Source organism: Aliidiomarina soli (assembly GCF_003986975.1).
Classification (GTDB): Bacteria; Pseudomonadota; Gammaproteobacteria; order Enterobacterales; family Alteromonadaceae; genus Aliidiomarina; species Aliidiomarina soli.
The window spans coordinates 57672-288357 of sequence record NZ_PIPO01000004.1 but is presented as its reverse complement, the minus strand read 5'-3'; the positions used below and the strand labels follow the sequence as shown (position 1 = coordinate 288357).

Genomic DNA, 230686 nt, shown 5'->3' with positions numbered 1-230686 from the left:
TCATAGGAAAGGTGGCTCTGATCACGATAATACGCATCTTCCTGCAGCACAGAAATCCGCTCGCCGCCTAGCTCTGCGACCAACTCCTGATACACTGTAGAGGCAAATAAACTCTTCCCGGATGCAGACGCCCCGGCGATGGCGATAATGGTTGTTTTGCCCACGAAAAACCTTCTCTAACGACTTCATAAACGCATCAAGCGCGCATTATCGCCAATTTGCGCCAAGATATAAACACATAAAGGGTAAAAAGGCGCACTTAGTGACAGATCAGGGACTATGTATTAGGCTTTGTAAGCATCCTAAATGGTTGAAATTTTGACGAAATAAAAAAGGTAAAACCATGTCCTCTCAGGATTTCGCAAACGAATTGCTGGCAAAAGCAGATATTCAGATCAATGGGTCCCGCCCCTGGGACCTCCAGTTGCATCGCAACGATGTCATACCCCGCGCGTTAGCCCATGGCAACCTAGGCCTCGGTGAGGCCTATATGGACGGCCACTGGGACTGCGAGCACCTCGACCAGTTTTTCTCCCGCCTTTTACAGGCCCGTATTGCAGAGCAGGTTCATCCGTCGCGTCTTGTTATGCATTCTCTGAAAAATCGTCTGTTTAATTTGCAGGGCAAAAAACGCGCCTGGGAGGTCGGTCAAAAACACTACGATCTCGGCAACGACCTATACCAGACGATGCTCGATAAACGGATGGTATACACCTGCGGTTTCTGGACTCAGGCCAAGGATCTGGACACCGCGCAGGAGCACAAACTGGAACTCACCTGCCGCAAACTTAAATTAAAACCTGGCATGCGGGTGCTCGACGTGGGCTGCGGCTGGGGAAGCTTTATGCAGTATGCGGCCGAACATTACGGCGTTGAATGTGTTGGCGTCACCATTTCCAAAGCTCAAATTGAGCTGGGTAAAGAACGCTGTAAAGGATTGCCAGTTGAATTTTTATTAAACGACTACCGTGATTTGCCTGCGATCTTCGCCGACAAGCCTTTCGATGCAGTGGTGAGCCTGGGTATGTTTGAGCATGTTGGCCCGAAGAACCATCGAACCTACATGCAGGTTGTTAATCAGGTGCTGAAAGAACACGGTCTGTTTTTATTGCATACCATTGGCCGCAATGCCGGTGGCACCCCTCCAGATCCGTGGATAGATAAGTACATTTTCCCGAACGGCGAACTACCTGCTATTCGTCATGTTGGCGAGGCAGCGGAAAAGCTCTTCGTGGTCGAAGACCTGCATAACTTTGGCGCTAGTTACGATAAAACGTTAATGGCCTGGCATGATAATTTCGAGCAGGGCTGGCCTGAGCTGCAAAAAAACGCCAAATACGATACGCGTTTTTATCGTATGTGGCGTTACTATTTACTCTCCTGTGCCGGGGCTTTTCGGGCGAGGAATATTCAGTTGTGGCAATGGGTATTGTCTAAACAGGGTGTGGAAGGTCACTACGAGCGACCCGCGCTGTAAAAACCAGGTCGCTCTATTGAATATAGCCGCCTTCATGTCCCCACGCGGCCGGCGGTGGCTCAACGGTCTGGCTTAAATCAAAGTCGACGCGCCAGGTCCACTCGTCATCGGAATAGGTGCCATAGGTATAGCGTACCCCTGGCTCTACTTCGACCCGCCAGCCCAGCTGTTCGTCATTCGGTCCTGTACGCTCGGTGAAGACAAAACGCTGGCTGGTTGAGCTGCCATCGGTTTCGGTGTATCCACCGTACATGGTATTGCCTGCATCTTCGCTGCCATCCTGCAGCCTGTGGTCGTGGCGCAGTTCAAGTCGTTCAGGGTGTTTGCGATAAATCCAGGTCCGCGAACGGTCCCAGTCACCTTGCCCCTGTTCAGCTCCAATATGAAAAGCTGCATAAATACTGTTTTCATCACACTCGCGAAAATGAACCAGCAACGCTTCATTTCCCTGCAGCAGGTCGCTGTCGGCACGTTCAACGGTTCGTTCTCCCCGGTATGCGTTGCCACAAAGCTCGCCAAGGTGGAAGAAGAACTGCTCCTGCTCAGGGAGCTCTGCAGAACGCTGTGCATCAGAGCATGCACTGGTTAGTAACACACCCGCTACCACCGCAACGGTTAATTTTTGTCGAGCACGCATATGTTTTCCTTCAATTTTACGACTCTATGAACTCTAGCCGTTGCCTCTGACGAATGCAAAAAAGCGATTTAACTCATCGCTTTAAAGCATGTGCAAAGTCAAATTAAGCGGCTAAGCTAGTAGCTATACTTAAAGTCCCAATGGATGAACAGCAGACGTAAGGGGAACATTTTATGCCTATACAACAGTTAAACGTGATTGGCCTCGGTAAAGCCGATACAGAAAAACTAGCAGGAAAGCTCAACCAGTTATTGTCCAACTACCAGATTTTCTATATGAACGTGCGAGGCTTCCACTGGAACATTCGTGGCGAGCGCTTTTTCGAGCTGCACGTCAAGTTTGAAGAAACTTATAACGATCTGCTGATGAAAATTGACGAAATCGCAGAGCGTATTCTGACCCTGGGCCAGCAACCCCAGCACACGTACACCAACTACCTCGACAACAGCAGCATTAAAGAAGTTGCCGATGTCCATGATGGTCGCGCCTGTGTTGAGAGCATCCTGCAAAGTTACCAGGTGGTGATTAAGTTGCAGCGGGAGATACTCTCCGCCGCCAACGATATCGATGATGAAGGCACTGCCTCACTAATGGGCGACTACATTACCGAGCAGGAAAAAACGGCGTGGATGCTGACTTCCTACCTCAAATAGACCAGCCACGTTGAGCACCAGCGCCGCATTAGCGGCGCTTTTTATTTGCCTGCAGATCCGGGTATAATGCCCTCGCCCGGGCTTGAAGGCGATACCACCTCAGGCTCAGCAACACTTTCTATGACTAACCAGGCACCGGATTTACGGTTCGGGCCGCTGAAAAAAGGCAATTCGATGCAATATACCTGCGCTGCACTCTACAAATTTGTGGAGCTCGATAACTATGAAGCCATGCGCCAGCCACTGTTAGATGTGATGCTGGAGAACGAGGTGAAGGGTACCTTGTTGCTGGCTCGGGAAGGCATTAACGGCACTATTTGTGGCACCCGCCAGCAACTTGATAATGTGCTGCGCCATTTACAGGCCGATGCACGTTTAGCCGATATCGACCACAAAGAATCACCAAGCGACGGCCAGGCGTTTTACCGTACCAAGGTGAAGCTGAAAAAAGAAATCGTGACCATGGGGATCGACTGGATTGATCCTAAGAAAACCGTTGGCAACTACGTTGAAGCGAAAGACTGGAACGCGCTTATCAATGACCCCGACGTGCTGCTGATTGATACCCGCAATGATTACGAGTTTGCCGTGGGCACCTTCGAAGGCGCGGTTAACCCTAAAACGGAAACCTTCCGCGAGTTTCCACAGTATGTAAAAGAGCACCTCGATACCGGCCAACATAAGAAAGTCGCGATGTTTTGCACCGGCGGCATTCGCTGTGAGAAGTCGACGGCGTACTTAAAGGAGCTCGGTTTTGATGAGGTTTTTCATCTCAAAGGCGGTATTCTGAAGTACCTCGAAGAAGTTCCAGCCGCCAATAGCAAGTGGCAGGGTGAATGCTTTGTTTTCGATCAACGGGTTACCGTCAAGCACGGTCTTGAGCAGGGCAGCTATGACCAGTGTTACGCCTGCCGGATGCCAATTACCGAGCAGGAAAAGCAAAGCGAGCATTATGAGAAAGGCGTCAGTTGCCCGCATTGTTATGATAAAACCACTGCTGAACAGCGGCAGCGTTTTCTTGAGCGGGAAAAACAAATCCAGCTCGCCAAAGCGCGTGGTGAACAGCACATCCGCGATGGCAAACTGGCTTAATTAATCAGGCCTATGAAATAAAGTCATGCATGCGGTCGATGGCTTCCACCACCCGACCGCAATAGCGTCGTAAAAACTCATGGTCTAATGTGGCGCCAGCCTCCAGCGCATCGAGCGCCGCCTCGCCATCAAAATCGACGTAGGCAATACGCACTGAAAATTCGCTGGCCGGGCGCCCGAAACAACTGCCGGGTAAACAGGCAACCCCCTTTTCATCCAACAATCGCTGACAGAACTCATCGCTGGTCTGGATCCCTTTGCTCAGAATTCGCTCCCGCACCGCCTCAAAGCTGGGGAATAAATAGAAGCCCCCCTGCGGCTTGATGGCCTGAGCGCCAGCACTGGTTAAACGGTCATAGGCATAGTTCGCAAGCGCTTCAAGCACGGCCCGTGATTGGTGCAAATAGCTTTCCATTGCCGGGTTTTGTTGAAACGCTTCAATCGCCGCATATTGAATAGGTGCACTGGTTGAGGTAAACGTTTCGCTAGCGACCACCGCCATGGCATCAGCCAGCCATTTTAGCTGAGGAGGAAAAACAAACGCCCCTAAACGCCAGCCACCGGCACCACTCCACTTACTGATCCCATCACTGATAATGGTGCCTTCCGGGTAGTAGCGGGCAATCGAAATATGTTCACCGCTGAAATTAACGCCACCGTATATCTCGTCCGACAGCACCAGCACCCTGTAGCGACGGGCGACCTCGGCGATCGCCTTAAGCTGGTCTTCGCTATAGGCAAGTCCGGTCGGGTTACTCGGATAATTCAAAATAAGTAGCCGTGGCAGGTCAGGGTCCTGTTGGCACAGCTCCTCCAGTACTTCAGGGGTGACTCCAAGGCCACTGTCCAGAGATGTACGCAACCAGTGTAAATTGCGCCCCAGAATGCGCGCCTGTGGCGCATAGGACACCCAGCTCGGGCTGGGAATCACCAGATCACCGTAATAGGTCAGCTGCATGATGAACATCAGCTCTTTGGTGCCGGGACCAATAAGAATATTCTGCGCATCGTAATCAAGCCCCTGGGTACGCTTTAAATAGGCACTGATGCTCTGGCGGAGGGCAGGAAGACCTTTTACAGCGAGGTAATCTTTTTGCTGCGCATTGTCACGCAGTGCCTGCTGCACATGCTTTGGCACCGGAAACGGCGACTGACCCAGCCCCAGCTTAAGTACTTCGCGTCCTTGTGCCTGCAATTCAGCACTGCGCTCATTGATAGCCACGGTCGCTGAAGGCTTCATGCCACGAATGTTTAAATTAATTTGTACGGCTGGCGACAACGCCTGTACCTGCGGTTCGGTCATCAATGGATACCTCTCAAAGAAACGGACAGCCTGCTGCTAGCATGCGGTGGCTTGCCTTAATCGTCAACCACGTTTGGCAGGCGCAGTGCGCGCCAGCCCGCAATCAGTCCAACCACGCTCAGAAACAGCAACACACTGTGCGTGCCAAGCCAGCTATCTAGCGCCCCAAGCAGGATGCCAAGCAACAGTAGTACCCCGATGACGGTATTTGACACTGCGGTCAGCTGCGCACGGTTTTCCTGCGTGGCCATATCCACCAGGTATGTTTTGCGCCCCACTCGGGCGCCATGATGGGCTACCGCAGAGAGGAAAATCAGCCCGCCACCAACCGGCAGCCAGGCCATATAGTCCTGCCACAGGCTATCCACAATCAGCGCCAGTGCCATCACGCCCACCGCCATAAACGCTGCTGCTGCCATCACATGATGACTGGCGCTGTCGGACCACTTGCCCCAGAATCGCCCTGCCAGCAGACCGGCCAGGCCATTCGCCAACAATAAACCGCCGAGGCCGGTTACTATGCCATTGCCTGAGGACTGGGTTTGAATCAGCACCACAATGTAAGGGATCGAGAATGCCGACGACACCAACAACGCACGGGTCGCGACAAAGTGACCGAATTGTTTGTCCTGCCATAAAATACTCAAGGACTTAACCGCTTCGGTTATGGCGTTGCCGCCACCGCTGGTGGCTCCCGGTGTTTCAGGCACAAAGGCATAAATAATAGCAGCGAGGATCCACAGCACTGCGGCGCCGCCTAACAAAGCCACAAAAAGTAAATTCGATCCCTCAACCTCAGGGCTTAAAATGATTGCCACAGCGGTTAGCAATGTCATCAGCCCGGCCGCGCTTGCAGCCAGCCCTGTCAAGCGCCCACGGCGCGTCTTCGACACGGTTTTACCGGTCACATCCTTAATTGCCACCGAACACACCCCGCGGGAGAGGCTGAACACGATTAACCAGCCAATCACCCACCAACCGAAGCTAGCCCCCGCAAAGGTAAACAACCCAACCAGCATCATCATGAGCGCAAACGCCTGGCCTACACTGCCCGCGACCCAGAACCATTTTCGGATCGGTTTCTCACGCATACTTTGAGCCACAAAAAGTTGCGGCAACAGGGACAAGGACTCCCGCAATGGCACCAGCATCGCAATGAAAAATGCAGGGGCGCCGGTGGCGGTTAATAGCCAAGGCAGGACCAGACGCGCACTAACCAATGAGTCACCCAGCTTGGTCAGGGTCAACGCCCATAAATGAAAAACAAACGCCTGTGGCTGATGGTTACAGGCCTCATCAGGGATGTCCTTACAGACGCGGGCGTCCTCGTCCTCTGCCAGGTAGCCGTATAACTTATCGCTCAGTTCCTTCGGTTTTGTCATGCCTGATGCCTGTATTTTCATGAATAAGCTATCTAATTTAGCGCTTTATCAGGCCAGCGCAACGCAAGATTAGAGCCAGTGAATTTAGTTGTTCACTATTTAAACAACTGGTATATACTAAATTTATCTAATATAGACAGGCGTCAACCTTTCACTAAGGGCGTACTATGAAAATCAACAACCCCGCTGCTGGCAATACAATACTGCAGCAGACCATACAATCGCAGAATCAGCGTATGGAACAACTTGCATCCGGCAACCGGGTAAACCGGGCCAGTGACGATGCGGCGGCACTGCAAATCATTGAGCGTATGAATTCAGAAGCAACCGCATTCCAGCGCTCAGTCAGGAACGCCTTTGACGGCATCTCGGTACTGCAGGTGGCAGAAGGTGGTATGCAGCAGGTGCAAAATGACTTGCAACGCATGCGTGAATTAAGCGTCCAGGCGGGCAATGGCATTTTAAGCGACAACGACCGCAGTGCAATTGGCGACGAAATGGCACAATTACGCGATGGTATTTACCGCACACTGGATACCACCAACATCGGCGGCACTACTTTGCTCAATCAGGATCAGTCACTTAACTTTCTGGTCGGTACCGGTCGCAGTGGTAACGATGAACGAATGACGGTGGACGCCGTTGATTTACGCGGTGCCGGCCTTAATGCACTGGAAACGCTGGATGTAAGTACTGCATCCGGGGCCGCCGATGCTATCTCTGAGATCGACGATATGTTGAGCGTGGTGGGCGGCATTCGTGCCGACTATGGAGCCAAGCAAAGTGCCTTTGTCAGCGCAGTCAATAACCTGACCGAGGCCAATGTCAATATCCAGGCCGCTCGCTCACGGATCCGGGATCTGGATTATGCTGAAACCACCGCCAACCAGACCCGGGACAACATTCTCGGTCAATCGGCGATCGCGCTACGCGGGCAGGCTACGCTCAGCCAGAGTCAGGTGCTTAATTTGCTCGACTAGCCAACTGCTTAGGTGGTGCGCTGCACCCGCTGTGCCTCAAACCAGAGCCTGTTCACCAGGTCGATTAACTGACGCCAGTCCGATAAGTCGGCTGGCGTTATTGTTTCCCCGCTATGCTTCAGGCTGTGCGCCGAATAGTGCTCACAGAGAACCGCCACCTCCCCCTCTGTTAGCTCATTAATCGCAATTGACGATGCAAGATCAAAGCACGGATGGCCATAGCCCGCGTATTCCCAGTCAACCACCCGCGGTGGTTGGCTCATTAGAATATGAGCAAACGCCAGGTCATTATGGCAAAGCACTTTAGGGTGCTGATCCCAGGCAGTTAACAAAGGCGCAAACCCGGCCAGCTCAGCAGCCAGGTCGTTGGCGACTTTTGCTTCATACTGGGCAATTGCCTGCAGGTAATTATCCACCCGTGAACTCAATGACCAGTGCGGCAACGGGGGGGCCTGTTGATGAATACGCCACAGGGTGTCAGCCAGAACCCTCAACTGTGTGGTGCTGTCAGACTGAGTCAACGTGGGTGCGTCAACCCAGGCAAACAACACCAGCTCATAACTGGCACTCCAGGCTACAATATCCACCGTCAGGTGGTGCTGGTAGAGCGCGCGTTGTAAGCGAATTTCCTCTACCCGATCGACCCCATTATGGCGAGCCGCACCCTGCTGTTTAAGGAAGTAGAGTTGTCCTTGATGGTCTACCTGCCAACAGCGATTTACCAGGCCGCCGGGCACGGGCTGCAACTGCCAGCCGCTGCCCAGATGTTGCTGTAAAAATGCATCAATAGCTGTACTGCTCACTCAAACTTCCTGCATCTGTGCGCTGTTGCGCTTGATAGCTCTGACGCCATCGCCAGTAGCCGATAAAGGCCATCAGGGTATAAACCGCAAACAACACGGCGGTCGGGTAGAACCCCTTACTCCAGAAAAGTGCCACATAGGCAAAGTCGATCACGATCCAATAGAGCCAGTTTTCGAGCACCCGCCGGGCAACCAGCACGGTTGCGAATAAACTGAAAACCGTGGTTGGGGTGTCGAGCCACACCATGTCTGCGTCCGTGTAGCGACTCAGCAGCCAGGCCAGCATCGTACTGAGCAGTGTTAACCCAATCAAGCAGAGCAGATGCGTGCGCCAACCCATGGTGGTTATCGCAATACCTGGCCCGCTACCACTATGCTGCCGACGGTGTGAAACCCAGCTGTAGAATCCGTAACCCGCCATCACCACGTAGAAAAGTTGCAACGCACTTTCCATATATAACGAACCCTGGATGAAAAGCCCGGTATAAATAGAGGCACTGATAGCGGCAGCTGGCCAGCACCACAGACTCTGCCGAATCGCCAGCACCACGTATGCCGCTGCCAGCAACACGGCCAGTAGCTCCCATTGCGACGTTAGCGCCAGTAGCTCAGTCAGCCACGCACTCATGGACGCAGGTCGCGGTTAATGAACTTACACACCAGGACCTGGCTCGGCACCTGTTGATAGACACGCTCGAGTTCATCGGTCAGTACCTCCATAACCCGGCGAAAGTCGCCAAACACCTGAGTACTCATGGTGTTGGTGTTCACCACCAGATCATCGTAGCGCGCCAGGCGCTCAACAAAGTCTTTAATCACCGGGAGGTATGCATCAGCCAGTGGGTACAGAGAAATTTCAGCACTTAATGGTAAGCTCATCACAGCCTCCTTTAAAATTGATAGCGAGCGGTAAAGCCGACACGACGCGGCTCACCATATTGAACATAATTTTTTGCGCTATAACCATCGCGAGGGTCATTGCCAAAATAGAATCCCCGGGTCGCATAGTCTTCGTCAGTCAGGTTACGACCCCACAGACTTAACACCCAGTCCCCTACAAAATAGTTTAACCGCGCATGCAGCAGTTGATAACTGGACGAACGCTGATCATGGGTATTTGAAAAATAGAAACCATCCCGCGCATCCATTTCCACCCGCAACTGCAGTGGCGCAGCTAACTGATACTCAATGCCTGCATGAAGCTGATAGTTAGGCGCATGAGCCTGTTCACGGCCACTGATAAGCTCGCCCCCTTCCGGCTGAAAGTTACGCAACTCAGTTTGCATGACGCCAAGCGCACTGAATACACGCAGGCGGTCTGTTGGCAGGTAATCCAGTTCAATTTCAAGGCCGTAGTTGCGTCCTGACGATGCGTTGTCCAGGTAGCTGACGAACTGCTGATCACGCAATACATAAGCGTTGACCTGCATGTCATCGCGCCAGCTGTGAAACAGGGTGACGTTGGCATTTAGGCTGTGTTCCGGTACATGCAACCGATAGCCAAGTTCGCTATTTATCAGAAGCTCAGGGGCAAAGGTTGCCACTGACTCCAAAAACTCACTGGCTTCTCCCAGGCCCTCGTCGTCAGCACGCCCCAGCGCTTCACCATTGACGCCGCCCTGTTTAAAGCCCCGGGCCAACGATGCGTAGACCTGCTGATTGTCATCAAGAGTATACTGCAGTGAGGCACGACCACCCCAGGTGGTATCACTTGGGTTGGCAACGATAGCGCGGCTATCGCGGTATTGATTATCGTAACCCTGCACCCGCAACCCGTAGGTCGCCCGGAGTAGCGGTGTCCATTGCTGGATGAGTTCCCCATACGCTGCCCAGTTCTCTGTTTCATAGTCACTGCTGAACAGCGCGTCCTGGTATGTTTCGTCTGCATAATCGTATGAGGTATAGGTCCGGCTAAGCTGCATGTCGCTTTGTCGCACATACACACCCGCCACCCAGTCAGTGGCTATGCCAGCGAGCTGAACCGGAGTCGACGACAGTAAACGCAACTCGGCGGTGGTATCGTCTCGCTCGCGATCATACGCATCAAAGGCGCTGTACTCCCAACCCGGTTCAATTCCCTGGTAGGCCCAGTCTTCATCAAAGCTGTATATCTGCTCGGCGGTCAGGACACTTAGCGAGAACTGAAGCTCGGCAGTATCTAGCCCGGTATAGTTAAGTTGCGAACGAACGGCATGGCTATCCAGCGTATCCTGACCAGGCATATCGGACAACGTGGTGCGGTCAAGATCGAGTGAAAATGCGTCATAGCGGTTATCGATATCAAACCGGTGATAGCTCAGCAGCATGTTGAGATCCGGCGCCATCTGCCATTCACCATTCAGCCGAAACGTCAGTTCGTCCTGGCCATTGGTATCACTGCGTCCAAGATACGTGTTTTCAACAAAGCCATCGCTCTCATACCGATACAATGATCCACGCAGGCGAAAACTATTATTAAGAGCACCGCCAAATGCCACTCCGGCACCGTAGCTATTGTAATTCGCGTGGTTTAGTTCAAGCTGCCCATCGGCATAATCGGTCAGTTCATGGCTACTCAGATAGACCATTCCCGCCATCGCGTCTGCACCAAAACGGGTACTTTGTGGTCCCCGGAACACTTCAACCTGGCCGATATCAAACAGGGTTGCGGCCTGGCCCAGCCCACTGTAATTAATACCATCAATCACAAGGCCAACCGATGGATTAATCGGGTCAACAAACTGACTGCGTTCGCCGATACCGCGGATTTGGATATAATTCGCTCGGGAGCCGCCTGAAGCAAGGTTCAGGTTAGGGGTCATTGCCAGCGCTTCTTCGAGATGTTCAGCCTGGCGACTGCGGATATCATCAGCACTTAACACACTGACACTGGCCGGCACGTCCTGCAGCCCTTTGGCGCGAAATTCGCCGACCACAGTAATACGCTCAATGGCTACTTCATTCTCCGTGGTCTGCGCAGAAACAGGCAGCGTCAGGGTAAAAGCACCAAGTAGGAGGGAGGACTTAAGAACAGGAACAGAGTATTTCATATAAGGATCTCATCTTTTACTTAACAGAAAGAAGAGACCCGGTTACAGGCTTTGTAAGTAGAACTTTGAATTGTATTACCAATCCCTACGCCAGTATTAACCGGATCAGGTACTAAGGGTTCGCAATGCATCTCAGCCCGTACGGGCACCCCTTGGTAGTTTTCGGCGGCAGTATAGCGCCAAATTAAATGAAGCTCAACGCGTCTCCGTACAGTTGCTCGCGTGGCAATCCATGCTGTTCAAATTCATCGCGTACCACGCGCACCATCTCAAAACGGCCCGCTATGTACACGTCAAAATCTGCCAGTTGTTTGCCGAACGCTTCCAGCACCGCATGATGAACGAGACCACGGTCACCAGCCCATTCGGCTGGCGGATTTTCCAGTACCGGGCGATAGCTGAAGTTCTCGTGCAGGCGTTCGAGTTGCAGCAGCTGCTCATGCATATAGAGATCATCCAGCTGGCGCGCGCCCCAGAACATCATAACCGGGCGAGGGTCAGTGCTCGCCAGATGCTGCTGCAGGATAGACCAGGTATAAGAAAAACCAGTCCCCCCAGCGAGCAAAATCATCGGCCGCGCACTGTCAGCACGATACTGAGCCACCCCTAACGGCGCCTCGACACTGATTTCACCATCAGCCTGCAAGCGTTCAATCACTTCACTGGCATAGGTATTACCTGGTTCAGCGCCAATATGCAGCTCAAGTCGAGCCTGCTCAGCTGGCATAGATGCAATTGAAAACGGTCGCTTGTCGTTCTCGCCCATGACCACCTGCAAATACTGCCCGGCATGAAACACCACTGGAGCAGATGGAGACAATTCGACGCGGTACACATTCGGTGTAAGCGCTTTCATACTACTTAACTGGCAACGCAAAACTGACATAAAAACCTTATTTAAAAATACCTAACTCATCCCAGATATCATCGACGCGCTGTTTAACCGCTTCGTCCATAACAATGGGCTCCCCCCATTCGCGATCCGTCTCGCCCGGCCATTTATTGGTGGCGTCCATCCCCATCTTCGATCCTAAGCCGGATACCGGCGAGGCAAAGTCGAGGTAATCAATTGGGGTATTTTCAACCATCACAGTGTCCCGCGCTGGGTCCATCCGCGTGGTAATGGCCCAGATCACATCCTGCCAGTCGCGGGCATTGATGTCGTCATCGCAGACAATCACGAACTTGGTATACATAAACTGGCGTAAAAAAGACCACACGCCCATCATTACCCGTTTCGCATGACCTGGATACTGTTTCTTCATGGTAACCACGGCCATACGGTACGAACAACCTTCCGGCGGCAAGTAGAAGTCGACAATTTCCGGAAATTGCTTTTGCAAAATAGGAATGAACACTTCGTTCAGCGCCACCCCAAGTACCGCAGGCTCATCCGGCGGCCGCCCGGTATAGGTGGTATGGTAAATCGGGTCTTTACGATGGGTGATATGGGTCACAGTAAAGACGGGAAACTCGTCCACTTCATTGTAGTAACCCGTATGGTCACCATACGGGCCTTCGGGCGCGGTTTCACCGGGTTCGAGGTAGCCCTCGAGGATAATTTCAGCGTGCGCAGGAACCTGAAGATCATTGCTAACCGATTTGACCACTTCGGTTTTGCCGTCTCGTAACAGACCCGCAAAGGCGTATTCCGACAAGGTATCAGGAACCGGCGTCACGGCACCAAGAATGGTCGCCGGATCAGCACCCAGCGCGACCGACACCGGAAAACGCTGACCAGGGTTCTGCTTACAAAACTCCTGATAATCCAGGGCGCCACCACGGTGGCTAAGCCAGCGCATAATCAGCTTGTTTCTGGATAGCACCTGCTGTCGATAAATACCCAGGTTCTGGCGTTTTTTATGTGGCCCCCTGGTGACGGTAAGGCCCCAGGTGATCAAGGGTGCAACATCGCCAGGCCAGCAATGCTGTACCGGAATTTTAGCTAAATCGACGTCGTCGCCACTGATCACCACATCCTGACAGGGTGCGTTCTTACGTACTTTGGGTGCCATACTCAGCACCTTTTTCAGCAAGGGTAATTTGCTCAACGCATCTTTGAAGCCCGCTGGAGGCTCAGGCTCTTTTAAGTAAGCAAGCAGTTTACCAACGTCTCGCAGCGCACTTAAACTTTCCTGGCCCATTCCTTTCGCGACCCGGTCCGGAGTCCCAAAAAGATTCGCCAGTACCGGCATGTCGTGCCCTTTAACATTCTCAAACAACAACGCCGGACCGCCCGCTTTTAGCGTGCGGTCGGCAATCTCTGTCATTTCAAGATAGGGGTCAATAGGCTGGGAAATACGCTTAAGTTCGCCCTGACTTTCCAGCTGAGCCAGAAAGTCACGCAAGTCCTGATACTTCATCTGGCTTTGCTCACTTATCTAAGATACGGCAGAACTAGCTTTTCTGCCGCTTCATCGATTCAAAGAACTCATCATTGGTCTTAGTCATCACTAAGCGGTCAATAAGGAACTCCATGGCTTCCATTTCACCCATTGGGTGGAGGATTTTACGTAAGACCCACATTTTCTGCAGCTCTTCCTGTGAAGCCAGTAATTCCTCTCGACGTGTACCTGAGCGGTTAAAGTCGATCGCCGGGAATACACGCTTCTCCGCAATCTTGCGGTTGAGGTGTAATTCCATGTTACCGGTCCCTTTAAACTCTTCGTAGATGACTTCATCCATTTTAGAGCCGGTATCGATCAATGCGGTCGCGATAATAGTCAGGCTCCCACCTTCCTCGACATTACGTGCGGCACCGAAGAAGCGCTTAGGCTTGTGTAACGCGTTGGCGTCAACACCACCGGTTAACACCTTGCCAGAGCTTGGGATCACGGTGTTGTAAGCACGTGCCAGACGAGTGATAGAGTCGAGTAGAATGACCACGTCTTTCTTGTGTTCCACTAAACGCTTGGCTTTTTCAATCACCATCTCAGCAACCTGCACGTGACGGCTGGCTGGCTCATCAAAGGTCGAAGCTATTACTTCCCCTTTCACCAGACGGCTCATCTCGGTCACTTCTTCCGGGCGCTCGTCGATCAGCAACACCATCAGATTACAATCAGGGTGGTTGGCCGCAATGGACTGCGCAATATTCTGCAACAGCAAGGTTTTACCGGCTTTCGGTGGTGCTACCACTAAGCCACGCTGACCTTTACCAATCGGCGACGCCAGATCCAGAATACGCGCCGTGATGTCTTCTGTTGAGCCATTACCGCGCTCCATGCGCAAACGTTCATTGGCATGTAAAGGAGTAAGGTTTTCAAAAAGAATTTTATTACGGGAGTTTTCAGGCTTGTCGAAGTTAACTTCGCGGATTTTCAGCAGGGCAAAATAGCGTTCACCATCTTTCGGCGGGCGTATCTTACCGGCGACTGTATCCCCAGTACGCAGGTTAAAACGGCGAATCTGGCTCGGCGATACATAAATATCATCGGGGCCTGCCAGGTACGACGAATCACCGGAGCGCAGAAAGCCAAAGCCGTCCTGCAGAATTTCCAGCACGCCGTCACCGAAGATGTCTTCGCCGCTTTTCGCGTGAGCCTTTAAAATTGAAAAAATAATGTCTTGTTTACGCAGGCGAGCCGTGTTGTCGAGGCCCATTTCGCTGGCAAGGTCAACCAGTTCACTGATTGGCTTGCTTTTTAATTCAGTCAGATTCATAAGCGGTAGGTCTTGAGAAATTATCTACAAAAATTTGGGGTTGTTTACGTCCACACATCGCATTTCAGTTACGAAACTCGTTGCTACTATGCACGCGCGGGTGATTTAGGGGTTATATCTGTGTTCGTATTTGTATTCGTACGTGTTCGTTATTCGTAGCTTAAGCGCCGTTGAGGATAGTAATTCCGGCCAGTTTGGAAACGCTACAGGGTCAAAATAACACCAATTTCAGGATTCGTCCAGTTTTGCCGTTGTACGAGATCACTGAATAAAGAAGTAAACGCGGACACCCCACCAGGATGCAATGTGGGCGCTATCCGCGTTAACTTACACGGTGCTTACACGTGCTCGCTGAGGAATTCACTCAGTTGGGCTTTAGACATCGCACCCACTTTAGTTCCAACTACTTCACCACCTTTAAACAGCAGCAATGTTGGAATGCCGCGGATACCATACTTCGGTGGAGTTTCGTTGTTGTGATCTACATTCAGTTTGCCGATGGTAACTTTACCAGCAAACTCTTCTGCGATGTCGTCGAGAATCGGTGCGATCATTTTACAAGGTCCACACCACTCAGCCCAAAAATCAACAAGGACTGGTTGATCAGCTTTAATTACGTCTGCGTCAAAGCTTTCGTCGCTCAGCTGAACAATGTTGTCACTCATGGTACATCTCCGGTCATTTTCTCGCAGCGAGGTCGCTGCGACTTGAAGTTAGACTACATATTTAATCATTTCTGTTTTTTATTGCAAGCGCAAACCTGATATGCTGAGCGCCATGAGCGAAAAACACTTAACTGAAACCAAGTTTGCCGATCTTGGATTGCACCCGAGCGTGCTCGATGCCCTGAATAAAGTCGGCTTTACCTACTGTACACCAATCCAGGCATTAAGCCTGCCGTTGGCATTGCAGGGGCAAGATGTGGCTGGCCAGGCGCAAACCGGTACCGGTAAGACAATGGCGTTCCTGGTCGCAATTTTTAACCAATTGATGACGAATCCGCGTAAAGATACGGAGTCGAAACAGCCTCGCGCGCTAGTGATGGCACCGACCCGTGAGCTAGCCGTGCAGATCCATAACGACGCTATCGAGTTAGCCAAACAATGTGGGCTCAAGCTGGCGGTTGTGTATGGTGGTGAAAACTACGAAGCACAGCGGGCCGAACTGGCTGAAGGCGTTGACGTACTGGTCGGAACCTGTGGTCGTCTGATCGACTATTGCAAGCAAGGCGTCTACCGCCTCGATGCAATTGATGTCGTAGTCCTGGACGAGGCAGACCGAATGTTTGACCTCGGCTTTATCGACGATATTCGCTACATGTTCAGACAGATGGGACAGCCGTCTGGTCGACTTAACATGCTATTTTCAGCCACCCTTTCGATGCGCGTGAAAGAGCTTGCTTATGAGCACATGAACGAGCCTACCAGCGTCGAAATTGAGCCAGAACAGATGACTGGCGCCCGTATTGAAGAAGAACTTTTTTACCCATCTAAACCTGACAAAATGAAACTCCTGCTGACCCTGATTGAAGAGGATTGGCCGGACAAAGCAATCGTTTTTTCCAATACAAAACATGGCTGTGACAAGGTTTACCAGTGGTTAAAATCCGCGCAACATCGCGTTGGATTGTTAACCGGCGACGTTCCACAGCGGAAACGTTTGAAGATTCTGGATGATTTTGCCACCGGCAAAGTGGATATTCTGGTTGCTACCGATGTGGCAGCGCGTGGTTTACACATTCCAGCCGTCAGCCATGTCTATAACTACGACCTGCCAGATGACTGTGAAGACTACGTCCACCGCATTGGTCGTACCGGCCGTGCTGGTGCCAGTGGTAAAGCGGTGAGTCTGGCCTGTGAAGAGTACGTTTATAACCTTCCAGCCATTGAAGACTACATCAAACATGGTATCCCGGTGACTAAATATGACAGCGGAGCCTTGTTGGAAGATATACCCAGACCACACTTCCCGCAGAAGCGTCGCATGCAGAGTGGGAAAAACTATAATCGACGTCACTCCGGGCCTAAGCGCCAGGGGCGTAAACCCGGTTAAATAGCGGCCCTCATCTGCCTATGCGTTCAAAAGCCTACTACGCGGCCATCGACCTTGGGTCAAACAGCTTTCACATGCTGGTGGTTCGCGTTGTGGCTGGCGGCGTGCAGGTGGTCAGTAAGATCAAGCGCAAAGTCCGTCTCGCTGGTGGTCTACGCGACGACGGATCGCTTGATGACGCAGCCAAACAACGCGCTCTTCAGTGCCTGCGGATCTTTTCTGACCGCGTGCAGGACATCGACCCTTCCCATATTCGCTGTGTCGGCACAGCTACCTTACGTAAAATAGCCAGCGACACCGCATTCATTGCTGACGCCCAACAAACACTTGGTCACCCGATCGAGATCATCAGTGGCGATGAAGAAGCAGCAACTATTTACCAGGGCATTGCCCGCACCACCGCTTTTCCTGAACGTATGCTAGTGATTGATATTGGCGGCGCCTCTACCGAGCTAATTCTCGGTCAGGGTTTCGACGCTCAGGTATTGAATTCGCTCGATATGGGATGCGTTACCTGGTATCAGCAGCATTTCACCGACGGTAAAATCACGCACGCGACTACTCAGGCTGCGATCACCAGTGCCGGTGAAATTGTCGAGGTCGTGGCTGAGCAATACAGCAAACGCGAAGGCGCCATGGTGCTGGGGGCGTCCGGGACCTTTAAAGCGCTCGAAGAAATTGCCATTGCTCGTGGTGACACCCTCGAATTTACCCCCAACTGGTTAACCAACTTACTAGCTGAAGCGATTGCCTGTGGCGAGCATGACCGTCTGCATCTGAAAGGTCTTAAAGCAAACCGCAAGAATGTCTTTGTCAGCGGCTTATGTATATTAATTGCGCTCTGTGAAAAGCTTTCTATTGCCAGGCTGCAAGCGACCTCAGGTGCGCTGCGCGAAGGCATTATCTACGCCTTGCTGGATAGCAGCAACGATGCAGGACAGACGATCGAAACCGATGTCCAGTTGCGTACCCTAAGCACGGTTGCGGGCACCTATCACCTCGATATCGGGCAAGCTGAACGCGTGCTTGAGATGGCGGAAAATCTGTATCAACAGTGTGCCGATCACTGGGTCATGCCGCGCAATAGTTACGAATTGATGCGCGCTGTGGCGTATCTGCATGAGCTTGGATTGAGTCTGGCGTATAAAAAAGCCAGCGCCCATGCAGCCTATATGGTTAAGCATCTGGATCTGCCGGGGTTTAATGCCCCCTTGCGCAAACAAATCATTGCATTGCTTGAAGGCTGCGCCGGTATTATCGATGATGACACTAGCCCGTCGCTTCACGAGCTGCCTGCTTTACGCCATCTCGAACGCATCCTGCGCCTGGCAATACTACTTTGCCAGCGCCGCCATGCCACTACGCTCGACCATTATCAGCTTAGCGTTGAGAACACGCACCTGCATCTGCAGGCGCCAGCTGGTTTCTTTGCACGCAACCCTTTTCTAAGTAGCCTGCTTGATGAAGAGGCGGCTCAGCTTACTGAGCCTGAGTCGCTAACTTTTTCGCCACGCGTTTAGCGAAATAGGTCAAAATACCATCCGCGCCAGCACGTTTGAATGCCAGCAGCCCTTCAAAGATGGTTTCTTCTCCAAGCCAGCCATTGTCGATGGCCGCCATATGCATCGCATACTCACCACTAACCTGATAGGCAAAGGTTGGGACCGCAAACTCATCTTTTACTCGCCGCACGATATCCAGATAGGGCATGCCCGGTTTAACCATCACCATATCAGCGCCTTCTTCGATATCCATTGCCACTTCATGCAATGCCTCGTCACTGTTGGCCGGATCCATCTGATAGGTCTTTTTATTGCCACCCTTAAGGTTGCCGGCCGAGCCGACTGCATCGCGAAACGGCCCATAATAGGCCGAGGCGTACTTCGCCGAATATGCCATGATCTGGACGTTATGAAAGCCTTCCTCTTCAAGCGCTTCGCGTATCGCACCGATGCGACCGTCCATCATGTCTGAAGGGGCAATAACATCAGCACCTGCTCGCGCATGCGACAGTGCCTGTCGCACCAGCACCGCAGTGGTCACATCATTCTGCACATACCCAGAGTCATCCAGAATACCGTCCTGGCCATGACTGGTGAACGGGTCCAGAGCGACGTCAGTCATCACCCCAAGCTGTGGACAGGCGGCTTTAAGTGCGCGCACCGCTCGCTGTGCCAGTCCTTCATCGTCATACGCCGCTTCAGCACCCAGCGATTTGTCGGTGACTGGTGTCACCGGGAAAATAGCGACCATGGGGACGCCCAGCGCCACCAGCTCTTTACCTTCTTCAATCAGCAGGTCAATCGATATACGTTCAACACCAGGCATCGAAGCAACGGTTTGCCGTTGCCCTTCTCCCGGTAACACAAACATTGGGTAAATCAGATCGTTAACGGTTAACTGGTTTTCACTGACTAAGCGACGACTGAAATCATGCGCGCGAGAACGCCGTAAACGGCGATGGGGAAAGCCACTATAAACGGCCATACTGGTTCCTCTTCATTAGGGTGTCTACCAGGCGCCAAAAAGGCGCATGGCATTTTGATAGGTTGTGCGTTGTAACTGCTCACTTTCGATGGCACTACGTTCGGCTACATAGGTTGCAATATGCACCAGGTATTGAGGCTTATTGCGTCTCGACTTTGGTCGCGGCCGCACATTGCGGGGAAGCAGATACGGAGCATCGGTTTCCAACAGCAGGCGACTGCTATCGATGGCTGGCACCGCTTCGGCCAGATGTTGGCCCCGCCGCTCATCACAGACCCAGCCAGTGATACCAATGTAACAACCTAAATCCTGATAAGCCGCTAATGCCTCGACGTCGCCAGTGAAACAGTGGGTAAATGCCGCGCTTAAATCTGCCATCGCGGGCTGCAAGATGGCCAGTTGATCACCAAGCGCGTCACGCTCATGCAAATAGAGGGGTAACCCGGTTTCAATCGCCAATTCAACCTGTGCCGCAAAAACCCGCCGTTGCATATCAGGCGGCGAATAGTTTCGATTGTAATCCAGTCCGCATTCACCGATCGCGCGTACACTAGGGTGCTGGCTTAAGGTCTTCAGGTCGGCAATGAAGCTATCGTTCACCTGTGCAGCCTGGTGCGGATGCACACCAGCAGTAACGATACAACGCGGGTCTTGTTCCGCGAAGGTGATGGCGCGGCGTGTCTCAGCCACATCGGAGGCAATTAACACGATACGGCCTACGCCCTGTTCTTCAGCGGCATCCAATTCGTCACGGAAGCGCGCAAGCTCATTGTCGGGTGGCAGGTTAACCCCGCAATCAATCCAGCAAGAGAAGTCGGTAGATTGCAATGCAGTCATTAGTCGACACGGCGGACGCGAATTGAACGGTTGCTGCCATCATGACTCAGCATAAAAGAATTCATTGCACCGCGTTCAATATAATAGTCTGCGTCGTTCTCATAAAAGAAATTGCGTACGCTTTCGATCTGATGCCATTCGGCACCTTCATCAGTGCGGAAGCGCCAAAGGCCTCTTGGATTCTGCCAGCTATCGACGATATTGATATAACGTCTGCTATCATCCTCTGCCGGACGAGCGAGATGTTCGCGGCCAAAATCATCACCACGCTGTTGCGCATTGTCGCGCCGACTTTGCTGTTGCGCGGCCGCTTCAAGACGCGCTTCTTCCGCGCGCGCTGCAGCCCGCGACGACTCGTCTGCCTGCTGGGTGCGGGCGAGCCTGTCGTAGCAATCCAGACGCTCAACTGAACTGTCGATGCGACGGCAGTTCTGCAACTGCATTAACAGGCTATTTTCTTCGGCATTAGCTGCTGCGTCATTATTCTGTGCCTGAACGCCTGGAATCGCCAGCAACAGACTGACGGATACTAAGGGTAAAATCCATGCTTTCATTGTTCACCTCGTTTTGCAGACGGTGTGTAGAAGCGGGCAAAGATCAGTCCCAACTCGAACAACAACCACATTGGTACAGCCAGCAATGTTTGCGAAATCACGTCCGGCGGTGTCAGCAGCATGCCAACAATAAAGACCCCCACAATCACATAGGCGCGTTTGGCGCGAAGGTTTGCAGGTGTTGTCACACCACTCCAGCATAATAGTAGAATCGCGACCGGAATTTCAAAGGCAATACCGAACGCAAAAAGCACCTTGAGGACAAAATCCAGGTAGCTTGAGATATCGGTCGCGACCTCTACGCCTTCCGGTGCCATCATTGTAAAAAAGGCAAATGCCAGCGGCAGCACGACGAAAAACGCAAAGGCTATTCCGCCATAAAACAACAACGTGCTGCTAATCAGCAGCGGCGCGACCAGCCGCTTTTCCTGTTGATACAGCCCCGGTGCGATAAAGCGCCAGACCTGATGTAATAAAAACGGCACGGCCAGCACTACCGCCACGACCATGGTTAGCTTGAACGGCGCAAAGAACGGGGCTCCGACATCTATCGCAATCATGCTACCGCCTTCCGGCATATTGGCCATTAGCGGCTCAGCGAGGAAGTAGTAAATATCACGGGCAAAATAAATTAAGCCAAGAAAGATCACCAGGACTGCGGCAATACCGCGCAGGAGAGCGTTGCGCAACTCACCCAGATGACCCAGCAAGGTTCCGTCACTGTCACTCATCGCGGCTCGTTGTCCTTATCGCCCGGCTTCTCATTCGCGGGCTCCTGGTCGGTTGACTCAGAGGGTTTTGCATAGGGCCGATTGACGCTGGCCGCGGCCCGCTGCAATTCATCCAGAGACTTTTTTAAGTCGTCAGGAAGGTTATCCAGATCATCGCTCTCTTCAATTTTTCTCAGGTTATCATGCAACTCTTTGACTCTAAGCTCATGATTAATCTCAGCTTCCATCCGGCTGCCAAACTGACGAACTTTATGCAGCCCTTGCTGGACTGAGCGAACGGCACGCGGCAAGCGTTCCGGACCTAAAATAATCAGGCCTATCAATACGACAACCAGAAGCTCCCAGAACCCGATATCAAACATATCTACTCACGGCGCTGTTTGTTGTTTTCACTGTCCTTAGCATCATCTACCCCGTCGCCCGGAGTGCGAAATTCAGCATCCTGTTTATGTTCAACAGAGTCACCTTCTTTCTCATCTTTTTCTTTGTCGCTATTCAGCTCTTTTTTAAAGCCGCGCATGGCCGAGCCGAGGTCTCCGCCAAGGCCGCGCAATTTCTTGCTGCCAAATAACAAAACAATAATCACAAGGACAATTAATAATTGCCAGATCCCAATGCCACCCATGCCTTACCTCGTTTCTTTCATAAAGTGTTTAGGTCGGTCGCGCCAGGCTTTTATCCAGCCGTATGCCGAGACCACACCCGTTAAAGCTGCCCACCAGGGCTCGTCCAACATTAACCCTAACCCCAGTGTCGCAATGGCCAGGGTGCTGGCCATAAAGGCCCAGATACGACTTTCCGCCGCCTCTTGCTGCTGGCGCAAGATTTCTTCCATATAGGACTGTGACAACTTAATCGACGATTGCGCCTGAAGCAGCGTATCATGCAACAAGGTTGGCATTTCCGGCAGCTTTTCCGCCCAGTAAGGCGCATTTGCTTTGACCGAGCGCAAGACTGCGCGCCAGCCGATCTGATCATGCATCCAATGTTCCAGATAAGGCTTCGCCGTTTTCCATAAATCCAAGTCCGGATACAGATTTCGCCCCAGCCCTTCTACATACAATAAGGTTTTCTGCAGCAGCACGAGTTGCGGCTGCACTTCCATCTCAAAGCGACGGGCAGTATTAAACAAATTCAGCAACACCCCGCCAAACGAAATTTCTTTCAGCGGCTTCTCGAAAATCGGCTCACATACGGTGCGGATCGCGGATTCAAAGTCTTCTATATTAATGTAGGACGGAACCCATCCGGAATCGACGTGAAGCTCGGCGACTTTGCGGTAATCGCGATTGAAAAAGGCGATAAAGTTTTCAGCCAGGTAGCGTTTATCTTCACGATTAAGGGTACCAACAATACCGAAATCAATTGCCAGGTAACGCGGGTCATTCGGGTTACTGGGATCGACAAAGATATTGCCGGGGTGCATATCGGCGTGAAAGAAACTATCGCGGAAGACCTGGGTAAAGAAAACTTCGACCCCGCGCTCAGCCAGTAATTTTAAGTCGACACCCAGCTCGCGCAGGGTTTCGACGTCGCCAATCGGTACCCCAGCTATGCGCTCCATGACCATGACATTATGGCGCGTATAATCACTGTAGACTTCAGGAATATAAAGTACCTCTGAGTCCGCAAAATTTCGCTTAAGCTGGATAGCGTTAGCCGCTTCGCGCAGCAGATCCAGCTCATCCAGCAAGGTTTTGCGATACTCGCGGATCACTTCCTTCGGCTTCAACCGACGACCATCGGGCAGGTAACGAGCGGCCAGCGCCGCGACCGATTCCATCAACTCAAGATCGGCGCGAATGGTGTGTTCAATATCGGGGCGGATGACCTTGATCACTACGTCCTTCAACTGACCATTTTTAAGCCGTAACGTGGCCTCGTGAACCTGAGCGATAGAAGCCGATGCGAGAGGTTTTTGCACAAAATCGACAAACACCTGATCGACACTTTGCACCTCTAAGGCGCGTTCAATAATTGCCTGAGCGTCGGCCCCTGGAAACGGCGGCACTTTGTCTTGCAGCATCGCCAGTTGGGTAATGATCTCAGGGGGTAGCAAGTCGCGACGGGTACTCAGCATCTGGCCGACTTTTACGAACACAGGGCCGAGCTCCTCGAGCGCCAGCCGCAAGCGTTCGCCCAGCGCCTTTTCTTTGTGTCTATTGCGTAACCAGAAACAGGTACGCCGCGCCAGCCGCATATACCAAGGCTGCCAGCGTCGTGGAATCATATCGTCTACACCGTACTGGAGCAGGGTTCGGATTATTCTGTAAAAACGCATGCTTCGCACTATGAACCACCAGCTTCGAGGTTACGGATCCGTTGTTCAAGGGCAGTCACCTCATCACAAAAGATGGCGTATTCAACCTGCCCCAGAGTAATCTTCTTTTCTTCACTCAGGGTTTCACCAAGCCACTGTTGCCACTGGCTCAGATCAGGCTTCAGGCTTGTTAGTTTGGCCATTCCCTGTGCCAGCCAAAACCCAGGTACATCGCCTAGCCGCTCGGCAAAGGCCTCTTCCCAGTCAATATTAAGCCCCAGAATAACCTGGCTCGCATGCTGGGCAAAAATAGGGTCGCCTTGCAGGCTCAATGTTCCATTCTGCAGCGCTGCCGTTACTTTACTGGCATCGGTCAGTGTTCGCAGAACCGGAAAACTGGTTTGAACCTCGCCGTCAATCGCATCGTAATCACTCCCCATAAACAGCACACGATCTTCGCAAAACGTCAGTGTCAGCGGCCAGGGTAGTTCAGCAAGTTGCAAACGAAACGCTTTGCCGCGCACCGGCTTGAGCCTGCTGGCACTATCAGGATCTGCCGCCAGCGCGGTATTTAGCACCCGCTCAGCGATACTATTTAGCAACGCTTGGGCTGGCATTAAAACTTGAATCCCCGATGCAAAGCGACAATACCACCGGTCATATTCTGATACGTGACCTGCTCAAAACCGGCGTCTTCCATCATCTGCTTTAAGGTGTCCTGGTTCGGGTGCATGCGAATCGACTCGGCAAGATACTGGTAACTTTCCTTATCGTTGGCAATCAGGCCACCCATCTGTGGCAACACATTAAATGAGTAGAAGTCGTACAAACTATTCAAAACATCATGCTCGGGTTTGGAGAATTCCAGCACTAGTAAGCGTCCGCCGGGCTTTAACACTCGAAGCATGGAACGCAGCGCTTTGTCTTTATCGGTGACGTTGCGCAGGCCGAAGGCAATGGTAATGGCATCAAAATGATCGTCCGGGAACGGCAGTTCTTCAGCATTGGCCTGGACGTATTCGACGTTGCCAACAATTCCCATATCTCGCAATTTGTCACGGCCAACTTTGAGCATGGAATCATTGATATCAGCCAGCACAACCTGGCCCTGCGGGCCAACAATACGCGAAAATTTAGCCGTCAGGTCGCCGGTACCACCGGCCAGGTCAAGAATACGCTGACCTTTGCGTACGCCACTGGCGTCAAGGGTCTGGCGCTTCCACAAACGATGAATACCAAAGCTCATCACATCATTCATGACATCGTATTTGGCGGCTACGGAGTCGAAAACACCGGCGACCAGGCTCTTTTTCTGCGCCTTATCAACGGTCTTATAGCCAAAATGAGTTGTTTCCTGAGAATTGTCTTTCATTGCCTGTAGCTCACTGTTCGCATGCAAGGCCCATAGTGTACCAGTTAGTGCCAAAAAGACTACACTTGAGCGTAACGTTCACCCTTAGGTAGCCAGCGTTTCATCAGTTTTTCACTCAGTTCAGGGTAGTGTGCGACCATGCCCTGTGCCAGTTGCTGAATTTTCGGGATCAGTGCCTGGTCACGAACCAAATCAGCCACTTTCATCTGGGTTAAACCCGTCTGCCGTGCACCGAGTAACTCTCCCGGCCCGCGCAACTCCAGATCACGTTCCGCAATCACAAAACCGTCATTGCTTTCACGCAACACCGCGAGGCGCTGGTTGGCCTGCTGGCTGAGCGGCGTTTTATACAGCAACACACAATGGGAAGCGGCCTGACCACGACCGACCCGGCCACGCAGCTGATGCAACTGAGCGAGTCCCAACCGTTCGGGATTCTCAATAATCATTAAACTCGCATTAGGCACGTCAACACCGACCTCGATCACAGTGGTTGCCACCAACAGATCCAGTTCACCGGCTTTAAAGTGTTGCATGACGGTTTCTTTGTCAGCTGCTTTCATCCGCCCGTGAACCAGGCCGATGCGTAACTCAGGCAGGGCTTCCGCAAGCTGCGCTGCGGTGTCTTCTGCGGCCTGGCATTGCAGGGCTTCCGACTCTTCAATCAAGGTGCAGACCCAGTATGCCTGCCGCCCTTCTTCACGACATGCTGTATACACCCGCTCAATAATTTGATCGCGTCGAGTGTCGGGAATCGCAACCGTGGTAATCGGAGTTCGCCCCGGTGGTAATTCATCAATGACCGAGGTCGCCAAATCCGCATACGCGGTCATTGCCAGGGTTCGTGGAATCGGGGTCGCTGTCATCACTAACTGATGCGGATGAGTCCCCTGGCTTTCGCCTTTTTCGCGTAATGCCAGCCGTTGATGCACACCAAAACGATGCTGCTCATCAATAATTACCAATGCCAGATTGTGAAAGTCTACCGTCGCCTGAAACAGCGCATGCGTGCCGACGATAAACTGGATCTTACCGCTGGCTAACGCATCCAGGGTGGCTTGCCGCGCTTTGCCTTTGCTTTTGCCCGCTAACCAACCTACCTCGATCCCCAGCGCTTCAAACCAGAGGCGGAAATTCAAAGCGTGTTGCTCAGCCAGGATCTCGGTGGGCGCCATCAAAGCGACCTGATAGCCGGCTTCAATCACTGGCAACGCAGCCAACGCCGCAACCAGTGTTTTACCCGAGCCGACATCCCCCTGAACCAACCGCATCATGGGAAACCCGAGCGCCATATCTGCACTGATTTCAGCGGCAACGCGCTGTTGTGCAGCCGTTGGACTAAATGGAAGCCGTTGCAGAAAGGCATCTCGTAACTGTGTCGTCGGTTCAATCGGAACCGAGCGCACCTTCTGAGCCTGCGCCCGTGCAATCAACATGCTGACGTGGTGGGCTAATAACTCTTCCATCGCCAGACGCCGCTGGGCAGGGTGTACGCCTTCGAGCAATGCTTGTTGGTCGGCGTCCGTCGGCGGGTTGTGCAACACCCGAATGGCATCATGCAGCGGCATTTCATCCGCGGCTAAGGACCTGGGCAGCAGCTCCGGTACCGAACTGTCATTGAGATAGCTAAGCGCCTGTTCACAAATGGAGCGAATGGTTTGCTGATACACCCCTTCTGTAGTCGGATAAATCGGGGTCAGCGTTTCTGCTAACTCAACCGGGCCATCCGCAATCGCTTTGTATTCCGGATGAATAATCTCGGGTCCTGTTGGCCCGGGCCGAACCTCACCATAAATGTGCAACTGCATGCCCGTCTGCAAGGCCTTTTGTTGCGCCGCGCTGAACTGAAAAAAACGTAAGGTCAGATTACCACTGCCGTCAGACACTCGGCACAACAGGGCTCGCCGCCGCCCGTAGTGAACCCGGGTATCGACCACATTGGCCAGCAAGGTGGCAAATTCTCCCGTCCGTACACCTGCGACCGGGGTAATTCGGGTGCGGTCCTGGTAACGATTCGGCAAATGAAACAGCGCATCCAACACCGAATGCAAATTCAGCTTTTCCAGCTTCACCGCCATTTTCGGCCCCACCCCCTTAAGGGTGGTCAAGGGTATCTGGCCCAGGGTTGAAGTTTCAGTCGCCACGCTCGCTCCGGTTTGTTAACAAATTCGTATCACTTTGAGATAACTCAGTATATCCTGATTAAAAAGAGGACTGCCAGTTGCGGCTGCAAAAGCAACGCGCTATGGTGAGCAAGTCTTATTGAAGGGTGATTTATGCGCGGTTTGTTTTACCGTCACCGCCGGTGGCAAAAACTGAACGTTTTCATGTTCTGTATCTCAATTTTGTTCGCAATGTTCTACCATGGCGTTGTTAACACCATCGCGGTCAATATCGGTAATGCCGATCTGGCGCGGGTGGAAGCATTAATTGCCGACTCAAGAATTTTTGCCTTGTTCAGTGAACCCGTTTACTGGCAGGCGCAATTCAGTGGTTTCATTGCTGTCTTTCAAAATGTTTCGTTGTGGCTGGATATTCTTTGGCTTCCGGTTTCCATCGCCCTCATTTTATTGGTCGAAGGATTGGGAACATTAATGAACCGCCCTCGCTGGCAGCTAAGCGTGTTGTTGCTCATTGCTGGTGGCCTTTTAGCCTGGGCACTGCCACTGGTCTATGACGTAAGCCGAACTCCACAGAACCTGACTGACCCGGCCTTGGTCGGTCTTTATTTTTCCCTTGCCGGAGCATGGGTATGTGGCGCCCGCTTGCGCGGCCACCACAGTCATTAGTCATTCAGAAGTTGAATTTGCGACTAACGTCATAAAGGTCAGTGCGGCGGTCTTTAAGATTGGTCACTGACCCTTCATGATGCAGGTAGCGCAGCTCGTCCAGATTTAAGTCTGAGAACATCAGCATCTCAGTATTGGGCGTAGTTTCTGACATCACGGCATCATGTGGAAAGGCAAAGTCTGACGGCGAAAATACGCTGGACTGAGCGTACTGCACGTCGAGGCTCTCGACTTGCGGCAGGTTGCCGACCGAGCCGCAAATAACCACATAACATTCATTTTCGACCGCCCGGGCCTGAGCGCAATGGCGCACCCGCAAATACGCATTGCGGGTGTCGGTCCAGAAAGGTACAAACAGAATTTCCAGCCCTTCGTCCGCCATCAAACGTCCCAGTTCGGGAAATTCCACATCGTAACAAATGAGTATGCCGACACGGCCTGCATCAGTCTGAAAAACCTGCACCTTATCACCGCCCTCAATCACCCAGTCGCTCTTCTCATGCGGGGTTATATGCAATTTACGCTGCTCATCCACCGAACCATCACGGCGACACAGGTACGACACGTTATACAGCGAATCACCTTCCTGCAGTGGCATTGAGCCGGTAATAATGTTGATGTTGTAACTTACCGCCATCTGCGACATTTCGCGTTTGAAAAGGTCGGTGTAGCCAGCCAGAAAGCGGATCGCTTCCATCTGCTGACTCTGGTCGGTAAGGCCCATCAAAGGCGCATTGAAGAACTCAGGGAAGAGGGCAAAGTCACTCTTATAGCTGGACAATGCATCAACGAAGTACTCAACCTGCTGCAGCATTTGCTCAACCGACTCTACCGAGCGCATCTGCCATTGCACTGCGCCTACCCGGACATTACGCGAACGTGCCGTGATAAAGGTCTCAGACGGCTCGTAAAGAAAGTTATTCCATTCCAGCAGGGTCGCGTAGCCTTTCGACTTTTTGTCTTCAGGCAGATACTTACCTAACAGCCGCTTGACGCTGAAGTCATTGGCCAACTGGAAGGTCAGGATAGGATCGTAGATTTCACGACGATGTACCTTCTCCAGATACTGGCTCGCTGTGAGTTCGTTGGCGTATTTGTGATAGTTAACAATCCGCCCACCGGCCAGAATAGCTTTCAGGTTGTGCTGCATACAGAGTTCTTTGCGTGCATCGTACAAGCGGCGACCCAATCGGTAACCACGATAATCAGGATGGATCAGCACATCCAGTCCATACAGCGCGTCACCATCTTTTTCATTAAGAATGGTTTCTTTTTTACCCAGCAGGTCGTCATAACGGTGCGGATTGCTAAAACGGTCGTAGGTCACCTTGACCGTCAGCGCGACGCCGACAATTTTACCGCCGTCTTCGAGGCAAATCTGACCTTCCGGAAATTCTTTCATCAGTTTACGAATAGTGTGCTCTTCCCAAGCTCCACCGATATCGTCGTAAACTACGTCCATCAGGCCTTTCAGCTGTGGGTAATCTTCATCGCGCAAATTGCGCATCTGCAAATGCAGTTCATCTGGGCTCATGCAACAACCTATTCATTATTTACCATGCCTGTATTGTACTACCAATTGCCAATTTTGGGTTGCTTGTGTAAAGCAAATGATTATACACTTCTGGACGTCTAAACATCTGATAAAGGGTATTTTATGTCTGAAGTCCGCGCCAATCCGGTCGCTCTGTTACCGCTCGCCGTGTTTCTCGCGCTTTTTCTCGGCACCGGTATTTACTACCACCAGCAGGGCGTCGACATGGCGTTCTATCAGCTGGCGGCACCGGTGGCGATTCTTCCAGCCATCATTCTCGCTGTGGCGCTAAGCAAAGAAAGCCTTAACCAGCGGATTGCCACCTTTATTGAAGGGGTCGGCCACAACAACATCATTACCATGTGCCTGATTTACCTTCTCGCAGGGGCCTTTTCGACCGTAGCGGCGGCAACAGGCGGTGTTGATGCCGTAGTAGCACTAGGCCTGAGTATCATTCCACCCGCATTTATTTTGCCCGGTATTTTTGTTATCGCAGCAGTCGTTTCCACCGCTATGGGCACCTCGATGGGTACTCTGGCCGCCTTAACACCGGTGGCCCTTGGTCTCTCTCAGGCGGCTGGCATCAACCCAGCGTTAATGGCTGGGGTGCTGGTCAGTGGCGCGATGTTTGGCGACAACCTTTCCTTTATTTCTGACACTACCATCGCCTCGACCCGAACCCAGGGCTGCGAAATGAAAGATAAGTTTAAGGCCAACCTGCGCATTGCCCTGCCTGCTGCCCTGGTGACTATTATCTGGTTGTCTTTCATCGATGTAGATAAAGCGCCGCTTGAGGTTCCCGAGGCAAAACTATGGCTGGCCATTCCGTACTTCGCGATTATTGCGCTGGCAGTGGCGGGATTAAACGTCTTTGTCGTGCTAACACTGGGGATTGTGATGGCCGCTGTGTTTGGCATGCTGGCAATTGATTATCAGCTGGTTACGCTGAGTCAGGATATTTATGCCGGTTTCGAGAGTATGCAGGAGATCTTCCTGTTATCGCTGTTTATCGGCGGTCTTTCAGCACTTATTCGCCAACAGGGTGGCCTCGCCTTTCTCGCTAAGGCTGTGGTTTCAGTGACCAGTCGTTTGAGCCAAAAGCCATCGAAAGCCGCTGGTTATGGTATCGCGGGCCTTACTGCTTTGACCAATCTCGCGGTGGCGAATAATACCGTCACCATTTTACTGTCCGGGGAAGTAAGTAAAAAGCTCGCTGAAGAGGGCCAACTGGCGCCTAAGCAAAGTGCCAGCTTTCTTGATATCTTCGCCTGCGTGGTTCAGGGCGTTTTGCCCTATGGTGCCCAGGCGCTGCTGCTGGGTGCCAGCTTCGGTATCTCGCCGCTAGCGGTAAGCATGAATACATTTTATTGCTTTATTCTGGCCGTCGTCGCGCTGGCCTATATCACCTTCTTCAAGCCGCTCATGCGCGAACCCGCCACCAGCGCCAGCCCCGTCTGACATTCAACATTCAAGCGCGGGGCTTGAATGTTGAATCGGAAAAATCGATTCAATGATCAAGCCCCGCGCTGGTTTGTTCGCGCTGGTTTGTTGAATTAGTTGGTGGAGGGGATTTCCATAATGCCGTCGATTTCAATCTGGGCGCCTTTCGGCAGCGCGCGCACGCCAATCGCCGCTCGTGCCGGGTATGGCGTATCGAAGAATTCCGCCATGACCTCGTTTACGGTAGCAAACTGGCTTAAGTCAGGCAGGTAAATCTGGACCTTCACCATATCCTGCAACTTGCCGCCAGCGGCTTCACAGACCGCACTCAGATTCTGAAACACCTGCACCGCCTGTTGACGAAAATCGTCACTGACTAATTCCATGCTGCTCGGAACCAATGGGATCTGGCCGGACAAATACACGGTAGTGCCGATCTTTACTGCTTGCGAATAGGTACCAATAGCCGCCGGCGCTTTGTCGGTGGCAACAATCACTTTAGACATGAATTACTTCCTTAAACGAGAGACCCGTTGCACATGGGGCATCTTGCGAATGCTACGCATCACGGCCGCCAGATGCTTACGATCATTAATACTCAGTGCAACATCAATATAGTAAATACCGGAATCAATTTCCTCGGTTTTCAAACCGTGAATATTGCAGCCCGTTTTCGCAATGTTAGACGTTAACCGCGCCAGGGCGCCCTGATGGTTGACCATTTCAACCCGCAATTCAGAGACAAACTGAGCATCCGGTCTGTTATCCCACTGCACCGGGAAGTACTTACCCGGTTCCTCTTCATGCCCGCGCACATTCTTACACTCGCGGCGGTGGATCACGAGGCCGCGGCCCGGACTGACGTGGGCGATAATGTCGTCGCCTGGAATAGGCCGACAACATTTAGCGAAACTAACCAATAGCCCATCAGCACCTTTAATAGCAAGACTGCGACTACTGCTATTGTCGTCTGCCGTATCGTCACGCAAGCCTTCCGAGTCACCCACCAGGCGCCGGGCTACTGCTACACTCATCAAGTTACCAAGCCCAATGTCACGGATAAGTAGCTCTTTACTATCGCGCTTCATCTCTTTGGCAACCCGCTCGTACTCCTGGTCGCTAATATCATCGAAATTAACTGCGCCCAACGCCGCTCGCAACAGACGTTCGCCAAGCAGGCGGGCATCATCCGCTTCCTGGCTTTTCAGCACCTGGCGAATTTTCGCCCGCGCTTTACCGGTTACCACAAAATTCAGCCACGCAATATTAGGCCGCGACCCTGGGGCAGTGCGAATTTCCACTGTCTGCCCCGTTTCCAACGGCTTACTCAGCGAGTAGGCTTTGTGATTAACCCGGGCACCAATGCAGGTATTACCAACGTCAGTGTGTACAGCGTAGGCAAAATCGACCGCTGTCGCTCCTTGCGGTAACTCAACAATGCGCCCATCCGGGGCAAACACATAGATCTCTTCGGGAAACAGCTCAGACTTCACATTTTCAATAAATTCGAAGGAGTTACCCGCACTTTGCTGCAATTCAAGTAGACTTTGCATCCATTTTTGTGCGCGGACCTGGGCTGTGGTACCACTTTCATCGGAGTTTTTATAAAACCAGTGGGCCGCAACGCCGCGGTCCGCCATCAGATCCATTTCTTCGGTGCGCACCTGGATTTCCACCGGCACCCCATGAGGCCCTTTCAACGACGTGTGCAACGACTGATAGCCATTGGACTTGGGAATCGCTATGTAATCTTTAAACCGGGTTTCAATCGGCTTATACAAATTATGCACGGCACCAATCACCCGGTAGCAGGTATCGACTGAGTCAACCACCACCCGGAAGGCATAAATGTCCATCACCTGATCAAAGTTCAGCTCTTTATTGCGCATTTTGCGGTAAATACTGTGCAGATGCTTTTCGCGCCCATAAACCCGGGCGTCAATGCCGATCTCTTCGAGCCGGGTAATAATTTCTTTGCGTACCCGTGCAAGCAACTCTTTGCGGTTACCGCGGGCCTTTTTCACTTCACTTTCTAAAAAGCGTGCCCGCATTGGGTACATGGCTTTAAAACCCAGGGTTTCCAGTTCATTTTTGATGTTATGGATACCCAGGCGATGTGCCAAAGGTGCAAAAATATCGAGGGTTTCACGGGCAATACGTCGCCGCTTGTCAGGCCGTAAGTGGCTGATAGTACGCATGTTGTGAGTGCGGTCGGCAAGCTTGATCAGGATCACCCGGATATCCTGGGTCATCGCCATGATCATCTTGCGGTAATTCTCGGTCTGCAGTTCTTCTTTCGAGGAAAACTTGAGTTTATCGAGCTTCGACACGCCCTCGACCAGTTCGGCCACAGTGGCGCCAAATAACTCAGCCAGATCTTCTTTCGACAGTGGGGTGTCTTCAATCACGTCGTGAAGCAACGCCGCCATCAGCGTTTCATGGTCCAGCCGCATATCCGCGAGGATCCCTGCCACCGCCACCGGGTGGGTGATGTAGGGTTCTCCACTTTGCCGCTTCTGATCACCGTGCGCATCGAAAGATACTTTAAAGGCCTCATAGATACGGTCTACCTGCTCTGGTGGCAAGTATGCTGAAACCTGATTTTTAAGTCCTTCAAATAAATACACGGCCCACGCCTCTTTTTTACAGCTAGTACTACAGTGATGATTACATCAACAGAAGCGAATCTTTGCGCTTTTTCTCAGAATACGAGGAATCCTTGCAAATGCCAATGCTTTCCTACGCTAGCCGGGCACAAACAAAAAACGCCCGCTGAAGCCAGCAGGCGCTTTTAACTACTTACTGCGGAAAGGTTATTCCTGGTTTTGTGGGTTGCGTAATGCGGCAACCGCTGCCATTTCTGCCTCATCGCTTTCGTACCGAGCTACCTGCTCTTCTTTTTCAAGACGAGCTGCATCAATCAGGCCCGCTTCAATTTCACGCAAAGCAATAACGGTGGCTTTTTCATTGTGCGTCTCAACCAGTGGCGCTTTGCCCTGATTAGCTATCTGACGTGCGCGGCGTGCTGCGACCAGCACCAGATCAAACCGGTTGCCAATACGATCTACAGCGTCTTCTACAGTAACCCGTGCCATCTCAACACTCCACAGTTAGGTTATTCTTAAAAAAGGGCGCTTATTGTACTGAAAATAATCGATTCCGCCAAGGCCTATTCTGCAAGCAAATCCTGCAGAATTTCGCGATAGCGAATTTGCTGCTTGGAACGACGTAGGCGCTGGCTCAAAACAATGTGCTCAAGCTGGTCAACAGAGTCATCAAACACTTCGTTGACAATGATATAGCCAAACTCACCATAATGGGCCATTTCATGCTGCGCTTTGGCCATCCGTCGGGCGATGACTTCGTCACTGTCCTGACCGCGGATGCGTAAGCGGCGTTCAAGCTCAGCGTTTGAGGGCGGCAAAATAAATACCGTGTGCACGCCAGGGTATGCTGCCTTTACCTGACGGGCACCCTGCCAGTCGATATCCAGAAACACATCCACGCCACTGGCCAGGGTATCCTCGATAACATGCCGCGAGGTGCCATAATAATGGTCGAATACTTTGGCATGCTCATAGAAATTACCAGCGTCGACCTGCTGCAAGAAGGTTTCTTCATCAACAAAGAAGTAATGTTCGCCGTCTTTCTCGCCAGGCCTTGGTTTACGCGTGGTAGTACTGACCGAGACCTGCATTGACCCCTTCCGGTGACGCCTAAGCAAGGCGTCGATCATGCTCGATTTACCTGCTCCACTGGGAGCGGCAATCACAAATAAGTTACCACTTACTTTACTCATACGGGGGTCCACAACTTTGCTGGCTAAAAAGTTGCAACATAAAGTACATCGAAACCAGCAAAAACTCCACTATTCGGATATGCTGGATGCCATAAAACTGCTATTTTCTCAGTAGTAGTATTTCGTTCACTTAAAAAGGTACCGCCATGTCTATTGCAGCCTGGGTTCTCATCGCCATTGCCGTCATCCTGGTATTTTGGCTCGTTCGGATATACAACCAGTTAGTCTCGTTAAAGAACCGCTTCAAAAATGCATTTGCGCAGATTGAAGTTCAGCTTAAACGACGTCACGACCTGATCCCCAATCTGGTTGAAACGGCCAAAGGCTACCTAAGCCATGAACGGGGCACGCTGGAAGCGGTCACCGAGGCACGTAATCAGGCCACCTCTGCATTACAACAAGCATCCGAAGCACCGGGTGACAAAGCCGCGATGGGCGCCCTGAGTGGCGCTGAAGGCCAGTTAACCAGTGCCTTAGGCCGGTTGAATGTAGTGATGGAAGCCTACCCGGATCTGAAAGCCAGCCAAAACATGCAGCAACTCAGCGAAGAACTGACCAGTACCGAAAACCGGGTCGCGTTCTCACGCCAGGCATACAATGACGCCGTCATGACCTACAACACCTATCGTCAGTCATTTCCACAGGTTGCCATTGCTGGCGTCGTTGGCCATGGCGAAGATGCGAGCCTGCTGGAATTTGAAGACAGCGAGCAAATTCAGCAAGCACCTAAGGTGTCGTTCTAAAACAGGCTAACTCATGAGTGCTATGAATTTTTTTCATCATCAGGATGTCGCCCGACGCAATACCCGACTTTTAGGCATTTTATTTACCCTCGCTGTGGTGTTGCTAGTCAGTCTGGTTGCGGTGCTGGTGTCTTACTTTCTGGGCGGTATTCAATACCAGGAAACAGCCGCCTACACGCAGACTGGCGCAGACTGGTATCTGGCATGGGATGTCATTATTGCCTCCGCGGGCGTCGCTTTATCGGCGATTGGTTTTGCGGTGCTATACAAATGGATGGTATTACGGCCCGGCGGAAAAGTAGTCGCAGAGCAATTGGGCGGACGCCGGTTAAGCCCTGATAGCCGCGACCCGCTTGAGCGCAAAGTGCTCAATGTGGTGGAAGAAATGGCCATCGCGGCCAATATGCCGGTGCCTCCGGTGTACCTGCTCGACCAGGAGCCAGCTATTAATGCCTTCGCTGCCGGTTACAGTCCCCGCGATGCGGTGATTGGGATTACCCGGGGCTGCGCAGAAAAGCTGTCCCGGGCTCAGTTACAGGGCGTGATAGCGCACGAAATTGCGCATATTCTGAATGGCGATATGCGCCTGAATATTCGTATCATTGCGATCCTCAACGGTATTTTGTTTATTTCTCATGCTGGCTATCTGTTGTTGCGCTTTGGTGCCCTTGGCGGTCGCCGCAGCGATGGCAAAAATGCTGCGTTACCTCTACTGGGCCTGGGTTTACTGATACTAGGTGGGATCGGCGTCCTGTTTGGCAATGTGATTAAAGCCGCAGTAAGCCGCCAACGCGAATACCTGGCTGATGCGTCAGCGGCTCAGTTCACCCGCGAACCAGAAGCGCTCGCTGGTGCGCTACAACAGATCGGCGTAGCACAAAAGCGTGGTTCAGGTAGCAAAGTAGAAAGCCCGAATGCGGATGAAGCCAGCCACCTGTTTTTCAGTCAGGCTGTGGGTAAATTTATGTCAGTGATGGCCACTCACCCGCCACTGGGTGACCGCATAAAAAGGCTTATGCCACAGTGGGACGGCAACTACCAGGCGAATGCGGAAGCGCGTCCGGATATACCAGCGAAAGAATCGGATCAGAAAGCAACCTCGCAGGCGTTTGTCGAACGCCTTACCGCGATGGCGGTTGCCTTCGACCTGCCGGAGGATGTGGTTGCCGACGCCCGCGATCCGGAGCACGCCAAAGCACTGGTCTTGACGTTACTGCTCAGTGAGGATGAAGCAACCCGTACTCAGCAGTTAGCGCTGTTAAATGAACGGGTCTCGGACGTGCTTTACGACGACGTGGTGGCCCACATCGACAGCATTAAAGCGCAGCCGATGGAGCAACAACTACCAATGACCGAGCTACTCATGCCGGCATTGAAAATGATGGACAGCCGCAGTGCAGATCGCTTCTTACAAACCATGCAGGCGGTTATTGACGTTGATGCCAAAGTCAGCCTCTACGAGTGGTGCCTCTATCAGGTGGTCTGGCGCTATCTGAAAGGAGAACATGCACGCAACGAACTGAACGTCCGCGGCTACAAACGCCGTCGCCAGCATGATGCCAAATTAACCTTATCGGTGCTGGCCCACTATGGGCATCAAGACGATCAAGCAAGTGCTAAAGCATTTCGCCAGGGGGCTGACCTGTTCGCAGCCGATCTCGACAGTTACCCCGCCGATATGCTTAATTTCAGCGACTTAAGCGATTCGTTAACCCGTATTGACCAATGGCAGGCGCTGGAAAAAGAACGCCTGGTAAATGCCTGGGTTGCCTGTGCCCAGGCGGATGGGACTATTAATCCGGTCGAGCAAAAATTGCTGTTTACCTTGTGCGCCTGCATCGGTGAGCCGCTACCAGAGCTGCCTGCTATTCAGTCACCACAGGCTCCGGCTTAATCAACGCAGTTAAAGCCGCCAACACCTGGTTGGCGGTTCGCTGCGGATCTTCCTGCATAAAACAATGACCGCCCTCAAGCCAATGCAAGGTGACCCGATCCGTCATGCTTTGCCAGCGCTGCAGTGAGCCGCGGACAAAGGGGTATGTTTGCAGCCCAGCCCACACCTCCGTGGGCACTGCCAGTCGTTTGCCGATGTAAGGCCAAAGCCCTCGCGCGTAGGAACTAAAAATTTCAGCTTCCCGGCCAGGCGAGCATTTAAGTTGCCACTGTCCGTCCGCGCCTTCATGCATGGCGTGTTTAACGTAGGCACGCAACGCATCATCCTGCCAACCTTTAAACATACCGCGCTGATGCAGTCCTGCGTAGGCGGTCGCTTCATCCGGCCATACACTGCGCCGTTTACGCGCACGTTTTGCGTACGGGTTGAGCTGGTAAAGGTGCAATCCGCTAAGCACTCTCATCGGCAATAGCATACGCCGTGGAAAAAGGATCGGGTCGAGCAGGATCAAACGGTCAAATAAGTGCGGCTGAAGCTGGCTCATCAATAGTGTCAGAATACCGCCAAAACTGTGACCCATACCAATCACAGGGACGGCCCCATAGGTCGGCTTTACTATTCGCTCTGCCACTTCAACCGCCAGCTCAGCACTTTCATTCCAGCCGATAAAACGGCCACCTTCATCACTATCGCCGTGGCCTTGGGCATCGTGCAGGAAAATATCGAAGTAAGGGTACAGCGCCTGCAGCAACGGCAAATAGGTCAGCCCGGAGTAACTATTACCATGAATGAAGTGCACCACCGGCAGGCCTCGCGGCCGGGTGCGCTGGCCGCGTAAAGTAAATCCGTACTGGCTCTGGAACTGCCAGGGTACCCAGTCAAGCAGTAACTGGTCGGCCAAATCCGCTGGCTGAGAATCGCCTTTTTCCTTACCCTGAGCCTCGTTGCTGCACATATTGCTACCTTTTGTCTGTTGTAAATCGGCGCCAGTAAAGGCCTAATATACGCCAATCATGAGAATAACAGCAAAAGCTGTCGTCCAACGTTGAGGAATTTGATGAGCACCTGGATGGAAACCACGGTTGAGAGTGTCAGGCACTGGCACTCCGGTTTACTAAGTTTGCGGATCAACAGCCCGCACTTTAGTTTTAAAGCGGGTCAGTTCGCCCGTATTGGCTTGCCTGGCAACGATGGTGAGCCGCTGGCGAGAGCCTACTCAATGGTCAGTGCGCCGGGCACAGAAACACTCGAATTCGTTATCGCCGTAGTCCCCGACGGCGACCTCTCGCCGCGGCTCGCTAAGCTTCAGGCCGGAGACCGGATCCTTCTTAACAGCCACCCCAGCGGCTTCTTTACGCTTGACCATGTCCCCGAAGGGGAGACCTTATGGTTACTGGCAACAGGCACAGGGATTGGTCCTTACCTATCGATCCTTAAAGGTGAACAGGTATGGCAGAATTTCCGCCGAATCCGTCTCGTTCATGGAGTCCGCAGCTCGGCTGACCTGTGCTACCGGGACTGGTTGCAGGCGCTGCAGCAAAAAAAACCGCAGCAGTTTTATTACCAGCCAGTGTTGAGCCGCGAGCACCATCAACATCAGCCGACCATGCTGCACGGGCGAATTCCCGCGTTAGTTGATTCAGGTGAACTGGAGCACGCCTGCAAAGCCGTCTTCAATTCACAGGCCCAGATTATGCTATGCGGTAATCCGGCGATGATTCAGGATGCGCGGACCGCGCTTAAAGCCAAGGGCCTGGAAAAGCACCTGCGCCGTAAGCCAGGCAATATTACGATGGAGCAGTACTGGGCTTAACATTGCAGCCAGCATTACAGGCGATCTGGAAATTGACACATGAAGTAACAAAATTTATCAAATTAAATACCATTTGATATAAACAAAACGGCTCATTTTATTGCATTTTAGTTAACTGGCTTTTACATTGAAGATATGAAACAGGTAAAAGCCGGATCATTCCTGCTGCTTGGTATGAGTCTGTTGCTTTCGGTTAGTCAGGCCGGCCAGCAACTGAGTCAGTCGCAGCAAAGTTATAGTCTTCACTGGGCGCTAAATACAGCGCCTCCGTTTCATATTGTCGAGGGTCCTTATCAGGGACAAGGGATCTGTGACAGTCTGATGCTTGCCGTCGAGGATGCCCTACCGGAACGCCGTATGTCGCGCATCGTCATGCCTCAAACCCGAATTGGGGTGCAATTCGAGCGTAATGTAAATCAATGCTTCCCCTGCATGATCCATCGCGCTAACAGCATGGCAGCACCGACCTGGTTTAGTGATCCTACACATACCTATCAACCCCACGGCATTATCACCCGACCAGAGACAGCCGCCCGACTACGCCAACTGTTCGGTGATCCCGTGGTGCTTGAAGAGTTACTGCAAAGTAATGACTATCGGCTTGGCCACCCCGCCGGCCGTCGCTACGGCGAGCTGCAAAACTTACTCGATATGCATGAAGGGCAGAGCAGTTATCGGGTGATCCGTACCGGTGAAAACGCCACTACGGCTGTATTGGAAATGATTCTGGCGGGTCGGGTCGACTACACCATCGATTACCAGGGTTTGTTAGCCTACCATCAGCGAACCAGCGGCGATCCGCTGGAGTTTATTGAAATTGCAGAAACCAGTGGCGAGCATGTCATTGGTGCCATTGGTTGCACCAATAATGCCTGGGGCCGGGCCCTTATTAACGAGATAAATCAGCAACTGACGGATATCCGGCGCGACCCCCGCTTTATGGAGAGCCTGCGCCTGTGGTCTGAAAGCAGTGTCCAGATCCCGTTTCTCTAACCTGTTTTCCTAACGGGCCAGCGCAATCAGGTAGTCTGCAACCGCTCCCATGCCTGTTACCCGACCACCTGCGGCCGCTTCTGCCGATTGGTTATAGTTGGTGTTGGTATTCACGTCGTACGCATACACGTCGCCATACTTGTCTTCGATAAGCTCGATACCGGCAATATCGACACCGCTATTACGCATAAAGGTTTCGAGCTGACCAATAATAGAATGCCCATGATAACGTTCACTAATCACAAATTTGGCGGGTGCTGCAGCGGATTCACCCACCGGGCAAGCGGCGTCATCAATTGCACAGATATCGGCCGGGCAGAGTTCAAAGCCACCGGTGGTATCCACCTGAACAGCATACACAAAACGTTGGCCGACAAACTCGCAACGAGTAATAAAAGGGGCCGCGCTTTGGATAAAGGCCTGCAGTAACCAGATGCCGTCCAGTGGTTCATGGTAATCAGGCCCTTCAACAAACTGTTGCAGCGCACTGAGATCATCAAATTTGATCACCCCAAGGCCTTTCCCACCACGGTTTGGCTTAAGTATCACTGGCCATTGGGCAAAGTCTTCCGCGGCTTTTGTGATCACGGAACGCCCCACCACAGCTCGAGTCTTCGGTGTCCGGATGCCGGCTTTCTGCAACGCCGCATATTGCGAAAGCTTGCAGGTTTCCAGGTACAGTGCACGAGTGCCATTCACGACCTGCACCTGCGAATCACCGGCATGTTCAAGCCAGGTTAACGCCATCCGCGTTAACTCGGGAGCAAAGCGATGTCCGCGGGTGTGCGAGGACGCGCTCATTCGGTTGTAATACACCCCTGGTTGCGGGTTTTTCTCAAACGCAACATAGTCCTCGTTAAGAAACCATTCCTGAACTTCAACCCCACGCTGAGCAAACTCAGCGCGCAACGGTACTAGCCACTCTTCGTTCTCGTGCAATATAAAAATTGGTTTCATTAGGTCCTCGTTGTGACTGGATGACGGGTGATGAGTCTCTGGCGGCACGTATACAACTTATACATTAGCTGGCTGCAGTGCATCCTGCGCAAGCCTACCACTGCGTCGCTGACTAATAAATGCTTCAGCCGCTTTAACCCCTTGTTCATAGCCAGTTTGTAGTTTGCTGATATCACGGGTGAAACGGGCAACGGGAAACTGTTCCGGCGGGTACAGCTGATGAACCTGGCAGTCCGCCGGCGGTTGCTGCATGAACGCCAGAGCCTGATGGTATTTTCGCTCACAACGCAGGGCCGCACCCAGTAGCCGTGGATGCTGTGACAGCAGTGGCTTTAGCATCCCCGGAAAGCGCAGCTGTTCAGTGCGGAACGACTCGGGTACCGAGCGGATAACGGTAATCTCGCGTGCACCCTGCTTGTATGCATAACGGACCGGAATGGAGTCTCCCAGGCCCCCGTCGGACATGGGTTCACCCGCCACCGGGGGGTGATCACGGAACACCACTGGCATGGCGCAGGAGGCGGGGAAGACTTCATCCACATTGGCCGCATCGACTTTGTGGTACAACGGATGCCCCGTACGTACGGATGTAGTCACCACCCACAACGGAATATTGCGCTCGACATAGACATCTACATCCAGACTCAGTTCCTGCCGCGAGCGCTGCCACAGCCAGCTGACATCACACAAATGGCCGCCGCGGGCATAGCGCGTGAAGCTCATAAAGTCGGGGCGACGGGCATGGTCAGTGAGAATTTTATAGCTCCGTCCATGGTCGCCAGTCAGATACGCAATGCCTGTTGTAGAACCAGCCGAAACGCCAATGACGAAGTCAAACGGATAGTAATCCTGCTCGATAAAGGCATCGAGGACGCCGGCGGCAAAGATGCCGCGCATGGCGCCCCCTTCTATAATTAAAGCTCGTTGCGGCTTGCTCGCATGCATAAAGCGTCCCTCCCTGCCTACTAGTATTGTTGATACTGGGAGTTATGCAAAAACGATCAGTGGTAACGTTTTGGTAAAGCTAGCCTTTCTGTAAAAAGCGCTGGATCAGCGCACGCAACTCATGCACCGTATTCTGTAACTGGGCACTAGCATCGGCGGTTCCCTGTGCATTACTCCGTGCTTCTTCCGCACCATCCGCCATATCCGTAACTTGCTGCGAAATATGCTCGGCAACATTGCTTTGCTCTTCGACCGCCGCCGACATCTGCAATGTGGTATCACTAATCGCAGACACCACCGCATCGATTTCGCGCAATGCCTGCTCCGTTTCGGCAACCATCTCAACCCCACGCTTGGCCGAGCTCTCACCATGCTCTGAAACTTCCACAGCATTGTCAGCCCGAGCACGTAAGGTACCGATAATGGTATGAATGCGGTCCGTCGATTCGCGGGTTTTACCTGCAAGCGCTCTTACTTCATCCGCCACCACACTAAAGCCCCGACCATGCTCACCAGCACGCGCGGCTTCAATCGCCGCATTCAGTGCCAATAGGTTGGTTTGATCCGCTATTTGAGTAATTAGATCAGCCGCCTGGCCAATTTCCTGGGTCGATTTTGAGACCTCATTGACCGTACTAACAATACTTTTTACTGCGTCATGCAGTTCGTTAATTGCCTGCATCGCAGCTTTCGCCCGGTCTGTACTTTGTTTAACGTACTCTGCAGCTGATTTGGCTTTTTCCGAATTCGCTTCGACATTGTCAGCGACTTCTTCTATGGACGCCGACATCTGATGAATCGCGGATGCAGCCTGCTGTGTGCTTTGATTCTGATTGTCGGTCAGGCGACTACTGGTGGCCGCCTGTTCTTTGGTGCTACTGACGACTTCAGCCAGCGACTCGGAAGCATCCGCGATTCGGGTCAACCCGGTGCTCGCGCGGGCCGCTTCGCTGCGGGTCATCATTTCAACCTGAGCCTTACTGCCGCCATCTTTTGAATAGGTATTGGCCACCAGCGCTTCAGTGAAGGCTTCGGGGCGTAACTTGAGCAAATCCTGATAGTCCTTTTCACTGCGCCAGGCCTGGGCAAGCAGAATCACCGCCGTTAAGGCCAGTAACGTCAGCGCCATTGAAGCCCCGCCGAACGGCCATGCCAACAAAGCGGCTGCGACACCAGGCAACCACACCGGGCTAAATACCTCTGCGTAGTAACGCGCATACTGACGCCAGCTAAACGGTTTCTTGCCAGCCCGCAAGCGACAATATACTTTCTCCGCCCGTTGCTTTTGCTCCTCGGTCGCGTTGACCCGCACCGATTCATAGCCGACCATCTCTGCTCCCTCAAACACTGGGGTCACGTAGGCACTAACCCAGTAATGGTCGCCGTCTTTGCGCCGGTTTTTTACCAGGCCCATCCACGGCCGGCCTCGCTGCAGGGTCTTCCACATATTTTCATACACACCAGGCGGCATGTCCGGATGACGGACCAGATTATGCGGTGCCCCCATTAACTCGTCCCTGCTAAAGCCACTAACGTGCTGGAAATCTTTATTAAAAAAACGGATCCGGCCTTTCAAATCGGTCGATGAGATAAGACGTGCGGAAGGGTCAAACTTAAATTCGCGGCCAGTGACGGGGAGGTTGTTGCGCATGTCGGGCATATCCTTATTTGCTGCGGTGCTACCTGCTAGTAGGTATTGCTATCTAGGGGTATCGACAAACCAGTCGATAACCTTACGTACCATAGCCCTTTATTTACTATCAAGTGAATTACTATCAAGTGCATTTTTCGAACGCTCATGCAGCTGACTGCGTAAATGCTGTACCACCGCCCGAACCTTAGCCGACAGGTGGCGATTCTGCGGATACAACGCCCAGATACCGTCGTTGTCCTGGCGATAGTCATTAAGCACTGACTGCAGACTGCCCTGGGCTAGCGCCTCACTGACATAATAGTCAGGAAGTTGGGCCAGGCCAAGCCCCTGTTCAGCTGCATTGAGCAGTGCCAGACCACTATTGCAATGCAAGCGACGGCCGGGTTTGACCAGCACGCGTCTGCCTGCCAACTGCAACCGCCAGTTCTCAACTGTACCCGCCAGTAGCTGATGCTGCTTAAGATCCTCCGGATGCTGCGGTTTGCCGACCCGATTAAAGTAGTCCGGTGCACCGACAATATAGTGGGTCCGCTGGCCCAGGCGCTGAGCAATTAAGCTGGAATCTTCGAGGTTGCCGAGTCGGATCGCAAGGTCATAGCGACCATGGATCAGATCTTCTTTGCGATTAGTCAGATGCAGCTCAAGCTCAACTTCCGGGTAATCCAGTAAAAAACGATTCAGTAGCGGTGCAATCCGGGTTTCACCAAAATAAACCGGCGCAGTAATACGCAGTAAACCTTGTGGGCGCGCCTGCAGATTACCCATCGCACGGTTGGCTTCGTCGAGCCCCTGCACCAGGTGCTGACAATGCTGTAAGTACAGATGGCCTTCTTCGGTCAGGCTTACTTTGCGGGTCGAGCGGTAAAACAACTTAACCGCTCGACGCCGCTCCAGCTCGCTTACCGCTCGGCTCACCTGAGCCACAGACAAATCAAGCTGCCTGGCGGCGGCAGTAAAGCTGCCCTGTTCGGCCACCGCAACAAACTCACTGATACCCTGCCATTCGCGCATAGCACCTCATTATTACGCTTTTAGTAAAAGTAAATTGCATTTTAGCAGGATTACTTAACTTAAGGTAAATAACTACAATGGGCTAAACTTAGTACCGTTTCGAGCAATCTGTTTGCTCTGATATTCGCTGTTTTGTAGGGAGTTAACATGGATACCATTAAAACCCGCGCAGCCGTGGCCTGGGGCCCTGGCGAACCATTAAAAATTGAAGAAGTGGATTTACAGCCGCCAAAAAAAGGCGAAGTCCTGGTGCGTATCGTGGCCAGTGGTGTCTGCCACACTGACGCCTACACCCTCTCCGGCGCGGATCCCGAAGGCATCTTCCCATCTATTCTTGGCCACGAAGGTGGCGGTATTGTAGAAGCCATTGGCGAAGGAGTTACCTCAGTCGAGGTTGGCGACCACGTAATCCCGCTGTACACACCGGAATGCGGTGAGTGTAAATTCTGTAAGTCAGGTAAAACCAACTTATGTCAAGCCATTCGTAGCACCCAGGGCAAAGGCCTGATGCCAGATGGCACCACTCGCTTCTCCAAAGACGGTCAGCCTATTTACCACTACATGGGCACCAGCACCTTTGCCGAACATACCGTCGTGCCTGAAATCGCCTTAGCCAAAGTCAGCAAAGACGCTCCACTAGAAGAAATTTGCCTGCTCGGTTGTGGTGTAACCACGGGTATGGGCGCGGTCCATAACACGGCGAAAGTTCAGCCTGGCGATACCGTGGCGGTGTTTGGTCTCGGTGGTATCGGTCTGTCAGTCATTATCGGTGCGGTGCAGGCAAAAGCCTCACGGATTATCGCGATCGATGTAAACAATGACAAAGAAACCATTGCGCGCCAACTTGGTGCCACAGACTTTATTAATCCGAATGACTATGACAAACCTGTGCAGGAGGTCATTGTCGAGCTAACAGACGGTGGTGTCGATTATTCATTTGAATGCATCGGCAACGTCAAAGTCATGCGCTCAGCGCTGGAAAGCTGCCACAAAGGCTGGGGCGAATCCGTCATTATTGGCGTCGCCGGAGCTGGCGAAGAAATTTCCACCCGTCCATTCCAGTTGGTTACCGGCCGCGTATGGCGTGGCAGCGCCTTCGGTGGGGTCAAAGGGCGTAGCGAGCTGCCTGACTATGTACAGCGTTATTTGGCGGGCGAGTTTAAACTGAGTACCTTTATTACCCATACTATGGGACTTGAAGATATCAATGAAGCCTTTGATTTGATGCACCAAGGCAAATCAATTCGCTCCGTTATTCACTTTGATCAGTCTCGTTAAGCGGTTATCGAACAGGGGTTGAATAATGAATCAGGCTATTGAAAAAGTAAGCAGTCAGCTGGCCTTTGGCGGTCAGCAGATCCGCTTCAAACACCAGTCGCAGGTACTCAACTGTGAGATGCAGTTTTCGGTTTACCTGCCGCCGCAGGCGGAGCATCGCGCAGTGCCAGCGGTATACTGGTTATCGGGTTTGACCTGCAATGATGAAAACTTTTCCAGTAAAGCAGGTGCTCAGCGAGTAGCCGCTGAGCTGGGCCTGGCGCTTGTAATTGCGGACACCAGTCCGCGGGGTGAAGATGTCGCCGATGACCCGGACGGGGCCTATGATCTGGGCCTTGGTGCCGGCTTCTATGTCAATGCAACAGAGGCGCCCTGGAAAGCCCACTACCAAATGTATGACTACATCGTCGATGAGTTACCAGCATTGGTTGAAGCCAACTTACCGTTGAACCAGCAGCGCGCGATATCCGGCCACTCGATGGGCGGCCACGGAGCCCTAGTGATTGGTTTACGCGAATCGAAATTCAGTTCGATTTCGGCATTTTCACCGATTTGCCACCCGACCAGCTGTCCGTGGGGACAAAAGGCGTTTGGTAATTACTTAGGTGAGGATAAAGCCAGTTGGCGGCAATACGACGCGGCGCTGCTATTGCAGGAACGCTCGTCTGCACCGCCAATTATGGTCGATCAGGGCACTGCTGATAATTTTCTTGAGCAGCAACTCGATACCGAGGCGCTGATTAAAGCCAACCAGCTTAGCGGCAGTGGCGCCCAGATCCGTTATCAGCAAGGCTACGACCACAGCTATTACTTTATCGCGACCTTCATTGAAGAGCATCTGCGCTTTCACGCCAGCAACCTGAACTGACGTGAAGCGCGGTGCAGCGGAACTGTTGCTGTTAGTCGCGGAAATTCTCGTACTGCAGCGGTAATTCGATATCGCTGTTTTTCAAAAGCGCGATGGCCTCTTGCAGGTCATCGCGCTTTTTGCCGTTGACCCGCACTTTTTCGCCCTGAATGGACGCCTGAACCTTAATCTTGGCGTCTTTCAGTTTCTTAATAATCTGTTTTGCCACCGGCTGTTCAATACCCTGCTTGAAATTCACATGGTAACTAAAGTTTTTACCACTATGCACCGGCTCGTCTTCCATCTCCACACCGGCCATGGAAATACCGCGACGGGTACAGTTGTTGCGCAGTATCTCGAGCAGCTGATTGAGCTGGAAATCTGACTCAGTGGACAGGGTGACGGTCAGTTCTTTTAACTCAATACTGGCTTGCACCCCACGAAAATCAAAACGCGTGGTGAGTTCACGGGCGGCATTGTCGACCGCGTTTTTCAGTTCGACCTGATCAATTTCAGACACAATATCAAAACTTGGCATACTAGGCTGGCTCCTCTTGCTATTTATCGCCTTGCTATTAAGACTATCAGTTTTGTTCACCCCAGGCATCGGAAAGCTCACCGATACCTGCGTCGCGGGCCGCTTTCGGCATCTCTTGGAGCAGAAAATCGATCAGTACCCGAACTGCAGGCAACAGTCCTCGGCGATGCTGGTAAACCAGATGCATGTTACCAACTGGCAGCCGCCATGTCGGCAATACCGGCGCCAGTAAGCCCTTCTCGACGTACTCACGACACAAATAGACCGGCAGCATCACCATACCCTGTTTCTCACTGGCTGCCTCGCGCAACACCCATAGGTCGTCAGTAATCAGGCGTGGCTGATAGGTCAGCGAAATTGACTCGCCCTGGCACGAGGTGAAGTCGTACTGATATCGGCCATGGGTATAATGCATCGACAACGAGGGCCAGTTGACCAGATCGGTAGGGTGCTTAGGTTCGCCGCGCTCACGAATAAAATCAGGATGGGCAAATAAAGCGGGTGGTGAAGGCGCCAAAGGTCGCGCTATCAGCGACGAGTCTTCAATGCTTGAACGCACCCGCAGGGCAACGTCTATTTGTTCGCTGACCAGATTGACCGGTGAATTGGAGACCATCAAATCCAGTTGCACATCCGGGTAACGCTGCATAAAAGCGGGCAGAATTTTAATTAGCAAACTCTGACTTAAGGCATGCGGTGAGCTTATTCGTACCCGTCCGCGTGGCTTCTCCTGGACAAACTGGGTCACCTGTTCAGCCGCTTCCGCAGCCTGAACCAGGGTCTGACAATGGACCAGAAACTCGCGACCGACATCGGTCAGACTCAACCTGCGCGTGGTCCGATTCAGTAAACGGACGCCCTGCGCTTCTTCCAGATCGCTGATACGGCGGCTCAGGGTACTTTTGGGCATGCCTAAAGCGCGGGCTGCCTGACTGAAGCTGCCATGCTCAGCAACATGCGCAAACAACGCTAAATTCGTTAGATCTTGCATCTCCCCCCCCCAATCAGGCCTTAGTTGTACGCATACCAACCAACTTAACCCATATATGGAACAGTAAGTTTTGATTTAGGTATCTAGTTAGTTATTTGGGACGTGTTAAGATTCAATCATCAATATTACTTAATCTCTGTTCTTCAATCTTTGTTTCTAATCTTTGTTTCTAATTAATGAGGTACGCAATGAACATTTTACATATTAATGCAGGTCTGTTCGGTGATAATTCAGTTTCAACCCAGTTAAGCGGTAAAGTTGTGCAGCGCTTGCAGATGGAAAATAGTAACGCCGACATTAAAACCCGTGATCTTGCCAGTGAACCGGTCAGCCACCTGGATGCTGAAATTATCATGGCAGCAAGTACCGATCAGCAGGACCGCAGCCCACGTCAAGCCGAAGAGTTGAACGTAACTGAAGCCCTACTGGATGAGATTTTTGCTGCAGACGTGCTGGTCATTGGCGCACCTATGTACAACTTCACGATTCCAAGTCAGTTGAAAGCCTGGGTCGACCGTATCGCACAGGCAGGCCGTACTTTCCGCTATACCGAGAACGGTCCGGAAGGTTTGTTAACCGGTAAACGTGCTTATATTGCTTCGGCCCGCGGTGGTTTTTACTCTGAAGGCGAAGCCAGTGCCCTCGACCACCAGGAAAGCTACCTGAAAACGGTACTGGGTTTTGTTGGTATCACCGACGTGGTTATTATTCGCGCCGAAGGTGTCAACATCAGTGACAGCCAGCGCCAGGAATCAATTCAGGCAGCCAGCAAAGACATTGACGCATTGTCACTCGCTTAAGCAGCGTATTACGTTAGCCAGAATGAATAGAAAAAGGCCGCAAATGCGGCCTTTTAAATGATTAAACAGCAAACCTAAAGGTTTTCTTCCATATCCTGGATAACCTGCTCGCCGGTCTTACCGTGCAGGCGCTGATAGATCGCCTGCTCAATTTCTTCCTCGGGCATCCCGGCTGAGGTACCTGCCATCAATTCATCGAACATGATCAAACTCAGAGCGTCTGAAAACTCAGTCTGAGATTGTTCATCCAGAGATTGCATGACTTGCTCCACTGAAGCTTCAAATGCACTCTCGTTGCTTAAATCCAAGGTTGGCTCGCTGCTCATATCAGAGCATGCCGAAAGGACGAAAAAGGCGACGGCGAGAAGCCAGAATTTGGCAAAAGCTGTTTGCTTCATAGTACTACCCAGGTTGTGTGTATGCCTGCTGAGTATATCGCAAATACCGTGAAATTGTAGGCGCGAAAAATATTCTATTTAAGTGAACCTTTAACGCTTCTTAAGCGTAAAAAGAATCAATAAATCAAAAAGTATTAACTTACAGTATTAAATCAGGGTGCCTATCATGCGTATAGCAACACGTCTTTACTTCGGCTTCGGCCTTATTCTCGTTCTGATGCTGGGACTGACCGTCTACGGCGTGTATCAGGTTGTCCAAATTGACCGCGTGTTAAGCAACGTTAATCAACAGGATAGTGTTGAACAACGTCAGGCTATTAACTTCCGCGGCAGCGTGCATGACCGGGCCATCTCCATTCGCGATGCAGTGCTGGTTCGTGATCGCGATGCGGCCAGTGAATTCTATGCTGAAATTGAAACGCTAAAAGCGTTCTATCAGGACGCGGCCGAAGAACTGGACCGCCTGTATGCCAACGGCACACCCTCCGCTGAAGAGCGACGTTTGTTGCAACGCATTAACCAGATTGAAGAACGTACACTGACTGCCACCGAGCGAACTCAGCAGTTCATTAACGAAAGTCGTTACGATGAGGCCAGAGCCTACTTGCTAGCCACCGTTTCGCCGGCATATACCGAATGGCTGGCGGCGGTAAATGCACTGATTGATTATCAGGAAGCCAGTATATCCAGCCAGGTCGACGGAGTGGTTGAAGACACCACCGGGTTTGCCGCGGCGATGCTAACGATTACCGTGATTGCATTGATCGCCGGCGCCATTATTGCATACACCACAGTGCAACGCATGGTTAAAACCATCGGCGGTGAACCCGAGGATGCACTGACCCTGATTGGACGTATTTCCCGTGGTGATCTCGGAGTGAGTGTTAAAACCAAACATCCGCGCAGTATTATGGCGGCGGTTGGCACCCTGGCTAAAGATCTGCGCTCGATGATCAGCGAAACCATGCAGGCGTCCTCCGACGTAGCGGCGGCCTCGGTGCAACTGGCCCGTACCGCCCAGCAAAACGAAGCCTTAATTGATAAGCAACAGGACGAGACCACTCAAGGCGCCAGCGCCATTGAACAAATGTCGATGACAGTCCAGGAAGTGGCCAGCCACACCGTGCAGGCCGCCGACGTAGCAGAGTCTGCGCAGGAAGAGTTCCGTGCCGGAGAACACGAAGTGAGCGCCAATCAGCAGGCAATTAACAGCCTTGCCAATGAAGTCGCCGAAGCGGCCGACGTGATTGGTCGCCTGCAGGACGAAACCCGCGAAATCGGTACCGTGCTGGAAGTTATTCAGGCGATTGCTGAGCAAACCAACCTTCTGGCGCTGAATGCGGCTATTGAAGCAGCTCGAGCTGGCGAACATGGCCGTGGTTTTGCCGTGGTGGCTGATGAAGTGCGCAACCTGGCAACCCGGACTCAGGACTCGACCGCGCAAATTAATACCATTATTGAACGGGTTCAGGCCGGTGCTGCACAAGCCGTTGATGTGATGCAACGCGGCAACGAACAGGCCGCGACCAGTGTCGAACAGGCACGTCGCGCCGGTGAATCGCTGGCGACCATCAATCAGTCAGTAACCCGACTCAATGATATGAACGCGCAAATTGCCACCGCAGCAGAAGAGCAGAGTGCTGTCGCGGACGAGATCAACCAGAACTTCCGCCGCATCACTGACACTGCATCTGAGTCCTCGCGCGGCGCCCGTGATGTAAGTGAGGCATCGGCTGGTCTTGAACAACTGGCGCGTTCACTGCAAAGTAGTATTTCTAAGTTTCAGCTCAATGATGCGTGATAACGCGTAAGGCAGACCGAATAATGCAGGTTATCTTCTCTCACGGTAAGGAAAGTGGGCCCTGGGGCAGCAAAATTCAGCAGCTCGCCAGTACCGCCAAGCAGCTCGGCTGCACTGTCGATAGTATCGATTACCAGGACACCATGGATCCTGACCTGAGAGTTGAGCGCCTGTGTCAACGGTTGAGCAACGAGGACCCGCAGCAGACCATCCTGGTCGGTTCCAGTATGGGCGGTTTTGTCGCCCTGCAAAGCGCTGACCGCTTTGCAGTCAGGGCTTGTTTTGTGCTTGCCCCGGCGATCTACATGCCGGGATATGAACACCGGGCACCCCAGCAGAGGTTACCAAATTTAGCGATTGTGCATGGCTGGCAGGATGACATTATCCCGGTCAACCATTCCATTCGCTTCGCCACTGAACAACGCTGTGAGCTTCATCTGGTGGATGATGACCACAGGCTGATGACCAGCCTGGCGCAAATAGATCGCTGGTTTGCTCAGTTTTTAGAGCGGCAATTAGCCTAGCAATGCTAGCACGCTCATTAGCAGTTAACTCGCAGCGCAGCATCAAAACCGCGCGCTCAGCACATTAAATTCATCCAATGCAAACTGGTCAGTCATACCACTGACCATATCCTGCAATAAGCGACAACGCGCATACTGCTCCCACAATACCGGGTCATCATGGGGCCGGGCGGCTAGCTTGGTATACGCCGCCAGATGCTTGTTCGCCAGCCTGCTCAGTAAACGGCTTTCGAGTAGATGAGAATCGCTCTCTCCCTCCAGCAATGCCTGAAACTCTTCTTGCGGCAAGTGCAACAATGGCGCATAGGCGTCTAACAGCCCGGTTAAAATTCGATAGCCCTGCAATTCCAGGGTCTGCACTTCCGCCACGGCAAAAATATGGCGCCGTGCAACCCGTTTCAGGGTCGAAATAACTGCATGGCAAGGCGAACTGTCCTCCAGTAAGGCGCGATTGAAGCTGCCATCATGAATTGCCTCCATGTTATTCACAAACACCTCAGCGGCATGCTCCACCAACGGATGGATCAGTTGCACCCGTAACCAGACAAAAAATTCATGTTCTTTGTTAATCGGCTCGTCGCAATGACGTTTATAAGCGTACTCGGTAACCTGAGTAAAACTGCGCTGGCGGAAAAATTTACCGTCTGGCTCAGTCGGGTAACAGGCGGCAAACTCCTCTTCGAGCAGAATTTTTAAGCGAGCGATACTGAGCAAGCCTTTATCCACACCATCTTCAATATCCGCCAGACAATACGAGATGTCATCGGCAGCTTCCATCAGATACGTCAACGGATAACGATGCCCGGCCTGAAGTTGCAATGCCGCTTGCAAGCTCTCAATGTAAGGCCGCTCTGATTCATAGAAGCCTGGTTTTTTCTGCACGTACGCCAGGGCATCCTCTGGCCCGGGCTTTGCTTCACTGGCGGCGCGGGTGTATTTCATAATGCAGGCCGTCTGGGCGAAGGTCAGGTTGAGTCGTTGCAGGCTGGTGACGATGCGAATGCCTTGCGCATTGCCTTCAAACTGAGCCAGTTCACGTAGCAACGCCTGGCGTGCTGGGTGCTCATGCTGAAAGCCCGGAAATGCCGCGGCATGGTTGGCAAACCATTTGGAAATCGCTGCTTCACCGAAATGACCAAACGGTGGGTTGCCAATGTCGTGCATCAGACAGGCCATTTCCACCATCGACTCAACAGCACGCTCATAACCAAGCAATCCATAGTCTGCCGCGCGCTCACCGAGTTTTTCAAACACCGTACGGGTAATGAAACGACCGGTTTGCTGAACCTCCAGTGAATGGGTTAACCGGCTTCGCACGGCAGCATTGCGCTCGAGCGGAAAAACCTGAGTCTTCTGCTGTAAACGCCGCACCGCTGCCGAGTTAATAATTCGTCCGCGGTCACTTTCCAGCGCCCGCTCGAACCCCCGAATGGCGTGCTCTTCATTCTCAAATTCTTTCGCTTTGCTTTGATACGGCCTGGCCGCCACTAACCGAGACTTGAAATTTACCGTCAACACAGTCACCTTGTAGAATATCAACAATCCCTCTCATAAAAGCACCAAGGAGCGTCAGATGCAACGTTGGACACTGCAGATTAAAGGCACAGTACAGGGTGTTTTTTATCGTAAAAACAGCGCGCAACAAGCGCAGGCGCTGGATCTTAGGGGCTACGTGCGAAATTGCGAGGACGGTTCGGTGGAACTGGTCGCAGAAGGGGATATATCGCAGTTACAGGCATTGCTTGACTGGTGCTGGCAAGGGCCTGCAAACGCCAGGGTAACTGCAATAGACGTCGACAAGCAGGATGCCACGGGCGACCACTACACAGATTTTACCGTACGCGACTAGCTAGTCCGTGTATTCGTTGCTGTGTATCAATAAACGCACCTGCTTTGCACCTATAATAGCGTTTTAAACCAGTTGCAGAGCTTATGAGTACACCCCATATTGCAGCCGAACCCGGTGCTATCGCCACCAGCCTTTTAATGCCTGGCGACCCGTTGCGTGCGAAGTTCATTGCTGAGCATTTTCTCTGTGATGTCACCCCCTTTAACAAAATCCGCAATATCCTCGGCTTTACTGGCACCTACAAAGGCCGGCCGGTCAGCGTAATGGGAAGTGGCATGGGTATGCCGAGTCTCGGTATATACGCACACGAGCTATACACTCAGTACAATGTGGAACGGATTATTCGGGTCGGCAGCTGCGGTGCCTACACCCGCGCGCTCAGTCTGTTTGATGTACTGGTGGCGAACAGTGCCTGGACCGAATCAACCTTTGCCCGCTTCTACTCAGGCCACGACTGTAAAATTGCCTACCCGCACCACGACCTCAATATGCAACTGTTCAGCACGGCCAGGGCCATGGGTGTTGAAGACAGACTGCAACTGGCCCGGGTTCACTCCAGCGATGTCTTTTATCGTCATGATGCTGAAGATTACCGCGACATTTATCGTGACTATGGCTGTGTCGCCGTTGAAATGGAAGCCTTCGCTCTGTTCCATATTGCGCAAACACTGCAAAAACAAGCCGCCTGCCTGCTAACCGTCTCTGACTGTCTTGAAACGGGCGCTGCAGTGACCAGCAAACAGCGCGAGCAGGCGTTTACCTCAATGATTGAGCTTGCCCTTGAGACGCTGGTTGAAAGCTAAGTTCGAGATCGGCAATTAACAGCAAATCATTGAACGGATGGGCGCGTTGCTCGTCGCGCCGGAGGCTGAATAAATGACGCTGCTGGGGCGGTAGAGATTGATACTCGCCGAGGATCTGCAGCAGCCAGACCTCCGCATCCCAGCTGAGATTCTTTTCGCGCAGGTACTGCAGTGCAGACACCCCAGCCTGCTGTTTGCCCTGGTCAACAACGTGCAGTAAGAGCGCCTCCACATCCGCTTTTAACGCCTGCTGGCGTGCTTCAACCTGCGGATTCGCAACCGTCGCCACCCGTTCGGCTTGTTCGCTTGGCACTGATTCTTTATTGCTAGTCGGTCGCGGCATACTCGCCATCAAGCCAGTGGCAACCTCAAGCGCAGCGTGCTGATCGAGGCTAATGGCGGCGGCGGGCAAAATAGGCTGAGCCTGGTTTATCAGCTCAGGAACCTGACTGCGCCAGGCGTAGTCTCCAACCTGAAAGTTACTGTGTTCACGCAGAAAGCTGGCCATATTGGTCAGCAGCACACTGCGGGCCTGCTGTTCACGGTAACGGCCCATAAGCTGAACAAGGCGTCTCTGAACCTCAAGCAAGCTGCTATGGTGGGCGTTTAGCTGCCGTTGCAACTGACTAACCAGAAGCTTACGCAAATGTACGTCACCTTCACCGAGGGCTATCAGCTCGGCAAAATCGACATAGTTAAGTCCGTCCAGCAAGCGACCGATTTGCTGTTGCGCTCTGTGGTTTTCACGAATTTTATCGGCCAGGCTGGCAACAAAGCCAAAGTTGCTGTTCAGTCGATGCCACAAACTGTCCATGGCTTCGCCAAACTGTCCGCCTAAGTCATGCACCAGGCCGGTCAGCAATTGCAGTTGGAATTGAGCTTTGGTGGTATCGCCCCGTTGCTGTGCGTCGCGATAGGTTTTCACCCGCAAGCGAATGGTTTCCAGCTTATCGGCGACATCCGCATTGATATGCCGACGGTTCTCGTCGGTGACCATACTAGCAATCAGATCGGCCAGTTGCGGACGTAGCAAAAACCCCCGGCTTTCATCCGGCTGATAGATCAGATTTGCCTGCACCAGCTTGCGAATAGCACGATCGGACAGCTGGTTATCCGCCAGCTCGCCTTGTAAATACGCCTGCATCAGCAATGAACTGTGTTTACCTATCAACGCCAGGCGCTCAGTACCAAGCGCCAGCATCGAGCTGGTTAACTGCTGCTCACGAAATTCAGGCTGCGTCGCTGAAACCATTACAACAAGGCCTCCTGCTCCGCTTCGTCACTGACTGGCAGGTTCTCTTCGTCGCGAATAAAACGGACCAGATCAACCAGGTAATCGACCTTTCCGGTAACTTCAAAATACTGCCGTTCGGCATGGGGCTGGCGCACATAGCCATGCTCCCGCAAGCGTTTAAAGATTTGCTTTACCTGCGCATCGACAGAGTCAGCCTGTGAATTGAAAAAACGATCATTGGCCAGCAGCTGCAAACGGTGACGCAGGCTTTGATTGTCTTCTGTCTTAAGAACAAACTCCTGCAATTTAATGCTGTCGCCTGCCGTTAGCGCACCGTCGCGACCCAGTGCTTCCTGCACCATGAGCATCCATTCCAGCAATGGCATCAATGACTGCAGGGTCTGACTAAACTGGCTTTTAAGAACATCACGCGCCTGCTCGTCAAAGTTCAGGTAACCCAGAAAATACACTCCGCTGCCCTGGCTTTGTGCCAGTCGCCGGTTCAGTGGACGCAGATACTCATCCAAAGCTTGCCGCACCTCATCATTCTGCAAACGGCGGTAGTTGTCGGGGTCACTAAAAGGGCAAATAAAGGCACCGCTCAGCAAACGCTCCACTAAAGGTCCATACTGCTCAATCATTCGCTTGTCTCCATCACGTGCTGGTCAGCCAGGGTTGCCTCAAGCTTAGCGCTCAGCGGTGACTGGCGCGGCTGAATACGCTTGAGCTGGCCTTTCCCTTTCAGCTCAGGGTGCGGCTCAATCAGATACCGGTGGCGGAAGAGCAGCAAGACATCAGACTCCGGGTTCGGGAACGCACCTACCACGTGAATCGCGTTGCTGTCGCAGGCCTGAAATAGCTTCTCTACGTTGTGGTAAGCAAGTGTACCTATTTCATCTATCGGCCAGTGAATAGTCACCGCGCTATCGCCTCGCAACAAACGAGTAAACGCCAGCAGGAACTTGCACAGAATCAGGTAGGCCATGCCGTGGCTGGACGACTCCAGCAACTGCCGGTCATTGCGAATTATCAGTTCCGACCCGCTTTCATTAAGGTACAGCTCGAGTTTCAGCAACGACTCCAGGCTGTAGTCCTGATCGGCGCGAAGCAGCTCGGCCACATCGGCAAGGCGGTCAAGGTAAGCCTCCGGCGGCAGGCGCTGACCGGATTCACTCCATTGCTGAAACAGCTGACTCAATTCTTTCAGTGGCTGCCAGAAATTAAGCTCATCAATGGTCGAGGAAATGTGAACCTCGGAACGGCTGATCCCTTCCAGCACCAGCTCGTCACCCACCGCGTCCGTCAGTCGTCGGCTGTATTGACTGACCCGACGGTTAATATCGTCAAAAACTTTAAAGAAGCTTTGCAGCCCGCCGCCAATGTTGCGACCTTGCTCCACAATCTGTGACTGCTGGTCCTGCAGAATGTTGAGCAACTCACCAAGCACTCGTGCGTGCTCCTGCACGTTGTCATTGTCGCTCAGGGTAGCGAACTCTCGTTCGATCATGTGCTCAAAATCAGCACTGGCATCACGGCGCAGGGTAGCGCTAAACCGCTCGCACTGCTCTCGCAGTTTTCGGCTACTGTGGGCGTAACTGTTCAGTGCTTCCAGTATCCGCTGCAAGCGTTCACGGGTATCGCCGAAACTACTCTCAGTTGCTGCCGATACCGGCTCAGCAAAGTCGCGGTGCTGCGTCAGCTCATTGAAACGCGCCAGCGCATTGTCCAGCTCTTTGTTCAGGCTTTGTTGCTGATGGAGCTGCTCTTTGCCACGTTTGTCTTCCTGCTCCAGCGCTTTGCGTTGCAGTTTGGTCTGTTGCTTGAGTTCAGTCAGTTCACTGTCGAGCCGGGTCAGGGTGCTCTTTAATTGCTGTTCCTGCTCCATCCAACCCGGGCGCAAACGGTTCCAGGTGCTGCGCATAAAATCATCGTACTCGCTGAGTTCGTGCTGGCGCTCTTTGGTATTGGCTATCCGCTCGCGCAAAGTTTCAGTGTCTGCCTTCAAAGTCTGTAGCTGCTGACTGTCGACCCCAGCCTCGGCCAGTTCGTCGCTAACCCGTGCCTGCAGCTCTTTCACTTGTTGCGCATGAACACTGCGCATGTCATCTACCTGACGAGCGTACTGGCTAATGTCGTCATCCAGCTTACTCAACTGTTCCTGAAAATCCGCTTTGTGTTCAAGTTCAAGCGCCTTCGCGTCATGACGCACTTGTTGCAGTCGTTGCTGGTGACTTTCACGCGTTTTTTGCTCTTCGTCCTGCAACACTTTGAGGCGCTTACGGTTGCTCTGCTGGCGCTCTTTGACCAGAGCATCCTGCTCAGCCTGCAGCCTTTTTTTGCCGTCACGGGCGTACTCAAGATCCTGCTGACAGCGGCGTTGTGCCTGGCGCGCCTGCTGGGCCACCTGCTCTGCATCCTTATATGCCTGGTGAGCTTTACTTAAGGCTGATTCGGCAAGTTCACACTGCTGTTCTGCTGTTGCCGCTGCATCGGCCGCTGTCTGTAGTTCAGTTTCCAGCTGCGCTTCGGCTAACGCAAAATGCGGACTCTCCACTGCGCTGAGGTCGAGTGACAACCCATACAGCGAATCATCACCAGCACTGAAACGCGGTGACAAGTCGGTCCGCTGAAGTAGCTCCTCGGACAGCACCTTACCAAGGTTCTGCTCCCAGTCCGGCTTGTGTTCACGCAGTGCCTGACGCAGGCTGCCATGTTCCGGGTTAGTCTGCGCCTGCAACTGTTTATAACGCGCTTTAGTCTGATGCAGTTGCTGGCGGCATTGCGTCAACTCACGGTCAGCCTGTTCGCGCTGAGTTCGCCGTTGCTGCACGGTATCGTCTTCCCGGGCAAGTACCTCGGTGGCGGTTTCCAGTGCCTGCTGAGCGTCTTCAATACGGGCATCGGCCAGTTGCATACGTTCCCGTTCATCGGCATCCAGCGGGGCAATGCTAAGCTGAGTTTCCAGACTGACCTGTTCACGCTGCAGACGCTGCAGAGTTTCATGCAGATCAAGCTGCATCTGCTCAACCTGCTGCGTGGTCTGCTGCTGCAGCCGGGTCAGGGTTTCATCCTGAGTTGAGCGTATCTGCCCCTGCTCAGCGCGCAGTTCGTCACAGCGCTGCTGGTTTTTCCGCTGTAAACGGTCAAGGACTTCACTCAATTCACTTTTACGCTGATCCAGCTGCTGCGCAATATCCGCATTCTTTTCCAGCATCAGCTGCAAATGGCGGGTTTGCTCTTCCAGTTTTTGCTGCCAGGCGGGGAGTTCTTTGCTGTCCTGGGCGACTTCTTCGATGCCGCTATCGAGGTAACGATCGCGCTTCGACTGAGCCAGCTCCAGGTCGCGCTGGACCTGTTGGTAGCGGCTTTCTGTTTCACTCCGGGCGTCATCAAGCTCTCGCTTTTGTGCCCGGTAGCTAGTATCAAGCTCTTCCTGTTGCTTATGCAGGGTATTCAGCTGCGCTTCGACATCGGCTGTTTGCGTAAGTAACTGGCTACGATCCTGCTCTACTAGAGGTTTGAGTTGCCACAGCTGACTCTTGCTGGCTGCCGTATCTGCCAGACATTGTTCGATCTCAGCGTAATACGCCTGCAGATTATCCATCTGCATGAACTGCCGCATTTCTTTAATCCAGGCCTTAATTTTCGCCGGCTTAAAGGTATTTTCAGGGCGTTGATAGCCATCTTCCTCAAGAATTGTCGCCAGCATGCTCTTGAGGGTGTCCATTTTGCCTTCTTTGGCATGTACCGCACTCACCAGCTTTTCAATATGGCGCAACCGATGGCTGCCGCTTACCAGCCCGTAACGGGCGGCTAACTGGCGCAGTTTAAGCTGATCTTTGCGGTTATTGCGCATTGCACTGAGGTCATTCTGAATAATAGCGCGGTACTCACTGGTGGCCGAGATCTTATGGCTGCTTTCTATTTCCAGCGCGCGCAGACGCTGCGCCCAGGCATGATAGCCGAGCCCTTTCGCCCCATCTGCGGTTTCCTCGAGGTATTGGGTTGGCTCATATGGGGCATCAACAAAACGGTAATCCACGCCATCGTTGCGTTTCGTTAGCACCACCTGGGCTTGGCTGCCATCCGCCCGCTGATAGTCGTAAATCAGGTACGAGTTCTGGAAGGGCAGGTAGAACACGTCGAAACGATCGCGGGTTTTCGGCACCACCCGGTTTGGCTGTTCACCAAAAAAAACCGGTATCAGGCGCTGTAAGGTAGTTTTCCCCGACGCATTGGTACCACAGATGTTGGCATGACCCTGAAGATCAAGCTCAATCACGCCAGGTAAGTGGGTATGGATTAAAATAATTCGTAATAACTGGGACATAAAACAAGGCTTCGCAAATGAAAAAGCGTCCGCTGCACTGCATGGCCGGACGCTTTTTTACCATCAGATAGACTCAGTCTACCTGCATTCCCAGAACAGGAAAAGACTGATTAAAACTGGTAGTTCGCAGACACCCAAAGGCTGCGGGCACGCTGGGTTGTGTTGTAATCCGGCGCGCAGCTGTACTCCAGTTCATTCTCAGCCAGCAGACAGCTGCGGCTGGAAAGATCATTGTCGAGCAGGTTATTAATTCGCGCATTGAAGCGCAGGTTGTCGTTAACCCGGTACTGAGCGCTCAAATGGAACAGCTCATACGCTTTGTAATAAAGTTTCTGTGTCTCCGGCCCCTGAGGCCCACTGACATTGGCCGTTCCACGGAAACGTTCACCGCGCACTTCAGCCTGCAATGCAAGGCTTAGCTTGTCAGTTGCCTGCCAGCGCAGATTGGTATTGAACATGTGCTCCGGGGTATTCACTAACGGTAAACCGGCGTCGGCGCCACTGCGCACTTCACTGTCGGTAAAGGTGTAGTTGGCACGCAATGACACCGCTGGAGTGAAGTGGTAACGCCCCGCCACCTCGATGCCCTGGGTAACTGCCTGATCAACATTCTGGCTTTGCGAAAAGGCGGTGTATCCGAGGTCTGCCCAGCCTTCTCCGATATCCACGCAACGCTGACCGCTGGCCGCCACTTCACAATTGGGCAGGTTATCCTGACGGATGATCTTGTCGTCGAAATCATTGTAGAAAACCGTGACGTTGGCGTTCAGGTTATCGCCATTGTCGTAGTACGCTGCCATCTCATAATTCACGCTGGTCTCTGGTTGCAAGTCCGGCGAGCCCACCATCGGGTGCACACCCTGGCCACCGAAGCCGACAATGCCCGGGAACAGCTGGTTTGGCTGAGGCGTTTTATAGCCGGTGCTTACCCCACCTTTCAGCGTCCAGTCCGCACCATAGCGATGAGTCAGATAGACCCGCGGGCTGATCTGGTCACCGAAAACCTGGTGATCGTCGTAACGCAGGCCATAGGTCAGGGTCAAATCCTGGTTCAGATCCCAGTTGTCTTCACCAAATACAGCCCATTGCCGGTGGCGCTGAACAACTCCGTCAGCAAAATCGTCACCGTACATGCCAAATACACCGTCTTCCATGTCGGCATCAAAATACTGCGCACCGACGACGAAGAAATGGCTGCCGACACTGCTTTCTAATTTACTGTCTATGATCAGATTATCAATTTGCAGCGTTCGCATCGGCCGCGGCAGAAAGCTTGCTTCAAGCTCGGCACGAATATCGTCGGTTAACTCCGGGCGGTCAAGGCCCTGGTCTGTCACCGCCTGGTCCCAGAGCGTTTGTACCTGTGCTCGTTCACCCAGCGTCAACGGCAACGAACGACCATAGTTGGCACTGCGGCTGCGGGTTATCTGGGTGGTACTGGTACCGAAATCCCAACGTCCGGTATGCGACAGCACAAGCTGCTCTCGCTCAACCCGTTGCCAGGGTGTGTAACCAACGCGCGGTTGCACAATACCACCTGTTGCACGCCATAAGCTCTCTGGCTGATCAAGGGTACCAACCTGGCCTAAACGGTTGTCGTAGCGCTGATTAGCCTGATCATAGGCAACCACAACATCGTGATCCTGGTGGGGGGTAAATGTCAGATTTAACCCGGAATTGTATAGTTTAGCCCCAACAATTTTACGGTCGCCAAAGCTACCGCTGTCTTCCCATATACTGCCGTCGGGTAGCGGCAACGCTTCCTGATAGGTCGGTTCACTATCGCCACGGGTAAACAGGCTGCCATACACACTCATCGACAGCCGGTTCGGGATCAGAGGCCCGGTCAGGTAAACTTCGAGATTACTGTCGTCGCCATACTGCGAATCCGTCTGCGTGGTCGCGCCGGCGGTCGCGCTACCGTGCCAGCTGTCCATATTCTTACGCGTAATAATATTGACCACCCCACCAATCGCATCCGCACCATAGAGCGTCGACATCGGCCCGCGGACCACCTCAATGCGTTCAATCGCTTCAATCGGGGGCATGTACATGAACTGGCTGTTACCGAAGTTATTCGGTCCAATGTTGCCAATATCACTTTGCCGACGGCCGTCAATCAGGATCAGGGTGTAATCCGCCGGCAGGCCACGCATCGTGATACTAATATTGCCGTTTTTATCCTGTCCGGCGCCCACATCAACCCCTTCCAGGTCACGTAACGCGTCTGCTAAACCAGCGTAGGGCCGGTTCTGCAGCTCTTCGCGGCTGATAACGCTGACGCTGGCGGGTGCATCTGTCAGCTTCTGTTCAAAACCGGAGGCGGTGACCACCATCACTTCCATCCGCGCCAGTTCTTCTTCGGTCATTGCCGCGGCAGAGGCCTCAGCACCAACTGCACCCGCCAGTAGGGCGCTCATGACACCGGATAAAGCAAACATGGGAAGGACTTTCATTAATGTGCTCCTGCAACTTTTTTATGAGAGAGAATAAAAATATGTTGCGAATGATAATGGTTATCATTAAACTTGCAAGCACTTTTTGATAACAGTTCTCATTTAGGTTTATTTAGTGTGATGACGATTCGCCCGACACATAAACGCTTCTCATTGGGGAGCCTTCGCCAGTGGCATTGGGTCAGCTCGGCGGTCTGCCTGGCGGCATTACTACTCTTTGCGGTCACCGGCTTTACCCTTAACCATGCTGGCTCAATTGAAGCAACGCCTCGTACCACCAGTGTCGAAATACAACTAAATGAAACACAACTGACCGCCCTGCAGGAGAGCCTCAACGCTGAAAAGGTAACGGCAGAGCTGAATGCGATTATCAGACAACTAACCTCGTTGCGCCTGAGCGCAGGGCAACAGGCGGATATCGAATGGTATGAAGATGAGCTTTACCTGAGCTTGCCGCGCCCCGGGGGCGACGCCTGGCTGAGTCTTGAAATGTACAGTGAACAACTGGTTTACGAACAGACCTCGCGTGGCTTGATAGCCTACTTGAACGATCTCCATAAAGGGCGCCATACCGGCGTCGCCTGGTCGTGGTTTATTGACCTGGTGGCCTTGTTCTGTGTCATTTTCGCGCTAACCGGTTTATGGCTGCTGCTACGTCAGCAGCGTACCCGTCGTGCTACCTGGCCGCTCACCACTTTGGGAGTACTTGTCCCCGTTGTTCTTTTACTACTTACCAACCACAGCTGAAAATGCCATATACAAGGAGTCCTTATGCGTTCAGTCACAATCTTTGCCGTAATCTTTGCCGTGTTTAACAGCGTAGTCCTGCTGATGAGCCCTGCCGCGCAAGCGGATACAAACCTGACTGTCGAAGTTGAGATTCCCCGTCTCAGTGTCGCCGAATATCACCGTCCTTATATAGCAATCTGGGTCAGTGACCCTCACCAGCAACGGGTGAGCGACATCGAAGTCTGGTACGACACCGCCATGGCCAATCAGGAAGGTCATAAATGGCTGCCTGATTTACGCCAGTGGTGGCGCCGCTCCGGTCGTCAGCTCGATTTACCGGTCGACGGTGTCAGTGGCGCTACCCGGGCACCAGGCAACCACTCAATCAGCGTCCGCGAGTCCGCTTTGCAGGCATTAGAGCGCGGTGACTACATCCTTCATATTGAAGCGGCCCGCGAAGTCGGTGGTCGCGAACACCTGCGTTTACCCTTTAGCTGGCCTGCTAACGCAGGGCTTCTTCAGGAGCAACAAGGAGAGCATGAGTTAGGTCGTGTGCGCCTGCATGCTCATTAAACGCCTATCTACTTTTACTAACGGAGTGATCACTATGAAAATTAATACCTCAGTATTCAAGCACGGCTTGCTGGCCGCGGCGGTCTGCGCCAGCGTCATCAGTGCCCCGGCGTTCGCCCACCGTGCCTGGCTGCTACCGCAAAGCACCGTCCTGGCAGGCGACGAACCCATGGTCACCATCGACGGTGCCATTTCGAACTCTATTTTCATTGCGGACTATCATGCGCTACGCAGCGATGGCCTTGAAGCGCACAATAATCAGGGTGAGCAGGTTGAACTGCAAAACCTGCACACGGGGCGCTTTCGCACCAGTTTTGATCTGACACTGGCAGAGCCTGGTACCTATCGTATTGCCTCTGCATCGCGGGGCATGACTGCCCGCTGGCAGAACAGCGACGGTTCGCGCGGCATGTTCCCTGGCCGCGGTCAGCCACACAATGATGCAGCACTTAGTGACGCGGTTCCGGACGACGCTGAGAATGTTCAGATCGGCTTAATGTCACGCCGTATCGAAACCTTCGTCACCGCTGGTGCGCCGACCCAGCAGACCATCGCAGCGACGGGTGAAGGCCTGGAAATGGTCTTTCACACCCATCCTAATGACTTGTTCAACGGCGAAACGGCGCAGTTCCAGCTAATGATCGACGGCGAGCCTGCATCTGCTGCAGAAGTGATTTTGATCAAAGATGGTGCGCGTTACCGCAACCAGCAAGGGGAAACGGAATTTACCACAGACAGTGAGGGCCGCTTTGAAGTGCAATGGACCGAGCCTGGTATGTACTGGCTTGAAGCCAGCTATCAGGACGAGAGTGCGCCAGCACCGGCTACCAGCCGTCGCGGTAGCTATGCGGTAACCCTGGAAGTGTTACCGGAGTAAACTATGGAAATCGCCTACGCCAGCGCGCTGACGGTGATTTGGACCCTGGCCAGCCTGTGGTGGCTGCGCCAGCGTCCTGCACTTGCCGGGGCCTCAGAGCAGCACGACATTGTTCTGGTGTATGCCAGCCAAAGCGGTACCGCCCGGCGTCTGGCTGAACGCTATCTGCAACAATTTAACGCCGCCCGTGAGCTCAATACGACTGTTCATTCCCCTGCGGCTCGTTTGTATGCGCTTGACGAGATTAGCCCGCAGACACTTGCCGGATGCAAAGTCGCGCTTTTTGTGGTGAGTACCTTTGGCGACGGCGTCGCACCGGATCATGCAACGGCATTTGTTCGTGATCACTTAGGTCGCCATCCGTTGAACGCATCGGCGACCGGCAACAGCTGGCCTGAACTGAGCCAGCTCCGTTATGCTGTACTGGCATTGGGTGATCGCCACTACGCCAACTTTTGCGCCTTTGGCCACTGCCTGGACCAGGCATTGCAACACGCCGGCGCCACTCGCTTGTGGCCCGTCATCGAAGTCGATCGGCAGGCGTCAAGCGCATTGCAACAGTGGCAGCAGCAGTTGCAACATCAGTTTCAGCTGGTCGAAAACCAGACTACAACAGCGCTGTCCTGTCGGTTACTGCACCGCGAAGAACTAAACCCACAAAGCCCTAACCCCAGCCTTTACCTGGTTCGGATGAGTGCGCTTGGTCCCGCACCGCTACGCTTCGAGCCTGGGGATATTGCTCAGGTGCAACTGCCCAATGGCGAACAACGTAGCTACAGTGTCGCCAACTATGACAGCCAGGGGTCAGGCCAACTTGAACTTATTATTCGTCAGGTCACCCGCACGGATGGGACTCCGGGGGTTGGCTCCCACTGGCTGACGGAGCGCGTGGACGGCGGTAGCGAGATCCTCATCCGCATCCAGTCAGGCCTTGCACTAACCAGGCTTAGCGTCCACACCCCTGTGATCATGATAGGCGCTGGCAGCGGCCTGGCAGGCGTTCGCGCGCTGCTACAATATCGCCAACAGGCCGGTGTGCAGGGCGACTGGCTAATTACTGGTGAGCGCGACGCGCGATTTGACCTGCCGCTATGGCAGCAATGGCAGCATGCCTGTGATGACGGTACTTTAGGTCATTGGGACGCCTGCTTTTCGCGCAGTCCTGAACAGCCTTTCTCCTACGTCCAGGATGCACTTATGGCACACCCGCAACGCCTCCGTGATTTGCTGATGCGCGGCGCCTGCATTTATGTTTGCGGCAGTGCTGCTGGTCTCGGCGAGTCAGTGGATGCTTGTCTGCATAGCCTGTTAGGCCCGGCGGTCGTCACCATCCTGCAGACTCAACAGCGTTATCTGCGCGATATTTATTAATCAGGTCGACGACTGCGCACGAAAAAGGCCACCAAAGCAGAGGTAATAACACCCATCAGTAGCGCGCCAATAGTGGCCTGAATGATATAGCTACTGAGGTCAAAATACTGACCTGCTTCCGCCGGCGTCATCTTCCCGCTTTGCACGGCATGGGTTGCCGCATTGGTAAAAAAGTGAGGGCTAATCAGGCGATGAATAATCCATTGCAGCAGCGGGCTTAACACAGCGACCAGCACGCTGATGCGTAGCCCACAGTGGAAACCCTGTTGCCAGCTCATCTCACCGCTGTATGCCCGGTCTCGCTTCTCGCGCAGTGCCAGAATATAAATGGCCACAGCGACAATAGCGAACAAACTGGTGTACAACGGGTGTTGTGCAACATGAACAGAGTGCAGACCAACCATTCGCTCGGCGAACATCCATAGCAGGAGTGCACTGGCAAAAATGCCGGTCCACTTTAGTTCGATATAGTATTTATGCCACCACATGATTGTGCCTCAAATGTTATTATTCTGTTTGGACTATACCAAAGTTGAGTGAAAAGTAACGGATGAAAACGGGCTAATGACGCCCATTGTTGATTGCCCACCACTGCGCCCTTCGGTAGCATGAGCGCACTAACTGATGAAGCAGGAAATAGCATGACTGATCTGAGTAATCCCGTGTGGCAAGATAGACGCTCAGGCCCGAATAAGCAGCGCAGCGGTGACATGCGCACCGCCTGGCAGCGGGACCGTGCCCGCGTCCTCCACTCTGCCGCCTTTCGTCGCTTGCAGTCCAAGACTCAGATTATGAATGTAGGCGAAAATGACTTTTACCGGACCCGCCTTACCCATTCACTGGAAGCCGCGCAGATTGGTTCGTCATTGATCAACCACGTGCGCCACCAGGGCAATGAGTTCGAGCGGGCTCTGCTGCCGGACGAGAACCTGATGGAAGCCCTTTGCCTGGCTCACGATATTGGCCATCCGCCTTTTGGTCACGGGGGCGAAACCGCGCTGAACTTCAAAATGCTGCGTTCCGGCGGATTTGAAGGCAATGGTCAGACATTTCGGATCGTGGCGCGACTGGAAGCGTACCATGAGCAATATGGTATGGACTTAACCCGACGCACCCTGCTCGGGCTGTTGAAATACCCAGTGGTAATGCCGGAGCTGCCATTGCCTGCGGATGAAAACAATCCGGGAGCACTCGGAAAATGGAAGCCAGCGAAAGCAATTTTTGCAGAGGATGGAGATATTCTCGACTGGGTGCTTGCACCGCTGAATCAGAATGACCGTGCCGTGTTTCAACAAACCCAGACTCTTGAAGCAAGCCCGTGGCAACGATCATTGCACAAGTCGTTTGATGCATCGATGATGGAGCTGGCCGATGACATTGCCTATGGCGTCCATGATCTGGAGGACGCCGTGGTAACCGGCACACTGAACCAGCATCAGTGGCAGACTCATATGGATTCGTTGATCGAAGCGCTGCACCCCGGTTTACGGGCGTTGCTACGCGAACTTGAAACTCAGCTATTTTCAACCAGCCACCATCAGCGCAAGAATGCTATCGGCGCGCTGGTCAATATATTCGTCACCTGTGTGCGGGTCGAAGACGTCCTGCCGCAAGCTGAGGAGCCGCTGTTACGCTACAACGTGACCTTGCCTGCAGCAGAACGCCAGCTATTGGATGCATTAAAGGGCGTGGTCTTCGAATGCGTTATTAATCAGCCTGACATCCAGCAATTACGCTACCGCAGCCAGAATATGCTGTTAAACCTGTTTACCGCGTTTCACACCGAGCCAACCCGGTTGCTACCGCGAAATACCCGCGCCCGTTGGCAGGAGGCATTTAATCAGGCAGGGCAAAGCGCCGCAGACCGGGTGCTCTGCGACTATATCGCCGGGATGACGGACGACTATGCCGAACGGATGCACCGAAACCTTTTTTAAATCAATCGACTGAACTGGTAGACGGATCTTTACAAAAAACTTAAGCTAACCACTTACTCGTCACTTGAGCGGTAGATAATTATGTTAAAAAAGACCTTACTCGCGTTGCCAGCTGTTGCCTTACTGATCGGTTGTAGCAGCTCTCCTGATAGTCAGCTTTCTTACGAAAACTGCATGTTCCCCGATGCTCCCCGCACCAGCGCTCCGGACTGGGTTTGTTATGCACCGGTTGAAGGTATCTGGATCCAGGGCGTTGGTTATTCACCGCGCTTAGGCTCTGGCATGGGCGTCATGACCGATGCCGCCGCCGCAGAAGCGCGGGCGCAAATTGCCGCGAACTTCAGCACCCACGTCAACAGTCGCCTGCAATCGCTGGTCGATGAACAGACCGTTAACGGGCGTAACCTGTCCACGGCAAATATTGAGCGTGTACAGCGAACCGTTACCTCGATGCAGCTGACCTATACCCGTATTTATCATACTGTGCAGACGCCAACTGGCGGGGTGTACGTTCTGGTCGGACTAAATGAAAAAGGCTATGAAGAAAACGTTCAGCGGCTGTTAGCAGAAGCAGAAATGACTGATGACACTGAGCTTTATCAGGAGTTTCTGATGGAAAAAGCGAATCAAGAGCTTGATGCAGCCCAGGCAAGTATGACGCCTTAAAGGACCTGCGGGGACCACACGTGGTCCCCGTCATGTTTTACACCACTCGGGTCACTGCGACCGGGCGGTGGCAAGGCGCGTTAGCGAAATTTCTTAAATGCGGAGCAGGCAGAACGATAGTTCTCATGCGGGAAAATATTAGTCAGTGCCTGGCGCTGTTGCTCGCTAAAGTCACCTTCGAATTTAAGCACCATATAATTGTGTTCCGGCTCGACTTTGACCTTACCATTCGCCCCTTTTAGCAAACGTTCTGCCTCACCCTGAAAGGCCGGGCTAAAGGAGCCTTTAACTACTTTACACTGGTCTCCTTTGATTGCCAGCACGGCAATTGCGTTGGACCCGAACAACAGGAAATATAAGGCTACCAGTACTACAACAACTGCAATCGTCCAACCAACCATACGTACAACTACCTTTCTTCTGAACACATAGAAATGTAAAACCGGGGCGTATTATACACGTTTTAGGGTGCTATTTCCGGGGTCAGTATCTTTAGATATCCTTTACCCGGAATTTTTTTCTGTGGTAACTTAATAACATTACGCGATTGAACCTTTAGTTTTCATTCGAAATTGAGCTTTAACAGGATTCACAATGCAATTAGCTGTATTGGTTATTTTCCTAGCCGCCGCCTTAACGCCGTGGCTATACAACAGGCTGCACGGCCAGTCGGCTAACGTGCTGGCATTAGTTCCAGCCGCCCTGACCATCTGGTTTGCCATGCATATTCCGGCGGTGGCAGGCGGTGAAGTGATCGTCCATAAGATGCAATGGGTTCCTGGTCTTGGCATCAGCTTTGACATGGTGCTCGATGGTCTCTCGTTGCTGTTTGCCTTACTTATCTGCGGTATCGGTACCTTTATCGTGCTCTACGCAGGGGCTTACCTGAAAGGCCATGAAAACCTCAATCGCTTTCTGGTAATACTGCTCGCATTCATGGCCTCGATGCTGGGTCTGGTGCTCGCGGACAACCTGGTTACCCTGTTTGTCTTCTGGGAACTCACCAGTGTTACTTCGTACATGTTAATCGGCTTCAACCACCAAAGCGCTGAAGCGCGCAAGGCCGCTTTACAGGGCTTGATCGTGACCGCGGGCGGTGGCCTGGTGCTGCTTGCCGGCCTGGTTATGCTGGGCAGCGCGGGCGGCAGTTACTCGCTACAGGAGATATTCAACAGCTCCCGGATTCTTACTGAGCATCCGCTGTATGTGGGCATGATGGTGTGTCTATTCATCGGCGCGTTTACCAAATCAGCTCAATTCCCGTTTCATTTCTGGTTACCCAATGCGATGGCAGCGCCGACACCTGTTAGCGCTTACTTACACTCAGCGACCATGGTTAAAGCGGGCATTTATCTATTAGCCCGTTTACAGCCAGAGCTCGGTGGCACTGAACTCTGGATAACGGTACTCACCAGCGTGGGTGCCTTCACCATGTTAACCGGGGCATTTCTGGCCCTGCGCAACACTGACCTTAAAAAACTGCTGGCTTACTCTACGCTGATGGCGCTGGGTACCCTGACGCTCCTGCTCGGTATCGGCACTGAACTGGCGATGATCGGGTTTGCTGCCTACCTGCTAGCGCATTCGCTCTACAAGGGCGCTCTGTTTATGCTTGCCGGCATTATTGACCACGAAGCGGGCAGCCGCGATGTACGCGAGTTAGGCGGCTTACGTAAAAAGCTCCCAGTGACTGCCGTATGCACCCTTATTGCAGCATTGTCGCTGGCCGGTATTCCACCTCTGTTCGGCTTTGTGGCCAAAGAACTGCTGCTGGAATCCTTACTCGATAACATGTTCAGCTATGTGATTCTGGGGATGGTTATCTTGGCCTCTATTTTCATTGTCTGTGTGGCGGCACTGGTTGCTATCCGACCTTTCTTCGGTGCCTTCAAAGCGGCTAAAGACGAAGACAAAGTGCACGAAGCCCCCTCCGGCATGCTGGCCGGACCCGTTGTACTGGTCATTCTGACTGTGCTGGCGGGCTTATTGCCTGGCCTGGCTGGCGACTATTTTACTCTGCCAGCGACCTTTTCGGTTGCGGGGCATGAGATCGAAGGCTATTTGTCACTGTGGCACGGGATCAATATGGCGTTGATGATTTCTATTGTCAGCGTTCTCCTCGGCCTGCTGTTATTTAAAAACTGGGACTCGGTGTACAGCGTGCTACGCAAACTCGACCCGGTAATCCGCAGAGGTCCTGAAGCTGGATACTTTAAATTTATGGATGGCCTGGTGGCTACCGCTGAGTGGCAGACCCGCGTGTTGCAAAACGGGTCGATGCGCAACTACCTGCGCACGATTATCCTCACCTTAGTGTTGCTGACCGGTTATACCTTGCTCAGTCGTTATCAGCTGCACTGGAATTTCGGGGTTGATTTTACCTTTTATGAGCTAGCCGCTGTGGTCTTGCTAGTGGCCGCTGCTGCGGGTGCCTGCCTGACCAGCTCACGGATGGGAGCTGTCGCCTACATGGGCGCGTTCGGTTTCTTCGTAGCCATGATCTTCATTCTGTTCAGTGCACCGGACCTGGGTATCACCCAGATCCTGGTGGAAACCCTGAGCGTTATTTTATTGGTGCTGGTATTGTTCCGCTTACCATCCTTTTCCAACATCTCGTCGCCAATGGACCGCGCCAGCGATGCCTTTGTGGCCTTGCTCACCGGCGCGTTAATGACCTGCCTAATCATGGTCACCATTAACGTTCAGTTGTTCGAACCGATTTCCGGTTACATGATAGAGAATAGTGTGCCGCTTGCTCACGGACGGAATATCGTTAACGTCATTCTGGTCGATTACCGTGCACTGGATACCTTAGGCGAAATTTTCGTCCTCGCACTGGCGGCGATGGGCGTCTACGCGATGATTAAATTCAAGCCATCAACAGCTCCCGGCTCAAACCATCACGCCGGCACTCTGATCCTGCCGTCGAAACGCATACCGGAAAGAGACATTGTTCATTCCTGGCAGGAAATCCATCAACGGATGCTGGAAGAACAAAATATTGTCGATGCGCGGCCAGAAGATGACGAGGACAGCACTGAGCAAAGTTCGATCAACGAACCTCAGGGTAGTGATAGCGAAACCAAGGGAGAGCCGAAGTCATGATGAAACCTGGTACCCTTATTCTGCATGTGGCCGCCCGCTACCTGGTGCCACTGCAGCTGATTTTATCGGTATTCCTGTTACTCCGCGGACACGACGAACCAGGCGGCGGCTTTATTGCCGGGCTGGTCGCTTCTGGCGCATTCGCGCTGTACTTATTTACCTTCGGAGCCACCGTCACCCGGGACCTTTTACGGGTTGATCCACGTAACCTGATCGGCGTCGGTTTGTGCCTTGGCATGGTCTCAATTTTTCCTGCCCTGCTAAATGGCGAGCCATTGCTGACCGCGCAGTGGTGGAATATCCCGTTACCTGGTGACTCCTACATGAAAATGTCGACTCCGCTGATTTTTGACATTGGCGTTTACTTCACTGTCTTTGGTTCAGTCATGCTGATGTTAATCGCACTGACTGAAACAGAAGAGCATTAACCAAGGAGAGAGAATGGAACCCATACTGGCTATTGCCGTTGGCCTGCTCTATGCCGCTGCCATTTATATGATGCTGCGGCGCAGTATCGTTAAACTGGTTATCGGTTTAATGCTGCTTTCGAACGCAGCAAACCTGCTGATCTTTACCTCTGCAGGTGTAACCCGAGGTGCACCACCACTAATTCCCGAGGGTGCTGCGCTGCCCGACGGCGTTGTGGCTGATCCCTTACCCCAGGCGTTAATTCTGACAGCGATTGTAATCGCTTTCGGTGTGCTTGCTTTTGCCGTTGTACTGATTCACCGCGCCTACGCCATTCTGCACACTGACAACCTTGACCAAATGAAGGATACCGATACGTGAGTTTAGAAGTTGCTTTACCCATCGTCATCCCGCTTCTGACCGGTGCTTTATGCGTCCTCTTCTGGCGCAGCAATATCATGCAGCGTATCCTTTCTGTGGTGGGCAGTATTGCGCTGCTGGCAGTTAGTATCTGGCTACTTACGAGTGTCTATGACCAGGGCCATGTGGTGATGCACATGGGGAACTGGATGGCACCATTTGGCATTACTCTGGTCGCCGACATGCTCAGTGCGATCATGGTCCTGCTGACCGGCATGATGGCCCTGGCAATTGCCATTTACTCACTGGCATCAGCCTCAACGACCCACGAAAAATTTGGTTATTACCCTCTGATGCACCTGCTGCTTGCCGGGGTCGCGGGCTCGTTTCTGACCGGGGATATTTTTAATCTATATGTCTGGTTCGAAGTCATGCTGGTCGCCTCCTTTGCCCTGCTGGTGCTGGGTGGTGAGCGTGCGCAAATGGAAGGGGCGGTTAAATACGTTACCCTTAACCTGCTTTCGTCCGCTATTTTCCTGAGCGCAGTTGGCTTGCTGTACGGTGTGGTCGGCACGCTCAATATGGCCGATATTGCGGTTAAGCTCGGCGAGGTGGAAAACACCGGGCTGGTCGATGTTATCGCGGTGATGTTCCTGGTCGCTTTCGGGATCAAAGCAGCAGCCTTCCCGCTCTTCTTCTGGCTCCCTGCGTCGTACCACACCGGTCCGGTCGCTGTGTCAGCGCTGTTTGCCGGCCTGCTGACTAAAGTGGGTGTGTACGCCTTATTCCGCGTGTTCACTCTGATATTTAATAACGCTCCCGAGTTTACCCACGAGCTGTTGCTGTGGATAGCAGCCGGAACCATGTTAACCGGTGTCCTCGGCGCTGCGGCTCAATTTGAATTCCGCCGCATACTGTCGTTCCATATTGTCAGTCAGATTGGCTATATGCTGCTGGGCCTGGCTCTGTATACGCCACTCGCGCTGATTGGCGGTGTTTTCTACATCATGCACCACATTATCGTGAAGACGAACCTGTTCCTGATTAGCGGTATTGCCCATCGTTTGTTAGGCACCTATGACCTGAAGAAATTAGGCGGGCTCTACAAATCAAAACCAATCCTTAGCCTGCTGTTCCTGATCCCCGCTCTGTCACTAGCTGGGATTCCGCCACTGTCAGGCTTCTTTGCCAAGTTCATCGTGATCCGCGCAGGTATTGAAGCCGAGGCCTGGGTAGTCACCGGCATCGCCTTGCTGGTAGGCCTGCTGACGCTGTACTCGATGATAAAAATCTGGGCAGAAGCGTTCTGGAAAAAATTGCCTGACGGTACCGATGGCGCATCACTGGAACGCGGCCGCACCTCGGGGTCGCTGATGCTAATGTATGCACCTGTGGTGGCACTGGCGGCCTGCACCCTGTTGATCGGTTTAAATGGCCAGCCTATCTATGACATGGCAGAGTTCTCAGCACGTCAATTGATGGACCCATCCCAGTACATTAACGCTGTTCTAGGAGGTCGCCCATGATCGCATTTATCTGGAATCTGCTACTGGCATTAATGTGGGTAATCCTGACCGGGAACATCGGTGGTGTTAACCTGCTGTTCGGTTTCTTAATTGGTTATCTGGTGCTGGGCGTGATGCAACGCCAGGTTCCGGTACTCCGGGGCTACACCAAGCGGCTGCCGAAGCTGTTCTTCTTCACCATTTATTTCATCAAAGAACTTATCCAGGCGAATCTGACCGTGGCGTTCGATATTATTACCCCGGTCTGGTACATGAAACCCGGGGTTATTGCCTTCCCGCTGGACGCTAAAACGGAAGTTGAAGTGACCATGGTCGCCAATTTCATCTCGCTGACACCGGGTACACTAAGCCTTGATGTGTCCGATGACCGCCGTGTGCTTTACATTCACGCCATGTTCCTCGATGACGAAGAAGAGCTGCGCAAAAGTATAAAAAATCTAGAACGCCGGGTCCTTAAAATCCTGCGTTAGTTCAGATCCCGGGAGGTTCTGTGGAAACTGTTACCACTATTACATTTGCCATTCTAATGCTGGCACTGGTAATTACATTTATCCGTCTGTTAATAGGGCCGACGTTACCGGACCGGGTGGTCGCACTTGAGCTGATCCCCTCTATTTTGGTCTCGATAATCGGTGTGTATGCTATATTTCATGACAGCTCGAGCTTCATTGATGTTTCAATTGTAGTGGCCTTAGTGTCATTTCTGGCAGCCATTGGCTTTGCCCGTTTTCTGGAGCGTGGAGGTCCGCGCAATGACTGATGTAATCATTTCCATTTTTATGCTTTCCAGCGCCTTGTTTGTGCTACTCGCAGCCATTGGCATCCTGCGCCTGCCAGATCTCTACACGCGCATGCACGCCTCAACAAAAGCTGGTGCACTGGGCATTATGCTGATGATGGTCGCGGTTGCATTGCACTTCTTATCGTTGGTGGTGCTGGCTAAAGCTCTGGCTATTGTGCTCTTTATATTTATGACAGCACCGGTTGCAGCGCATGCCATTGGCCGTGCAGGCTATTTTGTGGGCGTACCAGTCTGGGCCAAAACCGTCAAAGACGAACTGTACGACAATTACGACCCGGATACCCACCGTCTGCGCAGTGGGCTGGAAACTGAGGAAGAGCTTGAGAAAATGCCGATTAAGGCAAAGCCACGTATCCGTTTGAATACCAAAAAGAAATAGAGCAATGACGATGACCTTTAAGACGACCCACAGTTACCTGCAACTGCCCGAGTCGTGCTTTCAGGTCTGTCAGCCCACTCCTGTCGCTGACGCGCAATGGATAGCCTTTAATCAGCCGCTCGCCGCCTCGCTTGCTTTACCCGAAACCTATTGGCTCACCGACGAAGGTCTTGACCTCTTTAGCGGTAATAAGCTACCAGAGTGGGCCCAGCCCGTTTCCCAGGCGTATGCAGGGCACCAGTTTGGTCATTTTGTGCCGCAGCTGGGTGATGGCCGGGCACTGCTGCTCGCTGAGTTCAGTGACGAAGACGGTCAGCGCTTTGACGTTCAGTTAAAAGGGTCGGGCCCTACACCTTATTCACGCGGTGGCGACGGTCGTTCACCCCTTGGTCCCGTACTACGTGAGTACTTACTTAGCGAATACATGGCTCGGATTGGTGTGCCAACAACCCGCGCACTAGCTGCTGTGGCAACCGGCGAATCGGTGCAACGCGAAACCGCCGAGCCTGGTGCCATTTTAACCCGGGTTGCCAGTTCACATCTGCGGGTCGGTAGTTTTCAGTTTCTTCTCGCTAAAGGGGATCTCGACGGACTTGAGCGTTTGGCTGATTATACCGTGCAACGTCATTACCCTCAGCTTCAGCAAATTGACGATGACGGCCAGCGCTACCTGGCCTTGCTCGATGCTATCATTGAAAAACAGGCCCAACTGGTCACGCACTGGATGAGCATCGGCTTTATTCATGGTGTTATGAACACTGATAACACCAGCCTCAGTGGCGAAACCATTGATTATGGGCCCTGCGCCTTTATCGACGAATATCGCGCCGATCAGGTATTTAGTTTTATCGATAAACGAGGGCGCTACGCCTATAACCAACAGCCTGCCATCCTGCACTGGAATATGGCCCGCCTAGCGGAATGTTTGCTGCCGTTAATTGATAACCACAAAGAGACTGCGCTACAACTGGCAACCGATCTGATCAATGCCATTCCCCAACGCATCAGCGCTGCCTGGCTTGAGCGGATGGGAACCAAACTTGGCCTCAATGCAGTGCGGGCGGAAGACAAATCCTTAATTGAGCGTTTGCTACAGAGCTTTGAACAAGGTCAGGTCGATTTCACGCTGGGTTTTTATCAGCTTGCCGATGAGCTGAACAAGCAGACAACGCCAGCTGCCCTTTACGCTGGCTGCACTGACTTCAGTGCCTGGCGAGACGACTGGCAGCAGCGACTTAGCCACAGCGGACAGCCTCTAAGCGAAGCAGAAAGCACAATGCGCACCTGCAACGTCAGACGTATTCCGCGCAATCATCAGATCCAGGCTGTGATTGAAGCCGCTTATACAGACGGTGACCTGCGTCCGTTCAATGCATTGCATGCTGCGCTGCAGGACCCTTTTGCAACAGCCCCTGAATTCGATCAGTTTGACCAGCCACCAGCCGATCCCCAGCGGGTGACAAATACCTTCTGTGGAACCTGAAACAGGCCCGGCTTTAGCGCCCGAGCCAGCGGGTAGCGAACTCATCCAGCGGCATCGGCTTGTTGTACAGATAGCCCTGTCCAAGACCACAGCCATAACTTAATAACAGTGTGGCTTCCTGCTCACGTTCAACGCCCTCAGCAAGTACTTTCATGCCAAGCTCCTGGACCATATGAATGGTCGCCTTAACGATGGTCTGGCTGCGCTCATCCGCATCGATATTGCGAATAAAACTCTGATCGATTTTAACCTTATTGGCCGCAAACTGCTTCAGATAGGCAAGCGAGGAATACCCCGTACCAAAGTCATCAATCGCCAATGCAATGCCACATTGGCGAAGCCGTTCAGCCACGCTCAATGCCTGCGCCGGGTTGTGCATCAAGCCGGATTCGGTAATTTCCAGCTCCAATGCACTGACATCGATCTGATGACGTCGCATGCAAGCCTGCAACCAGTCGACGAAGTCATCCTGCTCAAATAAAGGCATCGACACATTGACCGACAGCGGCCCCGGCAAAGCAAGCGCTTGCTCATGCCATAAAGCAAGCTGCTTGCAGCTTTGTTCAATGACAAAACGATCGAGGATGGCGATCAGCCCACGTTCTTCAGCAACCGGAATGAAATCACCGGGCGAAATGCGGCCGATCAGTTCGTCATGCCAGCGCAACAGTATTTCAGCCCCAGTCAGCCGCCCTGACCTCAGGTCAACCTGCGGCTGGGCGTGCAACTGCAGGCCCTCACCGGTCGTCAGCGCGTCCTGCAAGCGACCAGCAATGACTACTTCGCGCTCTATCCTCTCACTCATGTGACGCTCGTAGAGCACCACCGCTTCTGTTGTCGCCTTTGCCTGATACATCGCAATATCCGCATGGCGCAATAAATCTGTCGAACTGCTGCCATGGCGGGGATACAGCGAAACACCCACGCTGGCGCTGATATCGAAACGGCCCTCTTTCATCCGCACACCGTAACGCAAGGTGCCAAGCAAGCGTCGCACCAGGGCATGAATAAAATCCGTGCCCGACTCCGCTATCAGCAACACGAATTCGTCGCCGCCAAGACGGGCTAGTATATCTTCGTCCCTGACTTCGCTGGCAAAGCGGCGCGCCACTTCTAACAACACCTGGTCGCCAACAACATGGCCCTGGGCATCGTTAATTTCCTTAAAACGATTAAGGTCAATGAAGAGCAACGCAAAGCTTTGCTGGTGACGTTTCGCATGCGAAATACGGCGGTTTAACTGGTCGAGGAAGTAGCGCCTGTTCGGCAAATCAGTAAGCGGATCAAAGTAAGCCAGGCGTTCAATGCTATCCTGCGCCCGACGCATCTCGGTAATATCTTCTTTTACCGCCATATAGCGGTAGATATGGCCATCCTGGTCACGCACCGGGGAAATCGTAACAGTTTCGATGAATTCTGACTCATCACGTCGTCGGTTGATTAACTCGCCGCGCCAGCTCTTGCCTTGCTGCAGAAGGGCGCGCATCTGTTGATACACTTCCGGTGAGGTTTTGCCGGACTGGATCAGTCTGGGTGTCTGACCGATGATCTCGTCCCGCTGGTAACCGGTATTATCGACAAAGGCATCGTTGACGTAGAGAATGCGTGCGCTGAGGTCGGTAACCATCACGCTGTTTGAGCTTTGATTGATAGCCTGCACCAACAGGGCGTTGCTTTGTTCCTCGTTACGCAGTTCGTTAAACGACCGCTGCAGCTTATCCTGCATTTGCTGCAGGGCGCGGAAAATGGCACCTACTTCGCCCTGATCATGACGTGTTGGTAACTGAGTGTGAAAGTCGCCCCGAGCAAGGGCACGAGCAAAGTCACCGATGCGGGACATAAAACTGCGGAAGTAACGTACCGTAGACAAAGTAAAGAAGAGCGCCAGAGCGATAATCAGAATTGTCAGCAGAATAAGGCGCTCATTATGCTCACTACCACGGGCAATCAGCGGCAGCAAACTGAGGCCTATCAGCGCAATCATCAACAGGGTGTATAACCATAACCAGCGCGAAAACGCCATCCGGTAACTGAGCAGGTTTTCAACCCAAGACTTCACAGATATCCCCCTGTTCGTGTTACCCGTATGCTGAGCTAGCCAGTTCGCTGTGCTCCTACAACCTGAATTAATTCCACCCAGTCGTTGTCAATTGCTTTGCTGATATCCGAATACAGCGCGGCTTCTACCTCAGCGTGTTGCTGAGTGGTAATGCCAATGACCCCATTCACCTGGTTGCGACCATGTGACTTGCCATAGTAGAGCAGTAAGTCCGCGATCTGCAAGGCATGTTCCCATTCCAGTTCAGTTCCCTGATGACCGGCCAAAGGCAGCGTAATCAGGCCCGCTGTGGCGGTGACCTCCGTCTCCTGGTCCTGCAGTTGAACTGGCTTACCAGCAACCGCCTGAAGCAGGCGGCGGGAAAACTCGGGTAGCGCTTCAACACTGGTGTTACGCAGGAAGATTAGAAATTCCTCTCCGCCCCAGCGTACCACCAGGTCACTGTCGCGGCATACGCTACGCAGCCGTGATGCTAACTCAGATAATACCAGGTCACCAGCGGCATGACCCTGACGGTCATTAATTTGCTTAAAGAAATCGATATCGATCAGAAAAAGCGCGTCTTTTTCACCTGGCAAACGACTATGCTGCGCCATGAACTCCTGCAATGAACGACGGTTAAATAAGCCGGTTAGCGGGTCCCGCGTCGACTTCACCTGCAATTCACGGTTGGCCTGATTCAGTTTTGCATTAGCCCGTTGCGTTGAACGGTATGCCAGCCACAAGGTCAGCGCCGCCAATACCACCACGATAACGCCTAACACCACAATTCGCTGGTGTAGCCGCTGATTTTCTAACTCCCCCTGTTGCAGCTCACTGCGCTGGCGCAACATTTCAATGCGTCGGTTCTGCTGTTCCGTTTCAAACCGCAGATGCAACTCACTAATAACCCGGTCCCGTTCACTACGAAATATTTCTTCACGCAATTGGCGTTGTTCAATCAGAGTCTGCGCCTGGCGCTGATAGGCTCCTGCCATCTCATAAGCTTCAGCAAGATACGAAAGCCAGTCCGCTACTTCTGCGCGGCGCCCGCTACTGCGGAAATTCTCCAACGCCGCTTCCATCGTTGCCAGACCCTGTTCGGCACGACCTTCGGCGACCTCAATGTAGCCAAGATTAAAACGCATCACCTCGGCATCGCTTTCCCGGTTGAGCGTTTTACTCAGGGCGACCCCCTCGTTCAGCACCGCTTTGGCTTCATCATACCGCTCAAGCATGATCAAGATTGAACCAGCGTTGTTACGGCCGATTAAACGGGCACGACCATCATCCAGTCGCTCTGCCCACTCGGTGGCCTGCGTGTAACTTTCCAGCGCTTGCTGGCTAGGCCCTTCCTGCCCCTGGACAAAGCCCTGTACCAGGTACAGATCAGGCAGGCGCGTATAAATCTCTACGTCTTTAGCATAGGCAATGGCATCCGAAGCAATCTCCAAAGCCGTCTCGTCATTGCGCAATTCTGCATGTAAACGGGCCATATTGAGGTTTATAAAAATACGCCGGCGGCGGTTAAGAGGAGTGTCTTCACGACCAACTTCATCGTGGGATTTCACAAAATACTGCAGGGCTTCATCGTACTGTGAGTTCTGCTTCAGGATCCGTGCAATTAAATGAAAGCCAAAGAAGCGTAAACGCGGATTCGTCACGCGTTCTACCTCAGTCTGCAATTGTGGGATTCGCGTCATTGCAGCACTCATGTCATTCACTTCAAGCAGTAAGTGACTTTCACTGGCCAGCACTTCAAAGCGAGCATCCTCAGAGCCCTGCTCATCAGTGATGGTTTCTAATTCTGTGAGGATAGCGAATGCCTGATCCATATCACCGTCGCGCAGCCCAGCTTGAAAAGCCTGATAGGCTTTGGCTCGCACGTAGCTGTCTAACGGGGTTTGTGCCGGGTCCAAGCTGTCCAGAATGGCATTGAATGCATCCCGATCTGGCGGGTAAAAACCGACCTCTATAATGGCATCTAATTGTGCCTCAAGCTCGGAGTCTGTCCCACTCTCAAACGCCTGTGCCAGACCAAGCGAGCACAGGTAGAGACAGGTTATATAACTCCAGGAGCGCAGAGTAGTCCATGACAGCATATTATTGTATTCGTTATTATCATGTTAATAGCTGCTAGAGTAATCTATAAGGTGGGGCTGAACAATCCTTGTGCAGCGGTTTGTGAAAATATCAGGACAAGAAACCGACGCCCGAAGGCGCCGGTTTCTGATTAAAAAATTAAAGCCAGTAGAATGATCAAAGGTATAGGCACACCCAACAGCCAAAGTAACAAAAATTTCATTTTGGTTTCTCCTCGTCGTTAGTCAATCACTGTTAACACTGCATCGCGCTGACGTCCGCCCATGGTGGCGCAGAATGCGGCAAAAAATGCCCCTGCCAGGAGTGCAATAAACAGCCAGATTGCGGTCCAGGCTGCAGCCTCCCGCGCTTCATCGACTGCCTCTAAAGCTTGTTCATAGGCGCTCTGTGCCTGCTCGATCAAATCCTCAACACGCTGCTCTGCCTGTCGTTGATTCAGTCGGCTCTGCTCACTTATCAGCGCAGCAAGGTAGCTTTGATCGGCACCTTCCATCTCGCCCTCGCGCAATGCGCGCCATAGAATAGTGGTTACTTCCTCAACCCGTGATTCATCAACTGTCGCATCGGGTTCGTTCTCATTACGCAACAAACGCTGGGCGAAATAGCCTTGTTCATCACGCATACTCTCAAGGGACGGTGCCGCTGCTCCAATTGCTTCGGAACCCGCTTTCAGACCGCCAAACATGACCGCTGATGCGGAGCCACCCATAAAAATGACGGCTACTACAGTCGCCACGGACCAGGTCACCAGACCATGCGCCGTATCGCGAAAATAGACCTCATCCTAATGGGTGTCCGGCCACTTCACGCGCAGACGCCCGGCCAGATATCCGCCCAAACCGGCAGCCGCCAGCTGAATAATGATCAACCAGACAATGCTGCCGACACCAATAGTGGCGGCGCTGGCACCTTCACCTGACCAGGGTGAAACACTAATAAGGCCAAAACCAAAGCCAAGTAACATAAGAATAAAGGAAAGCGCCGCAGCTGCCGCTGCACCTGCAAAAATGGCGCCCCAGGATACTGCTGTGGTGGTATTAGATGATATTGTTGGCATAGCATGTTCCTTTGTTAACCGTGGTGATCCGCCGTCGATCGGTGAGAAACTCAACAACATAAGCATAGACAGGATTGCAGACGTTATTCCGCTATCTCTGCCATTTGCGGTAAACTTTACACTTTCATCTAAGAACCAGGGCTTTTCCATGCAAACCTCGCTTCCCGCGCCCAGCCCCATGTATCGCTGGGCGATTCTGCTGTGCGTCAGTCTTGCCATGTTTGGCAATTACTATGTCTATGACTCGCTATGGCCGGTGGTCGATCTTCTGCGCCAGGACCCTGGTTTTAGTTACGGTCAAATCGGCATGCTCTCGTCGGCATACAATATTGCGGCGCTGCTGGTACTGCTCGCCGGGGGCTATTTTATTGATCGCTTCGGCACCAAAAAGGCAATTACCTTGTTTGCCTGCATCTGTTTAGGCGCGGCCGTGCTGACCGTTGTTTCATCACGATTTGAAGTTATTCTGGCGGGCCGGTTTCTGCTCGGCATTGGCGCTGAACCACTTGTTGTCGCGGCAACGACCGTGCTGGCAAAATGGTTTAAAGGGAAAGAACTGAGTTTCGCATTTGGCATAAACCTGTCCATTTCCCGTCTTGGCTCGGCCTCCGCCGACTGGTCAACGTCGTTTGCCAGCCCTCTGTATATCAACTGGCAGGACCCGCTGTGGCTGGCAACTGCCATCGCCGGTTTGTCGGTTACCGCCGCCTTGCTCTACTGGGTTCTCGAGCAGCGGGCCGAAAGTCGTTATCAGGTTGGCGAACCGCAAGCAGCCGACGAACGAATTGAGCTGAAGAACTTATACAAATTCAGCCCTTCGTACTGGTACATCGTTGCTCTTTGCGTGGTGTTCTATGCCACGGTATTTCCGTTTCGAAGTTTTGCCATCGATTACTTCCAGCAAGCGCATGGTATTACCCGCGAAACCGCCGGACTATTAAGCAGCTTGTTGCCGGTAGCGGCCATCATACTGACCCCCTTGTTCGGCCTCTGGGTCGATCGGGTTGGCCACCGGGCACTCTTTATGGCGGTCGGTTCCCTGGTCATGTTGCCGTTGTTTCTCGCGGTGACCTACTTACCCGCCGGCCCTGACATCTTCCTCTGGATCCCGTTGATTGGCAGTGCCGATGTGCCACTGACCCTGTTTGCGGTCATTTTCTTATTAGGGGCGGTGTTTTCACTGATCCCGGCGGTCATGTGGCCGTCGGTGGCCTATATTGTTGACCAACGACGACTGGGGTCGGCGTTCGCCCTGATGACGCTGTGTCAGCAGTTGGGGTGGGCCGTTGTGCCATTGATCGTGGGCGCACTCAACGACCGCTTTTTAGCCGGAGCAGAGAATCCATCAGGGTACGCGCCCGGGATGTGGTTCTACACCGGATTAGCGGCCACCGGTCTCTGGTTCGCTTACAAACTCTGGCACAGCGAACGAGGCCCTAATGGCCTTGAGTCTATGCACGCCAGACAGGGGGGCTCAGCATGAATTACTGGTTAGTAAAGTCAGAACCCGATGAATGCGGTATCGATGACTTCGTCGCATCCGGCGACAAACCCATCCGCTGGGATGGCATCCGCAATTATCAGGCACGCAATTTCCTGCGCGCAATGAGACCTGGTGACCAGGTACTGCTCTACCACTCAAGTTGCAAACAAATCGGGGTGGCTGGCGTACTTGAAGTGGTCACTGCCCCCTATGTCGACCCATTGCAGTTTGAACCTGACTCAGACTATTACGATGCAAAAGCGTCTACCGACAAACCTAAATGGAGCGCAGTGGATCTGCGCCTGGTGGGCAAAGCCAGACAGATCCTACCGCTGGCGACACTGAAGCAACTATCTGCATTGCAAACCTGTGCCTTACTGACCCGGCCACGACTATCGGTAATGTCATTAACGGAGAACGAATGGCAGGCTATTATTAAAGCACTTGGTCATTTACAACTGTTTAGCGAAGCGAAAGGATAATCGATGAGCCACACACCTGTTATTACCTTTACCATGAACCCTGCCGTGGATGTTTTCGGCGAAACCGGGCAAATTTTCGATGATAGCAAAACCCGTTGCCGGCAAACCGCGGTTGAACCCGGTGGCGGCGGAATTAATGTGGCACGTAATATTCGCCGCATGGGGTCGCCGACGCTGACGGTATTCCCTTCCGGTGGCCTCCATGGCGAGCAGCTGCAACGGTTACTAAATGAAGATAAACAACCCTTTATAGCCATCCCAATCGGTGGAGAGACCCGCCAAAACATGGCAATCACCGACCTTAGTCGCAAGGTTATGCACCATTTCGTTTTTCCCGGACCCGATTTAACCGACAAAGAGATGCGCGCCTGTCACAATACATTGCTCAAATACAATCCGCCTTTTCTGGTGCTTAGCGGTAGCCTGCCGGATCACGTACAACAGGATTTCTATGCTCAAGTCACCGAAGCTGCATCCAGTGCTGGCAGTAAAGTACTGCTGGATACGTCCGGCGCTGCGCTAACCAAGAGCTTCTACCACGGTGCCTACCTGGCCAAGCTTAATCGCCGCGAATTCGCCTCGTTGGGCTTCGATGAACACAGCTCAGTCAAGCAACTGCACGCTGACATGCAAAAGCTGGTCGCGCAGGGCGCGGTCGAGGTGTTGATAGTCACGCTGACCCGCGGTGGCGCGCTGCTGGTAGACAACAGCGGCCGTAGCCTGCATTTTAGTGCTCCTAAGGTACCTATCGTCAGCCACGTGGGCGCGGGTGACAGCTTTATGTCGGCATTGACTCACCAGCTGGTGCAAGGCGCCCCCTTAGAGCGGGCCTTTAAGTACGGCGTTGCCGCTGCCTGCGTTACCGTGCAATGCGAAGGGAACCAACTGACTGACCTCGACTGGATGGAACGAACGCTGGCAGAGATACAAGAAGAAGACATCTAGGCAGATGCACCATCGATAGCACCATTTCGGCGCAAAAATGCACTATTTTTGCGCATTTTCCTTTCTGAAAATCACTCTAATTCATTTAAATCAACAAGTTAACAATTGGCTTACAAATTGAAATAGCTTCCCTGACTTTAATTCGTCATAAGGAAGCACTTCATGCGTTTAATCATAGCAATTATAAAACCTGCCAAGCTGGCTGATGTGCGCGACGCACTCAGCGACGTCGGCTGCAATGGCATGACAGTGAGCGAAGTAAAAGGCTTCGGCCGCCAGAAAGGTCTCGACGAGCTCTATCGCGGTACCAAATACAGAGCTGAATTTATCCCCAAGATGCGCCTCGATATCGCGGTCACTGCCGAGCAGTGCGACAACGTGGTTCACGCCATTAAAGATGCGGCCTACACCGGCAATACCGGCGACGGCAAAGTATTCGTACTTAAGCTCGAACATGCAGTCCGCATCCGCACCGACGAAACCAACCACGATGCCATTTAGGAGGCGACCATGACTCTGCAACAACTTAGTTACTCATTAGACACCTTTTACCTGCTTATCAGTGCAGTACTGGTGATGTGGATGGCCGCCGGCTTCTCAATGCTCGAAGCAGGTCTGGTACGAAGCAAGAACACCACGGAAATTCTGGTCAAGAACATCATGCTCTACGCGGTTGCCTGCACCTGCTATTTGCTGCTTGGCTATCAACTGATGTACGGTCAGCCAGAACTCACTGACTATGCGCCAGCAGCCGACTTCTTCTTTCAGGTTGTGTTTGTCGCCACCGCCATGTCAATTGTGTCAGGCGCTGTCGCTGAAAGAATGAAACTGAATAGTTTCCTCCTTTTCTGTGTGGTGCTGACTGCCGTTATTTATCCGGTGCAAGGCAGCTGGAGCTGGGGAGGAGGCTTTCTTGAAAGCGCCGGCTTTAGCGACTTCGCTGGCTCAGGCATCGTCCATATGGCGGGGGCCGCCGCTGCGCTGGCCGGTGTACTGCTGCTCGGTCCGCGACGCGGAAAGTACGGTAAAGACGGTCAGATCTACGCCATTCCTGGCGCAAATATGCCCCTCGCCGCACTTGGCACCCTGATCCTGTGGATGGGCTGGTTTGGCTTCAATGGTGGCTCGCAACTCCAGTTAAGTGGTACCGAGAATGCGCAAATTGTTGCTCAAATATTCGTTAACACCAATGCGGCTGCAGCGTGCGGAGCCATTACTGCATTTCTGGTGATGCGAATTCTGTGGCGTAAAGCTGACCTTACCATGATCTTAAATGGTGCCCTGGCTGGGCTGGTTGCGATCACCGCAGAGCCCGGCGAGCCAACTGCCCAGGTTGCCTGCTTAATAGGCGTCGGGGCCGGCCTACTGGTGGTTTTCTCTATCCTGGCGCTGGATCGGCTGCGTCTGGATGACCCGGTCGGGGCGATTAGCGTCCACGGGGTCGCTGGCCTGTACGGCTTATTGGTGGTTCCACTCAGTTCCGCCGACGCCACCTTAAGCGCTCAGTTACTGGGAGCTGGGGCTATCTTCGGTTGGGTGTTCGGCGCCAGCCTGATAGTTTGGCTGATCCTAAAAGTCACCTTCGGAATTCGGGTCCACGCCGACGAAGAATATCAGGGTAGCGACGTCAGCGACTGTGGTGTAGAAGCCTACCCCGAGTTCACGCCAAGCAAACAAAACTAAAGGGGGAGCCGGGGGTGATTCTGGGGAAGCAGAATCACCTCCGGCCTTTACTATGAACGCTTGCTGTTAACGCTGCGCCGCCAGCGTTTTACCGGTAGGAAACTAGCAATAACGACTCGCTGAATTAATAACCCAAGCACAATCAACAACAGACCAACCACCGTCGCCGGATAAATCACTTCACCGATGATAAGCGCTAATAGCAACAAAGAGATAAACGGCGAGATGAAGATCAGGTTACTGATTAAGGCCACGTTGCTCGCCTCGCGCATGGCTTTGAGCCAAAGGAAAAAGGTAATGCCCATTTCAAACAGACCGACATAGCTGACCGCCAGCCAGCCCCGTATCGGGACCCCGGCCCAACCATGCTGCCAGGTAGCCACCAGCAAAAGAACCGGTACGGCAACACTAAAGCCTAGCAACAGACTCACCACAGGTTCGCCCGGATGGCGCGTGTTCAAGATCCAATACCCAGCCCACAGCAGGGTCGACAGTAGGGCCAGCGTAACCCCCAGCGGGCTGCTGAAGGACAGCTCCAGCAGGTTACCACGGGTGGCGATCACCAGTACCCCGAGGTAACCGAGCAATGCCGCCAGCCAATCCCGTTTGCGAATTTTTTGTTTGAGCACGATAGCGGCAAGAAAACTCAACGCAATTGCCCAGGTATAGTTCAGTGGCTGCGCCTGAGAGGCGGGCAACAGATCATAGGCTTTGAATAACACCAGATAGTACACCGCCGGGTTTATCAGGCCTAATGCAACATAATACAGAGGCTGGCGGAGGAAAGTCGTCGCCAGCCCGCTCAATTTGCCCTGCAGCAAACAGATAATCAGTAGTACTACCCAGGAAACGGTACTGGCCGCCGCCACCATTTGCAGCGGGGTTAAATAGGTCAGAGTGATCTTGAACGCCGTAGCCACGGTAGACCACAGCAAAACCGCCGCAAGTGCATAAAAAAGTGCTCGTTTATCTGCGTTCATCGCGCGGCTCCGTCAGTCCAGCTGAGGCAGTATACGCGAGAATGACAGCGCCAGTGAAGTCTGTCATTATCAGCAAAAAAGCGACCTATAAGAACTTTATGACTCTGATTGTATTTTTGCTTATTGTATTCATTCTGGCAGCAAGTCTCGTCTACATTGTCCACCGCCAACAACAAAAACCGGCGTTACCCCCAGCCTTATACACACTGGTTCTTGGGATGGCGTTAACCGGGGGTTTAATTGTCTTTGTGGTCCAACAAGGCAGCCAGTTACCTGACGCAACCCTGACCAACCTTGCGCAACAAGAGACCGAGCTGGCAGATTACCTGGACGGCCGCCCGCTGGTAGTAAATCTGTGGGCAAGTTGGTGTCCACCCTGTGTCCGCGAAATGCCAATGCTGGAAAATGCACAACAACGTCACCAGGATGTGCGTTTTATCTTTATTAATCAGCGCGAACATCTCGATTTAGTGCAGCAGTTTTTACAGCAGCATGAACTCAATCTGGAAACCGTACTACTCGACAGCAGCGGTGACTTCTCAGCCATGGTTGGCGCGCATGTGATGCCGACCACCCTGTTCTTCTCCGCCGATGGAACACTGCAAAAGCGCTATTTTGGCGAAGTCGATGATGCCGTACTCAGTGATGGCCTGCACCGCATTCGTGACTAACTAAAATGAAAGAGTGAAGCCAAGCTGAACCAGGTTCACGCCCATATTCGGCGACTTAATTCCGGCGTTCGAGTAATGCGCCATCATAAGAAAAAGCCGTGACTCGCTATTGTCACTAAACTGCCAGCTCAGACGCAGCAGATCTTCAAACTGATAGTGGGTCGATAATTCACGCGGCCCAGCTGATACGCTGTCAATTAAAGCGCCGCCGATGCCAGCCTCCAGGTAGAGAGGTCGTTCATCGCCCAGTACCCGCCATTGCAGCACCGGACTCAGGCCTAATGCAGTTAGCCCGGATTCCTCGTCATCTTTTACCCGTATCCGGTTAACTGACCCTTCAATAAATAATTTTGGCGAGCCAAGCCAGGACGGCATCTCCCACCGGTTAATCTCATCGCTGCGTAAGGCAAGCCGACCCGCTCTGAACTGATCTTCCCACGCACCGGTACTAAAATGCAGCTCTTTACTATGCGCTACCGACCCCAGACTTATCATCCAAATCAAACCCAGGCTAATCGCCCATACTCCTTTCACATCATGCTCCTTGAAGGTTGAACAGCAGCTAAAAGCGTAGCCAAAAAAGAAACGGGCGGCCCTTGGCCGCCCGTATTTTACCTTTTTCTTTCAGATAGCTAGCTTATTGATCCGGGGCAGGGTGTTCGACCTTGATGATCTCCACATGCTGCGCGCCACGCTGACCTGGCCACTCAATCGACTGGCCAATAGTAAGGCCGAGCAAAGCGCTACCAACCGGGGCAAATATCGAGATAGCATCGCTATGTGAGGCTAACTGATCGGGATAACACAAGGTTTTAGTAAAGGTCTGGTTCACTTCCTCAATACGGAAAGTGACCCGACAGCCCATGGCGACGCGGTCAGCAGGCAAGTCAGCGTGCTTGACGATTTGCGCCCGCGCCAGCTCAGTTTCCAGAGCATCTACCAGGTCGCGTTTCAACACACTCTTTTCGATCCATTGCTCAATTTTAGCAACGTCGGCAGACGATAAAATAATGTCTGGCTGTGTACTCATTGCGTCTCCCATTGCAACATCCGTTGCGTCTTCAAAAAGCCGGGTTACGACCCGGCAGCACAAGCGTTCAGCGCCTGATAATAGCCTGTTGGGTTAAAAAGACAAGCGACTGCTTAAGGCTGGTCGTCGTCCTTGTTGCGCAGATACTCGCCATCCTCATACACAGCCCGGCTGTCTTCAACACCATTGCGATAGAAGATAGCGACGCCATGCTGCACGTCGTCCTGGTATTCAATAACTGAACTCAACGCGCCGTCGCGTTCAAACTCAAACTGGCGACCCTGGCGCAGCCCCTGATCATTATAATGGCGTATAGCAACCCGGTGGCCATAGCGGTCATAGATTGTCCAACGCCCCACAGGGGTGTCATCCTGGTAGCGACCATGTTCGACATCACCGCCACTCCACTGCGTGGAGATACGCCATTCTCCCTGCCGCTGGCCATCCACAAACTTTCCCTCGGCGACCACCTGACCGTCACGAATTTGTTGGTAAGGCCCATGCAAGGTGCCGTGCTGATAGGTTTGGCGCAGGATGACGTCTCCCTCGCTATTCCGCTCGGTGCGCTCGCCATGCAAATTACCCTCGTCATCGAAATACTCCACCACGTAGCCATGCCCGTCATGGCTGTCCCAGCGGCCAACCTTCTTACCATGCTGGTACTCACCTTCGTTTACCACTTCACCGTCCCGAGTCTCGTAGTAACGCCCATGCAGTTCGCCGTCTTCATAGCTACCATGTTCGGTACCGCCGCCCCAGGGAGTGCGCACAAAGCGCCCGACCTGTTCCCTGTTGAGTAGCTCGCGCCGCTCAATCTCCTCACCGTCCTTATTAAAGCGCTGGTCAAGCTGCCAAAGGCCGTTGTCGGCGACCTGGACTATCTCCGACACGCTGCCATCAGTGTGGTAATTGGTGCGCTGATACCCCGGGCCGTGGTCAGTTTCAATCGGTTCCCGCTCTCGCTGAATTGTGCCGTCGGTACGAAACTCGCGTTCAGCGATTGTAGTGCCGTTCTCATCAATCATGCGGTAGCGGCGTACGTCGCCCGGACTGCGGTATTCAATCTGTTCACCCCGTGGCGAGCTATCGACATAATTGCCTATTGCGCGCACCTCGCCGGACGGAAAATACTCAACCAATTCGCCTTGCAACTTGCCATCTTCATACGTTGCTTCCCGGGTCAGATTGCCATCCCGGTCATAACTGCGCTCCGCACCCACCTGGTCACCGCGATGATACGTGCTTTCTATGCGCAACTGACCATTATCAAAATAGCTTCGGTTGTCGCCATGGCGCTCATTATTCTCGACCATCTGCACGCGCCGGGGCTTACCATTTTCATAGTAAGTGGTGTATTCACCGTGAACCAGGTTGTCGCGGTAGGGAATGCTACGTAATACCTCACCGCTTTCATGGTAAACCGTCACCGTCCCCTGACGTTGTCCCTGCTCATCATATTCACCTTCCTCAAGCACAGCGCCAGAGCGATAAAATGACTGGTAAGGACCAAAAAAGGAAGTCTCACTCAGCTCCAGCGTCCGAGCCTGTGCCTGCAGGCGCAGGCTGTCAGTCTCCGCATAATTGACGCTGATAGCATAACCGCCTTCCACAGCCTCATACTCGGCCAAATAGTACTCCGCATCATCCTTCTCAACGGTCTGCATACTGCGGTCAAGCCAGCGGGTTTGTTCCTGTTCAGGCTCAGCGAGGGCCGGGGATAGTGATCCAAGCAAGCAGGCCATCGCAAACAAGGTTACATAGATAAGTTTTGTCATCGTTTAATCCTCACTCTCGAATGCTGGCAGCTCAGGAAAGCGATGCACTAACGTCTGGGTAATCTGCTCGTCGCTCATGGTTAGCTGCTCAATGCGTGCGACCTCGCCACCAAGGCGCAGGTACTGACCATCCACCAGGTAGTCGCTGAGCGCGCTGTCTCGATAGCTTAACTCGGCTTCCTCTGCAGTTGGCGGCAGTAACGCCAGGGTGCGGCCATTGGACCTGCTTTCATTCGCGGCGATAAACCGATATTGCCGCAACATATCAATCGCGGGGGCCTCAAGGTCGACCTGCGGTAACACCGCGATATCAATCAGCCATGAAGTTTCCGTGGGCTCCCAGTCAAGAGTCTGCCAGGCAGGCTCAGCGTGGCAGGTTATCTCAGTCGTCACCTCCTGCTGATAGAAGTACTCTCGACGCCCATCCTTACTTTGCAGTTGCAACACGGTCACATCCGGTACCCTGTTCGACCCATTTAGCATTCGCTCCAGTGACTCGATCTCCTGCCAGGCCAGTTCGTCACTGGCCAGCTCCAGCTGACATGCTGCAACCTGCTCATTGGTTAACGCTAAGAAGGCCTGGGGCCGATCCATATCCTGCACCTCAAATGAACCTATAGGCGCAGTAGAGAACGGAAAATCATCTGCCTGTTGCTGTCGCAGATAAACATTCTCCGGCGGCTTAATCCGGGGGTTATTGCCAATCACATCAGGATCGTAGAATCGCGCTGTTTTTTGCCCTGCAGGTTGGTCCGCTTCGGTCATCTGAATCAGATTGATACTCTCTGGCAGCCCGTCTTCAAAAAACAATTCGAGGTACATCGGGAAATGACCACGTTCAGCCACGGCCAGCACCCGGCTTTCACCAAGCTCAAGCCATTCAGGCGCACCTTCCAGCGATGCATAGTCAAACATTGAATCAGAAGCACCCTCAGCGGCTGGCATAAAGCTGTGTTTTTCACCCTGCTCGAAACTCAAACGATACACCTGCTCATGCTCTGTCGGCTCGAAGCGGACCACCGCATCACCATGTCGCAATTCGCTGCCATCGGCACTCAGTGGCATATCCACAATCTCGACCTGTTCCGGATACCAACTGAGCGTGGCTTCAATATAAGCAAGCTCACTGAGCCGTTCATGCATTTGATTCCAGCCCAGCGCAAATGCATCCACGGTACTGCGAATATCGCCGGACTCGTAATTCGCATACACAAAGGCATCGGTTGCCTGCCACTCAATATCAAGCGGCTCACCATCTAGAGTGAAGGCAGTTAATTCGCTGAATTCCATTTTCCCCGCCTGATCATTGGTCAGAGAATCATGGGGGTACATCAGGCTCATACGGTCGCGAAAGTCCTCTATAAAACCGCTGTCAGCACTAAATACCTGCTCTGCGCTAATTTCCTCTGCCTCTCGGGCATTGGTGAAGAACTCTTCGCTGCCTCCAGGCATGGCCGAGGCGTGACTGAAAAAACCCAGGTCCATCCCATACGGCCACTCAGCGGGGTAAATGCTCGCTACCGAACGAACTTCAGAATTATTATAATCCGGCACTCGCATGTCAGAGACCAGCGTGGCACGTACCAACCATCCTGACTGGCGCTCAGCGACGAGAATTCCGAACAGTTTAACCTCGTCGTTTTCGCCCTGCAGTTCCATCACCACTTCGCGCTCGTCAAATGACCTCACCGTCAGGGTTAACGGCGGTAGTTGCTCGGTTCCATCCACCCGCTGGGTCGCTCCTTCGCGAATACTGATGCCATGACCCAGGCCCGGACGTGTTGCATCCTGACGAAACACATCCAGCAACAGGTCCGGTTCATTGGCGTTAAACTGGTCGTTTCGATGATTGCTTGCAAACTCAGTGACCTCAAGGGTGTCGGGGTCAGCTTTAAAATAGAAACCAGCCTCCATGACATCGCGTATGTCCTGGTTACCATCCGTCTGTTGAGTGCTGGCAAAATTTCCCTGACGGAAATCGGCGTACATATATTTCGGAGAGACATCAATCCGCAAACCGTCCTCGTGAGTCACCCGGTAATCGACCAGCATTTCCATTTTGATGCTGTCCGAGGAGGCACCATACATAGTTTCGGCCCGTGCCGAGGCATCGGAGATCACCTGAAAACGGCGTTTCTCACCGTCCTCGGGATTAAAAGTAAGGGTTTCTTCACTAGGGCTACAAGCTGCGCTTACAACAGCTATTATTCCCACAAAAAACAGGCGCATGACGACCTCCATGTGCATCAGGTTGGATCAGGGTTTGGGTAAGCTAAGCAGGGTACCTGCCCTGGCGTAAAAGACAAAGGTTTAGAAACAGAGCTGTCCTCACTTTGCATTATATTTACATCCTAAATCAGTTGCTTAGCGCTGGTTTTTTTAAAGCAACGCGATTAACTGGAGAAGGTCACTATGGATACCCGCGGCCGTCACTTCACGCCCCGCTCCCGGGCCCTGAATAATTAACGGGTTGGCGTCATAATGGCGGCTTTTAATCACGAAATTCGCGTTGCCCGGAGCCAGATGGGCATAAGGGCTGTCTTCTGTCACTGGGCGCAACCGTGCTGAAGCCCGAATCACGCCATCAGCATCTTTACTGACGGAGCCAATATAGTGGGACTGAGCAGCTTGGGTTGCCTCGGCCACTGACTGATCAAGCTCACCGACCTGCTGCCAGAATGTTGCAAGACTACAGTCGCGTAACCCGGCGGGCACTAAATTAGCGATCTGGATGTCACTAAGCTGCAACGACACTCCCTCCTGCGGCCAGGCTTCACGGGCAAGGATCAATAACTTGCGGGCAACATCCATGCCGCTCAGATCGACTCGTGGATCAGGCTCTGTCATGCCCAGCTCAGCGGCCTCACGCAGCCAGGCGGAAAAGCTGTGGCCACGACGATACTGCTGAAATATCCACGACAATGATCCAGAGAAATTGCCTTCCAACTGAATAATTTTATCGTGGCAGGTTAACCGCTCGGCAATGGCTTTTTGAATAGGTAAACCCGCCCCAACGGTGGTGTTATACAGCCAGTATCTGCGATGCGCGGAAAGCGTATTGCGCAGTTCGCGGTAAAAATCCGGCGCTGCTGAACCAGCGTATTTATTCGCACTAATCAGATGCGCTCCGGCAGCCACCCAGCAGGGGTAACTTCGACTGACGGTTTTACTTGCGGTCAAATCCAGCACCACCACCTCAGCACCTTTCTCTGTGGCCAGCGCTTTAATTTGCTCAGCAACCCATTGCTCGGTGTTGTGTCCAGGCCCGGGTTTGTCGGGTAGTTGCCTGGCTACAGGCGTTGCTGACGTTGTCAGCTGGGCGCTGCGCGAATTGGTAATGCCGTGAACCCTGGCATCCGCAGGCAGTTGCGGTGCAAAATGTTGTAACCAATACGAGGCAATATTGCCAGTTCCTACCACTATAATATGCAGCATTCTGATCCTTTCATTGGGGAACACATTCCGACACTACGGCCAGTCTATGCTTGCCAGTAAAGGATGTCTAGACGTCTAAACTTTATAGCGGCCCTTTTCGCATCGCCTTCTTTTCGCCGCGCTGCTTTTTCGACGTTAAACGTCGTTCTTTGGAGGCACGGGTTGGCCTGGTAGCAAGCCGCCGTTTCTGGGTATACCCGGCGCGCTTAATCAGTTCCACAAACTGCTCAAGCGCCAGCTCCCGGTTCTGCAACTGAGAACGGGTTTGCTGGCTTTTGATGATAATTTTGCCACTTTGAGTAATGCGGTGATCAGCCAGTTTAAGCAGGCGATTTTTGTAGAACTCTGGCAGCGAGGAGGCGCGGATATCAAAAATAAGCTGCGCCGCCGTAGCGACCTTATTTACATTCTGCCCGCCAGCGCCGGCAGAGCGGATAAACTGCCATTCGATTTCATGGTCCGGGATACTGACCCGTTGCGATATTTCAATCATGTCATTAGTGTACCAGTTTCTGAGATGACTGGCCTAATGCCTCTTGCCAGCCGCCTGATTTTACGTCACCCTATTAAAAGAGCATAAGCTCGAAGTATTCATCTTGTCGGAGTGCCCTTAGGGGCTGAGACCGTAGTACGGGATCCGTTGAACCTGATCAGGTTAGAACCTGCGAAGGGAACAAGTGTAGTCATGAACGACTGCCAGGCAATTCTGCGCCCGGCCGTCTATTCAAGTTCACGCACTGCAACTTTCTACGCACTCCTGACAAGCAAACCTACCCCAAATTCAGGGATTTGCTATGTCAACAACCAACCAAGCTTTGTTCTCACGCCAGTCAATTCGTTCTGCATGTGAGACACCACCACGCACTAATCGCGAGCGGCGCCAACAAGCTCAACGCTTTATCGAGCAACTAAGCGGTGACTTTTATCCGGCGTCAAGCCGAACCTATCTGCAGGGATCACGTCCCGATATCAGGGTGCCAATGCGCCAGATTGAGCTTTCCGATACGCGCAGCGGCGACCCCAAAAACCCCAAAGTAACACCGAATGCAGCAGTCAGTGTCTATGATACCTCAGGTCCCTATGGTGATATCGACGCTCAAATCGACGTCAGCACAGGCCTGCAGAAGATGCGCCAGCCCTGGCTCATTGAGCGCCAGCAAGACGCCTCACCGACCCAACTGCATTATGCGCGACGCGGCATCATCACGCCGGAGATGGAGTTTATCGCTTTGCGTGAAAGCATGGGCGGCGACCATATCAGCGCCGAATTCGTGCGCAACGAAGTGGCCGAAGGACGTGCCATCATTCCGCTTAATAAAAACCACCCGGAAGCTGAACCGATGATCATCGGACGCAACTTTCTGGTCAAGGTGAACGCAAATATCGGCAATTCATCCACCACCTCATCGATCGAAGAAGAAGTCGAGAAGCTGGTATGGTCGGTGCGCTGGGGCGCCGATACCATTATGGACCTGTCGACCGGGCGCGACATTCATCAGACCCGCGAGTGGATCCTACGCAACAGCCCGGTCCCAGTGGGAACCGTGCCTGTTTACCAGGCGCTGGAAAAAGTAAACGGCATTGCTGAGAATCTGAACTGGGAGGTGTTTTATCAAACCCTGCAGGAACAGGCTGAGCAGGGCGTTGATTACTTCACTATTCATGCCGGCGTGCTGCGTGATTTTGTGCCGCTAACGGCCAAGCGAGTAACCGGCATTGTTTCCCGTGGCGGTTCGATTATGGCCAAGTGGTGCATGAGCCACCAGCAGGAAAACTTCCTCTACACTCGCTTTGCAGATATCTGCAAGCTATGTGCGCAGTATGACATTTCACTGTCGCTAGGTGACGGTCTGCGCCCCGGATCCATTGCAGACGCCAACGACGACGCCCAGTTTGCCGAATTACGTACCCTCGGCGAGTTAACCAAGGTCGCCTGGCAGTACGATGTTCAGGTAATGATAGAAGGTCCCGGCCATGTACCAATGGATAAAATCAAAGCCAACATGGATGAGCAACTGAAGCACTGCCATGAGGCCCCCTTCTATACCCTGGGGCCGCTGACCACCGACTTTGCACCCGGCTATGACCATATTACCTCAGGTATCGGAGCCGCCATGATCGGCTGGTTCGGTTGCGCCATGCTCTGCTACGTGACCCCCAAAGAACATCTTGGTCTGCCAGACAAGGAGGATGTCCGTCAGGGACTGATAGCCTACAAAATTGCCGCCCATGCAGCCGATCTGGCGAAAGGCCATCCGGGCGCACAGATCCGCGACGATGCCTTATCGAAAGCTCGTTTTGAGTTCCGTTGGGAAGACCAGTTTAATCTCGCTCTCGACCCGTTCACAGCCCGCGACTACCATGACCAGACTCTGCCTCAGGAGGCCAATAAAAACGCCCACTTTTGCTCCATGTGCGGGCCCAAGTTCTGCTCGATGCGCATCAGTCATGAGGTGCGCGAGCAAGCCGAGGCCAACCAGACAGCGCAAAACAACGCCATTAAGGTGACCGAACTATGAGTCAGCCGCCGATTGCCTGGACCATTGCCGGTTCAGATTCAGGCGGCGGCGCGGGCATTCAGGCCGATATGGCGGCCATGCGCGCGTTCGGCGTGCACCCCTGTTCGGTGGTGAGCGCACTGACTGCGCAAAACTCACAGACAGTGACCTGCATCGAAGCTGTCTCGCCGGCTATGTTCGCCGCGCAGCTTGAGTGTCTGCACGCCGACTTACCGGCCAGAGCCATTAAAACCGGGATGCTGGCAACGGCAGGTCAGGTCAGTTATCTGGCGGATTACTATACCCGTTGCCTGGGTGATGTCCCGTTGCTGGTGGATCCGGTGGCAGTCAGCGCCAGTGGCCAGCCCCTGGCCGGGGAGCAGGTGCTCGACAGGATTCGCAGTCACCTCATCCCTCTTGCCGCACTGGTGACCCCTAATATTGCAGAACTCGCCATCCTTTGCGGGCATGCCGTTGACAGTGACGAGCGCCTGCAGCAAGGCGCTGAGCAGCTATTGCGGCTAGGCGCTAAAGCGGTACTGGTCAAAGGCGGTCATGCTGTTTGGCAGGGCGATCAGGCCTGTGATTATTTTTTCAGTTCGCAGCTTAGCTTTAAACTCATCCAGCCACGTCAGCCGACGGTGCATAGCCACGGCACAGGTTGCAGCATGGCGTCCGCCATAGCCGCCTGCCTCGCACGCGGTGACCTGGTTGAAGATGCAGTGGTGCAGGCTAATGCCTATATCGCTGCCGGACTGTCGCATGCGCAGCCACTGGGACAGGGGCCCGGGCCTGTTGCTCACACTCAGCTTCCCTCGCCGCCCCATTACTTTGCCAAACTAGTCAGCCTGAGCCCGCGTGCCAGTGACGTGCACAGCCCGGCCTTTGAACCCGTCGATACGGACAACCTGGGTCTCTACCCCATCGTCGATAACACCGCCTTGCTCAGCGAACTGCTCAGACTTGGCGTACAAACCATCCAATTGAGGATCAAAGAAGGGTCCCAGCTAAAAATTGAAGCAGCGGTGGCGGAAGCGGTGTTACTGGGGCGACGCTATCAGGCGCGGGTATTTATCAATGATTACTGGCAGTTCGCACTGAAGCATAAAGCGTACGGGGTTCACTTAGGTCAGGAGGATTTGCAGATGGCCGATCTGCAGGCGATTCGGCGTGCCGGTTTGCGGCTTGGTGTCTCTACCCACGGCTACTACGAACTGCTCAATGCGCTGGCTTTACGGCCATCCTACGTCGCTTTGGGCCACGTGTTTGCCACCCCCACCAAAGCCATGAAGAGCAGTCCACAGGGTTTGCAGCGATTAGCGCACTACACCGCCATTGCCGAGGACATGCCAACCGTTGCAGTCGGCGGGATCAACCTCGACAACGCGGCCAAGGTTAAGGCGTGCGGGGTCGGTAGTATCGCGGTCGTCCGCGCTGTCACCGACTGCATCAATCTGGCGAAACAAGTAGAGGCGTTTACCGATGTTATTGGACGCTGACTTTCTGCGCTACAGCCGTCAGTTGATGCTTCCGCTTTGCGGAGAGTCTGGTATACAGCGCTTGCGACAGGCCCGGGTAGCGCTGGTGGGGCTCGGCGGGCTCGGCAGCCTGGTGGCGCCTTATCTCGCTGCTGCGGGGGTTGGCACATTGCGACTGTTTGACCACGACAGTGTCAGTCTGAGCAACCTGCCACGGCAATGGCTCTACCAGGAAACGGATGTGCAGATGCCGAAAGTTGCGGTTATGGCCAGACAGCTAAAAACCATTCACGCAGGACTAAAGGTTGGCGCAACGGCGGTGCGGGTCTCAGCTGACAATGTTCATCATCTGCTCAGCGATATCGACCTTATCATCGACTGCAGTGACAACATGGCGACCCGTCAGCTTCTCAACCAGCATGCGTTCAAAACTGAAACTCCGTTGGTCACTGGTGCCGCTATTGGCATGCAGGCGCAGGGCATGGCCTTTCATTCTGCCCACTGTGGCGCGGAATACAACGCTGGCTGCTACCACTGCCTCTACCCGATCACTGAGCTAGCGGCTGGCAGTTGCCAGACTGACGGCGTGCTTGGCCCTGTAGTCGGTATGGCTGGATGTTATCAAGCCACTTTAGCACTGCGTATTTTACTGCAGGACCCTGCCATGCAATGGAGTCAGCTGTGGCGCTTTGATCTCGCCAGTGGCAATCAGCAAATCATTCAGATTACTCAGGACCCGGCCTGCCCGGTCTGTGCCGGCCACGCCTCTGCATTTAGCTAGGAGTTTTTATGTTTATTTATATTAATCAGCACGCCATAGCCTGTGGCAGCGACGACACCCTTGCAAAGGTGATCAGAGCGTACTGTGACGACCATCAATTGCATTTTGACGAGGTCGCCGTAGCGCACAACGATAGTCTGATGCCTCGGTCGCAATGGGCTCACCAAAGGGTCGTTGCGGAGCAGCGGTTTTCACTTTTTAGTGCAGTGGCAGGAGGCTGAGCATGTTAACCATTGCAGGCCATTCGTTTAACTCAAACTTATTAACCGGCACCGGTAAATTTGCCAGTCCAGCGCTGATGGCAAAAGCCATCGCGGGTAGCGGCAGTGAGCTGGTCACGCTGGCGCTGAAGCGGATTGAGCAAGTGCAGGACAAGGATATGACCTTGCGTCATTTACGCGAACTGGGGGTCAGGCTGCTGCCTAATACCTCGGGTGCCAAAACCGCCAACGAAGCTATCCTGGCTGCGCAACTAGCACGGGATATGCTTGGTACCTCATGGCTGAAACTAGAAATTCATCCTGACCCACGGCATTTGTTACCGGATCCAATGGAAACCCTGCTAGCCGCCGAGCAACTGGTTAAAGACGGCTTCGTGGTGCTGCCTTACTGTCCGGCTGACCCCACGTTGTGTTTACGCCTGCAGGAAGCCGGCTGCGCGGCAGTGATGCCGCTCGGTTCACCTATTGGTTCAAATCAAGGCCTGCAAACCCGCGACTTTCTGCGCATTATCGTCGAACAGAGTCAGGTGCCGGTGATAGTCGATGCTGGCATTGGTGCCCCCAGTCATGCCGCTGAAGCCTTTGAGATTGGTGCGGACGGGGTACTGGTCAATACCGCCATCGCCACCGCCGCCGACCCGGTTGCAATGGCTCATGCGTTTCGGCTGACCTGCGAGGCCGCCGCCTACAGCAAACAAGGGAAGCTTGCTCAACCAGCTGCGGGTGCTCAGGCATCGAGCCCCTTCACCACCTTTCTGGAGCCATCATGAACCCTGTCCAGGCGATCATTGATAATACGCGCAGAGCCGGGCCGTCGATGACCATTGATGAGCTGGCCTGCCTGCTAAGCGATGAGGCAAAAGAGTACCTGCAGCCGATGGCCGAGGCCGCCTCACAGCTGACCCGTCAGCGCTTTGGCCATACCATGCGTTTGTTTATTCCGCTCTACCTGTCAAACCTGTGTGCCAACGACTGCAGTTATTGCGGGTTTTCGATGAGCAATGCGATTAAACGTACTACCTTGTCGATGACTGCGTTGGAGCAGGAGTGCCTGGCTCTCAAGGCGCAGGGGTTTGATTCTGTGTTATTAGTGGCGGGGGAACATGAGCGTAAAGTGGGTATGCCTTACTTTCGCCAGGCGATGGCCGTGGTGCGGCGCTTTTTTTCCCATATAGCGCTGGAAGTGCAGCCGCTGGCCAGCAAAGACTACGCCGAATTGCGCACTCTGGGGCTGGCTGCTGTGTATGTTTATCAGGAAACCTACCAGCCAGATGCCTATGCGGAACATCACCTGCGCGGCAGAAAAACCGATATGCAATGGCGCCTTCAGGCACCTGCCAGAGTGGCCGCCGCCGGGGTTGATAAAATTGGTCTGGGTATATTACTCGGTCTGGCCGACTGGCGTACTGATGCACTGGCCTGTGCCCGCCACCTGCGTCAGCTGCAACAGCACTATTGGCGCAGTCGTTATTCGCTCGCCTTCCCCCGCCTGCGCCCATGTGCCGGGGGGATACAAAGTCAGCATCTGGTCGATGACAGGACGCTGCTTCAGCTGATTTGTGCTTTTCGCCTGTTTGAGCCGAATCTAGAATTGGTGTTGTCTACCCGGGAGTCGGCAGGATTAAGGGATCATCTCATACCGCTTGGAATCACCCATATCAGTGCAGGTTCGAAAACTCAGCCTGGCGGCTATGCCGAGGACAGCATTGCGCTCGAGCAATTTGCCACCAGTGACCCGCGTAGTGCCAGCCAAATGGCAAGCCGCTTATTACAAAGTGGCTTTGAGCCAGTCTGGAAAGACTGGCAAGCGGAGTTTAGTTAGCGTGGTTAACGCGGTTCAATCCAGCCCGCTTTATGCAAACCCTCGCAGTCTGTGGCGTCGCGGCGGGTATCGTTTTCGTCTAACGATGACGCCATGCCACCCGGGGTGCCTGGAACATCAACAAAACGAGGGTCGTCACATTCGCGGTCCATGGTCCACAAGCCACTGTCGTCGCCATAATCGAAGCCACCGCACGCGCTTAATGTCAGCGCGGTGGTAGCTGCCAGTAACGCCCATTTAGTTTTTGTAAGCATGTTATCTCCTTGATATGTGTTGCTCGCATTCGCGATCTACGTCGCTATCCTTTCCATACTAGATTGCCTACAAAACAAAGGTCAACGATTTATTAACTTTTACTAATTCGTTAACACCCGAATTGACCCTGCTCAAGAAACTTGAGTACCGCGTTCAGGCACGCTGGCTGCTGATGGATTGCCTTGTGACCAAAAGGCAGCGTAATCAGTCCATCAATATCATTCGCTCGCGCCGAGGCTATCTCGACCCGGCCATCCGATTGCGCGGACAACCAGAAACGGCCAAGCCCCTGGTTGCGGCTGCCTGCGATAACCCCAAGTTTAAATAACGAATTGGGTTTGGCAGGGTAAGGGCGGTTGCTCAGCAGCGCATTAACCGCCTTAAAAACCTGTCGGTAGCCGGGCACTTTGCAGGCTATTTCAGCCAATCTGCTGCCGTCATGAGGTGTCGCAATAAAGACCGAGTGCTGAAGATGCTGCACTGAGTGTCGTTGCCAGTAAGCACGCACAATCAGCCCACCCATACTGTGGGCGACGAAACTGACTGACGGAGCCTGCCGAATCTGTGCGCCAGCCTGGCGATGTAAAGCGTCCACACACTCATCAAGCGAGCCAAAGGTTGTCGGCAACTTAACCCTGAGTACGGAGTAGCCCTGTTGTTCCAGTCCTTTTGCCAGGAACGCCATATCGCGTGGCCCTTTAAAGAACCCGTGAACCAATACCACTAAGGTGTTTTGCATTGCTTTACTGCCCGATGAGTGTAAAAAACGCGTTATATAGCAAGAGTAAATTTGACAATCCACGCTCAGCGCCCAAGCTTTATAACCATCTACAGTATAGATTTAGTTATGCATATCAAGCCGTAACAGGTCTCAAACAGCCAATTATCTTGGCTACTAACTTTGAACGAGGTTTATGATGAAAAAATTATCACTGACGTTACCCGTATTAGCTGGTGTCGCCATGCTAACTGTGGCCTGTACCGATCGCCAGCAGGATCAAATGGCGGAGCGCGGCGACGACGTTGCAGAGCGCGTTGAGTCCATGTATGGCGACATGATGGACCGTTTACGTGAAGCCCGTGAAGAGGGAGAAATTTGTTTGTCGGAGCTCGAAGAAATGCGCGAAGAGTGGAGCGAGCAAAATGACGAAGTCGATATCGACAGTCTCGACGAGGTAGACCGTGAGCGCATGCGGATGTATGGCAATCAGTTAAGCGATACCATGGACGACCTTGGCGATACGATTGACCGCAGCTGTTAAGCCGCGGTTTAAGCGAGGTCTAAGTAAAAGGAAGGGCGCGTCACAACGCGCCCTTTTTACTTGCTTCAATTCGTTGCAGGACAGCCGTCTTCACTCGCCGGATTCATAAAATACGACACCATGGCGGAGACTTTGTTGTCACGCAGTGTATAGAGGTCACAAAAACAGAATTCGCGCTCGCTGCCGTCTCTTTCAGTCATGTGCATACGACCGCTTAGCAAAGCTTCATCACCACTGATAAAGAAACGCTCGGTGGTTAACTGCATTTTATAATCAGCATTGCTCATTTCACCTATCCAGGTGGCAAACGCCTCTTTGCCGTGGATTCCTTTATCATCAGTAGCCATTCTAAAATGAACATCGTCAGTGACTGAATTAACAATGGTGTCGATATCCTGATCAGCCCAGGCCTGATTAAAACGGGTCAAAAATTCTTTGGTTGTACTCATAACGTACTCCTATCGATTAGGGTTGCTAATCTAATCGCTTCACCCGCCGCGCAGTCGACACTTACCCATTATTTTTACTAATCACTTTTTACTCGTCATTTTTCCCCATTAATAAGCGATGGATTCGCTGGCGCAGAAACTGCTGCTCACTACTCTGTTGGGTATTTTTTAACGCTTCGCGATAACAGTGCAAAGCGTCTTCATCGCGTTTAAGCTGCTCAAGATAATGCCCCCGGGTGGCATGCAGTAAGTGGTAACCATCCAGTTCGCCAGTCAACATCAGTTGTTCGATCTCCGCCAGCGCCGCTTCGACCCCTCTGGTCTTCGCAATTGCCACCGAACGATTCAAACGGATAACAGGGGTATCCTGAATTCGCAACAGCACATTGTACAGGCCTAGTATTTCGTCCCAATCCGTTGCCTCCGCATTCGCGGCCGTAGCGTGAACCCCGGCTATAGCCGCCTGCAGGCTATAGGGCCCAACCCGACCACTGGCAAGAGCGATTTTAACCAGCTCATCGGCTTCATTAATCATGCCCTGATCCCATAAACGGCGGTCCTGATCATGCAGCCGGATGAGGTCCCCGTTGTGGTCAGTCCGGGCACGGCGTCGGGACGCCTGAAACAGCATCAGGCTGAGCAGTCCTTTCACTTCAGGCTCATCCAGCAGGTTCGCCACTAAACGGCCGAGGCGGATTGCCTCAGCCATCAGGTCGGGGCGTAGCAGCCGGTTCCCGGTCGACGCTGAATACCCTTCATTGAAGACCAGGTAAATAACCTGCAACACCGCATCCAGCCGCGCCGCTAGTGCAGCTCCCTGAGGGACTTCATAGGGAATATTGGCGTCTTTTATTTTTCGTTTAGCCCTTACAATACGCTGAGCCAGCGTCGATGGCTGGGTCAGGAATGCGCTGGCAACAGCTTCGGTGGTCAGCCCGCAGATTTCACGCAATGTGAGAGCCACTCTGGCATGCTCGGACAGCGCGGGATGACAGCAGGTAAACATAAGTCGCAAGCTGTCATCTTCAATATAATCAGTCTCTTCCAGATCCAGTTCGGAGGTTACCCTTGCTTCATCGCCGTTTTGACTTAGTAATTGTTGATGCCGCTGTTGCTGCCGAATTCTGTCAATGGCTTTGAAGCGGCCGGTAGAAATAAGCCAGGCACGCGGCTTTTCCGGAATGCCATCGCGTGGCCATTGTTTCAGCGCGGCCGAAAAGGCTTCCTGCAAAGCCTCTTCAGCCGCTTCAAAACTCCCCAAAAGACGAATTAAGGTCGCCAGAACCCGCCCTGACTGTTGCCGGTATAAAGCATCCACATAAGACGGAATATCAGCAACAGGAGGTACCGGCATGGTTAAACATCCAGCTCACGTACCGGCCGCACTTCAATAGAACCCACCCGAGCCGGAGGGATTTTCTCGGCAAATGCTATGGCTTCGTTCAGATCCCGCGCCTCTATCATATAGAAACCAGCCAGTTGTTCTTTGGTTTCCGCGAACGGACCGTCAGTCACCGTCGCCTGCCCGTCACGAACTCTGACCGTAGTCGCAGTCGCCACCGGCTGTAAAGCCTGCCCGGCAATCAACATACCGCGTTCCGCTGCCTTACTGGCATAAGCATGGCACTCACTATCGTGCGGACTTTCCGGTAATGAATGCAGATCATTTTCATTGGCATAGACTAAACATAGATATTTCATGGTTATTCCTCGTTTGAAGTTGAGCGTCGTAGTCCTAGTCGTGCCATTTAGATGGTTTTCGACAGTCGCCGCAACCGCTTCGTGCTGGCCCTATGCCGCAGCAAGAATGGCCTCATTATCTTGAACTTTACCTGTACGTTTTCTATACCATAAAAACCGCCGCGAAAGCAGACCGAAAAACGACTTACAACAACTCCACAGGGAGCACCATGAACGGACTTATTGAATACCTCGCCGTCACCATCGCCGCTTTATTTGTTATTGTGAACCCGCTTACCACCGCTTTTATTTTTGTGTCGCTCTTACCACGAGCCTCCATTACCACCATAAAAACCACGGCGCGACGCTCTACGACCATCGCCACCTGCATTTTTATTACCTTTGCGTTGCTCGGCGGAGTGATCTTTAAGCTATTCGGCATCACCCTTGAGGCGTTTCGGATTGCCGGCGGCCTGATTCTTTTCGGCATCGCGATGGGGATGATTCGTAAAGGCCAGGATGAAGCTGAAGATGTCACCGGTGACGACCCGCACGGGGATGGCAAGATCGCCAATGATATCAGCGTCATTCCGCTCGCTATTCCATTCATAAGTGGCCCCGGCTCGATTGCCACAGTGATGATTCTGACCAGCGAAGCACCCACGGTCTGGCATGTATCCATTGTCTTCCTGGCAATTCTTATCACCACCATTACCTGCTACTTCGGTATGATTTACTCTCATTCGCTGGTTAAATACCTCGGTGAGACAGGGAAAGAAATTGTGACCCGTATTTTTGGTATCATTCTCGCAGTACTGGCCGTTCAGTTCGTCATTAACGGCGTGCTCGACATATACCGAAGCCTGTAATACAAGGAGAGACAATGCCAATAGTCATCAAACCAGCCTGGATACTTTGCGCCGCTCTGGTATTGCCACTATCAGCGAGTGCCAACGCCCCTCAAATGGCGCATTCTAAAGGTGCCCCAGCACCCTATTTTGACGACTATGCGCCGGGTAGTCTGGAGGCGATTGTGGCATTTTTCGCTGAGCATAATCTACTGGTCGAAAAGCGGGCAAACCAGGTCGCTGTCCCCTTCCTGGTTGGTGCTTACGAACGCGAAGATTTGGAGCAGATCTTTAACGACGACATTAAACGCTTTACTACAGCGTTTGGGCTTAAACTCGAAGACATAGCAAACCGTCATAGTGATCAAGCCGACAATGGTATACATCGTCAGGCTGGGATGGCTTATTTTTCTGGCGATTACCAGACACTGGAGCATCTTCGTGCCGATCTTAAAGGTCGCTTCTATGTGTCAGACTGATTCACCCGGGAACCTGCATGGTAATTGATATCTTTAACGGCGACGCCGACGGCATTTTTGCGCTGCTGCAATGGCGTAAGGCGCACCCGCTGCCAGAGCAGGCAGACACGCACATGCTGGTCACCGGGGTAAAGCGCGACCACGCTCTGCTGCAACAGGTTTCCGCTAACGACTTAGCCACGGCTGAACTGAACCTGTTCGATCTGCCCTTTGATAAAAATAGTCAGGCGCTGCAGGCCTGTATCGAGGAGGTGGCTGCAGTCTTCTATTGTGATCACCACCACAGCGAACAGCTTTTTACCCACCCTAAACTACACACCCTGATCGAAACCGGGGCCAGCGTCTGTACCGGATTGCTGGTCGACAGGCTGCTACAGGGGCAACATCGGCTGTGGGCTCTAGCCGCCGCCTATGGTGATAACCTCGATACGGTTGCCACTCAACTCGCCATCGAACAGGGCCTGTCGCCAGCCCAGCAAAATCAGCTGCAACGGTTGGGCTGGCTGGTGAATTACAACAGTTACGGCGCTCAGATGAGTGACTTACACCTGTCCCCGGCTGATCTTTATCAGCAGCTTTGCAACTACGACAGTCCGTTTGCGGTTATCGACGACAATAGCTCCGCCTACCAGCTACTCGATCAGGGCTTTACCGATGACATGGCCCGGGCGGAACAAACCCAGCCCGGCCTCTCTACCAGCCATACAATGCTGGTAGACCTCGGGGGCGAACCCTGGGGACGTCGTATTAGTGGCAGTTTCGCCAACCTGCTCGCCCGGCGTCACCCCGACAAGGCGATTGTCGTTGCGACGCAGAATCCTTACAGCGAACGGCAAGGCGAATCGCTGACTATTAGCTTACGCGCCCCACAGCATCATTTAAGCGGTGCCAACCAGCTCTGCAGCGCATTCAATGGAGGCGGCCGTGCCGGTGCCGGCGGCGTGAATGACCTGCCAGCTGCACAACTGGACAACTTTGTCCGCCAGGTGGGTGACTATTATGGTAACTACCAACTATAAAAAACCAAGCATAAAAAAAACGGCGACCCTCAGGTCGCCGTCGCATTGACTATCTAGTATCAGTTAAAGCCTACTTGCTGTTACCGCAGGTCGAAACGGTCCAACTGCATTACCTTAGTCCAGGCGCTGACAAAGTCGTTCACGAACTTCTCTTCCACACCAGATACCGCATAGGCTTCAGCGGTAGCACGCAATTCTGCGTTGGAGCCGAAAATCAGGTCAACTGGGGTCGCAGTCCACTTCAGCTCACCGCTGCTGCGGTCATACCCGTTGAAGATACCGTCTTCGTCGTCAGATTTTTCCCAACGAGTAGACATATCGACCAGGTTTACAAAGAAGTCGTTGCTAAGCTGGCCAGGACGGTCAGTGAAAACACCGTGCTGCGCACCACCTGTATTCGCATCCAGTGAACGCAAGCCACCAACCAGTACCGTCATTTCAGGAATGGTTAAGGTCAGCAGGTTAGACTTATCAACCAGCATTTCTGCAGGCGATACACGGGCATCTTCGCTGTAGTAGTTACGGAAACCATCGGCATCAGGCTTGAGCATGTTGAACGCGTCGACGTCGGTTTGCTCGGCCAGTGCATCCGCACGACCTGGTTCAAAAGGAACGTCAATGTCATAGCCTGCGTCGCTCGCTGCTTTTTCTACCGCAGTAGCGCCAGCCAGTACAATCAGATCTGCCAGGGAAATGCCACGGTTGCCGCGACGGTTGTTGAACTCAGTCTGAATGCCTTCCAGCGTTTCCAGAACACGAGCTAACTCGTCCGGGTTATTCGCTTCCCAGTTAATTTGTGGTTCAAGACGGATGCGAGCACCGTTTGCACCACCACGCATATCACTACCACGGAACGTCGAAGCCGACGCCCATGCAGTGCGTACCATTTCAGGCACAGTCAGGCCAGAGTCAAGAATTTCAGACTTCAGGCGACGAATATCGCGTGCATTGACCAGATCATGTTCAAGCTCAGGAATAGGATCCTGCCAGATTAACGCTTCTTCAGGAACTTCGCTGCCGAGGTAACGAGCACGAGGGCCCATGTCACGGTGGGTCAGTTTGAACCAGGCACGAGCGAAAGCATCTTCGAACTCAGCCGGGTCCTCTTTGAAACGCATTGAGATTTCACGGTACGCCGGATCTTCACGTAGTGAAATATCGGTAGTAAACATAATTGGTGCGTGACGCACGCCGTCGCGGTGCGCATCAGGAACCAGTGTTGAACCCTGCCCATCAACCGGGATCCACTGGATAGCGCCAGCCGGACTACGGGTCATTTCCCATTCAAAACCGAACAGGTTGTCCAGGTATTGCGTGGTCCAGGCAATCGGGTTGGCCGACCATGCGCCTTCCAGACCTGACGTGATAGTGTCTTCAGCGTTCCCTTTGCCACAAGTGTTAACCCAGCCTAAGCCCTGATCTTCAATATCAGCAGCCGCCGGTTCACGCTCTAAACAATCACTTGGCTTGTGCGCGCCGTGTGCTTTACCGAAGGTGTGACCACCTGCGATCAGAGCAACGGTTTCTTCGTCATTCATTGCCATACGGCCGAAGGTTTCACGAATATCTTCCGCCGCCGCCAAAGGATCAGGGTTACCGTTCGGTCCTTCAGGGTTTACATAGATTAACCCCATCTCGGTCGCCGCCAGAGGACGCTCCAGTTCACGCTCACCTTCATCGCTACCGCTGTAACGTTCTTCGTGACCCAGCCATTGTTTTTCCATTCCCCAATAGGTGATATCTGCCTGCCATTGGTCTTCACGACCACCAGCGAAACCAAATGTAGGGAAGCCCATTGATTCAAGGGCCACGTTACCAGTCAGAACCATCAGGTCGGCCCATGAAAGCGAGTGACCATATTTTTCTTTAATTGGCCAAAGCAGGCGACGAGCGCGGTCCAGGTTAACATTATCCGGCCAGCTGTTAAGCGGTTCAAAACGCTGCTGAGCACCACCGGCGCCACCACGACCATCGTATTCACGATAAGTACCGGCGCTGTGCCATGCCATACGAATAAAGAAAGGACCGTAATGACCGTAGTCAGCTGGCCACCAGTCCTGAGAATCTGTCATTAGTGCTTCGATATCGGCTTTAACCGCCTGCAGATCAAGTTTCTTGAATTCTTCTGCATAGTTAAAGTCAGGCCCAAGCGGGTTCGACTCGACACTGTGTTGGCGTAAAGGAGCCAGGTCCAGTTGCTCTGGCCACCAGAAATTGCCTGATGCCGGCTTACCGGAACTAAATCCTGGCGCAGATGCCAGCATTGCTGACATAGCTACTGCAACCGCAGCAAGCGCCGTTTTTTTTGTTTTAAGCATAGTTTGGTTCCTCTGACATATGAGAGAGATTGTTAAGCCTGCTTACTATAAAGTTATAAATCCATTTAAGAAATGCATAATCGATTGGAAAAACAGATTGAATTCATCGGTTTATTACATTTTGGTTAACTAACACTGCGGCGACTATTAGTTTAAGCTCAAGGGCATCGATGAATGACTTGAAGAATGACCTGAAGAATTATGTATCAAATTAGGAGTGTGTTATGAAAGCGATTCAACTGCAGAAACCGGGTGGCCTGGACAACTTAAAAGTGGTCGAGCTGGATGATCCTGGCCAACCTGGTCGCGGCGAAATCCGGGTACGTATACATGCCAGCTCGCTTAATTTTCATGACCTCGGCGTGGCACTCGGACAGATGCCAGCAGCGGATGGGCGGATCCCAATGTCAGACGGCGCTGGCGTAGTTGAAGCGGTCGGCGACGGAGTCAGTGATTTCCAGCCAGGTGACCACGTGGTTTCCACCTTCTTTCCTGAGTGGCTCGATGGCGAGCCGGAGATAGCTGACTTTTCCACCACGCCTGGCGATGGCATTGATGGCTTCGCCTGTGAATATGTGGTGCGCCCTGCAACTGCGTTTACCCGCGCGCCACAAGGCTATAGCTTTGCTGAAGCCGCCACCTTAACCACTGCAGGGCTGACCGCGTGGCGTGCGTTGGTGGTGAATGGCCAGTTAAAAGCAGGCGACACAGTACTGGTTCTGGGCACCGGTGGGGTTTCCATTTTTGCCTTACAACTCGCCAAAGCGATGGGCGCGACGGTGATTGCGACGTCGTCGTCGGATGAAAAATTGAAACGGGTGCAAAGCCTGGGTGCTGATCATGTGATCAACTACAAAACCACCCCGGACTGGGGCGACAAAGTACGTGAGCTGACCGCTGGTCGAGGCGTTGATCACACGGTTGAAGTTGGCGGTCCGGCAACCCTGACACAATCCATTCAAGCCACCCGAATCGGTGGTCATATTTCACTGATCGGTGTGCTGACCGGGATTTCCGGTGAGGTTCCCACGGTCGCATTAATGGCCCGTCAACAGAAGCTGCATGGTTTGATTGTCGGCAACCGCGCACAGCAACTGGCGATGATACGCGCACTTGAAAGCACCGCCATCAAGCCGGTCATCGACCAGACATTTGCGCTGGAGAATCTGGCCGATGCATTCGCTCTGCAGAAAAAAGGCGGTCACTTTGGCAAGATCGTGCTGGAGTTCTAGCCAGGCACTCTGGTCAGAGCTGTTGATGCTGGCTACAATCAGGCAGTTTTATGGTTCAGTAATTAACGGGAATTTACAATGCAATTCAAAGGAATGCAGTTTAAAGGAATGCAGTTCACAGCCACCTTAAATGCGCTTTCAGACGAGGCCGAACAGACCATTGAGTTACCCCCAGGCTGGTCACAGGGCCGTGCCTTCTTCGGCGGGTTCGGTGCAGCCATTGCCTATCAACACGGATTCAATGGTGTCGAAACAGGGCAAGCTATCCGGGCGATGACAGTCTCGTTTGTCGGCCCGCTGGCGGTGGGTCCTGTGGTATTAAAGCGGCGGATTTTGCGGCAGGGTAAAAATGTAACCCAGGTCAGCGTCGACATTGAGCAGCAAGGTCAGGTCGGACTCAGCGCCCTGTTAACCTTTGGCCGTTCACGCGATTCAGTGGTACGGGTAACCGACACCCCGGCCTCTCCCGTTCCCTCGCGTGAACAGGGGGCGGATATGCCGCGTTCAGATTTGGTGCCTGAGTTCGCCCGGCATTATGAGTACCGTCTCAATGTTGGCGCGATGCCTTTTAGCAACCAGCCAGAGCGTGAATTCGGCGGCTGGATGCGCTATGCCGAAGAAGACCAGCCGATCGATATCGGTTTATTCCTCGGCCTGGTCGATGCCTGGCCACCGGCCGTTTTGCCTCATCTGAAGCATCCGGCGCCGGCCAGTTCTCTGACCTGGACGATTGAGTTCCCCGAGCCTTTGCCCAGCCACCGCACTACTCGCAGCTGGTGGCAGTATGTCGCCTATATCGACTATGCTGCCGACGGTTATGGCCATACCCATGCCAATATCTGGGACGAAGACGGTAATTTGGTGGCAATTAGCCGGCAGACCATTACTGTATTTGGCTAATGTTTTCGGCTAGAGCCTAATTAGTTCGGGTTTTTCATGTAAGCAATAAGCGCCGCCCGCGCCTGCTCACTGGAAAGCCCGGTAAATGGCAGACACATGGTATCCACCATGGCTTGCGGGTCCTGCAGCCAGTTATCCATGCGTGATTCTGTCCAGACAAAATCATGCTCGGAAAGATGCTGCGGAAACTGCCAGCCTTCGACATCACCAAACTGACGGCCGATAATCCCTTCCAGATGAGGCCCCGAAATCGCCCGGCCATTGGCGTTCATTGAATGGCAGGCTACGCAGCGAATAAATTCGCGCTTGCCTTGCGCCACCAGGGCTTGGTCGACAACGCGAGCCTCGCCAGCGTCATCCGTTACGGCGCTCGTCCCTGTGTCCTGGGCACAAGCCGTCACCAGCAGGCTCAAGGCGCCCGTTATCACTACTCGATTCATTGCTGACTTCCATTTAGCCGATGTTTGTACGTCCCGATAAGGTTATCACAGGCTTAGAGGGATCTGTTCGTTACCCGGCTGCGTAAGATACGTACCGAGATTAAATAGTTGCCAAGACTACCAAGAGGTTTGTATGTTTGGATGGTTTAAGAAAAACCCGACCAGTAAATTACGTAAAGAGCTGTCTGCATTGCAGGAAAAGTCCATGCAGGCACAACGCAATGGCGATATTCGCGCTCATTCACAGCTGTCTGCGCAGGCGGACCAACTGTGGCGCGAGATTCAGCGGCTGGAAGAAAGCTGACAGCGCTGGCCGTTTATAACCACAGGACAGGCTATGAAAACTAATAAAAAAGATCAGCGCGTCTACAAGCACGGCGTTTTAACGTTCCTCGCCATCGTTGTTGCTCTGCTGGTGATACTGATCATTAGCACCCTGTTTACCCCTGCCCAGGCTCAGCAAGAGCCCGCCACTCAGGGTAGGGTCATTGCATCCGCTGAGGAATTCGCAGTGCTCCCGTTCCGCGACCGCATTGAGCCGGAAAACACCATCCTGAACCAACGCCTGGAGCAATTGTTGCCACCGTTAATGGAGCAAGCCGGGCTTGATATGTGGCTGGTGATTAACCGCGAATACGCGGAAGATCCGGTCTACTTCAGCTTAGTGCCACAACCAACGTTCGCTGCCCGCCGCACCACCATGCTGGTATTTAACAGGACAGAAAACGGTACCATCGAACGCTTGTCGGTGAATACCTACCCGCTTGGCGGCCCTTATGAATCTGCCTGGTCGGGTGGCGATCTGGACGAGCAATGGGCGGCACTGGCAAGTCTGATTGAGCAGAAAGATCCCGCCCAGATTGGGATTAACGTATCGACCCACTGGCCGGAAGCTGATGGCCTGACCAAGGCCCTTCACCAGCGCTTACTGGATGCATTGCCTGAGTCTTACCATCCACGCCTGACCAGTGCTGAACAGCTTACGGTGCGCTGGCTGGAAACCCGTACTCAGGCAGAACTTGATGTCTATGCACAGGCGGTTGGCTTAGCACGGGGAGTTATCGCCGAAGCCTTTAGCAGCAGGGTCATAACGCCGGGGGCTACCACCACCGACGATGTTGCCTGGTATATCCGTCAGCGCTTTGCCGATCTGAACCTGCCCGCCTGGTTCATGCCTTATGTCACTTTTCAGCGCCAGCACAACCAATGCAGCGACGACATGCCTTTTTGCAGTAACGGTCGCGGTGTGATTCAGCGCGGTGATGTACTGCATACCGACGTTGGCATCTGTTACCTGAAGATGTGCACCGATACGCAGGAGATGGCGTATGTTTTACGTAACCACGAAAACGACGCACCAGCCGGATTAAAAACCGCATTGCGGACTGGTAATCAGTGGCAAGATATTCTGACCAGTGAATTTGTGAGCGGTCGCAGTGGCAACGACATCCTCGCCGCAACCCGCGCTGAAAGTGAACGTCAGGGCATTACCAGCAGCACCTATACCCACCCGATCGGCCTGTTTGGCCATGCACCGGGCCCCACCATTGAGATGTGGGATAATCAGGGCCCTACCGCCGTCAATGGTGACTGGCCGCTGCACCCCAACACCGCGTACGCCATTGAAGGCAATATTCGACAGCCATTACCAGAATGGGATAACCAGACTATTCAGATTATGCTCGAACAAACTGCCTACTTTGACGGCGAGCGGGTAGTCTACGCCGCTGGCCGCCAGACAGAATGGCATTTGGTTCGTTAGCCTTGGCTAAGGCCCGTCGCTGCCACGGCGGGCCAATAGAACATTCCCGCCTGCTTACCCAGTACGGTGGCTGACTGATAGTGCCCACACCGCCTCTGGGCAAGTCCGTAGCAGACATGCAACGGCAGCAAATGCTCTTCGCGCGGATGACAAAAACGGGCCTCCGGGGCGGACTCCCAGTTAATCAGTCGTTCAAGTCGCTGCACTTCACTCAGCTCAGGGCTGACACAGGTATACTTGAGCCAGTCCTCGAACGCCTGATTGCGCCGATTGCTATCATCCGACTGCGGAGCATTAAAAGCGCGCATATTATGGAACGAGAAACCTGAGCCCACCACTAGCACATTCTCCAGATCCAGCTGCTGCAGGGCCTGCCCCAGTTGAATATGGGTGCGCGCGTCGAGGCTGTTAAGCAGTGATAGTTGCACCACAGGAATGTCCGCTTGTGGATACATAATTTTCAGCGGCACAAAAACCCCGTGATCCAGCCCGCGTTGGGTATCCAGGTCGCACGCCATACCAGCTTGTTGTAATGCCGCCTGTAGCTGTTCTGCCAGCGCCGGGGAGCCGGGGGCAGGGTATTTGATCTGGTAGGACTGAGCAGGGAACCCGGAATAGTCATAGAGTAGCTCAGGCTGAGCACTGCCGGTAACCGTCGCCACGGTGGCTTCCCAGTGAGCGCTGATAACCAGAATCGCGGAGGGCTTCACCAGTTCGTTCGCTATGGCTTTAAGTTGCACTACCAATTCGCGATGAGCCGGGTCACCCAGTAACGGCAACGGGCCACCACCATGAGAAATATACAAAACACCGGGCGTCCCCTGGGTATGAGTACGGGTATGCGTTTGCATGTCATGCACCTTGGTTGAGAAAAGGAGCACGGCTACACGCCGTGCTGTATGAGCTTTACTGCAGCTTGCCTGCGATCACGTTATCCAGGGCAAAACGACCACCGCCCTGCAAGGTTAACGCCGCGGTTGCTGCCAGCAAGGTCAGCGCAAATTCATAGCCGCCATTTGCCATAAACAGACCATTGTCGATGTGGACACTGAAAATTGCCACCACCATAGTCACGGCAGATACCAATGCCGCAGGGCGAGTCAATAAGCCCAGAATCAAGGCCAGGCCGCCAAAGAATTCCGCGCCACCGGCAAGTAACGCCATCAGTAAGCCCGGTTGCAGACCAATGCTTGTCATCCATTCTGCGGTACCAGCTAACCCATGACCGCCAAACCAGCCAAACAGCTTCTGAGCGCCATGGGCAGCCAGAATTATTCCAACCGGAACCCGCAGCAATAAGGCAGCTGTTCCGGCGTGCGAGGCGAATAGTTTGTGTAAGCGTTGTGTGTTCATTGTTCTCTCCTAATCAATCGTTTTTAAAGTAAGTATGGGGTAAGTAATATGCCTGACTGGCGATAGTTATACTCTACTCCTGGTGATTAGGTAGATTAAGATGCTTTTTATTGTATTATTAACAACACTACATTGATAATTGAGGTTGATTTGTTTTATGAACCGACTCCAGGCCATGCAGACGTTCGCCAGCGTCGTCAGCGAAGGGTCCTTTACTCAGGCCGCCGATCGCCTCAACATCTCACCGCAGCTGGTAAGTAAATACGTTAGCCAACTGGAAACCCATCTGGGGGTGCGTTTGCTGAACCGCACCACGCGGCGCATCCACCTGACCGAAGCGGGTTTGCAGTATTACCAACGTGCCCAGCAGGTGCTCAACGATATTGAGGACATGGAATGTCAGCTCAGTGACTTGCAGAGCGAGGCTCGGGGCACCTTGCGTATCAGTGCGCCAGTCTCTTTTGCTATCCGCCATCTGGCCCCTGTGGTGGCCGATTTTCAGCAAGCCAACCCTGCGCTCAGCGTGGATTTACAGCTGAATGATCGGAAAGTCGATATTATTGAAGAGGGTTTTGATATTGCCTTGCGCATTGGCCGGCTAAAAAGCTCGTCACTGATTGCCAAACGCATTGCACCCATCCACCTTCTGTACTGCGCGTCGCCAGCGTATCTGGCTGAGCACGGAGAGCCGGATAGTATTGAATCGCTGAATGACCATCGATTCCTGCGTTACACCTACTCCGATGACAGCCAGATTCAGAATCCCGCGGGCAGCCCGGCTGAAGAGCATTATCCATTGGTAAGTAATAACGGGGACGTACTGACTGCCGCCGCCATCGCTGGGGCCGGGATTGTGTTACAACCCAGCTTTATCGCCAGCGAGGCGATAAAGCTGGGTCAGTTGAAGGTGATACTGACTGAGCAGGCGCCCAGCCCTATTGCTTTATACGCGGTCTATGCGCACCGCCAGTTGGTGGCCAGCAAAGTACGTCACTTTATCGACTTCATCGACGGTTACTTTGGTGACCCTCCCTACTGGGATGCGCTCGACGCTAACCCCGACAACGACTAAGCGACGTTCAGCTTAACCTCAATATTGCCGCGGGTGGCGTTTGAGTATGGGCATACCTGATGCGCGGTTTCGACCAGTTTTTCCGCATCGGCTTTATCCACGCCCGGCAATGAAATATTCATTTCAACAGCAATGCCAAAGCCTTGCTCGATAGGGCCAAATTTCACTTCAGCGTCAATTGAGGTGTCATCTGGTACTTTAACCCCAACCTTGCTCGAAACGGCCTTCATTGCGCCCATAAAGCAGGCCGAATAACCCGCCGCGAACAGCTGCTCAGGGTTGGTGCCCTGACCACCGTCACCGCCCATTTCTTTCGGCGTCGACAACGACACTTTTAAACGCCCGTCATCCGACGCTGATTCACCAGTGCGGCCACCTTTGCTGGTGACTTTCGCTGTATATACGGTTTCTTTTAACTTGTTCATAGAGTTCTCCTCGGTTGTTCACTTGAAGTAAGGCGCTAGAGTACGACGTTAAAGTAAGGCACTAACGTAAGGCACAAGCGCCAGTAAAATGCTTTGCATACAAAATATATAGCAGCTATCTTCCAATTTGCAAATACTTTTTATGCAAAGTATTCTCATTGGTATCGTTAAAAGGAGTTCATATGCGCCATCCCCAGTTGCTGCTCGACAACCAGCTTTGCCATCGTATTTACATGGCGAACCACAATCTCAACAAGGTGTATAGCACTCTGCTCGAGCCCTTGCAGCTGACATACCCGCAATATGTGGTGATGATGGCCTTGTGGCAACAGGATCAGATAACCCTCAGCCAATTAAGCGAGCGCACCCGTATTGATGCCGGCACTTTATCGCTGATGGTCAAAAAGCTGACCGATAAGAATCTGATTGACGTGCGCCCCGGCGAAGACGACAAACGCCAGCGTGTGGTGCACCTGACGGAACCAGGCGAAGCTCTGGCTGACCAAGCTAGCAACCTGCCCGAACAAGTACTGTGCGCCTTCCCGACACTGGACCAGGACGAACTTAAGACCCTCGCGCAGCTGCTCGATAAGCTCAACCAGGCATAGTGAATGAACTGGCCAGCAAATTGGTGTTTTCACCAATTGTTAGTACAATTTATTAACGCTGAGCTAGCTGCATGAGTTTAATTCCTTAATTATCAGATAGTTACATTGAGGCTCGATTCTTGCTTGCAGGTTATACTCAGGATAACCAACACGCATATGAGAGACCGAGATGCCAGTCAAACTAGAAGACAGACCGATCGAGCAGGTTCGCGAAGAAACCATCGACAAGCTCATTGTAAATTATAGCCACGGGATCATTTCTGCCGAGGCCTTTGAACGACGCCTGGATGACGCTAGCAACGCCGACGCTCACCAGCCACTGGTGGATTTGGTTACTGACCTGCCACTGGAAGCAGACAACGAATACGAGCGCTATAAAGACAGTCAGTTCACTCCGAACTACCGTGCTGCCGGCGAACGAACCGAAGAACGCATTGTGTCCATACTGAGCAGCAATGAACGCGACGGCCAGTGGACAGTGCCTAAAGAACTGCACTTAATCTGCGGCATAGGCTCACTAACGCTGGATCTCACCGATGCCGTGTTTGAACATCAGCATGTGGTTATTCAGGTATCGAACATTCTCAGCTCGGTGGAAATTTTTGTGCCGGAGCATGTCAATGTCTCAAGCCGGATCACCAGCATCATCAGCTCAAGCGAAAACAGTGCGCCCTCAATGGGTGGCCGTCAGGCACCGACCATCTCTATCGAAGGCTGGTCAGTGCTGGGCTCTATAGAAGTGAAAGTGAAGAAAACCATGAAAGAAAAACTGGTCGCCTTCGCCAACAGCATTAAGTCGGCACTGAACGGTAGCTAATAGGCTAGAGCGCCAGCTCCAGGTGCTCGCTGACACCTGCGTCCTCAACAAAATGGTCGTCGTGACTGACCACGAGCAACGCCCCGGGGTAGCCACGAATAGCCTGAGCCAGTTGCCGCCGCGCCTGAATGTCGAGGTGGTTATCCGGTTCATCGAAAAGCAATAACCCGGGCTCAGCCTGCAACGTCACCATCAGCATCGCCAGCTTCATCGTTTCGCCACCGCTTAGGTAACCCGCGGGTCGGTCAACCGCGTCCGCCATTAAGCCCGCCTGTGCTAAGGCTGTGCGGGCGGCCGTGGTAGTCAGGGTCGTAACCTTGCCCGGCTGCGGCGAGTAGTTCAATAGGTTATCCAGCACCGTCCGCGCAGGATCAACCAGCGAAAAATTCTGATCGAGCAAATGGACGCCGGTATTCAATGCCAGCGAACCAGACAAAGGGTTCAGCCGTTGCGTCAACACATTCAGTAAGGTCGACTTGCCACTGCCATTAAGCCCCAGCAGTCGAACTTTATCACCGGGCGCCAGCGTGAATGTAACTGGCCGCTGCGACCCATAGGGCAACACCAACTGCTCACAACTAAGGAGCCGCCTTTTACGCGGCTCATGTGCACCTGAACGCTCGCCTGGCAGCTGAAACTGAACATCCTGCATCAGCGCAAGACGTTGCCGGGCATCTGTTAAGCGCTCGGCCGCCTGGCTCTGTTGCCGCTCCATTTGCGTTGAGCGTGCCCGCGCGCTTTGTTGTGAATTCTCTTTCGCAAAATCCAGCATTATTTTGGCCTGGCCGCCTTTGCTGCGGTCCGCTTTGCCTTTGGCCTGGCGTTTCTCGGCTTTCTCGCGGGTCCGCTGCAGTTTTTGCTGCACCCGCTTCTTGTCTTTCACCGCATCCTGCAACTGACGCTCAACTGCTGCAGCCTGCAAACCAGCCAGCTCGCTATAGGCACTGTAGTTGCCTTCAAACCGCTGCAAGCCGAGGCTAGTCAGCTCGCTCACGCTTTCCACATGGTCCAGCAAACTACGGTCGTGACTCACCAGCAGTAAACAATGACCCGGCTGAGCCACAAATTTTTTGCATTGCTGCAGTAGCCAGGTACGCCCCTGCGTATCCAGGTGATTACCCGGCTCATCCAGAAGCAGATTAACTGGATTCCCATTCAATGCAGGATTAAAAGCCTGAAATAAGCGCAGCCGGGTACGCTCACCACCACTAAGCTGATTCACTTTTTTGTCAAAGCCACTGGCCGGGTCCCATAACTTGAGTGCCTCCAGCTGTTGCCGCAGATCATCGCTGTAGGTCCAGTGGTCGCCGACCAACTCAAAGTCAGCGTCGTTAACGCGACCCTGCGCAATACGCTGTAGCGCTGCTAACAACGGCGTCGCGTTCAGGTAGTCCGCAATACTCGCGTCTGTCGGCTGATCATTCTGACTGACAAAACCCACGCTGCCAGTACGGTGTACCGCGCCCGTCGTTGGCAACAAGGTTGGTGGTGCCGCATCGCCCGCCAGGACCCGCAACAAGCTTGATTTGCCACAGCCGTTGCGGCCAACCAGAGCATGAAAGCCCGGCGACAAGGTAAAATTGATATCGCTGAAAGCAACGCTGCCGTCGCTCCATTGCAAAGAAATTGATTGCGCACTGATTGTCATGACGCCTCCGGTTACCGTAAAGATGGTGAACGCGGGGCGGGGTAAAGCCTGAGTGAGGCTAACCCACTAACCCTGGTTACATAAAGCATGTGTACAGGCTTAGTTGTTCATGGCGGCAGGCTCCAGAATGAGGAAGAGGTAAAACTATAGTTGAATTCAGGGGGCAAAATAAAGTGACAGGCATAAAAAAACGCACCCGAAGGTGCGCTTTTAGCAACGTAATCTATTGAAGTAGTTTACCGCGAACGGCGACTACTTCGAATAATTACACAGCTACGATGTTTTCTGCCTGAGGACCCTTAGGACCCTGAGTAACAGTAAATTCAACCGCTTGACCTTCAGTCAAAGTTTTGAAGCCGCTGCTAGCGATTGCGCTGAAATGTGCAAACACATCTGCGCCGCCTTGCTGCTCTAGAAAACCAAAACCTTTAGCTTCGTTAAACCATTTAACAGTACCAGTTACAGTATTAGACATAATTAATATCCTGAAATTTATATAATAAGTGAGCTCACTGCGCTTTAAATTAAAATTTAATTTTATATTTAAACTAACGCCTGAGCGGAATTCGGAAAGGAAATAACAAAGATTAAAACAACAGGACGGAGATAATTACGAATAATTGTGCAACGAATTGAAGATCAAAATAATATTTACTTATCCAACGACGCCTAGACTACGCCCATCTGAAGTTAAGTCAACCATTCATTTCAACAGAACTCATGTTTCGCTCATGTTTCGTCACGACCGCGGCGTATACAGCCCTCCATTCGCCGATACAGTATCGTTATAACTAGTGGTAAAAACACGTAAGCACCTGCTAACTATGCGAATTTACTTAACTTAACTGTACTGATTTTATATAATCCAGCCACTCTCGGAGAAGAGTAAGTTTCAAGGACATACTTAATTATATAAAGGGACCACCATGAAAAAACTAGTTCAATTCACTTCGTTAGCCAGTATCTTAGCCGCCTCTGCATTCGCTACAGCCAGTGCCAATGAAAATTTAGAAGGCTTTTCAGTTCAGGCAGGCGTTGGTGTTTTCACTCAGGACTTATCAGCGCCAGGCTTCGCCAACGAGGAGTCCGGTACTGGAATTAACCTGCGCGCATCATATAACTTCACGCCACGCATTGCGGCTGACGTCAGCTACGCTGATTTCGGCGAGTACGAGCATTCTGAAGCCGGGCTCAATGAAACCTTTAACACCAGCGCTTTTAAAGTAGGGGCCACAGGTTTCTACCCTATCAGCGACTCAGTTCAGCTATTCGGTCGTGTAGGCGTTGCATTCTGGGATTCCGAATTTGCGATTACTGAAAGCAGTAGTGGCGAATCTTTGTCTTTCAGCGACACTGGAAACAGTATTTACTGGGGGCTGGGCGGTGAGTACGCGTTCAACGAAAATCTGACCATCGCTATTGAAGTGGTTTACTTAGATATCGAGCCAACGTTCCTTAACACTGAGTTCGAAAACTCCATTTCTGGCACCTTAGCGTCGATTAAATACTCGTTCTAAGCTCGCCACATTGACGTAGCGGGCAGCAGTCCGCTACTTTTCCATCTCCACCGACTCTTCACCCTACCTTCCTGCGTTCAACGCCGCATAATATACATATAGCCAGCCAGACCCAGCACGGGCCCTGGCACTAGTAACCAGACAGCATCAATACCCACGCGCTCAAACAGCGCCATCGCTGCCGCTATGGAGACCATGGTGATGGCAAAGCCGATCGAGTTCTGAATCGCCAGTGCCGTCCCAACCAGTTGCGGCGGGCAGGCTTGTGCCGACATGGACGAGAACTGAGGTGAATCCGCACTGACCGACGCCCCCCAGATCAGCAGCAAAATAGCCAGCACCAAGGTGGGCAAGTCTCGCCAGCCCAATGCAAAAATAAGCGCGCAAATGCCCGAACAGGCCAGCGCTGATAACGCCACCCGGGCGCTCCCAACACGTTTAGACAGCGACCCGCCAAGCAAACAACCAATCGCGCCCATGGCAATGATCGCAAACGACATCAGCGAGATACTCAGCATCGGGTAGCTGTCGACCAGTCGCGAGCGGGCCAGCAACAAAGGCACCAAGGTCCAGAATGCATAGAGTTCCCACATATGGCCAAAATAGCCCACCGCGGCGGCACGAAAGCCACGAATTCTGAACGCGTCCAACACCCCCAGCGGCTTTCCCTGAGTTTTGGTTGGCGCCGAAAATCGCCCATTCGCATAAGGCCCGTCACCCAACAGATGAATGAGCAACGCCGCAAACAATGCCAGCACAGAAGAAGCAGTAATAATCCATTGCCAGGGCAGGTCGGCACCGACTTCACGCAAACCATGGGGGAGCGCCGTACCCAGTACCAGCATCGCCAGCAACTGTGCCAGCGCAGCGCCGGTGCGCTCAGGCGCCCAACTCACCACCAGTTTCATGCCAATCGGATAAATACCCGCCAGCGACAAGCCAACCAGAAACCGCAAAATGAGCGCGCTGCTAAGGCCATCAGCAAACCAGGCAAACAGCACATTGAACAGAGCCCCAGCAATCGCGCTGGCAACAAATATCGTGCTCGCCCGCCATCGATCCGCAATGCCCGACAGCGCCACCACCAAAGTACCAAGCACAAAGCCCGCCTGCACCGCACTGGTCAGCCAACCAATCCCCGTCGGCGTAAGCTGCAGGCTCTGCATTAAATCATTACCCGCGCTGTTCGCGCTAAACCACAGCGAGGTACCAAATAGCTGCGCTAAGGCAATAATTAAAACGGGATCCAGTCGCTTCGACAAAAAGCTACTCGTCATCAGTGCGGGCAAGGACTTCAAACTCACCGTCCGCCGCTTCTACCACCATCAGCTCAATTGGCTGACAGCAGATTTGGCAGTCCACAATTTGCTGTTGCTGCACATCGTTGACCGGATCAATCTCAATTGAATTCGGCGCCATGCAATAAGGGCAACTGAACTCAGCTTCGTGGGTTAGCGACATAGACGACTCCGTGAGATGGGATGGTTAGTTACGATAGCAGTTGTTGCCTGCAACCAGGCACCAAGCATGATATAAAACCCATATACTTGCCAACCATTCCTGCTATTCAGAAACCCATGCAAAACGCGCAACGCTCTGCCCATCCACCTCAACGGTTTCCACGAACATATCGTACGGCCTTACCCATAGTTTGCGCTCACCATATTGTGGGCGATAGAGCACCAACCATTCGTTGGTTTCGGAATGGCGCACGGTGTCGATGACCTCATATAATGGGCCTTTGTAATGCCTGTAGGTGCCTGCTTTGATGGTTTTCATGGGGTTTCTTCGACCTGTTTCGTAACCGAACGAGGGGATTAGGTTAATGCAACAAGTGTTCGCGGCGAGCCTCAATCTGTGTAGCCGACAGTGCCTGACCAATCACCGGCTCAAGGGCCGCCTGCACCTTAGGAATTAAGTCGCGAAATTCGCTTAGTAAGACTGCTTCTGATACGTCGTCATTAAACACCAGCACCACCTGCAAACTTTGTGGAAAACGCTGGTAGTTTACCTCATGGGTGAGCCAGATAAACCCAGTGTGCGTGTCCTTGGCGGCTTCGCACACTTGGGTGAGTTGCTGGATGATCTCGCGATCAGTTTTTTTGTCAGTCTTTCGCATGGGTGTAGTCGCTGGCTGCAGGGCTCAGACTGCTAATGTAGCATATTGGGCAAGCACATTCCCCAGCCCATCAATCAACGACCCTAAACGTCGCCGCAGCTTTTTCTGCTGCAGAAATTGGGTGCCCAAGGACTAATTCCCCGTCCTTTAGCATCAGGTAACTGTCAGGATCACCCACCAAACGGTAAGAGTTCCACTGATTGTCCGCCAACCCATCAATGCGCTCAAATGTGGCATTTGCGGTGAACTCATCACTACCGTCGTGCTTATGTATGGTCAGTTCACCAGCCACCTTCGCAAGGTAGAACCCTGGCATGGTGTTCGGCTGAAACGACAGGGTATGCTCGCTGTCCTGCAGCGAATTAAGGTGCCATTGCTGGTAAGTATCGTCCGCTTCAGTTGCTATAAATGCAGCATCATCACTCTGATACGACATCATGCCGATCCCATTTTTCACTTCAATCTTTCGGGCTTCATAATGGATACCAACGGCGGTTGGGGTGATTTTCTGGATACTGCCGTCATCATTATAATGCAGGTGCTCAATGGACACTGACCGGCGGTAGTTACCACCGGTTGGTAACGCCGCAGTGTGGTAAACTAAGTAAGACTTGTCTTCATACTCCAGTACCGCCTGGTGACTGGTACCACTATCGTCCAGCACGTCCATAATAAGGCCCTGGTATTCCCAAGGCCCGGCTGGCGAGTCACTTACTGCGTAGGCAAGCTCTTCAGGATAATTCATCGCGAACGACAGGTAATACTGCCCCTGGTACTCATGCAGCCAAGGTGCCTCGGTAAAAGTACCCGGCATGTTTTGAATCTCGACCTGATGAATATCGCCATCAAGTTCAACCATGTTGTCTTTCAGGCGGGCGTAATAAAGGTGAGTGTTACCCCAGTACAAATATGCCTGGCCGTCGTTATCAATAAATACGGTCGGGTCGATATTATCCCACGGCTCGTCGCCCATAAATTCCGGCGACTGGGTCATGTCCGGTGAAACCAGTGGTTCGCCAATAGCGTCCTGCCAGCCGTCTACCGGGTTGTCGGCCTTCGCGACCCCTATGGCGAAGCCCTGTTTGGCTGGGTCAGGGTCGTCATTGAGCACGGTCACATACCAATAGAAATCACCGTCACGCTCAATCGCTTGCGCGGCCCAGGCTGTGTCATTCTTTCCCCAGTCGAATGTGGTACGCGGCACTGCCCCCTCTAACGTCCAATCCTTAAGGTTGTCAGACGAATAAATGGACCATTCACGTAGCACGAAGAAGTCGCCGTCTTCGGCGGCTTCGTCATGCCCAACATATAGGTACACCCGCCCGTCATGGACCAATGTGGCGGGGTCAGCAGTGAAACGGTCTTTAATCACAGGGTTGCCCGCGAGCACAACACCTGCCATTGAAAGACTCAGCAGCACACCACCGACCATCCCGCTCCATATATAACGCATAAAAACTCCCTATCCTGCTAAGCTAAGTGCTTAAAAACTGTAACGGAAACCCACTGAGTATGTTTTTGAATAACTGCGAGTGTCGCGGTTAAACAGGTTGGGGTCTTCGAAATAGTCCTGATACTTCTCGCCGAAGATATTGGTTGCATCAAAGGTCAGCGTAAAGGTGTCGCTTACTGCATAACTGGTTGAAAAATCAGTAAATTGCAGTGCTTGCGCCAGTACCCCTGCAGGCATGTTGCCAGTGTAGTTAAAGTCGACCAGGTGCGCGTCGCGGTAGATATGCGACAGGCGCGCTGAGAATGGCCCACGTTCGTACACCAGGACGGCGCTGATTGAGTTTTCTGAGACACCCAGCATAGGCTCTTCTTCACCGTCTTCGTTTTCGGTGTGAGAATCAATATAGGTGTAGCTTGCCTGCACACCGATACCTTGCAGCCAGTCTGGAACGGCGTCTGGGAAGTACTGCACACCCAGCTCGACACCGTTCATCTCTCCGCTACCAGCATTGGTTGGGCGGGTCACGTTATATACAACTTCGTCGAATGTTTCATTGATGGTTGTAGGCTGGATCCAGTTATCGATATCGCGATAGAACAAGGTAGCGTATATCGCTGAGCTTTCACCGAAGTAGTATTCTGCACCTAAATCAAAGTTGAGCGCTTCCACTGGTTTGAGGTCAGCATTCCCACCTTCCCCAGTACCGATCTGAACCTGACCAGCAATCGGTGGACGCAGGGTTAACGCCGGATTCATGTCACCAAAACCCGGGCGGGTGATGGTTTTACTGGCGTTAAAGCGCAGTTGAATATCGCTGTCGATGTTATAGCGCAGCGTCAGGTTCGGCAAGACCTCGGTCGAGTTGGTATCGTAATCGCGCAGCGTTGCCACAGAGCCTGCATCAGGGTCTTCAATCAGTTCATAGCCCTTTAGCGATGACTCTGTACGCACCACGCGAAGACCGACGACACCGTCCAGAACGTTGTAGCCGATGTCTGCCCGGAACTGAGCTTGCCCATATAACGCTAAAGACTCTTCTTCAATATCAAAGAACTCAGTCGGCTCGTAAGCCGGTGCTCCTGAATAATCGGTAAAATACTCACGCATCAGTTCCTGATTATTCAACATGAAATCACTGGACGGTGTTGACCACCGACGAGGGTAGGTCGCCGAACCACTGAAAAAGTCACCTGGGGTTAAACCGACCAGACCGTCCAGTTCACCCGGTATCGGCTGCCCCATAACGTCCGGCAATGCGTTATATATCTGCACATTGTTAGATGTTGCGTTACGTAAATCGTAACGGCTACCAAAGTGCCAGCTTGTTATGAACCCGACCGGCTGGTGGAAATCGAAATCTGCACGCAGGGTCGTGGAGTCACCCTCAGACTCTTCGCGGCCGTCAAAGAAAGGACCAGCGACGACATTGTCTGTCGCCGTCATATCCGCACCCACTAATTCGACGCTCGGCGTCCCCGAGCCATTATTAAATGTGGCAATCAGCTCATCCGCCGGACGCACGATATCTAGTATTAGTAGATCTGATTTGTACTTCGACTGCTGATACGCAGCTTCTGCGCGCATGTCCAGTCGGTCGGTTAGGTTCCATTCCCCGCCCAGCGCGTACTGGTAACTGTCGGTGCTGTTATCAAAGCCCTGCGAGCTGGTCATCACATACGGGTTCGCATTGCGCACCCGAGAAACCACATTGGTGTCGCCGACGTATTCATAGTCATCAAGTTGCGGAGAGTCCGCACCGATGAATAAAAATGATGAGGTGCTTTCCTGGCGATAGCCGGTGTAGAAGACGTCCAAGTAGTAAGACGATGTGTTATTCGGTGCCCATTCGAAAGAGAAGCTCGCCGCAGGACGTTGCCGTTGACCCCAGTCGTCTACCGCACCCAAAGCATCACGGGACAGGCTATAGCTTGGATCGTCTGTCGCCAATACCTCACCCGGCGTGCTTGGTAAACGAACGCCGTTGTCGTCGTAAGGAAATACTGCACCTGTCCAGATTGTCTCGTCCCGGTAGTTGGTTTCAACGTAAGACAAGTTGGCTAGCGCACCGAATTCACCAATTGAGGTGTTCCAGCGGTTACTTACCAGCAGGCTCAAATTGGGGTCGGTTTGGTCTGCCTGATCACTGTACGTTGCCTTACCTGTCAGCGTTACGTGACTGCCTTCAAAGTCGAAAGGCCGACGGGTGCGGACGTCAATTACCCCGCCAATGCCCCCTTCAGCCATCTCTGCAGACACGGTTTTATACACATCCAGACCCGCTACCATGGTGGCAGGGATATCTGCAAGAGCAAAGCTGCGCCCAGCGGCGGTAAACGCGTTGCGCCCGTTGATAGTGGTTACCACCTGACCTAAACCACGAATTAGAATATCGGCTGACTCACCCGCGGTACGGGTCCCAACCTGGACCCCGGCCACATGTTGCAGAGCCTCAACCACGTTGTTATTTGGCAGCTTACCGATGTCTTCAGCAACAATTGAGTCGACTAACTGAATACTTTCGCGCTTGCGCGACAACGCTTCGGACATACTGCTGCGCGTACCACGAACAACAATAACTTCGTCCATTTCTGCCTGGGTCTGCGCTTGTTCTTCTTCCTCAACCTGCTCCTGAGCCAGGACCAAACCGGGTGCTAGGGCCAGCATAATCGACGTCGCTAATAGATTCTTCTTAAACATGAGATTTTCCCTTTTTAACTTGCCACTAATTTTTTGTGTTGTTGATTAGTGGTACCCGTTATCGAAATAAAGCCCGAAGGCAACCTGCTGCTTTAAGTCAGTACTTTATTGCACTTGCCTGAGGTAGAAATGCTGGCACAAGGTGCCGTTAGCAGGGGCCTGATTAATTGGCGTCCCCTCTGCTAAGCCACAGCTCGCTACATCCAGAGTGAGACCTGAGTGACGAGAAATAACCTCCACTGCGCCACTGGTATGAAACTGGATGCGCCATTGGCCAGCGTCACTTGCACAATCACCGGTGGTAACCGCCGCGCCGGCAGCCAGTGAATTGTCTGCAATTGCTAAACATTGTTCGCTGTCCTGATTGACCAGATTGACGAACCCCTGGTCGGCGTTCTGAATATGCCAGTGCTGCTGGCCTTGATTGACCCAGTTGTGCTGGACTAATGCGTCGTCAACTAAGTTCGCAACCTTGCCGCTTTGCCGGCTCAGCATGACCACTGGTTCACTGGTGCTGATTTGCCAGTCGCCCTGCAGTTCAGTGTCAGACTGTTGGTTTTTAAATGTCAGGTAACCATTGTCGTCAGTGCTGATTTGCCACATCTGACAATTCTGATTGACCCATGGTTGATTGCTGTCACCGCATTCACCACTGGTTAGGAACTCTCCGTCAGCATTGGCCAGACGAAATAACCCCTGGCCAACCGGATCGACCACCCATGCATGCTGTCCACTGCACTCGCTGGTTGAGTTCGCCGACGCTAAGCACTGCTCTGTTTCAGCGTCGCGAATCACCAACGACGCACCCTGCGGCGTTACCGTGAACGGCCCGTCTTCACCTGAAGGCGCATCCATTTCGACCCCGTCAGCAATAGGCTCGCCGAAGTTCGGTGTGCCGTCATCGTTCCAGGTGTGAGGCTGTGCGCGAAGTGCGCGGCTTGGTCCGCAACCGTCGCTTTCACTGTTATTACCGTGGTAGATAAGCCAGTCTTCAGTACCGTCCGGTGAGGAGAAAAAGCCGTTATGGCCCGGGCCGTAGACCCCATTGCCACGTTCAAAAACCGGCTCTGGATTCTTCTCCCAATGGTCAGGGTTGAGTGGGTCGTCGCCAACTAACTCAAGCAGGCCGAGTTTATAGTCAGGGGTGTCGCAGTAGCTGGCAGAGTAAACGACAAAGGTTCTACCGTCTTTTTGTAATGTCTGTGCTGCCTCAGTGACTGCCCGGCCTGAACGTTCCCAGTCGTATTCTGGACGAGTCAGAACTTTGGCTTCGCCAACCACGGTCCAGGGGTTCTCCATCTCGGCAATCCAGTTCAATTGCGCTTCGTCGTCGGAATTGGGATTGATCCACTCAGACCACAATAAGTAAAGGGTGCCATTGTGTTCGAGGTAATTGCCATCAATGTTCCAGCTGTCTGGCATTGGCGAGCCTTTCATTGTGTACGGACCCATTGGATCGTCACCGGCGCTTTCCAATACGGTTAAATGCTGGCCACCCAGATCCTCCTGCCTACCTGACGTGAACATCATGTACCAGCGATATCCTTCAGGTCCTTGCAGACGGTGGAATTCATAGGCCCAGAAGTTACAGCAGCGGGCCGGATCGGTTTCAGACCATAAGTAAACGGGTTCGGCATCAGCCAGCCCAGCAAGCGTGGGCGACTTACGCATCACCAACTGTGAGGTCCAGGTGGTGGTGGTCAGGTAATAATTACCATCAAAGTATTCCAACCAGGGATCAGCGCCATTCTCATAAATGGGGTTGGCGAACGTGCTCTGCGTATCGCTTGCAGCATAAACACTGAACATTGGTATCAGACAACCAGCGATTATCAATGTGTTTAACGTCGAAAGTGCGAACCTACCCAAAGCCATACTATCCCCTGCCTCGTTATTATTGTCCTGGTAATTGCTTATTTAGCGGAGTTGACGTGAACGTCAACGTAACTTATTTGTATTACTATAATACGGTTGAGTGTATGGCTAGGTTTTGAGCTATGCAACCATAGTTTAAAAAAAATACGTGTTTACGTTAACGTTAACTGCGCAATGCAAACGAAAATAAAGGGAGTGCTTCGAAGGTCTGGAATTCCTCGCAAAGCACTCCCTTATATGGGATGTAGAGCAGTTCTAGTCGTTGCTGATAAGTCGGCTTTGGTACTCTTCAAGCACCGATTGGTCGATTTCAGGCCACCCATCCGACCAGTTAATTTGGGCTATTTTCAGCTTTTGTAAGCCATCATCCGCGGCCTCATAAGCATGAAAAACGAGATAATCGACACCGTTGAAATTATAAACACTGTTGTGCCCAGCTCCGTACCAGTCCTCATTGCCCTCGAGTATGACTGAACCGCCACCCTCGTTCATGTCGACACCATCTTTATCAAGATAGGGTCCACGCACGTCTTGTGAGCGCCCTACCGCAACATGGTAGGTACTGTCTGCGCCACGGCAGCACTTGCCGTAAGAGACAAATAAGTAATAGTAATCGTCATGGCGGAAAATGAAGGGCGCCTCAATTTCGCCTGGCCCTGCTTCGGTATCGGGAGTAAACGCCGGTCTGTCGACCTTGGCGATGGTGTACCACTCTTCAGGCTGCGCCAGTTCAGTTAAACTGTCGTTAAGCTTAACCAGCTTCATACCACCCCAAAACGAGCCGAAATTCATCCAAGGCACACCGTCTTCATCAATAATGATATTCGGGTCAATCGCGTTCCACATGTCGCGGTTTGGTACTGACTCGATGACGATGCCCTGATCAACCCAATTGTAGTCAGGTGAGCTTTGGTCGAGTGTGGGAGTGACCGTCACGCCAATACCAGATGTATTGCGGCCAAATTCAGACACTGAGTAGTATAAATAGTACTGATCGTTGTGATGGATGACATCCGGTGCCCAAAGGTGCCCGTCAAAACTGGGGGCGACGCTCTTTGCCCAGTCAGGCTGAGTTGCAAACACCCGACCTTCATGCTGCCAATTCTGTAAATCTTCAGAACTATAAAAGGTAATACCAGGGCCCGTGGAGAACAGATAATAGGTGTCTCCCTCTTTTGCCATGACCGGATCGTGAATGCTCACTTGTTGTTGTGCACAAGCCGCAGAACTCAGCGTCACGGCTGCTGATACGACTAATGCAGGGAGCCATTTAGGCGTGTAATTATTGGACATAGATTGAACCCCTTGTATGTATAAACCCCTTGGTTAAAAGGATATCTTTACGTTAACGTAAACTGAATTTTCTGCTGTGAGTCATCTTGACACCCCACTATAAGTAATACAATATGACCTTTCAAAAAATAAATAGCACAGTTTTTTAACGAAGTGCCCGACGGGGGATGTGTGAAGACACAAAAGCTAACGATATTAGAAAAGGTCGGTTTCGGGTCCGGAGACATGGCAGTCAATGTAGTCATCTCCTCGATGATGTTGATCATTACCTTCTTCTATACTGATATTTTTGGTCTGAAACCTCAGGACGTTGGCCTTCTACTCCTTTTAGTCCGCTTCGTCGATGCATTTACGGACCCATTAATGGGTGTCATTACCGATAAAGTAAGCACGCGGTGGGGTCGCTACCGCCCTTACTTTCTATTCTTTGCCGTCCCTTTCGGTATTTCTGTCTTCCTGACTTTTTCAACACCTGACGTAGACTATGGCACCAAGCTGGTTTGGGCATATTCCACCTATATTTTCATGACCGTGATGACCACTGCGGTCACCATTCCCTACATTTCGCTGATTGGAGTGCTTACTAACGACCCGAAAGATCGCTTGTCTGCGAATGGTTACCGGCTATTTTTCGCCAAAATCGCCGCTTTTCTGGTCACCATTATCGTGCCGATGCTAGCCGCGCGCTGGGGTGAAGGGCAGGAGGCCTTGGGGTATCAATTTGCCATGGGCCTGATGGCATTAATGGCTACTTTATTGTTTTTATTTTGTTTTTTTACCACAACAGAGCGCGTACGTCATGAAATCAACCCGAAACCTTTCATTGCGCAGCTAAAGATTTTAACCAAGAACGACCAGTGGCAGGTTCTGGTGGGTGTTTGTGTATTGGGCACGATTGGTTACGTCGTGCGGGGGTCGGTAGCGGCCTACTACGCCAAATACTACCTTGGCGGCGGGTCAACGATGCTGTCGATGTTCCTCGCCACCGGGGTTATCGGCGCGTTGCTGGCAATGATTGCCTCCACCTGGATCACCAAGCGTTACTGCAAGATCAAGTTGTTCCGTTACAGCCAAATAGCGGTTGGCCTACTCAGTGTGCTGCTGTTCCTGCTGGTTGGGCCAAATGATGTCGTGCTGGCATTCGTGCTGTACTTCCTGGTGTCTTTTGTCGTCGACCTGCATGCACCTGTCTTCTGGTCAGCCATTTCTGAATCAGTGGACTATGGCCATCACCGCACGGGCGAACGCGTGTCGGGCCTTGCGTTTGGGGGCATTTCCTTTGCCCAGAAAGCTGGCATGGGGCTGGCTGGTTTTATTGTCGGGACGTTACTCACCTTCTTCGGCTATGTGCCCGACCAACCGCAGTCTGAATTCGCCCTACTGGGCATCGCACTGATGTTGAGTGTGATACCAGGCGTGTTCCATGCATTAATGGGCTTTTTAATGTTCAAGTATAAAATTACCGACTCCTATTTTAAAACGATGAAAGCAGACGGTTTGCCCGGCGAGGAGGTTATTATTCCAACCTTAAAGTCTGAGCAACCAGCTAAACAAACACCGTAATCACAGAGGCCTTATGTCAATTTTAAAACCTTTAATAGAGCAGCGAGCCGACCCGTTTATTTATAAGCATACCGACGGTTACTATTACTTCACCGCCTCGGTGCCTGCGTATGACAGAATTGAACTGAGACGTGCGCGCACTATTGATGAGCTGCCATCGGCTGAGACCGTGGCTGTCTGGCATAAGCCAGATTCCGGGCCCTATTCTGAATTAATCTGGGCGCCTGAGATTCACTTTAATCAGGGAGCCTGGTACGTCTATTTCGCAGCTGCACCGAGTCGCGAGATCAAAGAGGACCTCTTTCAACACCGTATGTATGCGATTCGCTGTCAGGACGACAACCCACTGACTGGCGAATGGGAGTTTATGGGCCAGATTGAAACCGGCATGGATACCTTCTGTCTGGACGCCACAACCTTTACCCATGGCGGTCAGCTGTATTACATGTGGGCACAAAAAGAGAACGGCATTGCCGGCAACTCAAATCTGTACATTGCCACCATGGAAAATCCCTGGACCCTGTCTTCTGCGCCAGTACGCCTGACTGTGCCGGAATACCACTGGGAATGCATCGGTTTCCTGGTCAACGAAGGCCCGGCGGTGCTGCACCGTAACGGCAAAGTGTTTGTCACCTATTCGGCGAGCGCCACCGACGAGAATTATGCCATGGGCTTGCTATGGGCTGACGAAGACGCAGACTTAATGGACCCGGCCAGTTGGCAAAAATCAAAGGACCCGGTGCTGGTCAGCGCCCCGGAAGACAAAGTATTCGGCCCTGGACACAATAGTTTTACCGTCGCGGACGACAATGAAACTGTGCTGCTTGTTTACCACGCACGCACCTATACAGAAATCGAAGGGGACCCGCTATGGGACCCGAACCGCCATACCTTCGTCAAAAAACTGCGGTGGGATAACGATGGCATGCCTGTATTTGGCAAAGCGTCCAGAGACGATTAGCCGGGGTTACTTGAGTTTCAGATCGGGTTCCTGCTGGGCAAAGTCCGGGAACCCTTCGTCGTCCCACTGGATCAGACGAACCCGGCTGTCACGATTAGGATCATGCAGTGAATTGCCCTCAATCTCACGATAACTGCGGGCGTGATACACCATCAGGTCACGGCCCTGCTCGTCAACGGTAAAGCTATTGTGGCCAGGCCCGTAGCGCTCTAAATCCGCGTTGGTGTAGAACACCGGTTGCGCTGACTTATGCCAGTTATCAGCGTCCAGCAAATCAGCATCGGCGTCTGCCCATAATAGCCCCATGGCGTAATTGGCATCGGTGGCGCTGGCTGAGAAGCTTAACATGACCCGACCGTGGCGGATCAGCGCGGCCGCACCCTCATTGACTGCATAACCCTGGGTTTCCCAGTCAAATTCAGGTTCGCTGATTTTGGTTTGCGGCCCCACCCTGGTTGGGCTCAGCAGCTCGGCAATGAACAGCGCTGAGTTATAGTCATGCTCTGGATGCTGCTGCGCCCATACCAGGTAATTGGTTCCTTGATGGCGAAAATGGGTAGTGTCCAGGGTGAAAGTGTCCCATGCGGTTTCTAATTGCCCCAGCTCTTGCCATTCGCCACTTAGTGGGTCTTCACTGGTGTTTTCCAATACGTAAGTGCGTATTGCAAAGGGCGCGTCCGTGCGGCCAGCTGCAAAATAGATATACCAGGCATCGTCGATGCGGTGGATCTCCGGCGCCCAGATGTTCGCGCTCATCTCACCGTCTTCACGTTGTTCCCAGATCGTTACAACCTCAGCATCTGCCAGCCCGACAACGGAGTCGGCGCGGCGTAACTCGATGCGGTTAAATTCAGGCACGGATGCAGTGAAATAGTAGCTGTCATCCACTTTTAATAACCAGGGGTCGGCCCGCTGGGGGATCAGAACCTCGGCAGAGGCGAATAACGGCGAGCAAAGTAAGCACATTAATGTCAGGTATTTAATCATGTGTGGTGACTCCTGGTTCTGGCAAACCGCGGCCATGGGTTTGATAGATGAGAACGGAACCCGCTAAGGGCTCGTTGGCTTTTTGCGCCTCGGTTAAGCCTTCCGTCGCTGAGGTCACAAATAGAATGTTCATGTCCGGGCCGCCGAAAGCAACACAGGTGGGTTGCGACACGGGTAAATCAAGCACGCCCTGCAGTTGCCCATGAGGGTTGAACCGAGCCACGCCGCTACCGCCCCATAAGGCCACCCAGAGATCACCCTGGGCATCAACAGTAGCGCCATCGGGTTCGCCTCGGGGAACCGATGCAAATACGCGAGGGTTTGATGGCGTTCCGTTAGCGGGCTCAAAGTCGTACTGCTGGATGACGCCGGTTGGTGTATCTGCATGGTACATACGCGTGCCTTCCGGGTTCCAACACAACGCGTTAGGAATAGCGAAGCCTTCCAATACAGGGCTACAGCCATTTGCATTCAGTCGATAAAGACTCCCTTGTTTGCCTTCGTCGTGCTCAACCATCGTTGCTGACCAGAAACGCCCCTGACGGTCCGTACGACCGTCATTGAAGCGATGCCCGCTAGTCTCAAGCTCTGGTCGTGCGAGCCATTGCACTTGCTGACTTTCAGGCTCATAGATAGCGAAACCAGAGGCAAAACTCACCACCATTTTAATTGGGTCAGTAGTGATAACTGAAAACGCAGTTAAGCGTTCTGGCGTGGTCCAGGTCTCCAGCCTCCGACTATGCCAATGGTAGCGGTGCAGCTGGCAACCATGAATGTCGGTCCACCACAGAGTTTCGGTTTGTGCGTGCCAGACAATGCCTTCACCAAGGCGGTTGGCAACATCGATGCTACCGATAAATTGACAGTTATCCACGGGTAGAACTCCTGTTAAGAACTTTCTGCAAGGCGATGAAAATAAACAACAGCAGGCCTATAGCAATGCGCGCCCACCAGCTGTTCAAGGTGCCTTCAAAGATAATATAGGTATGAATAATGCCCATCAGCATCACGCCCAGCAAGGTACCTACAATATAACCGCTACCACCGGTCAATAGCGTACCGCCAATGACCACCGCCGCAATGGCGTCCAGCTCCATGCCAATGCCAGTGAGCGCATATCCGGAAAAGGTATAAAAGGTGTACAGAATGCCCGCAAATGCAGCGAGAAAACTGGACATCGCATAAATACCAATCGTGGTTCGCGCCATCGGTACGCCCATTAACGCGGCCGACTGGCGATTGCCACCGACTGCGTAAATATAACCGCCAAAGCGGCTAAAATGGGTCAACAGGAAGATTGCGCCAAACACGACCAACAATAGAATCACTGAACTGGGCAGCCAGGCGTTGCCCGGTAGCGCAAAACCCGCATCAGCCACCGCGTAATACAAGGAATGCTCAATTCCCACTGATTCTTCACTAATAGTTGTCGCCAGACCGCGAGCAAAGAACATGCCGGCGAGTGTCACAATAAAAGGCTGCAGCTTGTAGACGTAGATTAGGGTACCCATGAAAGCCCCAAACAACGTACCTATGACGAGCACCAGCGGAAACACCAGCAACGGATGCCACTGATATTCACTGATCAGCACCGCACAGAGCACACCACTAAGCGCGACCACGGCCCCAACCGACAAATCTATGCCGCCAGACAGAATGACCAGCGTCATACCGAGCGCGACTACTAGTAAAAACGCGTTGTCGGTCAGCAAGTTAGTCACCACCTGCAAACTGGCAAACCCTTCAAACTGGAATCCGCCGACAATAAACATCACGACTAACAACGAGAAAGTAGCCAGCAGGGGAATAAATCGACGTGCAATCATGAGTGTCTCCATCTGCCGGCGAGGCCGCTGATTTGTTTACGGAAGGTGTCGGACTGCAGTAATAGCACCAACACCACGGCGATGGCTTTGATCAGCAAGTTCAGCTTAGACGGCATGCCGCTGACCATAATCGTCGTATTCAGGGTCTGGATAATGAGCACGCCAAGTAACGACAAAGGAATCGAGAACCGACCACCGCTCAGCGCGGCACCGCCCAGGACAACGGCAAGAATAGCGTCCAACTCGAGCCATAACCCCACGTTATTAGCGTCCGAGCCCTGAATGTCGGCGGCACTGATCATACCTGCCAACGCTGCACAAAAGCCGGTCAGCATATACGCCATCAGTTTAACCGTGCGATCATTAATGCCCAGGTAGCGACTGGCACTTGCATTGCAACCCACGGCTTCAACAAATAGCCCCAGCGCAGTGCGTCGCAAGAGCAACTGACTGATTGAGAACACCGCTAGCACCAGCCAGATGGAAACGGGAATACCAAGTAGCGTGCCGCTGCCGAGGAAACTAAAGCCAGCATGCTGAAAGGTGACTATCTGACCATCATTCAGCAATTGCGCAATGCCACGTCCGGTGACCATCAGCAGCAGCGTCGCGATAATCGGTTGAATGCCCATATAGCTGACCAGACCGCCATTAATCAGCCCACACAAGACCCCACTGGCAATTCCAATCGCCAGCACCGTGAACAGGCTGGCGTCAGTAGCTACCAGTAAGTTAGCGCAGACCGCACCAGCAATGGCCATCACCGCACCGACCGACAGGTCTATACCGCCGGTAGCAATAACCACCGTCATACCAATTGCCAGTAATGCCACCGGCGCACTGCGGTGAAGAATATCAATGGGGTTACCGTAAAACCGGCCATGGTCAAAATGAATATTAAGAAACGAGGCGTCCATCAGCACGTTAAATACAAGCAGGAGCACCAATGCAGCGATCGGCCAGGTGTAGCGCGATGTTATTAGCAGTCGCTCTTTAAAAGAATGAGAGATCTCTGTGTTTATCAACTTACACCTCGGCTATCGAATGCATAATGGATTGGGCGGTGAGTTCCGCGCCCTGCAATTCAGCGACTTTGCGATGGTCCCGCATCACCACCACGCGGTTAGCAAACGCAACCAGCTCTTCCAGCTCGGACGACGCCACCAGTAACGACATGCCCTCGTCGCACAAAGACTTAATCAATTTAATGATTTCAGCATGGGCACCAATGTCGATGCCCCGCGTCGGTTCATCCAGAATCAACAGCTGCGGGCGAGTTGCGAGCCAGCGCGCCAGAATCACTTTCTGCTGATTCCCACCGCTGAGCTCCTCAATCGGTTTTTCCGCGTTCGGTGTGGCGATATTGAATGACTCAATGTACTGATTGGCCAGGGTTCGTTGCTGGTCGGGGGCTATGTAGCGCCACCAGCCTGCCTGTACCTGCAGCGCCAGCGCGATGTTCTCGCGAATCGACAGCGGTCCGATAATGCCATCGGTTTTACGATCCTCGGGACACAAGGCGATGCCCTGCTGCATCGCGTCTGCCGATTGGTTCAGGGTAATGACTTGCTCACGCATTTTAATTTCACCGCTTTTCAGCGTGTCGATACCAAACAATGCGCGGCATACCTCAGTGCGGCCGGAGCCCAGCAGACCGGCCATACCCACGGCCTCTCCCTTATTCACGGTGAGTGAAACCTTGTCCACAGAATGCGCTACGCTTGCCTCGGTTACGGTGAGCAGTGCCTCTGCCTGCGCTGCGTCTGTACGCACAGGTTGCGCAGTGACCTGCTGCAGTTCCTGGCCCAGCATCGCCTCAATTAAACGGCTGCGCGGCAGGTCGGTGGTCAGGTATTCGCCGATGAGCTTGCCGGAGCGCAACACTGTGATGCGGTCTGATATCTGGTAGACCTGCTCCAGAAAGTGGGTAATGAACAACATGCCAATGCCTTCGCTTTTCAGCTGGCGCAAAATGTCGAAAAGAATCTCAACTTCACTGCTGTCGAGACTGGCCGTCGGCTCGTCCAGTACCAGAACTTTGGCATTCATCGCCACACCACGCGCAATCGCAATCAACTGCTGTACGGCAACAGAGTATTGCGACAGAGATTCCGTAACATCGATATCGAGCTTGAAGCGTGTGAGTAGCTGACGCGCGTCTTCTGCCATCTGCTGCCAGCGAATACAGCCAAACCGGGTCGGCTCGCGCCCGAGGAATAGGTTATGGGCAACGCTTAAATTAGGTAATAAGTTAACTTCCTGATACACCGGCGCGATACCCAGTTGCTGAGCTTCGGCGGTATTCGACGGGTGTATTTCCTGCTGTTGCAACTGAATACAACCACTGTCTTTGGCCAGAACCCCGGTCATGATCTTGACCAGTGTCGATTTGCCGGCACCATTTTCGCCTAGCAGCGCATGCACCTCACCCGGGAACAACCGAAAATCGACGGTGTCCAGTGCTTTAACCCCAGGGAAAGCTTTACTAATATTGCTGAGTTCAAATAACGCATGTTGTTCTTGTTGTTGGTCTTGCATATGTCTCTCCCAACTATATCCGAACGCCAAAACTGCTTATTGAGTTCGTCGTTGATATTCTTCTTCGGCAGTCGCCTGAGTGAACACATCACCGGTCGTGCGGATCAGCTTCGGTATGTCGGTGTCGCCGCTTAGGTAGCGCTGGATAACATCGTATGTAGGCGCACCCAGATGAGGGTCTAATTCGACGGTGACGTTAGCGACGCCGTTCGCCATCGCCAGGAAGTAATCGGGGATGCCATCGACCGAAATGATGCGAATATCTTGTCCAGGCCGCAGACCCGCTTCGCGAATGGCCTGAATAGCGCCCAACGCCATTTCGTCGTTATGCGCCCACAATGCGCAGATGCTGCGCGGGTCTTCTGCACGGAGGAAGTTTTCCATCACTTCCTTGCCACGGTTGCGGGTGAACTCTGCAGTTTGACTACGCACGATGCTAATGCGGTCATGTGCATCAATCACTCGGTTAAAACCCGTTCCGCGGTCGATCGCCGCCGTCGACCCCACCGTGCCCTGTAACTCAACCACACGGCATTCGCCTTGCACGTTATCCACCAGCCACTCCGCAGCTTTAACGCCTTCTTCAACAAAGTCTGAGGCGATACGGGTCAGGTAAAGATCTTCGTCTGCACGAATGTTGCGGTCCAGAATGATCACCGGAATATTGGAGCGCTGGGCCTGGCGTAAAATCGGCGTCCAGCCGGTTTCCACCACCGGCGCTACGACAATGGCGTCGACCCGCATTGCGATAAAAGTACGCACCGCGCGAATTTGGTTGGCTTGCTGCTGTTGAGAGTCGGCAAACTTGAGGGTAATGCCGCGCCTTGTCGCTTCATCGCGCATGTCGTTACTAAAGTTCGTGCGCCATCCGCTTTCTGAACCCACCTGAGCGAAACCGACCACGGTCTCGGCCATGGCACTGTGGCTGAACAGGAGTAACGACATCATTGTGAATGTCTTTATGTTCATGTTTTTCGCCTTTTATCTTATTGTATGATAATTTTTTTATTGGCAAATGAATGTTGTTGTCTTGGTTGTCGTCCGCGTTAATTAAGTCGTCGAAAATTTATAGAGACTGCGTTGTTGATACGTTTGTCCGGGAGACAGCATCACGGAAGGGAACCGAGGCTGGTTAACTGCGTCCGGATGAATATGAGGTTCCAGACATAGCCCGCCATATTGTTGCAATGGTTGACCTGAAGCGCCGGGTATGGAGGAATCCAGGAAATTCCCGCTGTAGAATTGCACGCCTGGCTCTGTACTAAATAGCTCCATGGTGCGCCCTGATACAGGGTCCCGTAACGTCGCCAATATCTGTAAGGCATCGCTTTTTTGGTTACCGGCCACCCAAAAATGATCATAACCACTTTCGGTGTTCGCGATATCCTGTCCGATCGGCTTGGCTTGCTGGAAATCCATCGCCGAATTGGTCGTTGGTAATAAACGACCGGTAGGAATTAATGCTTTGTCGACCTCTACATAGCGATCGCCATGAAGAGTCAGTTCTTGTTCCAGTACTGACCCTGAACCGGCCAGATTAAAATAGATATGGCTGGTCATATTCACTGGACATGCTTTATCAGTGCTCGCCTGGTACTCAATCAGCAGCTCGTTGTCTTCATTCAGCGAGTAGGTTACCGTGGCTTCAAAATTACCCGGGTAGCCCTGATCACCGTCTTCGCTTTGAATATGAAAGGTCACACTCACGCTATTGCTGGTTTTTCTGCTACTTTCTTTCCTGCTCTTTGTTTCCCTGCTATCTGTTTCCCAGAAACGAAAAGACAAGCCTTGCGGGCCGCCATGCAGCTGGTGAGGGCCCTCATTGCTGGTTAGGTTAACGGCCTGGCCTGCGGAGGAAAACTGACTATTGCCGATACGGTTCGCGCAGCGGCCAACAATGACACCAAAGTAATACGGGTTGCTCAACCATAACGCCGGATCCTGATAATTCAGAGTAATGTCTTTAATGCCGTCTTTACCAGGGACTTTCAGGGAACGCACACTGGCGCCGAAATTCGCCAGCGTCACTTGCATACCCTGACTGTTCTGTAAGGTAAAAAAGCGCAGAGGCTGGCTAAAGCCAGCATGCACTTCTTCACGTTCTGCTATCAACAAAGCCATGGCTTAGTTCTTAACGGCGCTGTTGGTGCGTTCGCCATTGATCCAACGGCTGATGCCCCAGGGGTTGCCGTTCTGCAGCGCGGCAGGCAATAAATCATGCGGATAATTCTGGAAGCAAATTGGACGTACAAAGCGGTCAATCGCTTTGGTACCTACCGACGTAAAGCGGCTGTCCGTTGATGCTGGCGAAGGACCACCGTGCATCATCGCGTCACACACTTCGACGCCGGTCGGGAAGTTATTCACCACCATACGGCCAACTTTCTCTTGTAGCAGGTTCAGCAACTCAGCGTAATTTTGCAGTTCGCTTTCGGTCGCCTGTAAGGTACCGGTCAACTGGCCACCTAAATGACGCACTGCGGCATTCAGCTCTTCTGCATTCTTACATTTGATCACCAGCGAGCTAGGCCCGAAGTTCTCTGCCTGAAGCTCTGGGTTTTTGATGAAATCGGCTGCAGACACGGTAAATAACTCTGCCTGTCCACAAAAGCCTGTTTCACCGTCTTTGACCGGCTGGCCGGAGCCAACTGATGTTACACCTGGCTGAGCAGATAGTGTCTGCCGGCCTGACTGATATGCCTCAGCAATACCCTGGTTCAACATCACGCCTGCGTTAACGTCGCCCAGCGCTTTGGCCGTGGCGTCGATAAAGGTATCAAGGTCATCACCTTCAATACCCAGCACTAAACCTGGATTGACACAGAACTGACCAACACCCAGGGTCAGTGAACCGACAAAACCTTCGGCGATGCTCTGCGCTGAGGCTTTTAAAGCCTCTGGCAACACCACGATCGGGTTGATGCTGCCCATTTCTGCAAACACAGGGATTGGATTCGGGCGTTCGCTGGCCAGTTTATACAATGCCATTCCGCCTGAATGAGAGCCGGTAAAGCCGACCGCTTTGACTTGATCCGCTTTGACCAATGCAGCACCGACCTCTTTGCCCGGCCCAGTCACATATGAAAACGTGCCTTTTGGCAGCTGACACTTGTCAGCGGCTTTCTGGATGGCCTGGGCAACTAACTCTGCCGCACCAGCGTGAGAATTGTGGCCTTTCACAATCACCGGGCAACCTGCAGCTAACGCTGAGGCGGTGTCACCACCAGCGGTGGAAAATGCCATCGGAAAGTTTGACGCACCAAACACCACTACCGGACCAATCGATTGCTTATAGAAGCGGATGTCAGCACGTGGCATTGGCTGGCGGTCTGGCATTGCTAAATCGATACGGGCATCCAGGAACTCGCCACTTTGAATGGTATTGGCAAACATTTTCAGTTGGTTGCAGGTACGGCCACGTTCGCCTTCTACGCGTGCTTGTGGATAGCCGGTCTCTGCTTTCAGGCGCTCAAGCAATTCATCACCCAGTGCCATAATTTCGTCTGCACAAGCGTTCAGAAACTCACCGCGCTGCTTGAGCGTTGTCGCTGCATATGCAGGCGCCGCTTTCGCTGCTGCTTCCACAACTGCGTCGATCTGACTGCTATCGGCATAGCTCATCTGTGGCTCAAGCGACTCACCCGTTGCCGGGTTCACCGTCTGGTAGGTGGCACCCTTGCCTGATGTCCATTCACCTTGAATAAGTTGCTTACCTGTAATAGTCATAATATATCCTGTTACTTGAAGATACTCTGTCGTGTCTCACACGACCCGAAATGTTCTGTCACACCCAGCCAGCGTCGACAATAAAGTCTTGCGCTGTGCACATACCGCTGTCGTCCGACGCTAAAAACAACGCCATAGCGGCAATACTATGCGGCTCCAGTGGTGCGCTCAGACACTGATTTTTAGCGATGTCTTGTTTCGTCTCTTCCGTCACCCACAACGACAATTGACGCTCGGTCATTACCCAGCCCGGAGTTAATGTATTGACGCGGATCTTGTCCGCACCCATGTCGCGGGCTAAGCCACGCGTCAGGCCGAGCACCGCTGATTTGGCACTGGTGTAGCCAGGCATGTTGCCCTGGCTTTCATGCCAGCTCATCGAGCCAAGGTTGATAATCGAACCACCGCCGAGCGCTTTCATTTGCGGGTAGACCGCCTGTGCCGCGAAAAACTGAGGACGCAGATTAATATTTATGCGTTCGTCCCAGTACTCAGGCGTCACATCACGAAAGTCGTGGCGGGTATCGCTTGCCGCGTTATTAATCAGCACGCTGATTGGCCCAAGATCATGACCTACCTGTTCAACCACGGCTTTCAAGTCGTCGATATTGATTAGGTTGCACGGATAAAAATGTGCTTCACCGGCTGATGACTTCGCGTTAACCCGCTCAACAAGCGCTCTTGATTCGTCTTCAAGAATATCGACAAATGCCACCCGGCTGCCCTGATCAACAAAAGCTTCTACAAACGCTGCGCCTATGCCCGAACCACCGCCGGTAATAAATACCGTGCGGTCCTTGAGGCTTGGATACTGATTAGTGAGTGTCTCTTGCAATACCATTTGGCACCTGTTTAATGTGAATGCGGTGGTACATCAGCACCGCGGCAACCAACTAAGAAGTCAAAATCACAGCCTTCGTCAGCCTGCAGTACCCGTTCGCGGTAAATTTCCATATAACCACCGGATTTAGCAATCACCTGAGTCGCTTTCAGCTTATTCAGGCGTGCCTCAAGTACGTCGTCGCTGACCTCTAGTTGCAGTACACCAGCGTCGGCGTCCAGTTGAATGTAATCACCTTCTTCAACTGCCGCTAGCGGGCCTAATTCCATTGCTTCCGGGGCGACGTGCAGGACAACCGTACCAAATGCAGTCCCGCTCATGCGTGCATCAGAAATGCGCACCATATCTTTGACGCCTTTTTTCAATACTTTCGGTGGCAGACCCATATTGCCTACCTCGGCCATGCCGGGGTAGCCTTTTGGCCCGCAATTTTTCAATACCATCACGCTGTTTTCATCAACGTCTAACTCAGGGTCAGCGATACGCGCCTTGTAGTCGTCGAAATTTTCAAAAACCACCGCCCGGCCGCGATGTTGCATTAAGTGCGGGCTTGCCGCGGAGGGCTTAAGCACGGCACCACGTGGTGCCAGGTTACCGCGCAACACACAAATACCGCCATGCGCCAGCAGCGGGTTGTCAAAAGTGCGGATCACGTCATCGTTATGACAGGTGGCGTCTGCCACGTTGTCCCAGATCGGCTTACCATTGACCGTTAACGCGTCTTTGTCCAGCAAGCCCTGCTCACCTAACCGACGCAGCACCACGGGCAGTCCTCCGGAATAATAAAACTCTTCCATCAGGTACTGACCAGACGGCTGCAGGTTAACAATAGTAGGCACCTCTTTGCCGACCAGCCAGTCGTCTAATTCGAGGTTCACGCCAATGCGACCAGCAATGGCTTTGAGATGGATCACCGCATTGGTAGACCCGCCAATAGCTGCATTGGTTTTAATCGCGTTAAGAAATGCGTTGCGGGTAAGGACTTTCGACAGGTTTAGCTCTTCATGCACCATATCGACAATGCGCATGCCTGACATGTGCGCAAACACGTAGCGACGAGAGTCGACAGCTGGAATCGCCGCGTTGCCAGGTAAACTGACACCTAAAGATTCAGCCATACATGCCATCGTCGATGCCGTCCCCATGGTGTTACAGGTACCTGCCGAACGGGACATGCTCGCTTCCGCATCCATAAATTCCTGCAAAGTAATATTGCCGGCTTTGTATTCCTCGTGCATTTTCCAAACCATCGTACCCGAGCCAACATCTTTGCCATGATGCTTACCATTAAGCATCGGACCACCGCTCACCACAAGGGTCGGCAGGTCGCAACTGGCTGCGCCCATCAATAACGCAGGCGTTGTTTTGTCACAACCAACAAGGAGTACAACCCCGTCTATAGGATTGCCGCGAATCGCTTCTTCAGTGTCCATCGACGCTAAGTTTCGCGTTAGCATCGCGGTAGGTCGCAGGTTCGACTCGCCATTTGAAAATACTGGGAACTCAACCGGTATGCCACCTGCTTCGCGAATACCGTTCTTTACACGGTCTGCGATTTCTCGAAAGTGAGCATTGCAAGGGGTCAGTTCTGACCATGTGTTACAAATGCCAATAACCGGCTTGTTCTGAAAGTGATGGTCAGGAATACCCTGATTTTTCATCCAGCTACGATACATAAAACCGTTTTTGTCTGCGGTCCCAAACCACTGGGCGGAGCGCAGTTTAGATTTATTTTTATCATCGTTTTTCAAGGCGACACCTTTAATTAGTCATACAATACTACGTTATGGTCGCTATTCTTCCGTTCATTGTCAATCTTTGGCGTCATTCTATACCCAGGTGTCGTAAGCGTCGGTGCCGAGCAGGCCATTGCTCAACCCCTAAAGGTAATATAGTATTACTATTAGATGTAATCGAATAAATTCATAGTAGGAGCGTATCAAATGCGTCTGATTCAATACGTCACGCAGGCTGGTAAACAGCAGACAGGTGTCGTTAATGGTGACAACACTATTACCCCGTTAAATAATGTGGCCAGCGTTTACGAACTTGCCAGCAAAGCGCTGCATAACAAGGTTGCGTTAGTCGAGTTGATTCACAAACTGCAAAGCGATGAGCAAGTGTCTTACGACCAGATTATTACTGAAAACCGCTTGCTGAGCCCTTACACACATAAGGACCCGGCGCACCTGTATGTCACCGGTACCGGCCTGACCCACCTCGGCAGTGCCGACACGCGCGCAACAATGCATGCACAAGGGGCGGGCAGTGATAACGCTGAACTGACCGATTCAATGAAGATGTTTAAAGCGGGTGTGGAGCGAGGTAAGCCGAAGTCTGGTGAGCCGGGTGCGCAACCGGAATGGTTCTATAAAGGCAATGGCAGTATTATCGTCCAGCCTGGACAAACTATCAATTCGCCGCATTTTGCTCTTGATGCGGGGGAAGAGCCGGAGATCGCAGGTTTATATATTAATGATGAGAATGGTCAGCCATACCGCATTGGCTTTGCACTGGGTAACGAGTTTTCTGACCATATCACCGAGAAAGAGAACTACCTGCTGTTAGCGCACTCGAAGTTGCGCCAGTGTGCCATCGGACCAGAAATCTTTATTGGTGAGCTACCAACACATATCGAAGGCTATTCCCGGATTATCAGGGATGGCAAGGTGTTGTGGGAGAAACCGTTTCTCAGCGGCGAAGACAATATGTCGCACAGTATCGAGAACCTGGAGCACCACCACTTTAAATACCCGTTGTTTCGCAACCCTGGTGATGCCCACGTGCACTTTTTTGGCACAGCCACCTTGAGCTTTGGTGATGGCGTAAGTACTCAAGCAGGGGATACCTTTGAAATTGTTGCGGAGGTGTTCGGAAGACCGCTACGCAATGAACTACAGATAGAGCAACACCGTACTATTCAGTCTGTAACCAATCTTTAGACTACTCAGCCGTGTCTTTTAATGCCGCCAGCGTGTGCTCCAGGGCATGCCTGGCGTTAATCAGCAGGGTCTGCATTTCTTTTTTTGCTAAAGTCGGATCCTGTTCTTTAATCGCTAAAAACACGGCTTTATGCCCAGGTAATGAGTCCACATATTCCTCAGCAATTGCACTACTTAACCGAAACGAGTTTTCCAGCGCGGTTTCAATCGTAACGCCTAATGACGCCATAAATTCATTATTAGTTGCCTCTAACAACGCTAAATGAAAGTCCAGATCACTCTTGTAAACGGCATCAGTGCCAACTTTCGCATTTTCCATCGCCTGATACGCTTCAGCCAGCGCCGCTAGTTGCTCATCCGTGCGATGCAGGGCTGCTAGGCTCGCCGCATTTGGCTCGATAATTTCACGCATTTCGTATAATGACATATAAAATTTTGCATCCGGATTACTGCTAAAACACCAGCGCAAAACCTCAGCATCGAACATGTTCCAGTGTTTACGGGGGCGAATCCGTGTACCCAGCTTCGGTCTGGACTCAATTAACCCTTTTGCTGTTAATAGCTTAAAGGCCTCGCGTAACGTGGTTCGCGACACACCGAGCTCTTCACCGATATCATTTTCATTAGGAATATACTCGCCTGGCACGTACTCACCGCTCACGATTCTCGAACCAAGTTCCTGAGCAACCCAGGAATAAATACTTTGTGGTCGATTTCGGGTTGCGCTTTTCATGAGAAGTTCCTAATGCGTGCAATATTGCGTTAGTGTCATAGTAGCTTTTTTTCGCTGTTAGCGTAACCCGCTCAAAATGAATAAAGTCGCTCTCCGCGGAGACAGGTTTAATGCTGCGAATAACGTTACCCGTATACATAAAAAAGCGCACCACTGACAAACCAATGATGCGCTCACTCGTACTTTAACTAAATTCTGCTTGTTTACTGCAGACGTTTACGAGCCTTTCGTCTCGCTGATGTAGTCCTCAACGAACTGCTCAAGCACATTCAGTGGGACCGGACCACTGCCAAGCACGACATCGTGGAATTCACGAATATCAAAATCGTCGCCAAGCTCGGATTTCGCCATTTCACGCAATTCCAGGATCTTGATCATGCCAATTTTGTACGCAGTCGCCTGGCTTGGCATCACGATATGACGCTCCACCATCTTCACTGCGTCGGCGCGGGCGTTCGGGGTATTGGTGACATAAAATTCAATACCCTCTTCACGTGTCCACTGTTTGTCATGAATACCGGTATCAACCACCAGACGAACCGCACGCCATAACTCCATCGCTAAACGACCAAAGTCAGAGTATGGGTCTTCATACAGGCCGATTTCTTTTGGCAGCAGCTCGGTGTAGAGCCCCCAACCTTCCGTGTAGGCTGTGTAACGACCATACTTTCTGAAACTTGGAATGCCTTCCAGCTCCTGGGCCATCGCAATTTGCATATGGTGGCCTGGAATGCCCTCGTGGTACGCCAAAGCTTCCATCTGATAGGTTGGCATAGATGCCATGTCGTACAGGTTAGCGTAGTAAATACCTGGACGTGAACCGTCCATCGAAGGCTGCTGATAGAACGCTTTGCCCGCAGACTGTTCGCGGAAAGGTTCTACCGCTTTAACAATCAGATCAGCTTCTGGCTTGTTCAGGAACAGTTCGTCAAGGCGCCCACGCATGTTGTCGATGTAAGCTGTTGCTTCATCCATATAACGCGCGCGGCCTTCTTCCGTTGCCGGGTAGATAAAGTCTTCGTTGTTGCGCATGTGGACGAAGAACTCTTCCAGGGTGCCCTCGTAACCTACTTGCTCCATGATCCCGCGCATTTCTTCGTGGATCCGCTCGACTTCGTCCAACCCGATTTGGTGGATCTCATCTGCAGTGAGGTCTGTGGTCGTGGTGCGTTGTAACGCATGGTTATAGAAAGCTTCGCCTTCAGGGAATTTCCAGGCGCCGTCGTCGGTGTTGGCTTGCTCTGCAATTTCCTCCACCTTACTGATCAGGTTTTCATAGGCTGGCTGAACTGATTCGAGCATCGCCTCCCGGGCAGCACTCATCAATTCATCCCGCTGACTGTCATCAAGGTCCAGACTTTCCAGTTTGCCCGTGAAGTCAGCCCACAGTGCGCTCGGTTCGCCATCGTCAAACGGCGCGCCTGAAATAATATTCTCACTGTCATTGATGACGTACGGGTAGACAAACTGCGGTGCAATAATTCCCATCTCTGCCCGAATCGTCAAATTCTCTGCCAACTGCTCAAAAAGTGTCGGTAACCCATTCAGTCGGGCGATGTAATCCTCAGCATCCGACACTTCGCTAATGCCGTGCTGGTTAATCAGCAGCGACGCGACGCTGGAATGCATCCCAAACATCTGATTAACCGGATAGTTGTAATGGCGCCACTCGTAATCAGCAATGTCATTTTCCAGCTGCTGCTTCATTAGCTGCCAGCTTACCCGGGTTTGATCATCCAGCTTCGACTCGTCTATAGCCATGACCCGCTCCAGCTGCGCTTGCTGAAACTCCAGATCTTCTTCTGCGCGCTGCTCGGAAATATCGTCCCATTTATCCTGATCGTCCTTGATGCCAAGGTACGACTGATACATTGGGCTACGCATCACAGTTTGCATGAAAATGTCTTCAAACAGCTGATTGGCCTTTTCAGACTCAGTTTGCTGCGACTCCTGCGTGCCCGACTGGGCGGCCGGCGCTTGTGACTCGGCGGCGCTAGTTCCAGCTTGATCTGACGAGTCAGAGCAGGCGGTTATCGCTAACGCTAGCGAAACTGCCAGCGTGATACGTTTATATTCGAACATGTGTTATCTCCTGTTGGTTTTACATACTTGTTAACTAGTATGGCTCATGATGTCAACGTGAAGGCGATTAGAAGGGCAATGGATCAGATAGTTGGGTCGACACCCGCCCCAACACGAGCAAAGGTTGCTCAAAAATGGGTCAGCGCGCTGTGACCCGATACCTTGTGCTCCGCCCGCCACCAGGAAGTTTCTCTATAACACCTTGTTCAACCAAATCAGTTAAGTGTCGGGTGGCAGTGGCTTTACTTACTTTGGCGACGCGCTGGTATTGGGTTGCGTTGACGCCATGTTCAAAATCGCCATCTAACAACCGGTTGAGCACTTTACGTTGTGACTCTGATAATGGCTTGTCGGCATTGCGCGCCCAGAATTTGGTTTTAACCAGGGTGCGCTCGATTTTCGCCAACGCACCTTCGACCGAAAGCGTTAGCGTTTCGATGAACCATTTCAGCCAATCGGTGACGTCTATACCGTGCTTTTGGGTGTGCTCAAGTACGTCATAGTAAGCCTTACGATGCTCCAGAATGGCCTCCGACATGGCATATAAACGAATGCTGTTCTGATCTGCCTGCGCAAGCGCGCGATCAGTGAGCGCGCGAGTAATACGCCCATTGCCATCTTCGAATGGGTGAACAGTGACAAACCAAAGGTGGGTGATGCCTGCCCGCACAATAGGGTCAAGGTCGCTATGTTCGGTTTCATTGAACCAGCCGACAAACTGCTCAAGCTCTTTTTCCACAACAGCGCGGGGCGGTGCCTCGAAATGCACTTTGGGGGTTAACAGCGGGCCAGAAACAATTTGCATGGGCGCCTCACCCCGAAGCTGGCCAGGCTCTACTTTTTGCATCAGCGACGAATGACCTTGAAACAACCAGCGATGCCACTGCAATAAGGTTTCGATTGAAAGAGGCTTTTGCCACGACGTAACAGCATCGCGCATTAAGCTCGCAAGCCCTTCACTTTGCGCTGATACCTTCACGGGATTCTGATCATCAACACCCAACTGCCGCGCAAGAGAGGAACGGACCCCGTATACGTCGACCTTTTCGCTCTCAATCGCGGATGATGCCACGATATTCGCAAGCAAAGCATCAAGCGTAAATTCCTCACGCCCCTCGACTAAAGCCATTCGGCCCTTCAATTGCCCCAGGTGATCGTAAACACGCCGAAGCAATGGTTGTAGCTCGGTATCCCGCCATTGAAAGTTGGGCCAATCTTGGCACTGCCAGAGCCACTGTGGAGGTTGGGTTTCGCTAGCCGCCATAGCTTTTTCACCTTAATTGCAGCAATGAGCCGATTACTATGATTTAATCGGCTCACATAATGAGTCAAATAGTAGACCTAAATGGCTCATTGTGCAATTTACTCTATATTCTGGATCTGCTTGTTGAACATCGCTTTGAATTCAATTAAATCAATAAATTACGGTTTATTTGTCATGCTTATTGAATAAGGCTAACCGCAATACTCACCGATTGCCTTACCTGAAGACATGCATATCGAAGAGTTCAAAATTTGACCACACCTTATCTTTTCGATAATTTCTTATTCGTCTAGCTTATTACTGACTTCCCTAGTCAGTGAAAGATGTAGCTTTTATTAGGGCTTATCTAAAAGGATAGAAACCATGTCTACTACTGGCGAACAGCCTGGAAAGGGCACTTACACCTGCGACAACTGCGGCGAGAGCGTAACGCTTGATGATCACGACGATACGTTACCACCATGCCCGCGCTGCCACGAAACTGAATATACACCTTAGACGAAAGATCTGAAAATGTAATCAATGGGAGCTAAAGCTCCCATTTTGCTACAACGGTATTAAGGTGATAAAACCGTATGGAATATTCTCTCTTTGCCGACGAAAGCGGAATTTCAAATGCAGACAGTTGTTTTACAATTGGGTGCGTACTTGTTCCACGTCAGCACCTTCAACAGTTTGAAGCCGAGATTAGCAAGTTAATCGAGAAGCATAATTTACCAACTGATCGAGAGCTTAAGTGGTCACGCGTTAAAAGAAGCTACGCAGTAATTAACTTTATGATAGACGTCGTTCGCTTGATAATGTCGTCCCCTGCATCATTCATCTGCAAAGTTACGTGGAAAGAACACTACAGGAATTGGCATAAAAATGAAGAAGAAGCATTTTACAAGTCTTATACCATGTTAATGGATTTCTGTGCTCGACGCTTGAATTCAGAAATCAAAGCCAAAATTGATGATAAATCGGATGCATACAACAAAAGACATGAGGTTGTTGAGATAATAGCCAACCGTCAGTTGAAAGGCTTGGGACGGATCAATTCTGTTACCAAATGCGATTCTAAAGCCGAATTACTGATTCAAGTGGCCGACTTACTCACCGGAGCAGTTAATGCGTCCCATAACCTGTGGTTGACCCAAGGCAAAGCTGAAATTCACGAGGGCAAATTAGTAGCTATAAGCAAAATTGCGGAATGTTTGGGTTGGAGCAATTTACACCACGATACTTATCCAAATGCTGACTTCAATATTTGGCATTTTCCTGGAGAGGAATATCGAGCTCAACCATCTACGGAGCATGTCGACCCCAACTTAGATGTAAAATACATAACCCGCGAGCAAGTGTCATAAACCACCACGGCCAACCTCTAAGTCAATAAAAACACAAATAATTTGATTTCAACTGAAATTATTCACATAAAAATGGAATCGTGTTAGTTTTGTCGCAGTTTTATAGAAATTCTTGGAGTAAGACATGATTCGCTGCCACCTCGCCCGCATGATGGGTGATCACAAAATGCGTATCAGCGACGTGATCCGTGAAACTGGATTAAGTCGGAATACGATTACCCTCATGTATAAAGAAACCGCGCAAAAAATTGATTTAGAAGCGCTCGATAAGCTGTGCGGCCTTTTTGACTGCGAAGTTCATGACTTGCTGCAAAGGTCTTCAAGCCAGCAACGATTAGTAATGGACGAATAATGACATTAATAAAGTTAAAGGATTTAGAAGCACAGCTGTGGCACGCAGCCCATATCATCACGGGGCCCATTGATGCGTCTGATTACAAAACATATATCTTTCCTATTTTATTTTTTAAACGCATCTGCGATGTTTATGATGAAGAACTTCAAGACGCAATGAAGCAGGTCGGTGATGCAGAGCTAGCAAAAGGCGCGATGTTTCATCGAATACAAATACCGGAAGGTTGCAATTGGAAAGATGTGTTTGAGTGCACTCGCGACGTAGGCCAGGGTCTAAAAGATGCTTTTCGTGGTATCGAGCTGGCTAATCCCAAACTGCACGGTATTTTTGGCGATGCAAGTTGGACCAACAAAGAGCGTCTATCTGATGAGCTCCTAAGCACACTGTTAGACCACTTCAATAAAGTGAACCTTGGTGTATCCAGTGTCCGTGATGATGATATGGGACGGGCGTATGAGTACCTGATTAAGCGATTTGCCGATAAAGCCAACAAAAAAGCCGGAGAATTCTATACTCCCCGGACCATTGTCCGCCTCATGGTCAACATTCTTGATCCACAAGCGGGTGAAAGTATTTATGACCCGGCTTGTGGTACTGGCGGCATGCTTCTTGAAACCATCCATCACGTTAAAGAAAATGATGGCGATCCCCGGTTGCTAAAGCTTAAAGGGCAAGAGAAGAACCTCACCACAGAAGCCATTGCACGAATGAACCTGTTTCTTCACGGGCAGGAAGATTTTGAGATTGTCCGAGGTGATACGCTGCGAGAGCCTAAGTTCTTATTGAATGACCGTCTAGAACATTTTGATTGCGTCATAGCAAACCCACCTTTCAGTCTCAAAGAGTGGGGTCACAGTCTTTGGGGCTCTGACCCTTATGGCAGAAATCAGTTTGGTCTCGCCCCAAAAACCAACGGTGATTTCGCTTGGGTCCAGCACATGTTTGCGTCATTGAATGACACTGGTCGAATGGCTGTAGTTCTGCCTCATGGTGTGCTTTTTAGAGGTGCGGCAGAAGGGAAGATCAGAAGCAAACTGCTCCAAGATCACCGTATTGAAGCCATCATAGGGCTTGCATCAAACTTGTTTTATGGAACGGGTATTCCTGCATGTATTCTAGTGTTGCGCAAGTCACGCCCCGCTTCACACCTCAATAATGTTTTGGTTATCAATGCAGAGGAAATCTACACCAAAGGACGAGCACAAAATACACTGTCTAATGACCAAGCCGATGAAATATTCGCAATATACAGTGATATGGAACAGCAAGGTCCGGCAGCTCAAGAGGTTGAAGGTGTTGCTCGCTGGGTGCCAATAGATGAGATAAAAGATAATGACTTTAACCTCAATATCGCTCGGTATGTGCAGAAGCCTTTAGAAGAGGAGACTATCACGGTAGAAGAAGTTTTGCGTGATTTTCAAGAAAAGCTAGCAGCACTTGAGAAGGCAGAGAGTGAATTAGAAGAGCTTCTCATAAAAGAAGGATTTGAGTTATGAGTCTGCTAAACCAGAAAAAACTTGAGGATTTGTTGTGGGGCGCAGCTGAGTTTCTTCGCGGCCAAATCGATGCATCTGACTATAAGCAGTACATCTTCCCACTGTTGTTTTACAAACGCTTGTCGGACGTATATCTCGAGGAGTATGTTGAAGCTTTAGAACTTCACGACGATGCTGAATATGCGGCGATGCCCATGTTTCATCGTTTTGACATCCCTAAAGAAGCGAGCTGGGAGTCTGTTCGCAACACGAGTAAGAATATTGGTGAAGCGATTCAAAACGCTTTACGTTTGATCGAAGCAAACAACCCCCGATTGCATGGCGTATTCGGTGACGCCCAGTGGACCAATAAGCAACGGTTGCCGGACCATTTGCTCGCTGACTTAATTCAGCACTTTAGCAAAATCCCTCTTGGTATTAAGTCGGTTGCACAAGATGATTTAGGTGAAGCTTACGAGTATCTCATCAAAAAATTCGCGGACGATTCAGGTCACACTGCGGCTGAGTTTTATACCAACCGCACAGTCGTGCATTTAATGACACGTATCATGGACTTGAAGCCAGGCGAAACAGCCTATGACCCGACTTGCGGTACGGGAGGGATGTTACTCAATGCAGTAATGGATTTGCGTTCCAGAGGCGAGGAGTGGCGCACCGTTCATTTGTATGGACAAGAAATTAACCTGCTCACGTCGGCTATAGCGCGCATGAACATGTTCTTACACGACATTGAAGAGTTTGATGTGTTACGCGGCGATACTCTGGCTGAACCCAAGTTTATTGAAAACGACCAGCTCAAGCAGTTTGATGTGATATTCGCTAACCCTCCTTACTCCATCAAAAAGTGGAACCGCGATAAGTTCGCTGGCGATCCATACGGCCGTAACCTTTACGGCGTGCCACCACAAGGCTGTGCCGACTATGCGTTTTACACTCATATCATTAAAAGCCTGAAGCCCGACACTGGCCGCGCCGCCATGCTCTGGCCACACGGCGTGTTGTTTCGCGATTCCGAGCAAAGCATCCGTAAACAAGTGATTGAGTCCGACATTATCGAAGCGGTGATTGGCCTAGGGCCCAACCTGTTTTACAACTCGCCGATGGAATCCTGCGTGGTGGTGCTTAACTGCAATAAACCCGCTGAGCGCAAAAACAAGATTTTGTTTATCAATGGCGTGAAACACGTTACCCGCGAGCGTGCCCACAGCCGCTTATCGGATGATGATTTAGCCGTGCTATGCGAGGCTTACTTTAAACCTGAGAAACAAAGCGACATTACCGCTTTGGTGGATATCGATACCATTAAAGAGAACCTCTGCAACCTATCGATCCCGCTTTATGTGCAAGCACAAAACAATAGCGAAGTGCACGACATTGAACATGCCATCGAGGCATGGAAAGTCAGCCGTGTGCAGTTGAAAAAGCAGGCCAATAAGTTATTTAAAAGCATAAATGAGCTTGGGTTTGAAGTTAACGGTGGGGAAGTGTAGTAATGAGTGATAAACAAACCGTTAAATTTGGTGAAATTGCTGAGCAGATTATGGATAGAGTGACTCCATCACCTGAGGATTCCGGTAGCTTTATTGGGCTCGAACACTTGCGCCCTGGATATTTTTATGTTCATGAGTGGGGAGCGGAGATTGCCTTAAAGACTCAAGCTTTTAAAATAAGGGAAGGCGATATTATTTTTAGCAGAAGAAATACATATTTAAAAAGGGTTTCTGTTAGCCCTATTGATGGAATTTGTTCTGCTGATGCAATGGTTATCCGTTCTCGAAAAAACTCCTATATGCTCGATAGGTACTTACCCCACTTTATGCAATCATCCGTGTTTATGGAAAAAGTTATTTCAAATTCGGCTGGTTCTCTCTCATCTAGAGTCAAGTGGGGTGAGTTAAGTAAGTTGGAGTTCAAACTACCGCGCATAGATCAACAGAAGTCTACGCTGGCAGCTTTGGATTCACTTGCGAATAATGAGAGGCTTTATTTCGAGTCTATTCAGGCAGCTAAAAGGTTCCTCTATGCGATTGGCTTAAGGATATTTGATAATTACTTCGATCCAAGAGAAGAAAAGCGAGTTTCTTTGCCTTGTGGTTGGTCTGCTTCGACTGTAAAAAAAATACTCACTTCAACACCTGAAAGTGGATTTTCACCAGTTGAAACGTCCAAGCATACCGGGAAGTATGTGCTTAACTTGAATAGCTTATCTAAAGTAGGCTTTAGAGAAACCACTTTAAAGAATATAACTGAAGAGCATTTTTTAAAAGGCAAAGTATGCAGCACAGGAGATTTATTCATATCTCGTTCTAACACCTCTGAATTGGTTGGGTTAGTTGGAAAATACAAAAGTTCAAGGGGCGTCGGAGACACGATATTTCCAGATACTATGTGGAGATTGAACGTAGATGAACGCTTAATCAAGAAGGACTTCTTGATGTTTTATCTGATGTCTCCGTATGGTCGAAGAGCTATTCAATCGATTGCAGCAGGTACTAGTGGAAGTATGAAAAAAATTAATAAGGATAGTTTTTCAAAGTTAAAGCTCCCACTTCCTCCTATTGCTGTCCAAGAGAGTATAATTAGCGCATTTCAGCAATCTTATGGCGTTATTTGGCATCAAGATGACTCACTTATTAAATCGGTCAAATTGAGACAAGTAATAATCGATAGGGAATTATAATAAAAATGTTTAACGAACAAACCGTCACAGAAAATGGAATTATTGACCGCTTAAAGGCTTTAAGTGGCGTAAAGTGGACGTACTGCCACGGTGAGAACCTGCCCAAACAAGCGCAGGATATCTTCGTTGACGAGTGGCTGAAAGACGCGTTGTGTTCGTTAAACCCTGACATTGCCAAACAACCGGATTACGCGGACGAAGTGATTTACAAACTGCGTGGTGTAATTTTAGAGTCGCGTCATACTGGCTTGGTAAAAGCCAACGAGAACTTTCATGAATGGTTAATGGCCGAGAAAACCTTACCCTTTGGCGAGAACGGCGACCACATCACCATCAACCTGATTGATTTCGACAATCTCGACAACAATCACTTTGTGGTGTCGCAGCAGGTGCACTATATCGCGGCCACTGAAGTCTATTTTGATATTGTGCTTTATGTGAACGGTATCCCCTTGGTGCTTGGCGAAGTGAAAACCGCTACCCGCCCGAGCGTTACCTGGCAAGACGGCGCCGCCGATTTTATGGGCGGTAAAAAGAACTACTGGAAGAACGTTGAACCCTACTTTGTGCCCAACCTGCTGTGTTTTGCTAGTGAAGGCAAAACCTTTGCCTACGGCGCCATCAATGCGCGGGTAAAAGATTGGGGCCCTTGGCACAATACTGCACAAGCAGAGGATATAGTGCCGGGGATGGGAGCAGTGCTAAATAGTAGCGAAGGACTTTTGAACCCCCAAACATTACTGCAGCTCCTTGAATCATTCGCTCTCTTCTCAACCATTAAGACTGGCAAGAATAGTCCTCCCAAGCGTATAAAAATTCTCCCTCGTTACCCTCAGTTTGAAGCGGCTAAGCAAATCGTTGAGCGAGTTAAGAAAGGCTACCCACGCAAAGGACTAATTTGGCATTTCCAAGGCTCTGGTAAGTCACTGTTGATGTTATACGCAGCAAGAATGTTGCGAGCAGATAATGATCTCAAGAATCCTACCGTTCTCGTGGTGGTCGATCGGAGGGATCTCGACTCCCAGATCAGCGAGACATTTGGTGGAGCGGATGTCAAAAACTTAGTGAAAGTTCAAAGCTGTAAAAAACTCGGTGAACATATTGAGCAAGATAGCCGCGGTATCCTTATTACAACCATTTTTAAATTTAAAGATGTCGAGATAGATGAAAGTAACCCCAAGGGCTTGAACGATCGCGATAACATCATTGTTCTGGTTGACGAGGCGCACCGCACTCAAGAAGGCTCACTTGGCGATAAGATGCGCTGGGCTCTTCCCAATGCACACTTTTATGGTTTGACTGGAACACCTATTTCAGGCATTGACCGAAACACCTTTAAGCTATTTGGCGCGGAAGAAGATCCGGGCCGTTACATGAATCGATATAGCTATAAGCAATCTATTCGTGATGGCGCAACCAACCCCGTTAAATTTGAACCTCGCCTTGCAGAACTGCGTGTTGATCAAGACGCTATTAATGAGGAGTTTGAACGCCTAGCTGAAGAACATGACTTAGACGAAGAAGAGAGAGCGGCGTTATCAAAACGTGCTGGAAAGCTCGCTGTTATGCTTAAAGCGCCAAAACGCATGGAGGCGGTGAGTTCTGATATTGCACACCACTTTACGACTCATGTTATGCCCAAGAAAATGAAAGGCATGGTAGTGGTCTATGACCGTGATGCATGCGTTCAGATGTATTACCTTTTAAGCAAGAAGCTTGGCTTCGATGCTGTCGAAGTGGTTATGAATGTTGACCAGGCGCCGATTAAATCAACTGAAGGTGATAAAAAGGGCAAAGTTAATAAAGATTGGCGCAAGTGGCATGATGATTTAGGGTTACCCGTCGAAAAGAATGATTTTGAGCGCTGGCAACAAATCGATGGGGATGACCAACTTCAAAAAGACCTCATCGAGAGTTACAAGGATCCTAACCAACCGCTTCAGCTATTGATTGTTACAGCAAAACTACTAACTGGCTTCGACGCCCCTATCTGCTATTGCATGTACTTAGATAAACCTCTGCGCGACCATACACTTCTGCAGGCTATGTGTAGGACTAATCGCTTGTATGAAAATGACGAAGTGCGTAAAGACATGGGATTAATCATTGATTATCTCGGGGTCTTTGAGAACCTGCGGACAGCGCTTGCTTACAATCCTGATGAAATTGAGGGAGTGGTTGAAGGAATTGAAGCGTTCAAAGAGCTATTCCCAACTCAACTGGATAAATGTCTTGCGTACTTCCCTGGTGTCGATAGAACTCAGGAAGGCTTTGAAGGCATTATGGCGGCACAAGAGTGCATACCGACTAACGAGAAGCGCGATGAGTTTGCCCAAAGCTTCGGTGTTCTGGCTAAACTGTGGTCCGCAATAAACCCCGACTCATTTCTAGCGCCATTTAGAGCCGACTATAAATGGCTGGCTCAAATTTACGAATCAGCAAGACCCGTTGGGCAAACAGGCTCTTTGGTATGGGCAGCTCTAGGCCCTGAAACTATTAAAATGATTCATGAGCATACCGATATTAACCGGATTCGGGATGATATCGAAGAATTGGTTATGGATGAGCATGCAATTTTCACGCTTACCGACAAAGAGCAAGAGCAAAGAGCAAAACGTCTCGAGATTGACCTTATGGGGCGACTTCGTGGACACGCAGACCCAAAATTCATAGAGCTAGGTGAACGTTTAGAAAAACTGCGCCAAGACTACGAGTCCGGTGTAATCAAAGCCATCGATTGGCTAAAAGGCCTGTTAGACGCTGCAAAAGAAACCGTCAAAGCAGAACGCGACACTGGTGATGCCGTCGTTACCGAGGAAGATAATAAGCAAGCACTCACCAAGCTGTTCATAGAGACAAGACCGGAGACGACCCCGAAGTTAATTGGCGATGTTGTAGAGCAAATTGATAAAATTGTAAAAGCAACTCGCTTTCCTGGCTGGCAAGAATCAAACAGCGGCCCTCGCGAGATACAGAAGGCTCTTATCGTCACACTCGCACAGTTTGGGCTTGGTAAGGACAAAGAACTTTTCAATAAAGCTTATGCTTATATTGAGGGGCATTATTGATGCTAACCTTTCATGTAATCTCCAGCAAATCCTCTTTCCCTGCCCAAGAACGCAACTGCGTATATCTCCGCATTGATAATTGGAATGATTATTCATTTGTAACCATGTTTGATGTGATGGTTTACGATAGCAAAGGGGAGGCTCATGATCTTACTCAAGTCAAAATTGGATTCCGCGATCAAACTGACGAGGTTTCAACGCATTCAAAATTAGAAACTCATTTTGAAGGCCTAACTGAGGAGTTTTTCTCACTTGGTCAATCAATCGAATACTACAAGGTACTTTCTGACCTTCCTGCTGACCTAAGAACGGCATTTCTCGAACGCACTAGAGACATTGTTTACGATAATTCCATTATCGATAAGGTAGCGGAAGAAGATGTCTTCAGCACATCTCTACTAAGAGGCTCTAGCTTATCAGTTGTCAAGGGGCAATATGCACGCATCCTAGAAGGCGGCGCAGAGAGAACTGATTTTGACTTTACCTATACTCGAGAGGGTAACCCTGAATTTGGTGGCTTCTCCCTTAAATTTGAAGTCAACGTCGACTCAACACCGACAACAAATGTCCACGCTTTAATTGGAAGAAATGGTGTGGGTAAGACAACCATTTTAAACGGGATGATCGATACAATCACCGGCCGAGCTTCTGATAAAGGAAGATTCAACTATCGAGCATCACCTTTTTTTGAAGAGCGAGAAATTGAGGATGATTACTTTAGCAGCCTAGTATCTGTATCCTTTAGCGCGTTTGACCCTTTTGTACCGCCGACAGAGCGCTCTGACCCCGCAAAAGGAACCTGCTACTTTTATCTCGGCCTCAAAGAGCCGGATAAACCGGACTACCACAGAACTATTTCGTCTATGCAGTACGATGCTGTGAAGGCTTTGGCCGATTGCTTTCACAACTCTAAAAAATCAGAACGTTGGCTTGCCGCCATCGACAAGCTGGGCTTAGACGGTAGCTTTTCTGCAGAGGAGCTAAAGCAACTACACCATACTTTTCATTCGCTCAAAGCAAAATTCGAAAAGAGTGAAGATAGTCAGAACTTTAAAGGTGCTTTCCACAAAGAAATAACTCCGACTTTAGACCAAATGAGTTCCGGACACGCAATCGTTTTCCTTACTATTACCAAGCTTGTTGCGACGGTGGAGGAAAAAACCTTAGTTTTACTTGATGAACCCGAGAGCCACCTTCATCCACCTTTACTGTCAGCGTTCATTCGAGCTCTATCTGATCTGCTATTAGACCGCAATGGGGTGGCAATTATAGCAACTCATTCACCTGTTGTTTTACAAGAAATACCGAAATCCTGCGCCTGGAAAATTCATCGTGAGGGCATCAGTATCGAGGTCGAACGGCCAAGAATAGAAACTTTTGGTGAAAACGTGGGCATACTGACCAGCGAAGTCTTTGGGCTTGATGTAGAACGCTCTGGTTTTCATCAATTACTTAAAAGTTCTGTTGAAACTGGCAAGCCATACGATGAAATAATTCAAAGATATGACCGACAAATAGGGATGGAAGGGAGGGCAATACTTAAAGTTTTGCTTGCAACTAGAGAGACCATGAAGAAATGATTCAACTAGATAAACCCAATTATAATTCAGATGATTCCATTGAAAAAGTAACGGTAGGAATAACTGGAGATACCCCCCTTCGCCAGGCCGTTAGAAGTGAGCAGAATATCTTCTCAGCGTGGGAGCAGCAATACTTAGACCGAATTGATAATGGGTCATTATTTGAATTCGAGGCAAATACTCATGTTTTTCAAGCTGTCACTCACGATAACATCGCAAAGCTTTATCCCAACTACTTCTCAAAAAAGAATAAACCGGCTAGGGATATATATGATGCCATAAAAAATGCCGCAGCCGGAAAATGTCCCTTCTGTGGAGGTATAGGGTTCCCGAAAAATCTTGATCACTACTTACCGAAACGAAGTTTTTCGCAATTTTCAATTCTACCTCTGAACTTAGTTCCTGCATGTCGCGACTGTAATATGGGTGCTAAGGGACAATCGTTTGCAATTAACGCAGAGAAACAAGCCCTCCATCCATACGAGGACGCCCAGCATTTTTTTGATGAGCAGTGGGTTTTTGCAGAATACATTCCTTCAGATAACGATGATGAGGTAGGAGAGTTCCGGTTCTATGCAAAGCCTCCAGAGGCTTGGAACGCCATCGACACAGCGAGAGCAAAGTTTCATTTTGAAGCTTTTGAACTAGCTGAAAAATTTGCTACTAAAGCTGCTGAAGAGCTTCCGATAGCTTTAACCCAGTTCAAGCGGCTTCGCTTAAAAGGAATAGACGAAAGAACGATTAAAGAATCAATTTTCTCGATCCCTATCGAAAGTTTCATTTTCGTCAACCATTGGAGACGCTGCATGTATCAAGCTCTATATACCCATGATTTTTAGTCCGAACAACTCTTCTGAGCAGGAAATGGAAAATATATATCTTTCGCTAAGTGGAATTCCTGTATCTACTGCAGAAATACTAGAAGGGCAGCTATACTTCTCTCGCGACCCACAAGGGGCTTGGTACCCTACTTCAGGTAATAAACTATATGAGATTGATACTGCGTGCGCTCATCTTCAAAACGATCTGGCAAAAATCATATTTGGCAGTTTAGATCTTTTTTATGAATTTCTAAGGGCCTCACCAGAACTCTTGTCGACTGCTGGAACTAACTCTGAATCTCAGATATCTAAAGATGTATTTAACCAAATAATTTCATCTCTACCTAAAGACCTTCCTGTTCACAAAGCCCTTTATTTGTTCGATTGTAGGAAACTCGTGAGCGGCATACAAGAATGCAGCAAAGAAATAATGCAGCTTCAGGGGGAGTTTTTCCAAGCATTGAATCTAGAGCAACTTTTCTATCCCACTATAGAGGAAGAAGATGGCCTTCGATTTGTAACCTCACCAGTGGTTACTAAGATACACGCTCTGCTCGGTTTTATTTTTATCAGATTACATAGCCTACTTGATTACGCGACAAAACTAGCGTTTGAGACGGAAAATTTGAAATCAAATTTCAATTCGTATCCCAAACTTGCCTCCAAAGGACTTTTGTTCGGCGATAGGAGAAAATTGACTTTGAACAATACAGAAAATACTTTATTTGAAGATTGTAGTTTAATAAACAAAATCCAAACTCTCCGAAATCATATTATTCATGACGGGGTTTTAGATGACGAGCCAAAAGTATATCGGCTCATCTCCGCCAAGCAGTGTATTGAGAAGTTCGTACTCATTCCAGATCAAGACGAGAACGGCAGATTCTATACTCACAAGAATCGAAATTTGTTTTATGGCTCAGATAACAAGATAAATGAGCAACTTCCTTTCTTGATTGAGGAATTCCAAGCGAGGTTGCTTAAAACAGTTGATCTGTTAAGAGTCCATATTGTACAAAAACAAAAAAGCAACGTTGGACCTCTTTCACTATCCTAACTCGCATGTAACTCAGTCCAAGTTAAAATTTCCGAAAGCAGCCAGCGTTTCAAGGACCCAACCCAATACAAGGGGGGCGTTTTGCCTTGACGCTCAAGCCTCCACCATGTTGTCCGGCTGATGCCGGTTATCTCTTCTCTCAGCTTGTCATTAATGTACTGATCAAACGGCGCAGAGAGCATCGGGCTATTTTGTTTGCACATAACTTTTCTGAATCCATGCATCGATATCGGTCCGCTTAAACATTACGCGTTTGGACGGCTTGTAAAACGGGATCTCCTTGCGATGGGTTAGCTTGTAAATCGCTGAGCGCGACAGTCCAAGGTATCGGGCGCACTCTTCTGCAGTCATATATTCCTTAGTCACTAACTGGATCTTTTTCATCTCAGCAATAGCTGAGCTCATCATCTTAATTTCGGGTGACATTATGGTTTCTCCTGTATAGCCATTTTTGCCTGTTCACATACGCAGCTTACCCCGACTCCAGTCGCAACCATCGGTCTCTAATTGTCCGTTTTGGGCAATTTCAGCTGGTTACCTCAAATTTTTATTCACACTTTCAGTGTTGCTAATAATTGTTTAGTTGTTTCTTAATTGAAATTACTTGGTTGCATGTCGCTTATTGCATCGTGCCTTAATCATCCCCGGCTAGCGGGAAATCAGTGACCGGCAGCTATAGGCAGAAGCACGCGGTTTATCGATAAACACACGTGTTACCAAAGGCGCATGCACGTGTGGCCCACGTGATCTCAAGACGCAATAAATAGCAAGCTAGCAGGTTACAGCTCAGTTCATTGCCGCTAGAAGGATTCAAGGTAAACGCACGTGGATAAGTCAGCTTGCTCAGCAATTTATATGGATAGATTGTCTTTAGAGGAAACTCTGGCTTTTACGTGAGGTGAATAACGTCTTAGCTGGAGAAAGTCGGTTTCGCAGTTCACTTTACCGATAATAGAGGGGTAAGCCAGAGCAACAAGACTCAGCTGCCGCCTAAAGTGTTGCTTAAACGCACTTAATCCTTGGCAACTTGCAAACTGCTGGTGCAATTGACGCCACGAAATACGCGTAACCGGCTTTTTAAGTGATACAGAACGCCAGGTTAGCCAGACGTATAGGTCGAATGCAAAGGGGGTTTGAATCAGTGCTATTGCGGTGCGATTATCCACTGGCGTCAATGATTGCATAATATACAGTTTGGCCGCGTCGGAAAACTGAGGAAATCTTTGTCCGTTCACAACATCCAGAAGCGCCTCATTACGGAAGATTTCTTTATCATCGCGTAAGAGCGTTATACGCAATCTAGTCAACGCTGATATTTGCGCTTTTAACCGCGTAACGTCAGCTCCGCTCGTTCCTAAGCTCATGCTCTTAAGCAATTTTGCTTGAGAACCTGGCCAGCTGACAATGCCACGACCATCAATGTGATTTGCCATCAAATAGAGAATGCGACGCGGTATTGACCCGTATGGCAGTTCGGCACTAGACGTCAGTTTTAACTTAACCTTGCCAGAATCGCGAAGGAAAAGTTGTGCGCTAGTTCGTGCCATCGGTAGCGATAGTTGGCAGAGCAAGCTAGGGTAAAAGCTTACTTTTCCCTCCTCTCTCTGCGCATCCATCAATTTCACTATCCGTTCAATCTTACTACTCATAGCGACAACAATGTTTCTCATGTTCAATGACTTTATAAGCCTATTGTTGATCGCCTTGGGAAATAGCCACGCCTGTGCTCGTGACCAATTTCGGCAATTACAGCCTTCTAGTAGGAAATTTTTTCGCTACGTTGCTCCATACTGACCCATGAGCGGGGAAAATCTTTCACATGTGAAAGATTTGGTTGTGCTCGTTGATTTGGCAGTTGCAGTTTTGAGCGTTCTGATAAGCTGGTTGGTGTGCAACGTGGGAGAACGTCAATGCTCAAAAAAATGTGGCTCGGCTCTTCATTTTTACTTTTAGTCATCGGCGGTGGAGAGGCTTGGATATCGAGCTTTGGCTACCTTCCTGTGTGTTGGTTACTCACAGGGTTGATTAATACGTTAGCACTCGTATTAACTGCATATAAAGAGTTAGTTGGAGCCGCCTGCCGATGTTTTGCACCGGTGCCTAATGCTGATTTTGAAAAATACTTTGGAAGTAAATCATCCACCACCAAGACTCATGGTCGAAACAAGCAGACAATATCCTGTTCATCAGACCCGAATAACTCTGACTCAGAGTACGACGGAGATCCATTCATCGACCCAACCCACCCGATGTACCACATGTATGACGATTTTCGCTAGGAACTACCAACCGAATACCCGTCAAACGAACTTCCCACATTATTCTGGGCTCAAACCGCAAATTTCCATTTCAAATTCGTGGGACGGATGAACCATTTCCCACATCAGATAAGTTATCTGGGATAGAGATTGGAGAGTTCCCTGGGCAAGCGTTGGGAAAGTTTTTTAGGTAATCGGCTGTTTCCGCCCAAAAGGGTCAATTAGGCGTGCCTGCTATCGACACTCGTAGCTGTAGGATTTTCCCCCAGTTCAACACAACGGAGAAACCTATGAACTACGATGCAGTAATTGATTCATGGCAAAGCGAAATGCGTAACGCCAGTACAAAACTAACAGAACAGGCATTTGCTAACTGTCGGCAATTTGCCCAAGCAACACATGAAATGTGCCGGGTCGATCAGGCGCGTTTTATGTATTTAGGTCACCGCGCCGCTGATCATTTCTGGGCACATAATCGGGCTCACCGAACACTGGAAACCCAAGGATATCCAGGGCATTACGGCTGTCGCGCCCGGCTGTCTGGCCCCAAGTTTGAATTGTCATGGTATTACAACCAGTTCAAACGACTGAACGATGGCACTGCTAGACATCGCGTCATAAGTCATCACATCCCCAAAGATGGGCAATTTAACTATTATTCAAGGGCCTTCTCAAAGGCCCATGACTGGGAGTTGCCTATCATTCTCGACACAGAGTACGGATTTCAGTTAATTCGTCGCCTTAACGCTAATCTGACGGTCATACGCCGCAAAACGCAGATGAATTTGAGGTTACTCGATTCACTTGAACGGCACATCGCAGAATTCGAGGAGCCCACTCATGCATAACTACGACTATGAATTTTTGCGCAACCAACACCTTCCTGAATTTCCAGGCTTTGATATTGCGCCGGACGACTTATCGGACCTGCCAGACTGGTTTCATGCGCAGAAAAAGAAGCTAGATAGTTTCGCCGATGACATAGCCAAGATCTTTGTTGAGTCGCACCGATGCGCGGCTGAAGAGCTTCAAATGAAGTACCCGTTCCAGTATGAACTCGGGCTCGTAAACTCACGACAAGGAATCTCGCACGTCTGGAATCGATTGATATTCTTTGGCGGCCGTATGAATCCAAAGCGCATCGAATACAATGAGATTAGCTGCAACGCGTTCGGCAAGATTCCTGAGTGGGAACGCGATATGTACCAACGGTTTATTGTTAGCCTGAATCTGCTCTACAAACATCAAAAGGCGCTGCGCAGTTCCATCAGCAAACACCGCGGACTGCGCATGAGTCTAAAACGGCTCTGACAGCACAAACCTCCTATGGGAACCGGCGGCCATATCGTCGCCGGTACACCAATTCGATTAACGCTTGAAGAGCTGTTTCGCTAAACGCTCAAGATTATCTGCATTTAGGTACATCAGCGTACAAAAGCCCAGCACCACCGCTGCAAACGCTCCAAACCCGATTGCTGTCCATGAGAAATCCACCATTTTTGCTCCTCCTTTAAAAATTTTGTGAACAAACTTACACAAGCAGTTGAAATTTTAACCAATAAACCCCAAGTAATCCACAAGGTAAGGATCTGGCTAGTACCTTGCTGATACAACTTCGTTAAATCTTCCATGAGGTAAATCACATGGCGCAGACGAGTGGTGGTAAGAAAAAGGTTCATGTACCAGCCTATAAGAAAAAGGATGGTACAAAAGTCCCTGAGCATTACCGTTCAACCCCGAACTAAGACATTTAAGGGGCAGTTCGCAGTCGCCCCTTCCTAAGTAACACCTTATTAGCAACAGAATAATACAAGGAAGGGCAATGATTAAGATCGTAATCAACGAGCAGTCCAGAGAATGGGACAATAGTTTAGCGGGCTGGGTTAACGGCACTATTAAAGGGCTTGAGCGAGATGGAACGCCTGTATGCGTGAAGATTTCAATCGTATACGGCGATATTAATTTGGGTCTATCAGCTGGTAGTTGCCCCGGTGGAACCAGTGGAGGCCGACCGCTTAACTCGCATGAACTCGAACTCGTTGAATTTTGGAACGAAGTTGGCATCGATGAAACTCCCCTGAACGCTGGAAAGATCGTGTCGTTTTTGAATAGGATAAAACGCCAGTGAGACGCGCCGAAAATCAAAAACCAACTTACTGATAAGGTGAAACTCATGTCTTTCTTTGATTTATACGGGACCGGGGAGCTTCACTGCGATAATACAGAGCGTATAGTTCAAGTTGCGTTAGTCATTCAAGCAGTTAATGGACGAACACGTATTCATTGCTCACCGGTCGGTTCAGATAAACCCTTTGAGTTAGAAAAGCTAGCTCTCAGCGCCCGAAGTCCAGCTCTAAAAAATGTTAAAGTCGAGAGTTCCGCCGGAACATTGTCAGCTACCGACCTCGCAAACGTGCACTTAAACTACTTGTCTTCATTTAATGAAAATGGACCGTTATTGATTACACAACTCGCGCACAAACCAGGGAAACGACATACGTTGACGCTGGAAGCTGGATATCTCACCTTAAGCCGTTCCAGCTTGACGTTCGACTTCGAACCCTCTGAGCCTCTTACGGGCTACCAATTTATGTTTATTGGCGCAGCCCAAAATATAAAAGCGTTTCGAACAAGCCTCGCCCTTGGTAACCAGATAGTAAAAATCCAGTCTTACGGTAATACACACCCCTCGTTAGCTGGAATCATCGTTGTTGATGCTAAAGACAAAATTTCAAGCGAACATCAGGAAACACTTCGCCTGACCTTAGAACTGTACCTTCGGCAAAAAGTTAGTTTTTTAGCTGAGCTGAGCGAGAACAAAGCACATCTGAATCTTGTAGACCATTCGACGGTAAGCCTTAGTGCGCTAAATACAAACGCCAGCTCTTCTCTCATTCATATAAAAGCGTTTATTGAGAAAAACCCCAAGTCTCGAACCTATCTGAGATTTTTAACTGAGATGGCGGGAAACAGCGGAACTATTGATGATCGACTTTTAAATGGCTTCGTTGCTCTTGAGGCTTTGTTTGAAGGGAAAAAATTACAAGACGATAAAATCAGTCGACGCTTAGGTATATCGAGAGTTACAGCCAAATTTATTGTAGAGCTCCGTAACACGTTTTTTCATGATGGACGGAGCATCAAAGACACATTGAACTTTCTACTCGAACAGAAGTTAAACCACCCACAGGCTCCAATAATTCCACTTCTACAAGCGTTGGTTCAACGAGAAGACGCGAGTTGGATTGTATACAGTAGCTTTGCTGACTTAATGTACACGTACTTTGCTGATTTGGTAGGTCTGGATCCAGAAACAATTAGGCGATGGTCATATGTAGATCTACGCACCGAAAACTGGTTTCAAAAGTTAGAAGCCTAAAAGGCTTTATCCAGAATTTTATAGAAGTTTTAGTCATTAAAACTTGTACGAAGAAATCTATATACGAATTTAAACCATTAAAACTTGCATATAACTATCTCTATGCAAGTTTCTGGACGTTAACGCACTCGTGTCTAGATCATGCTGCAAGTCGTTTAAAGTCTCCTATGATACTTCTTATGCAAGATTGACTGCCTATAACTTTGATATGGTACTTGTATACAAAGTTTTAGAAGTAAATCGCACACATAGAACACCACATCAAAGAAAACTACGGCTCGCGCACTAACTCACACACCTCCTATCGCTACCTAACGATCATCATTAACATGATCAGCAAACAAGCGAAGGTAGCGTGTGAACATGAATACACGGTTTCTTTGGTAACCTGTAATTTCTTCAAGAACACTATCGGCAACCATTTTTCTGAGAAGCTCATTTGCAGCAGTATGAGTGAGCCCTAAAATTTTAGCTGCTTCATTCACTGTGATGGCTGGCTTTCGATAGAGTTGCCTGATGATCGTTTGAGCATTTTCCGCACGTCGACCATACGTGAACATCAGTGCATCCAACTCTTGCCTAAGAACAAGAATGTTTTCAAATGTCTTTTTACTTCTATTCGCTGTCTCGATAACTGCGGATAGAAAGAACTTTACCCAATGGATAATATCGCTAGATGCCCTAACGCGGGTCAGAGCGTCGTAGTAGCTACCTCTATTTCGCTCAAAAAATTCAGAGAGATATAACGATGGTTTCCTTAATAAGCCCTTATTAACCAAATAAAGCGTGATTAGAAGGCGCCCGATTCGCCCATTCCCATCTAAAAATGGATGAATCGTCTCGAACTGGTAATGGCTCAAGGCAATTCGAATCAGCTCAGGTACGTTCACATTCTCATTGTGCCAGAACATTTCGAGGTCGCTCATTAAGTCAACCACCTCGCTCTGATGTGGTGGTATAAATGCTGCGTCGGTTAAACCGCTCCCGCCAATCCAGTTTTGACTTGTTCTAAACTCACCGGGTGATTTGTTCTCGCCTCGAACGCCCTGCATCAAAATGGCATGAGTATGCTTTAAAAGTCGGTTAGACAACGGCGTTTGCTCAAGCTCTGCTATCGCCTCATTAATGGCCTGAACATAATTACGTACCTCGCCCCAGTCATCCCTTTTCTCTGGCGATATCTGTTCAGCATCTAATACCGCCTCGTCAATTTGGGTCTGAGTTCCTTCAATACGTGATGAGTTATTAGCTTCCTTCGTAATATGCATCTGAATGAAAAGATCTACATCAGGCACTATAAGCGTAAAAGCATCAAGCTCTGCTAATGACCTCGATGCTCTTTCGAGCAGAGTGTTAATTACCGGATCTTCCCACGTCCATTCACGGTTTACTGTGACCGGTGAAAAGCTTTTATATTGATACTGTTGCTTTTTCTCACCGCTAGTGAATTCTTCGAATTTCATTGTTTGACTTCCTTTCGAGGGAATCTCGCTAATTAAGTTACTTTAACCCTTGAGTTTGCTCTTGACCAGAACAGCCTTGGACTACTAAAAACCCACCCAAACCAGCGGCTTAATCACATCTGCCACCTTCTGGAGCGCCAGGCTTCGCTCCTCGTAGTCGTCATACTAGTCGTAGATGCCCTCCACACTCTTAAGACTGTGATTTGTAGCACGTTCGCCAACAGTATGCTTTCGGAAAATCGCAGTCACACCGTTAGCTTCATCAAGCGATAACGCCCAGTCGCGTACCTCTATTTAATCTACGGCTAGAAAGGTACTCACCAATCTGGTTTTACACAACTGTTTCAAACTCACCGCCGGACTCACCACTATTTTGCAATGCACCGGAAAAACTGGGAAGCTTCAGAAACAAAAAAGCCCTTTATCTAAAAGGGCTTTGGAAGCTTCAGGAAAATATCAGACAGCGTAGAGAAAATTATTCGATATTCTGGATCTGCTCCCGCATCTGCTCAATCAGAACCTTGAGCTCAACACCGGCGGCGGTGATGTCGGCGTTGATTGACTTGGAGCCGAGAGTGTTCGCTTCGCGGTTGAATTCCTGCATCATGAAGTCGAGGCGGCGGCCGCAGGCGCCGCCTTTGTTGAGGGCGATGCGTGCTTCTTTGATGTGTGAGTCGAGGCGGTCGAGCTCTTCGGCGACGTCGCTTTTTTGCGCCAGCATGACCATTTCCTGTTCGATGCGTTGCGGGTCGAGTTCGATCGACGCCTCCTTGAACTTGGTCAGTAAGCGCTCACGTTGCCACTCGAGTACGGTTGGCATATGGCCGCGAACAAAGACGACTTGTTTGTGAATGCCGTCTAAACGGTCTTCAATCAATTTACGCATATTGGCGCCTTCGGCGGCACGGGCGCTGATAAAGTCGTCCATGGCGGTGTCGAAACCGGCCATGAGTTCGCTTTGCAGACTGTCCATGTCGAGTTCAGGGGCGTTGATAACGCCAGGCCAGCGTAATACGTCAATGGGGTTCATGCTGCCGTTACCACCGCTTGACTGCACCCATTCAGCGCTACGAATCACGGCTTTGGCGAGGTCTTCGTTGATCACCAGTTCGGTGGACGCGCCTTCATTGGCATTAAAGCGCAGGTTGCATTCAACTTTGCCGCGCGCCAGGCGTTTACGCAGGCGGTCACGCAAGCCGGTTTCGAGGCCGCGGAATTGCTCGGGTAAACGGAAGAAGGTTTCAAGGTAACGCTGGTTAACGGAACGCAGTTCCCACACGGCGCTGCCCCAGTCGCCTTTGATTTCGTGGCGGGCGTAGGCGGTCATGCTGCAGATCATAAGAGGCTGTCCTTTTACTAAGTAGTATTGTAAGTCATCAACTTATGGCCACACTCGATTGGTTTGGGTGGCCGTAATGGGCTAAGTATACCTGCGTCAGGCGGGCAAAAACAGCAGTGGCATGGCGCTTGCTGGCCAAAATGCCTATAATGGGCGCGTTTTCGACCCCTATTCCACTTATCATCTGCAACGAGGTATCTTATGCGCCCTGACGGCCGTACAGCTCAACAAATTCGCCCGGTAACTATTACCCGCAACTACACTCGTCACGCAGAAGGCAGCGTGCTGATTGAGTTTGGCGACACCAAGGTACTCTGCAACGCCACCGTTGAAACCGGCGTACCACGTTTCTTAAAAGGCAAAGGCCAGGGCTGGATAACCGCCGAATACGGCATGCTGCCACGTGCCACTCATACCCGCTCCGGCCGTGAAGCCAGCCGTGGTAAGCAAGGCGGTCGTACCCTTGAAATTCAACGTCTGATTGGCCGCTCACTGCGCGCCGCAGTCGACTTAAGCGCCCTTGGCGAGCACACCATCACGGTTGACTGTGACGTCATTCAGGCTGACGGTGGCACCCGCACTGCATCCATTACTGGTGCCTGCGTGGCCCTGGTCGATGCGCTGAACCATATGCGCAACAAAGGCATGATTAAAGTGAACCCGCTGCAAACCATGGTCGCGGCGATTTCTGTTGGTATCTACAAAGGCGACGCTATATCTGACCTGCAGTATGAAGAAGACTCAGCCGCTGACACCGACATGAACGTGGTGATGACAGACACTGGCAAAATGATTGAAGTGCAGGGCACTGCGGAAGGTGAACCCTTCAGCATGGACGAGATGAATGCCATGATTGACCTGGCCCGCCACTCAATTCGTGAGCTCAACGAGATCCAAAAAGAGGCGCTGAATTAATGAAAGACTATCAACGCGAGTTTATTGAATTTGCCTTAAGCAAAGGCGTGCTCAAATTCGGTGAGTTCACCTTGAAGTCTGGCCGCACCAGCCCGTACTTTTTCAATGCCGGGCTGTTTAATTCCGGCGCTGATCTAGCCCGCCTGGGCCGCTACTATTCAGCGGCCCTGCAGGACTCAGGGGTCGAGTTTGATGTCTTGTTTGGTCCGGCGTACAAAGGGATTCCTATCGCCAGTGCGACCGCGATCAGCCTGTTCGAGCACCACAACAAAGATGTCCCGTACTGCTTTAACCGCAAAGAAAAGAAAGACCACGGTGAAGGCGGCAATCTGGTGGGTGCGGACTTAAACGGCCGGATTATGCTGGTGGATGACGTAATTACCGCCGGTACCGCGATTCGCGAGTCAATGGACATTGTTGAGGCCAACGGCGCCAGCCTGGCTGGTGTGCTGATTGCTTTAGACCGGCAGGAAAAAGGCAAAGGCGAGCTGAGTGCGATTCAGGAAGTGGAACGTGACTACAAGGCGAAAGTAATTGCCATTGTCACGCTCGGCGACCTGATTACCTACCTCAGTGAGCAGCCTGGTCAGGACGAAAACCTGGCAAAAGTCAGCGCGTACCGCGAGCAATACGGCATTTCCTGACTGAATAGTCTAAGTGGCTAATTTAAAACGGTTTACGGAAAGTTCACATTTTAGTATGTTGGATGTGCATAAAGCATCATGTCTTTATGTGCATACAACTACAAAAAGGATGAACCTAAAATGAAGTCAATTTTAATAGCGGCAGGAATCGCCGCACTTTCCGTTAACGCCCTCGTTTCAGAAGCTCAGGCAAGCGAAATCAACCCATGGCAGCATTGTGGCATCGGTGCCATGATCTTTGATGACAATACGACTGCCGCTGCTATTTCAAACGTCATTTGGGACTCGGGTACCACTGCTATTACCTCAGCAACCGTTTCTCCGGACACCTGCAATAGCCAGGAAGTTAACGTAGCTAACTTTATCGACACCACATACGACGTGCTCGTTGCTGAAACCGCTCAAGGTCGTGGTGAGCATGTTGTGACCGCCCTCAATCTGGTTGGCTGCGATGCCTCTAGCCAGAACGTGGAAGCACTTCGTAGTGGCCTGCGCCAAGACGTAGCGGCTGAAAGCTACCCAACTGCAGATCACGCTGATAAAGCGTATAGTTACTACCAGACGTTGCAGCAAACAGCTGTCGCTTGCGGTTAAACAGAGCTATTAACGACTGTAATTGGTAACTCTTACCAGAAAAGGTGCGGATAACTCCGCACCTTTGATCCTTCCCTTGTCGTACTAGCGTTGATTCTTAAAATGGCTGTGTTTCTTCGTGCTCTTGTTTTCACCTGTAGTCTTGCTTTACTGTCGCCCCAGGTGTTCGCTCAATCAGATGTTCACATTCAGTTAGCGGGTGACCCCACCTGGCTTAAACTACTGCATTTTGATCGCCACGGCGTTTTTACCGAGCCGCGCAGTGCGGTAAACGATGAATCCTTCTTTCTTGCGCAGAACGGTGCTCATAACCCTGCCGCTGAACTGGCCGCGACTATCGACGCGCTCAACGAGCCTTTTTCAGCCGAAACTGTACATGCCAGTTGTCGTTTCCCTGCCCGCGCTATGTGGCTAAAGCAGCAGGGAGTGATTGAATCAAATGAAAACATTCATTGTCCGGAGTGGCAAGAGTGGGAAAGTCAGCATGCCAACGGTGAGGTTGGCTTAACCTTTGCGTCCGGTTACCTGGGAAACCCTGCTTCTTTTTTTGGTCATCTTTTACTGCATATCAAAGCCCCGGCGAGTAACAATTCAAGCCAGGTAACTGCGAGTCATTTATTGGATTCCAGTTTGAATTTTGGTGCAGACGTTCCTGCCTCCGACGGCATGATCCCCTATATGCTAAAGGGGTTGGTTGGGGGTTATCAGGCGCGTTATTCAGAAGCCCCTTTCTACCGCAATACCTCGCTGTATAGCGAGAGCCAGATGCGCGATAGCTGGTTCTATGAGTTGGATTTGGACGACCATGAGCGGGCTTTCCTGGTCGCCCACTTATATGAAGTCCTTGGCCAAAATTTTGATTACTTATTTTTGAGCCAGAACTGCGCCTCCCGTATAGGCCGCACCTTAGAGCTGGTTATTGACGACGAGCTTACCGCTGGTTATGCCCCCTGGGTCTCACCGGAACAGGTGATTCGACTTGCTGCGCCTCATAGTAAAGAGGTTCACTATTATCCATCACGCCGACGTATAACCGAGAACAGCTACCATCAACTGACTGCTCAGGAACAAGCAGCGGTCAGTGAAGCGTGGCCAGCGTTAACTCAGTTTTCTCTGAGTCGAGGGCGACTTGAAGCCTTACCCACTGAGAGTCAGTCCGCGGTGCTCGAGGTACTGTCGAGCCACGCCCTATTTATCCAGCAAAGCGAGCATGCTGAATTGGGAAAAGATGTTCAACACCAGGTGCTACAGGCCCGTCTCCAATTACCGACATCTGACAGTGCGGATACTGCTCATCATACACCTCCCGCACCGGACGAGGTCACTCCATCGGCAATCTTCCGTCTGGGAGCTACTTACACAGACTCGTTAGGCGAAGGGTTTCAGCTAAGTTTTCGTCCATTGCATTACGACCTGCTGGAAAGCAACGATGCCCGTATGCCATACGCCGCATTGGAAATCATGCAGATAGCGTTCGATATATACGACAGTACCCCGAAACTAGCCCAGGCTACGCTATTTAACGTGACCAATCTGAATGCCCTGCAGACAGGCTTACCGATACAAAGCTCTCTCGCCTGGCAAGCCAAAGCACAAATAAGTCGCAATCAGCTTGGCTGTCGTGACTGCCTAGACGCAGGACTGCATATGAGTGCAGGTAAATCCTGGCAAACTGGCGACCTCACAAGCTACGCATTGTTCGGCGGTATACTGAGAAGCACCGGCTATCAAGAGGGATTTATCGCCGGCGAAATCCAGACCGGAGTTATTTACGATTGGTCAGGGGCCCAGCGTAGCCTGCTCAGCGCCTCGTATCAGAACGCGGGACGCGGTGAGGATAGTCGCAGCTGGCGTTTGGACCTGACACACAGGGTTCAGCTTTCAACTCGACACGACGTTCGGATGGCAGTATCAAGAGATCGTTCGTCGTATCAGGTGAATGTAAACCTTGGTTTGTACTGGTGATCGAATGCTTCCGATTTACATAAACCAGACCCAGATGGCAACGAAGCTGACGACAGCGGCGGTGCCATAACAAATGAAGGCGGTGGTGCTGCCACCGCCTAATTTGAAATCATGAAACGCGTGACGAATGCGGTGCGCTGCATGAAACGCCGGTAAACAAATCACCGCACCGGTAAAAACCAGGCCCCACAGGCTGCCGTAATACCCCTGCAGCTGAGCCAGGCTGATGTCGACGATGCCAAGCGGCCATAACACCCCAAAAATCAGCGCTACCGCCGGTATGAAAACGGCAAAGCAAACGCCCCCGGCACTAAATAACAGCCACCACAGCGGTTCAAAATGCAGGCCTCGTCCGCGAGGAGGAATTGCATTGTTCACGACTGGCCTCCGAAAGCGAACAGCCAGATAAACAGCGCCACGATCAGCCACACCGCGCCCCATTGGGCGAGTACCAGATAGCGTGCCGGTAGTTGATAATTACCCACACGGATCGGCATCACCCGCGGAAATAACACGAAGAAGGTGGCTGCATGATAGAGGCTGGCCGTTAGCGCCAGGGTATGGACCAAGATCACCAGCGGGTTGCTCATAAAAGCCTGCCAGTGTTGAAAGCGCTCTGGGTCCTGCAAACTGAATGCCCCGGCAACCAGCGAGCAAAGCAAAAACGCCAGCGGTATTACAGTCGCTTCGCGCAGCATGTAGGCTTTAAAGAAACGATGCTTTAGCCACCAGCTACCCGTTAATTGGGGTTTGTAGCTCATTGTCCGGCTCCTCCAATGGCACGTCCGCGGAATAGCTGAATTAACATGCTTTTCGCCGACTCTACTTTGCCCTGGTTTACCGCAGCAGCGGGATCGACCCCTTTCGGGCAGACCTCCGAGCAAAAACCAACAAAGGTGCAGCTCCACACCCCATTTTTGCTGTTCAATGGCGCCATACGCTGGGCTTTGCCGCTGTCACGACTGTCGAGGTTATAACGGTGAGCCAGCGCAATCGCGGCGGGGCCAGTGAATTCGGGGTTTAAGCCAAACTGCGGACAGGCGGCATAACACAGGCCGCAATTGATGCAGTTGGCAAACTGCTGATAACGGGCCATTTGCGCCGGGGTTTGCCGGTTCGGCTGGGAACTGTCTGCTGCGTGCTTGCCCTCAATCAGATAAGGTTTTACCGCTTCGAGGTGCCGCAGAAAGCTGTCCATATTCACCACCAGGTCGCGTTCGACGGGCAAGTGCGCCAGCGGTTCAATGATAAGTTCATTGGGGTAATTACGCAGAAAGTCCTTACAGCCCAGCTTGGGTATGCCATTCACCATCACCCCGCAGGAACCACAAATCGCCATCCGGCACGACCAGCGAAAACTCAGTGTGGGGTCGAGGGATTCTTTGATGTAATTAAGTGCGTCCAGCACTGAGGTGCTGTCGGTCACTGGCACCTGAAAGCTTTGCAGAAAAGGCTGCGACGACTCTTCCGGCAAATAGCGCAAGATCTGTATGCTACGCATGCTTGCCTCCGTCGCTTCCCTCAGCACCACTTCCTTTCACACCACTTCCTTTCACACCACTTCCTTTAGTACCATACTGCCGCTCCCCCGGTGCCGACAAATGGGTATCGACATCCTGCCACTCAAGGCGGGCAGGCGCTGCTCCCTGATAAAACACCTGCGAATGCTTTAAATACTGCTGGTCATTACGTTGCTGGCAGCCGTCATCCAGCCGTTGGTGGGCGCCGCGCGATTCACGCCGTTGCAATGCCGCCAGGCAGGTGGCTTCCGCCACATCCAGTGAGCAGCCAAGCTCCAGACAATGCAGCAGATCGGTATTGTAGATTTTACTCTGATCCCCCAGCTGGACCCGCTGATAGCGTTCGCGCAAACCGCGTATGCTCTGCAATGCCTGAGTTAAGCCCGCTTCGTCACGGTAAATGCCACAACCCTCTTCCATCACCTTAAGCAACTCTGTTTTTAGCTCCGGCCAGCGTGGACGGCCGGGTTCACCGCCACGCATCATCGACTCAAGACGCTCCTGCCACTGACTACCGAGCTGACGAATACTCTCAGCGCCGTCCTTGCATGGACTATCACCGAGTGCTCGCTGCATGGCCTTCTTGCCAGCAAGATGGCCGAACACCAGAAGTTCAGTTAACGAGTTGGAGCCCAGCCTATTGGCACCGTGTAACCCGACGGAAGCGCACTCACCGGCGGCAAACAGGCCATCAATGCTGGTTTCACAATCGGCGTTGGTTTCAATGCCGCCCATGGTGTAATGCACTGCCGGGCGGATCGGTATCGGTGATTTGGCCGGATCGACATTGACGTAGGCCTTGGCCAACTCGCAAATAAAAGGCAGTCGTTCCTGCAAATACGCCTCACCGAGGTGGCGCAGATCAAGATAAACTACATCACTGTCACCATGCTTGCCGGTACGCCCGGCCTGCTGTTCGTGCCAGAACGCCTGCGACAGCTTGTCGCGCGGACCCAGTTCCATGTACTTGTTTTTAGGTTCGCCAAGCGGCGTTTCCGGGCCTAAGCCGTAGTCCTGTAAATAACGATAGCCGTCTTTGTTGGTCAGCACGCCGCCTTCGCCACGGCTGGCTTCGGTAATCAGAATGCCGGAGCCGGGCAGGCCGGTTGGGTGGTATTGCACAAACTCCATATCGCGCAGCGCCACCCCTCGACGATAGGCGATGGCCATACCATCGCCGGTAACAATGCCGCCATTGGTGTTAAAACGAAACAGCCGCCCCGCACCGCCAGTCGCCATGATCACTGACTTAGCGCGCAGTAAATGCAATTCGCCGCTGCTTATTTCAAGGGCAATCACGCCACAGGCCTGGTTATCTTCAACCAGTAAGTCGAGGACAAAATACTCATCGAAGCGCTGGATCTGCGGGTATTTCAGGGACGTCTGATAGAGGGTGTGGAGCATATGAAAGCCGGTTTTATCGGCAGCAAACCAGGTGCGTTCGGTTTTCATTCCACCAAAGCGACGCACCTGCACGTCGCCGCTGGCCTGACGGCTCCAGGGACAACCCCAGCGTTCCATTTGCACCAGTTCAGCATGGGCATGGCGGACAAAGTAGTCAACGACACCCTGCTCAGCCAACCAGTCACCACCGGCAACGGTGTCGTCAAAGTGTGATTGCAGGCTGTCATCGCCACGGGTAACTGCCGCTGCGCCGCCTTCAGCGGCCACCGTGTGTGAGCGCATGGGGTAGACTTTTGAAACCAGCCCCACCGCATTGCCGCCAGTCTCGGCTGCCGCAATTGCAGCTCGCAAGCCGGCGCCTCCGCCTCCAACCACTACCACATCGAAAGTATGTACTTGCATTGTTTGTGTCCTTAGCGGTCAACCAACAAGCCTACGGTGATCAACAGCGGGTACAGATGGACGAACGCGACATTCAGCCCCAGCAGCCTGACATGCTCTGGAATATGTAATGCATAGCGCAACACGCCGCGTGTCAGCGGAACTAACAACACCAGGCTGCACAGGCCAAGTAAACTCCAGACTGGTAACCAACCAAGCCCGACAGCCAATGGCAAAAGAGCGACTGCAAGCCAGTGTAAGACTGCGAATACCCGCACACTTATGCGGCGGCCTGCAACAATGGGTAAATGGCGGCGACCAACACTGGCGTCCGCTTCAATATCCGGAAACTGATTCAGCAGCAACAGGTTGCTAACCAACAACGTCATAATAGTCGCCAGAGTCCAGGCGCCAGCGCTTAGCGTCGCGCTAAATACCCAGATAGCACCCAGCGTCATCAGCAAGCCGAACCCTATTCCGGGCGCCAGCAGGCAGGCCAGTGGCGAACGATTCAGATACTGAGTATAGGCGTAAATAATTAGCACGCCGGGGAGACCTATCAGCAGCAGTGCAACACCATGCTGCCAGACCAGGTACAAGCCGCCAGCGCTGACCAGCAGCAGTGCAGTCACGGCGATTAATAGCGCAGCGGAGGCCAGATGGGGGGCAGCCACTAAAGTGCCACTACCACCACTAAAGGGGGTCGGCCTGGTTTTGAAATCCAGCCCGGATTTGAAGTCGAAGTATTCATTGAAGGCATTAACACTGACATGGGCCGCCAGCCCGATAACAACTACCAGAATGGCGTCCCACAGGGATATCAGGCTGCCTTGTTGTAGGCTAAAAGCCAGCGCAAGGGCAATACAGACCAGTGTCAGGGTTAAAAACCCCGGTCGTGCGACGGCGAAAACTCGATTCATAGTTAGACTTGATGGTTATTTAAACACCAGTCAAGTCTAACCCATCATAGTAAGGCGTCCATTGATGCAGAACATAGTTCGGACGCAATGCCCGATCAACTACTGGCTTTACTCAGCCTGCCGCGCGACACCGAGGGTGCCATTGGTCACCTGGCAACGCCCTTCGGCACGCAGGGTTTCGGTCGCCTCACTCACTTGCATCAGGAACACGAATTCGTCCTGCAGCAGTTCCATTTTCTGACGCCCTTCACATAACCGCGCGATGTTGTCGTAGACACCGGTGTCGTCAAGAAACCGTGTGGTTACTGACGAGGGCCGGGAACCCTCCTGTTGCGCCAACTGCACATCCTCTACCTGGTTCTGGCGCAGAGCTCCGCTACTCTGGTCACGCAAAAAGTGGAACGCACCGCCAACCATCTGCTGATTACCGGTTGCCTGCTCGACGAACAGCACGCCGTTGTCACCCTGCACTTCAAACTCGCCGCTACGGGTGTCAACCAGCAGCGCAGTGGCGCGGTCGATACCTGTGGCGAGTGGCGTCGCTGTATCGGCGGCGAGGCGTAACATGCGCGCCTGACGCCCACGTTCCGACACTTGGGTATCAATTAAACCAAACGGATAGAAACCTAAACCACCCATGGCGTGATAGGTCAGGCTGTTCGGGCTGACCCCGCGTGGGCAACTGTCATCCTGATCACAGCCCACCGATGGCGCAGGGCGTGACAGGGATCCTTCTTTCATCGCCTGACGACTGCTGCCGTTGGTCACCATAATCGCCGATGACATGGCGCTGGCTGAATTGCCGGCAGCCGCAATGGTTAACTGACCGCTGTTGAATTTATCCACCAGCGCGTTCAGCAAATCGGTCGCATTGCCGTTGCGGTTAAAGAACGCCTGGCGCAATAAGGTCTGATTGCCGTCAGCAAAAAATACACCATCGGCTTCAGCGATAGCATCCTGCCAGGCGTCATTGTTATTGCAAAATGCCAGCTGCTGTTGATGCAAGTCGGCGTGCACACGGGCGCGGTCATAAGTGCCAAGAACGTCCCGACGAAGTGAATCAAGGCTGTCACAGGCGTCGTTTTGCTGCGCTTCAAGCACGCTGGCATCAATTGGTAACCACTTAACGGTAGCGCCCGCTGCGCTCAACGCACGCTGATAACTTTGTAAACTACCCAAGGGGTCGCGCTGCGCGGCAGTTACCACGTAGACAACCGGCCCAGCGTCGCTGTCACTGTTGGTTGCAGTCAGTTGCACATAGCGGCGCAGTAAGTTTGCACTGGCGTCTTTCGTTTCATCCAGATTCACATGCTCGACCAGACCTTCTAAGGTCGGCAGTTCAAGGCCATCTAAGACCCGATGAAATTCATTTTCGGACATGCGACTCAGCATTTCCAGGTGAGCACGCGAGCGAAAGCGCTCAACCAAACGCTTTTCATTGACGACACCATAACCAAAATAATCGGCCAGCATTTCCAACGCTTCGGTCAGCTCGGCGCGCATTTCGTCACGCGCTTCCGGCCAGACGGACTGACGCATGGTTTGACGACGACGGACATCACTGAGGTTAAAAAGCCGCGCGGTGCGCATCTCATTGGCCTCGATCCAGTCAACTGACTCACAGGCGTCCTGGTTCATGCTTGAACAGATCTGCGGAGCGCTCCCCATTAGCATCAGGTTGTAGTTCGCGGTCTCTTCACTTGCATCGTCATTAGCGTTGGCGAAACCGGCCACTAGCAAGAGGCTCGCGGCACAGGCAATGTTATTCGCCCACTGTTTAATTGAATTTGTCATTACTACCTCGTTTTTGCCTGACTGTGGGACTCTGCAAGCGACTGTCAGTTCCCTCTTTCGCTGCATTCCCGGGCTCATGTGGGTTTCTTACAACGCACCGGCGAAACCCTGTTGACGCCAGGCTTCGTAACTAATAATCGAAACTGAATTGGCCAAATTAAGGCTTCTTGATGTGGCCTGCATTGGAATGCGGATACGCATCTCCGGCGCAAAGGCTTCACGCACCTCATCCGGCAGACCCGCCGTTTCTGAGCCGAACAATAAAATATCGTCCGCCTGGTACGCAACGTCGCTATAGTTACGACTGCCTTTGGTGGTGCAGGCGAACATGCGGCGCCCCTGCATCGCTTCACTAAACGCGGTGAAATCCCGGTAGCGGTTTACATTGGCCAGGTCGTGGTAATCCAGACCGGCGCGGCGCAATTTCTTTTCTTCAAAATCAAAACCCAGGGGTTCAATCAAATGCAAACTACAACCATTGTTCGCGCATAAACGAATAATATTCCCGCAATTGGCTGGCATCACCGGGTTATGAAGGGCAATGTGAAACATTAAGAGTATACCTTGTTTTAGGGTTCGGGTCAGACGCGCCGCTGCGCTCTTTTAGGTCGCCGTGGTGCTGAAAAGCTTTGTTCCAGTGGCTCTGCAAACTGATGCTCGCGCAGAAACTGCAGCGCCGTCGCCAGCGCTGGGCCGCGAATACTATCCGTTTCCATCAGAATCTCATGGTAACTGCCGTTGATCACCTCCAGCCGGGTCGCCGGGTGCGCTGACATCCCGACAAAGACCCGCTGAGGTTGCGGGCTGACGATGGGGTCCAGCTCAGCCTGCAGCACCAACACTGGCACACGGATCAACCGCGCTGCCTCTGGCAACTCTGCCATTGCCTGCAGCGACTGCATCAGCCATTGCACGGTTGGGCCACCCAATTGAATTTCTTCATGCTGCTGATACATAGCGCGAAACCAATTGTAACGGTTTTCGCTGTGGGTCAGTTCATTATCTGTGAAGGGCACGTCGGCATAGTCACGCATACCGATAAAATAACGTGGCCGATCACCAAACAGTTGCTTGTTGAACCAATGGCCAATGCGGATCAGCCAGTGGGCCACGCTCTGCGGCCAGGGCCGGGTATGCACGCCCATCATAGGTGCGCTGAGCACCGCACTGCTAAAGGGGTGCGGGTAATGCGCCATGTACAGACAGGCTATCGCGCTGCCCATGGAGTGGGCCAGTAACTGGCAGCTTTGCTCGCCAATTCGCGGTTTTAGAGCCAGTATAAAATCGGAAAAGTCGCGCACAAACTCGTCAAACTGAGTCACATGGCCGTGCTGAGGATGTTCACTTAAGCGATCAGAAAAGCCTTGCCCGCGATGGTCCAGTGTTGCCACCGAGTAGCCCTGCGCCGCCAACTCCAGCATTAGCTCCTGATACTTTAAATAGGTTTCGATGCGACCCGGCGAAATGATCACCCACCCCTTGCTCTGCGGATGTTCAAACACCGCGTAATGAAGCAAAACGTCATCGGCTGAGTACAGCGTTTCCACCACCACTTCCGACCAAAACTGGCTTAACAGAGTGGCAGACCAATGCTGCCAGCCAGCGTCACTGTCCGCGGGCCGTGCATCCAGCCACTGCTGATAGGGTGTTGATGGTGACGGTGCGGACGCTGAATCGGTCATGGGCTCTCCCTGGAGACGATCACGGAATTAGGGTGAATTAAGGCTTTAAGGGTAAACTTAAACGCACCTCAAGACCACCGTCAGGGTGATTGCTGGCTTCCAGCTTGCCACTTAACACCGCCGTGGCCCGTAAACACAACGCCAGGCCGAGGCCCACGCCGGCACCGTGATGGCGCGAGGGGTCGGCCCGAAAGAAAGGCACAAATAGTTGATCCAGTGTCGCTTCATCCACCCCTGGGCCCTGATCATGAATGCTAAGTTGCAGATGATGTTTAGTAACCTCTGCGTCAATCAGCACTTTGCCGTCATCAGGGCCATACTGAAACGCGTTGCGCACCAGGTTTTCAATAATCAGGCGCAGTAGGATCGGGTCTGTGGCTAAAGTGGGCAGGCCTTCATGGGGGTAGATAATACGGTTGCGATAGACATCGTTTTCATAAATAAGGTCGCTTTCCAGCTCTTTTAACATCGCAGCTGGCGAGACGTCTTCACGCTCCAGTTTGCTAATGCCGTTTTCAAGCCGCGATAACCATAAAATACTATCAATAATTCGCGATAAACGGAGAATATCCTTTTCCAGCATTTTCCAGTGCGTGGAACCGCGCAGCTCCGGGGTTTCGAGTAGATCCAGTGCCACTTGCAACCGCGCCAGGGGTGAACGCAGTTCGTGCGAAACATCACTGAGCAGACGTCGTTGCGCATCACGCGAGGTGGCCAGCTCAACCGCGGTGGTGCGTAATGTTCGCGCCAGTTCACCCAGTTCGTCACGGCGCCGCGGCAACCGTGCCAGGTTGGGGTTGGCACTGCCTGCTGCAATTTCCCGTGTGGCCGTGCGCAACCGGCGTAAGGGGCGCACAAACCATACCCCAAGGATCAATGCCCCTATGCCGCTCATGGCGACAGCCATCCACAGCAAGTTTGGCAACAAGTCCTGATTATCCCGCGCTGCCAGCTCGGCAACTTCTTCACCCGTCATTGGGCGGCTGATAATCAGACGTGCCTCACCCATAAAGAAAGGCCCGGCGACATATTGACCACGGACCGCTATCTGCAATGGATCGTTCTCTAAATCAATCAGACTCAACGCCGCCCGCGCGACCGCCTGCGACAAGCCCTGAGTCATTTCGAGACCGCCTTCGTCGCCCTCGTTTTTACGTGCAACGACACGGTACTCACCCACCAGCAAACGTCCCGGTTGCAGCAGGCTGTAGTTGTCGACTTCTTCAAGGATAGGGCGCAGGGTACGCTCAAAATCAGTGCCCGCCGCTTCCGGTTGCGGCGGGCGGGTAAGGTAAAACGCAGACGTAAAGGCCGCTAAAGTAGCGGCCAGAAGTAAAAACCAGAAGAGTGCCAGCAATCGCAAGGTCAGCGATTGATACCACCTCGTCGTATGATTTTTCATTAAGCCCGGTCTTCTACCCGATACCCCCGGCCCCGAACCGTCTGAATACGCTCGGGACGATTAGGCAGCTTCTTACGGATATTACTGATATGAACATCCAGAGAGCGGTCGAAGGGACCGAGTGCCCGGCCTAACGCAAGGTTGGAAAGGCTTTCTTTGGTCACCAGCTGACCATGATGGGCTAGCAGGCAACGCAAAATATCAAACTCGGTCGGCGTCAGTTCCAGCGGTTTCTCGTCGCAGCTGACTTCGGCCGCAACCGTATCCATGGAAAAACCAGAGAACACCAGCTTCTCATCCACTGGCAATGTCTGATTACTGCGTGAACGGCGCAGTAGCGCTTTAATACGTGCTAACAGTTCACGCGGATAAAATGGTTTGGCCAGGTAGTCGTCAGCTCCCAATTCCAAACCAACAACCCGATCAACATCGTCACCACGCGCGGTGAGCATCAGGACATTGGTTTGGATTTGGCGCTCGCGCAACTTCTTCAGCAGTTGCAAGCCATCAATTTTCGGTAACATGATATCCAGCAAGATAAGATCGAACTTGCCTTCAGTCGCAATTTTTAAACCCGATTCGCCATCCTGAGCGGTGGTCAACTGCATTCCGTCCTTTGCCAGAAATTCAGTTAACATGGAGCCCAGGTCGACATCGTCATCAATTAACAATATATCTGCCACAACGGTATCCTTTTTAAAACCCTGCAGGTGCATTTCGATGAATGTCACCCTATCTAAATCGTCGAACTAAGCATAGCTCAATCAATCGATTTTACCGAAACTTTACGAATTCAGTTTGCGGCTCAAGGTGTTACGTCCCCAACCGAGAAGTTTAGCCGCTTTCTGCCGATGTCCGCCAGTTGATTTTAGAGCTATTTTTATCGCACTCGTGGTAAAGCGCTGTTCAAAGTCCTGGAAAGCCCCGTCTTTTTCGTTGTTAAAGGCCTCGGATAAGGCCTGCTCTAATGCTGACTGCCAGTCAGTTGTATGCTTCTGTTGCACATCGGTATCCAGATCCGGAGGCAGATCCTGCAAGCGAATGTCATCGCCCGGTGCCATTACAGTGAGCCAGCGACAGGTGTTTTCCAGTTGTCGGACATTCCCCGGCCAGGGGGCGTTCTGCAACGCGATTGCCGCCTCCCGGGTTAAATTTTTTGGCCCGGTGCCAAGTTCTGACGCCGCCCGCTTCAGAAAGTGCCGCGCCAGCGTCGGAATATCTTCGCGCCGCTCCGAAAGCGTCGGTAAGCGGATATGGATAACGTTCAGACGGTGGTAAAGATCTTCGCGGAAAGTCCCTTGCTGCACGGCCTTACGCAGGTCCTGATGGGTCGCAGCAATAATTCGCACATCAACCTTAACCAACTGATGGCTGCCAACCGGGTAAAATTGTCCCTCCGCCAAAACTCGTAGTAAACGAGTCTGGACCGCCAGCGGCATGTCACCAATTTCGTCCAGAAATAAGGTGCCCCCATTGGCCTGCTGGAAGCGCCCCGAGCGTTTTTGCAAGGCCCCGGTAAAAGCGCCTTTTTCATGACCGAATAGTTCAGACTCAATTAGTTCTGCAGGAATTGCGGCCATATTGAGGGCGACAAAAGGCTGCTCAGAGCGACTGCTATGTTTATGCAGCGCATGAGCGACTAATTCTTTACCAGTGCCGGAGGCGCCGGTGAGCAAGACGCTGATACTTGAGCTGGCCAGTCGGCCAATGGCGCGAAATACTTCCTGCATCGCAGGCGCTTCGCCGATAATTTCACTCACTTTGTCCTTCGCGGGCGCCTGAATTCGTTTTTGCGAGGGCTTCTGTTGCTTCTGCACGGCGCGCTCTGCAACCTGCAATACTTCAACTAAATCGAATGGTTTTGCCAGATACTCGAAGGCACCGCCTTTAAAGGCACTCACGGCACTATCCAGATCCGAATGTGCCGTCATCACCAACACCGGCACATCCGGTGCCGACACCTTCAGTTGCGCCAATAACTCCATCCCATCGGTGCCAGGCATGCGTACATCCGTCAGCACAACGTCCGGGCCACTGCCGTCGCGCCTTGATTTTTCGCACGCCGCCAGCATCGAGTCGGCCCCTTCAAACATTTTTACCTGCCAGTTGTTGTCGGCGAAGGCGCGCTCCAGCACCCAGCGCATTGACTCATCGTCATCCACAATCCAGATTTGTTGACTCATGCGTTGCTCTCCTGCATACCTTCGACGTGAGTAGTTTCTAAGCGCCCGTTTTCGGGATCTGTCGGCTGAGGATAGGGTAAGTAGATTAAAAATTCGGTGTGTCCCGGGCGACTCGACACTTCTATTTTGCCGGCATGCTGATGAACCAGCGACTGTGCTATCGACAAGCCAAGTCCGCTGCCTCCCTCACGCCCACTCACCAACGGGTAGAACAAGGTGTCTTTTAATTCGGCTGGCACTCCCGGCCCGGTATCCGTCACCGCGAGGAGCAGACACTGGCGATACCGTTTGCCATAAATGGTCTCCTGATGCGCTATGCGGGTTCTTACACTGACCTCACCTTGCGACCCGACTGCGTACACCGCATTTTTAACGATATTCAGCAGCACCTGCTCGATTTGATGCTCAACCACCGCGATGGGCGGTAAACTGGGATCATAATCCTTGGTCAGCTTAACCTCTTCAGGTTTGTCCAACTCCACCACCTGGATCACTTGCTCGATCAGTTGGTGGACATTGGTTTCCTCCCGTTGCCCCGGCTGGTTCGGCCCCAGCAAACGGTCGACTAATTCCCGTAGTCGGTCCGACTGCTTGATAATCAGTGAGGTGTAGTCCTCCAGGCCCGGCTCCCTCAGCTTCAGACTCAACAACTGGGCAGCGCCACGAATGCCCCCTAACGGGTTCTTGATTTCATGTGCCAGCCCGCGGATGAGTTGCTGAGCGGCGGCCAGCTGGTGCTGTTGCACCTGCTCCTGATTCAGGCGCCGGATAAGATCGACCTGGCGCAGTTCCAGCAACTGACCGCCTGCACCATTGTCGAGCGTGCAGGGCGAAACCACTAACTCAACGGTCATTTGCTTGCCATCATGCAGCACCCAGACTACATCGGAATCAGACAGGCTTTGTTGATTTGCCATCGCATCATGGAGTAACTGGAATTCGAGACTGCTGTATCGTAACAGGCTCTCCAATGGCGCGCCCTGCAAGCGTCGTGAACTACCCGCAAGCAACGACTCTGCCGCTGCGTTGGCAAACTGAATGTGGCCACGTCGGTCGAGAATAACCACTGCAGTTACCAGTTGTTCGAGGATAGGTTGCACAGACATAACGGTCATTTATCCATTGATTCAGGTTGCACGGATTTAAGCGCACTATTTTGGTGCAAATTGCATTGGCAGGCAACACAGACAAAAAAACCGGCCGTACACGCGGGTGCAGGCCGGTTTTCTCTGTTACAGACTGGTAATTACAGGCTGTAGTACATATCAAACTCGACCGGATGAGTGGTTTTATTCAAGGTTTCCACTTCCTGCTGCTTAAGATCTACATACGCATCCAGCATACTGTCGGTAAATACGCCACCCACAGTCAGGAACGAACGGTCTTTATCCAGTTCCTGCAATGCTTCTTCCAGCGACGTCGCTACCTTTGGAATTTCGGCAGCTTCTTCGGCTGGCAGGTCATACAGGTCTTTATCCATTGCATCGCCAGGGTGGATCTTGTTCTGGATCCCATCCAGGCCCGCCATCATCAACGCAGCAAACGCCAGGTAAGGGTTTGCGGTTGGATCAGGGAAACGTGCTTCGATCCGGCGTCCTTTGGCATTTGGTACCACAGGAATACGAATCGATGCCGAACGGTTACGCGCGGAATAAGCCAGCATAACTGGCGCTTCATAGCCCGGGACCAGACGCTTGTACGAGTTGGTCGACGGGTTGGTAAACGCATTCAATGCTTTGGCGTGCTTGATAATACCGCCAATGAAATACAGTGCCAGTTCAGACAATCCGCCGTACTTGTCACCGGCGAACAGGTTCTTACCGTCTTTGCCTAGCGACATATGCACGTGCATACCTGAACCGTTATCGCCTACGATAGGTTTTGGCATGAAGGTCGCTGTCTTGCCATATGCATGTGACACGTTGTGCACCACATACTTAAAGATTTGCATCTCATCGGCTTTCTTGGTCAGCGTGTTGAAGCGGGTCGCCACTTCGTTCTGTCCCGCTGTCGCTACTTCATGGTGATGCGCCTCAACCACAAGACCCATTTCTTCCATGGTTTCGCACATCAGGCTGCGAATATCATGCGACGAGTCGACCGGTGGTACCGGGAAGTAACCGCCTTTAACGCCAGGGCGGTGAGCCAGGTTGCCTTCAGCATAATCGGCACCTGAATTCCATTTCGCTTCTTCTGAGTCGATCTTATAAAACGAGCCGCTCATGTCGGTCTGGAAACGAACGTCATCGAAAATGAAAAACTCAGGCTCAGGACCAAACAACGCGGTGTCGGCCAGGCCAGTTGAGGCAAGATACTCTTCAGCACGCTTGGCGATAGAACGTGGGTCACGGTCGTAGCCCTGCATGGTGTCAGGTTCAAGAATGTCGCAACGAACATTCAACGTCAGCGCGTCAGAAAACGGGTCTATGACCGCTGATTCTGGATCTGGTTTCAGTACCATGTCCGACTCGTTAATGCCTTTCCACCCAGAAATTGACGACCCGTCGAACATTTTACCTTCTTCAAAGAAGTCCTCATCCACCAAGGCGGCCGGGATAGTAACGTGTTGCTCTTTACCTTTGGTGTCAGTAAAGCGCAGATCTACGAATTTAATTTCCTGCTTTTCAATTTGCTTTAGAACGTCTTGAACGGACATGCCGATCCTCCAGGTGTTTATAAAAGTATTCTTTAAACAATTACTTAGCTTGGTGCATTAGCATGACTAAAGCAATCCTCGCACCAACTTTAAGAATTCCTTAGAGAACAATAGCTTATTCAGAGAATAATGCCACATCTGTGATTCGAAATGGAGTGAACGCACCAAATAAGACCAAGTAACGCACCAATATAGTGCATGCATTTTCGTGTACGTTAGAAAATAATTTAGAGAAGTAGCGCGCTTACCTGTATAATCTGCGACCAGTTTTTCACCCGCTCGCCTGCTTAAGAACACCATTATGTTCTGACAGGGGCACAATGTAAGAAGTACTTTATGACCGATTTAGTAAACGGTAAAGAAATCAGTAAGTTACGTAACATCGCTATCATCGCCCACGTTGACCACGGCAAGACGACTTTGGTCGATAAGTTGCTCCAGCAGTCTGGTACTCTGGAAAGCCGTGGTGAGTTAGTAGAGCGTATAATGGATTCAAATGACCTCGAAAAAGAGCGGGGCATCACCATTTTAGCTAAGAACACCGCCATTAACTGGCATGATTACCACATTAATATTCTCGACACCCCGGGTCACGCCGACTTTGGTGGTGAAGTAGAGCGCGTTCTGTCAATGGCAGATTCAGTCCTGCTGCTGGTCGACGCGGTTGACGGCCCAATGCCGCAAACGCGTTTTGTGACCCAAAAAGCGTTCTCGCACGGTCTTAAGCCGATCGTTGTCATCAACAAGGTTGACCGTCCAGGCGCACGTCCTGACTGGGTAGTCGACCAGGTATTTGATTTGTTTGATAACCTCGGTGCTACTGACGAACAGCTCGACTTCCCGATTGTATACGCATCAGCATTACAGGGTTGGGCGTCAATGGAGCTGGAGAATCCAACTGAAGACATGACTCAGTTGTTCCAGGCAATTGTTGACAAGGTATCTCCACCAGCGGCAGATGCTGATGGTCCATTGCAGATGCAAATCTCGCAGCTTGATTACTCAAGCTACATGGGTGTTATCGGCATCGGCCGTGTAACCCGTGGCAGCATCAAGCTTAACCAGCAAGTGACTATTGTCAGCGCTGACGGCACCTCACGTAACGGTAAGGTTGGTAAAGTATTTGGTTACCTGGGTCTTGACCGTATTGAGTCAGACGGAGCCGGTGCAGGCGACATTTGTGCCATCACTGGTCTCGGCGAACTGCGTATTTCTGATACCGTCTGTGCGCTCGGTGAAGCTGAAGTGATGAAGCCACTGACGGTTGACGAGCCAACTGTGACCATGACGTTCCAGGTCAACACGTCACCATTTGCCGGTAAAGAAGGCAAGTATGTTACCTCGCGTCAGATCCTCGAGCGTTTGCAACAGGAACTGAAACACAACGTAGCCCTGCGTGTCGAAGAGACAGCGAACCCTGATAAATTCAAAGTATCAGGCCGTGGTGAACTTCACCTGGGTGTTCTAATTGAGAACATGCGTCGTGAAGGCTTCGAACTTGCGGTGTCACGTCCTGAAGTTATCGTCAAAGAAGAAGACGGCGTTAAACTTGAGCCTATCGAAAACCTGACTGTAGATATCGAAGATCAGCATCAGGGTTCGGTAATGGAAGCACTGGGTCTGCGTAAAGCTGAAATGACCAACATGCAACCAGACGGCAAAGGTCGTGTACGTATCGACTTCCAGGTACCAAGCCGTGGTTTGATCGGCTTCCAGACTGAGTTCATGAGCTTAACCTCAGGCACTGGTCTGGTTTACCACTCGTTTGATCATTATGGCCCGCATAAAGGTGGCCGTATCGGTCAGCGCGTTAACGGTGTACTGATTTCAAATGCTCAGGGTAAAGCACTGACGTATTCGTTATTTAACCTGCAGGAACGTGGCCGCTTGTTCTCTGGTCACGGTGACGAAGTCTACGAAGGTCAGGTTATCGGTATTCATAACCGCGCTAACGACCTCACTGTAAACTGTCTGAAAGGTAAGCAGCTGACTAACGTACGTGCCTCTGGTACGGACGATGCGCAGGTACTTAGCCCGCCAATCCGCTTGAGTCTTGAGCAGGCGCTTGAGTTCATCGACAACGATGAGCTGGTTGAAATTACGCCGCAGTCAATTCGTGTCCGCAAGAAGTTGCTGACCGAAAACGAGCGCAAGCGCGCTGGCCGCGAAAGTAAATAACCCGCTATAAAAACTAATGACCCGCCGTCAGTTGTATAACTGACGGCGGGTCATTTTTTTATGAGTGACGAAAACTTGGTTTATGCGTCGACCAGTATCACGCCAAAGAGCACGGCACAGTAGTGCAAGGCGCTTCCTGCCAGGACAAACAGGTGCCAGACCGCATGGTGATATAACATCTGTTTGCGAACGTAAAAAATCACCCCCAGCGAATAACTTAAACCACCTGCAAGCAAGAACAGTAGCCCCACCATAGGTACCATATCCAGCATGGGCTTAATCACCACAACCGCCATCCAGCCCAGACCAAGATATAAACTAAGTGATAACCACTTGATGCGTTCTTTCTTTAACGTCTCCAGTAGAATGCCCGCTATCGCAATCCCCCAGACCACACCAAACAGACTCCAGCCCCAGGGTCCGTGCAGACTGACCAGAGCAAAGGGGGTATAGGTGCCTGCGATCAGAACAAATATCATCGAATGATCAAGCAATTGGAAGAAACGCTTCGCCTTTGGGTGGGGAATAGCGTGATACAAGGTCGACGAACTGTACAGTAGTATCAGCGAGACGCCGTAAACGATGCTGCTAATAAGATGCCAGTGATTGCCATACTCAAGGGAAAGCCAGATCAGAAACCCTAAGCCGACTGCACTTAAAATGACGCCAATGCCGTGTGAGACCGAGTGAGCGATTTCCTCACCAATCGAATATTTAACCGAACTCATACTGCTTCCTTTTATTACCTGTTGATGCTGTTCATCAGATTGCCTCACAAGGCTACCAAGTTTCAGCGTACAGGTGTTAGCTTAATTGTATTCCTGATCGATGTATTTTAGTTTTTTTAGAAATAAATCGGCATCGCGCTGAGTACTGTAATCCAGATTGTAGGTATTGTGAAAGCCGGTTTGCAGCTTGGTATTATGGCCTTCAAGATAGACCGTGTAGCCGTCATGGTCGGTGAACGCGGTAATACCTTCCAGCTGATGACCAAGCTCGTTGCGTTGGCCATGTTCAACAATTTTCTCGTACACATTCAGAATCTGCCGCGTTTCCAGTTCGTTTTTCATACTCTGTTCCCCATCTGCTCTCAGAATGGCCCATTAAAAAAGCCAGGCCCATCCAACAAGATGGCACCTGGCTTATAGTCTTGCAAGCGAACTTTTATCCTCAGGACACTAGCTTTCGTTCGTTGTCTCTTTGCCGAAACGCTGCTCAATCCACTGATAAAAAACAGGAATAAAGAAAATCGAGACGAACGTCGCCAATAGCATGCCACCGACTACGCCGACGCCCACCGCGTTACGTGCGGCCGCACCGGCACCTGAACTGACCGCCAGCGGCAACGAGCCAAGAATGAACGCCAGCGAGGTCATCAGAATAGGGCGGAAACGCTGACGACAGGCTTCCAGCGCGGCATCACGGACGTTCATGCCGCGTTTACGGTTGAGCACAGCGAATTCGGTAATCAGAATCGCGTTCTTCGCCGCCAGACCAATCAACACCAGCATCCCAACCTGAAAGTAAATATTATTCTGCATGCCGGCCACCCAGGTCGCCAGGGCCGCCCCGAAACCGGCAAAAGGAATCGCAGTTAACACCACCAGCGGCAAGGTCCAGCGCTCATATTGCGCCGCCAAAAGCAGGAACACAATCAGAATGCCAAACAGGAAAGCCGCAGCGCCAGCACCTCCACTCGCTTGCTCCTGTTGCGATGCCCCAGTCCAGAACAATTGATAGCCCGCCTGCGGATCAAACAAGTCATCCGCTACCATTTGCAGTGCGTTGATCGCCTGACCCGTTGAGTACCCGGGAGCAGGCTCACCAATAATTCGCGCCGCTGGTCGGTTATTGTATCGATGCACAGTATCGGGGCCGGTGGTCCGGTCAAGGCGGACAATGGCATTCAGTGGCACCATCTCACCATCACTGGAGCGTACAAAGGTCGTCGCTAAGTCTTCCGGGCCCGCGCGATAGGACGATTCCGCACTCATATAAACCCGCCAGGCACGGCCCAGATAATTGAAATCATTAACGTAAGAGCGACCATACACACGGCTCATTGCAGAGAAAATATCAGTAATATTGACCCCCATTGATTTCGCCCGCTCCCGGTCGACCACGGCGATATAACGAGGCACATCAAGATTCAGCGTGGTACGCACGCCCTGCAACTCCGGCCGCAGGTTGGCGGAGTTACTCAATTGCTCAACCCGATTCATCAGCTCGTCGGTGTCGCCTTCCATCGACACCACCAGATAGGCTTCAATCCCCCCGGTGGTCGAGATGCCGGATATGGGCGGCGGATTAAAGGCGTTAATGGTCGCCTCAGGGTAGTCCTGGCCAAGCTGGTTAATATGCTGTGCAAACTGCTGGCTACTTTCCTTGCCAAGGTCACGGTCATCCCAGGCTTTCAGGGTTAAGAAACTGGCACCAACATTGGCCCGGGTATTGCCGTTGACCATGTCGTAACCAATAAAGGTCAGCGCACTGTCAACAATCTCTTCGTTGCGTAACAGTTCGTTCCACTCGATCGAAAACTCGGTGGTACGCTCCAGCGACGCGCCTTCGGAAAGTTGGTGCGAGACCAATATATAGCCCTGGTCTTCATCCGGTACCAGACCACCCGGCAACTGCGAGAAAATACTGTAGGCGAGCGCCGACATAACGATGAAAATAGACACCGCTAGCCCGGTTCGTTTGAGCAGAAAGCGCACGCCATCGGTATAGCGCTTCGTAACCTTGTCAAAGAACACATTGAAGTGACGTAGTAACTTCGGCGGACGTTCTTCTTCCTGCTTAAGGATCTGCGCACAAAGTGCCGGCGACAGAGTCAGACCGACGATACCTGACAACACCACCGATACTGCAATGGTTAACGCAAACTGCTGGTACATAACCCCAGCCAGGCCGCCCAAAAAGGCAACCGGAATAAACACCGACACCAGCACCAGAACCATGGTCACTATGGGGCCGGAGACCTCTTCCATCGCTTCATGGGCAGCCTCTTTTGGGGTCAATCCTTTTTCACGCATCAGGCGCTCGACGTTTTCCAGCACCACGATGGCGTCATCCACCACAATACCAATCGCCAGGACCACTGCCAGTAACGTCAGCAGGTTAATACTGAAACCAAAGACAAACATTCCGGCGAAGGCGCCGATCAGTGCAACCGGAATGGCGACCAGCGGAATTAGCGTGGCACGCCAGCGCTGCAGGAACAGATAAATAACCCCAACCACCAGCAATAGCGCCTGGATTAGGGTAATTAGCACCTGTTGAATAGAAACTTTAACGAATTCGGTGGTATCGAAGGCGATGTTGTAGTCGACCCCATCAGGGAAGTTGTGACTCATTCGCTCCATCACATCATCGACTGCATCGGATACTTCAAGGGCATTGGCACCGGGGCGCAGGTTTATCCCAATCGGCACCACGGTTTCGCCATTCTGGATCGCATCGAAGTTGTAGTTCGACGCCCCCAGTTCAATTCGGGCGACATCCGACAGACGTACCACCGAGCCATCCGGATTAGCCCGTAGAATCACATTTTCAAAGTCTTCCGGCGAGGAAAAACGGCCTTCAGTGCCGATCGGCAGGCTCAGTTCCTGCGGATTTTCCGGGTTCGGCGCATCGCCAAAGCGACCGGCGGCAAACATCGCATTTTGCTCGTTGATAGCAGCACTGACATCACTTGGCACCAGCCCATAGTTGGCCAGTTGATCCGGCCGCAGCCAGACCCGCATCGCATAGGTTTTAGAGCCAAAAAAGGTGGCTGAGGCAACCCCATTCACGCGGCTTAATTCATCCTGCACGGTAAGGGTGGCGTAGTTATTCAAGAACAACGAATCACGGCTGCCATCCGGCGAGGTAATCGCAACAATCTTCAGGATAGCGGCGGATTCTTTACTAATCCGAACGCCACCACGCTGCACCTCTTCCGGTAAGCGGCTCATTGCCCGCTGCACCGCCGAATCGACATCGATCGCCGCCTGGTCCACATCCGTACCGACTTCAAATACAACACGAATACTGACCGCGCCACTGTCGTCTGCCGATGAGGTCATGTACAGCATGTTTTCGACGCCGTTTATATACAATTCGAGAGCCGCAGCGACAGCTTCTGAAGTCGCCTGTGCGGTCGCGCCTGAATAGGTCGCGCTCACCACAACCTGCGGTGGAACAATTTGCGGGTACTGTTGAATAGGAAGGTTACGAAGTGATAGCAGGCCGGCAAGAACAATCAATATTGACAACACCGCCGCTGTGACCGGGCGGCGGATAAAGGTATTTGAAATCATTCCGCGTCAACCTTTTCTGCCTGCACCCGGGCGCCTGGGCGCAGCATGGAAAGGCCTTCAACCACGACCCTGTCCCCTGCAGCCAGCCCTTGCTCAATCAAATGACGACTACCGACACGAACTCCAAGAATCACCTCACGCACCTGAATACTGTCATTGGCATCGACAATATAAACCACCGAGCGACTACCAGATTGAACCACCGCACGCTGCGGCACCGCGATGGCGTCCGCAATATCGATCCGTGGTAACTGCACACGGACGAACTGACCCGGCAACAAATCCATTTCCGGATTCGGGATCACCGCGCGAACTTCAAGTGAACCTGTACTACTGGTCACCACCCGACTGACATAGTCAATGTGACCTTCCAACGGGTGCGTGGTGCCGTCCTGCAGAACCAGACGAGCGCTGGGTTTGTCGTCTATGCTGCCATCCACAGAGGTGTTGGCTAGCAAATAACGCGCCGCGATATCATTCTCAGCCACGGAGAAATTAACGTACAACGGGTCCAGTCGAGTAATGGTGGCAAGCACTTCACCTTCGCTAATCAGATTGCCCGGTGAAACCCGCTCCCGTCCGGCAACCCCTTCGATAGGTGCCCGCACGTCGGTGTAGTTAAAGCGCAGCTCTGCGTCGCGAACGCTGGCCTGAGCTGCGGTTAATTCAGCTTCTCCCAATTCGAACGCTGATTGCGCCTGGTCACGTTCACGGCCACTAATAGCCCCATCCGAAAATAAGTTTTCAACCCGCTGCCAGTCGCGTTGTGCCGCGTTAAAGGTCGCTTCGGCACTGGCTAAATCGGAACGAGCCCGTTGTAACTCAACTTCATAAGGAGCTTTCTCGACGCTGAACATCATCTGTTCGCGCTCCACCAGCTGACCTTCTTCAAAATCACGGGACTCGAGCAGACCTTCCACCCGCGAGCGGACTTCGGTCACCATGGAGCCCTGGGTGTTGCCAGGAAATGTGCGGTCAAGACGGAGGTCTTCAGTATCGACTTCGATCACCAGAACACGGGGCAGGTTAACCGGGTCCGGCTGCGGTGTTGCATTGCTGTCTGAACAAGCGCTGAGGGTGCATAGCAACACTCCACCTGCCAATTTAATGAGGTAGTTCAAGGTCATAGTGCTTCCTTAGCAAACTCTGATATAAGCGGCAGTCTACCGAGGTAACGCGACCAATGCCCTTGATTTTACGGCATCTTTACATTGAAACAGAAGATTTCTACTGGTCGCGGTGCGGATGGTTGCTACCTGCACTTTGCTGATAAAAGCGATGCGTGAAGACAAATGCATGGATAACGGATAGGACATACAACACGGGTCCGGCAGCGTAGCCACCCATAAAAGCACCACTATTGGCACCCACCATGGCTAAAATAGCCAGCACGAATAACAACAGGCTTAAGGCGACTTGCAGGCCTGCACGGGCAAGAAAAACTGCCAGCGGGGGCAGAACTAAAGCAATAAAATAATTCATCGGGCTTCCTTAAAGAAGTCTAAGTATACGCTGCGGTCTAATCATGAACCTTTTTAAAGCAGACGGCAACTAGTAGGGCAGCGGGCTCCCATCCCAAAACCAGAAACCGCCGCTTTGCGCGGCTGTCAGACCTTCCGCCACGTTGGCAATTCGCTCAGCACTTTGCTCAGCGCTGTATAGCTTGCCTGCTGCGATGCGTTGTTGAAACGGTTGGGACAGCCCAGTGTCAGTGGTTCCAGGGTGGACAACTGCAAGACAGAGCGCTTTGTGCGTACGCCGGAACTCGATAGCAGCGGTTTTATAGAGCATATTCAACGCCGCCTTCGAGGCTCGATAGCCGTACCAGCCGCCAAGCTGGTTGTCGCCGATGCTGCCTACTTTGGCACCTAGCTGAAGTACGGTGCAGGGACGGGATTTGGGGAGTAATGGCTTGAGTGCCTGCAATAGTAATACGGGCAAGCTGGCATTAATTTCGAAGTATGCCTGCAGCTGTTCCATCGTCAGTGCTTCAATCCGTCGTTCAGGCTGCCATTCGTTCTGGTGCAGCCAGCCAATCGCCGAAATAACCACATCCGGCTGTATAGCCTCATCGCCGAGCGCTGAAAATACCTGCTGATACTCAGCCAGTGTACCCTCGACCTGCCACCAGCGAGCTTCAGCCGGCAAGTCTGTCGGCTCAGCCTGCCTGCTGATTGCTTCAATTGAAGCGCCTCGCTTCAGGTACTCATTAACCAGAGCACGCCCCAGGCCTCCGCCAGCACCGATCACTATCACCCGCATAACCCTTCCTTTTCCAGTCATGTTCCACTCATGTTCAGAAGGATATACGCAATCATGTCCGATTTAGCTTACGAGACGTTTAATTCGAAGGTAACAGGACCGTCATTCACCAGATGGACTTTCATGTCGGCGGCGAACTGCCCCCTGGCAACGGGGATCCCGAGTTCAGTCAGTCGCTGACAAAAGACTTCATATAGCGGCTCTGCCAGCGCTGGCTCGGCGGCGCTGGAAAAGCTCGGTCGCCGCCCTTTGCGGGTATCGGCCGCCAGGGTAAATTGTGACACCACCAGCACTGAACCGTCGATATCACCTACATCGAGATTCATTTTACCTTCTGCATCACTGAACATCCGATAGTTCGCTACACGCTCTGCCAGGCGCCTTGCTTTGCTTTCATCATCAGCCTTTTCTACCCCGAGCAACACCAACAAACCCTGGTCTATGGCGCCGACGGTTTGCTCATCAACCACAACCCCAGCCTCGCTGACTCGCTGAATCAGAGCTTTCATAGTTACTCCCTGCTCTCTTTTTCCCGGTCTTTTGATTTTTCTTCACTGCTTTCTATGTCGTCTTCATCCAGATCCAGTAAATGGTGATGGTCTGTATCCGGGTCCTTTTTTTCTTCCTCTGAGAGCTCTTCATCCGCCCGCAGATAATCTTCGACAGTTGCAGTGACCTCGGCGCCAAGCAAAATAATGTTCCACGACAGATAAATCCACACGATAAGAATCGGTACCGTCGCCACCGCACCGTATACCCGTTCATAGGTAGGAAAGTACTGCAGATAAAGGCTAAAGCCGTTCTTGCCAAACTCGAACAGCACAGCGGCGACTAAAGCACCCCAGATTGCATGCCGTGCTTTAACCACTTTATTCGGTACCAGAACGTACACCAGCAGGAATGCAACTGTGGTTGTAATCAGTGGGAGCAAGGTCAGCATCAACGAATTGACGCCGCGCACATAGGCATCGGCTGCCGCGGTTAAGGTCAATAAATATGAACTCGCCGCGATACTAAGGCCAATCAGAATCGGCCCCATGGTCAGAATCATCCAGTAGACCGCCAGCGATACGATGAGACGGCGTTTTTTGGTAATCCGCCAGATTCGATTGAGTGATTTATCAATATTGCTCATCAGCATAATAGCGACGATGAACAGAAAGGAGACACCAATTGCGGAGAGCTGGCGGGCGTTCTCAACGAAGGTCGCAATATACTCTTCCAGCGCTTCGCTGGTAGAGGGCACCAGATTAGCCAGCACCACACTCTGCAAGGTGTCGCGTAAGTCTTCAAACGCCGGCAAACTTGCCATTACGGCCACGGTCACCGCCATCAACGGAACCAGCGAGAGCATGGTGACATAGGTCAGGTGCCCGGCTGTAACCGTGACTTTATCGTGTACACAGCGCTCAATAAGTGACTTGAGGAACTCTACGCCATGTTTACTGCCACCAAAGAAGTGTTTCTTTACGTTCTGCCAATCGGTCATAGGTATCCTTAGTCCAGACAGCGTATGGTATGTATCTGATTGCCAAAACCAGGCACCCGATCAATGCTGTGCTGAAAGGTTCCTGGCGCCAGCAACTGACGGAAAAAACTCTCACTGTCATCGCCTTGCGGCTGCATGCCCGCTAACCAGTTAACAACCAGCGTGCCACCCCCGGCAAGTTGGTTTAAGCACTTTTGCAACACCTCTGATTGTACTACATCATAGACATCACAGAGGATCAGCTCAAACTTACGGGTCTCACTGAGCTTATTCAGAAATACGGTGCTGTCGGCCAGCACAACTTGCTGGCGTGAATTGAACTCGAAATCTGCAGCCAGGCTTTGCGCTGAAAAATAGTCCCAGTACAGATTTATGATCTCAGCACTACGCTCCACACTGGTCCAGTGTAAGTCTGGTCGCTGGTAGTTAACATGGCGCAACGCGCTGCCACCGCCAAGGCCCAGCTCAAGCACCCGCGCGCCTTGAGGGAGATGGTCGAGGACCTGCAGCATGCGCTGCTGGTGAGGAAATACAATAGCTTGCGGATCAGCCAACGCCATTACGCTTTGAATATCTCCATTCATTAGCATAAAGCGATACACTTGATTCTCCAGCACCACTACTCTAACCTCAGGGTCCCTGGAAAGGTACACCAGCGTAGTCGACGCGAGCTCATGTTCGAAATCTGCGGCCTGCACTAAAACACGTTCCGTATATAAGACTAAACTCAGGGCATCAGTTTACGGTATTCATCTGCGATCAGGAAGCTATGCGTTACACCATCATAACCCCCTCAACCCCCCAGGAACTGGAGCAGTATTTTCAGTTACGCTGGGAAATATTGCGCCAGCCGTTTAAGCGTCCGCGTGGTTCTGAGCAGGACGAATATGACCAGGTCAGCGAGCATTGTATGCTGCTGGACGCCGATAAAGCCCCCATTGGCATCGGCCGTCTTCATTTTAACAGCCCGGAAGAAGCGCAAATCCGCTTTATGGCAGTCAAACCGGATATTCAGGGCGAGGGGCACGGCGTTCGTATTATTCAGCACCTGGAGCTGCGCGCACGTGACCAGGGGGCGGCGCGGGTCATTATTAATTCACGCGATACCACCCTGGGCTTTTACCTCAAATGCGGTTATGAACTAAAAGAAGAAGCGGACACGCTGCAAAACCCGATGGCGGAGCATCAGCTGGTTAAATACATTGATGCGACCAATCATATTATTTACCGACCGCAATGGTGCCACGAACTGCAGCAAACCTGGCAGCAGCGGATCCCGATCAGTGATGCCATGGGCATTCGTATTTTCCAGTACACGGGTCGTGAATTTGAATGCCGGGCGTTACTGGCACGCAATATCAATGTGCATGACACCATGTTCGCTGGCAGCATTTATTCGTTAGCAACGTTAACCGGCTGGGGCATGGTTCAGCTGCAACTGCAGGAAAAAGCGCTGCAAGGTGGCGTGGTACTGGCGGAAGGCTCAATCAAATATCTTAAACCACTGGCGGAAGAACCCCGTGCGGTGGTCGAACTGGACGACATGCATGGCAACATGCAATTGCTTAAGCAGGGAAAGAACGCGCATATAAACGTGGATGTCACTGTCTACGACAATGACACCCCCGTGGCTTATTTTAATGGCCGTTATGTGGTGATGGCGCCGCGCGATTAAGCGGTCGCCTGCCCGAAGCTGGGGCCCATGCTAATGTACGAACTTAGCTCACCACTTAAGACTAAGCGACCAATCGCTTCAATATCCGGCGAAAAGTAACGATCTTCGCTATAAAAACTAACTTCGCGGCGAACGGTCGCATGCACTTTCTCTAGCAGCGGTGACGAGGTTAACGGACGACGGAAGTCGACCCCCTGCGCTGCCGCTAATAATTCAACCGCCAGAATGTGCGCAGTGTTGCCGGCAATATCCTGCAATCGACGTGCGGCAAAGGTCGCCATCGACACATGATCTTCCTGGTTCGCACTGGTCGGTAAGCTATCTACTGATGCCGGGTGCGCCAGACTTTTGTTCTCAGACGCCAGCGCGGCGGCAGTTACCTGGGCCAGCATAAATCCTGAATTGACCCCACCGTTTTCAACCAGAAATGGCGGTAGATTACTCAGGTTTTGGTCGATCAGTAGCGCCATCCGGCGCTCCGACAGACTACCAATTTCACTGCAGGCAATCGCCAGGGCATCCGCAGCCAGCGCCACGGGTTCAGCGTGGAAATTACCGCCCGACAGAATATCGTTGTCATCGGCAAACACCAGCGGGTTATCGGTGACTCCGTTTGCTTCGCACTCCAGTACACTGGCATTAAAGCAAAGCTGGTCGTAAATAGCGCCCATAACCTGCGGCTGACAGCGCAATGAATAGGGGTCTTGAACCTTGCCGCAGTTCTCATGCGACGAACCAATCTCACTCTCTTCAGTGAGGATCTGGCGCAACGCGGCCGCGACCTTAATTTGTCCGTTCTGACCTCGCACCGCATGAATCCGCGGGTCAAACGGAGTACGCGAACCCAGCGCAGCTTCGACACTCATTGCACCGGTTAACACAGCGGCGTTGAAAATGTCTTCAATTGCAAACAGACTGTGTAAAGCCAGAGCGGTCGACGCCTGAGTCCCATTGAGTAAGGCCAGACCTTCTTTCGGCGCCAGCTCCATCGGCTCAAGTCCGGCGTGCTTCAGGCCTTCGGCGGAGCTCATCACTTCACCTTTATAACGCACCTTGCCTTCACCTAATAACGGCAGTACCAGATGCGCCAGGGGTGCCAGATCGCCACTTGCGCCGACCGAGCCTTTTTCCGGAATACAGGGGTAGACCTCATGCTCAAGCAAAGCACTCAGCGCATCCATCACCTGCAGTCGCACACCGGAATACCCACGCGCCAGCGAGTTGATTTTTAGCACCAGCATCAGACGCACCACGGCATCTTTCATAAAATTGCCGACACCCGCGGCATGCGAAAGCACAATCTTGCGCTGCAGTTCAGTTAGCTCTTCCGGTTTAATCCGGGTATTCGCCAGCAATCCGAAGCCTGTATTGATGCCGTATACCACGCGCCCTTCGGCCAGCACCCGGGCAACCGTTTCTGCCGATTGCTGAATGCTGGTGCGTGTTTCATTATTGAGGGTTAAGGTGACCGCCTCGCGGTCAAACTGACGTAACTGACTTAAGGTCAGCGCACCAGGCTGTAATTCAAATTTAATCATGATTGCTTACTCTTTGTCTTTATTCAGCATTGGTAAATCCAGGCCCTGCTCGTCTGCGCAGCGCTTCGCAATATCGTAGCCGGCGTCGGCGTGGCGCATAACGCCGGTCGCTGGGTCATTCCATAACACCCGCGCCAGACGGGCGTCCGCTTCATCGCTGCCATCGGCAACAATCACCACTCCGGCATGCTGGGAATAGCCCATGCCGACACCACCACCATGGTGCAGGCTGACCCAAGTGGCGCCCCCGGCGGTACTTAATAACGCATTCAATAATGGCCAGTCAGATACCGCATCAGAGCCATCGAGCATGGCTTCAGTTTCGCGGTTCGGGCTGGCTACTGAGCCGGAGTCGAGATGGTCACGGCCAATCACCACCGGTGCTTTCAACTCGCCGCTCTTAACCATGTCGTTAAAGGCCCGCGCGATACGCGCCCGGTCTTTTAAGCCGATCCAGCAAATCCGTGACGGCAGGCCCTGAAACGCAATACGCTCTCTGGCCATGTCCAGCCAGTTATGCAAATGAGCATCGTCGGGGATAAGCTCTTTCACTTTGGCATCGGTTTTGTAAATATCTTCCGGGTCACCTGACAGCGCTACCCAGCGGAAGGGACCAATACCTTCACAAAACAGCGGGCGAATATAGGCGGGTACGAAGCCGGGGAAGTCGAACGCATTTTCAACCCCTTCGTCTTTCGCCATCTGGCGGATATTGTTGCCGTAATCAAGTACCGCGGCGCCGCGATCCTGCATGGTCAGCATCGCTTTAACCTGCACCGCCATCGATTGTTTAGCAGCTGATACCACAGCAGCGGGGTCGCTTTCGCGCTTATCCACCGCCTCCTGCATGGTCCAGCCTTGCGGCAGGTAACCATTCAGCGGGTCATGAGCTGAGGTCTGATCGGTCACTACATCCGGCGTCACACTGCGCTGCACCAGTTCATCGTAAACATCTGCAGCATTCGCGACCAGACCGACTGAAATCGCCTTGCCGTCTGTTTTTGCCTGCTCCAGCTTGGCCAGTGCATCGTCCAGATCCGTCGCTTTGACATCGACATAGCGGGTCCGCAGACGAAAATCGATACGGCTCTCATCGACATCACAGGCGAGCATCGAAAAACCTGCCATGGTCGCAGCTAGTGGCTGCGCGCCACCCATACCACCAAGCCCACCAGTAAGTACCCACTTACCTGCAGCTTCTCCATTAAAATGCTGCCGCGCTACCGCGCCAAAGGTCTCGTAGGTGCCCTGCACAATGCCCTGAGACCCAATATAGATCCACGAACCAGCGGTCATCTGGCCGTACATCATCAAACCTTTTTTATCCAGTTCGTTAAAGTGGTCCCAGTTCGCCCAGTTCGGCACCAGGTTCGAGTTGGCAATAAGCACCCGTGGCGCGTCTGTATGGGTTTTGAAAACACCCACTGGTTTGCCGCTTTGCACCAGTAACGACTCATCGTCTTCAAGCCGATCCAGCACTTCAACAATGGTATCAAAACACTGCCAGTCGCGGGCTGCACGACCAATACCGCCGTACACCACAAGACCTTGCGGATGCTCAGCAACCTCTGGGTCGAGGTTATTCATTAACATCCGTTTGGCGGCTTCAGTCAGCCAGCTTTTCGCGGTTTTTTCAGATCCGCGCGGCGCTCGTACCACACGCGTGGGGTCAAAACGGGAATCTTTCATGGTTACTCCTGCTGCGGTTAGCTCCGCTTACTTTTTTGTTTGTGTTTTCAGCACTTTGGCTTTCTGAGAAAAGGTCATATGTCCGCCTAAGCGGAAACGGCTGCCTGGGTGGGTGAGCACGGCCTGACTGACCATGCCTTCGCGCGCCCAGGTGCGCCGCTGAATTTGTAAACAGGGTTCTGCCTGATCCAGATCCAGCCATTGCTGCTGCATACTGGTCGGCGACACCGCTTCAATCTGGTGGCTGGCCTCAGTTAACGGGGTCACTTCACACAAATACTCATGCGGCGTACGCAGGGTAAAGTCCTGCTCAAGGTAGTGGGGCACCAACGCTGGATTTATATGGCGGTCTTCAACCTGCACCGCATGACCATTTTCAAAATGGGTGATCACCGAATGCCAGACTTTAGCGCCCTGCTGCAGACCGAAAAGTGTGGCTAAGCCTGGTTCCGCATCAACCTCTTCCAACAAGCGGACCACCGCATGGTGACGGTGTTTACGCAAACGGATCTCATCAGCAATGTTACGAATGGTCAGCAAGGCCGACTGGGACTTCAGCGGGGCGACAAAGGTACCGGCGCCACGGGTCCGAACCACCAGCCCTTCATCGGATAATTCCTGCAGTGCCCGGCGCGCCGTCATCCGGCTCACCTGGAACTCTTTAGCTAGCTGGTTTTCTGAACTGACAGGGTGATGTTCCGGCCATTCACCCGATTCAATCTTGCGATACACAGCTTGTTTAATATGATCATATTTCATCGGTTCTTTACCCTGGCAAACAAACTTGTCTTGATGTTGTATATACAATAGCATGTAGCAACGATGCAGGAAAAGCAAATTAGGAGACATTATGCCGCGCACAGTTATTCACAACGTGACCCTGGCCACCATGCAGCAGGCAGCTGACCGTTCAGCCGGTTTCGGTCTGGTAGAGAACGGCGCGCTGGTCATTGAGGGCGAACAGATTCTTTGGTGCGGTCCGCAGGACGAGCTCCCGCAGCAACCTGCAGACGCTACGAAAGTGGATGGTCAGGGCGGAGTATTGAGCCCCGGTCTGATTGACTGCCATACCCACCTGGTATGGGGCGGTTCACGCGCCAATGAGTTTTCGATGCGCTTGCATGGTGCCAGTTACGAAGAGATCGCTAACGCCGGGGGAGGCATCTTGTCGACCGTCCGTGCCACCCGCGCCGCCAGCGAAGATGAGCTGTATCAGTTAGCCGCCGTGCGCGCCGCAGCATTAATTGAACAGGGGGTGACGGAGCTGGAGATCAAGTCTGGTTATGGCCTTGATACGGAAACCGAGCTTAAACAGCTACGGGTCGCGCGGCGTTTGGCCGCGACACTGCCGATTAACGTGCATACCACCTTCCTCGCCGCGCATGCGTTACCGGACGAGTACAAAGACAACAGTGACGGCTACATTGAGCATATTTGTGAACAGATGCTGCCACAGGCGGTCGCCGAAGGTCTGGTCGATGCAGTGGATGTGTTTTGCGAACGAATTGGTTTTTCCAGAGCGCAAACCGAGCGTGTATTTAAAGCGGCACAAGGCTTTAACCTGCCGGTCAAGCTGCATGCCGAGCAGCTCAGTGATCAAGACGGCGCAGCGCTGGTGGCTGACTACCAAGGGCTTTCCGCCGACCACCTTGAATACCTGTCGGAGCAGGGTATCGCTGCGATGAAGCAAGCCGGTACGGTCGCTGTGTTATTACCCGGTGCGTTTTACTTCTTACGTGAAACCAAGTACCCGCCGATCGATGCCTTGCGTGCAGCCGGCGTGCCGATTGCAATTGCTACGGATGCCAACCCCGGCTCGTCGCCGATTCATAACGCTCAGCTGATGTTGCACATGGCGTCGACAATTTTCCGCCTGACCCCTGAAGAAGCCTTAGCCGGCATGACCTGTCACGCAGCCAAGGCGTTAGGACAAAACGAAAGTGGGGTGTTGCAGGCAGGTAAGCAGGCCAACCTGGTATTGTGGAATGTCGCTGAGCCTGCAGAGCTATGTTACCAGTTTGGTGTTAACCCATTGCGTCAGCGGTGGTTTAAAGGCCGCGCTGTTCACGACCAAACAAGTACGCCAGGGTAAGCTCAGTCAGTAACTGACCACTTGCCATTAAGCCAGCCTCTTGCCCCGCCGGATGCCGCGCTGGTGCGGCTTCAGCAAGGTGGACGTAGTGAACCTGGGGCAGGCTGGCAAGGCGAGAGACAAAGCGATAGCCCTGCGCCATGCTGACACCTGTGTAGTTCAGGGCGCTGGCTGGGGCCTGCATAATAGCATCGACATCGACTTCAATACCGGTCGGCTGATCCCAGCTTTTCGCCAGGGCGCTGACCTCTTCAAGTGCGTCGACAAACTGCATATCATAAAGACGATGAATGCTGTGGTAGCTAAAACCTGCATCCGCCATTTGCTTAAGGCTGGTCGCAGAGTTCTTTCCTTCATGCAGAGATACCACATGATAATTCGACAATGCCCCTTCCATGTAGGCATAGCTAAAGCCATTGCCACTATGACGTCCTTCACGGGGGCGAAAATCAGCGTGCGGATCCAGATTTACGCTGCCGCAACGCTGCTTTTGGCTTTCATACAAGGCAGTTAGTAGTGGGTAGGCATTGTTGTGCCCACCACCAATTAAGATCACTTCATAGCCGGCGTCAAACAATGGCCGCAGAACCTGCAGCACACGCTGGTCAACCTGCGCACAGAGTTCACGCAAACGATTCAGATCCTGTGCGTCGGCGGCATCCAGATCGGCCGCCTCGGCCATCAAATCATCGCAATCAACATGGCCGAGCAACAGTAGTTCATGCACCGGCATGGCGGGAGTCGCCTGCAAGTTCAAAAAGGAAGTTAAAAATGCCTGCCAGCCCCCTTCAGAGCCACCCCGACCGCAGTTAGCCCGCGGCCCAATCGACTCAGGCACGCCGAGCAACGCCACTTTGCAACCATCTGCAAGGTGGCTGGTCAACAGGTCGCCGAAGTCATCGCCTTCACGCAGGCAGGCGATAGCCTGACCAATTTTGGTCTCCTGCTCGCGTGTTTTAACGAAGGGTTGCGGGTTAGTGCGCCGAAGGTACTCAGCCATGTCGCACCCGATTACTCGAGATCGAGTGGCTCAGGAGACAAAATAACCCCTGTGGTGTCGGCGTAGATGTGATCTTCCGGTAAGAAAGTTACACCACCAAAGTTAACCGGAAGGTCGCTTTCTCCTGTTCCCTCTGCCGGGGCCCCCACCGGAATTGAAGCAATTGCCTGGACGCCAATATCAAGATCTTCAATAGCATCTACGTCGCGTACACAGCCATAACAAATAATACCTTCCCAGTCGTTCTCCAGTGCCAGTTCAGCAATGCCGATATCAATCAGCGCACGGCGCAGTGAACCACCGCCATCAACCAAAAGCACTTTACCGAGGCCGTTTTCCTGTAACGTGGATTCGATAAGCCCTTTATCTTCATAACACTTAATGGTGACGATTTGCCCGCCAAACGAAGAGCGACCACCATAGTTAACAAACATGGGTTCAACAACATCGACTGCGTCAGCGTATAAGTCACAAAGTTCTGAAGTATTGTATTCCATAGTAATGGCTACCTAATGCACAAGGAGGAAGGCCCTCAGTATAAACCCTATAGGAAGCAGATATAAACCCATCCACCGAATTAAAGATGTTGGTTGATTTTACTGGCGAAACCTCTGTACAGTCAGGGTATACAAAAAAATAACAACCAAAGACTCTATGATGTTTCAGAACCTGGCTATGGCAACTGTCAGTTACTCGGCCCAAGCAGTTTTGCTGCTTGGCTTTGGTCTCTTGTTGCGTCACTATTACAGGCACTATCACCGCAGTTACCTGCGGTTCTGGTCCTATGCCTCGTTCTACTACAGTGCCAGTACCTGTTTTGCCTTGGTGCGCATGGGTGCTCTGGACAATGCTAACGTTGCCGCCGCACTCACCCCTTATTTTATCCTCGCCCAACTGGCGTCACTCTATGTGGCCTTAAGTTTATTGGCTATTGGGGTCTTTGACATCGTTCACGAGCGTCCGCCGGCGACACGCAAACGCCGTTATTTTTACCTCACCAGCATTCTCCTTGCCGGGCTGCTTATGCTGCCTGCGGTGTTCAGCGCAGAGACTACCTGGGTGTGGTTTCTTCGTGACACCATGATGTTCTTAGTCAGTGGTGTGGCATTGCTGAGCATCGGTATGCTGATTTATACCCAGGCCCCGGCGTCAATAGGACCTCGCCTGATTGCCGCCGCCTTTGCTCTAATTGGGGTTAAGAACCTGACGCTGGTTCAAATCAGTCTGTTCAGCGCCGACTTCAGTATCAGTAGTGCGCTCTGGGCGTTGCAGGGGGTTTTTAATCTGGCCTGCATCGCTGCTGCTGCAGTGGGTATCATTATCTGGTTACTCGAAGCTGAACGAACGCGCACACTCTCAGCCTTACAGCAGGCCGAATACCTCAACACCCACGACGCACTGACCGGCATCGAAAATCGCGAAGAACTAATGAGTAAAATGCCGTCTTTCATTGATGCCAGTCGCAGCAATGGTCGTCATTTAAGTATCTTCCTGGTCGGTATTAACCGCTTTAAAGCCATTAACGACACGCTCGGTATCCGCGGCGGTGACCGTGCACTGATCGAAGTGAGTCAACGCCTGCAGGGCATTACCCCACGACCCCTTGCCATCGCCCGGATGAGCGGTGATGTGTTTGTGATCCTCTTCGACCACCTTAAGCGACGCAGCCTGATTGAAGGGCTTGGCGCACAAATTCAGCGCCACGTTCAAGCGCCTATGCAGATCGACAAACGCGCAGTCACTTTAAGTTGTGGTGTTGGTATTGCACGTTATCCGCAAAACGGGGTGCATGCTGATACCCTGCTAAGCAAGGCCAATATGGCGCTGGCCCAGTCCAAGCAAAGCGACACCAAACCCGTGGTCTTTTACCGCCGCGGCATGGATGACAGTTACATCCGCCTGATTGATATTGAGCCGGAACTAAAACAGGCATTTGCCAACAACGAATTCACCTTGCATCTGCAACCGCTTTTCAATAACAGCGGCAGCCTGTTATCCAGTTTTGAAGCACTGGTTCGCTGGCAGCATCCGCAGCGTGGTCTCATCGCTCCGAGCCAGTTTTTACCCTTTATTGAAGAGCTGGGCCTGGCCACCCGCCTCGATGACTGGGTTTTAGAACACTGCGCGCAGCTACTCTCGCGGTGGCGGGCCCTGGGCAATGAAGTATTGCCGGTGGCGGTGAATATCAGTGCTCGCCATTTTCAGAACCCTGAGCTGGTGATTAAACTCAAATCCCTGTTTCGTCGTTATCAGCTGAATTACAGCGACATTGAACTGGAAATTACTGAAAACGTCGCTATGACCGACCTTCAGGCCGGGCTCAACGTGTTGCAGCAATTGCAGGAACTGGGGATCAGGGTTTCCATCGACGACTTCGGCACCGGTTATTCATCACTTGCTTATCTGCGCCGCTTACCGGTCGACAAAATAAAAATTGACCGCAGTTTCATTAACGAGTTACTTGGTGAGCACCAGGACTCGGGTGGCAATATTGTCAGAACCCTGATCGAACTCAGTCATGGTTTGAAGAAGCGGGTTGTGGCCGAAGGCGTGGAAAGCGCAGCGCAGCTCGAACTGCTTAGCCAGATGCAATGCGACCAAATGCAGGGCTACCATTTGAGCCCACCAATCAACTTAAAAATGGCGCTGGAAATGCTCCAGTCGCACTGGAAAACTCAGTCCGCTAACGAAAAAATGGCGCCAACTGGCGCCATTTAGAAAGTCTGCCCACCCTCGTAAATTAGAGGATAAAGCGACTCAGATCTTCGTTATCAGCAAGCTCATCAAGCGACTTATTAACGTAGTCAGTATCAATAACCACTTTCTCGCCACTCATTTCGCTGGCCTTAAAGGAGACTTCTTCCATCAGGTGCTCAAGCACCGTATGCAGGCGTCTGGCCCCAATGTTCTCGGTTTTCTCGTTAACCTGCCAGGCGATCTGAGCAATTCGTTCGATACCCTCAGGAGTGAATTCAATCGACACCCCTTCAGTTTGCATCAAAGCCTGATACTGCATCGTCAGTGATGCTCTTGGCTCTGTCAGAATGCGTACAAAGTCACCCGTGGTCAGCGCCTTTAACTCAACCCGGATAGGTAAACGGCCCTGCAATTCAGGGATCAGATCCGAAGGTTTCGACATCTGGAACGCGCCGGAAGCAATAAACAAAATATGATCCGTTTTTACCATGCCGTGTTTGGTATTGACGGTGGTGCCTTCGACCAAAGGTAGTAAGTCGCGCTGAACGCCTTCACGGGACACATCCGGCCCACTGCCGCTGTCACCACGCTTACAAATTTTATCCACCTCATCGAGAAAGACGATACCGTTCTGCTCGACTGACTCAATTGCCTTTTCTTTCAGCTCTTCCGGATTGACCATTTTGGCGGCCTCTTCTTCGACCAGCTGTTTAAAGGCATCTTTAATCTTAACTTTGCGCTTCTTGGTCTTGCCGCCGGACATGTTCTGGAACATGTTCTGCAACTGGGAGGTCATTTCTTCCATCCCCGGAGGGGCCATAATCTCGACCCCCATCTGCGGCATAGCTAGATCGATTTCGATTTCTTTATCGTCGAGCTGACCTTCACGCAACTTCTTGCGAAATGCCTGGCGGGTGCCAGTGTCTTCCTTCGGCGCTTCTTCCTCGTCTTCGCCCCAGGTATTCTGCCGTGCCTTAGGTAACAGCGCATCGAGAATGCGCTCTTCGGCAGCGTCTTCTGCGCGATGACGAACACGGCCCATTTCCTGCTCTCGCACCTGCTTAATCGCAGTGTCGGTTAGATCACGAATAATCGAGTCTATTTCCTTACCGACATAACCCACTTCGGTAAACTTGGTCGCTTCAACCTTAATAAAGGGGGCGTTGGCAAGTTTCGCCAGGCGTCGCGCGATTTCAGTTTTACCCACACCAGTCGGGCCAATCATCAGAATATTCTTCGGCGTGACTTCCTGACGCAAATCATCGCCCAGCTGCATCCGGCGCCAGCGGTTACGCAGCGCTACTGACACGGCGCGCTTGGCATCGTCCTGGCCAATAATAAATCGGTTCAGTTCATCAACTATTTCACGGGGTGTCATATTCGACATCAAAACTACTCCTTCAAGTGGGGCTAGGCCGTGGGATCGTTCTTAGCAGGCTCGGCATCAAGAACTTCAATGGTCTGGAATCGGTTAGTATAGACACAAATGTCGCCGGCAATGGTCAAGGCCTTCTGCACAATCTCAGGCGCGGCTAATTCGGTGTTTTCAAGCAGTGCACGGGCAGATGCCTGGGCATAGGGACCACCTGAACCGATTGCGATCAAATCGTCCTCAGGCTGAACCACGTCGCCGTTACCGGTGATAATTAATGAAGTGGTTTTATCGGCGACTGCCAGCAATGCTTCTAACTTGCGCAGCGCTCGGTCGGTTCGCCATTCTTTCGCAAGCTCAACCGCAGCGCGGGTTAAATGGCCCTGATACATTTCCAGTTTGGCCTCGAAACGCTCAAACAGGGTAAAAGCGTCGGCGGTACCACCGGCGAATCCGGCCAGTACCTGGTCGTTGTACAGACGACGCACCTTGCGTGCGTTGCCTTTCATTACGGTATTACCGAGGGAAACCTGGCCGTCGCCGCCAATCGCAACTTTGTCGCCGCGGCGTACTGAAACTATCGTTGTCATAATCCGTCCTCTCTCTTCACATTGATTAAAAGATGAGGACGACCGGCAGAAAAATCAATGGCAGCGTGTTAATCGAGGTTCCACAACCAGATCTGGCAGCCATGAATGCCACCACGACGAAGCTGATTATTGACTGACTGAGCAGAGCGTAAGTTCTCAAACGGGCCCAGAATAACCCGGAACCAGATCCCATGCTCTGCACTTTCAGTGCGTCTGACCTGAGACTCAAAACCATTCATAGCAATGCTTGCACGCAGAGTTTGCGCATCGTTTTCACGCCGGAACGAGCCGCACTGCATTAAGCGCCGCGCCGATTCTGCCCGCTCTGGCACAATCACTTCAACTTCATGATTCTCAAGCTCTTCAATGTAACGCCAGCGCTCTTGTGGTGCCTGGGGTAAGTCTTCCAGGGTGCTTTGTGCTGGCACCTCAACGGCTTCGACCTCACTACTTTCCTGCTCTTCCTGCAGCAGGAATGGCGCATCCGGCCCGCTTGGCTCGCCGCTACTGCGGAGCCAGATTAGAAACGCGATAAAAGCAGCTATAAATAGCAGAAAGGCGACCAGAGTGCGGCGCTGCCGGGCACGGGCTAACTGCGCCTGACGCGCTTTGCTAGACCCGCGCGAGGCAGGTTTGCGCCCCGGCTTTTTGCCTTTTGGCTTGCCCTTCGGCTTTTTATCGGCGTAGTCGATAGCCACCTGATTACATCCGTTTCAAGGTTGGAATGCCGAGTAACTGCAGACCCTGTTGCAAGGTTCGTGCGGTTAACGCAGCCAGCTTAAGACGGCTCGCTTTAAGCGCTTCGTCTTCATTACTCAGAATCGGGCAAGCTTCATAAAACGAGGAGAAAGCACCAGCCAGTTCAAACAGATAGCCACAAAGGAAATGCGGCATGCCTTTGTTGGCAACGCTGGCAATAATTTCCGGGAACTGCGCCAGCTTGTTAGCTAGTGCAGTGTCCTGCTCGGCCGCCAGAATAATCGCACCATTCACATCATTCAGTTGCATACCGGCTTTGTGGAAGATGCTGCTGACCCGGGTAAATGCGTATAAAAGGTAGGGCGCAGTGTTTCCTTCGAAACTGATCATGGTGTCCCAGTCGAACACGTAGTCGCTGGTCCGGTTTTTCGACAGATCGGCATATTTGACCGCGGCAATACCAACCACCGAAGCCACCTCAGCCTGCTCGCTTTCACTGAGGTCTGTGCCTTTCGCGGCTATCAACACCTGCGCGCGACGTTCTGCTTCGGTCAGTAAATCTGACAGCTTGGTGACGCCACCGTCACGGCTTTTGAAGGGGCGCCCGTCCTTGCCCATTACCATCCCAAAGCCCATGTGCTCGAGCTGCAAACTGTCGCTGGCCAAGCCTGCTTTACGCGACAAGGTAAAAATTTGGTTAAAGTGCAACGACTGGCGCGCATCGACCACATAAATGGCGCGATCCGCCTTTAAGGTTTGAGCACGGTAACGCACCGCGGCCAGATCCGTGGTCGCATAGAGGAAGCCACCGTCTTTTTTCTGCACAATCACTGGCAGCGGCTCGTCTTCTTTGCCCTTAAATTCATCCATAAAGACGCACTGAGCGCCCTGGTCTTCGACCAGCAGCCCTTTCTCACGCAGCACCTCAACGATATTGTGGAGCTGATCGTTATAGGCACTTTCTGCCATAACATCATCGCGCGTCAGCTTCACTCCAAGCCGGTCATAAACTTGCTGGCAATGGGTAAGCGAAATATCGATAAACTGCCGCCACAGGCTCAGGCAATAGTCATCTCCACCCTGCAATTTAACCACTAAGGCGCGGGCACGGTCAGCGAATTCAGGCTCAGCGTCAAAGCGCTTCTTCGATGCTTTGTAAAAGGTTTCCAGATCTGACAGCTGCAGCGCCACGTCATTGGACTCACTCTGCACGTCTTCCATATGCGCCAGTAACATGCCGAACTGGGTACCCCAGTCACCGACGTGGTTCTGCCGGATAACGTTGTGCCCCTGTAATTCCAAAGTTCGCGAGACAGCGTCACCAATAATGGTTGAGCGCAAATGGCCCACGTGCATTTCCTTCGCCAGGTTTGGTGACGAATAGTCAATCACGATAGTCTGCTGTGTGCCGGCACTGCCCACGCCTAAACGTTCGTCCTGCCAGGCGTTCTCTAACTGGTCGATAATTCGTTGATGATTAATTTTAAAGTTAATAAAGCCCGGGCCTGCAATATCACACTGCGCCAGCACGTCGTTCTCAGGCAGTGCATCGATAATCGCCTGGGCCAGCTCCCGCGGGTTCTTTTTCGCAGGTTTTGCCAGGGTCAGGGCAAGATTACAGGCGAAGTCCCCATGACTTTTGTCACGCGGCCTGTCCAACTGAATCCGGGGCGTGACGTCAGCGTCCAGCATGCCTTGAGCTTTCAGTGTCTCAACGGCAGCCTGTAAGAGGGCTTCAATGTGCTGTTTCATGGCAGCTTACAACCTTAAAATTAGTAGAATCGATTAAAAATCAGCGGCCGCTAGTTTAATCGCTACGCTGTTTAAAAAAAACCTGCGGCGACGTAAAAAAGCTATCAAATCCGTTTAAGCACACGGATTTAGGTGACCTTTGCCTGCCTTAGGTAAAGTCCTGGGGGTCAATATCCAGTGACCAGCGCGCTTTGCGTGTTTGCGGTAATGTTTCCAGAGTACCACGCGCCTGCTGCAATAACGCATGCAGATCTTTTCGCTGTGCGGCATGCAGTAGCAACTGGTAGCGAAAACGTCCGGCTCGGCGCGGCATCGGCGCAGGCATCGGCCCCAGTACATGGACCTGCGGTGTTTTCTGCTGCATGGCCGCCTGCAAAACCTGCGACATAGCCTGCAACAGATTCTGCGCGTCAATTTCTTGCGTCGCTTCAGCTCGGATCAGCGCCATACTCGCGGCGGGCGGAAGCAGCGCCAGCTGTCGTTCGCTTAAGGCGCTACGGGCAAAGTCATGATAGCCGTTATTAACCAGCTCCTGCACCAGGGGGTGTTCCGGATGATGGGTTTGCAGCACCACCACACCCGGTTTACTGGCTCGTCCGGCTCGGCCCGCGACCTGCGTATACAGCTGACCGAGGCGTTCAGCGGCGCGAAAGTCATTGCTGTATAAGGCGCCATCGACATCCAGTAAGGCCACCAGAGTCACATCGGGAAAATGGTGCCCTTTGGCCAGCATTTGGGTGCCAATCAGGATCGGGTATTCACCACTGGCCGCCGCGTCCAGATGTGCTGCCAACTGGCCTTTGCGTCGTGTGCTGTCGCGGTCAATCCGCAGTACCGGGTAGTCCGGCAGCCGCTCCTGCAACGCGCTCTCCAGCTGCTCAGTGCCCAACCCCTGAGTAATCAGCTGAGGGCTTCCACAGCTATGACACTGGCGTGGAATGGCCCGCTCAGCGCCACAATGATGGCATTGTAATTTATGCGCCTGTTGATGCACGGTAAAAGGGCGCTGGCAACGAGCGCATTCACCAACCCAGCCGCATTCGTGACACAGTAAAGCGCTGGCAAAACCGCGACGGTTCAGAAACAGCAACACCTGATTGCCTGCTTTAAGGTGCTGCTCCATTCGCGCCAGCAGGCTTTCACTCAAACCATGCTGCAAACGCTCCTGCTTAAGGTCAATCAAGGCATGGCGCGCCATTTGCGCATTCCCCGCCCGTTGCTTCAGTTGCAAATGACGATATTTCCCCGCCAGCGCGTTGGCCAGGCTTTCCAACGATGGCGTGGCGCTGCCTAGGATCAGATTAACCTTTGCATCGTGGGCCCGCTTAACCGCCAGATCACGCGCATTGTAGCGAAAGCCATCCTGTTGCTTGAACGAACTATCATGCTCTTCATCCAGAATGATCATGCCCAGCGCTTTGCACGGGGTGAAAATTGCTGAGCGGGTACCAATAATAATCGCCGCTTCGTTATCCCGGGCCTGCAACCAGCCCTGCAAACGCTCGTTGTCGGTCAGGCCCGAATGCAGGGCTACCACCGGCACATTAAAACGCTGTTCGAAGCGGCGCACCGTTTGCGGAGTCAAGCCAATTTCAGGCACCAGCACCAGGATCTGCTGGCCGCGTTCAAGCACCTTTTGCATGGCTTGCAGGTAAACCTCGGTTTTCCCGCTACCGGTCACTCCCTCGAGTAGCCAGACATGAGCTTCCCGGGCGGAAATACTTTGCGTCAGCGCAGCCACCGCCACCGCCTGTTCCTGGTTCAGCGTGAGCGCGTCCTCTCCAGCAGCGAAGCGCCAGCCGGTTAAGTCAGGGGCATGCTCTTCCGCCACTATTAACCCTTTGTTTTGTAATGCTTTAAGGGCGGATGCGCTGAAGTCCTGGCGACGAATATCCGTCGCGCTTAACGGTCTCTCACGCAGGGCAGCGAGTAGCCTTTGTTGTTGCGCGGCTCGTTTGAAGTCATCCAAACTGGCCTGTTCACCCTCATGGCTGAGGCGAAAACGGCGTACCGTCTGATAGTTTGCGGCCTCGCCCTGGCGCAAAGCCGCTGGTGCAGCATGGGTCAGAACTTCGCCCAACGGATGATGATAATAACTAGCGGCAAACTGGAGCAGTTTCCACATAGCGGCCGGAAACAGGCTTTCCTGCTCCAGAACTGCAGTCACAGCCTTTAGTTTCTCCACCGCGATATCCGGCGTTACGTCGAGTGCAACAACGAAACCAATTAACTGGCGTGAAGCAAATGGCACTTTAACCCGCGCCCCGGGCTTGACGCCCGCCAGCAATGCGCTATCTATCTGATAATCAAATAAACGCATCATGGGAACCGGCAACGCTATCCGGATAATGGTCACAACGTAATCCTCAGTTAACTACAGGAATCCATGCTATCGCGTTCCTGCGATGCGTGCACTTTGCTATGCTGTTGCATGATCAGGATAAAAACAGGAAAGCAGTCTATGCAAGGGGCTAAGCGTCAGTCATTGTACAAAATTTTGCTGGCATTACTGACAATTGTTGCACTTAGCATGCTTTGGCGCTGGGCTATTGACCATGGCTGGATGGATCAGGCGCAGCTTACTGACTGGTTAAGTCAGTGGCAGCAGCAACCTTACTGGTTGCTCGGTATTTATCTGACTGCACTCTATGTCGTATTGCTGCAACTGTTCTTCCCGCTGACCATTCTGGTGGTGGTGACGGGAGCGCTGTTCGGCCCGTTCTGGGGCTCTGTGTTCGCCAGCCTGGGCACGCTCAGTTCATCTGCGCTGTGTTACTGGGTCGGTCTCGCCGTCGGCGAGGCACCGTTACGCCGGCTGCAAGGCCGCTTAATCAAGCGGGCGTCAAGCTACATGAGTCAGCGCAGTGTGCGCACCATGATTATCATTAACCTGTTGCCGATCGCGCCATTTACCCTGACGAATCTGCTCGCAGGTGCAGTAAAAATGCCATTTATGCGCTACATGCTGGGCTCCGCTATCGGCATCGTGCCCGGGCTGATTGCAGTCACCGTCTTTGGCGCGCAACTGACCCAATTGGCCACTGCTGCGTCCAAGCGTGAATGGTTAGTCGCCCTTGGCACCGGTGTACTGGCTCTGGCGGCGCTCTGGCTGCTTAATTTTTATGTTCGTCAGCGGCGCGCGCCGCCATCACCTCAGCATAAAACTGATTGATGTTCTCGGCGAAAATACGGATATCGTACCCAGCGGCATAGTCGCGCGCGGCAGCAGCACAGGCGCTGTAATGTTCAGGGTCGGTGAGCAGCATGGTCGCTGCGCCGACCCAGCGGTCGACTCGTTCCGGCACTTTGTAGCCCGTTTTACCATTGATGACTACATCGTCAATGCCGCTCGCACGCACAGCCACCACCGGCAGGGCACAGCTCATTGCTTCGAGAATAACCATGCCCTGAGTTTCAGATTTCGAGGCGAAGACAAATAAATCCGCCAGGCGATAATGCAGCGCCACTTCCTCCGGTGGCACCGCCCCACAAAAGATGACATGGCTCTCGATCGCATACTCCGCCGCCAGCGCTTCCAGTTCAGCTTGCTGAGGGCCGCTGCCTACCAGCAATAAATAAACAGGCTCGTCGCATTGTTTAACCAGCTCAGCAAAGGCGAGCAATAAAAATTCAAGGTTCTTCTCAGCGCCCAGGCGCGACACACTAACCAGCACCCTGGCAGCCGTCGGCAGCTGGTAGCGGGTCCGTAATGCCTTTACTTTGTCGTCCGCCAGGCTCTCGCAGGCCTTGCTGTCGATACCAGTGGGCTGCACCATAATCCGCGTCTTCACGCCGATCATGCGCAGATACTCTTCAACTGACCAGGTTGGCACCACGACGCCATCGCAACGATTACAAAAGTGTTTCACCAGTTGGTGTGAAATCAGATTGCGGAACAACCGGCTAGGCAATGGGACGTAATGCGCGTACATCTCCAGTCGCGTATGGTAGGTGTAAACAACCGGTACTTTCAGACGTTTACCTACCCACAGGCCGAGCCGGCCAAGCCCGAACGGGTGATGGACATGAATAAGATCGGGTTTAAACCGCCGTGCCGCCGCCCGTGCCGATCGGGATAAGATATTCGCATAACGGAAATCGGCATTCTTGCCGAAGGCAAACAGAGTCCGGACCCGGGTTACGTCATGGTCATGACTGCTTTTTTGCGCATACTGCGGTGCCATAATTGAAATTGCATGGCCTTGCTTACGCAGGCCGTTGACCAGACGCTGAATAGAGACAGTGACCCCTGACACAAAGGGAAAGTAATTATTGGTCAGCATTAGCACCCGTTTGCGCTGATTCAGATAGGGCGAGGTGTCGAGGGTAAAATCAGGATAGTAATTGCGCTCAACGAAGATCAGCTGATACAGCTTCACACCGATTGCTATCAGCAGCGCTAAAATGAGCAGAAAGCGGATATAACTGACATACAGAAAGGTTAACAGTGCCGACCAGGCACTGCCCAGTGAGCGTTGCCAGCTGGCTTCGACCACATTGACTTCAACCGGCTCGATATCAAGCCCTTGCGGGCCTGAGCGGACACGAACATAGTGATGATAGCTGTCTTCCTGATCGAGGATAAGGCCACCCGCTCCACCAGTTGTAACGTAGCGCACCCCCTCATCGGTAAAGTCCCGATACAGCGGCAAGTTTGCCGAAAATACCGCATCGACCTGATGCTCACGGAACAACTGTCGTAACGTGGACAACGACTGTGCATCAATACTATGTTCAGCGTAATGCTCCGCATGGTCGTCATCGCCTTTCTCAACGACCCGATGTACCGGCAAACCAGTAAAAACGAAATGGAAACGACTCTCACTCTGGCTCAGTAATTGGTCCAGCCAGCGTAACTGCCACTGCATGCCGGTGGTGCCGGTCAGGTCAAGAAAAATAAGCTGGCTCGGGCCAGCCTGCAGTGAGAAAAAGTGCGGGCCGAGTTTGTCGTAGTAACGCATGCTGCCAAATGCAGTGGCTTCGTTTTCACCGAAACTGAGTACATAAGGCAAACGCAGCTCTTGAAATACTTCGTAGGCCTGGCGGTAACTCTCCTCACTGCCACCTGCAACAGCATTGCCCGCCGAGACCACAAACTGAGCGGAGCTAGCATTAATCTGCGGCAGAATTTCGTCAGCAAAGGTGCGTACCGAGCTTTTAACATCGCCTACCACAACAAATTCGATGCTGTCGGTGTCAGCAGTGTCGTGTTCTATGGTGCTAATGGCTTCCGCCTGGGCAAAGCGAACCTCATTGTCAATCAGGTTGAGATAGAGCCAAAACGCACTCATCAGTATAATGAGACTCCAAACCACGTAATAAACGACTCTCAAGGGTGTTTTTTTGTTCATTAACTGATTAGTTTCCTTCGCTACATCAATGGCGTATAGGCTAGACGTTAGCGGTCGCTTTGGAAAGCTTGATCATTGGCCCCGCTCAGGGTAAAATCCGCCGCTCTTTTAACCAAGCTAGTTGCGCATGGTGTTCGTGGAAAGCACGGATGGCGATGCGGCCCATTATATGAGGTAATCCCATGCAACAAGGTATTCATCCAAAGTACGAAGCCATCAAGGTAACTTGCTCTTGTGGCCATGCATTCGAAACCCGCTCTACTCGTTGCGAAGATTTGCACGTAGACGTATGTTCAGAATGTCACCCGTTCTACACTGGTAAGCAGAAAGTTCTGGATACTGGTGGACGCGTCGACCGCTTCAAGAAACGTTTTGGTGCGCTTAAGTCTAAGTAAGCCAGAGTTTCAGCGAAAAAAGGTTGCCTCCGGGCAACCTTTTTTTGTCTCTGTTTTATGCCGCGCAGCATGCAGGTAAGATTTGTTATGGCAGACAAAAGGACTACACTAGGCCATATAGACTTAGCTCCCAACCTCTTGTTGGGCTTTGAATTCTTAACCACAGCAGGCGCATTCCATGACCGATTTTCGTCAACAAGCTCTCGACTACCACGCCAAACCCGTTCCCGGAAAAATTAGCATTGAACTGACGAAACCCGCTGAAACCAGTAAGGATCTAGCCCTGGCCTACAGCCCCGGGGTCGCCGAACCGGTGCGGGCGATTGCCGAGAACCCGGATGATGTTTATCGCTACACCGCCAAAGGCAACATGGTAGCGGTGATTAGCAATGGAACCGCCATTCTCGGCCTGGGGAATTTAGGCCCGCTGGCGTCTAAGCCAGTGATGGAAGGCAAAGCATTGTTGTTCAAACGTTTTGCCGGACTTGATTCGATCGACATCGAAGTGAAGCACCGCACCACCCAGGACTTTATCAACACCGTGGCTAATATTGCCGATACCTTTGGTGGCATCAACCTGGAAGACATTAAAGCGCCAGAGTGCTTTGAAATAGAGCAAGCGCTAATTGAACGCTGTGATATTCCGGTGTTCCATGACGACCAACACGGCACCGCCATTGTCACCGCTGCTGGTTTGCTTAACGCGCTGGAGATCCGCAACAAGTCGCTAGAAGATGCGAAAATTGTCTGCATGGGCGCCGGTGCTGCGGCTATTGCCTGCATGGAACTGCTGATAAAATGCGGCGCGCAGCGTGAAAATATCTACATGCTCGACTCGAAAGGCGTGATTCATACTCGCCGCGACGATCTTAACCAATACAAACAATTATTCGCCAATAACACTGACAAGCGTACTTTGCAGGAAGTCATTGAAGGGGCTGATATTTTCGTCGGTGTGTCGGGGCCGGACCTGTTTGGCGCTGAGGATCTGCGCTTAATGGCTGAAAACCCAGTGGTCTTTGCCTGCTCGAATCCGGACCCGGAAATCCGTCCGGAGCTGGCACTGGCAACCCGCAGTGATGTGATCATGGCAACTGGCCGCTCGGACTATCCGAATCAGGTCAACAACGTGCTGTGTTTCCCGTTTATGTTCCGCGGTGCGCTGGACGTAAGAGCGAGTGCTATTAATGATGAGATGAAGCTGGCCGCCGTCGAAGCGATTCGTCAGTTAGCCAAAGAGCCGGTGTCTGCGGAAGTGGTTAAAGCGGCAGGCGCGGAGAAGCTTGAATTTGGCCCGGAATACATCATTCCGAAGCCAATTGATCCGCGGCTTTGCGCCCGTGTGGCAAAAGCGGTCGCCGAAGCGGCCGTAGCCTCTGGTGTCGCCCGCATCGATTTACCTGCGAACTACATGCAAAGTTAGTCACCGCACGCCAGGGCATGCGGTGCATGCCCTAGACTTCGCTCTCGTCACTGCCAAGGTGCTCGTCTAATCCATCCTGCATACCATGCGGGGCGAAGATTTCTATCCAGTAACCATCCGGGTCCTGAATAAAAGCAAGATTATTCATTTTGCCATCTTCCGGGCGCTTTACGTACGTCACCCCGAGTGCGTCAAAACGGGCGCAGGCCTGGCTTAATTCCGGCACCGCGAAACCAATATGACCAAAGCCTTTCGGCTCACTATTGCCATTATGGTAAGCCACCTCATCGTTCTCTTTATCGCCCCAGTTGTAGGTCAGTTCAAGCATGGCCGGGCGGCCGAAGGTTTGTTCCAGTCGCGTCGCATCATCCGATGACCAATTGCTCAGTTCATCCTGTGGAATGGCGGCTAGGAAATACAGGGTAAACTTCATTTCAGGAAACGGCAGCTTCTTCACCAATGTCATGCCGAGAACCCGGCTGTAAAAGTCCAGGGTACGTTCGGGATCTTTAATCCTTAGCATGGTCTGGTTAAACACGTAGTCGTTGGTTTCACTGTCACGCGCTTCACATAGGCCGGGTGCAGTTTCAAAATGCCGACTCATCGCAGTCTCCTTATTCGGTATCGTCGTAGTCACTATCGGATCAGTATACTACTCGTCATCACCGTATAGATCATCCGGACCAATCTCGATACCTCGCTCAGCCAAAATCTTGCGCACGTCAGCAGGTATTTTATGCGGGTTGTCTTTGCGCAGATCATCATCCTCGGGCAACGGCTGGCCGGTGAAGGCATGCAAAAAGGCTTCACAAAGCAGTTCACTGTTGGTGGCATGGCGCAGATTGTTGACCTGACGACGGGTGCGTTCATCGGTAAGAACTTTGAGTACCCGGGTGGGAATGGAAACCGTGACTTTCTTCACCTGCTCGCTTTTTTTACCGTGCTCAGCGTAAGGATATATGTACTCACCATTCCATTGCATGGACTTAACCTCTTTTGTTATAAGCTTATGACAACGCAATTATCGCTTTTTTTGACGCTTCTGGCCATCTAAACTTCTATTTAACTTTAGCTTTGGGTATCCTTTCGCCTACTATTATCCCTTTCGATTTGTAATATGTGAGTGCAGTAGATGAGCAAAAGCCCAGCGGTAACCGATGAACGTGTAGCAGCCATTGCCGACCAGGTTCAGGTACATAAGTTTGGTGGCAGTAGCCTGGCTGATGCATATTGTTATCGCCGCGTGGCTCGTATCGTCACTGAATACGCCGGGGCCAATGACCTAGTGGTGGTATCCGCGGCCGGTGATACCACCAACCGCATCCTCGCATTAATCGACGCCAGACAGCATCAACCCGACTATGCGGCGACTCTGTTGCAGGCGCTAAAAAGTTATCAGCAGGGATTAATTGAAGAACTGCTGTCAGGTCGCAGCCAGGACGAGGTATTCAACCTCTCTGACACCGATTTCCAACGCCTGCAGCGTTGGCTGGTTGGCGACGAGAGCATTCCCACCGCCGAACTCTGTGCCTACGGGGAACTCTGGTCCGCGCGCTTGCTTGCAGCGTTATTGCAAAAGCAGGGCACCCGCGCCGATTACATCGACAGCCGCACGTTTCTCGCGGCCACAGATGCCGCTGAGCCGGTTATTGATGTAGCGAGTAGCCGACAGGCGCTGCTCAAACGCATTGCCCCTCATGCCGGCACCCGTTTTATTGTGACTGGTTTCATCTGTGCGGAATCCGGCAGCGGACGCACGCTGCTGCTGGGTCGCAATGGCAGCGATTATTCAGCCACCTTGATTGGCAGCCTGATCGACGTGCGTCAGGTTACGATCTGGAAAGACGTGGCCGGCGTGTATTCTGCCGATCCGCGTAAAGTGGAGCGGGTGGTGAGCTTGCCGTCGCTGGACTGGTCCGAAGCAGAGGAACTGGCGCGCTTAGGCAGCCCGGTTCTGCATCCAAGAACCTTTCAGCCAGTGAATCGCGAACGCATGATTATCAATGTGCGTTCGAGTCTGAAGGTCGAGAATCAGCAGACCCGTATTGGCCAGTACGACTTTACCGAGGCTAAAGCCAAAGTGCTGACCTCGCTCAGTGAAGTGGTTTTATATAGCATCCCGGTAGCCAGACAGGATGTGATTAAGAACTTCGAGTCGCTGAATCTGACCCCGCTGGTAAGCTGGACCGAAGCCGAGTCCGCAGAGAAATTCTATGCGTTTCATCAAAACCACCTTGAGTACGTTCAGCAGTGGCTGACAGAGCAGGATGCTGAACATTACGTACGCGAAGTATCGGGCTACAGCATGGTCGCACTGGTCGGTGCGCGTATCGCAGAAAGCGAACAGTTCAGGGTCCTCAAACGGGAAGTCGAAGAGCAGCAGCTACGTAAGTTTCTGGTCGCCGACAACAAGAACTCCGCAATTGCGCTGCTCGGCCAGAAGCTCGATCAACGGCTGTTGAACCGACTCCATAGCCTGCTGTTCAACTTCCGTAAGAGCATTGGCGTGCTCGTGCTGGGTCGCGGTAATATCGGCAGTCAGTGGCTGGATATGTTCCGCCAGCAGCGCGACCGCCTGAATGAAAACGTTGATGTACGAATTATGGGCATCGCCAACTCAACCCGTCTGTGGCTTGACTACAGCGGCGTTGATTTGCAGGATTGGCAGGACAATTTCGAACGTCTGGCGCGCCCCTACGTATTAACAGAGCTGCTTCGCGAACTCCCGAATGCTCCTTACGATGAGTTGGTGGTGATGGACCTCACCGACGCCCGTGAAGTGGCCCGGATGTATCCAAGTTTCTTCGCCAACGGCATGCACATTATCGGCGCCAACAAACGGGCCGGTGCTGCAGAAGAGGCTTTGTACCGGGAAATCCGCACCATTCAGCACGAATACAAACGCGAATGGCTCTACAACACCACGGTGGGTGCCGGGTTGCCGCTCAATTATGCGCTCAATGACCTGATCCGCTCCGGTGATCACATTCGCAGTATCGCCGGTATATTCTCCGGCACCATGAGCTGGCTGTTCGAAAAGTTCGACGGCAAGGTGAAGTTCAGCGAGCTGGTGCAGGAAGCAAAAACCACCGGCTTAACCGAACCGGACCCTCGCGAAGACTTATCCTGCCACGACATCGTGCGTAAATTATTAATTGTGGCTCGTGACATTGGCGCTCAACTGGACTGGCAGGACGTCGAAGTAAACAGTTTGCTGCCCTGGCAGCTGCAGAATGTCAGCCCTGAAGAGTTTTGGGAGCGTATCGAAGAGCTTGATGCACCGATGCAGCAGCTATGGGATGAGGCGCAAAAGGACGGCAAAGTGCCCCGTTTAATGGCCAGTTTCTCGGTGGACAATGAGCGCAGCTACGCCCGGGTTGGTATCGAGTTCATCGCAGAAGGCGATATGCTCGCCAATTTGATTCCGGGTGAGAACATTTTCGTTATACACAGTGACTGGTATCAGGAAATGCCCCTTGTTATCAGTGGCCCGGGGGCCGGACGCCATGTCACAGCAGGCGGCGTGCAGTCTGACCTGCACCAGCTACTAGCACGTCTTGCCGCTACCTAAGCGACAAGACGGCTGCTTCAGAACAACTCGTCGTCGTCATCCTCAAACAAACGCGGCGAGTTGCCCTCTACATCCACGAACTCAGTGGGCTCAGTGCCAGAAATGAAATATTCAAACAAGCTGGTGTAGTCAGACTGATTGCTCAGCTTACCAGTCTTATCGTCAATCCGGACTGAGACAATATCAGTTGGCAAATCAAAGGGATCAAAAGCGAAGTCTTCCATCGCTACCTGCATAAAATCAATCCAGCCTGGTAAAGCGGTGGTGGCACCCGCTTCGGAACCGACGATCGGCTGCCGGTCACGGCCAAGGTTAGGGTTCAGCGACGCCCGCCCAAGCGAATACTCGAGATTATCGAAACCGACCCAGGTACTAACCACTAAGCCACTGCCATAGCCCACGAACCAGGCATCATTGACGTCATTGGTGGTACCGGTTTTACCGGAAATATTGCGGTTACGCAGCGTTTGTGCCCGCCATGCGGTGCCATTCCAGCCAGTTTGATTAGGCCAGCTGCCGCCGCCCCACACCGCTGAGGTTAGCGCATCACTCACCAGAAAGGCAGTTTGCTCGGATAGCACTCGCGGCGCCTGCGGCAGCTCATGTTCCCACCAGTTTTCATAGAGATCCTGCAGCACACAATCGGCGCAGGTCTGGACCGGATTAGCGACTTCCAGCACTTCGCCGTTGACGTCTTCAATACGCGCCACGAAATGCGGTTCCACCAGATAGCCACCGTTGGCAAACACCGCAAAGCCACGAGTTAACTCAAGCGGAGTAAAAGACGCAGAACCTAAGGATAGCGATTCGTTACGCGGAATGTCCCCTGCTTCAAACCCAAACTGCTGCATGAAATCGGCGGTACGGTCGACTCCTACCGAGCGGATCAGACGGACTGAAACGACGTTCTTTGAGCGTGCCAGTGCCTTGCGCAGACGAATCGGGCCGTCATAGACTTCAGGTGAATTTCGTGGCCGCCAGGCAGACCCTGATCCCGGGTTCCACTGGGTAATAGGTGCATCATTCATAATCGTGGCCAGGGTGTAACCATCTTCGATAGCCGCAGCATAGATAAACGGCTTTATGGTTGAACCTACCTGACGTTCAGCCTGCAAAGCCCGGTTATACTGGCTCATTTGGAAACTGTAACCGCCTACCACGGCAGCAAGTGCGCCGTTATTCGGATGCATAGCGACCAACGCCGAGCTCGGTCCGGGAATTTGTGCCAGCTTATAGGGTGCATCTGGTTGCGGACGGCGCACCCAAATATGATCGCCTGCGCGCAAAATATCACTGGCTTGTTGCGGTGCTTCGCCCTGGGTGCTCTCATCAATATAAGGCCTTGCCCAATCAAGGGCCGCCCAGTCCAGTTCAACTTCACTGGCGCCTGCCACCCCTTCGCGAACCAGGATCACAGCACTTTGCTCTCCGACCTCAGTAACCACCGCCGGATGCAGAGGGCCATACATTGGTTGTCGACTCAGATACGCGGTGATTTCCTCGGCTGACCAGGGTTCAACGCCTCGGTTTTCCGGAATCGCCATGGTCTCAGGGTTGATCAAATTCTGCTGTTGCTGATCCGCCTCTTCACTCGCCGTAAACTCGCCCCACAAACGGTTCACCGGACCACGATAGCCGTGCCGCTCATCATAGGCGTGCAGGTTGTCACGCACGGCCTTTTCCGCCGCTAGCTGATGCTTTGACTCTACGGTGGTGTAAACCCGATACCCACTGGTGTAAGCCTGCTCGGCGCCAAAACGCTCTACCATCTCATGCCGCACCATTTCAGCCAGGTAGGGCGCTGAAACTTCAATCGTGGCGCCGTGCAGCCGCGCAGTGACAGGGGCATCATACGCAACCTGATAGGCTTCTTCGCTAATATAGCCTTCATCCAGCATCCGACGCAGCACGATCCGACGACGTTCAACCGACGCCGGTGGATTTGAGATTGGGTTGAGAATCGAGGGTCCTTTCGGCAAACCCGAGATAGTCGCTATTTCCGCCAGGGTAAGTTCGTCCAGCGAACGACCGTAATAGACTTCTGCCGCGGCTCCAACACCGTAGGCGCGGTGCCCCAGCGCCAGCTTGTTCAGATACAACTCCAGAATTTCGTCTTTGCTGAGCAATTGCTCGATATGGATCGCGATAAAGGCTTCTTTCACCTTGCGCATCCACGCCCGTTCGCGGGTCAGAAAGAAATTCCGCGCCAGCTGCATGGTAATGGTACTCGCACCTTCGCGGATAGAGCCCGTCGTGATCAGCACGCTAAACGCACGCGCAACACCAATAGGGTCAACGCCGAAATGCTCGTAAAAACGGCTGTCTTCAGTGGCTAAAATCGCATCTTTTAACTGCTGCGGAATTTCGTCCAGGGTAAGCGGAATACGCCGTTGTTCACCAAACTGCGAGATCAGCTTGCCATCTGCTGTAAAAACCTGCATCGGTATCTGCAAGCGAACATCGCGCAAGGTTTCAACACTGGGTAATTCAGGCTTCACATAATAATAAAGCGCGACCACGCTACCCAGGCCAAAAATGATCAGGGTCAGCAACGTCAGCAGCAAATATTTAAGAAACTTCAAGGCAGGCCCCATTTAGCGCAGAGTAAGGTGCAAAACAATCCGGCATTATACTGATTTTCGCGTTAAATTTAACCAATTTCGACCATTCAGCGATTACTTACAGAATTGGCCCTCTACTTCGCGGCGCGAACATCTATGCTTAATCCCATCTTCTCCCAGTGTACACAGCGAACAACTGACAGGATGTCAAATTAAGGATGTTATATTTATAAAAGGATACGTAGCATGGCGCTTTGGCACGCTTTACGACATTCAGGTAAAGGTAATCGCCTCGGTATTGTCTGGACTGACGACCATGTCAGTATCGCGGTTATAAAAACAAAAAAAGCAAACAACGGACCGCAGATAAAAAAAGGACTGGGAGGCGAGTTTGAATTACTCGCTTTAACCCAGTCATATGCTCTCTCTCACATTGCTAGGATAGTCGCTCAATTTAAAAGTTCAGCCAGCATTGCATTATTTTTACCTTGCTCTGCACTAACTCACCTCGAATTAGCACTGCCGCAGGATGTCCCCCTGGCTGAGCTCGACTCGACGCTCGGCTTTCTCCTCGAACAACAGGGGTTTGCTCCATTGGATACATTCATCTGGGACGCAGAGAAAATTACCACCAGCGACATCACGAACGACACTGAACAACGCTATCAGGTGATGCTGACCAACAAAGAAAAACTGCAGGACTTCTATCGCGCACTTAACCTCAACCCCAGGCAAGTCAGGTTTGCAGGGGCACCGCCTTCCCCAACTGACTGCGGCGATACAACGTTCGCAGACTCGGTTAGCGGTCCGTGGTTGTGTACGGCCAGTCGTGATATCGCACTCAGTGCTTTGTTGGGCTCGGGGTCATTGTGTTGAACCTAGCCCGGCCGCAACGAATTCGACGACGCCGTCAGATTCGCATCGCTCAGGCACAGCTTGGCGCTATGCTGATATTGATGGTGGCTATTGTCGGACCACGACTGAGCGCTGAGACATCCTCTGCCGCCGTTGTAAGGCCAGGAGAAATTCCTGCCATTGTGGCCAAGCCTCTTGCTCAACACCCGCTTGCTGCGCATGCGCGATTATGGCTACTTACGCTATCCACGCTTCCGGTCGCTGCTGAACTGAAGACGATCCACTTTGTCCGTGGTGCAACAGCAAACTGGCAATTAACGCTGCAAGCGGACAACACACTCTGGCTCAGCGACTGGTTAGCCATGTTTAGTACAACCCTGCAACAGCAGCAGTGGACGACTCAACTGGTGAGCAGCAATTCCCATGGTGCCGGTTACCTGATTGTGATTGAGGTCAACGGGCCGTGACTAGCCTTAACCATGGTCTTTATCACCTCGGTTATCGCTGGAGCCTGATCGCCCCCAGGCTCCGCTTGCTAGCGGTGGCATTGCTGGCCGTGATCGCATGGCTGATAGCCTATGTCGCCGATGCTCCAGGTCCACAGCATTCAGAGCATCAAATTGCTGTGGACACGTTCGCTCGCCCCACCGCGTTGCCGGATAAAGCGTCGCAAATGGCGTTGCCTGAACTGTCACTGTCGGCATTGCAGCATGCCTTGCAGGCGCTCGACTCACCGTCATTAACGATTCGCGATCAACATTATCAACTTAGCGCCAACGGTGGACTGTTAGAGCTAACAGCGTTAATGGCAAGCCTTGCCACCTCGTCACACAGCCCGGGGCGCTATCAGTTAGTCTTGCCTGGTAAGAGCCAGGCTGCAGATAGCCGCGGTCGAGCAAACGCTCAGCTTACCCTCTCGCTGCAGCCAGGCCAGTTTATTGCCGCTGATCAGCGCGCTTTTTCCGAGTTAACGGACTGGTTGAATGATGCGAGTCACCATGATGCAGGTCATTCATCAACGCCCAGCGACTGCCAATCGCCGTTACCGCCGCAGCTAGTTGTGACCGCAAACTGGCCTCAACGCGACTACGTTATGGTCGTCTATCAGGGGCAAACCCGCCGCTTGCAATTAAATCAAGTACTTGAAAATAGCTGGCAACTGAAGCGAATAAGCCGCGATTGGTTAGAATTTCAATGGACCAGTCAAAATCCTGGCTGCCAACAAATGCACCGCGTGGCGGTTGCCATTTAGCCGTCTTTTTGCCATAATCGCGTGTCTTTTTTGCAAGTTCAGGGGTGCTAATTAAACACTCGTTTCTTTTGGTAAGTAACAGCTATTAAGTGAAGTAAACAAAGATATGGCTGAAAAACGTAACATTTTCTTAGTTGGCCCGATGGGCGCAGGTAAAAGCACCATTGGCCGTCAAATCGCACGCTCGCTCCACCTTGACTTCTATGACTCTGACGCTGAGATCGAAAAACGAACCGGCGCGGATATTAGTTGGGTGTTTGAGCTTGAAGGGGAAGCAGGCTTCCGCACGCGCGAAGAGAAAGTCATTGAAGAATTGACCGAACACATGGGCATTGTCCTTGCCACTGGTGGCGGTTCGATTGTCAGTAAAGAAAACCGTAACCGTTTATCGGCACGCGGCATCGTGGTGTACCTCAAAACCACCATCGACAAACAAGTCGCCCGCACCGAACGGGACAAACGCCGTCCGCTCATCGCTGAAGCAGAGAATCCTCGCGAAGTGCTGGAAGACCTGGCTGAAACGCGTGACCCGCTGTACGAAGAAATTGCCGATGTAGTGGTGGAAACTGACGATCAAAGTGCTAAAGTCGTAGCCACTCAGATCATCGAAAAGCTCGGCTTTTA

The 230686-nt window shown here is 52.1% G+C and carries 217 protein-coding genes, 1 pseudogene and 2 riboswitches (2 of these 220 only partly in view); of the genes and pseudogenes, 91 read left to right on the top strand and 127 right to left on the bottom strand.

Annotation, left to right across the window (positions count from 1 at the left end):
• Positions 1 to 164, bottom strand: partial view of a uridine kinase gene (udk, locus tag CWE14_RS10470; protein ID WP_126789620.1) — the beginning only. 469 nt of this gene lie to the left of the window's left edge; only the first 164 of its 633 coding nucleotides appear in the window; it begins with the start codon at positions 162 to 164; the stop codon falls past the left edge of the window.
• A gap of 179 nt (positions 165 to 343) precedes the next feature.
• Here udk and cfa point away from each other — a divergent pair, with 179 nt between their 5' ends.
• Complete coding sequence (gene cfa, locus CWE14_RS10465) at positions 344 to 1477, top strand: cyclopropane fatty acyl phospholipid synthase (protein ID WP_126799326.1); 1134 nt, start codon at positions 344 to 346, stop codon at positions 1475 to 1477.
• A 13-nt stretch (positions 1478 to 1490) separates the two neighbouring features.
• On the opposite strand, the gene CWE14_RS10460 is transcribed toward cfa, so the two are convergent.
• Positions 1491 to 2114 (bottom strand): hypothetical protein, encoded by a 624-nt coding sequence (locus tag CWE14_RS10460; RefSeq protein ID WP_126799325.1) that lies wholly within the window; start codon positions 2112 to 2114, stop codon positions 1491 to 1493.
• A 179-nt stretch (positions 2115 to 2293) separates the two neighbouring features.
• On the opposite strand from CWE14_RS10460, the gene CWE14_RS10455 reads away from it, so the two are divergent.
• Both CWE14_RS10455 and trhO read left to right on the top strand, forming a co-directional pair.
• Positions 2294 to 2767, top strand: coding sequence for a Dps family protein (locus CWE14_RS10455; RefSeq protein ID WP_126799397.1), 474 nt, complete (start codon positions 2294 to 2296; stop codon positions 2765 to 2767).
• 174 nt (positions 2768 to 2941) lie between these two features.
• Positions 2942 to 3859 (top strand): oxygen-dependent tRNA uridine(34) hydroxylase TrhO, encoded by a 918-nt coding sequence (trhO, locus tag CWE14_RS10450; RefSeq protein WP_126799396.1) that lies wholly within the window; start codon positions 2942 to 2944, stop codon positions 3857 to 3859.
• Positions 3860 to 3869: 10 nt separating this feature from the next.
• Here trhO and CWE14_RS10445 read toward each other — a convergent pair whose 3' ends face one another.
• Together CWE14_RS10445 and CWE14_RS10440 are read right to left on the bottom strand one after the other, a co-directional pair.
• Entirely contained in the window at positions 3870 to 5162 is a 1293-nt protein-coding gene (locus CWE14_RS10445) for a pyridoxal phosphate-dependent aminotransferase (protein ID WP_126799324.1), read from the bottom strand.
• A gap of 56 nt (positions 5163 to 5218) precedes the next feature.
• Positions 5219 to 6544 (bottom strand): MFS transporter, encoded by a 1326-nt coding sequence (locus CWE14_RS10440; protein ID WP_126799323.1) that lies wholly within the window; start codon positions 6542 to 6544, stop codon positions 5219 to 5221.
• A 167-nt stretch (positions 6545 to 6711) separates the two neighbouring features.
• On the opposite strand from CWE14_RS10440, the gene CWE14_RS10435 reads away from it, so the two are divergent.
• Positions 6712 to 7524, top strand: a complete 813-nt coding sequence (locus CWE14_RS10435; protein ID WP_126799322.1) for a flagellin N-terminal helical domain-containing protein — start codon at positions 6712 to 6714, stop codon at positions 7522 to 7524.
• A gap of 8 nt (positions 7525 to 7532) precedes the next feature.
• Here the strand turns inward: CWE14_RS10435 and CWE14_RS10430 are convergent, their stop codons facing one another.
• From CWE14_RS10430 to trxA, 8 genes are all read right to left on the bottom strand, one after another.
• Entirely contained in the window at positions 7533 to 8327 is a 795-nt protein-coding gene (locus CWE14_RS10430) for a choline/ethanolamine kinase family protein (protein ID WP_126799321.1), read from the bottom strand.
• Positions 8308 to 8955, bottom strand: a complete 648-nt coding sequence (gene pnuC, locus CWE14_RS10425) for a nicotinamide riboside transporter PnuC (protein WP_126799320.1) — start codon at positions 8953 to 8955, stop codon at positions 8308 to 8310. Before pnuC ends, CWE14_RS10430 begins: the two co-directional genes overlap by 20 nt.
• Positions 8952 to 9206 (bottom strand): YkoF family thiamine/hydroxymethylpyrimidine-binding protein, encoded by a 255-nt coding sequence (locus CWE14_RS10420; RefSeq protein ID WP_126789612.1) that lies wholly within the window; start codon positions 9204 to 9206, stop codon positions 8952 to 8954. Before CWE14_RS10420 ends, pnuC begins: the two co-directional genes overlap by 4 nt.
• Positions 9207 to 9217: 11 nt before the next feature.
• Complete coding sequence (locus CWE14_RS10415; RefSeq protein WP_126799319.1) at positions 9218 to 11356, bottom strand: TonB-dependent receptor; 2139 nt, start codon at positions 11354 to 11356, stop codon at positions 9218 to 9220.
• Positions 11357 to 11420: 64 nt separating this feature from the next.
• Positions 11421 to 11519, bottom strand: a riboswitch (TPP riboswitch).
• Positions 11520 to 11540: 21 nt separating this feature from the next.
• Positions 11541 to 12242, bottom strand: a complete 702-nt coding sequence (gene fre, locus CWE14_RS10410) for an NAD(P)H-flavin reductase (RefSeq protein ID WP_126799318.1) — start codon at positions 12240 to 12242, stop codon at positions 11541 to 11543.
• A gap of 7 nt (positions 12243 to 12249) precedes the next feature.
• Positions 12250 to 13719 carry a 4-hydroxy-3-polyprenylbenzoate decarboxylase gene (ubiD, locus tag CWE14_RS10405; RefSeq protein ID WP_126799317.1) on the bottom strand — a complete coding sequence of 490 codons (1470 nt, stop codon included), beginning with the start codon at positions 13717 to 13719 and terminating at the stop codon, positions 12250 to 12252.
• Between the two features lie 34 nt (positions 13720 to 13753).
• Entirely contained in the window at positions 13754 to 15019 is a 1266-nt protein-coding gene (gene rho / locus CWE14_RS10400) for a transcription termination factor Rho (RefSeq protein WP_126789608.1), read from the bottom strand.
• A gap of 338 nt (positions 15020 to 15357) precedes the next feature.
• Positions 15358 to 15684, bottom strand: coding sequence for a thioredoxin TrxA (gene trxA / locus CWE14_RS10395; protein ID WP_126789607.1), 327 nt, complete (start codon positions 15682 to 15684; stop codon positions 15358 to 15360).
• Between the two features lie 112 nt (positions 15685 to 15796).
• Here trxA and rhlB point away from each other — a divergent pair, with 112 nt between their 5' ends.
• Both rhlB and CWE14_RS10385 read left to right on the top strand, forming a co-directional pair.
• Positions 15797 to 17071: an ATP-dependent RNA helicase RhlB gene (gene rhlB, locus CWE14_RS10390; protein ID WP_126789606.1), complete on the top strand. Its 1275-nt coding sequence runs from the start codon at positions 15797 to 15799 to the stop codon at positions 17069 to 17071.
• Positions 17072 to 17091: 20 nt separating this feature from the next.
• Positions 17092 to 18591, top strand: a complete 1500-nt coding sequence (locus tag CWE14_RS10385) for a Ppx/GppA phosphatase family protein (RefSeq protein WP_126799316.1) — start codon at positions 17092 to 17094, stop codon at positions 18589 to 18591.
• Here the strand turns inward: CWE14_RS10385 and hemB are convergent.
• From hemB to recG, 10 genes and pseudogenes are all read right to left on the bottom strand, one after another.
• A complete protein-coding gene (hemB, locus tag CWE14_RS10380; RefSeq protein WP_126789604.1) occupies positions 18551 to 19558 on the bottom strand; it encodes a porphobilinogen synthase in 1008 nt (335 codons plus the stop codon). The two genes, CWE14_RS10385 and hemB, sit on opposite strands and share 41 nt — an antisense overlap.
• A gap of 24 nt (positions 19559 to 19582) precedes the next feature.
• A complete protein-coding gene (locus CWE14_RS10375) occupies positions 19583 to 20395 on the bottom strand; it encodes a TatD family hydrolase (RefSeq protein WP_126799315.1) in 813 nt (270 codons plus the stop codon).
• Complete coding sequence (locus CWE14_RS10370; protein ID WP_126799314.1) at positions 20395 to 20949, bottom strand: type VI secretion system-associated protein TagO; 555 nt, start codon at positions 20947 to 20949, stop codon at positions 20395 to 20397. The genes CWE14_RS10375 and CWE14_RS10370 overlap by 1 nt, the downstream gene beginning before the upstream one ends.
• Positions 20946 to 21680: a twin-arginine translocase subunit TatC gene (gene tatC / locus CWE14_RS10365; RefSeq protein WP_126799313.1), complete on the bottom strand. Its 735-nt coding sequence runs from the start codon at positions 21678 to 21680 to the stop codon at positions 20946 to 20948. The genes CWE14_RS10370 and tatC overlap by 4 nt, the downstream gene beginning before the upstream one ends.
• Positions 21677 to 22042, bottom strand: a complete 366-nt coding sequence (gene tatB, locus CWE14_RS10360; protein WP_126799312.1) for a Sec-independent protein translocase protein TatB — start codon at positions 22040 to 22042, stop codon at positions 21677 to 21679. Before tatB ends, tatC begins: the two co-directional genes overlap by 4 nt.
• Before the next feature lie 136 nt (positions 22043 to 22178).
• Positions 22179 to 22305: pseudogene (gene tatA / locus CWE14_RS14900) on the bottom strand (twin-arginine translocase TatA/TatE family subunit); the annotation flags it as partial.
• A 3-nt stretch (positions 22306 to 22308) separates the two neighbouring features.
• The gene (ubiB, locus tag CWE14_RS10350) at positions 22309 to 23970 is read right to left on the bottom strand and encodes a ubiquinone biosynthesis regulatory protein kinase UbiB (protein WP_126789598.1); all 1662 of its coding nucleotides are present in this window, start codon (positions 23968 to 23970) and stop codon (positions 22309 to 22311) included.
• On the bottom strand, positions 23970 to 24557 hold the full coding sequence (locus CWE14_RS10345; RefSeq protein WP_126799311.1) for a ubiquinone biosynthesis accessory factor UbiJ: 588 nt from the start codon (positions 24555 to 24557) through the stop codon (positions 23970 to 23972). Before CWE14_RS10345 ends, ubiB begins: the two co-directional genes overlap by 1 nt.
• Positions 24557 to 25312 (bottom strand): bifunctional demethylmenaquinone methyltransferase/2-methoxy-6-polyprenyl-1,4-benzoquinol methylase UbiE, encoded by a 756-nt coding sequence (gene ubiE, locus CWE14_RS10340; protein WP_126799310.1) that lies wholly within the window; start codon positions 25310 to 25312, stop codon positions 24557 to 24559. Before ubiE ends, CWE14_RS10345 begins: the two co-directional genes overlap by 1 nt.
• A 59-nt stretch (positions 25313 to 25371) precedes the next feature.
• The gene (gene recG / locus CWE14_RS10335; protein WP_198676575.1) at positions 25372 to 27456 is read right to left on the bottom strand and encodes an ATP-dependent DNA helicase RecG; all 2085 of its coding nucleotides are present in this window, start codon (positions 27454 to 27456) and stop codon (positions 25372 to 25374) included.
• 132 nt (positions 27457 to 27588) lie between these two features.
• Here recG and CWE14_RS10330 point away from each other — a divergent pair, with 132 nt between their 5' ends.
• A complete protein-coding gene (locus CWE14_RS10330) occupies positions 27589 to 28101 on the top strand; it encodes a hypothetical protein (protein ID WP_126799309.1) in 513 nt (170 codons plus the stop codon).
• A 4-nt stretch (positions 28102 to 28105) separates the two neighbouring features.
• Here the strand turns inward: CWE14_RS10330 and CWE14_RS10325 are convergent, their stop codons facing one another.
• Positions 28106 to 29635 carry a bifunctional GNAT family N-acetyltransferase/carbon-nitrogen hydrolase family protein gene (locus CWE14_RS10325; RefSeq protein ID WP_126789594.1) on the bottom strand — a complete coding sequence of 510 codons (1530 nt, stop codon included), beginning with the start codon at positions 29633 to 29635 and terminating at the stop codon, positions 28106 to 28108.
• Between the two features lie 123 nt (positions 29636 to 29758).
• On the opposite strand from CWE14_RS10325, the gene CWE14_RS10320 reads away from it, so the two are divergent.
• Entirely contained in the window at positions 29759 to 31093 is a 1335-nt protein-coding gene (locus tag CWE14_RS10320) for a Na+/H+ antiporter NhaC family protein (RefSeq protein WP_126799308.1), read from the top strand.
• Positions 31094 to 31188: 95 nt separating this feature from the next.
• Here the strand turns inward: CWE14_RS10320 and CWE14_RS10315 are convergent, their stop codons facing one another.
• From CWE14_RS10315 to gmk, 4 genes are all read right to left on the bottom strand, one after another.
• Positions 31189 to 31581, bottom strand: coding sequence for a RidA family protein (locus tag CWE14_RS10315; protein ID WP_126799307.1), 393 nt, complete (start codon positions 31579 to 31581; stop codon positions 31189 to 31191).
• 3 nt (positions 31582 to 31584) lie between these two features.
• Positions 31585 to 33702, bottom strand: a complete 2118-nt coding sequence (spoT, locus tag CWE14_RS10310) for a bifunctional GTP diphosphokinase/guanosine-3',5'-bis pyrophosphate 3'-pyrophosphohydrolase (RefSeq protein WP_126799306.1) — start codon at positions 33700 to 33702, stop codon at positions 31585 to 31587.
• Between the two features lie 186 nt (positions 33703 to 33888).
• Positions 33889 to 34170, bottom strand: coding sequence for a DNA-directed RNA polymerase subunit omega (gene rpoZ, locus CWE14_RS10305; protein WP_126789590.1), 282 nt, complete (start codon positions 34168 to 34170; stop codon positions 33889 to 33891).
• Between the two features lie 74 nt (positions 34171 to 34244).
• Positions 34245 to 34874 (bottom strand): guanylate kinase, encoded by a 630-nt coding sequence (gene gmk / locus CWE14_RS10300; RefSeq protein ID WP_126789589.1) that lies wholly within the window; start codon positions 34872 to 34874, stop codon positions 34245 to 34247.
• A 146-nt stretch (positions 34875 to 35020) separates the two neighbouring features.
• On the opposite strand from gmk, the gene CWE14_RS10295 reads away from it, so the two are divergent.
• Positions 35021 to 35617 carry a LemA family protein gene (locus CWE14_RS10295; RefSeq protein WP_126799305.1) on the top strand — a complete coding sequence of 199 codons (597 nt, stop codon included), beginning with the start codon at positions 35021 to 35023 and terminating at the stop codon, positions 35615 to 35617.
• 13 nt (positions 35618 to 35630) lie between these two features.
• Positions 35631 to 37511 (top strand): M48 family metallopeptidase, encoded by a 1881-nt coding sequence (locus tag CWE14_RS10290; protein ID WP_126799304.1) that lies wholly within the window; start codon positions 35631 to 35633, stop codon positions 37509 to 37511.
• Here the strand turns inward: CWE14_RS10290 and CWE14_RS10285 are convergent.
• The gene (locus CWE14_RS10285) at positions 37483 to 38466 is read right to left on the bottom strand and encodes an alpha/beta fold hydrolase (protein WP_126799303.1); all 984 of its coding nucleotides are present in this window, start codon (positions 38464 to 38466) and stop codon (positions 37483 to 37485) included. The genes CWE14_RS10290 and CWE14_RS10285 overlap by 29 nt on opposite strands.
• 102 nt (positions 38467 to 38568) lie before the next feature.
• Between CWE14_RS10285 and CWE14_RS10280 the strand changes: the two genes are divergently transcribed.
• Entirely contained in the window at positions 38569 to 39324 is a 756-nt protein-coding gene (locus CWE14_RS10280) for a ferredoxin--NADP reductase (protein WP_126799302.1), read from the top strand.
• Between the two features lie 135 nt (positions 39325 to 39459).
• Entirely contained in the window at positions 39460 to 40317 is an 858-nt protein-coding gene (locus CWE14_RS10275) for an ABC transporter substrate-binding protein (protein ID WP_126799301.1), read from the top strand.
• A 9-nt stretch (positions 40318 to 40326) separates the two neighbouring features.
• Here CWE14_RS10275 and CWE14_RS10270 read toward each other — a convergent pair whose 3' ends face one another.
• From CWE14_RS10270 to CWE14_RS10255, 4 genes are all read right to left on the bottom strand, one after another.
• Positions 40327 to 41274 (bottom strand): ATP-grasp domain-containing protein, encoded by a 948-nt coding sequence (locus tag CWE14_RS10270; protein WP_126799300.1) that lies wholly within the window; start codon positions 41272 to 41274, stop codon positions 40327 to 40329.
• Between the two features lie 57 nt (positions 41275 to 41331).
• Entirely contained in the window at positions 41332 to 42219 is an 888-nt protein-coding gene (locus CWE14_RS10265) for a patatin-like phospholipase family protein (protein WP_126799299.1), read from the bottom strand.
• Between the two features lie 79 nt (positions 42220 to 42298).
• The gene (locus tag CWE14_RS10260) at positions 42299 to 43870 is read right to left on the bottom strand and encodes a methyl-accepting chemotaxis protein (protein WP_126799298.1); all 1572 of its coding nucleotides are present in this window, start codon (positions 43868 to 43870) and stop codon (positions 42299 to 42301) included.
• 99 nt (positions 43871 to 43969) lie between these two features.
• Positions 43970 to 44884, bottom strand: coding sequence for a LysR family transcriptional regulator (locus CWE14_RS10255; protein WP_126799297.1), 915 nt, complete (start codon positions 44882 to 44884; stop codon positions 43970 to 43972).
• Between the two features lie 147 nt (positions 44885 to 45031).
• On the opposite strand from CWE14_RS10255, the gene CWE14_RS10250 reads away from it, so the two are divergent.
• A complete protein-coding gene (locus CWE14_RS10250) occupies positions 45032 to 46162 on the top strand; it encodes an S-(hydroxymethyl)glutathione dehydrogenase/class III alcohol dehydrogenase (RefSeq protein ID WP_126799296.1) in 1131 nt (376 codons plus the stop codon).
• A gap of 25 nt (positions 46163 to 46187) precedes the next feature.
• Positions 46188 to 47030 carry an S-formylglutathione hydrolase gene (gene fghA / locus CWE14_RS10245; protein WP_126799295.1) on the top strand — a complete coding sequence of 281 codons (843 nt, stop codon included), beginning with the start codon at positions 46188 to 46190 and terminating at the stop codon, positions 47028 to 47030.
• Between the two features lie 31 nt (positions 47031 to 47061).
• Here fghA and CWE14_RS10240 read toward each other — a convergent pair whose 3' ends face one another.
• Together CWE14_RS10240 and CWE14_RS10235 are read right to left on the bottom strand one after the other, a co-directional pair.
• Entirely contained in the window at positions 47062 to 47547 is a 486-nt protein-coding gene (locus tag CWE14_RS10240) for a YajQ family cyclic di-GMP-binding protein (protein ID WP_126789577.1), read from the bottom strand.
• Positions 47548 to 47593: 46 nt separating this feature from the next.
• A complete protein-coding gene (locus CWE14_RS10235) occupies positions 47594 to 48538 on the bottom strand; it encodes a LysR substrate-binding domain-containing protein (protein ID WP_126799294.1) in 945 nt (314 codons plus the stop codon).
• Positions 48539 to 48726: 188 nt separating this feature from the next.
• Between CWE14_RS10235 and CWE14_RS10230 the strand changes: the two genes are divergently transcribed.
• On the top strand, positions 48727 to 49338 hold the full coding sequence (locus CWE14_RS10230; protein ID WP_126799293.1) for an FMN-dependent NADH-azoreductase: 612 nt from the start codon (positions 48727 to 48729) through the stop codon (positions 49336 to 49338).
• Between the two features lie 74 nt (positions 49339 to 49412).
• Here the strand turns inward: CWE14_RS10230 and CWE14_RS10225 are convergent, their stop codons facing one another.
• The gene (locus CWE14_RS10225; protein WP_126799292.1) at positions 49413 to 49736 is read right to left on the bottom strand and encodes a DUF6694 family lipoprotein; all 324 of its coding nucleotides are present in this window, start codon (positions 49734 to 49736) and stop codon (positions 49413 to 49415) included.
• Positions 49737 to 49902: 166 nt separating this feature from the next.
• Between CWE14_RS10225 and CWE14_RS10220 the strand changes: the two genes are divergently transcribed.
• Together CWE14_RS10220 and CWE14_RS10215 are read left to right on the top strand one after the other, a co-directional pair.
• Positions 49903 to 51537, top strand: a complete 1635-nt coding sequence (locus tag CWE14_RS10220; protein WP_126799291.1) for a methyl-accepting chemotaxis protein — start codon at positions 49903 to 49905, stop codon at positions 51535 to 51537.
• 23 nt (positions 51538 to 51560) lie between these two features.
• Positions 51561 to 52061 carry an alpha/beta hydrolase gene (locus CWE14_RS10215; protein ID WP_126799290.1) on the top strand — a complete coding sequence of 167 codons (501 nt, stop codon included), beginning with the start codon at positions 51561 to 51563 and terminating at the stop codon, positions 52059 to 52061.
• Positions 52062 to 52103: 42 nt separating this feature from the next.
• On the opposite strand, the gene dgt is transcribed toward CWE14_RS10215, so the two are convergent.
• Entirely contained in the window at positions 52104 to 53576 is a 1473-nt protein-coding gene (gene dgt, locus CWE14_RS10210) for a dGTPase (protein WP_126799289.1), read from the bottom strand.
• A 58-nt stretch (positions 53577 to 53634) separates the two neighbouring features.
• Between dgt and CWE14_RS10205 the strand changes: the two genes are divergently transcribed.
• Both CWE14_RS10205 and deoD read left to right on the top strand, forming a co-directional pair.
• On the top strand, positions 53635 to 53910 hold the full coding sequence (locus tag CWE14_RS10205; RefSeq protein ID WP_126799288.1) for an acylphosphatase: 276 nt from the start codon (positions 53635 to 53637) through the stop codon (positions 53908 to 53910).
• Between the two features lie 83 nt (positions 53911 to 53993).
• A complete protein-coding gene (gene deoD / locus CWE14_RS10200; protein WP_126799287.1) occupies positions 53994 to 54713 on the top strand; it encodes a purine-nucleoside phosphorylase in 720 nt (239 codons plus the stop codon).
• On the opposite strand, the gene CWE14_RS10195 is transcribed toward deoD, so the two are convergent.
• The 4 genes from CWE14_RS10195 to CWE14_RS10180 all read right to left on the bottom strand — a co-directional run bounded on the left by CWE14_RS10195 (position 54667) and on the right by CWE14_RS10180 (position 62733).
• The gene (locus CWE14_RS10195) at positions 54667 to 55965 is read right to left on the bottom strand and encodes a hypothetical protein (protein WP_126799286.1); all 1299 of its coding nucleotides are present in this window, start codon (positions 55963 to 55965) and stop codon (positions 54667 to 54669) included. The genes deoD and CWE14_RS10195 overlap by 47 nt on opposite strands.
• Positions 55965 to 56588 (bottom strand): condensin complex protein MksE, encoded by a 624-nt coding sequence (locus tag CWE14_RS10190; RefSeq protein WP_126799285.1) that lies wholly within the window; start codon positions 56586 to 56588, stop codon positions 55965 to 55967. Before CWE14_RS10190 ends, CWE14_RS10195 begins: the two co-directional genes overlap by 1 nt.
• Entirely contained in the window at positions 56585 to 60277 is a 3693-nt protein-coding gene (locus CWE14_RS10185; protein ID WP_126799284.1) for an ATP-binding protein, read from the bottom strand. Before CWE14_RS10185 ends, CWE14_RS10190 begins: the two co-directional genes overlap by 4 nt.
• 110 nt (positions 60278 to 60387) lie before the next feature.
• Positions 60388 to 62733 carry a TonB-dependent receptor domain-containing protein gene (locus CWE14_RS10180; RefSeq protein WP_126799283.1) on the bottom strand — a complete coding sequence of 782 codons (2346 nt, stop codon included), beginning with the start codon at positions 62731 to 62733 and terminating at the stop codon, positions 60388 to 60390.
• Positions 62734 to 62853: 120 nt separating this feature from the next.
• Here CWE14_RS10180 and CWE14_RS14800 point away from each other — a divergent pair, with 120 nt between their 5' ends.
• Genes CWE14_RS14800 through CWE14_RS10165 form a run of 4 tightly spaced genes read left to right on the top strand, consistent with a single transcriptional unit; the run spans position 62854 to position 66283 of the window.
• A complete protein-coding gene (locus tag CWE14_RS14800) occupies positions 62854 to 63480 on the top strand; it encodes a PepSY-associated TM helix domain-containing protein (protein WP_241972384.1) in 627 nt (208 codons plus the stop codon).
• 24 nt (positions 63481 to 63504) lie between these two features.
• Entirely contained in the window at positions 63505 to 64035 is a 531-nt protein-coding gene (locus CWE14_RS14795) for a DUF2271 domain-containing protein (protein ID WP_241972378.1), read from the top strand.
• Positions 64036 to 64069: 34 nt separating this feature from the next.
• Positions 64070 to 64912: a DUF4198 domain-containing protein gene (locus CWE14_RS10170; RefSeq protein ID WP_126799282.1), complete on the top strand. Its 843-nt coding sequence runs from the start codon at positions 64070 to 64072 to the stop codon at positions 64910 to 64912.
• 3 nt (positions 64913 to 64915) lie between these two features.
• Entirely contained in the window at positions 64916 to 66283 is a 1368-nt protein-coding gene (locus tag CWE14_RS10165; RefSeq protein ID WP_126799281.1) for an NADPH cytochrome P450 oxidoreductase family protein, read from the top strand.
• Here the strand turns inward: CWE14_RS10165 and CWE14_RS10160 are convergent.
• Positions 66280 to 66771 carry a DUF4199 domain-containing protein gene (locus CWE14_RS10160; RefSeq protein WP_126799280.1) on the bottom strand — a complete coding sequence of 164 codons (492 nt, stop codon included), beginning with the start codon at positions 66769 to 66771 and terminating at the stop codon, positions 66280 to 66282. The two genes, CWE14_RS10165 and CWE14_RS10160, sit on opposite strands and share 4 nt — an antisense overlap.
• A gap of 162 nt (positions 66772 to 66933) precedes the next feature.
• Between CWE14_RS10160 and CWE14_RS10155 the strand changes: the two genes are divergently transcribed.
• The gene (locus CWE14_RS10155; RefSeq protein ID WP_198676582.1) at positions 66934 to 68220 is read left to right on the top strand and encodes an anti-phage deoxyguanosine triphosphatase; all 1287 of its coding nucleotides are present in this window, start codon (positions 66934 to 66936) and stop codon (positions 68218 to 68220) included.
• An 81-nt stretch (positions 68221 to 68301) separates the two neighbouring features.
• Complete coding sequence (locus tag CWE14_RS10150; protein WP_126799278.1) at positions 68302 to 68886, top strand: LPP20 family lipoprotein; 585 nt, start codon at positions 68302 to 68304, stop codon at positions 68884 to 68886.
• Between the two features lie 80 nt (positions 68887 to 68966).
• On the opposite strand, the gene CWE14_RS10145 is transcribed toward CWE14_RS10150, so the two are convergent.
• The gene (locus CWE14_RS10145) at positions 68967 to 69287 is read right to left on the bottom strand and encodes a DUF3634 family protein (RefSeq protein WP_126799277.1); all 321 of its coding nucleotides are present in this window, start codon (positions 69285 to 69287) and stop codon (positions 68967 to 68969) included.
• Positions 69288 to 69480: 193 nt separating this feature from the next.
• Between CWE14_RS10145 and CWE14_RS10140 the strand changes: the two genes are divergently transcribed.
• From CWE14_RS10140 to CWE14_RS10105, 8 genes are read left to right on the top strand one after another with little or no spacing between them, the layout of a single operon-like run.
• Positions 69481 to 71991 carry a putative monovalent cation/H+ antiporter subunit A gene (locus CWE14_RS10140; RefSeq protein ID WP_126799276.1) on the top strand — a complete coding sequence of 837 codons (2511 nt, stop codon included), beginning with the start codon at positions 69481 to 69483 and terminating at the stop codon, positions 71989 to 71991.
• Positions 71988 to 72419, top strand: a complete 432-nt coding sequence (locus CWE14_RS10135) for a Na+/H+ antiporter subunit B (protein WP_126799275.1) — start codon at positions 71988 to 71990, stop codon at positions 72417 to 72419. The genes CWE14_RS10140 and CWE14_RS10135 overlap by 4 nt, the downstream gene beginning before the upstream one ends.
• A gap of 13 nt (positions 72420 to 72432) precedes the next feature.
• Positions 72433 to 72780 (top strand): Na+/H+ antiporter subunit C, encoded by a 348-nt coding sequence (locus tag CWE14_RS10130; protein WP_126799274.1) that lies wholly within the window; start codon positions 72433 to 72435, stop codon positions 72778 to 72780.
• Positions 72777 to 74285, top strand: a complete 1509-nt coding sequence (locus CWE14_RS10125) for a Na+/H+ antiporter subunit D (RefSeq protein ID WP_126799273.1) — start codon at positions 72777 to 72779, stop codon at positions 74283 to 74285. Before CWE14_RS10130 ends, CWE14_RS10125 begins: the two co-directional genes overlap by 4 nt.
• Positions 74282 to 74755, top strand: a complete 474-nt coding sequence (locus CWE14_RS10120; protein WP_126799272.1) for a Na+/H+ antiporter subunit E — start codon at positions 74282 to 74284, stop codon at positions 74753 to 74755. The genes CWE14_RS10125 and CWE14_RS10120 overlap by 4 nt, the downstream gene beginning before the upstream one ends.
• 20 nt (positions 74756 to 74775) lie before the next feature.
• On the top strand, positions 74776 to 75045 hold the full coding sequence (locus CWE14_RS10115) for an MrpF/PhaF family protein (RefSeq protein WP_126789553.1): 270 nt from the start codon (positions 74776 to 74778) through the stop codon (positions 75043 to 75045).
• Complete coding sequence (gene mnhG / locus CWE14_RS10110) at positions 75038 to 75466, top strand: monovalent cation/H(+) antiporter subunit G (protein WP_126799271.1); 429 nt, start codon at positions 75038 to 75040, stop codon at positions 75464 to 75466. Before CWE14_RS10115 ends, mnhG begins: the two co-directional genes overlap by 8 nt.
• Before the next feature lie 10 nt (positions 75467 to 75476).
• Entirely contained in the window at positions 75477 to 76949 is a 1473-nt protein-coding gene (locus CWE14_RS10105; protein WP_126799270.1) for a protein adenylyltransferase SelO, read from the top strand.
• 13 nt (positions 76950 to 76962) lie between these two features.
• On the opposite strand, the gene CWE14_RS10100 is transcribed toward CWE14_RS10105, so the two are convergent.
• From CWE14_RS10100 to CWE14_RS14785, 4 genes are all read right to left on the bottom strand, one after another.
• Positions 76963 to 79008: a putative bifunctional diguanylate cyclase/phosphodiesterase gene (locus CWE14_RS10100; RefSeq protein ID WP_126799269.1), complete on the bottom strand. Its 2046-nt coding sequence runs from the start codon at positions 79006 to 79008 to the stop codon at positions 76963 to 76965.
• A gap of 35 nt (positions 79009 to 79043) precedes the next feature.
• Complete coding sequence (locus CWE14_RS10095) at positions 79044 to 81089, bottom strand: tetratricopeptide repeat-containing diguanylate cyclase (protein ID WP_126799268.1); 2046 nt, start codon at positions 81087 to 81089, stop codon at positions 79044 to 79046.
• Positions 81090 to 81310: 221 nt separating this feature from the next.
• A complete protein-coding gene (locus tag CWE14_RS14790; RefSeq protein WP_241972377.1) occupies positions 81311 to 81826 on the bottom strand; it encodes a hypothetical protein in 516 nt (171 codons plus the stop codon).
• Positions 81827 to 81874: 48 nt separating this feature from the next.
• Positions 81875 to 82147 carry a hypothetical protein gene (locus tag CWE14_RS14785; protein ID WP_241972376.1) on the bottom strand — a complete coding sequence of 91 codons (273 nt, stop codon included), beginning with the start codon at positions 82145 to 82147 and terminating at the stop codon, positions 81875 to 81877.
• A 148-nt stretch (positions 82148 to 82295) separates the two neighbouring features.
• On the opposite strand from CWE14_RS14785, the gene CWE14_RS10085 reads away from it, so the two are divergent.
• From CWE14_RS10085 to CWE14_RS10070, 5 genes are all read left to right on the top strand, one after another.
• Positions 82296 to 83630, top strand: coding sequence for an MFS transporter (locus tag CWE14_RS10085; protein WP_126799267.1), 1335 nt, complete (start codon positions 82296 to 82298; stop codon positions 83628 to 83630).
• Complete coding sequence (locus tag CWE14_RS10080) at positions 83627 to 84112, top strand: EVE domain-containing protein (protein WP_126799266.1); 486 nt, start codon at positions 83627 to 83629, stop codon at positions 84110 to 84112. The genes CWE14_RS10085 and CWE14_RS10080 overlap by 4 nt, the downstream gene beginning before the upstream one ends.
• A gap of 3 nt (positions 84113 to 84115) precedes the next feature.
• Positions 84116 to 85057, top strand: coding sequence for a 1-phosphofructokinase family hexose kinase (locus CWE14_RS10075; RefSeq protein WP_126799265.1), 942 nt, complete (start codon positions 84116 to 84118; stop codon positions 85055 to 85057).
• A 162-nt stretch (positions 85058 to 85219) separates the two neighbouring features.
• Positions 85220 to 85558 (top strand): P-II family nitrogen regulator, encoded by a 339-nt coding sequence (locus tag CWE14_RS14745; RefSeq protein ID WP_198675732.1) that lies wholly within the window; start codon positions 85220 to 85222, stop codon positions 85556 to 85558.
• Between the two features lie 9 nt (positions 85559 to 85567).
• A complete protein-coding gene (locus CWE14_RS10070; protein WP_198676574.1) occupies positions 85568 to 86740 on the top strand; it encodes an ammonium transporter family protein in 1173 nt (390 codons plus the stop codon).
• A 50-nt stretch (positions 86741 to 86790) separates the two neighbouring features.
• On the opposite strand, the gene CWE14_RS10065 is transcribed toward CWE14_RS10070, so the two are convergent.
• Positions 86791 to 87720: a DMT family transporter gene (locus CWE14_RS10065; RefSeq protein ID WP_126799264.1), complete on the bottom strand. Its 930-nt coding sequence runs from the start codon at positions 87718 to 87720 to the stop codon at positions 86791 to 86793.
• A 41-nt stretch (positions 87721 to 87761) separates the two neighbouring features.
• Here CWE14_RS10065 and CWE14_RS10060 point away from each other — a divergent pair, with 41 nt between their 5' ends.
• On the top strand, positions 87762 to 88391 hold the full coding sequence (locus CWE14_RS10060; protein ID WP_126799263.1) for a TlpA disulfide reductase family protein: 630 nt from the start codon (positions 87762 to 87764) through the stop codon (positions 88389 to 88391).
• Here the strand turns inward: CWE14_RS10060 and CWE14_RS10055 are convergent, their stop codons facing one another.
• The 6 genes from CWE14_RS10055 to arfB form a co-directional block, all read right to left on the bottom strand.
• Complete coding sequence (locus CWE14_RS10055; RefSeq protein WP_126799262.1) at positions 88392 to 88925, bottom strand: acyloxyacyl hydrolase; 534 nt, start codon at positions 88923 to 88925, stop codon at positions 88392 to 88394.
• Positions 88926 to 89028: 103 nt separating this feature from the next.
• Entirely contained in the window at positions 89029 to 89421 is a 393-nt protein-coding gene (gene rnk, locus CWE14_RS10050; RefSeq protein WP_126799261.1) for a nucleoside diphosphate kinase regulator, read from the bottom strand.
• A gap of 113 nt (positions 89422 to 89534) precedes the next feature.
• On the bottom strand, positions 89535 to 91196 hold the full coding sequence (locus CWE14_RS10045) for a toxin-antitoxin system YwqK family antitoxin (protein ID WP_126799260.1): 1662 nt from the start codon (positions 91194 to 91196) through the stop codon (positions 89535 to 89537).
• A gap of 3 nt (positions 91197 to 91199) precedes the next feature.
• Positions 91200 to 93425, bottom strand: coding sequence for a hypothetical protein (locus CWE14_RS10040; protein WP_126799259.1), 2226 nt, complete (start codon positions 93423 to 93425; stop codon positions 91200 to 91202).
• Positions 93426 to 93575: 150 nt separating this feature from the next.
• Entirely contained in the window at positions 93576 to 94631 is a 1056-nt protein-coding gene (locus CWE14_RS10035) for an aspartate kinase (RefSeq protein WP_126799258.1), read from the bottom strand.
• Positions 94632 to 94713: 82 nt separating this feature from the next.
• Positions 94714 to 95124: an alternative ribosome rescue aminoacyl-tRNA hydrolase ArfB gene (gene arfB / locus CWE14_RS10030; protein WP_126789537.1), complete on the bottom strand. Its 411-nt coding sequence runs from the start codon at positions 95122 to 95124 to the stop codon at positions 94714 to 94716.
• Positions 95125 to 95221: 97 nt separating this feature from the next.
• Positions 95222 to 95321, top strand: a riboswitch (TPP riboswitch).
• Between the two features lie 104 nt (positions 95322 to 95425).
• On the opposite strand from arfB, the gene thiC reads away from it, so the two are divergent.
• Genes thiC through thiH form a run of 6 tightly spaced genes read left to right on the top strand, consistent with a single transcriptional unit; the run spans position 95426 to position 101431 of the window.
• On the top strand, positions 95426 to 97150 hold the full coding sequence (thiC, locus tag CWE14_RS10025) for a phosphomethylpyrimidine synthase ThiC (RefSeq protein WP_126799257.1): 1725 nt from the start codon (positions 95426 to 95428) through the stop codon (positions 97148 to 97150).
• On the top strand, positions 97147 to 98628 hold the full coding sequence (gene thiE, locus CWE14_RS10020) for a thiamine phosphate synthase (RefSeq protein WP_126799256.1): 1482 nt from the start codon (positions 97147 to 97149) through the stop codon (positions 98626 to 98628). Before thiC ends, thiE begins: the two co-directional genes overlap by 4 nt.
• On the top strand, positions 98612 to 99388 hold the full coding sequence (locus CWE14_RS10015; RefSeq protein ID WP_126799255.1) for a HesA/MoeB/ThiF family protein: 777 nt from the start codon (positions 98612 to 98614) through the stop codon (positions 99386 to 99388). Before thiE ends, CWE14_RS10015 begins: the two co-directional genes overlap by 17 nt.
• An 8-nt stretch (positions 99389 to 99396) precedes the next feature.
• Positions 99397 to 99609 (top strand): sulfur carrier protein ThiS, encoded by a 213-nt coding sequence (thiS, locus tag CWE14_RS10010; protein WP_126799254.1) that lies wholly within the window; start codon positions 99397 to 99399, stop codon positions 99607 to 99609.
• A gap of 2 nt (positions 99610 to 99611) precedes the next feature.
• Positions 99612 to 100379, top strand: a complete 768-nt coding sequence (locus tag CWE14_RS10005; RefSeq protein ID WP_126799253.1) for a thiazole synthase — start codon at positions 99612 to 99614, stop codon at positions 100377 to 100379.
• Positions 100376 to 101431, top strand: coding sequence for a 2-iminoacetate synthase ThiH (thiH, locus tag CWE14_RS10000; RefSeq protein WP_126799252.1), 1056 nt, complete (start codon positions 100376 to 100378; stop codon positions 101429 to 101431). The genes CWE14_RS10005 and thiH overlap by 4 nt, the downstream gene beginning before the upstream one ends.
• A gap of 5 nt (positions 101432 to 101436) precedes the next feature.
• Here thiH and CWE14_RS09995 read toward each other — a convergent pair whose 3' ends face one another.
• Positions 101437 to 101685, bottom strand: a complete 249-nt coding sequence (locus tag CWE14_RS09995) for a hypothetical protein (protein WP_126799251.1) — start codon at positions 101683 to 101685, stop codon at positions 101437 to 101439.
• A 110-nt stretch (positions 101686 to 101795) separates the two neighbouring features.
• A complete protein-coding gene (locus CWE14_RS09990; RefSeq protein ID WP_126799250.1) occupies positions 101796 to 102425 on the bottom strand; it encodes an alpha/beta fold hydrolase in 630 nt (209 codons plus the stop codon).
• 178 nt (positions 102426 to 102603) lie between these two features.
• On the opposite strand from CWE14_RS09990, the gene CWE14_RS09985 reads away from it, so the two are divergent.
• Positions 102604 to 102948, top strand: a complete 345-nt coding sequence (locus CWE14_RS09985; RefSeq protein WP_198676573.1) for a hypothetical protein — start codon at positions 102604 to 102606, stop codon at positions 102946 to 102948.
• A 65-nt stretch (positions 102949 to 103013) separates the two neighbouring features.
• On the opposite strand, the gene CWE14_RS09980 is transcribed toward CWE14_RS09985, so the two are convergent.
• The 3 genes from CWE14_RS09980 to CWE14_RS09970 all read right to left on the bottom strand — a co-directional run bounded on the left by CWE14_RS09980 (position 103014) and on the right by CWE14_RS09970 (position 105098).
• A complete protein-coding gene (locus tag CWE14_RS09980) occupies positions 103014 to 103397 on the bottom strand; it encodes a nuclear transport factor 2 family protein (protein WP_126799248.1) in 384 nt (127 codons plus the stop codon).
• A gap of 88 nt (positions 103398 to 103485) precedes the next feature.
• Positions 103486 to 104751 (bottom strand): RNA polymerase sigma factor, encoded by a 1266-nt coding sequence (locus tag CWE14_RS09975; protein WP_126799247.1) that lies wholly within the window; start codon positions 104749 to 104751, stop codon positions 103486 to 103488.
• Between the two features lie 2 nt (positions 104752 to 104753).
• Positions 104754 to 105098 carry a YciI family protein gene (locus CWE14_RS09970; protein ID WP_126799246.1) on the bottom strand — a complete coding sequence of 115 codons (345 nt, stop codon included), beginning with the start codon at positions 105096 to 105098 and terminating at the stop codon, positions 104754 to 104756.
• 209 nt (positions 105099 to 105307) lie between these two features.
• Here CWE14_RS09970 and CWE14_RS09965 point away from each other — a divergent pair, with 209 nt between their 5' ends.
• Genes CWE14_RS09965 through CWE14_RS09955 form a run of 3 tightly spaced genes read left to right on the top strand, consistent with a single transcriptional unit; the run spans position 105308 to position 107423 of the window.
• Positions 105308 to 105946, top strand: a complete 639-nt coding sequence (locus CWE14_RS09965) for a MarC family protein (protein WP_126799245.1) — start codon at positions 105308 to 105310, stop codon at positions 105944 to 105946.
• A gap of 14 nt (positions 105947 to 105960) precedes the next feature.
• A complete protein-coding gene (locus CWE14_RS09960) occupies positions 105961 to 106404 on the top strand; it encodes a hypothetical protein (protein ID WP_126799244.1) in 444 nt (147 codons plus the stop codon).
• A 17-nt stretch (positions 106405 to 106421) separates the two neighbouring features.
• Complete coding sequence (locus CWE14_RS09955; RefSeq protein ID WP_126799243.1) at positions 106422 to 107423, top strand: DHH family phosphoesterase; 1002 nt, start codon at positions 106422 to 106424, stop codon at positions 107421 to 107423.
• An 80-nt stretch (positions 107424 to 107503) separates the two neighbouring features.
• On the opposite strand, the gene katG is transcribed toward CWE14_RS09955, so the two are convergent.
• Positions 107504 to 109696, bottom strand: a complete 2193-nt coding sequence (gene katG / locus CWE14_RS09950) for a catalase/peroxidase HPI (RefSeq protein WP_241972383.1) — start codon at positions 109694 to 109696, stop codon at positions 107504 to 107506.
• A gap of 269 nt (positions 109697 to 109965) precedes the next feature.
• On the opposite strand from katG, the gene CWE14_RS09945 reads away from it, so the two are divergent.
• Both CWE14_RS09945 and CWE14_RS09940 read left to right on the top strand, forming a co-directional pair.
• The gene (locus tag CWE14_RS09945; protein WP_126799241.1) at positions 109966 to 110973 is read left to right on the top strand and encodes a zinc-dependent alcohol dehydrogenase family protein; all 1008 of its coding nucleotides are present in this window, start codon (positions 109966 to 109968) and stop codon (positions 110971 to 110973) included.
• A gap of 78 nt (positions 110974 to 111051) precedes the next feature.
• Positions 111052 to 111873 (top strand): thioesterase family protein, encoded by an 822-nt coding sequence (locus CWE14_RS09940; RefSeq protein WP_241972375.1) that lies wholly within the window; start codon positions 111052 to 111054, stop codon positions 111871 to 111873.
• 20 nt (positions 111874 to 111893) lie between these two features.
• Here the strand turns inward: CWE14_RS09940 and CWE14_RS09935 are convergent, their stop codons facing one another.
• Positions 111894 to 112313 (bottom strand): c-type cytochrome, encoded by a 420-nt coding sequence (locus tag CWE14_RS09935; RefSeq protein WP_126799240.1) that lies wholly within the window; start codon positions 112311 to 112313, stop codon positions 111894 to 111896.
• 133 nt (positions 112314 to 112446) lie between these two features.
• Here CWE14_RS09935 and CWE14_RS09930 point away from each other — a divergent pair, with 133 nt between their 5' ends.
• Together CWE14_RS09930 and CWE14_RS09925 are read left to right on the top strand one after the other, a co-directional pair.
• A complete protein-coding gene (locus tag CWE14_RS09930; protein ID WP_126789518.1) occupies positions 112447 to 112617 on the top strand; it encodes a DUF6435 family protein in 171 nt (56 codons plus the stop codon).
• Positions 112618 to 112650: 33 nt separating this feature from the next.
• Positions 112651 to 114075: a M24 family metallopeptidase gene (locus CWE14_RS09925; protein WP_126799239.1), complete on the top strand. Its 1425-nt coding sequence runs from the start codon at positions 112651 to 112653 to the stop codon at positions 114073 to 114075.
• Here the strand turns inward: CWE14_RS09925 and CWE14_RS09920 are convergent.
• Positions 114072 to 114926: a DODA-type extradiol aromatic ring-opening family dioxygenase gene (locus tag CWE14_RS09920; protein ID WP_126799238.1), complete on the bottom strand. Its 855-nt coding sequence runs from the start codon at positions 114924 to 114926 to the stop codon at positions 114072 to 114074. The two genes, CWE14_RS09925 and CWE14_RS09920, sit on opposite strands and share 4 nt — an antisense overlap.
• 55 nt (positions 114927 to 114981) lie before the next feature.
• Complete coding sequence (locus CWE14_RS09915; RefSeq protein ID WP_126799237.1) at positions 114982 to 115428, bottom strand: DoxX family protein; 447 nt, start codon at positions 115426 to 115428, stop codon at positions 114982 to 114984.
• 157 nt (positions 115429 to 115585) lie between these two features.
• Here CWE14_RS09915 and CWE14_RS09910 point away from each other — a divergent pair, with 157 nt between their 5' ends.
• Positions 115586 to 116500 carry a LysR family transcriptional regulator gene (locus CWE14_RS09910; RefSeq protein ID WP_126799236.1) on the top strand — a complete coding sequence of 305 codons (915 nt, stop codon included), beginning with the start codon at positions 115586 to 115588 and terminating at the stop codon, positions 116498 to 116500.
• On the opposite strand, the gene CWE14_RS09905 is transcribed toward CWE14_RS09910, so the two are convergent.
• Positions 116497 to 116925, bottom strand: coding sequence for an organic hydroperoxide resistance protein (locus tag CWE14_RS09905; RefSeq protein ID WP_126789513.1), 429 nt, complete (start codon positions 116923 to 116925; stop codon positions 116497 to 116499). The genes CWE14_RS09910 and CWE14_RS09905 overlap by 4 nt on opposite strands.
• Positions 116926 to 117107: 182 nt before the next feature.
• Between CWE14_RS09905 and CWE14_RS09900 the strand changes: the two genes are divergently transcribed.
• Together CWE14_RS09900 and CWE14_RS09895 are read left to right on the top strand one after the other, a co-directional pair.
• The gene (locus tag CWE14_RS09900; RefSeq protein WP_126799235.1) at positions 117108 to 117533 is read left to right on the top strand and encodes a MarR family winged helix-turn-helix transcriptional regulator; all 426 of its coding nucleotides are present in this window, start codon (positions 117108 to 117110) and stop codon (positions 117531 to 117533) included.
• Between the two features lie 169 nt (positions 117534 to 117702).
• A complete protein-coding gene (locus tag CWE14_RS09895; RefSeq protein WP_126799234.1) occupies positions 117703 to 118350 on the top strand; it encodes a LiaF domain-containing protein in 648 nt (215 codons plus the stop codon).
• A 4-nt stretch (positions 118351 to 118354) separates the two neighbouring features.
• Here the strand turns inward: CWE14_RS09895 and CWE14_RS09890 are convergent, their stop codons facing one another.
• Both CWE14_RS09890 and CWE14_RS09885 read right to left on the bottom strand, forming a co-directional pair.
• The gene (locus CWE14_RS09890; protein WP_126799233.1) at positions 118355 to 119998 is read right to left on the bottom strand and encodes an ATP-binding cassette domain-containing protein; all 1644 of its coding nucleotides are present in this window, start codon (positions 119996 to 119998) and stop codon (positions 118355 to 118357) included.
• 265 nt (positions 119999 to 120263) lie between these two features.
• Positions 120264 to 120473 (bottom strand): cold-shock protein, encoded by a 210-nt coding sequence (locus tag CWE14_RS09885; protein WP_126789509.1) that lies wholly within the window; start codon positions 120471 to 120473, stop codon positions 120264 to 120266.
• Positions 120474 to 120924: 451 nt separating this feature from the next.
• On the opposite strand from CWE14_RS09885, the gene CWE14_RS09880 reads away from it, so the two are divergent.
• A complete protein-coding gene (locus CWE14_RS09880) occupies positions 120925 to 121515 on the top strand; it encodes an outer membrane beta-barrel protein (protein ID WP_126799232.1) in 591 nt (196 codons plus the stop codon).
• A gap of 77 nt (positions 121516 to 121592) precedes the next feature.
• Here the strand turns inward: CWE14_RS09880 and CWE14_RS09875 are convergent, their stop codons facing one another.
• From CWE14_RS09875 to CWE14_RS09840, 8 genes are all read right to left on the bottom strand, one after another.
• The gene (locus CWE14_RS09875; protein WP_241972374.1) at positions 121593 to 122777 is read right to left on the bottom strand and encodes an MFS transporter; all 1185 of its coding nucleotides are present in this window, start codon (positions 122775 to 122777) and stop codon (positions 121593 to 121595) included.
• Between the two features lie 4 nt (positions 122778 to 122781).
• The gene (locus tag CWE14_RS09870) at positions 122782 to 122976 is read right to left on the bottom strand and encodes a zinc ribbon domain-containing protein (RefSeq protein WP_126799231.1); all 195 of its coding nucleotides are present in this window, start codon (positions 122974 to 122976) and stop codon (positions 122782 to 122784) included.
• A 102-nt stretch (positions 122977 to 123078) separates the two neighbouring features.
• Positions 123079 to 123294 carry a DUF1653 domain-containing protein gene (locus tag CWE14_RS09865; RefSeq protein ID WP_126799230.1) on the bottom strand — a complete coding sequence of 72 codons (216 nt, stop codon included), beginning with the start codon at positions 123292 to 123294 and terminating at the stop codon, positions 123079 to 123081.
• A gap of 43 nt (positions 123295 to 123337) precedes the next feature.
• A complete protein-coding gene (locus CWE14_RS09860) occupies positions 123338 to 123634 on the bottom strand; it encodes a hypothetical protein (protein ID WP_126799229.1) in 297 nt (98 codons plus the stop codon).
• A 70-nt stretch (positions 123635 to 123704) separates the two neighbouring features.
• Positions 123705 to 125087 (bottom strand): family 43 glycosylhydrolase, encoded by a 1383-nt coding sequence (locus CWE14_RS09855; protein WP_126799228.1) that lies wholly within the window; start codon positions 125085 to 125087, stop codon positions 123705 to 123707.
• 30 nt (positions 125088 to 125117) lie between these two features.
• Positions 125118 to 127784: a TonB-dependent receptor gene (locus tag CWE14_RS09850; protein WP_126799227.1), complete on the bottom strand. Its 2667-nt coding sequence runs from the start codon at positions 127782 to 127784 to the stop codon at positions 125118 to 125120.
• Between the two features lie 105 nt (positions 127785 to 127889).
• Complete coding sequence (locus CWE14_RS09845) at positions 127890 to 129593, bottom strand: family 43 glycosylhydrolase (RefSeq protein WP_241972373.1); 1704 nt, start codon at positions 129591 to 129593, stop codon at positions 127890 to 127892.
• Between the two features lie 321 nt (positions 129594 to 129914).
• Positions 129915 to 130952: an arabinan endo-1,5-alpha-L-arabinosidase gene (locus CWE14_RS09840; protein ID WP_126799225.1), complete on the bottom strand. Its 1038-nt coding sequence runs from the start codon at positions 130950 to 130952 to the stop codon at positions 129915 to 129917.
• 171 nt (positions 130953 to 131123) lie between these two features.
• On the opposite strand from CWE14_RS09840, the gene CWE14_RS09835 reads away from it, so the two are divergent.
• Together CWE14_RS09835 and CWE14_RS09830 are read left to right on the top strand one after the other, a co-directional pair.
• Positions 131124 to 132515, top strand: a complete 1392-nt coding sequence (locus CWE14_RS09835; RefSeq protein ID WP_126799224.1) for an MFS transporter — start codon at positions 131124 to 131126, stop codon at positions 132513 to 132515.
• Positions 132516 to 132528: 13 nt separating this feature from the next.
• A complete protein-coding gene (locus CWE14_RS09830; protein WP_126799223.1) occupies positions 132529 to 133476 on the top strand; it encodes a glycoside hydrolase family 43 protein in 948 nt (315 codons plus the stop codon).
• A 6-nt stretch (positions 133477 to 133482) separates the two neighbouring features.
• Here CWE14_RS09830 and CWE14_RS09825 read toward each other — a convergent pair whose 3' ends face one another.
• From CWE14_RS09825 to CWE14_RS09780, 10 genes are all read right to left on the bottom strand, one after another.
• On the bottom strand, positions 133483 to 134463 hold the full coding sequence (locus tag CWE14_RS09825; RefSeq protein WP_126799222.1) for a glycoside hydrolase family 43 protein: 981 nt from the start codon (positions 134461 to 134463) through the stop codon (positions 133483 to 133485).
• The gene (locus CWE14_RS09820; RefSeq protein WP_126799221.1) at positions 134456 to 135337 is read right to left on the bottom strand and encodes an SMP-30/gluconolactonase/LRE family protein; all 882 of its coding nucleotides are present in this window, start codon (positions 135335 to 135337) and stop codon (positions 134456 to 134458) included. Before CWE14_RS09820 ends, CWE14_RS09825 begins: the two co-directional genes overlap by 8 nt.
• Positions 135330 to 136289, bottom strand: a complete 960-nt coding sequence (yjfF, locus tag CWE14_RS09815) for a galactofuranose ABC transporter, permease protein YjfF (protein ID WP_126799220.1) — start codon at positions 136287 to 136289, stop codon at positions 135330 to 135332. Before yjfF ends, CWE14_RS09820 begins: the two co-directional genes overlap by 8 nt.
• Positions 136286 to 137314, bottom strand: coding sequence for an ABC transporter permease (locus CWE14_RS09810; RefSeq protein ID WP_241972372.1), 1029 nt, complete (start codon positions 137312 to 137314; stop codon positions 136286 to 136288). Before CWE14_RS09810 ends, yjfF begins: the two co-directional genes overlap by 4 nt.
• A 1-nt stretch (position 137315) precedes the next feature.
• A complete protein-coding gene (locus CWE14_RS09805; protein WP_126799219.1) occupies positions 137316 to 138827 on the bottom strand; it encodes a sugar ABC transporter ATP-binding protein in 1512 nt (503 codons plus the stop codon).
• Between the two features lie 36 nt (positions 138828 to 138863).
• Positions 138864 to 139796: an ABC transporter substrate-binding protein gene (locus CWE14_RS09800; RefSeq protein WP_126799218.1), complete on the bottom strand. Its 933-nt coding sequence runs from the start codon at positions 139794 to 139796 to the stop codon at positions 138864 to 138866.
• 81 nt (positions 139797 to 139877) lie between these two features.
• Positions 139878 to 140948 carry an aldose epimerase family protein gene (locus tag CWE14_RS09795; protein WP_126799217.1) on the bottom strand — a complete coding sequence of 357 codons (1071 nt, stop codon included), beginning with the start codon at positions 140946 to 140948 and terminating at the stop codon, positions 139878 to 139880.
• 3 nt (positions 140949 to 140951) lie between these two features.
• A complete protein-coding gene (locus CWE14_RS09790; RefSeq protein ID WP_126799216.1) occupies positions 140952 to 142553 on the bottom strand; it encodes an aldehyde dehydrogenase (NADP(+)) in 1602 nt (533 codons plus the stop codon).
• Positions 142554 to 142611: 58 nt separating this feature from the next.
• On the bottom strand, positions 142612 to 143394 hold the full coding sequence (locus CWE14_RS09785; protein WP_126799215.1) for an SDR family NAD(P)-dependent oxidoreductase: 783 nt from the start codon (positions 143392 to 143394) through the stop codon (positions 142612 to 142614).
• 11 nt (positions 143395 to 143405) lie between these two features.
• Positions 143406 to 145145, bottom strand: coding sequence for an IlvD/Edd family dehydratase (locus tag CWE14_RS09780; RefSeq protein WP_126799214.1), 1740 nt, complete (start codon positions 145143 to 145145; stop codon positions 143406 to 143408).
• A gap of 192 nt (positions 145146 to 145337) precedes the next feature.
• On the opposite strand from CWE14_RS09780, the gene araD1 reads away from it, so the two are divergent.
• Positions 145338 to 146336 (top strand): AraD1 family protein, encoded by a 999-nt coding sequence (gene araD1, locus CWE14_RS09775; protein ID WP_126799213.1) that lies wholly within the window; start codon positions 145338 to 145340, stop codon positions 146334 to 146336.
• 1 nt (position 146337) lies between these two features.
• Here araD1 and CWE14_RS09770 read toward each other — a convergent pair whose 3' ends face one another.
• The 3 genes from CWE14_RS09770 to CWE14_RS09760 form a co-directional block, all read right to left on the bottom strand.
• Positions 146338 to 147069 carry a FadR/GntR family transcriptional regulator gene (locus CWE14_RS09770; protein WP_126799212.1) on the bottom strand — a complete coding sequence of 244 codons (732 nt, stop codon included), beginning with the start codon at positions 147067 to 147069 and terminating at the stop codon, positions 146338 to 146340.
• Between the two features lie 216 nt (positions 147070 to 147285).
• Positions 147286 to 149151: a DUF885 domain-containing protein gene (locus CWE14_RS09765; RefSeq protein WP_126799211.1), complete on the bottom strand. Its 1866-nt coding sequence runs from the start codon at positions 149149 to 149151 to the stop codon at positions 147286 to 147288.
• Between the two features lie 139 nt (positions 149152 to 149290).
• Complete coding sequence (locus CWE14_RS09760) at positions 149291 to 150415, bottom strand: Fic family protein (protein ID WP_126799210.1); 1125 nt, start codon at positions 150413 to 150415, stop codon at positions 149291 to 149293.
• A 363-nt stretch (positions 150416 to 150778) separates the two neighbouring features.
• Here CWE14_RS09760 and CWE14_RS14895 point away from each other — a divergent pair, with 363 nt between their 5' ends.
• The 10 genes from CWE14_RS14895 to CWE14_RS09710 all read left to right on the top strand — a co-directional run bounded on the left by CWE14_RS14895 (position 150779) and on the right by CWE14_RS09710 (position 162821).
• Positions 150779 to 150913 carry a zinc ribbon-containing protein gene (locus CWE14_RS14895; protein WP_008488091.1) on the top strand — a complete coding sequence of 45 codons (135 nt, stop codon included), beginning with the start codon at positions 150779 to 150781 and terminating at the stop codon, positions 150911 to 150913.
• Between the two features lie 77 nt (positions 150914 to 150990).
• Entirely contained in the window at positions 150991 to 151764 is a 774-nt protein-coding gene (locus tag CWE14_RS09750) for a DUF3800 domain-containing protein (protein ID WP_126799209.1), read from the top strand.
• 124 nt (positions 151765 to 151888) lie between these two features.
• Positions 151889 to 152116, top strand: coding sequence for a helix-turn-helix domain-containing protein (locus CWE14_RS09745; protein WP_126799208.1), 228 nt, complete (start codon positions 151889 to 151891; stop codon positions 152114 to 152116).
• Positions 152116 to 153615, top strand: coding sequence for a type I restriction-modification system subunit M (locus tag CWE14_RS09740; RefSeq protein ID WP_126799207.1), 1500 nt, complete (start codon positions 152116 to 152118; stop codon positions 153613 to 153615). Before CWE14_RS09745 ends, CWE14_RS09740 begins: the two co-directional genes overlap by 1 nt.
• A 32-nt stretch (positions 153616 to 153647) precedes the next feature.
• Entirely contained in the window at positions 153648 to 155105 is a 1458-nt protein-coding gene (locus CWE14_RS09735; RefSeq protein ID WP_241972371.1) for a type I restriction-modification system subunit M, read from the top strand.
• Positions 155106 to 155107: 2 nt separating this feature from the next.
• Positions 155108 to 156295 carry a restriction endonuclease subunit S gene (locus tag CWE14_RS09730; RefSeq protein ID WP_126799205.1) on the top strand — a complete coding sequence of 396 codons (1188 nt, stop codon included), beginning with the start codon at positions 155108 to 155110 and terminating at the stop codon, positions 156293 to 156295.
• A 5-nt stretch (positions 156296 to 156300) separates the two neighbouring features.
• Positions 156301 to 159363, top strand: a complete 3063-nt coding sequence (locus CWE14_RS09725) for a type I restriction endonuclease subunit R (protein ID WP_126799204.1) — start codon at positions 156301 to 156303, stop codon at positions 159361 to 159363.
• The gene (locus CWE14_RS09720; RefSeq protein WP_126799203.1) at positions 159363 to 160943 is read left to right on the top strand and encodes an AAA family ATPase; all 1581 of its coding nucleotides are present in this window, start codon (positions 159363 to 159365) and stop codon (positions 160941 to 160943) included. The genes CWE14_RS09725 and CWE14_RS09720 overlap by 1 nt, the downstream gene beginning before the upstream one ends.
• Positions 160940 to 161782 carry an HNH endonuclease gene (locus CWE14_RS09715; protein ID WP_126799202.1) on the top strand — a complete coding sequence of 281 codons (843 nt, stop codon included), beginning with the start codon at positions 160940 to 160942 and terminating at the stop codon, positions 161780 to 161782. Before CWE14_RS09720 ends, CWE14_RS09715 begins: the two co-directional genes overlap by 4 nt.
• Positions 161772 to 162821 carry a hypothetical protein gene (locus tag CWE14_RS09710; protein ID WP_126799201.1) on the top strand — a complete coding sequence of 350 codons (1050 nt, stop codon included), beginning with the start codon at positions 161772 to 161774 and terminating at the stop codon, positions 162819 to 162821. The genes CWE14_RS09715 and CWE14_RS09710 overlap by 11 nt, the downstream gene beginning before the upstream one ends.
• 186 nt (positions 162822 to 163007) lie before the next feature.
• Here CWE14_RS09710 and CWE14_RS09700 read toward each other — a convergent pair whose 3' ends face one another.
• Both CWE14_RS09700 and CWE14_RS09695 read right to left on the bottom strand, forming a co-directional pair.
• Positions 163008 to 163247, bottom strand: a complete 240-nt coding sequence (locus CWE14_RS09700; protein ID WP_241972370.1) for a helix-turn-helix domain-containing protein — start codon at positions 163245 to 163247, stop codon at positions 163008 to 163010.
• A 425-nt stretch (positions 163248 to 163672) separates the two neighbouring features.
• The gene (locus CWE14_RS09695; RefSeq protein ID WP_126799199.1) at positions 163673 to 164470 is read right to left on the bottom strand and encodes a replication initiation protein; all 798 of its coding nucleotides are present in this window, start codon (positions 164468 to 164470) and stop codon (positions 163673 to 163675) included.
• Positions 164471 to 164731: 261 nt separating this feature from the next.
• On the opposite strand from CWE14_RS09695, the gene CWE14_RS09690 reads away from it, so the two are divergent.
• The 3 genes from CWE14_RS09690 to CWE14_RS09680 all read left to right on the top strand — a co-directional run bounded on the left by CWE14_RS09690 (position 164732) and on the right by CWE14_RS09680 (position 166390).
• Complete coding sequence (locus CWE14_RS09690) at positions 164732 to 165100, top strand: hypothetical protein (RefSeq protein WP_126799198.1); 369 nt, start codon at positions 164732 to 164734, stop codon at positions 165098 to 165100.
• A gap of 269 nt (positions 165101 to 165369) precedes the next feature.
• Complete coding sequence (gene mobI, locus CWE14_RS09685; protein ID WP_126799197.1) at positions 165370 to 165927, top strand: conjugative transfer protein MobI(A/C); 558 nt, start codon at positions 165370 to 165372, stop codon at positions 165925 to 165927.
• Positions 165920 to 166390 carry a hypothetical protein gene (locus tag CWE14_RS09680; RefSeq protein ID WP_126799196.1) on the top strand — a complete coding sequence of 157 codons (471 nt, stop codon included), beginning with the start codon at positions 165920 to 165922 and terminating at the stop codon, positions 166388 to 166390. Before mobI ends, CWE14_RS09680 begins: the two co-directional genes overlap by 8 nt.
• 57 nt (positions 166391 to 166447) lie before the next feature.
• Here the strand turns inward: CWE14_RS09680 and CWE14_RS14840 are convergent, their stop codons facing one another.
• Complete coding sequence (locus tag CWE14_RS14840) at positions 166448 to 166576, bottom strand: hypothetical protein (protein ID WP_275065556.1); 129 nt, start codon at positions 166574 to 166576, stop codon at positions 166448 to 166450.
• 325 nt (positions 166577 to 166901) lie between these two features.
• Here CWE14_RS14840 and CWE14_RS09675 point away from each other — a divergent pair, with 325 nt between their 5' ends.
• Positions 166902 to 167207, top strand: a complete 306-nt coding sequence (locus tag CWE14_RS09675) for a hypothetical protein (protein WP_126799195.1) — start codon at positions 166902 to 166904, stop codon at positions 167205 to 167207.
• Positions 167208 to 167252: 45 nt separating this feature from the next.
• A complete protein-coding gene (locus CWE14_RS09670; RefSeq protein ID WP_126799194.1) occupies positions 167253 to 168458 on the top strand; it encodes a hypothetical protein in 1206 nt (401 codons plus the stop codon).
• Positions 168459 to 168769: 311 nt separating this feature from the next.
• On the opposite strand, the gene CWE14_RS09665 is transcribed toward CWE14_RS09670, so the two are convergent.
• Together CWE14_RS09665 and CWE14_RS09660 are read right to left on the bottom strand one after the other, a co-directional pair.
• The gene (locus tag CWE14_RS09665) at positions 168770 to 169921 is read right to left on the bottom strand and encodes a Fic family protein (RefSeq protein ID WP_126799193.1); all 1152 of its coding nucleotides are present in this window, start codon (positions 169919 to 169921) and stop codon (positions 168770 to 168772) included.
• A 475-nt stretch (positions 169922 to 170396) separates the two neighbouring features.
• On the bottom strand, positions 170397 to 171260 hold the full coding sequence (locus CWE14_RS09660) for a YicC/YloC family endoribonuclease (RefSeq protein ID WP_126799192.1): 864 nt from the start codon (positions 171258 to 171260) through the stop codon (positions 170397 to 170399).
• Positions 171261 to 171461: 201 nt separating this feature from the next.
• Here CWE14_RS09660 and rph point away from each other — a divergent pair, with 201 nt between their 5' ends.
• The 4 genes from rph to CWE14_RS09640 all read left to right on the top strand — a co-directional run bounded on the left by rph (position 171462) and on the right by CWE14_RS09640 (position 175378).
• The gene (gene rph, locus CWE14_RS09655) at positions 171462 to 172175 is read left to right on the top strand and encodes a ribonuclease PH (RefSeq protein ID WP_126789492.1); all 714 of its coding nucleotides are present in this window, start codon (positions 171462 to 171464) and stop codon (positions 172173 to 172175) included.
• Positions 172175 to 172819 carry an orotate phosphoribosyltransferase gene (gene pyrE / locus CWE14_RS09650; RefSeq protein WP_126799191.1) on the top strand — a complete coding sequence of 215 codons (645 nt, stop codon included), beginning with the start codon at positions 172175 to 172177 and terminating at the stop codon, positions 172817 to 172819. Before rph ends, pyrE begins: the two co-directional genes overlap by 1 nt.
• Before the next feature lie 120 nt (positions 172820 to 172939).
• Positions 172940 to 173413, top strand: coding sequence for a DUF3015 family protein (locus tag CWE14_RS09645; RefSeq protein ID WP_126799190.1), 474 nt, complete (start codon positions 172940 to 172942; stop codon positions 173411 to 173413).
• 162 nt (positions 173414 to 173575) lie between these two features.
• Positions 173576 to 175378, top strand: a complete 1803-nt coding sequence (locus CWE14_RS09640; RefSeq protein WP_198676572.1) for an Lnb N-terminal periplasmic domain-containing protein — start codon at positions 173576 to 173578, stop codon at positions 175376 to 175378.
• Between the two features lie 15 nt (positions 175379 to 175393).
• Here the strand turns inward: CWE14_RS09640 and frdD are convergent, their stop codons facing one another.
• From frdD to glnA, 13 genes are all read right to left on the bottom strand, one after another.
• The gene (frdD, locus tag CWE14_RS09635) at positions 175394 to 175756 is read right to left on the bottom strand and encodes a fumarate reductase subunit FrdD (protein WP_241972369.1); all 363 of its coding nucleotides are present in this window, start codon (positions 175754 to 175756) and stop codon (positions 175394 to 175396) included.
• Positions 175753 to 176139 (bottom strand): fumarate reductase subunit C, encoded by a 387-nt coding sequence (locus tag CWE14_RS09630; RefSeq protein WP_126799187.1) that lies wholly within the window; start codon positions 176137 to 176139, stop codon positions 175753 to 175755. Before CWE14_RS09630 ends, frdD begins: the two co-directional genes overlap by 4 nt.
• A complete protein-coding gene (locus CWE14_RS09625) occupies positions 176136 to 176879 on the bottom strand; it encodes a succinate dehydrogenase/fumarate reductase iron-sulfur subunit (RefSeq protein WP_126799186.1) in 744 nt (247 codons plus the stop codon). Before CWE14_RS09625 ends, CWE14_RS09630 begins: the two co-directional genes overlap by 4 nt.
• Positions 176872 to 178704 (bottom strand): fumarate reductase (quinol) flavoprotein subunit, encoded by a 1833-nt coding sequence (gene frdA, locus CWE14_RS09620; RefSeq protein ID WP_126799185.1) that lies wholly within the window; start codon positions 178702 to 178704, stop codon positions 176872 to 176874. Before frdA ends, CWE14_RS09625 begins: the two co-directional genes overlap by 8 nt.
• Before the next feature lie 11 nt (positions 178705 to 178715).
• Positions 178716 to 179603, bottom strand: coding sequence for a prenyltransferase (locus tag CWE14_RS09615; protein WP_126799184.1), 888 nt, complete (start codon positions 179601 to 179603; stop codon positions 178716 to 178718).
• A 108-nt stretch (positions 179604 to 179711) separates the two neighbouring features.
• Positions 179712 to 181397 (bottom strand): cyanophycinase, encoded by a 1686-nt coding sequence (locus CWE14_RS09610; RefSeq protein ID WP_126799183.1) that lies wholly within the window; start codon positions 181395 to 181397, stop codon positions 179712 to 179714.
• 87 nt (positions 181398 to 181484) lie between these two features.
• Entirely contained in the window at positions 181485 to 181949 is a 465-nt protein-coding gene (locus CWE14_RS09605) for a tRNA (cytidine(34)-2'-O)-methyltransferase (RefSeq protein WP_126799182.1), read from the bottom strand.
• 29 nt (positions 181950 to 181978) lie between these two features.
• A complete protein-coding gene (locus tag CWE14_RS09600; protein WP_126799181.1) occupies positions 181979 to 183079 on the bottom strand; it encodes an alpha/beta fold hydrolase in 1101 nt (366 codons plus the stop codon).
• A gap of 37 nt (positions 183080 to 183116) precedes the next feature.
• Positions 183117 to 184481: a sensor histidine kinase gene (locus CWE14_RS09595; RefSeq protein ID WP_126799180.1), complete on the bottom strand. Its 1365-nt coding sequence runs from the start codon at positions 184479 to 184481 to the stop codon at positions 183117 to 183119.
• Complete coding sequence (locus CWE14_RS09590; RefSeq protein ID WP_198675729.1) at positions 184481 to 185164, bottom strand: response regulator transcription factor; 684 nt, start codon at positions 185162 to 185164, stop codon at positions 184481 to 184483. Before CWE14_RS09590 ends, CWE14_RS09595 begins: the two co-directional genes overlap by 1 nt.
• 102 nt (positions 185165 to 185266) lie before the next feature.
• Entirely contained in the window at positions 185267 to 186664 is a 1398-nt protein-coding gene (gene ntrC, locus CWE14_RS09585; protein ID WP_126799179.1) for a nitrogen regulation protein NR(I), read from the bottom strand.
• On the bottom strand, positions 186661 to 187770 hold the full coding sequence (gene glnL, locus CWE14_RS09580) for a nitrogen regulation protein NR(II) (RefSeq protein ID WP_126799178.1): 1110 nt from the start codon (positions 187768 to 187770) through the stop codon (positions 186661 to 186663). The genes ntrC and glnL overlap by 4 nt, the downstream gene beginning before the upstream one ends.
• 140 nt (positions 187771 to 187910) lie before the next feature.
• On the bottom strand, positions 187911 to 189320 hold the full coding sequence (gene glnA / locus CWE14_RS09575) for a glutamate--ammonia ligase (RefSeq protein WP_126789478.1): 1410 nt from the start codon (positions 189318 to 189320) through the stop codon (positions 187911 to 187913).
• A gap of 336 nt (positions 189321 to 189656) precedes the next feature.
• Here glnA and typA point away from each other — a divergent pair, with 336 nt between their 5' ends.
• Entirely contained in the window at positions 189657 to 191498 is a 1842-nt protein-coding gene (gene typA, locus CWE14_RS09570) for a translational GTPase TypA (RefSeq protein ID WP_126799177.1), read from the top strand.
• An 80-nt stretch (positions 191499 to 191578) separates the two neighbouring features.
• On the opposite strand, the gene trhA is transcribed toward typA, so the two are convergent.
• The 9 genes from trhA to CWE14_RS09525 all read right to left on the bottom strand — a co-directional run bounded on the left by trhA (position 191579) and on the right by CWE14_RS09525 (position 200248).
• On the bottom strand, positions 191579 to 192226 hold the full coding sequence (gene trhA / locus CWE14_RS09565; RefSeq protein WP_126789476.1) for a PAQR family membrane homeostasis protein TrhA: 648 nt from the start codon (positions 192224 to 192226) through the stop codon (positions 191579 to 191581).
• Positions 192227 to 192307: 81 nt separating this feature from the next.
• Positions 192308 to 192568: a DUF3081 family protein gene (locus CWE14_RS09560; protein WP_126789475.1), complete on the bottom strand. Its 261-nt coding sequence runs from the start codon at positions 192566 to 192568 to the stop codon at positions 192308 to 192310.
• A 108-nt stretch (positions 192569 to 192676) separates the two neighbouring features.
• Complete coding sequence (locus CWE14_RS09555; protein ID WP_126799176.1) at positions 192677 to 195799, bottom strand: efflux RND transporter permease subunit; 3123 nt, start codon at positions 195797 to 195799, stop codon at positions 192677 to 192679.
• Positions 195796 to 196926, bottom strand: a complete 1131-nt coding sequence (locus tag CWE14_RS09550; protein ID WP_126799175.1) for an efflux RND transporter periplasmic adaptor subunit — start codon at positions 196924 to 196926, stop codon at positions 195796 to 195798. Before CWE14_RS09550 ends, CWE14_RS09555 begins: the two co-directional genes overlap by 4 nt.
• Positions 196927 to 197026: 100 nt before the next feature.
• Positions 197027 to 197281, bottom strand: coding sequence for a YqaE/Pmp3 family membrane protein (locus CWE14_RS09545; RefSeq protein WP_126799174.1), 255 nt, complete (start codon positions 197279 to 197281; stop codon positions 197027 to 197029).
• Positions 197282 to 197350: 69 nt separating this feature from the next.
• On the bottom strand, positions 197351 to 198061 hold the full coding sequence (locus tag CWE14_RS09540) for an SDR family NAD(P)-dependent oxidoreductase (protein ID WP_157981808.1): 711 nt from the start codon (positions 198059 to 198061) through the stop codon (positions 197351 to 197353).
• A 68-nt stretch (positions 198062 to 198129) separates the two neighbouring features.
• On the bottom strand, positions 198130 to 198570 hold the full coding sequence (gene dtd / locus CWE14_RS09535; protein WP_126799172.1) for a D-aminoacyl-tRNA deacylase: 441 nt from the start codon (positions 198568 to 198570) through the stop codon (positions 198130 to 198132).
• A gap of 2 nt (positions 198571 to 198572) precedes the next feature.
• The gene (locus CWE14_RS09530) at positions 198573 to 199550 is read right to left on the bottom strand and encodes a virulence factor BrkB family protein (protein ID WP_126799171.1); all 978 of its coding nucleotides are present in this window, start codon (positions 199548 to 199550) and stop codon (positions 198573 to 198575) included.
• 8 nt (positions 199551 to 199558) lie between these two features.
• Positions 199559 to 200248, bottom strand: coding sequence for a spermidine synthase (locus tag CWE14_RS09525; protein WP_126799170.1), 690 nt, complete (start codon positions 200246 to 200248; stop codon positions 199559 to 199561).
• Positions 200249 to 200319: 71 nt separating this feature from the next.
• Between CWE14_RS09525 and CWE14_RS09520 the strand changes: the two genes are divergently transcribed.
• Positions 200320 to 201225, top strand: coding sequence for a bifunctional GNAT family N-acetyltransferase/hotdog fold thioesterase (locus CWE14_RS09520; protein ID WP_126799169.1), 906 nt, complete (start codon positions 200320 to 200322; stop codon positions 201223 to 201225).
• On the opposite strand, the gene hutH is transcribed toward CWE14_RS09520, so the two are convergent.
• Genes hutH through hutC form a run of 3 tightly spaced genes read right to left on the bottom strand, consistent with a single transcriptional unit; the run spans position 201222 to position 205211 of the window.
• A complete protein-coding gene (gene hutH / locus CWE14_RS09515; protein ID WP_126799168.1) occupies positions 201222 to 202763 on the bottom strand; it encodes a histidine ammonia-lyase in 1542 nt (513 codons plus the stop codon). The genes CWE14_RS09520 and hutH overlap by 4 nt on opposite strands.
• Before the next feature lie 6 nt (positions 202764 to 202769).
• On the bottom strand, positions 202770 to 204452 hold the full coding sequence (gene hutU, locus CWE14_RS09510; protein WP_126799167.1) for a urocanate hydratase: 1683 nt from the start codon (positions 204450 to 204452) through the stop codon (positions 202770 to 202772).
• A 27-nt stretch (positions 204453 to 204479) separates the two neighbouring features.
• Positions 204480 to 205211, bottom strand: coding sequence for a histidine utilization repressor (gene hutC / locus CWE14_RS09505; protein WP_126789464.1), 732 nt, complete (start codon positions 205209 to 205211; stop codon positions 204480 to 204482).
• 91 nt (positions 205212 to 205302) lie between these two features.
• Here hutC and hutI point away from each other — a divergent pair, with 91 nt between their 5' ends.
• Positions 205303 to 206544 (top strand): imidazolonepropionase, encoded by a 1242-nt coding sequence (gene hutI, locus CWE14_RS09500; protein ID WP_126799166.1) that lies wholly within the window; start codon positions 205303 to 205305, stop codon positions 206542 to 206544.
• Here hutI and CWE14_RS09495 read toward each other — a convergent pair.
• Together CWE14_RS09495 and rraA are read right to left on the bottom strand one after the other, a co-directional pair.
• Positions 206501 to 207544 carry a formimidoylglutamase gene (locus CWE14_RS09495; RefSeq protein WP_126799165.1) on the bottom strand — a complete coding sequence of 348 codons (1044 nt, stop codon included), beginning with the start codon at positions 207542 to 207544 and terminating at the stop codon, positions 206501 to 206503. The two genes, hutI and CWE14_RS09495, sit on opposite strands and share 44 nt — an antisense overlap.
• An 11-nt stretch (positions 207545 to 207555) precedes the next feature.
• Positions 207556 to 208041: a ribonuclease E activity regulator RraA gene (rraA, locus tag CWE14_RS09490; protein ID WP_126799164.1), complete on the bottom strand. Its 486-nt coding sequence runs from the start codon at positions 208039 to 208041 to the stop codon at positions 207556 to 207558.
• A gap of 157 nt (positions 208042 to 208198) precedes the next feature.
• Here rraA and CWE14_RS09485 point away from each other — a divergent pair, with 157 nt between their 5' ends.
• On the top strand, positions 208199 to 210262 hold the full coding sequence (locus CWE14_RS09485) for a putative bifunctional diguanylate cyclase/phosphodiesterase (RefSeq protein ID WP_126799163.1): 2064 nt from the start codon (positions 208199 to 208201) through the stop codon (positions 210260 to 210262).
• 22 nt (positions 210263 to 210284) lie between these two features.
• On the opposite strand, the gene hslU is transcribed toward CWE14_RS09485, so the two are convergent.
• From hslU to priA, 5 genes are all read right to left on the bottom strand, one after another.
• Entirely contained in the window at positions 210285 to 211628 is a 1344-nt protein-coding gene (hslU, locus tag CWE14_RS09480) for an ATP-dependent protease ATPase subunit HslU (protein ID WP_126799162.1), read from the bottom strand.
• Positions 211629 to 211651: 23 nt separating this feature from the next.
• Positions 211652 to 212203, bottom strand: coding sequence for an ATP-dependent protease subunit HslV (gene hslV / locus CWE14_RS09475; RefSeq protein ID WP_126789458.1), 552 nt, complete (start codon positions 212201 to 212203; stop codon positions 211652 to 211654).
• 68 nt (positions 212204 to 212271) lie between these two features.
• Positions 212272 to 212901 carry an SPOR domain-containing protein gene (locus CWE14_RS09470; RefSeq protein WP_126799161.1) on the bottom strand — a complete coding sequence of 210 codons (630 nt, stop codon included), beginning with the start codon at positions 212899 to 212901 and terminating at the stop codon, positions 212272 to 212274.
• 4 nt (positions 212902 to 212905) lie between these two features.
• Positions 212906 to 214654 carry an arginine--tRNA ligase gene (gene argS / locus CWE14_RS09465; protein ID WP_126799160.1) on the bottom strand — a complete coding sequence of 583 codons (1749 nt, stop codon included), beginning with the start codon at positions 214652 to 214654 and terminating at the stop codon, positions 212906 to 212908.
• Between the two features lie 148 nt (positions 214655 to 214802).
• The gene (gene priA / locus CWE14_RS09460) at positions 214803 to 217010 is read right to left on the bottom strand and encodes a primosomal protein N' (RefSeq protein WP_126799159.1); all 2208 of its coding nucleotides are present in this window, start codon (positions 217008 to 217010) and stop codon (positions 214803 to 214805) included.
• Positions 217011 to 217115: 105 nt separating this feature from the next.
• On the opposite strand from priA, the gene CWE14_RS09455 reads away from it, so the two are divergent.
• The gene (locus CWE14_RS09455) at positions 217116 to 217826 is read left to right on the top strand and encodes a TVP38/TMEM64 family protein (RefSeq protein ID WP_157981807.1); all 711 of its coding nucleotides are present in this window, start codon (positions 217116 to 217118) and stop codon (positions 217824 to 217826) included.
• Here the strand turns inward: CWE14_RS09455 and CWE14_RS09450 are convergent.
• Positions 217768 to 219945 carry a glycosyltransferase gene (locus CWE14_RS09450; RefSeq protein ID WP_198676571.1) on the bottom strand — a complete coding sequence of 726 codons (2178 nt, stop codon included), beginning with the start codon at positions 219943 to 219945 and terminating at the stop codon, positions 217768 to 217770. The two genes, CWE14_RS09455 and CWE14_RS09450, sit on opposite strands and share 59 nt — an antisense overlap.
• Positions 219946 to 220187: 242 nt before the next feature.
• Between CWE14_RS09450 and rpmE the strand changes: the two genes are divergently transcribed.
• Positions 220188 to 220400: a 50S ribosomal protein L31 gene (gene rpmE, locus CWE14_RS09445; RefSeq protein ID WP_126789452.1), complete on the top strand. Its 213-nt coding sequence runs from the start codon at positions 220188 to 220190 to the stop codon at positions 220398 to 220400.
• 178 nt (positions 220401 to 220578) lie between these two features.
• Positions 220579 to 221823 carry a malic enzyme-like NAD(P)-binding protein gene (locus CWE14_RS09440; protein WP_126799156.1) on the top strand — a complete coding sequence of 415 codons (1245 nt, stop codon included), beginning with the start codon at positions 220579 to 220581 and terminating at the stop codon, positions 221821 to 221823.
• Positions 221824 to 221854: 31 nt separating this feature from the next.
• Here the strand turns inward: CWE14_RS09440 and gloA are convergent, their stop codons facing one another.
• A complete protein-coding gene (gloA, locus tag CWE14_RS09435) occupies positions 221855 to 222427 on the bottom strand; it encodes a lactoylglutathione lyase (protein WP_126799155.1) in 573 nt (190 codons plus the stop codon).
• Between the two features lie 48 nt (positions 222428 to 222475).
• Entirely contained in the window at positions 222476 to 222805 is a 330-nt protein-coding gene (metJ, locus tag CWE14_RS09430) for a met regulon transcriptional regulator MetJ (RefSeq protein WP_126789449.1), read from the bottom strand.
• 150 nt (positions 222806 to 222955) lie between these two features.
• Here metJ and metL point away from each other — a divergent pair, with 150 nt between their 5' ends.
• Positions 222956 to 225394 (top strand): bifunctional aspartate kinase/homoserine dehydrogenase II, encoded by a 2439-nt coding sequence (metL, locus tag CWE14_RS09425; protein WP_126799154.1) that lies wholly within the window; start codon positions 222956 to 222958, stop codon positions 225392 to 225394.
• Positions 225395 to 225411: 17 nt separating this feature from the next.
• Here metL and CWE14_RS09420 read toward each other — a convergent pair whose 3' ends face one another.
• The gene (locus tag CWE14_RS09420) at positions 225412 to 227976 is read right to left on the bottom strand and encodes a penicillin-binding protein 1A (RefSeq protein WP_126799153.1); all 2565 of its coding nucleotides are present in this window, start codon (positions 227974 to 227976) and stop codon (positions 225412 to 225414) included.
• Positions 227977 to 228201: 225 nt separating this feature from the next.
• On the opposite strand from CWE14_RS09420, the gene CWE14_RS09415 reads away from it, so the two are divergent.
• From CWE14_RS09415 to aroK, 4 genes are all read left to right on the top strand, one after another.
• Positions 228202 to 228831, top strand: a complete 630-nt coding sequence (locus CWE14_RS09415) for a hypothetical protein (RefSeq protein ID WP_126799152.1) — start codon at positions 228202 to 228204, stop codon at positions 228829 to 228831.
• Positions 228825 to 229277 (top strand): hypothetical protein, encoded by a 453-nt coding sequence (locus CWE14_RS09410; protein ID WP_126799151.1) that lies wholly within the window; start codon positions 228825 to 228827, stop codon positions 229275 to 229277. Before CWE14_RS09415 ends, CWE14_RS09410 begins: the two co-directional genes overlap by 7 nt.
• Positions 229274 to 230062 (top strand): hypothetical protein, encoded by a 789-nt coding sequence (locus CWE14_RS09405; RefSeq protein ID WP_126799150.1) that lies wholly within the window; start codon positions 229274 to 229276, stop codon positions 230060 to 230062. The genes CWE14_RS09410 and CWE14_RS09405 overlap by 4 nt, the downstream gene beginning before the upstream one ends.
• Positions 230063 to 230168: 106 nt before the next feature.
• Positions 230169 to 230686: the 5' portion of a shikimate kinase AroK gene (aroK, locus tag CWE14_RS09400; RefSeq protein ID WP_126789443.1), read on the top strand. It continues 1 nt past the right edge of the window; only the first 518 of its 519 coding nucleotides appear in the window; its start codon is at positions 230169 to 230171; the stop codon is cut by the window's right edge — 2 of its three bases fall inside, at positions 230685 to 230686.

Excerpts from the sequence above, each read along its gene's own strand:
- cfa (WP_126799326.1), top strand. The coding sequence starts at position 344 with ATGTCCTCTCAGGATTTCGCAAACGAATTGCTGGCAAAAGCAGATATT.
- CWE14_RS10460 (WP_126799325.1), bottom strand. The coding sequence starts at position 2,114 with ATGCGTGCTCGACAAAAATTAACCGTTGCGGTGGTAGCGGGTGTGTTA.
- trhO (WP_126799396.1), top strand. The coding sequence starts at position 2,942 with ATGCAATATACCTGCGCTGCACTCTACAAATTTGTGGAGCTCGATAAC.
- CWE14_RS10445 (WP_126799324.1), bottom strand. The coding sequence starts at position 5,162 with ATGACCGAACCGCAGGTACAGGCGTTGTCGCCAGCCGTACAAATTAAT.
- CWE14_RS10440 (WP_126799323.1), bottom strand. The coding sequence starts at position 6,544 with ATGACAAAACCGAAGGAACTGAGCGATAAGTTATACGGCTACCTGGCA.
- CWE14_RS10435 (WP_126799322.1), top strand. The coding sequence starts at position 6,712 with ATGAAAATCAACAACCCCGCTGCTGGCAATACAATACTGCAGCAGACC.
- pnuC (WP_126799320.1), bottom strand. The coding sequence starts at position 8,955 with ATGAGTGCGTGGCTGACTGAGCTACTGGCGCTAACGTCGCAATGGGAG.
- CWE14_RS10420 (WP_126789612.1), bottom strand. The coding sequence starts at position 9,206 with ATGAGCTTACCATTAAGTGCTGAAATTTCTCTGTACCCACTGGCTGAT.
- CWE14_RS10415 (WP_126799319.1), bottom strand. The coding sequence starts at position 11,356 with ATGAAATACTCTGTTCCTGTTCTTAAGTCCTCCCTCCTACTTGGTGCT.
- fre (WP_126799318.1), bottom strand. The coding sequence starts at position 12,242 with ATGTCAGTTTTGCGTTGCCAGTTAAGTAGTATGAAAGCGCTTACACCG.
- ubiD (WP_126799317.1), bottom strand. The coding sequence starts at position 13,719 with ATGAAGTATCAGGACTTGCGTGACTTTCTGGCTCAGCTGGAAAGTCAG.
- rho (WP_126789608.1), bottom strand. The coding sequence starts at position 15,019 with ATGAATCTGACTGAATTAAAAAGCAAGCCAATCAGTGAACTGGTTGAC.
- trxA (WP_126789607.1), bottom strand. The coding sequence starts at position 15,684 with ATGAGTGACAACATTGTTCAGCTGAGCGACGAAAGCTTTGACGCAGAC.
- rhlB (WP_126789606.1), top strand. The coding sequence starts at position 15,797 with ATGAGCGAAAAACACTTAACTGAAACCAAGTTTGCCGATCTTGGATTG.
- CWE14_RS10385 (WP_126799316.1), top strand. The coding sequence starts at position 17,092 with ATGCGTTCAAAAGCCTACTACGCGGCCATCGACCTTGGGTCAAACAGC.
- hemB (WP_126789604.1), bottom strand. The coding sequence starts at position 19,558 with ATGGCCGTTTATAGTGGCTTTCCCCATCGCCGTTTACGGCGTTCTCGC.
- CWE14_RS10375 (WP_126799315.1), bottom strand. The coding sequence starts at position 20,395 with ATGACTGCATTGCAATCTACCGACTTCTCTTGCTGGATTGATTGCGGG.
- CWE14_RS10370 (WP_126799314.1), bottom strand. The coding sequence starts at position 20,949 with ATGAAAGCATGGATTTTACCCTTAGTATCCGTCAGTCTGTTGCTGGCG.
- tatC (WP_126799313.1), bottom strand. The coding sequence starts at position 21,680 with ATGAGTGACAGTGACGGAACCTTGCTGGGTCATCTGGGTGAGTTGCGC.
- tatB (WP_126799312.1), bottom strand. The coding sequence starts at position 22,042 with ATGTTTGATATCGGGTTCTGGGAGCTTCTGGTTGTCGTATTGATAGGC.
- CWE14_RS10345 (WP_126799311.1), bottom strand. The coding sequence starts at position 24,557 with ATGCCAGCCCAAGCGTTGCTAAATAGTATCGCTGAGCGGGTGCTAAAT.
- ubiE (WP_126799310.1), bottom strand. The coding sequence starts at position 25,312 with ATGAAAGACAATTCTCAGGAAACAACTCATTTTGGCTATAAGACCGTT.
- CWE14_RS10330 (WP_126799309.1), top strand. The coding sequence starts at position 27,589 with ATGCGCGGTTTGTTTTACCGTCACCGCCGGTGGCAAAAACTGAACGTT.
- CWE14_RS10325 (WP_126789594.1), bottom strand. The coding sequence starts at position 29,635 with ATGAGCCCAGATGAACTGCATTTGCAGATGCGCAATTTGCGCGATGAA.
- CWE14_RS10320 (WP_126799308.1), top strand. The coding sequence starts at position 29,759 with ATGTCTGAAGTCCGCGCCAATCCGGTCGCTCTGTTACCGCTCGCCGTG.
- CWE14_RS10315 (WP_126799307.1), bottom strand. The coding sequence starts at position 31,581 with ATGTCTAAAGTGATTGTTGCCACCGACAAAGCGCCGGCGGCTATTGGT.
- rpoZ (WP_126789590.1), bottom strand. The coding sequence starts at position 34,170 with ATGGCACGGGTTACTGTAGAAGACGCTGTAGATCGTATTGGCAACCGG.
- gmk (WP_126789589.1), bottom strand. The coding sequence starts at position 34,874 with ATGAGTAAAGTAAGTGGTAACTTATTTGTGATTGCCGCTCCCAGTGGA.
- CWE14_RS10295 (WP_126799305.1), top strand. The coding sequence starts at position 35,021 with ATGTCTATTGCAGCCTGGGTTCTCATCGCCATTGCCGTCATCCTGGTA.
- CWE14_RS10290 (WP_126799304.1), top strand. The coding sequence starts at position 35,631 with ATGAGTGCTATGAATTTTTTTCATCATCAGGATGTCGCCCGACGCAAT.
- CWE14_RS10285 (WP_126799303.1), bottom strand. The coding sequence starts at position 38,466 with ATGTGCAGCAACGAGGCTCAGGGTAAGGAAAAAGGCGATTCTCAGCCA.
- CWE14_RS10280 (WP_126799302.1), top strand. The coding sequence starts at position 38,569 with ATGAGCACCTGGATGGAAACCACGGTTGAGAGTGTCAGGCACTGGCAC.
- CWE14_RS10275 (WP_126799301.1), top strand. The coding sequence starts at position 39,460 with ATGAAACAGGTAAAAGCCGGATCATTCCTGCTGCTTGGTATGAGTCTG.
- CWE14_RS10270 (WP_126799300.1), bottom strand. The coding sequence starts at position 41,274 with ATGAAACCAATTTTTATATTGCACGAGAACGAAGAGTGGCTAGTACCG.
- CWE14_RS10265 (WP_126799299.1), bottom strand. The coding sequence starts at position 42,219 with ATGCATGCGAGCAAGCCGCAACGAGCTTTAATTATAGAAGGGGGCGCC.
- CWE14_RS10260 (WP_126799298.1), bottom strand. The coding sequence starts at position 43,870 with ATGCGCAACAACCTCCCCGTCACTGGCCGCGAATTTAAGTTTGACCCT.
- CWE14_RS10255 (WP_126799297.1), bottom strand. The coding sequence starts at position 44,884 with ATGCGCGAATGGCAGGGTATCAGTGAGTTTGTTGCGGTGGCCGAACAG.
- CWE14_RS10250 (WP_126799296.1), top strand. The coding sequence starts at position 45,032 with ATGGATACCATTAAAACCCGCGCAGCCGTGGCCTGGGGCCCTGGCGAA.
- fghA (WP_126799295.1), top strand. The coding sequence starts at position 46,188 with ATGAATCAGGCTATTGAAAAAGTAAGCAGTCAGCTGGCCTTTGGCGGT.
- CWE14_RS10240 (WP_126789577.1), bottom strand. The coding sequence starts at position 47,547 with ATGCCAAGTTTTGATATTGTGTCTGAAATTGATCAGGTCGAACTGAAA.
- CWE14_RS10235 (WP_126799294.1), bottom strand. The coding sequence starts at position 48,538 with ATGCAAGATCTAACGAATTTAGCGTTGTTTGCGCATGTTGCTGAGCAT.
- CWE14_RS10230 (WP_126799293.1), top strand. The coding sequence starts at position 48,727 with ATGAACATTTTACATATTAATGCAGGTCTGTTCGGTGATAATTCAGTT.
- CWE14_RS10225 (WP_126799292.1), bottom strand. The coding sequence starts at position 49,736 with ATGAAGCAAACAGCTTTTGCCAAATTCTGGCTTCTCGCCGTCGCCTTT.
- CWE14_RS10220 (WP_126799291.1), top strand. The coding sequence starts at position 49,903 with ATGCGTATAGCAACACGTCTTTACTTCGGCTTCGGCCTTATTCTCGTT.
- CWE14_RS10215 (WP_126799290.1), top strand. The coding sequence starts at position 51,561 with ATGCAGGTTATCTTCTCTCACGGTAAGGAAAGTGGGCCCTGGGGCAGC.
- CWE14_RS10205 (WP_126799288.1), top strand. The coding sequence starts at position 53,635 with ATGCAACGTTGGACACTGCAGATTAAAGGCACAGTACAGGGTGTTTTT.
- deoD (WP_126799287.1), top strand. The coding sequence starts at position 53,994 with ATGAGTACACCCCATATTGCAGCCGAACCCGGTGCTATCGCCACCAGC.
- CWE14_RS10195 (WP_126799286.1), bottom strand. The coding sequence starts at position 55,965 with ATGGTTTCAGCGACGCAGCCTGAATTTCGTGAGCAGCAGTTAACCAGC.
- CWE14_RS10190 (WP_126799285.1), bottom strand. The coding sequence starts at position 56,588 with ATGATTGAGCAGTATGGACCTTTAGTGGAGCGTTTGCTGAGCGGTGCC.
- CWE14_RS10185 (WP_126799284.1), bottom strand. The coding sequence starts at position 60,277 with ATGTCCCAGTTATTACGAATTATTTTAATCCATACCCACTTACCTGGC.
- CWE14_RS10180 (WP_126799283.1), bottom strand. The coding sequence starts at position 62,733 with ATGAAAGTCCTTCCCATGTTTGCTTTATCCGGTGTCATGAGCGCCCTA.
- CWE14_RS14800 (WP_241972384.1), top strand. The coding sequence starts at position 62,854 with ATGACGATTCGCCCGACACATAAACGCTTCTCATTGGGGAGCCTTCGC.
- CWE14_RS14795 (WP_241972378.1), top strand. The coding sequence starts at position 63,505 with ATGCGTTCAGTCACAATCTTTGCCGTAATCTTTGCCGTGTTTAACAGC.
- CWE14_RS10170 (WP_126799282.1), top strand. The coding sequence starts at position 64,070 with ATGAAAATTAATACCTCAGTATTCAAGCACGGCTTGCTGGCCGCGGCG.
- CWE14_RS10165 (WP_126799281.1), top strand. The coding sequence starts at position 64,916 with ATGGAAATCGCCTACGCCAGCGCGCTGACGGTGATTTGGACCCTGGCC.
- CWE14_RS10160 (WP_126799280.1), bottom strand. The coding sequence starts at position 66,771 with ATGTGGTGGCATAAATACTATATCGAACTAAAGTGGACCGGCATTTTT.
- CWE14_RS10150 (WP_126799278.1), top strand. The coding sequence starts at position 68,302 with ATGTTAAAAAAGACCTTACTCGCGTTGCCAGCTGTTGCCTTACTGATC.
- CWE14_RS10145 (WP_126799277.1), bottom strand. The coding sequence starts at position 69,287 with ATGGTTGGTTGGACGATTGCAGTTGTTGTAGTACTGGTAGCCTTATAT.
- CWE14_RS10140 (WP_126799276.1), top strand. The coding sequence starts at position 69,481 with ATGCAATTAGCTGTATTGGTTATTTTCCTAGCCGCCGCCTTAACGCCG.
- CWE14_RS10135 (WP_126799275.1), top strand. The coding sequence starts at position 71,988 with ATGATGAAACCTGGTACCCTTATTCTGCATGTGGCCGCCCGCTACCTG.
- CWE14_RS10130 (WP_126799274.1), top strand. The coding sequence starts at position 72,433 with ATGGAACCCATACTGGCTATTGCCGTTGGCCTGCTCTATGCCGCTGCC.
- CWE14_RS10120 (WP_126799272.1), top strand. The coding sequence starts at position 74,282 with ATGATCGCATTTATCTGGAATCTGCTACTGGCATTAATGTGGGTAATC.
- mnhG (WP_126799271.1), top strand. The coding sequence starts at position 75,038 with ATGACTGATGTAATCATTTCCATTTTTATGCTTTCCAGCGCCTTGTTT.
- CWE14_RS10105 (WP_126799270.1), top strand. The coding sequence starts at position 75,477 with ATGACCTTTAAGACGACCCACAGTTACCTGCAACTGCCCGAGTCGTGC.
- CWE14_RS10095 (WP_126799268.1), bottom strand. The coding sequence starts at position 81,089 with ATGCTGTCATGGACTACTCTGCGCTCCTGGAGTTATATAACCTGTCTC.
- CWE14_RS14785 (WP_241972376.1), bottom strand. The coding sequence starts at position 82,147 with ATGCCAACAATATCATCTAATACCACCACAGCAGTATCCTGGGGCGCC.
- CWE14_RS10085 (WP_126799267.1), top strand. The coding sequence starts at position 82,296 with ATGCAAACCTCGCTTCCCGCGCCCAGCCCCATGTATCGCTGGGCGATT.
- CWE14_RS10080 (WP_126799266.1), top strand. The coding sequence starts at position 83,627 with ATGAATTACTGGTTAGTAAAGTCAGAACCCGATGAATGCGGTATCGAT.
- CWE14_RS10075 (WP_126799265.1), top strand. The coding sequence starts at position 84,116 with ATGAGCCACACACCTGTTATTACCTTTACCATGAACCCTGCCGTGGAT.
- CWE14_RS14745 (WP_198675732.1), top strand. The coding sequence starts at position 85,220 with ATGCGTTTAATCATAGCAATTATAAAACCTGCCAAGCTGGCTGATGTG.
- CWE14_RS10070 (WP_198676574.1), top strand. The coding sequence starts at position 85,568 with ATGACTCTGCAACAACTTAGTTACTCATTAGACACCTTTTACCTGCTT.
- CWE14_RS10065 (WP_126799264.1), bottom strand. The coding sequence starts at position 87,720 with ATGAACGCAGATAAACGAGCACTTTTTTATGCACTTGCGGCGGTTTTG.
- CWE14_RS10060 (WP_126799263.1), top strand. The coding sequence starts at position 87,762 with ATGACAGCGCCAGTGAAGTCTGTCATTATCAGCAAAAAAGCGACCTAT.
- rnk (WP_126799261.1), bottom strand. The coding sequence starts at position 89,421 with ATGAGTACACAGCCAGACATTATTTTATCGTCTGCCGACGTTGCTAAA.
- CWE14_RS10045 (WP_126799260.1), bottom strand. The coding sequence starts at position 91,196 with ATGACAAAACTTATCTATGTAACCTTGTTTGCGATGGCCTGCTTGCTT.
- CWE14_RS10040 (WP_126799259.1), bottom strand. The coding sequence starts at position 93,425 with ATGCGCCTGTTTTTTGTGGGAATAATAGCTGTTGTAAGCGCAGCTTGT.
- CWE14_RS10035 (WP_126799258.1), bottom strand. The coding sequence starts at position 94,631 with ATGCTGCATATTATAGTGGTAGGAACTGGCAATATTGCCTCGTATTGG.
- arfB (WP_126789537.1), bottom strand. The coding sequence starts at position 95,124 with ATGATTGAAATATCGCAACGGGTCAGTATCCCGGACCATGAAATCGAA.
- thiC (WP_126799257.1), top strand. The coding sequence starts at position 95,426 with ATGTCAACAACCAACCAAGCTTTGTTCTCACGCCAGTCAATTCGTTCT.
- thiE (WP_126799256.1), top strand. The coding sequence starts at position 97,147 with ATGAGTCAGCCGCCGATTGCCTGGACCATTGCCGGTTCAGATTCAGGC.
- CWE14_RS10015 (WP_126799255.1), top strand. The coding sequence starts at position 98,612 with ATGTTATTGGACGCTGACTTTCTGCGCTACAGCCGTCAGTTGATGCTT.
- thiS (WP_126799254.1), top strand. The coding sequence starts at position 99,397 with ATGTTTATTTATATTAATCAGCACGCCATAGCCTGTGGCAGCGACGAC.
- CWE14_RS10005 (WP_126799253.1), top strand. The coding sequence starts at position 99,612 with ATGTTAACCATTGCAGGCCATTCGTTTAACTCAAACTTATTAACCGGC.
- thiH (WP_126799252.1), top strand. The coding sequence starts at position 100,376 with ATGAACCCTGTCCAGGCGATCATTGATAATACGCGCAGAGCCGGGCCG.
- CWE14_RS09995 (WP_126799251.1), bottom strand. The coding sequence starts at position 101,685 with ATGCTTACAAAAACTAAATGGGCGTTACTGGCAGCTACCACCGCGCTG.
- CWE14_RS09990 (WP_126799250.1), bottom strand. The coding sequence starts at position 102,425 with ATGCAAAACACCTTAGTGGTATTGGTTCACGGGTTCTTTAAAGGGCCA.
- CWE14_RS09985 (WP_198676573.1), top strand. The coding sequence starts at position 102,604 with ATGAAAAAATTATCACTGACGTTACCCGTATTAGCTGGTGTCGCCATG.
- CWE14_RS09980 (WP_126799248.1), bottom strand. The coding sequence starts at position 103,397 with ATGAGTACAACCAAAGAATTTTTGACCCGTTTTAATCAGGCCTGGGCT.
- CWE14_RS09975 (WP_126799247.1), bottom strand. The coding sequence starts at position 104,751 with ATGCCGGTACCTCCTGTTGCTGATATTCCGTCTTATGTGGATGCTTTA.
- CWE14_RS09970 (WP_126799246.1), bottom strand. The coding sequence starts at position 105,098 with ATGAAATATCTATGTTTAGTCTATGCCAATGAAAATGATCTGCATTCA.
- CWE14_RS09965 (WP_126799245.1), top strand. The coding sequence starts at position 105,308 with ATGAACGGACTTATTGAATACCTCGCCGTCACCATCGCCGCTTTATTT.
- CWE14_RS09960 (WP_126799244.1), top strand. The coding sequence starts at position 105,961 with ATGCCAATAGTCATCAAACCAGCCTGGATACTTTGCGCCGCTCTGGTA.
- CWE14_RS09955 (WP_126799243.1), top strand. The coding sequence starts at position 106,422 with ATGGTAATTGATATCTTTAACGGCGACGCCGACGGCATTTTTGCGCTG.
- katG (WP_241972383.1), bottom strand. The coding sequence starts at position 109,696 with ATGTCAGCAATGCTGGCATCTGCGCCAGGATTTAGTTCCGGTAAGCCG.
- CWE14_RS09945 (WP_126799241.1), top strand. The coding sequence starts at position 109,966 with ATGAAAGCGATTCAACTGCAGAAACCGGGTGGCCTGGACAACTTAAAA.
- CWE14_RS09940 (WP_241972375.1), top strand. The coding sequence starts at position 111,052 with ATGCAATTCAAAGGAATGCAGTTTAAAGGAATGCAGTTCACAGCCACC.
- CWE14_RS09935 (WP_126799240.1), bottom strand. The coding sequence starts at position 112,313 with ATGAATCGAGTAGTGATAACGGGCGCCTTGAGCCTGCTGGTGACGGCT.
- CWE14_RS09930 (WP_126789518.1), top strand. The coding sequence starts at position 112,447 with ATGTTTGGATGGTTTAAGAAAAACCCGACCAGTAAATTACGTAAAGAG.
- CWE14_RS09925 (WP_126799239.1), top strand. The coding sequence starts at position 112,651 with ATGAAAACTAATAAAAAAGATCAGCGCGTCTACAAGCACGGCGTTTTA.
- CWE14_RS09920 (WP_126799238.1), bottom strand. The coding sequence starts at position 114,926 with ATGCAAACGCATACCCGTACTCATACCCAGGGGACGCCCGGTGTTTTG.
- CWE14_RS09915 (WP_126799237.1), bottom strand. The coding sequence starts at position 115,428 with ATGAACACACAACGCTTACACAAACTATTCGCCTCGCACGCCGGAACA.
- CWE14_RS09910 (WP_126799236.1), top strand. The coding sequence starts at position 115,586 with ATGAACCGACTCCAGGCCATGCAGACGTTCGCCAGCGTCGTCAGCGAA.
- CWE14_RS09905 (WP_126789513.1), bottom strand. The coding sequence starts at position 116,925 with ATGAACAAGTTAAAAGAAACCGTATATACAGCGAAAGTCACCAGCAAA.
- CWE14_RS09900 (WP_126799235.1), top strand. The coding sequence starts at position 117,108 with ATGCGCCATCCCCAGTTGCTGCTCGACAACCAGCTTTGCCATCGTATT.
- CWE14_RS09895 (WP_126799234.1), top strand. The coding sequence starts at position 117,703 with ATGCCAGTCAAACTAGAAGACAGACCGATCGAGCAGGTTCGCGAAGAA.
- CWE14_RS09890 (WP_126799233.1), bottom strand. The coding sequence starts at position 119,998 with ATGACAATCAGTGCGCAATCAATTTCTTTGCAATGGAGCGACGGCAGC.
- CWE14_RS09885 (WP_126789509.1), bottom strand. The coding sequence starts at position 120,473 with ATGTCTAATACTGTAACTGGTACTGTTAAATGGTTTAACGAAGCTAAA.
- CWE14_RS09880 (WP_126799232.1), top strand. The coding sequence starts at position 120,925 with ATGAAAAAACTAGTTCAATTCACTTCGTTAGCCAGTATCTTAGCCGCC.
- CWE14_RS09870 (WP_126799231.1), bottom strand. The coding sequence starts at position 122,976 with ATGTCGCTAACCCACGAAGCTGAGTTCAGTTGCCCTTATTGCATGGCG.
- CWE14_RS09865 (WP_126799230.1), bottom strand. The coding sequence starts at position 123,294 with ATGAAAACCATCAAAGCAGGCACCTACAGGCATTACAAAGGCCCATTA.
- CWE14_RS09860 (WP_126799229.1), bottom strand. The coding sequence starts at position 123,634 with ATGCGAAAGACTGACAAAAAAACTGATCGCGAGATCATCCAGCAACTC.
- CWE14_RS09855 (WP_126799228.1), bottom strand. The coding sequence starts at position 125,087 with ATGCGTTATATATGGAGCGGGATGGTCGGTGGTGTGCTGCTGAGTCTT.
- CWE14_RS09850 (WP_126799227.1), bottom strand. The coding sequence starts at position 127,784 with ATGTTTAAGAAGAATCTATTAGCGACGTCGATTATGCTGGCCCTAGCA.
- CWE14_RS09845 (WP_241972373.1), bottom strand. The coding sequence starts at position 129,593 with ATGTTCAGTGTTTATGCTGCAAGCGATACGCAGAGCACGTTCGCCAAC.
- CWE14_RS09840 (WP_126799225.1), bottom strand. The coding sequence starts at position 130,952 with ATGTCCAATAATTACACGCCTAAATGGCTCCCTGCATTAGTCGTATCA.
- CWE14_RS09830 (WP_126799223.1), top strand. The coding sequence starts at position 132,529 with ATGTCAATTTTAAAACCTTTAATAGAGCAGCGAGCCGACCCGTTTATT.
- CWE14_RS09825 (WP_126799222.1), bottom strand. The coding sequence starts at position 134,463 with ATGATTAAATACCTGACATTAATGTGCTTACTTTGCTCGCCGTTATTC.
- yjfF (WP_126799220.1), bottom strand. The coding sequence starts at position 136,289 with ATGATTGCACGTCGATTTATTCCCCTGCTGGCTACTTTCTCGTTGTTA.
- CWE14_RS09805 (WP_126799219.1), bottom strand. The coding sequence starts at position 138,827 with ATGCAAGACCAACAACAAGAACAACATGCGTTATTTGAACTCAGCAAT.
- CWE14_RS09800 (WP_126799218.1), bottom strand. The coding sequence starts at position 139,796 with ATGAACATAAAGACATTCACAATGATGTCGTTACTCCTGTTCAGCCAC.
- CWE14_RS09795 (WP_126799217.1), bottom strand. The coding sequence starts at position 140,948 with ATGGCTTTGTTGATAGCAGAACGTGAAGAAGTGCATGCTGGCTTTAGC.
- CWE14_RS09790 (WP_126799216.1), bottom strand. The coding sequence starts at position 142,553 with ATGACTATTACAGGTAAGCAACTTATTCAAGGTGAATGGACATCAGGC.
- CWE14_RS09785 (WP_126799215.1), bottom strand. The coding sequence starts at position 143,394 with ATGGTATTGCAAGAGACACTCACTAATCAGTATCCAAGCCTCAAGGAC.
- araD1 (WP_126799213.1), top strand. The coding sequence starts at position 145,338 with ATGCGTCTGATTCAATACGTCACGCAGGCTGGTAAACAGCAGACAGGT.
- CWE14_RS09770 (WP_126799212.1), bottom strand. The coding sequence starts at position 147,069 with ATGAAAAGCGCAACCCGAAATCGACCACAAAGTATTTATTCCTGGGTT.
- CWE14_RS09765 (WP_126799211.1), bottom strand. The coding sequence starts at position 149,151 with ATGTTCGAATATAAACGTATCACGCTGGCAGTTTCGCTAGCGTTAGCG.
- CWE14_RS09760 (WP_126799210.1), bottom strand. The coding sequence starts at position 150,415 with ATGGCGGCTAGCGAAACCCAACCTCCACAGTGGCTCTGGCAGTGCCAA.
- CWE14_RS14895 (WP_008488091.1), top strand. The coding sequence starts at position 150,779 with ATGTCTACTACTGGCGAACAGCCTGGAAAGGGCACTTACACCTGCGAC.
- CWE14_RS09750 (WP_126799209.1), top strand. The coding sequence starts at position 150,991 with ATGGAATATTCTCTCTTTGCCGACGAAAGCGGAATTTCAAATGCAGAC.
- CWE14_RS09745 (WP_126799208.1), top strand. The coding sequence starts at position 151,889 with ATGATTCGCTGCCACCTCGCCCGCATGATGGGTGATCACAAAATGCGT.
- CWE14_RS09740 (WP_126799207.1), top strand. The coding sequence starts at position 152,116 with ATGACATTAATAAAGTTAAAGGATTTAGAAGCACAGCTGTGGCACGCA.
- CWE14_RS09730 (WP_126799205.1), top strand. The coding sequence starts at position 155,108 with ATGAGTGATAAACAAACCGTTAAATTTGGTGAAATTGCTGAGCAGATT.
- CWE14_RS09725 (WP_126799204.1), top strand. The coding sequence starts at position 156,301 with ATGTTTAACGAACAAACCGTCACAGAAAATGGAATTATTGACCGCTTA.
- CWE14_RS09720 (WP_126799203.1), top strand. The coding sequence starts at position 159,363 with ATGCTAACCTTTCATGTAATCTCCAGCAAATCCTCTTTCCCTGCCCAA.
- CWE14_RS09715 (WP_126799202.1), top strand. The coding sequence starts at position 160,940 with ATGATTCAACTAGATAAACCCAATTATAATTCAGATGATTCCATTGAA.
- CWE14_RS09710 (WP_126799201.1), top strand. The coding sequence starts at position 161,772 with ATGATTTTTAGTCCGAACAACTCTTCTGAGCAGGAAATGGAAAATATA.
- CWE14_RS09700 (WP_241972370.1), bottom strand. The coding sequence starts at position 163,247 with ATGTCACCCGAAATTAAGATGATGAGCTCAGCTATTGCTGAGATGAAA.
- CWE14_RS09695 (WP_126799199.1), bottom strand. The coding sequence starts at position 164,470 with ATGAGTAGTAAGATTGAACGGATAGTGAAATTGATGGATGCGCAGAGA.
- CWE14_RS09690 (WP_126799198.1), top strand. The coding sequence starts at position 164,732 with ATGCTCAAAAAAATGTGGCTCGGCTCTTCATTTTTACTTTTAGTCATC.
- mobI (WP_126799197.1), top strand. The coding sequence starts at position 165,370 with ATGAACTACGATGCAGTAATTGATTCATGGCAAAGCGAAATGCGTAAC.
- CWE14_RS09680 (WP_126799196.1), top strand. The coding sequence starts at position 165,920 with ATGCATAACTACGACTATGAATTTTTGCGCAACCAACACCTTCCTGAA.
- CWE14_RS14840 (WP_275065556.1), bottom strand. The coding sequence starts at position 166,576 with ATGGTGGATTTCTCATGGACAGCAATCGGGTTTGGAGCGTTTGCAGCG.
- CWE14_RS09675 (WP_126799195.1), top strand. The coding sequence starts at position 166,902 with ATGATTAAGATCGTAATCAACGAGCAGTCCAGAGAATGGGACAATAGT.
- CWE14_RS09670 (WP_126799194.1), top strand. The coding sequence starts at position 167,253 with ATGTCTTTCTTTGATTTATACGGGACCGGGGAGCTTCACTGCGATAAT.
- CWE14_RS09665 (WP_126799193.1), bottom strand. The coding sequence starts at position 169,921 with ATGAAATTCGAAGAATTCACTAGCGGTGAGAAAAAGCAACAGTATCAA.
- CWE14_RS09660 (WP_126799192.1), bottom strand. The coding sequence starts at position 171,260 with ATGATCTGCAGCATGACCGCCTACGCCCGCCACGAAATCAAAGGCGAC.
- rph (WP_126789492.1), top strand. The coding sequence starts at position 171,462 with ATGCGCCCTGACGGCCGTACAGCTCAACAAATTCGCCCGGTAACTATT.
- pyrE (WP_126799191.1), top strand. The coding sequence starts at position 172,175 with ATGAAAGACTATCAACGCGAGTTTATTGAATTTGCCTTAAGCAAAGGC.
- CWE14_RS09645 (WP_126799190.1), top strand. The coding sequence starts at position 172,940 with ATGAAGTCAATTTTAATAGCGGCAGGAATCGCCGCACTTTCCGTTAAC.
- CWE14_RS09630 (WP_126799187.1), bottom strand. The coding sequence starts at position 176,139 with ATGAGCTACAAACCCCAATTAACGGGTAGCTGGTGGCTAAAGCATCGT.
- CWE14_RS09625 (WP_126799186.1), bottom strand. The coding sequence starts at position 176,879 with ATGCGTAGCATACAGATCTTGCGCTATTTGCCGGAAGAGTCGTCGCAG.
- frdA (WP_126799185.1), bottom strand. The coding sequence starts at position 178,704 with ATGCAAGTACATACTTTCGATGTGGTAGTGGTTGGAGGCGGAGGCGCC.
- CWE14_RS09615 (WP_126799184.1), bottom strand. The coding sequence starts at position 179,603 with ATGAATCGAGTTTTCGCCGTCGCACGACCGGGGTTTTTAACCCTGACA.
- CWE14_RS09610 (WP_126799183.1), bottom strand. The coding sequence starts at position 181,397 with ATGACAAATTCAATTAAACAGTGGGCGAATAACATTGCCTGTGCCGCG.
- CWE14_RS09605 (WP_126799182.1), bottom strand. The coding sequence starts at position 181,949 with ATGTTTCACATTGCCCTTCATAACCCGGTGATGCCAGCCAATTGCGGG.
- CWE14_RS09600 (WP_126799181.1), bottom strand. The coding sequence starts at position 183,079 with ATGACCGATTCAGCGTCCGCACCGTCACCATCAACACCCTATCAGCAG.
- CWE14_RS09595 (WP_126799180.1), bottom strand. The coding sequence starts at position 184,481 with ATGAAAAATCATACGACGAGGTGGTATCAATCGCTGACCTTGCGATTG.
- ntrC (WP_126799179.1), bottom strand. The coding sequence starts at position 186,664 with ATGAGTCAACAAATCTGGATTGTGGATGACGATGAGTCAATGCGCTGG.
- glnL (WP_126799178.1), bottom strand. The coding sequence starts at position 187,770 with ATGTCTGTGCAACCTATCCTCGAACAACTGGTAACTGCAGTGGTTATT.
- glnA (WP_126789478.1), bottom strand. The coding sequence starts at position 189,320 with ATGTCCGTTCAAGACGTTCTAAAGCAAATTGAAAAGCAGGAAATTAAA.
- typA (WP_126799177.1), top strand. The coding sequence starts at position 189,657 with ATGACCGATTTAGTAAACGGTAAAGAAATCAGTAAGTTACGTAACATC.
- trhA (WP_126789476.1), bottom strand. The coding sequence starts at position 192,226 with ATGAGTTCGGTTAAATATTCGATTGGTGAGGAAATCGCTCACTCGGTC.
- CWE14_RS09560 (WP_126789475.1), bottom strand. The coding sequence starts at position 192,568 with ATGAAAAACGAACTGGAAACGCGGCAGATTCTGAATGTGTACGAGAAA.
- CWE14_RS09555 (WP_126799176.1), bottom strand. The coding sequence starts at position 195,799 with ATGATTTCAAATACCTTTATCCGCCGCCCGGTCACAGCGGCGGTGTTG.
- CWE14_RS09550 (WP_126799175.1), bottom strand. The coding sequence starts at position 196,926 with ATGACCTTGAACTACCTCATTAAATTGGCAGGTGGAGTGTTGCTATGC.
- CWE14_RS09545 (WP_126799174.1), bottom strand. The coding sequence starts at position 197,281 with ATGAATTATTTTATTGCTTTAGTTCTGCCCCCGCTGGCAGTTTTTCTT.
- CWE14_RS09540 (WP_157981808.1), bottom strand. The coding sequence starts at position 198,061 with ATGCGGGTGATAGTGATCGGTGCTGGCGGAGGCCTGGGGCGTGCTCTG.
- dtd (WP_126799172.1), bottom strand. The coding sequence starts at position 198,570 with ATGAAAGCTCTGATTCAGCGAGTCAGCGAGGCTGGGGTTGTGGTTGAT.
- CWE14_RS09530 (WP_126799171.1), bottom strand. The coding sequence starts at position 199,550 with ATGACCGATTGGCAGAACGTAAAGAAACACTTCTTTGGTGGCAGTAAA.
- CWE14_RS09520 (WP_126799169.1), top strand. The coding sequence starts at position 200,320 with ATGCGTTACACCATCATAACCCCCTCAACCCCCCAGGAACTGGAGCAG.
- hutH (WP_126799168.1), bottom strand. The coding sequence starts at position 202,763 with ATGATTAAATTTGAATTACAGCCTGGTGCGCTGACCTTAAGTCAGTTA.
- hutU (WP_126799167.1), bottom strand. The coding sequence starts at position 204,452 with ATGAAAGATTCCCGTTTTGACCCCACGCGTGTGGTACGAGCGCCGCGC.
- hutC (WP_126789464.1), bottom strand. The coding sequence starts at position 205,211 with ATGAAATATGATCATATTAAACAAGCTGTGTATCGCAAGATTGAATCG.
- hutI (WP_126799166.1), top strand. The coding sequence starts at position 205,303 with ATGCCGCGCACAGTTATTCACAACGTGACCCTGGCCACCATGCAGCAG.
- CWE14_RS09495 (WP_126799165.1), bottom strand. The coding sequence starts at position 207,544 with ATGGCTGAGTACCTTCGGCGCACTAACCCGCAACCCTTCGTTAAAACA.
- rraA (WP_126799164.1), bottom strand. The coding sequence starts at position 208,041 with ATGGAATACAATACTTCAGAACTTTGTGACTTATACGCTGACGCAGTC.
- CWE14_RS09485 (WP_126799163.1), top strand. The coding sequence starts at position 208,199 with ATGATGTTTCAGAACCTGGCTATGGCAACTGTCAGTTACTCGGCCCAA.
- hslU (WP_126799162.1), bottom strand. The coding sequence starts at position 211,628 with ATGTCGAATATGACACCCCGTGAAATAGTTGATGAACTGAACCGATTT.
- hslV (WP_126789458.1), bottom strand. The coding sequence starts at position 212,203 with ATGACAACGATAGTTTCAGTACGCCGCGGCGACAAAGTTGCGATTGGC.
- argS (WP_126799160.1), bottom strand. The coding sequence starts at position 214,654 with ATGAAACAGCACATTGAAGCCCTCTTACAGGCTGCCGTTGAGACACTG.
- CWE14_RS09455 (WP_157981807.1), top strand. The coding sequence starts at position 217,116 with ATGCAAGGGGCTAAGCGTCAGTCATTGTACAAAATTTTGCTGGCATTA.
- CWE14_RS09450 (WP_198676571.1), bottom strand. The coding sequence starts at position 219,945 with ATGAGTGCGTTTTGGCTCTATCTCAACCTGATTGACAATGAGGTTCGC.
- rpmE (WP_126789452.1), top strand. The coding sequence starts at position 220,188 with ATGCAACAAGGTATTCATCCAAAGTACGAAGCCATCAAGGTAACTTGC.
- CWE14_RS09440 (WP_126799156.1), top strand. The coding sequence starts at position 220,579 with ATGACCGATTTTCGTCAACAAGCTCTCGACTACCACGCCAAACCCGTT.
- gloA (WP_126799155.1), bottom strand. The coding sequence starts at position 222,427 with ATGAGTCGGCATTTTGAAACTGCACCCGGCCTATGTGAAGCGCGTGAC.
- metJ (WP_126789449.1), bottom strand. The coding sequence starts at position 222,805 with ATGCAATGGAATGGTGAGTACATATATCCTTACGCTGAGCACGGTAAA.
- metL (WP_126799154.1), top strand. The coding sequence starts at position 222,956 with ATGAGCAAAAGCCCAGCGGTAACCGATGAACGTGTAGCAGCCATTGCC.
- CWE14_RS09415 (WP_126799152.1), top strand. The coding sequence starts at position 228,202 with ATGGCGCTTTGGCACGCTTTACGACATTCAGGTAAAGGTAATCGCCTC.